This is a genomic window from Vampirovibrio sp. (assembly GCF_041737375.1).
Classification (GTDB): Bacteria; Cyanobacteriota; Vampirovibrionia; order Vampirovibrionales; family Vampirovibrionaceae; genus Vampirovibrio.
On the sequence record NZ_JBGSRV010000010.1, the window covers coordinates 1 to 230,686 of the forward strand.

The following is a 230,686-nucleotide window of genomic DNA, read 5'->3' on the forward strand; positions in this document are numbered from 1 at the left end:
GAATCTTACGATTCAGTGTCAGTATCTACCTCGCAGCAGATACCTCGAAATCTTCAGGATAATTCCTGTCCTTGGCTCGCGTTATATTAGATTTGAACGGAGTCTTTTTAATGTTCCAATATTCAGTTTTCAAAGTACGAGGGGAGGTTTTGAGCCACTCACTTTCGGAGTTCATCTCTGCTTGAGAGGGGCTCGTTGTTGAGTGGAGTATCATCCTATTTCGGTCGGTTTTTGTTGTCAACCTTCCGATTTACGTTTCTTTATCTTTTACTTTGAACACCATCTTTTTTTGAGTATCAAATCCAGATGGGGGAAAGGTGAGAGAGTGGGAAACGTGCGCCTCAACTGCGCTTCGATGAATTAATATTAGCCCAGAGATTTTGGATTGCAAGCCCTTTTTTTCATATTTTTCAAAAATCTAAAATCACAATACTGCTCTTAATTTTCAGGAAATTAGAAGCCCTATTAACTTCAATGATTGGTTTCCCGGTTATGAAATTAACTCTTAAAAAGATGCAGCAGGTGTTTCACACCAATCAAAAAACTGCAAACTCAGCCAATTGTTTTTTGATCATTCAGATCTTAAAAAAATTCTTTTCAAGACATTTTAGTGATTTAAAAAATATATAGATCCTTAACCCTCAACCGATCGAAAAAAGCCTTGGTAGAGACACCAAGGCTTTTTAAAATTTAAAAAATAGTGATTATTTCAACCAGGTTCAACCCGGACTATTCGGTAGAAACTTCCGATTGACCTTGCAATGCGGCGCCCAAAGTGTGCCAAGCCAAGGTGGCGCACTTCACCCGAACCGGATATTCCTGCACCCCTGACAAAATAGTGAGACGCCCCAAGTGATGCGGCTGACTTTCATCCAGTTCACCCAACAGCAATTTCTGAAACTCTTCCCGCATCTGCAAGGCTTCCTGCTTGGTTTTGCCCTTCACCGCGTTGGTCATTAGCGAAGCACTGGCCTTGGCAATGGCACAACCATCCCCCTGAAAGCCAATGTCCTCGATGGTTCCCTGATCATCCAGTTTGGTGTAAACGGCAAATTGATCGCCACAAAGCGGGTTTTTACCCAAAGCGTAAGCATTGGCCGACTCCAGCACCTTGAAATTGCGAGGCTTTTTATTGTGTTCCAGAATAATTTGCTGATAAAGCTCGTTATAGTCAGACATGAGGGGTGCCTTTTAGTTAAACAGATTCACGACAATCCGCACGGCTTTCACCAGCGCGTCAATATCTTCACGGGTGTTGTAGAACGAGAAAGAAGCTCTGGCGGTGGCCGGAACCCCAAATCGCTCCATAACCGGCTGAGCGCAATGATGCCCCGCTCGAATGGCAATGCCTTCCCGATCCAGAATGGTGCCAATATCGTGCGGGTGCGCCCCCTTAAGGGTAAAAGACAAAATGCCTGCCTTATGCGACGCAGTGCCAATCAGGCGCACTTCAGGAATCTCCAGCATTTGCGCGGTGGCATAAGCCAGCAATTCATGTTCATAAACCCCGATGCGATCCAGACCAATGGCACTTAAGTAATCAACGGCGGTTGCCAGTGCGATCACCTCGGCAATGGCGGGGGTGCCTGCCTCAAATTTGGCCGGAGGTTTGGCAAATACCGTTTTCTCAAAAGAAACCGAATGAATCATATCCCCGCCAAACTGGTAGGGCGGCATGATTTCCAGATATTTCATTTTGCCGTACAAAATACCCACCCCGGTTGGGCCGTAAAGCTTGTGAGCCGAAAACGTAAAAAAGTCACAATCCAGCGCCTGCAAATCCACGCTCATGTGGGGGGCAGATTGCGCCCCATCCACCAACACCGGAATATCCAGCGCATGGGCTTTCTCAATAATTTCCCGAATGGGGTTGACCGTGCCCAGAGCATTGGAGACATGACCCACCGCCACCAGCTTCACCCGATCCGTCAATAAACGGTCGAAGGCGTCCATGTCCATCTCGCCAGCGTCCGTAATGGGCACCACCTGAAGGACGGCGTCTTTTTCCAAACAAAGCTGCTGCCAGGGCACCAGATTGGCATGGTGTTCCATAGCGGAAATCAGAATATGATCGCCCGCCTGAATAAATTTGCGCCCATAAGTGGCGGCCACCAGATTAATGGATTCCGTGGTGCCACGGGTAAAAATAATTTCAGAAGGAGAGGCCGCATTTAAAAATTGAGCCACCTTGGTCCGACTGGCATCAAAATCCCGAGTGGATTGCTCGCTGAGTTTATAAACCCCCCGGCGCACTGTTCCGTTCTCATGGGCGTAGTAATTGGCGATTCGATCAATGACCACCTGAGGTTTTTGTGTGGTTGCGGCGTTATCCAGATAGACCAGCGGCTTGCCATGCACCTGCTGGCGCAACACCGGAAAATCCGATCGCAAACGCAGGGCTTCCGCCGGATCGATAGGATTAACGGATTGACTGGCGCTCATTACTTCATCCAAAACACTTTGACCCATGATCTCAGGCTCCTAATTGCCGCTTCAGCGAGGCATCCGCGCGGTGCAAGTTTTCCAGTACCCGGCCATCCAGCCAGTGGCGAACCAGTGGATTGGCAATGCGCTGAATGATTTCCTCGGCAAACCCGTAGGTTAACAACGATTGGGCCAGTTCTCGGCTTAAGCCCCGGCTGGCCAGATAAAAGAGTTGATCGGCTTCCAGTTGCCCAACCGTAGCCCCGTGTGCGCATTTCACGTCATCGGCGTTAATTTGCAACTGAGGGCGAGTCCAAACCTTGGCCTCATCGGATAACAACAGGTTTTTATTAAGCTGTTGAGAATTGGTTCCATTGGCCCCAGCCGCCACAAACACCAAGCCGTTAAACTCGGATTTTCCAGCGTCATCTAAAATACCCTTGTAGAACTGATCGCTTGAGCAATGAGGAACCCAATGCTCGGTGACGGTTTGATGATAAATTTCGGTAGACCCGGTTAAAACATCCAACCCGTTCAGCGTCACTTCGGCGTTTTCACCTTTCAGCAAGGTACTCACGCTATGGCGGGCGGTTTGACCACTTAAGGTGACCGTAGACAGCGTCAGCTTGGCATTTTCAGCAAGCGTGCTGCGGGTGGCCGTTAAATGCCAACCCTGAGGGGCTTCATTCAAAACCAGACTACATTCGGCTTGAGCGCCTTCCGCCAGTAAAAATTCCTGCACAGAATTGTTGAAATACAAATGCTCGCCCAGGCCCACATGGGCAATGGCCATATTCACCTGAGCGTTGCGGCCCAGCGAAATCAGGTTGCGGGGATATGCCGCCCGAGGCTCAGCGCTGCCCGTAGTCAGATACAACACCTGAATCAGAGGCGTCACCGTGGTATCGTCTGGCACATGAATCAGGGCGCCATCTTCGAATAAAGCGGTATTCAGAGCCACAAAAGCATCTGGCTCCTGGGCCAACCCTTGGGCCAACACCGATTTAACGGGTTCCGGCTGAGTGTCCATGGCGGCCTTCAGGCTGCCAACCACCACACCCGCAGGCAATGCGGACGTTGAAGATACATCCGCATCAAAACGACCATTCACAAAAACCAGATGAATCACATCCGCGCCCGGTTCACCCAGCAAGTAGGGCTGTAAGGTAGCCTTGGAAACAGGCAAGGCAGCGGTGTGCGGTTGAAATGGCAAGCCTAACAGCGGACGGATATTAATATATTTCCAGGCTTCCAGCTTGCGGGTAGGAAGTCCTAGCTGATCAAAGCGAGACAGTGCGTTCAGGCGAAGGGCCTGCAACCAGTCGGCAGTTTCCGGCAAAATGGCCTGTAGGCGCTGCCGAAAGCTTTGCTCGTATAAAGTTTGTACAGATTGGGGTTTTGCGGAAGCCACCATGCTCATCATGCCTCTTGTCCAGCTAGCAAACCGGCTTTTTCAAGAAGCCAGTCGTAGCCTTTTTCTTCCAGTTCCAAAGCCAGCTCCTTGCCCCCGGATTTAATAATGCGACCCTCGGCCAACACATGAACGAAATCCGGAACAATGTAGTTCAGCAAACGCTGATAGTGGGTCACCAAAATCATGCCATTTTCAGCGCTGCGTAGGGTATTGACTCCGTGGGCCACAATCCGCAGGGCATCAATATCCAAACCGGAATCGGTTTCATCCAGAACGGCCAGCGTGGGTTCCAGCACCGCCATTTGTAAAATCTCGTTCCGTTTTTTCTCCCCGCCAGAAAAGCCTTCGTTGACCGAACGCTTGTTCAGCAATTCAGGATCCATTTCTACAATTTTGGCCTTTTCAGCCAGCAAATCCTCAAACTCCAGCGGGTCCAGTTCATCTTTGCCGTGATGGGTCATTTTGGCGTTATAGGCCATCCGTAAGAATCCGGCGTTATTGACCCCCGGTACTTCCACCGGGTACTGAAAGGCCAAGAACACACCGTCACGGGCCCGCTCTTCCGCTTCCAGTGCCAACAGGTTTTGGCCCTTGTAAAGCACTTCCCCGCTGGTTACCTCAAAAGCGGGATGACCCACCAACACCTTGGACAAGGTACTTTTGCCGGAACCGTTCGGCCCCATAATGGCATGCACTTCACCCGGCTGAATGGTCAGGTTAATGCCGTTTAGAATATTCACGCCATTCACGCTGGCGTGGAGATTTTTCACTTCAAGAATGGGGGTAGTCACGATGGGGATTTCTCCATTTTAAATTTAAATTTAAAAATTGTTGTGATTCACCGTTCAACGCAGGGGTTAGCCCACACTGTTTTCCAGTTTTAAGCCCAGCAGGCGGGTGGCTTCCACCGCAAATTCGCCGGGTAGTTCCTTAAACACGTCTTTGCAGAAGCCGTTGATAATGGCGGAAACGGCGTCTTCGGTGCCAATGCCCCGCTGGTGGAAGTAAAACAGTTGTTCTTCGCTAATTTTGGAAGTAGAGGCTTCATGCTCCATTTGAGCCGAAGCATTGGCAATGTCCACATACGGGTAGGTGTTGGCCTGACAGCTGCCACCAATCAGCATGGAATCGCACTGGGTGTAGTTCCGGGCACCTTCGGCGGATTTTTTAATGGACACCAGCCCACGGTAGGAGTTGCTGGATTTTCCGGCGGAAATGCCTTTGGAAATAATGGTGCTTTTGGTGTTTTTGCCGATATGCACCATCTTGGTGCCGGTATCAGCCTGCTGCAAGTGGTTGGTCAGCGCCACAGAATAAAACTCGCCCACCGAGTTATCGCCTTCCAGAATACAACTGGGGTATTTCCAGGTAATGGCGGAGCCGGTTTCCACCTGAGTCCAGGAAATTTTGGCGTTTTCGCCCGCACAACGGCCCCGCTTGGTTACAAAGTTATAAATACCGCCCTTGCCCGTTTTGGGATCGCCGGAAAACCAGTTTTGCACTGTGGAATATTTAATATTCGCATTTTTGGCGGCATACAGTTCCACCACGGCGGCATGCAGTTGATTGGTGTCAAACTTGGGGGCGGTGCAACCTTCCAGATAACTCACCTGACTACCTTCTTCCGCAATAATCAGGGTGCGCTCAAATTGACCGGAACCTTCCGTGTTGATGCGGAAATAGGTGGACAATTCCATAGGGCATTTAACGCCTTTGGGAATGTAGACAAACGAACCATCCGTAAACACGGCGGAATTCAGGGCAGAAAAGTAGTTATCGGTCACCGGCACCACGCTGCCCATGTACTGTTTAATCAAATCCGCATACTCGTGCAGGGCTTCGGAAATGGAGCAGAACACCACGCCGTGTTTCAGCAAATCTTTTTTAAAGGTGGTGGCCACTGATACGCTATCAAACACGGCATCCACCGCCACGTTGGCCAGTTTTTTCTGTTCCGAAAGCGGCAGGCCCAACTTATCGAAGGTACGCAGCAGTTCAGGATCCACCTCATCCAGGCTTTTCAACTTTTCTTTAGGCGGCTTGGGGGCAGAGTAGTAAATAATGTCCTGATAATCAATTTTGGGATAACCCAAATGCGCCCAGTCCGGCTCTTCCATTTTTAGCCAATGCCGAAAAGCGTTCAGCCGGAAGGTCAACATCCACTCCGGCTCGCCTTTTTTCTTGGAAATCAGACGTACGGTATCCTCTGAAAGCCCCTTGGGAATGATATCCGCCTCGATATCGGTGCGAAAACCATACTTGTACTCTTGGTTGGTCAGGGATTCAAGGCTTTTCATGCCGGTTTACTCCATTCGGGGTTCAATGCTGTAAAGTCCGGGGGGACTTGGGGATTGCGGCTGAGACGGATTTATTTTTGCGGGCAAAGGGATCGTAACCGGTTGCAAGGCAACCTAATTATGAACTTCCAGAAAAGAACAGGTTTCAGAACAACTGGCGTGAGGGTCGGTATCCAAGCAGGGAGAACAAACCTTGTCCAGCAAGTCCAGACGATGCTCAATATCCGCGTTCAACGTGGTGAGCTGGGTAATTTTGTCGTGGATAAAGTGCTTTTGCTGGCTCAAGGAGTCCCGGGTCTGGGCAATCTGCTCTTCCTTGGTAAAATTTCGGCTTTTGGAATACGGCCCCAGCACCTTCAAAATTTCATCCAGCGAAAAATTGAGGCCTTGTAGGGCCAAAACCGCGTTAATGCGCTTAAGGGAATGGTGATTATAAAGCCGATACTTCCCGGAGGAGCGCTTGACCGGGCCAATCAAGTCCATTTCTTCGTAGTAGCGCAAGGTTCTTACGGTTACATCGCACAGCTTTGCCAATGCGCCAATGGTTAAAAACTGGGCCTCTTCTTTTTCAGGCTCAGGCGCTTCAAACAAGGGTTGCTGGCTTTGCGAATTGCTTTGCATTCGGGGAATACCTCCGACACACGCCATGCTCTATGTTCTGAAATCAGAAGCATTAACAGTGGGCCAAATCAGTTGAAAAACACAGTGAGATTTTTAAAGAAAATCAAGGTTCTAATAGCATTAGCATAGAACGGATTAACGTTAACGTCAAGGTAAGCCTTTGAGAATTCTCAACTTGTACGTTGACGTGAGAGTGGGTGTTGCCGTATTGTGCCAAGCCCACCCAGGCGTGTCAACCCTGGAATTACGGCAAAAAGTCATGAAACCCAAGCCATTGCGCCCCAGCCATCAAAAAAGGAGTGCATTGGGCCACAAACTCCCTCATCAAGTACTCCATCTCGCTGATAAAAGCGGGCCAATCGCTTGAATCAATCAAAATATGGGTATAGTACAGAGGTCCTGCTCCAGTGCTGCGTTGTTGATTGGGTAACCGTCATTTTCCATGAGTAAACAAGAAAAAATCTTTCTTTTTTGTGTGGGCGTCTTTTCGCTGACATTGGTGCTGGTGAGTTTTTTTTGGCGCTCTAACCAATACTATAGCGATGCCTACGCCCCGGTTGTGGAAAAATCCAACGCCAAACGGGCCATTGCTGAAGAAAACCGGAAAAACGAGGGGAAAACAGGACGTTACACCCCTAAAAACTCTGAGCAGCCCTTGCCTTCCGGTTTTAGAGAGCGAGATATCGACAAAAAAGAAGGCGATCGCTTCTCCACCTATTAACCCATTTTAAAAACCAGCGAGGCTAGTCCAGTGCCAGGTTATCAATCAGCCGAACCTGATTGACATAGGCCGCAATCAACAAGCGGGTACCGGCTATCAGATGATCCACCGGTTGAAAGGTTTGAGCGTCCACCAGCGCCAAATATTGAATCTCAAAGCGCACGGAGCCATCCAGCCACTGGGACAGCACCCGCTCACAAGCCGCATCCAGCGTTGGCTGCGTGGGCAATGGCGACGTGGCGGTTTGATAAGCTTGCCGAACCTCGGTCAGAATACGGTATAACAGCAGTGCGGCCTGCTGCTCTCCTGCCGATTTCAAATACTGATTTCTGGAACTCAAGGCCAAGCCCTGCTGATTGCGAAGGGTGGGATGGGCCAGCACTTGCACGGGCAAGTGTAAATCCTGAACCATTTTGCGAATGACCGCCAGTTGCTGGGCGTCTTTTTCTCCAAAAATGGCCATATCCGGACGAATTAGATTGAACAGCTTTAAAACCACCGTGGCCACGCCCGTAAAATGTCCGGGGCGAAACGCACCGCAATACAAAGCGGTCATATCGGAAGGCGGAACCACCATGGTGAGCTGGCCCATGCCAGCCGGGTACATTTCCTCAGCCTCCGGGGCAAACACCACATCCACCCCCAGTTGTTGACAGCAATCCAAATCCTGTTGAATGGGCCGGGGATAGGCCGCCAAATCTTCCTGCGGGCCAAACTGCAGCGGATTGACAAAAATACTGACCACCACAATGTCCGCCAGTTCACGGGCTTGACGAATGAGGGCCTGATGCCCCTCGTGCAAAGCGCCCATGGTGGGTACCAGCGCAATTTTTTTTCCCTGCCATTGGGCATATTGAAGCTGATAATCAGACCGCTTTTTTAAAACAAGCATCATATAAAACCTGAAACCTCTGACAAGAACTTAAAGCTCAGCCGCCCATTGGGCCAAGGCTGGCAAAGCAGCTACAGGAAAGGCGAAGGACTCCGTATCGTTGTCCGGGAAGGCCAAGGTCTGGATATCAGCGGCGTAGCGCTGAACCGCTTCACCAATTAAAGCGCCGGAATTCATGTACTGGCGCACAAAGCGGGGGGTCAATTCGCTATAACGACCCAGCAAATCATCCACCACCAGAATTTGACCATCGCACACATTCCCGGCCCCAATGCCAATGGTGGGAATGCGCAGCTTACGGGTGATTAAATCAGCCACTTCCACAGGCACCATTTCCAGCACCAGGGCAAAGGCCCCAGCCTCTTGCAGGCGCAATGCGCCATCCACCAGCTTCTTAACGTCTTCCAGATTTTTACCCTGAATTTTAAACCCGCCCAGCGTATTAACCATTTGCGGGGTAAAACCCAAATGTCCGACCACCGGAATGCCAATTTCCACCAAGTGGCGCACTACTTGAATGACCCGTTCCGATGCGCCCTCCAGCTTAACCGCCTGAGCGCCCCCTTCCTGAATAAAGCGGCCCGCGTTTTTAACCGCCTCAACCGGATCGGCCTGATAGCTCATAAAGGGCATATCGGCCAGCACCATAGCGTGCCGAGTGCCTTTAACCACCGCTTTCACGTGGTGCAGCATTTCATCCACCGTTACGCTCAGGGTATTGGGATGTCCCAGTACGGTCATAGCCAAAGAATCACCGACCAGCAGTAAGTCCACCCCGGCCTGATCCAGAATGCGGGCGGTACTGTAGTCGTAACAGGTTAAACTGACAATTTTTTGGCCTTGATCCTTTTTACGCAACAGGGAAGCCACCGTGTGGGCCTTGCGCTGAACGGGATTATCCGCTGATACGGAGGGTTGCTGGGTATGAACGGACACAAAAAAGTCCTCAACATCGAGTAAATGGCGTAAGGATAGTGAATGATCGACGGTGCTGCCATTCTAGTGCCATGCCGCTGCCATGGCAAGAGTGGCGATTCTTTAGTCCACAGGGTTCAAATTTAAAGGCTCAGGAGCGGGAGATTCTGGATCGAGCGGGGGAAGGGACACCACCACCGGAGCGACCACCATGGCCTGCTGAATTTGCTTGAATTTGCCGGGGTAATCCCGCTTAAACCATTGCACAATGGCACGGCCCAACTGAACGGGGTTGTGACGCACCACATGATGCTCCCCTTCATCCACCAGTAATTTTTCCACCACTTGCACCCCTTGCGAGGCGCAGCGTTCACGATCCAGCAACACAGGCTGATAACCGTGCGTCTGATATTTTTCCAGCAAGGATTCGGGGAGCCAATTGTTCACAATCACCCCATTCACCACGTTGGGGTAAGGGCAATGGTCCAGAATGGCCTGCAAGTGATCGCCCACCGTATAGCCGTCCGTTTCTCCGGGCTGGGTCATAATATTGGCCACATACAACTTGGGAGCCTTGCTTTTGGAAAGCGATTCCGCGATATCGGAAATCAACAGATTGGGCAAAACACTGGTATACAAACTGCCCGGCCCTAAAATAATCAGCTCGGCATCCTGAATGGCTTCAATCACCTCGGGAATGGTTCTTGGATTATCCGGGATACAGCGCAAGGTAACGATTTTGCCGTTGGCCTCAGGAATCATGGATTCCCCAATCACTTCAGTGCCATCATCCATGGTGGCGGCCAGTTTAATGCTTTCCAGCGTGGAAGGCAGCACGCGGCCCGATATGTTTAGTACCTTGGAGGACTCTTTAATGGCCGAAAACATATCGCCCGTAATGTGGCACATGGCGGTTAAAAACAAATTGCCAAAGCTATGGCCTTCCAGCCCCGAACCGGTTTTAAAGCGGTATTGAAACAGCTCGGTGATTAACCTTTCCTCATCCGCCAGGGCCGCAATACAGTTGCGAATATCACCGGGGGGGATAATGCTGTGCTCCAGCCGCAGCCGCCCGGAACTCCCGCCATCATCGCCCACCGTGACAATGGCCGTAATGTTCGAAGTATATTTTTTGAGCCCCCGCAGCAAGGTGGACAAACCCGTACCACCGCCAATGGCCACAATGCGAGGCCCGTGAATCAGCTTGTTCTGGCGGAAAAGGGCTTCCAGCAAATCCGCGTCCCGGCCTTCATGCTGTAAGGCCACCATTACGGTGCGGTAAGTCTTTCTCAACCCAAAGTAAAACAGAATAATGCCCACGCCCAGCAAAATCGGCCCACTGATACTGGCCGGAAAAATAAGGGCCAAAGACTTTAACCCTTCAATAAACAGAGTGACCGGTTGCAAATTCAGCACCAGCGCACTGCCCACAAAGGTCATCACAAAACCGGCAACCGCAATACCCAGCCATCGCTTAATGGATAATCCCGGCAGTAGCCATGAAGCCATTCTGGGGAATTTGAGCATATTTAAGAAACCTCTCCAGCCGAACAAGCGGTCGGTTGAGCGGTGGCACCAGCCCCATTGCCCCACCGCAGCATTTCCCGGTGATTGGTCAGGATTTGAAACGAGGGATAACGCTGCTTGAGATAAGCGGACAAGGCCTCGCCCATGCACACCGAACGGTGCTTACCACCGGTGCATCCAACCCCAATGGTCAGGCGGGTTTTGCCTTGCGCCTGATAGAGAGGCAACATATCCGCGATTAAATCCGCCCATTTATCAAAGAAAGTGCTGGCATGATCCAGGTTGAAAATAAAATCGCGTACCGGCTGATCCTGACCGGTCAAAGGGCGCAAGCGCTCATCGTAGAAAGGGTTGGTCATGAAGCGCATATCAAAAATCATTTCAGCGTCTTGCGGTGCGCCATATTTAAAGCCAAACGTATTGATATAAAGCGTAAAGCTATCGTTCTCAATGGGCAATCCCAAAACACGGGCGAGTTTATGCCGTAATTCCACCGGGCTGGTGGTGCTGGTATCAATGGAATAATCTTTTAGTTCCTTAATAGGCCCAAACAGCTTTTTTTGAGCGGCAATGGCCACTTGTAAGCCCCCGGTTTCAGTGGCCTCAAAGTCATGCTGCTTTTCGGACTGCAAATAACGCTGCACCAACACATCTTCGGGCGCATCCAACGTTAAAATCTTCAGGGCCGGAAACTGCGCCTTCAGCGCGTGAATGGAAGCAATCAAAGCTTCCGGGTTGGTGGCCGGAGATAAACGCACCGTAAACGCAACCGGCAGATGCCCGGTCATTAAGGGGGCAATGGTTTCCACCACCCGATCCGGGGCCACATTGGCCACGCTGAGGAAACCGTGATCGGAAACGATATCCAGGGCGGTGGTTAAGCCGGAACCGCTGGTTCCCAAAATAAGAAAGGGGTTGAAGTTTTGATAATCGTGATTCATAGCCAGCCCGATGCTCCTATTTCAGCCAAGGGCAAAGACACTGGCTGCACAAGCATTTGGCCCACCCGATCCGCCAAATCCACACATTGCGGTAACAAAGGGCTAACGTGCAGGGTTTTAAACTTCACGGCCACAGACTTCCCGTCTTCTGCGGTTAAAGTAGACTGGCCAATCAGCTGACGAGCCTGATCCATAACCCCTTGGGGCGGCAGGAAGTCCTGCATCCGGTTGATAGAAAGCTTGCCCTGCTGGTCATAGCGCTTGCCCAGATAAATTTCGGGGGCGGTGCGCAAGCCCAGCTCTTTTTCCACCTGCTCCAAAATGGGACCGGCAGGCCCCATCAGCACAAACCAGGCGTTCATTTTGTGCAGCGCCTTGGCCACGGTCATGGCTACCTCAGGGTTTGACAGAAAATCGGTATACAGCGCCCCATGGGGACGAATATGCTCAATTTCCAAACCTTCGGAGCGTACCATGGCCTGAAACGCGCCCAATTGAACAACAATCCAGGCGGTTAAAGCTTCCGGGGAAATTTGCATGGACTCATACCCGTTGCGGGCCGGATCGGGATACCCGATATGGGCGCCCACCGAGCAGTTAAAGCGCTTGGCTTGCCGAATCGCTTCCAGCAACTCTACGGGATCTCCATCATGCACGGCACAGGGAATACTGACCGAGGTGACATGATTCAAAAGTTCATAGTTGGTTTTCTTAAAAAACGCCAAATCTCGGCTTTGACCGAGATCCGTGTTCAAGTCGATAAACTGCTTAACCTTGTGGCTTAACAGAATTTTCTTGGCTAAATCTACAGTTTTTGGCATGGGTAAACCTATTCTCAATGACTCTATATTAGAGCAAGCGAACCTTTTTTAAAAGCTCAGTAAAGCACCAGCCACAGGGCCAGCCTGAATTGCCGCACCAGACAAAGGAATACAAAGGTGACCACGAAATCATAAGGCGCGGTTTCAATGCTTAAGCGCAGCGCTCGCCCCGGCAACTCGGCCCAGGATAGCTGCCCCGTTACACTTAAAGCCACCAGATAGATCAGCCCAATCCCATGCAGCAAGGCAACCCCTGCCAAAGCGGTGGCCAACAGCTTTAGGGAACGGCTCATTTTATCCCGCTTTTGAAACGCCTTGTGAAACGTTTTACTGAGGATTGAAGCGGCAAAAAAAGTACCCAGCAAATACCCAAAGCCGGGTTCGCTCAGGTAATGCCAACCACCCCCATTGGCAAACACCGGAAAGAAAAACAAACCCAGCACCAAAAACAGAAGGATTACGCCTGTGCCCATAAATGGCCCCAAAAAAGCGGCCATAAACAAAGCCAAAGGAATTTGAAAGGTGTACTGCATGGGCGTTAGCTGGCTGTAGCTGGAAACCGTTCGCCCAATATTGAGGGGGCTGGGCAATGACACGGGTACAAACCCAATCACCACCAGCAACAGTAAACACAGCAAGCCAATCAGCAAGCCATTGATACTAAGCCGGGGCGGATAAGAGGCCCGGTGTAACCAGGTGCGCTTTGGAAACAGGTCCAACCCACCATCAAAATCTGCGGCCGCTTGTTGCTCTGGCGGGCTAACTTCCGGTGGGGTCGCGTTGTCAGCATCCACAAGCGCAATGGGAGTCACGCCATCATCCTTCATATCCGGCATATCAAGTTCCGAAACCTTTGGGCAGACCATCCAGTCGAGTTTGTAACGATTGCTTCAAATTTTTATAACTGGCCCGATACGCATCAGAGCCAATATCCGAGGTGGTCATAATCAAGGCGTCTTCCTGATTGTCCTGATAATAACGAGGGCGGACGCCGACTGTGCTGAAGCCATATTTATAATACAGGTTTTGGGCGTTGTAGTTGGAAGCCCGAACCTCCAGCGTGCCCCAGTGAATGGAGTTGGCCATGCTGCGGTCCAGAATGTGCAACAGCATTAACTCTCCCAGCGCATTGCCCCGTAATTCGGGCCGAACGGCAATGGTGGTAATGTGAGCCTCGTCCACAATTAACCAAAACCCGCAGTAGCCCAGCAATTCAGAAGTATCGGATCTTACCAGCGAGTAATACCGGCCCACATGGTTGTTCATTTCGTTGTAAAAAGACTCATCCGACCAGTGATGGCGACCAAATGAAACCGCCTCGATTTCCATAACCGCAGGCACATCCTGAGCCCGCATACGACGGATCTCAAGTTGAACCGCCTGAAGCTTGGCCTGTTTGGATTCGGATGTAGAGATCATAAACAACGAACCAACCTGTGAACGCTAACTTGCTTTCAGTCCAGTAAACCCAAAACACGTTGGAACATGGACTCAACACGATAAACCGAAGCACTCCCTCAAGTTTACTTTGTTTATTTTAGCTGAAAAGCAAAAGGAAGCCACGCCCTTCAATTTTAGCAAGCGGTTCTGGGGAATGAACATTTTTGGTAGAATACTGAAGTATTAAACGCAGTGGGACTTAAAGCCATTCCCCCCAATTTCGAGAGCCGGGAACCCTCCACACCGGAGGTCAGCGCCCCTACTGACCACTCCCAGCCGCTGGATGCCGGTGGTTTTGCCAATCCGGCTGAACCTCTGAAATCGGCTCAAAAAATGGTGGAAGTGGCCCTAAAAGATGAGCGAGAGGGCATCATCCGCTTCAGCTTCAAGACCCCCGGCTGGGATAACCTGGCAGCGTCCGCCAATCGCTTGCTCAAGTTTGAATTTCCCACCATTCGGGATATTAAAGTTTGTGAACGACTGATTAAAACCAACGTATTGTCCACCGGCCTTTCCAAAAAAGCGCTGGAAACCCTGCCCCTGCATTCGCTGGAAACCATTTATGTAAACCTGTGGCGGGCCTGGTTTGGAGACGACATTACTTTGGCCGATGAATGGCTGAGCCTGTTTTTACTGGCGGAGGATTTGGACGGCTTTCAACTGAGCGCCATGGTGGAGCAAGACGTGGAACAGCTTGGCTTGCGCGATCAAGGGGCCATGCACAGCTACTATTACCGGGGCGCCCTAAGCAAGGAGCAAATGGCCACCTTCCTGACGGGACATGGCTACCGTACCGATTACTTAGGAGCCACCCAAAAGCTGGAAATTTCCTATTTACTGTGCAGACGCCTGACCCGCCCACTCCCGTGGTCGGCCTTGCTGAACAAACTGGAACCCGCTGACCTGAAGCGTTACCCCCGCCTTGCTTACCTGAAGGCCCTTTATGAAGCGCTGGGGCAAAAAAAATGGATTGTCCAGCCCATTACCCCGGATACCGCCTTTGCGCAACTCAACCAGCTTTCCCAGTGGCTGAACCACAAGGATTTTAGCCGCATGGGGGCTGCCTACCACTTGCCAAGACCCGTTAAAGCACTGGTTATTGTGGAAGGTGAAACCGAAAAGCTGCTGCTTCCCATGTTCGCCCAAGCCATGCAGCTTGATTTCAACCTGCTGGGAATTCACTTGCTGCCAGCCGGGGGCAAGAACCACGTTTTATCTATCTACCGGCAACAAGCCCAAACCCTGAATTGCCCCATTTTCATTGTGCTGGATCAGGATGCTGGGGCCATTGCCCAGGAAATCCGCACCAACTTTCGGCAGGGCGACTATATTTTCACCATTCAGGAAGGCGAGTTTGAAGACCTGTACGATATGGCGCTGGTGCTAAAAACCATTAACCTGCATTACCAGCCTTACCCGGAGGTGACCGCTTACAGCTTTCTGAAACTCACGGAAGAGAGCAAAGCCAAAGGTCGGGTTCAGGCGCTGAAAGTCCTGTGGCAGTCTTACAACCTGGGATCGTTTGATAAGATTGACTTTGCCATTAAATACACCGAAACCTTTCAGCAGAGTCAGCTCAGCAAAGAAGTTTTAGCCCCACCCAAAGCCATACGCCGTTTGATCGAAACCATTTTAACCGTTCGTCACTCCTCAAAAGCCTATCCAGGGTTTTAGCCACAGAAAGAAATGCATCCATGCACCGGGAACTTTTTAATCCACAGCAAGCGGAACCTCACGCCGCTCAGTCCCTTACCGACTTCCCGGAAGGGCTTTTGTACGGGTACAGTGTTTACACCACCTTAAAAATGCCCTGCTCCGAGCAAGTCATTGATCTGCATTTGCAACGCCTGAAAAAAGACTGCAAGGCCCTGGGCTTAAGCTGGCGCTATACCGATCACTGGATTATGCGGCAGTTAAGCGATTTGTTTCAGGCCCAAACAGAAAATCCGGTGTTCCGGCTCAGCGTATGCGCTGATTTGGACGGTTACGGGGCTTTCTATAGCGAAGAAAAGTGGCTGCCCAGCCGTCTATTTTTATCCAGCCGCCCGCTCGGCCTCAGGCCAGCCAAGGGCTTGCGCTTAACAACCGTGAACCACCAACGGGCCATGCCCACCCTTAAACATGGGGCCATGGCCGATACCATTTTACGCAAGCGACAAGCCCGACAACAGGGCTTTGATGACATTTTGCTGATGAATGAGCAGGGGCATGTCTGTGAAGCCAGTACCGCCAACTTCTTTTTAATTCAAAACGGGGTTTTAATGACATCCGACCCCCTGCGAGACGGTTGCCTGCCCGGTATTACCCGCCAGCAGCTTTTAGACGGAGCGCAAAGCCAGCGCATTGAAATTTCTACCGAAGCAATCTCGCTGGAAACCATTCAAAACGGCCACGGCGCTTTTTTAAGCAACGCCGTGCAAGGGGTGGTGGCGGTGCAATGCGTTGATGACTACACCCTGCCATGGCCAACTGAAGCCCAACGCTTGATGACCTGCCTGGGGCAAACGGTGAGCATTTAAGGCCCGGAAAGAATGGCTGGAATCCTGAAATGATTGATCCCCAAGTTTGAGGCTACATTTCTTTTTCTTCCTGCAACACCCGAATGGAAGCGGCCGTAACCCCGTCCAGGGCGTTTAAATTTCGGGAAAGCACGTTCACATCGGCATGTAAGCCACGCAAGTCAATGGTGTAGGTCATGCTGGCGGTTTGAGACTCTGGGTGACGCTGCAGTTTGACCTCCACCGTTTTAGAAGGAAAACTACGCTCCAGCCATTGCTCAACAACAGGAACGCTGCTATCCCGCGCGGTGACCTGTACCTTAAGCAGGTTAAACTTTTTGAGGTACTTTTTAAACATGGTGCGCTCCAGCCCACCAATAATAAACAGCACCAAAAACGAAAACAGGGTAGCCACAATGGCCAACTGATAAGAGCCTACCCCCAGCAACATGCCGATACTGGCCATCATCCAAAGGCTGGCGGCGGTGGTTAAACCCCGAATATTGGCCCCGTGGCGCAACACGGCCCCGCCGCCTATAAAACCGATTCCTGGCACAATCTGGGCCGCAATACGGGCCGGATCCCGAACCAGCCGAAAGGTGGTGTTGGGATCGGCGTTGATGTAGGTCAGCCCTTGTCCCATATCGGTAATGGAAACAATGGTAAACACCGTAGCACCCAGGCAAACCAGAATATGGGTTCTCAACCCGGCGGACTGCTGGGTATACTCCCGTTCCATACCCACCACAGACCCCAATAGCAGGGCTAGAAACAGTCTCAGTATTGACTCTTGCAGGCTTAATTCCATGAAATGCGCTTAAAATCCTAACCTATTAATACCCTGGCCACCCGTTGGAATCCGCCAAACCGGCACCCGGAAAAAAGCTCCTACTCCACACTTGATTGTATCAGCCAAAGCCTCGCGCGACAAAGGCCAATTACACATTAATCCCTTTAATAATAATTGGATTCCTCTTCCAGAGAGGCTTGGTGGAAATAACGATCCACCAGATTGGAAATACTGTTAGACAAAATGCGGTTGTTTTGAGCCATGTAGCCCAAACCATTCAAATCGTCGACCAGCTCATAGCTCAACTCAGCGGGCTTTGCCTTTTGAGAAGCCCGTTTTTGGGGCGCTTCTAACCCAATAGCCTCCGGTGGCAGGTTGGGCTGCTCCGAAACCCGATTTGAAGACAGTGAATGCTGAGCCATAGGCGTTTCCAGGCAGATATCTGGCAAAGCAGCAGAGGCAGAAGGCGCAAAAACAGGGGCCACTTCCAAGCTATACAAGCTATAAGAGTGATAAGGGATCGGACTTTTTTCGTTCAACTGAATGGACAGCCTGACCCTATCAGGCGCCTCCCGGTTAAACCAGTCTTCCGTAGATTCAGCAATATTTTTAACCCGACTCCCCAGTTTCAGGGCTTCCTGACGAAGCACTTCCTGAGTTTGGGCCAGCACGGCCATGCGGCTCAGCTCGCCAGTAGTCGCATTGGAAGCCGCTTCAGGCTTGGCTCTGGCCACCGATTTTGAATGCGTTTTTTCTTCGCCCAAAGCGGGCTTTGGCTTACTGCTACGCCCTGAACTAGTCACCACATCTAAAAACGAGCCTTGAATAGGCGTGGTAAAAATATCATCCAGCCCACGAATATCGTCTTTTAATCCGAGGGAAACCACGGGCGTTTTACGATGACCCGGAATCACCGTCACCGTCCTTTTTTGGGCCGCAATCCAGGGGTTAGACTTGTTAACGCTCAAACGAATGGGGCGCTCGTCCTTAGTAGTATCGGCAGACCAACGCTCACCTAAGGCCCCGTGAATTTTCTGGAGGCGAATAGGCTCAGTGGCCTCAAGCAATAGCACCGCTTCCTTTTTGCGCTTCTTTTTACCGGATGCCAAATGCGTCAAACGGGTTTGGGTATAAGTCAGCCGGTTATGGATAGCGGGCAAGAGGGCCTGACCCCATAAAATCACGCAGGTTTGGCCAATCATATGAAAAACCGGATAAATGGTTTGCTCCCAAAAATCATGAAAAGTTTCTCGAAAATCATTGAACAGCGGTGCCCAGCCATGACCGAACGCAGACCAGGCCAATGGATCAAGCTGATTTTCAGACTCCTTAAACAATCGTGTCATTTACGGCTCCAACTGAACGCACTCAAAAACGCGTGATTCATTCAAAAAAGGATCTTGTCAAAAAATTGGATCGACTTGAATCGATAAAGATTAGATGAAAATTCAAAAGATGGATCAGATCTTGAACCATTCTCATTGTAGCCGCAGAAGTTCAGCGGTGCTATCCCCCAAAAATGGGAGAACCCGACTAACGCTGACCCTGTAATGCTTTTCAGGCGATTGGTCGCCGGTAAACCAGTTGGCCACAGATATAGGTGGCCTCCACCAGTCGATCATCGCCTTGATAAATGAGGGTGGAAAGCAGACGCTTCGCCTGATTGGCCTGTTTGTTAACTTTTTGTGAATTCAGGCAGGATTTGGCAGAAAGGTCCAGGATCAAAAAGTCAGCCTCCTTTCCCGGTTCAAAGTTACCCAAGCGGTTTTGCTGATCCAGTGCGATGGCTCCACCCAGTGTGGCGAGATAAAACAGGGTTTTCAGCGGAATGAGCGTGTCGGCCTGCATATATTGGGCGTCTTTCATGACTTTGAATAAAGACAATTCTGGCCCGGCGCCCACATCCGAGCCCAAGCCCAAGCGTAGTTGACGGTTTAACACTTCCATCAATCGAAAACGACCACTTTTCAGAAAGAAATTAGAGCCGGGACAATGTGCCAAGGAGGCATCCAGCCCTTGCAGGCGGGTTAACTCATCGTCACTCAAGTGAATGCCGTGCGCCAAAATGGTTCGCCCCCCTAGCAACCCAAAGCGCTCATAAACGGCAGTATAATCCTCAGCCCATGGAAACTGGCCTTTCACGGCTTCAATTTCCGTTAACTGCTCGGACAAGTGCGTATGCAGATACACATCCGGGTATTTTTGCCGCAACGCACCAATTCCCGATAACAGAGCCTCGCTACTGGTTAGGGCAAACCGGGGAACCCAGGCGTATTGAAGCCGCCCATCGGCTTGACCATGCCAGTTTTGGCACAGCGCTTCTGTTTCAGCCAACAATTGCGGCGCGGATCGCAACAGAGAGGCAGGGGCGTTCACATCCATTAAATTCTGCCCCATCACCACCCGATTACCCAGACGCTGGGCGGTTTCAAAAGCAATTTGACTGGCGGACGGGTGAGAAGTCAAAAATACAGCGGCCAGCGTGGTTCCATTGGCCAGCAACGCTTTAAAAAACCACTCGCTGACAGATTGGGCGTAGGAATCATCCGCAAAGCGGCTTTCTTCCGCAAAAATATGGGTTTCCAGCCACGACAACAAATTTTCCGCCTGACAACCGGCCACCGCCATTTGAGGCAGATGCACATGGGCATCCACAAAACCGGGTACCAGCAAGTTTTGAGGAGAAAGCTGAACCACCTCAAACCCATTGGCGGTTACCAACGATTTTACGGCTTGCCAATCATCGCAGTTTACAATGGTACCAGCCGCATCCACCAACAGCCCGCCGTCCGCCAAAAACCGCACATCATCCCGACTGAACGCATGCATGATTGGCCCTCGGTAGGCGTAGTTCTTGGCGGGCAGTCTGTTCAGGTTTGACATGAGACGTTTAAGCGATCCTTTTGGGTTGTGTGGTTGGAGGGTTCGGGTTTTCAAGGGTGGTACACAAAGGTGATCAAAATGGATCAAGGCAAATTAAAACCAACCCTGCTATCTATCTCACTCTATTATCTCGCTGAATCGGAGGCTTGAGCGGATTGGTTTAAAACCATGCAAAACCTTGGTGATTTTATCACAAAGGCCCAATCCATTTCAACAAAAGTCAAACCCGGCTTTGGGTGACAGGCCCGGTATAAACCAGTTCTTGGCGGGAAAACCCCATGCTTTTGTTTCACAGCGGATCAATCAATAAAGCGAAATTTGACCAATGCCTTCAAAGCCCAAAGCCCATCCACCCAGGTAATTTTCTTACCTTCGTGAAAAGCACGGCCCTGATAAGAAATAGGTGCTTCGGCGATGCGCCATTTCTTTTTTAGTATTTTGGCGGTGATTTCCGGCTCAAAATCAAAGCGGTTTGAGCGGATTTTAATGCTTTTGATGATATCCGCTCGAAATACCTTGTAACAGGTTTCCATATCGGTAATACGAGTTTGGTACAGCACATTGGTGACCAAGGTCAGAAATTTGTTGCCCAAATAATGAAGTCCGGCAAAGGCCTCGTTGGATTTTCCGTTACTCAGGCGGCTGCCATAAACCACATCGGCCTGATTATCCACAATCATTCGAATCAAGGGCGGGTAATCTCGGGGATCGTACTCCAGATCGGCATCCTGAATGGCCACGATATCCCCGGAGGCCACATCGATTGCCGTTCGCAGCGCAGCGCCTTTGCCCATGTTCTGGGCATGGTAAATAATGCGATATTCGGGGTTGCTGGTTTCCAGCGAACGCAGAATGTCACGGGTGCCATCCTCAGAGCCATCATCCACAATGACCAGTTCCTTTTCAAGTCCGCAAAAATCAACGGACTCCACTCGGCCCAACAGTATTTCCAGAGAATCCACCTCGTTATAAACCGGAATTAAAAGACTGATTTTCCGACTTGGCTTGTTCATTCAATTTTCCACTGCCCTCAAAGCGAGGGTCACCAACGATTTTAAAAAAGAGAAACGATTCAGACAGAACACCAGTAAAGGGATGAAAAAACAGCCCGCTAACAACCGTTTTTCTAAAGCATAACCGTCCGAATTCAAAATTCGGCGATTTTTATAGAGTAAACCTGCCCGACGAACGATCCTTTGAGTGATTTGAGAGCATATCATAAGGGCCACCGGAAAGAGATGGGTTGCTCCTTATCCCTAAAGGGCTTTAAACTTCGTTACATGAGCAAATGAACTCCACAGAAAGACGCTAGAGGCAAACGCACCGTTATTTCACACTTCACAAAAATTAGGGCAATAAATGAACTGGATGGCATTTATTACTTTCGTAAGGAAGCCATTGAAAAAATTTTTCTTGAAAACTGAAGGTGACACTGTAGAATTTCAATCCTGTACCTTTTTAATTTCAATCCCCCACCGTCGTTACCCACCCCCAACCAGAAAGGGACTCAACCAAATTGAACGTGAACACAGATTCCACGGTCGTCAACCTAGGACGGCACCTTTTGGCAGAGTTTTATGACTGCAATCCAAACATCCTGAATAACCTGCAACGGGTTGAAGAAGCCATGAACGGCGCGGCTGTCGCTTGTGGCGCCACTATTGTGGATACCAAATTCCACCACTTCAGCCCCTACGGTGTCAGCGGCGCAGTCATTATCGCAGAATCACACCTGGCCATTCATACCTGGCCTGAATATGGCTATGCAGCAGTGGACTTGTTCACTTGCGGTACCAGTTGCGACCCAAAGCTGGCGTACGAGTATCTTCAAGAGAAGTTTTGTTCCGGGTCGGCCTACTTTTCCGAATTAAAGCGGGGGTTGATTAACCTGACCACCCAAAAAATGATTGAATCCCCTTTTCAGCTTGAGGCACAAATGTCCACCACCACAGCAGAGCCTCACATTATCGGTTCCCAGCACCAACCCCAGCCTCAGGAGGTTTAAAAGAGACTATGACTATGGTACGTTCCGAATTTGGCCCTCACCTGATGCTGGATTGTCGTGGCTGCAACCTCGAAAAAATCAGCAACCTTGAATTTGTATTCAAGTTTATGAATGAATTGCCAGACCGCATTGGCATGACCAAAATTACCCAGCCTTACGTTTTTCCTTACGAAGGTTTGATTCCCGAAGACAGGGGCATCACCGGCACCGTGATCATCGCCGAATCCCACATCACCTTTCACTCCTTTGTGGACAAAGACTATTTTTTCTTTGACGTGTTTAGCTGCAAACACTTTGACGTGGACGCGGTGGCTAAAATCGTGACGGAAACCTTTGAGGTCCAGCACGTAGAACGTCATGAAGCCACCCGTGGACTGGATTTCCCCCGCAGTCTGGAAGAAAGAGTACCCCTGGTAGCAACGGTTTAAGTCCTACGGCGGGAAACTACAACGGTTCCCACCGCCCAGGCGCCTTTCTTTGCAGGAGTATTCAAGGTATCCTCCTGTTAATCATTGCAGTTTTTGAACATTGGAGGAAATACGCATGGATTTATGGGTCAGAGAACGGTTTCAGGATCGAACCGAGTTAGGCTACAAGGTTTCCAGCGTATTGCACCATTCCGTGTCCGATTTTCAGGAAGTGGATGTGGTTGATACCGTGGCTTTGGGTCGCATGCTGTTTCTGGATGGCATGGTGATGACCTCGGAGCGGGATGAGTTTATCTATCACGAAATGATTGCCCATATTCCCATGCTGGCCCACCCCAACCCCAAAAACGTGCTGGTCATTGGTGGCGGGGACGGCGGCACCATACGGGAAGTGTTAAAACACCCTTCCGTGGCACGGGCGGTGTTGTGTGAAATTGATGGTGAAGTGATTGAGGTTTGCAAAAAATATCTGCCTTCTATCGCAGGCAAACTGGATGATCCCAAAGTGGAAATTGAAGTGCGGGATGGGGCTGCCTACATTGCGGAACACCCCAATACCTTCGATGTGATTTTGATTGATTCCACCGATCCCATTGGCCCCGGTGAAAAACTGTTTACCCAGGAGTTTTACACCCATGTGCTGGCCGCTTTAACAGAAAACGGCATTATGGCCTGCCAAAGCGAATCGCCGGTGGCCGTTCCCGATGAGTGCATCCGGATCAATCGCCTGCTGAAATCGGTGTTCCCCTATGTGCAGCCTTACACGGCTTGTATCCCTTCCTATCCGGGCGGGCAGTGGACCTGGAGCTTCTGCTCCAAAGGGCTGAAGCCTTTGGAAAACATCAATGCCCCGGTGGCGAGCGAACTGGAAAAAACCTGTCGCTTCTACAATCAAGAGATTCACAAAACCGTATTTGTATTGCCCAACTACGTGAAAGCGATTTTTAACCCTGAGCCTGCCGGAGTGGCCGGTTAATGCTGCGTGGCCCGTTTATTCCCCGCAGCTGGATGGGCGCTTGTGAAGACTACACCCAGGCAGACTGGGTTTTGGTGGGCTTGCCCTACGATGGCACCACCTCCTTCCGTCCCGGCACCCGCTTTGGCCCTGCGGCCATTCGAGATGCCAGTTGGGGGCTGGAAACCTACTCGCCGCTGCAACATGCCGAATTAAGCGGCGTCAACTATTTTGATGCAGGAGAACTGGAATTTCCCTGCGGCAACCGGGACGCCATTCTGACCATGATTCGGGAAAACGCCCGGGACGTACTGGCCGCCAATAAGCGCTGGCTGGGTCTGGGCGGGGAGCATTTGGTCACCTTTCCGGTGATTGAGGCCTATGTGGAAAAATACCCGGATTTGGCCGTATTACACTTTGATGCCCACGCCGATTTGCGGGATGACTATTTGGGCGAAAAACTGTCTCACGCTACCGTGCTTCGCCGGGTGACCGAGCTGATTGGCCCGGAGCGACTGGTGCAAATTGGCATTCGTTCCGGCCCCAAAGAAGAATTTGAGTGGATGCGCCACAATGGCACTTTGCTGGAAACCAAAGCGGATATCGCTCGGGGCTTGCAGCGTTTGAGCGGACGCCCGGTGTTTTTGACCATTGATTTAGACGTGCTGGACCCTTCCATTCTTTGCGGCACAGGCACCCCTGAACCCGGCGGAATGAGCTTTAGCACCTTCATTGAATGGCTACTGCCCTTTCAGGGCTTGAACTTCGTGGGGGCTGATGTGGTGGAGCTTTCTCCGCACTATGATCCCTCCGGTGTTTCCAACGTGGTAGCGGCCAAAGTAGTTCGGGAAGTAATATTGCTGGGCACCCCCGCCTCATTGATCGATGTCCCACAGGCCGCAATGGCCAGCGGCTCCGCATTGCGTTAAGCCCTCACACAAAAAAACAATGATTAAAGCCCCGGCTTACGCAGCGGGGCTTTTTTACGGCCTGAGTTTTTCCCAATAACGCAGCGAAGTTTTGTAATAAAAAACCCCGGTCTGTCCATACCGGGGCGGTTATTCGCGCTGCTCGCAATAAAATGGAATGGCATTCAAACAAATTCAAATCAGGGCGATTGGCCCTCAGCCAGAGAGATCGAGGGGTTCATCCCCGCTCCCAGCAAAAGCTGAGGGCGATCTTTTAAAAATCGCCATAAAAAAGCTTGCCGATGAAAGGCCGCTAATTCATCCAGAGCAACCGGCTCCCAATCCGAAAAAATACAACCAGTCCCGGTCCATCGGCTTTCTCGATTGGATTCCTCCAAAGCCAGGGCCACATCAGCCGCTGACAAGCTCAGGGCATGAGTGATTGCAAAAGGCGCCACGGCCCATTCAATAGCGATATCCCGCATGAAGCTGATCTCCCAAAAATGGGTAAAAAATATCGATAGCCCGATGAGAATAAGCGAACACGGCAGTTCGCTGTCAACTTGCACTAACGCCTGTGGTAGGTAAATCCAGCGTTTTTAAATAGACGCAAGGATTTAATACCCAGAGCCCTTATTTTTTAATCAGCCCTTTTTGAAGAATATTGAAAAACGGCTTATTCAGGCTTGGGAACAATGCCAGCGGCCACAAAGGCGGGTGGTTTGCTGCCCCAGCGGGTGCTTTCATCGTATTGCACCCCTTCAAAATTGGCCCATTCAATTGCAGCGTCTCTAAAGTCTGCGCTTTTAACGATGGCGCCGGTAAAATCAGCGTCCTGAAACTCACATTTCTGTAAATTGGCTCGGGTCAGATTGGCGTCTTTAAAATCGGTTTGACCAGCCTGAGAGCCAGTTAAAACCGCTTCAACCAAAGAGGCGCCACCCAACTTGGCTTCCCGCAAATCGCAGTGCAGCAAATCCGCTTCTTCCAGGTTGGCCATATAAAAATCGGTTTCCCGGCAAGAGGAGCGGGACAAATCGGCCATAATCAACACCGCATCGTTCATGCAAGCCAAATCAAAAGTACAGCCGGTTAAATCGGCCACACTAAAGTTAATGGCGGTCAGGTCCTTGGCCGTAAAATCCAGCCCGGAAAGATCGATGGGACGATACTCCTGAGAACGACGGTAATTGTTAAACGCTTCCACGCCGTCCCGGATAATGAGTTCAAAAATTTGCGCTTTATTGAGCGACTTATCAGCATAATGATTCATGGATGCGATTAAAGCCGAAACCGGGCCATTTTGCAAACAGCACCACTATTTTTTATAAAATCTCAAAAATCTTTTGGCGTCTATAAGGGGGTCAATGCCCTCAGTCCGGTGCGGTGGTTGTTGGAATGCGGGTGCTTTTACGGGATAATAAGGCCATAAAAACAGCGCTCGTCGTTCCGTTAACCAGATTTACAATCAGGAAAGTACGCCGCCATGCTTGCCACTCTTTCGCCGGAAACCCAGTCTCTGCTGAAATCCCTGAACATTACCGAAGGGGAATACCAGAAAATTTGCAACCATCTGCACCGGGAACCCAACGCCAATGAAATCGCCATGTTCAGCGTGTTGTGGAGCGAGCATTGTTGCTACAAAAATTCCCGGCATTTGTTAAGGCTGCTGCCCAATAAAGGCCCCCGAGTGGTGGCTGGCCCCGGAGAAAACGCGGGCATTATTGATATTGGGGACGGCATTCAGATTGCTTTTAAAATTGAAAGCCACAACCACCCCACGGCGGTAGAACCGTTTCAAGGGGCCGCCACAGGCGTGGGCGGTATTTTACGAGATATTTTCACCATGAACGCCCGCCCCATCGCCAACCTGAATTCGTTGCGGTTTGGGCCGCTGAGTTTTATCGATCGCAATGACACCGATCCCACCAAAACCCACAACCGCTTTTTGTTTGCCAACGCCGTTAATGGCATTGGGCATTACGGCAACTGCGTGGGCGTTCCCACGGTGGGCGGAGAAGTTTTTTTTGACGAATGCTACAGCGGCAATCCGCTGGTCAACGCCATGGCCGTTGGCATTTTATACGAGGGCGAGGAAATGCCTTCCGCAGCCAGAGGGGTGGGCAACCCCGTGCTCTATGTGGGTTCGGCCACCGGCAAGGATGGCATGGGCGGGGCGGCCTTTGCCAGCAAGGAGCTGGATGAAAACAGCAACGAGGACCGTCCAGCGGTTCAGGTGGGTGATCCGTTTGCCGAAAAGATTTTGATTGAAGCCTGTCTGGAAGCCTTTGCCACCGGTTGCATCGTTGCTGCCCAGGATATGGGCGCCGCCGGGTTAACCAGTTCCAGTTGCGAAATGGCTGCCAAGGGCAACGTGGGCATGATTATGGATTTGGACAAAGTACCGGCCCGTGAACCGGACATGCAGCCCCATGAGTACCTGCTGTCGGAATCGCAGGAGCGGATGCTGATGGTGCTGGAAAAAGGGCGAGAGCAGCCGGTTTTGGATGTGTTCGCCAAATGGCGCATTCCTGCCGTGATTGTGGGCGAAATTACCGAGAACGAAAACATCCAGATTTTCCACCAAGGGGAAAAGGTGGTGGATTTACCCGCCAAGCTGCTGGCCGATTTGGCCCCTTCCTACAACCGGGGCATGAATCCCATAGAGCCGGAAACCGCCAAAAACCGGCGCTTGGTAGATGTAAAGGCCGCACTGCCCGACATTCAGCTCAGTGAGACCGCCGAGTGGCTGCACCGCCTATTTGCCTCTCCCAACATCGCAAGGCCCACCGGAGTTATCAACCAGTACGACCGCCACGTTCAGAACAATACCCTGCTGGCCTCTGAAAATCTGGGGGCGGGGGTGATTCGGATTCGTCAAAAAGATGGCGCATTCTCAGGAAAAGCCCTGGCCATGACCGTGGACTGCAACGCCCGCTATGTATTTTTAGAACCCTATCGGGGCAGCATGTTCGCCGTATCGCAAGCCTGCCGCAACCTGGTTTGCACCGGGGCCTTGCCCTTAGCGGTGAGCGATAACCTGAACTTCGGCAACCCGGAAAAGCCGGATATTTACTATCAGCTTTTCTACGCCGTACAAGGCATTAAAGACGCCTGTGAGGTGTTTGAAACACCGGTAATCAGCGGCAACGTCAGTTTGTACAACGAGCATTCTGGTGAGCCCATTTACCCCACCCCAACCATCGCCATGATTGGCCTGATTGAGGATGACCGCCAGGTCATGACGCCCGCCCTGCGGGAAGCGGGGCTGAAACTGGCTTTGCTGGGTCGCTTTAAGCCTCAGCTGGGCGGTAGTGAATACCAAAAGCTGCGGAGCGGCAAGGTGGAAGGCCCCCCACCGGAAGTGGACCTGAATCATGAAAAACGGGCCATGGATCTGGTGCTGTCCCTGATTGAACATCAGCACATTCAGGCCGTGCAGGATGTTTCCATTGGCGGCTTGCTGCCCACCCTGCTGGAAATGACCTTTGAGCATGAAGTAGGCCTTGAGCTGAAAATCAGTGATTTAGCCCCCGAACTGCGCTTGGAAGAACGCCTTTTTGGCGAAACCGGCGGCACTTACATTGTGGCCTATCGTCCTGATCAGGAAGAAGCGTTAAAAGCCCGCTGCGGCGAAATGATGGACTGGATGCCACTGGGACACACAGTGGACGGTTTTACGCTCATTCTGGATCAACAACAGCCCGCCATCCCGCTTGCCCCCCTTAAAACCTTGTGGAGCCAGACCCTTGCCATCCTTTAACAGTTCTACTACGCCTGACAGCGCCTCCGAGAAAGCCCCGGATACCACATTATCCGCCGGGATGACCGATATGGTCCCCTACAAGTCCATTAACGAAGAATGCGGCGTTTTTGGCATTCTGGATAAAAACTCGGCAGGGCTGGGCCATACCCTGTATTTCGGCCTGTATGCCCTTCAGCACCGGGGACAGGAAAGCTGCGGCATGGCAGTGTTTGATAACCACCAACTGCGCATCCACAAGGAAATGGGGCTGGTCAATCAGGTGTTCAACGAATCCCTGCTAGACAGCATGAGCGGCCAAATCGGAATTGGCCACACCCGCTACTCCACCACCGGGGCCAGTAATCTAGACAACGCCCAACCTGTGGTGGCCCGGAGCCCGTTTGGAGGCATTACGCTGGCCCACAATGGCAATTTAATCAATACCGAAGCGCTGCGAGACTTTTTAAAACAGCATCAATATCTGGTTCATGGCAGCAGTGATAGCCACTTGATGCTGATTTACATTAACTACCTGCTAAATCAGGGCAAGCCGTTGAAAGAGGCGGTAAAAGAAGCGCTGGAAGCCTGCGAAGGCGCTTATTCCATCGTGATTTCCACCGGAGATACCCTGATTGCGGCCCGAGACAGACATGGCTTGCGGCCTTTTTGCATGGGACGCACCAAAAATGGCGCCTTGGTGGTGGCCTCGGAAACCTGCGCTTTAGATATTGTGGGCGCTACCTACGAGCGTGATATTGAACCCGGCGAGATTATGATTGCCACCCTCAATGATTATTACGCCGGTTTGGAACTGGATGGCAAAGGGCGCACCGAATCTGTATTTTTGGAAGGCCCCAAAAAAGAACATTTATGCGTATTTGAACTGGTTTATTTCGCCCGCCCTGACAGCCTGATTCACGGGCAATCCGTGTACAACTACCGCATGAATCTGGGGCGTCGTCTGGCCCAGATTTCTCCGGATATTGAGGCTGATATTGTGATTCCGGTTCCCGATTCCGGGAATGTGGCCGCCGTGGGATACAGCCGGGAATCCGGGATTCCTTATGTGGAAGGGCTGATTAAAAACCGCTATGTGGGCCGTACCTTTATTAGCCCCACCCATGAATTGCGGGAAAAAGGCATTCAACTGAAACTGAACCCCCTGAAAGACGTGCTGAACGGCAAGCGGGTGGTGGTGGTGGATGATTCCATTGTGCGCGGCAATACCAGCCGCAATTTGGTAAAAATGCTGAAAGATTGCGGGGTGAAAGAGCTGCACTTGCGGATTTCTTCAGCCAAGGTCAAGCATCCCTGTTATTACGGCATTGATATGTCTCAGCAAAAAGAGCTGATTGCCAACCAAATGGAAAACACCGAGGCCATTCGGGAGTTTCTGGGCGTTGATTCGCTGGCTTACCTATCCGTTCAGGATATGGCGGAGGTGGCGGGTTATGATGCCCCTTGCACCGCCTGCTTTAGCGGAGATTATCCGGCAGGAAAGCCTGAAACGGTAGATTCCAGCTGCGTGAATACTGCGCTATAAACCCGGTGTTGGGTGTGCTATAGTATTGGCTAACCGCACCTCCGGTATGATCCTTGCGTGGCGCATGGAGGATGAACCTTGTCAGGACGGGAACGTAGCAGCAATAAGTCTACCCCTGCGGGTACTGCAAGGCCGTCAGCCGGAACCGGCATTTGGCAACAAATGACGGGGTGCGGTTTTTAATGGTTCAAGTGAGTAATCAAAAGCACCTTTAAAGTGACTGAACCCGTGACCATCCCCGACGCCCCTTACCATCAACAGCATGCGGATGCCGTCGCCAAAGGCGAGCATTATTATACAGATGCCCAGACCGGTTTTCTGGTGTTCACGTCGCTGTATCACCTGGCACGAGGCTTGTGTTGCGAAAACACCTGCCGCCACTGCCCTTATGACTTTAAGAAGCCCTAAAAAACCTCAGGCGCATCAATCGGTGTGGCCATACCCGCCTTTATCCAGCAATTGAATCCGTTCATCCAGCGTGCGGCTTAAATCCCGAGCCACCTGCCCGAGCCGGGGCGCACCCAAGCCGAAAAGCGGCGCGAATTTTTCCAGTTTAAAAGAAGTCAAAACAATACGATCCGGGTTTTTGACATCGACCAGCAGCTTTGAGCAGTGGAACATCCCGCCACAACGTAGTTCAATGCGATAATCCGCGTTTTCCAGGTTATCGGTCAGGGTTAAATCTGAGGTGGCCGCCATTTCCTTGTCCAGTAATTGCCAAAACAGGGTTTCTTTCACCGGCGGGGTGGGATATTGACCTACCATATTGGGCGGAAAATCACTGGAAAACAGATGTAGCATTTTGCGCCCCATTTGATTACTGACCGCCGGGGTGGCGTAATCCTCTGTATCAGCATCCTGCGCCTGCGCGACCAAAGGTAAGCAGGTACCCACCATCAAGGCGAGACCCAACAGGCTAACGGGAAGATTCAATTGCCAGTTTTTCATGAAGGTTTCAATTGCCTCGCACTTATTAGGGTTTCTGAAAATTAGAAATAAAGCCCGCATTCAACCGGGGACACCATGGCCCCAACAATCCAAAGAAGGCTTTCAAGCCATTCTAGGGTTTGAATCAAGGCAGGGGATCATTCAAGTGGAGGAAACCGCAAAACAGGCATCCAAAAGAAGGCCCACTTTAGACGCCATTCCGACCGGCATAAAATGAAAGCCATCGGCCATGGGTTTTAATTGGTGAACCACATCGGCACAGTAGCGAATACTTTCCAGCACCGGTTGGGAGGAGCGCTCCAGAATCTCAATAAAGCTTTCCGGGATGTTGACCCCCACAATTTCCTGATTCATACGGCGGGCCGCTTGCGCGGATCGGGGGGGAATAATGCCCAATAGCAACTTGGGAGGCTGACAACCCAATTCATGCCCAATATCCTGAAGCAAGGCCAGGGTCTGTTCCACGGGTTCGGGGTGATACACCGGCTGGGTTTGAAAAAAATGAATTTCCCGCTCAATTTTTTGCTTTAAGCGCAACTGCTGAGCCCGGTTCCCCAGTTTAAACGGATTAATGGCCGCCCCAATGGTAAAATCGGTACCTTGGCCCTTCAGCGCCTGACCACAAGCGTCTTTGCCGTTATTCATGGTTTTCATCAAATCCAGCAAACGCACCGATTCCAGGTGAAACACCTGCTTGGCGAATTCTTTCTGATCACCAATTTGCACCGGATCGCCGGTGAGGGCCAGCACGTTTCTTAAGCCCAGGGCGTATCCGCCTAACAAATCCGCTTGCAGGGCAATCAGGTTTCGATCCCGGCAGGTGAGCTGCCACACGGCTTCAATGCCAGTATGATCCTGAATCAGCTTGGAGGTGGCCATGGAACTCATCTTCAGCATGGATAGCTGACAATCCGGCACGTTAATGGCATCCACTTTGCCTTTTAAGGCCAGCGCGTTTTCAAGTAAGCGGGTCACATCGGTCCCCTTGGGGGGCGATAGTTCCACGGTGATGACCGGCTGCCCGGACGCTAACTTATCCCGAAGCGACAACGTGCCAAGTTCCTTACTGCATGCCTCAACTCAAACGCCGAAAATGTCGGCAAGCCCTGCTATCCTCAATTTAAAAAACTAACATTCATACTGAATGAACATTTCTTTTATTTTAGCAAAAGCAAAAGGCTTCCGGTGATTCAACACCACCGAAAGCCTGTTTGAAATTGTAAATGAAAGGATTTAAACCGCCAAAGCCGCTTCTGGCGTTAAATTGGCTAGACCGGTTGCCGTCTCAAACATTTGAGACACCTGAAACAGCTTTTGCTCAGACAAATGCGGTCCCATAATCTGCAAACCAATGGGCAGATTGCTTTGATCAAAGCCGCAAGGCACGTTAATAGCAGGGATACCCACCAGATTCACCGGAATGGTGGCAATATCGGAAAGATACATACTGACCGGATCGTTGGCCTTTTCCCCAATTTTAAAGGCCGTGGTGGGGGAGGTGGGGCAAATCAGAACATCCACCTGCTGCCAAGCCTTGTCAAATTCGCTTTTTAGCAACTTGCGAACCTTTTGAGCCTTGCCGTAGTATGCATCGTAGTACCCGGAACTCAAAGAGAATGTCCCCAACACAATGCGGCGCTTCACTTCAGGGCCGAAGCCCTCGGCACGGGTTTTGCAGTAAGTCTCGTAAATAGTATTCCCTTCGTTACGCAAACCGTAACGAACCCCGTCAAATCGAGCTAGGTTAGAGCTGGCCTCGGCAGTGGCAATAATATAGTAGGAAGCCACTGCGTGGCGAATGCTGGGAATCGACAAGGTATGCACCTCGGCACCCAGTTTTTCAAAGGTTTCAACGGCCTTGCGGAAGGATTCAGTCACTTCCGGCTGCATGCCATCGCCGTTAAGCTCGGTAATAATACCCACTTTCAGCTTCTCAACGGGTTTATCAATGTTCTCCAGATAATTCGGCAAGCGATGGTCCAGAGAGGTGGAATCCCGGTTATCAAACCCGCCAATCACTTGCAGGATGGCGGCGGCGTCTTTCACGTTGCGGGCAAAAGGGCTGACCTGATCCAGACTGCTGGCAAACGCCACCAACCCATAGCGGGAAACCAGCCCATAAGTAGGTTTTAAACCAACCAAGCCGCAAAAAGCGGCGGGTTGACGCACGGAACCGCCGGTATCTGAACCCAGAGCCAACAATGTTTGCTGAGAAGCCACCGCCGCGGCGGAACCACCGGAACTACCACCGGGAACCCGTTCCAGATCCCAGGGGTTGCGGGTGAGTTGAGTGGCGCTGTTTTCAGTAGAGCTGCCCATGGCGAACTCATCCAGATTGGCCTTGCCTACAATCGGCAACAAATGGCTTTTCACCTTCAGGGTGACCGTGGCATCATACGGAGAAATATAGCCTTGCAGAATTTTGCTGCTGCAAGTGGTGGGATAGCCTTTAACGTTAATGTTGTCCTTTACGGCCAACGGCACACCGGCCAACAGGGGCAAGGTTTCCCCGGCCTGGACCATGCGATCCACTTCAGCGGCGGTTTCCGCGGCCAGCTCACGGGTTAAAGAAATAAATGCGCCCACGTTTGAGTCCACGGCGTCAATCCGTTTAAAAGTATCTTCCAGAACGGAAACAGCACTTTTTTGGCCGTTTTTAATTTGTTCGTGCAGGGAAAGTGCGCTCAGTTTGTCGGTCATGGCTAGGGTGTCCAATTCTTTCCTATGGGGGCAAATATGACAGGATTGTACCCCAAAGGCCCTTGCAAAGCCTAACCCTTCTTCCTCGCCTCTGAATCCCCCGTCACCTTTGCCCACGTTCTCTCGAACCAAGCTCCCGAGCTTCGGTAATTTTAGTATCAGGATGGGCTTTTTTTCAAAAAACAGATATCTAATCAATATCCAAATTTCATCCAGTACGTAACAAATTGTTGCATTTCAGTCAACTTTCGCCTTCGACTTGTTTTTTTATTAATAGTTAGACACTTTTATGAAACGACACAAGCAAGGGGGTTACTTTTGGCCAGTCCACAGTTATTCCTATCGCTTACCAAAAACTTTTTTCAACGGAACAATCCGGTTGAAACAGTGGTTATGGGAGTCGTTCAGTCGGTGTATAACCTGATAACATTCCAAAGCCGCATGAAATTGCTTAAGTATCGCTACATGCTGGAAGCTCAAAAACTGGAGCGGATTGAAACCACACTGAATCAGTTCAATCCCTACGAAATGCGGGGCAATAAAATGTCCCGGACCTTCTAACAAATCATGCGACGCGCATCTTTTCGGCATCTCTTGCGTTTATGCGGACATGGACTCAACAAGGCACACCAGAGGATAGGAAAAGCCAGCTATGGGCTTTGCGGCAAACCAAGCCAGACTCATGGGCCTGATCTCCCGAAAGGCGGATCTGGAACTTGAAGGGCAATTTATAGAACAGCAAAAAATGTTCTATGCCAATATGAGCAGCGGTGTGTTTAACCTATCCGCCAAGCTGGATCCAAACTCGCCTGCCGCTAAAATTCTGGAAGGCCGCATCAAAAATTTAGAACAGGCCGATAAAATTTTGGACATGCACCTGAAACGCATCACCAACCAGCGGGACGCCATCAGCAAAGACATGGAAAGCCTGGATAAGGTGATTAGCAAAAATATTGAAACCACCTTCGGGCAGATGGGCAAATAAGCCCTCCCATTTTCGCCGCGCAATTTCAGGACGCAAGTTCTCGGCGCAAAATGAAGCTCTCCACAAAATACTTCTGGCCAACCCCGAGTTTCGGCTAGGATAGAATTTGCAGCGATTTGCTGATTGTTATCATGATTGAAATGAGCGTTTATTGTGCCTGCCGCCAAGTACACCCTGAAACAGCCTTCCCAGAAAAAACAGTTCAAGGATGCCCTGCAGAAGCTGCCCGCCACTTCCTGGCTTGAGAAAACCGAGCAGTATTGCGATTATCGACTGGATGGGACAGCGGCCACCGGTTGGCTACGGGCCAAGCAATTCAGCAATGGCACCCTGTATCTGGAGGCCAGCAGCGATTCACTGCTGGACCACATGACCGGCTTGCTGGGCGAAGCGCCCTCCGCTAAAACACCCACCGGGGCCAGCACCCCCAGAGCGGCGAGTTCCGGGAAAAGTCCGGCCAAATCATCGGGCATTATTGACATTCAGGGGTGCTACATTGGCACCGATGAATCGGGGAAAGGCGATTATTTTGGGCCTTTGGTGATTGCAGGCGTGATGGTTACCGATGAAACCATTGCCGAACTGAAGCAACTAGGCGTTATGGACAGCAAAAAACTGACCGATGCCATGATTGGTAGCCTGTACCGGGATTTACTGGATATTGTGGGCGATGATGCCGTAGCCGTGGTGGAAATTGGACCTGCCAAATACAACGCCCTATACGATCGTTTAAAAAGCGGCGGGAAAAACCTGAATCACCTGCTGGCATGGGGCCATGCGGTGGCCATTGAAAAACTGCTGGAGCGTTATCCAGACTGCAACCAGGCCATTGCCGATAAATTCGGGGATGAGCGCTACATCCTGTCTCAATTAAAAGAAAAAGGCAAAGGCATTACCCTGCACCAGACGCCTCGGGCGGAAGCCAACGTGGGAGTAGCCGCGGCCAGTATTGTAGCCCGGTATCGATTCACCCAGGGCATGCGGAACTTATCCGAACAATTTGGCATCCAGCTTCCCTTTGGGGCCAATCCCATTGTGAAACAACGGGCCAGAGCCTTAGTGGCTCAAAGCGGAAAAGACGCGCTGGGACAAGTCGCCAAACTGCACTTTAAAACCACCGCGGAATTGTAAGCGAACACTACTGGGGAATGGTTTTGGCCGGTTGCCTCAAAATTTTGCTGTCAGGCAAGTTGGGATTGGGCGGGGTCAGCGGGGGCGGCTCGCTTTGAAGCGATTCAACCGGTACGATGGCTGGTTCAGCGGGCAAGGTGATCACCTCAAAGGTTTCACCCGGCACAATAAAACCCAACTTGTCTCTGGCTGTAAAAGAAACGCTTAACTCCGCCCGTGTATCGTAGGTTTTGCCATCGGTGGCTTGAATGCTGTTGAAAATGATCTGATAGGTTCGACCCGTGGAAGCCTCCTGAACAGTTCCTCGAACCATGCTCCCTCTGGGAATGGTTTCTACGGCGTTGATTAACTGAAACCGAATGCGCCCGCCCGCTTTCAGCCGTTCCTCCAAAATACCCGTAGACGGTGAGATCACCAACTTCAAACCGGCAGGTAACTGAGGATTCACCTGATCACTGGCGGTGACAGGGGTTCGCCGCTCTTTCAAGAACATCATGTAGGCCACAAAAGGGGCCAGCCCTTGGGGTGTTACCGTTTCAGCCACCGGCTCAAACCGGGTTTGATGCCGCCAGGTTTTTTCAAAAAAACGGGATTGGGCCATCTTGGCCACCGCATTGTACAGTTCCGGTGTCAGCATGGCTCGCTCTGGAATATTTCGCAGCAAATGCGCCGCTCGGGGGGCTTCCAGTGGAGGGCCGGTAATGGCTCGTGAGATGACCAAATAAAGCTCGCCATACGTTATGGGCTTATCGGGGTAATAAAAGCCGTGATCCTGCTGATATTCCATTAATTTTTTTTCACGAGCCACCTCAATGGGCATATAAGCAGGGTTTTCCAGCGGTACATCCCGGTAAAAGGGAAACTGGCTTAGCAAGGTAGTGTCATAAGCCATGGCCTTTACCATCACTTCCGCCAATTGGGCGCGAGTCACCGGCTGGGTTTGCGCCAGCAATGCCTGAGAAAAAATTTTCTTTTGACTCACTTCCTGCACAGGATCGGCAGGCTGAATGCCGAAAGCAGGTGTTCCACCGCCCCTTTTTGGCTGCGTGGGCAAGGGCTGCAAGCTGGGCGGCTGACCCTCAATATTCATCATTTCAGGCGAAATTTTAACCTTGGGGGGCAGTTCTTGGGCGGGGGGCTTTTTTTTAAAAAAAGGAAAAGCGTAAGCCGCCGGAAAACACAAACTGGCCGACAAGCCCAAGGGCAAAACGGTTTTACAAATTATTTTTAAGTAATTTTTGCCTGATTTCATCCAGAATCTCCCTGACTTGAATTTCAGTCTGGTGAATATCACGGGAATTGTCAATAATCCGATCGCTCAAGCTGGCCTTCTTCTCCTGGGGCCATTGAGAGTCCACCAGATGGAGGGCTTCTACCTGAGTCAGCATGTTACGACTTTTTAACCGCTCGATTTGAATACTATTTTGGGCTGTTACCATCCAGACTTCATCAAACAGATGACGGGTATCATCTTCCAGCAAGGTGGGAGATTCCACCGCCCGGATATAGCTACCGACCGAACTGTACAAAAATCGTTTCATTTCATCCCGAATCACGGGGGTTAGCTTTTCATCAAAAAGCGCCTTTTTAGCGGGATCGGTATATAACACACGAGAAAGGGCCTTTCGGGAAAGACGTCCCCGGTTATCAACCACTCCACCACCAAAGTGATCAGTCAGTCGGATAGAAAGCCGTTCAGGGTTGTCGGAAAGCAGGTTCATGGCGGCCTCTTCCGCATCCAGCGTACTGACCCCATTGCGCTGAAGCACGGTGCGCACCAAAGTTTTTCCGGTGCAAACATTGCCGGTAATGCCAATTTTAAAACTGATGTTGCGCTTTCCCGTCATCCGTTCATCCCTGTTTACGCTTGCCTGCTTACGACTGAAAGATCACGTACAATGAAATCAATGTCGGCAATACCCATTTTAAGGAACCCGTTTTAAAGACATCATGGATACGCTGCCACTACGTGAGTCCTATATCAATCATATCACCTCACCCGTAGTCGTTATAAACAACGGGGGAAATTGCGTATGGGGCAACCTTGCTGGCAATCAGCATTTTGGCAACACCGTCATTCTGGCGGAATCGTGTAACCCGCAGGCCAATTTATCCATTCCGCAACTACTGGCCAGCCTGCTAAAAAATAAAACACCCTGCTTGCTGGCAACGGCGGGGCCAATAATCCGGTTATCGCCGCTCGTGGATGAAAAGCAAGGATTGCCGGACTCCCAGGAATTACAAGGGCTCTTGGAATGGCTGCCAAATACCAGCCCGGACTCCGGCCAGGAAAAACTGCGCATTCTGCAGGAAGTAAGTCAGGCCGTCAATTCATCCCTGATTATGGAAGATATTTTTGAGGCGCTGGGCGAGGTTTTACGCAACCACATTCCCTATCAGGAAGCGGTGATTGTTATTTTAGACGACTCCCAGAACGGGATTAAAATTCTGGTTCGTATTTTTGAGAACGGCGATCTGGAAATCAGTGGGGAGCATAATACATTTGCCGGGTACGAGCCGCTGGTTAACCAGATCTTGCTATCCCCAGCCTCCCGCCTGTACCGAAAGGATGATTTACCCGCCTCTTTTTTGATTGCCGAAAACGCGGCCTGCGCGCTGGTGGTTCCCCTGATTAATAAAGGCGTTGCCATTGGCATGATTGCCATGTCCACCTCTCGGGAAGGTGGATTTCATCACTATCAGGAAGAACTACTCACTGAGGTATCCGCTCAACTGGCCGTGGCGGTTGAAAACGCCAAATTTTACTGGCAAACACAGGCTCAGGCCAGCCGAGAGTTTTTAATTAACCAGCTTACCCGTTCCATCCGGCAATCGCTGGATATTGATATTATTTTAGGCACAGCGGTAACCGAACTGGGCAAGGTCATGGGCATCAGCCGTTGCTTTATCCGCTATTTTGCCCCGGATGGGCCAGAAAAAGCATTTCAGTACCAACTGCCCGGCACCCGACGACTGGCTGGAGACGAGGTATTTTCAGAGAAATCCGTCTTTCATTTGCGGAAAGACCAGCCCTATAACCCGTTCATTTTGAATGACGTGCGGGATTGCCCCCCGCAAATAGCGCCACCCGGTTACTTTGAAACCGTTGACATTAAATCGCTGGCCATTGTGCCCATCCTGATTCGGGATGAACTGGTAGGCACCATTACCCTGCACCAGTGTGACGCTTACCGTTCCTGGGTGATTGAGGACATTGAACTGCTGAAGGCGCTGGCCGAGCATTTGGGCGTGGCCCTGTATCAGGCACAGCTTTTTCTGGTGCTGGATCAGCGCACCAAAGCGCTGGAACAAACCCTGGAAGAGCTGCAACAGGCTCAACTCTACCTCATTCAGTCTGAAAAAATGGCGGTACTGGGCCAGTTTGTGGCCGGAATCGCCCACGAGGTGAATACCCCGCTGGGCACCATGATCAGCAACAATTCAACCCTAAAGGTTTGTGTCGATAAACTCAGGCAACTGACTCAAGCCAGCGCTGCCGAGCAAAGCGGCTTATCGGCCGAGCAACTGTTTGAAAGCGTGGAAAGCTTGCTTTCTCTCAACAAACTGGCCTCCTCCCGAATTCAGGATATTGTAAAAAATCTGCGCAATTTTGCCCGTCTGGATGAATCGGAACTAAAAACCGTTGACCTGCGGGAAGGCATTGAAAGCACCATTTTGCTGGTGCAAAGCTCTCTGAACTCCAACATCGAAGTGGTTCGCAACTATGCCCCGGACGTGCCGATGGTGCGCTGCTACCCCGGCCTTTTGAATCAGGTATTCATGAATTTAATTGTGAACGCCTCCCACGCCATTCAGGAGGTGAGTGTCCATTCCGGGAAAAAACACGCCATTACCATTCAAACCAGCTATGACCCGGCCGCTGAAACCGTGACCGTTAAAATTCAGGATACCGGCAAAGGCATTACCCCGGAGAACTTAACCAAAGTGTTTGATCCCGGCTTTACCACCAAGGGGGCCGGGGTGGGAACCGGACTGGGACTGGCCTTATGCTACCGCATTGTGGAAAAACACCAGGGACGGATTTCATTAACCAGCGTGGTGAACGAAGGCACTCTTTTTTCGGTAGAAATTCCGGCCCGAACGCTGAATAAGCGCCCTTGATGATTTTTGTATTGGCGATATGATATTAGTTCTGATTTAAAAAATTTGGCCTTTGGGCCATTAATCAGTCATTCAGTCGTTAAAGCCCCTAGCGAGAATCAATTACAATGCCACACTCTACCATTCAGGAACCGTCTAAAAAGACCGGTTTTTTCACCAAGCGTACCCACTTTTGCGGTGATTTGAATCAAAATAACACTAGCCAAAACGTCACCATTAACGGCTGGGTGTCCGCCAATCGGGATTTGGGTGGCATTGTGTTTGTGGAAGTGCGGGATCGCACCGGCATTATACAAATTGTGGCGGATCCCACCAAAAACGCCGCCGCCCACGCCGCTTTATCCGGGTTAAGAAACGAAGACGTGATTTCCGTAAGCGGGCCCATTACCCTGCGCCCGGAAGAAACCCGCAACCCCAAACTATCAACCGGCGACATTGAAATTTACCCCACGGTGGTTGAAATCCTGAACCGCTCCAAAACCCCGCCGTTCCCCATGGATGAAGACGCCGACAAGGTGGATGAGTTTACCCGCCTGAAGTATCGTTATCTGGATTTGCGCCGCCCCACCATGGCCCGCAATCTGGAATTGCGCCACCACATTACCCAAACGGTTCGCAGTTACTTAAACGATCGCCGTTTTCTGGAAGTGGAAACCCCCATTTTAATTAAAACCACCCCCGAAGGCGCTCGGGATTATCTGGTGCCTAGTCGGGTACATGCGGGCAAATGCTTTGCCCTGCCCCAGTCTCCCCAAATATTTAAGCAACTGCTGATGGTAGGCGGCTTTGAGCGCTATTATCAAGTGGCACGGTGTTTCCGGGATGAAGACTTAAGAGCCGATCGCCAGCCCGAATTCACCCAGTTGGATATCGAGATGTCGTTCATTGATCAGGAAGACGTGCTGAGCCTGATGGAAGGGCTGCTGGTGGACATGTTCAAAGTGGCCAATGTCACCATTCAAGGGCCATTTCGCCGTTTAACCTGGCTGGAAGCCATGAACCGTTATGGTTCAGACAAACCCGATTTGCGTTTTGATATGGAATTTGTGGATTTAACAGACGTATTTGCCGCCAGCGAATTTACCGCCTTCCGCAAACCGGTGGATGACGGTGGAGTGGTGAAGGCTCTGGTGGTTGAAGGCGCAGCCTCTTACAGCCGCAAAGAGCTGGATGATTTGCAGGTGGAAGCCAAGCGCTACGGCGCCAAAGGGCTGGCCTACATTCTGTTTACCGAGGATGGTCCCAAATCTCCCATTTTGAAATACATGAGCGAAACCGAGCAACAGGCCATCCAAACCAAAACGGGTGCCAAAACGGGTGATGTGGTGTTCTTTATGGCCGATCAATTCAGTCAGGCTTGCACCGTACTGGGCCGCTTCCGGTTGTTCTTCGCTGAAAAGCACAAACTGATTGATCCCAATCGGCACGAAATCTTATGGGTGACTGACTTCCCGTTGTTTGAGCGCAATGAGGACGGCAGCCTCAGCTCCAACCATCACCCATTTACCTCGCCCCACCCGGACGATCTGGTTTACCTGGATACCCAACCCGAAAAAGCACGTTCCTTAGGCTACGATGTGGCTTACAACGGCACTGAAATCGGGGGTGGCTCCATTCGTATTCACCAGGCGGACTTGCAGGCTAAAATCTTCAAGCTGTTGGGGCTGAGCGATGAGCAGGCTCACGAGAAATTCGGATTCCTGCTAGATGCCTTTCAGTTCGGCACCCCCCCTCACGGTGGTTTAGCCTTGGGAATGGATCGTATTGTGGCCTTGCTCACGGGCAGCGAAAGCATTCGGGATGTCATTGCCTTTCCCAAAACCAACCAGGCCATTTGCCCCATGACTGACGCACCGGCCAGTGTAGATGAACCTCAGTTAAAAGAGCTTCATATGAAATGGGACATTAAACAGCCCGAGCCTAAAAAACCAGTTTAATCAGGCCATCAGCCTAAAAACAAACCAAACAAAAAACGCTCAGCCAGATGGTTGAGCGTTTTTTAATTCAACTTAAGTTTATCTGAGTTTGCTTTACCGCTATTCAGCGCTTTCAGCGTTTTCACGATCGGCTTGTTCTGTTACCACCGGCGCAGCGGCTGGTGTGTTGCAGGGAATCATTTTCTGAAGCTGCGCTCGCTGAGGGGGGGAGAGCATTTCCCGCTTTTTCAAAAAGGTATCCATGGACTCGTTCATCAAATAGGTTTTATTGGTCATGATGCGGGTTTGCAGTTCACGAATTTTTTGAGAATCGCCGGTAGGCAAAATGGTTTTCAGCTCCGCCATGTCTTTTTCAATTTGACTGCCCACTGTTTGATGGGTTTTATGCCAACCGTTTTCCAAATGCTGCATTTGAGTCTGTTGCTGGGGGGTCAGATTTAAATGCCCCCAGTTTATATCGCTAGCCTGAGCCAGAGAGAAAAAACAACCCGTTAAAACAACAGCGATACCCAAACTGAGGCAGGCCCGATTCAGCGTTTCATTCAGCGTTTCAATGGGGGACATAAAAAATTCCAGCGAATTCACAATTACACACCCTTTTGCATGATTAACGGATAGGCTACTTTCCAAACATGGACGAAATATCCTCGCCCGGCATTTGCTCATTGAGCGAACTAAACAGATATTCATCCGAAGAGGGGGATGAGGATTGACGTGGCTCCACCGCACCAATGGAAGGCGCTTTTGACACAGGCCGCAAAACCAGTCGGGGAGCTAACGAACGAGTAGATTCTTGAGCCTGAAATGCTGGCGCGCTGCGTCTGCCAGACTCAGCCGAGGCAATGGTATTGGCCACAGAAGACACCCTGCGGGCTTGCTTGCTGCTTGCTTCCTCTCGATTGGCTGCAAAAGCCGAAGCCAGACCCGACCCATTTAAATGCGTGGAAGGCACCGAGGCAATTTCACTTTGATCGCGCGGAGGCATTGAGGAAACCGGCAAGGCCACCGCAGCGGGCGCTTGCTGAGAACGAACCGGCAAGGCGCTAATGGAGGCATCTTTTGAAGAGGACGATGTGACTGGTGAAGAAGGCCCAGGCATCAAAAATGCCGCTAACAACACGGAAGCCGCAATAGGCCCCGCAATTTTGGCCCAACGCTTCAAGGTACGAAAGCGATCCAAGGTCACCACCAAACCGCCTTCTTCCGGCGTTTTGGAAAGGGTTTGAGCAATAGCGGGCCAAAAATCTGGGGCTTGAGACTGAATTTGCTCAGACACCGATTGCACCCATTCCGACAACTGATTGAAGTGAGTCAAGGTCAACTTGGCTTGCGGGTCGCTTTCAATCAGCCGGTTGGCTTCAATAGTTTCTCGAGGGGTCAAGGCCTGATCGGCATATGCCGAAAGCAACGCCACGGTCGCAGGTGCCTCCCCGGAAAGGCCATCACGGCCAGTCTCGGCCAGAAACGTGGACATGACAGAGTCAGTGAAATTGACTGAACAACTGGACTCCAGGCGGTATCCCCATTGACGCACCCGTTCAGAAATCTCGCCCACCTGAGCCAGCATTTCGTTGGCTTTGGCATTGTGAAAAAGTTGTGTCTCAAATTCGATAAACTCAGAATCCACCGCCGAAATTTCCCCATCGTAATAAGCGGATACGAATTCTGGATCAAAAACACGAAGCCCCGTTTGCCGATCGGCCTGCAATCGCTCAGCGATGGTGTCCCAAATCGGTTGCTCAACGGCATTCTCTAAAACTGGATTTTGCAGGGTGGTTTTCAAGGCCTCTCGGGTTACTTTCAACTTCCGCAGTTCCTCAACGTACTGAGGAAACCGGGACAAAAGCCCCTCTAGCTCTTGAACTTGCTCAGGCTCAAGTAGACCATCCAAATATTGGGATAGCATCCGTTGTATTTCCAATAAGGTATACCTGGGAGCTTCCTGCATGAGGGTAACTTCCTATCCTGTTTGTATAACCAGTTTTATAACCAGGGCATCAATCCCTAAACTTCTCGCAGGTAGGGTTCCAATACCTCTTGAAGTTTGAGGCGGGCACGTGCCAGCCTGGATTTGACAGTACCGATGTTTGTTTCGGTCAAGCTGGCGATTTCCTCGTAGCTTAACCCTTGTATTTCTCTGAGGACGATAATGGTCCTAAACTGTTCCGGGAGATTCTGAATGGCTTGCTGAATTTTGCGATCCAGTTCAGAATTCAGGGCCAGTTTATCCGGCATATCGCTCACATCCGGAATGTCTCTTGCCGGACTTTGCTCATCATCCGTCTCATACACCGGCTCATCCAGAGAGATGGTTCTCAACTGGCGAGGGGCCTTTCGCAATTCATCATAAAAGAGATTGGTAATGATTCGGTTCAACCAGTATTTGAAGGTTTTGGGGTTTCGCAACGACTTAATGGAACGACACATACGAAGCAGCACTTCTTGTGTCAAATCATTAATATCATTGCGCTCCGGGGCCAGTTGGTAAAGCGTGACATACACCAGCCTTTGATAGCGGTTTACCAACTCTTCCAGAGCACTCATCTGATCGGCCTGGGCTTTCAGCACCAGATCCTCTGCGGAGAGAGCCCGTAGATCTTCTTTGGTTTGGCTTTTGGAGGCCATGCAAATCCCGCTTCCGTAATCCCGGATAACAACGGATTTATTGTAGCACAAGGCTTACTGCTCTTTGAGCTTCAGCTCGTGGCGAAAACATTCCCGGACCAGGGCCATTTCCTGGGCATCTTCTAAATCCTGAAACTGGCAGGCCACAATATATAAATCCTCGGGGTGCTTTTTGCGAGAGTTTTGGACAGAATAGACGACCCTGGCCTTTAACTGTAGCACTTGCGGCCCTCCGGCAAGCGGCAATTTAATACGGAGTTGTTGGGCTGGAGGAAACAGGCGCATACCGGTAAAGCGCATTCCCCCGCCACTTAAATCATCCGTTCGGGCAGACATTGAAATGGGTTTATCAGCCTGCATGTACTCCAGCACAAATGGAATCACCATCGGAATTCGCACATGTTTTCGACGTTGCACAAATTCTATCTGGGGGTTTTCTGGAATTTTCAACCAGAAAATACCCCCTTCAGCCGTGGGTTTTGAAGCGATTACAGGGTAAAAAATACAAGGGGTGGGGTTAATTTCAAGCATAACCCCCACCACCACGCCGGGTTGCAACAAGGGATAAATTGACGCCACACCGCTGGAGGGCGCAGCCAAAGACAACATGGTTTTTCCCATTTGATCAATCTGACTGGAAAAGGTGTATTCAATGCTGTCATCCTCGGCATCCCAAATGGTAACCTGCACCTTTTGGCCCGTTACCAAGGCGTCTTGCCATTCATTTGACATCCTGAACCATTATGATCCCGCTTTAGCGCTTATACCCGAACCGTTATTTATTATTATATGAGGCAAATTATAAAAAAACAAAATCTGGTTTGACTACAAAGTTTAAAAAAAATTCCGTGCGATTTAATCCTGCTGATTGACCGCAGAGGCAGGGCTTGCAGCCGCATTTTTTCGAATATAAGTACGAAGCGCTTCCCGAATTAATTCACTGCGAGAACGTTGCTCTTTTTCGGCCACTTCATCGATTCGTTTCAAGAACTCATCTTTCATTGAAATCAAGACTCTCGCCATTCGATTCCAACCTCTCTTTTTGATCAAGGGATATATAAAAAACGGTATTGACTGTATATCATATTAGTACAAGCAAGGCCCATTTTCAAGTAAAAAGCCTCTCACTCAAGGGGAGTGAGAGGCTTTTTTAGCAACTTTATGCAGAGAAACCAATGGGTGACGATACGGGATTAAACCAGCAGAGGCACCAACAGCAACGCTACAATGTTGAGGATTTTAATAACCGGGTTAATGGCTGGGCCAGCGGTATCCTTGTAAGGATCTCCCACCGTATCGCCGGTAACCGCGGCCTGGTGAGCAGGAGAACCCTTGCCCCCAAAGTGTCCATCCTCAATGTATTTTTTGGCGTTATCCCAGGCACCACCACCGGAAGTCATGGAAATACCCACAAACAAACCGGTCACAATGCTACCCACCAACACGCCGCCAATCATTTTAATGGCCGCATAGCTAGCGGTATCGGGAATCAGATAGGTGCCAATCGCCCACATAACCACAGGCACCAGAACTGGCAACAAAGCGGGAACCATCATCTGGCGCAAGGCGCTTTTGGTAACGATATCCACGCAAGCCGCATAATCGGGCTTGGAAGTGCCTTCCATGATGCCTTTGTTTTCCTTGAACTGGCGACGCACTTCATGAACCACTTCGCCTGCAGCCGTTCCAACCGCTTCCATGGCCATAGCGCCGAAGATGTAAGGAATCAGGCCACCAATGAATAAGCCCACAATAATGTAAGGATCGCCCAGAGAGAACAAGGCATGCAGGTTATTCATGTTGGACAGGAACACGTTGCCACTTTCAATGGCCGCCGCGTTAATATCCTGAATATAGGAAGAGAACAGCACAATGGCGGCCAAACCGGCAGAGCCAATGGCGTACCCCTTGGTGATGGCCTTGGTGGTGTTACCCACCGCATCCAGCGGATCGGTAATGGCTCGGACTTTTTCATCCATATGCGCCATTTCTGCGATACCACCGGCGTTATCGGTAATAGGGCCAAAGGCATCCAGCGCTACCACGATACCGGCCATGGACAACATGGAAACAGCGGCGATGGAGATACCGTACAGGCCACCCATAAAGTAAGCGGCCAGCATACCAATGGAAATCACGACCACCGGTGCGGCAGTGGACTTCATACCCACCGCGATACCCGCAATAATGTTAGTGGCATGCCCGGACTCAGAAGCGGCAGCCACGGAGCGAACCGGCTTAAACGAGGTTGAGGTGTAGTAATCGGTAATCCACACCATGGCAATGGTTACCACAATACCGGTCATGGCCGATCCAATCAGGCCAGTCTGGGTAATGGCGGTCACCAAACCTTCTGCATTGGTGAATGAAAAGCCGTTGGGGAAATACTGGTAAGTCATACCCACCACCATGAGCGCAACCAGGAAAATGGTGGCATACAAACCTTTGTACAAGGCTTTCATGGGGTTATTGTCGCTACCCACTTTCACAAAGAAAGTACCGGCAATAGAGGCAATGATAGACAAACCGCCCAGCATCAGCGGGTACAGAATGGCATCGGTATTATGGTTGAACAACAAGTTGCCCAAAAACATAGCCGCAATGGTAGTAACCGCGTAAGTTTCAAACAAATCGGCGGCCATACCGGCGCAATCACCCACGTTATCGCCCACGTTATCGGCAATAACGGCAGGGTTTCTGGGGTCATCTTCAGGAATACCCGCTTCCACCTTGCCTACCAGGTCAGCGCCAACATCGGCGGCCTTGGTAAAAATGCCCCCACCCAAACGGGCGAACACACTAATCAGGCTGGAGCCGAAGGCCAAACCCACGATGGAAGGGAATAACTCTGGAGATGGCGCAAAATAGTAAAAACCAGCAACGCCCAATAACGCCAGACCAACCACCAGCAAACCCGTTACTGCGCCACCTTTAAAGGCAACATCCATAGCGGCATTCATGCCTTTTTGAGCAGCCTCGGCAGTTCTGACGTTGGCGTTAACCGAAACGAACATACCAATGTAACCTGCCAAACCACTCAAAAACGCACCCAATAAAAAAGCCACCGATACATAGGTGGCGTACTGGGTTCCTTTTAAGGAGGAGAACAGGGCAAACAAAATAATCGTGAGAATAACAGCAGTAATGGCAATGGTTTTGTATTGCCGGTTCATGTAAGCGCTAGCGCCTTCTTTAATGGCGTTTGCGATATCCTGCATTTTCTGGTTTCCGGGGCTGAGGCCAAGAATCCACTGACGGGTTACGAGCCCGAAAATGATGGCCAGCACCCCGCAGATGATGGGGAATAGAATGGGTTCCATGAGTTGTGCTGTTCTCCCTTCGATTCTACTGAATAGTGAAAATTAAACTTTTTAAACTGAGCCTGGAGGCAACCATGGGGAAATTATGGAGTAGGTTACTTAAAATCCACCAAAATTCCTAGATTTCAACTTTATAAAGAAACCGAACTTAACAAAACCAAAGTCAATCGGCTTTACGTGTCACGCTGGATATCTTGGCTTCATGAGAGGCTTCATCATGGTTTCACCATGGCCCCATCACGGGTTTCAACAACGCTTCGAGAACTTGCCTACCAAAAACTCCCTCCCGCCAAAAAAAGGTGCTATATGTGCCCGGCGCGACTCGAACGCGCGACCTACGGCTTCGGAGACCGTCACTCTATCCAACTGAGCTACGGGCACAAGCGGAAAATTAATCTAGCACCAAGATCCATTCAAGTCCAGAACTCATCCGACCAGACTGACCTGAGCGGATGAGCCTGAACCTGAAAACCTACTTTTTTTCCTTGATATTAGCCGCTGGAACGGAAAAATCGCCGGTTAAAATAGCCATTACCGCATCCAGTAGTTTTTGGCTCTTATCCAACGCCAGGTTTGGACTGTCGGCCACCCCTTCCACGTAAACACGGGCAATGGGTTCGGTACCACTGGCCCGAATCAGCAACCAGCTTCCGTCCTGAAAGAAAACCTTGGCCCCGTCACGGGTGCCGTACTTTTTCTCCAGGGCATCGGAAGAAGCGGTGGATTGGGCCGTATCAATCTCAAATCCGGCAATCTGGCCGCCTTGGCCTTGCAGGCCCTGAAAATGAGCCATAATGGCCTTGCCATGCTCGGTTTTCACGCCCAGCTCCCGAAAGGCGAATTGCTCTTTCACCGAAGCCTGAACGTTTTTCAGGATTTGGCTCAGGGGCTTTGCTTCCACTGCCACAATTTCAGCCACCATTAAATTGGCCAAAATGCCATCTTTTTCGGGAATATGGCCAATCACGCTGATACCACCGGAGCTTTCGCCCCCAATTAGCACCTGCTCGCCGCCTTTTTCCTCATGCTCAATAAACTCTTCGGCGATGTACTTGTAGCCCACCGGGCTTTGAATCACCGAAAGACCAGCCTTGGCAGCCAATGCGTCCAGCAAATGGGTGGTGGCCTGAGAGCGCACGATTACCCCTTTTTCCTGACGGTTGTTCAGCAAGTGGTACACAATCAGCGACAACACCTCATTAGAATTCAGATAGCGTCCGGTTTCATCCAGTACCCCAAACCGATCAGCATCTCCATCGTTGGATAAACCAATTTTCAAAACGGCGGCATCCTGTTGAACCAGCGCGCTCAACTCGGTTAAATTACTGCCGGTAGGCTCAGGCATACCAGTGTAGCCGGGGGGCAGTTGTTCGGTATCGTGAATCACGACCGTGTCAATGCCCTCATCTTTCAGCAAACGGGGCAAATAGCGACGCCCAGTGGCATACAGCGGATCATAAAAAATCTTGAGCCCACTGGCCTTGATTTTGGGGTAATCAATTTTCATACCCTGCTTCAAATGCTGCCGGTATAGCTCATAAGGATCAAACTCGGTAATGGCAGCAGGTTGATGCGCCCCATAAGCAGCCCGATCTAATGTGAGGTTGAGGGGTTCAGTCTGGTACAACTCAAATTTTTGAGAAACCGGGGTGGGCATCACCGCAGCGTCTGGGGTCAGGAAATTATACCCGCCGTACGGCCAGGGGTTGTGGCTGGCGGTCATCAAAATGGCGCCCAGCGTTTCGTCATAACCCAGGTTCAACCGGTTAAAATATTTGGCGGCGTAGGCCAGCACCGGCGAGGGTAAATCGGTGGAGGCCTGAAACACATCCAGCCCCTTGGCCTTTAAAATATCGGCAATCACCGGAATAAAACGGCGGGTCTTCTCACGGGTATCTCCGCCAATGAGGATAGGCAGCAGTTTTCCCTTGCGCTGAATCTCGCTAATCAGGTAATCACTAATGGCATGGGTGATTTGATGGATGACCGACTCGTTGAACCCGGCATCCTGATCGTTACGGTAGCCTGAAGTACCAAAGCGGTACACTTTTTGAACAGATACTGACGGCATAAAGCGAACTCCCCAGAAACAAACACAACGCCACCTGTGCGCAGATGGCAAAACAGATACCTTCATTAACCCATTTCAACGTGATGTTTCGCAAGTCTTTTTATATCGTTTTATTGCGTTTGGTACATCAAACATTGCCCCTGCCGGGAAAAACTTGTATATTCGGTCTGTCTTGAATAGGTAAATCGCACTATGTGGAGCAGGCTTAAAAGATTTGTGGTGGGAAACCCTCTGGCGTCCCACCGAGAACGGCACGAGAGATTATCGGTACCCATCGGACTTGCGGTTTTCGCATCCGATGCCTTGTCCTCAACCGCTTACGCCACCGAAGAGATTTTGATTGCCCTGTTTGCTTCAGGGCTTTCCATTCAAATGGGCATGACCCTGATTCAGGCTTCTGCCTTTAATGGCATTTTGGCGCTGCCCATTGCCGCCATCATCATCATATTAATGTTTGTGGTGGTCATGTCTTACCGGGAAGTCATTATGGCTCACCCCAACGGCGGTGGCAGTTATGAAGTGGCAAAAACCCGGCTGGGAAGAACGGCCAGCCAAATTGCGGGCTCAGCCCTTTTAATCGACTATGTATTGACGGTATCCGTTAGTATTTCCTCCGGGGTGGCCAACATTGTCTCCACCGGCTGGTTCCCCAAGGGGCATAACATCGCCTTTAGCGTGGTCATGATTATGATCATCATGCTGTTGAACCTGAGAGGCCTTAAAGAATCCGGCAAAGCCTTCGCGGTGCCCGCCTTCTTTTTTATCATTTCCATGGTGGCCATGATTGGCACCGGTATTTTCAAGGTGATGACCGGGCAAGTGGAATCGGTTCCCGAAATTGCGGTGGTGGGTCAACAAGTTAGCACCATTGCCCCGCTGGTTTTAATAGCGGTACTGTTGCGGGCCTTCTCTCACGGTTGTGCGGCCCTAACAGGAATTGAAGCGGTGTCCAACGGGGTACAAGCCTTTAAGGAACCTGCGGAAGTGAATGCCAGCCGCACTATGGTTTACATGGGACTGGTGCTGGCCGTTATTTTTCTGGGGGTTACCTATTTGGCTTACGCCTTACCGGGTATTGTTCCGCCAGAGCTGGATCCCCATCACGAAACGGTTATTTCCCAAATTGCGGCCAGTGTTTTCAGTCACGGCAGCATCTTTTATCTAACCGTACAGTTTGTCACCGCCATCATTTTGATTTTGGCGGCCAATACCAGTTTTAACGGCTTTCCCCGGCTGGGCATGATTTTGGCCCAGGACGGCTATTTGCCCAGACAACTGATGAACCTGGGCGATCGGCTGGTCTACAGTAACGGCATTGTCATTCTCAGCTTTTTCGCCATGTTGCTGATTATTATTTACAAAGCCGATTACAACGCCATGATTCCCCTGTATGCCATCGGCGTTTTTCTGTCCTTCACCCTGGCCCAATGGGGAATGATTCGTCACCACAAGGCCGAGCAAAAACCGGGCTGGCAACGGCGCGCTACCATTAACATGATTGGCGCCGTGTTAACCGGGGTGGTTACCATTATTCTGGCCGTGGAAAAATTCACGGAAGGGGCCTGGATTGTACTGGTGGCCATGCCCATTATCATTTTCGTTTTCCGCCAGATTTGCCACCATTATGAATCCATTGGCAAGCAACTGGCCTTGCCCGAGGATGGCTACTGTCCACTGGCCATTGAGCATACGGTGCTGGTGCTGATTTCTTCCTTGCACCGGGGAACCATTCCCGCTTTGGAATACGCCAAAACCATTTCGGATCGGGTGGAGGCAGTGCATGTGGAACTCAACCCCGCTGGCACCGAACGGGTAAAACGAGCCTGGGAGGACTGGGGTTGCGGCATTCCGCTCACCATTCTAAAATCCCCTTACCGCTCCATTAGCGAACCCTTGCTGGAGTACATTGATGAAGTAGAAGATCGCTATGAGCATGATCTGGTGACCATCATTGTGCCTGAATTTGTGACCAAAAGCTGGTGGCACAACCTGCTTCACAACCAGACCTCCATCATGATCAAAACCCTGTTGCGCTATCGAAGCAATAAAGTAGTCACCACCGTGCGCTATCATCTGGATGAATAACCTGAAGCGCTGATTTCCGCTTTACTTTTTTAAACATTTTTTAGTATTTATTAACACTTACTAAACATTCGCTTATAAAAAAAATAGCTGGGTATTGTAACAGTGGTTATTCACTTTTTGTCCTTCAATACAAAAAACGCTGTTTCTGACTTAAAGGCTAACAATGACTATAAACGAATTTCCGCAGGATCCCCCCAATCCGCCCCAGCAACGCTGGTATGACAAAGAGCAGACTGTTGCCCGGTCAGTTCGCCTCATAAAAACCTTCCCCACCGACTATCAGGAGGTATTGGGGGAAACGGTTATTGGCCTGGCGGAAAAACACTGTGGGGTCAATGCGCTGCTGGAAAACCTTCGGCAGCTAGGCCCGGATAAAGTGTTGAATCTGTTTAAAGCCAAAAGCAAGAGCCGAAACTACGATCAAAACGCAACCCTGCACAAAGCAATGAACTGCCTGTATGTTTTGCCTGAGGATCAGCGTATTTTTATCGCCATCAAGGTGATTGATGTGGTTGGCCATTTTTTTGAATACCTCATTATTTGTCAGGAAACCAGACAACCCAGCCGCCAGGATATTCTTCAGGATCTAAGCCATGCTTTTATTCAGGAAACGCTGGAAGATACCGCCAATCACCTGAGCCAGTTTCACCCATCCATGACCCTGCCCAATGGTCCTACCTTAAAATCCATTCGGGATCGCATTCATCAGAGTAAAAGCAAGGGCTACATCGAAGAAATCGCCCTTTTTCAAGGCAGCGTATTGAACCCATCAGGCGGTCAAAATCCATCCCCAGAGGTGATAAACACACTCCAGTCCAAACCCGCTTCAGGCACAGATACTCCACCAACCACCACAGCCCCATTGCGAGAGAGTGATGAGACCGTGGCTCAGGATAATCGGGGTATGAAAATCAGGCAAGATAAATTCGGGGGTTAAGCCCAAAGCGCTGCTGAAAAAAATCGTAAATTTCCTTCGCTGGGCCGTTAACGCTATCAAAGCCATAATAACAACAGAAACGATCTTGCACGAAGCAGTATTGATTGGGTGCTCACGATCGTTCCGGCGGGTATTTCAAGCGCCAGCTGATTTTGGCGAAAGCACTCGCTCAGCCCTTCGGTACAGGGCGCTGCCCTGCCCGCTCCATCAACGCTGTTTCCAAGGCCCTTGCCTGCCCTTTAAACACCTTTGTAGATATAGCTCCTCACCCCACACACCTTCAATTTTTGAGAGCGCCCCTGTGAGCGCTCTATTTCACAATGACGGAGGAGCATGATGTCGGAACCATCGTTAATATCGTCCACTCAAACCTTGCTGGACGTGATTGGAGAGGAAGGGCAGCAAACGCTGGCCAAATCAATCAGCGGTGATTATACCCGCTGGAAACAATCCCGTTCCCGGCTGGAAAGCAAATGGCGGGAATGCTGGGAGGCCTACCTGTGCGACCCCAAATCGCTGTATGCGGAACTGGAAGAAAGGCAAGCCGATCGCAGTCAAATTGTGCGCCCTGTGCTTTATGAAGCGGTAGAGGCCATTCATGCCAACTTACTCAACGCTTTATTTCCGGCCAACGAACGCTTTTTTTCGGTGATTGGCAAAACCGAGCAAAATCATCGACAAGCCGGGATGATTGAAGCGTTTTTACGCAGCAAGCTGGAAGAGGCCAGTTTCATTGAAAAATACGCCCTGTTTCTGAAGCAAGCCGTGATTACAGGCAATACGGTGGCTGCCGTGCCATGGCGTCAAACCCGACAGACCAAGCAGGTTCACCAGCCCGTCCACCTGTTTGGGGTCACCGTAGGCACTCAAAAAATACTGCGGGAAACGCTGACTTATAACGGGCCTGATTTTGAAACCATCGATATGTTTGATTTCCTGATAGATCCAGACGCCACTGATTTTGAGCAAGCCAAGGTCATCCGCAAAGTGGATCGAGACTTACGGGAGCTAAAAGCCAATCCGGCTTACCACAACCTGACCCATTTAAAGCTGAAAACCCAAGAAGCTCAGGATATCAACGACAGCAATAAGCAGAGCCGTCGCAGGGCTTTTGGGCTGGATGAACCTTTGCCTACCGCCGATGAGAGCATGGAAAAAGTTAGCTTGCTGGAAGCATGGGGCGATTTCATCATTGGTGAAACCGTCTATAAAAATCATGTGTGCGTGGTGGCCAATCAGGATACGGTGATTCGCTTTGAGCCCAACCCCTATGAATCGGGGATGAAGCCCTTTATTTTCACCACCTTTATTCCAGTGCCAAATGAAATTTACGGCATCGGGGCCATTGAAAAATCGTTGGGGCTGCAACACGCCATTAATACGTTAACCAATCAAAAACTGGATGTGATCAACCTTTCCATCAACAGCCCTTTTACCTATTTAATTAACGATGACGTGTTCGATCCAGACACCTTGATCACCCGGCCCGGTGCGCTGATTCCGGTGAAAAGCCACGACACCTTGCGACCCATTCAATACCTGAATAATTTTACGGTGGCCTTCACCGAAATTGCGGACTTAAAAGCGGAAGCCCAAGAAGCCACTGGCGCTTTAAAATATTTTACAGGTGCCGATCAGGAATCTTCTCGCACAGCCACCGAGGTGAGCGCTTTGGTGCAAGGCGGCACTCAAAAATTCTCGTCGTTTCTGGCCCATCTGGAACACACCTCGCTGGAACCTTTTTTGCGAATGGTGCTGGAAAATGCCCGGCAATTTACCGGCAAACCCGAAAACCTCCGTATTTGCGAACAAAATGGCGATGTTTCGTTTCAAAAAATTCAGCCTGAAACGCTTAAAACCTGCGATTGTCAGTTTCGGATTGATGGCTCGCGAAGCCTGCTTAATAAAGAGCAGGAACTGAAATCCATCACCGCTTTTCTGCGATTGGTAGAAAGCAGTCCGGCACTTCGGGAACAAGTCAACTGGCTGGCCTTGTACAAGAAAATTTATCGTCGGCTGGGTTTCAATGATGAGGGCGAAATTTTTACGGCCTCCGCTCAGCAAGCCATCCCAAGCCCAGCCCCACAGGAGGTTTTTGAATGAGTACCTATAAGCAGCTTGGCCTGAAAGAAAAGGCCACTTTGTTTACGGATTTAATCCGTGAGCCGGGTTGGGAATTATTGCAAAGCGCTTTTCGACCCGAGTTACGAACCCGGATTACCGATACCGACGCCAAGGAAGCCTTCTTGTACGAAGCCATTCGGGCGCAAGTGATGCAGGAAATTTTTTCCACCCCCTTGCTCATCATTCAACAAGCCGAGCGGGAATGGGCGCGAAAGCAATTTCATACCGACCCATCCAGCACCGAGCTGAATGACTAACACCCCGAAGTCCACTTATATTCTGGCCTCAAATAATTTCGTGAAAATAGAAATAAAAAAGGAGGAATCATGTCCCAGCCAAAGCCCGAAGTAATCCCGGCCAGTCACTCGATGAGCCAACCATTGCCGCCTATGGCATCACCCCCCGAAACAACCGATATTGAGAGCCTGGCACCCGCTCAGGCCCTGGAACTATTGATTGCCGATCCCTTTGCCTTTGTACGGCAAATTGTGGCGGATGCGGCTCAAACCCATCTGGCGGATTTAAAAGAAGAGGCTGAACTGAAAAGCGCGCTGAATGCTTTTCGCAAAAAATCCCCGGAATTCAAGCGCTTTGAGCCGTTCATCCTGCAAGAAGTGGTAACGCTGTTGCGGGAAGATCCCGAGGGTGGAACGGCCAGCTGGGAGGAATTAATCGAGCAAGGCATGGCTCTGTTTCAGCAAAAATTTCAGGCCACCTTGCAAGCCCAACAGGATGAGGCCCTTGAAGCCGGTGAAACCGGAAAACAATCGCGATTACAAGCACCTCATATCGAGGCGGCTGGCAAGCGGGCCATGCCCACCATGCCATCCAGTTTTACCCGCCAACAAATCGCGGGCATGAGCATGGGTGAATTTCTGAAAAACGAAGCCGCCATTAACGAAGCGATGAAAAACAACCGGGTTCGGTAATAGTACGGATCATTTTTTGAAAAAGGCTGTCCCACAGGCATAGGGCGGCTTTTTTATTGCCTTTTTTTAACAACTGAAAGGAGCACAACCTTATGGCAACCGCTAACTTCATTCCAGAAATCTGGAGCAAAAAACTACTCAAAATTTTTGATAAAACCGTGGTTATGGCCAACCTGGTGAATAAAGATTTTGAAGGCGAAATCAACAACGCCGGAGACGTGGTTCATGTTCGCACCTTTGGCGATGTAACCGTCAATAACTACACTCGGGACATGACCATTTCCTTCCAGAATTTAACCGATCCCATGGTGGATTTGCTGATTGATCAGCAAAAATACTTCGCCTTTAAAGTGGATGATTTGGATAAAGCCCAGGCCAACGTGGGTATTCTGGAAGGGTACGCAGGACGGGCGGCCATCGCCATTCGAGATGTGGTGGATTCTCGCCTGATTGGACACTATACCGATGTGGACGCTGGCAATGTTATTGGCACCGATGTGGCTCCCATTGCGTTAACCAGCGCCAACATTTATAGCTACATCACCCAGCTGGCCGAAAAACTGGATAACAACAACATCCCCCAGGAAAGTCGCCACTTGGTGATTACCCCCAAGTTCAAAACCATGTTGCTGCAATCCGATGAGTTCACCCGTGCCACCTCACTGGGCGATAACGTGATTCAAAATGGTTACATTGGCAATGTGGCCGGTTTTGGTGTGCACGTTACCACCAATAATCCAGCGGTGGGCAGCGTGGTCAATTTGTTGGCCTTCACCAACGATTTTATCAGTTTTGCCAGCCAGGTCAGCAAAATTGAAAACGTACGCCCTTACAACATGTTTGCCGATGCGGTGAAAGGGCTCTATTTGTATGGCTCCAAAGTAATGCTGCCCAAAGCGGGCGCAGTGCTGAAAGCCTCCAACGCCTAAGCCAACGTTATCTCAAACACACTCTCTCCCTAACTCAACTCCACCGGGGCGATGGCATGCCATGTGCCATTGCCCCGTTCTCTTTCATCGATACTGCTTTCATCAATGCCAGGAGGTTTTCATGAATTTACCATTCGACCCTGCGGAACCAGACTCAACAACCGAAGTGGATATTTATTCGGAACAGGCCCTATGGCTTTGTGAAAACCCAAAAACCCGGTTTAAAACCAAAATTCACGGCGCACTGGCTCAAATTTTAAAAAAATATCCGGGCGATTATCGATTGAAATTACTCAAAATTAAAGGAGCGCAACATGAGCACACTCCTGCAACTGGTGAATGAGGTTCTGCGGCGGACAGGACAACAGGAAGCCACCACGCTGCTCAACGCCCAAACACCGATCATTCAAACCGTGGATTTTTTAAACGATACCTATTTTGAAATGCTGCAAAGACTCAAGGTTCGACGACTCACCCAATCTAACAGCTTGATGACCGTGGCAGGGCAAGCGACCTACACCCTGGATGCCAACGTAGACCTTGACGCCCTGCTGCCTGATTCCGTGAGGGATGCCAGCAACGCCACACCCCTGCCAGAGATCAGCTCAACCTATGCCATTGAGCTGGGAGAAAACGCTTCTGGCAAGCCCCAATATTTTTACAGAAACGGCAGCCAACTGCATTTATACCCTGTACCCGATGGGGTTTACACCATTGATTATCAAGCCCAGATCAAACCCCAAACCCTCAGCCAAAATAGCGATATCACCGCTTTACCTGTCAGTTGGGAAAAAGTATTGATTATGGGCGCACAGGCCCGTTTAGAAAAATTTTTAGGAGAGCCTGCCAGCGAAACCTACCTGCTGTATCGAGATGGCCTGCTGCAACTCAAAAGTTTAGCTCCCCGTAAACCGGGCTACCGAATGAAAGGATTTTACCGGGGGGCGCGCTCTGTTTAAAACAAATTTCACCCAGCGCCAATAGCCGGATGGAAGGAATGATTTATGCGTACTTTTCAATTTTTCGACAACTCGGGCGGGATGAACCTGAAGGCCAACGACCTCACCCTGAAAGACGGGGAAGCGGAAGAAATTATCAATTTACACGCCACCACCCAAGGCAGTTGGTCCAGTGATAACGCAGGTTACGTCCAGCTCAACACCACCCCTTTGGCGGGAGGGCAGCCTATTACCAGCTTATATGATTATAAAAACCTGACCGGCCAGAGTTTTTTAATGGCCGTGGCCCACGACAGCCTGTTTACCTTTAACGTAATCACCGGGGAAGCCACGTTAATTTACGACGAGCTAACCCCCAACCGGCCCATGAATTTTGTCACCTTTCAGGGGTTGCTGATTGGCTGTAACGGAACCGATAATCCCATTAAATGGGATGGCATCAACCCGGTTGAACTGTTAGAAAACTGGCCACCCGATGTCTCCTCTATTTCTCCTGGCAATCCTTCTATCGCCGAAAATTACTCAAACCGGGTGGTCTTCTCTGGCGATGCCAACAACCCCTCCCTCATCTATATTTCGGAACTGGAAAACGCCGAAAATTTCGATCCAGATGCCTGGTCAGACTCACCGGGGGCCATTCAAATTTCTCCGGGTGATGGTGAAAAAATTACCGCCCTGAAAACCCTGTTTTTGCCCTTGCTGAATGAAGAAGTACTGGTCATCTTCAAGGAACGCTCCACCTACGTGCTATCCGGTGTGGATATCGATACGTTCGCCGTTCAAAAAGTATCCGATGAATTTGGGGCGGTCAATCAACGCAGTTTGGTGTTGATTGGGAACGAATTGATGTTTCTTTCCCCAGAGGGAGTCACCTCACTGTCCACCGCCACCGCCCAGGGCAATATCACCACCAACTTTTTATCCAGCCGTATCCAAACCCAAATCACAAACCTGAATCGTAGCCAGCTTACCAGCAGCTTTGCCGTTCACCTCAGAAACCGGCAGGAAGTATGGTGGTTTGTAGCCGAAGGAATCGCCACACAAAACCAGACCGTACTGGTTTACAACTACGGCATTAACCGGGCCTGGAGCAAGCGCCAAGGCATTGTGGGCAACTGTGGTGCGGTTCTGGACGGAAAACTCTACACCGGCAATTATGAAGGCATGGTTCAACAGCAATTAAAGGGCAATAGCTACAACGGTCAACCCATCCCGTGGCTTTACCGAAGCGGCTTTCACGACTTGGGCAATCCTCGACTGCGAAAGCGGGTGAAGGACATACAACTGTTCCTGAAGCAGATTTCCAGAGTGGATGTCACCGTGAACATGTACTGGAATTTGCGGCGTGGTTCTCAAAACAGAGAAAGCAGAACCTGCACGGTGATCCCCGATAGCGCCAGTATCACTTACGGAGAGGCTTCTTACGGGCAAGATTATTACAATCAGGCCGGAACCTCCAGTTTTACCGTCATTCCGGCAGGCTCTGGCCAGTATTTTCAAATGGAATTAAAAGGCAGTGAAATTAACAGCCCGGTAGACATTAAGGGCTGGACCATTACCGTGATCAATGGAGGAATGCGCTAAATGTCACAGATATTCCGGCTGAAAGATGCCGAAATTGCCAATGGAAACCTGATCAATGCGGATGACATTGATGCGGAACTCAATCAGCTGGTTGCGGAGTCCAACGGTCAGGATACCCGACTGGGCAGCCTGGAATCGGGCAATATGACCATTGCTGGCACCAAAAGTTTTTCAGCGACCCTCAAGGCCGACACCATCGAGGAGCGCAGCGCGGATGCGGGTGTGAGCATTGAAACCATCACCCTCAAAGATGGTTCTGTCCGATTGGCCCAGAAACCGGGCTTTGTGGGCAGTACCAATGGAGAAATCGGGTATGATTCCACCGCCCATGTATTTCGGGTGCAAGTAAACAACCTTGCCAAATACCTCATTCATGAAGGGAATCCGGTTTTGCATAAAAACGGGGTTTCGGGCAAGGTACCCGTATACAACAACAGCAGCAGCCTTCAATTAAAAGCAGGCTTATGCGCCCGAAATTCAACCAACGCAACTGACATAGAAATTGCGGCGGACATCACCCTGACCCTGAACAGCAATGGCTTGAATGGCCTGGATACCGGCACCAAAGCGGCCAGCACCTGGTACTTTGTGTACCTGATTAAAAATAGCGCTGATGGGACAACCGGCGCCCTGTTTTCCACCACCAATGAAGCCAGCAGCGGATCGATTACACTCCCCACCGGCTACGATCTCAAGCGGCAACTGGCCTTGGCGGTGCGAACGGATGACAGTAGCGACATCATGCCGTTTTACATTCCCGGCGGTTGGCCCACTCGAACCCAGGTTCGTTACCGGTTCGCCATCGCTCCGGTCAATCAAACGCCCGTAGCCGGTCAACCCAACGTGCTGGATGGCGGTACTGCCGCTAGCTACAACGATGTCTCTCTGGCCAATTATGTGCCGCCCATTGCCACACTGGCCATTTTAAGAGGCGGCATTTACCAGATTTCCAGCGCTGGCCGGATTGGCTACATTCGTAAAAAAGGGGCCAGTGTGGAGGAATTTGTCGTGGCAAACCCCACCGGCCGCACCGTTACCGAATATGAGGCGGAGATCGTGGAAACCGATGCCAACCAGATTATTCAGTACAAAATGAGCGACGCTTTAAGCGGCATGGATTTAAACGTGGCAGGCTACATTGTAACCGAGGTTATTTAGCATGAAATTTTATTTACTACGGCACGATGGCACCGTGAGCGATTGTGGCGACTACCCCGAGCAACCCGCCGATCGCATGGAAGGGACGTGGCAAACGGGATCGCCACCCGCAAACAGCCCAGAACTTCAACCCATTACAGAGCGGTTGCGACAAGCTTTTGAAGGGGAACTACCCCCCGAAGCGCAGGCTGATTTGGCCCCACTGAAAGCGGCAGTAAAAATGGAGTTGGAACAAAACCGCCCTGAAATTGCCCGATTAATTATTGAGCGGGCCACCATTCCATTGGAGCTGGAAACCGTTCGCAATGGCTTGCTTCAGCTGCTAACCAGCGCCAGCCCTCCAGAAAGTTAGAGATGGAACTATTTTCACAGGTTCGACAATATGTGGTACCGGCGCTCATATCCTTTGTCACAGTCAGTTTGTTGAAACTGGGAATTTTTGTGACCCCGGTGGAACTGGAGCAATCGCTGCGACACATGGAAAATTCGATTCGCGCCGAATACGCCACCCGACAGGATGTGGAGGACATTAAAATTTTACTGAATCGACTGGATTTTCAGCTCAATAAAATTGATGACCGCCTGAACAGTCACCCCCTGAACACGCAAAACCCCAACCATCACACAGGGAGAAATCATGACTGAAGATCGCCGGAACATAGCGCTCACCCCTCATTTTAAACTGTCGGAATTTTTACGAAAGGAAGACCCCATGCCTGCAGCTGGAGTCCTCCAGAATATTGAACGGCTGGCCAACCGACTGCAAGTAATCCGTGAGGTTTTCAACCGCCCCATTCTCATCAATTCGGGCTACCGGAGCAAAGCCCATAATCAGGCCGTGGGCGGCGCTTCGCACAGTCAACATCTGGACGGGCTGGCGGCAGACATTGTGGTGGCAGGCGTTCCAGCCAAAACAGTTCAGCAATTTCTGCAAAACTGGTCGGGTGGCATGGGCTGCTATCAGTACTATACGCACCTGGACATTCGCCCTGAAAAAGCACGATGGACTTAAATGATGAACTTAAACCAAGCACTTCAATCGAAAGGAAAGATGATGCTAAAAAAAGCGTTACACTTAATCGCCAAGCTAAGTTTAGGCAAAGAAATGGCCTTGGCCCTGAGCATTTTGAATTTACTAACCCCACTCATCGGACGGCTCAAAGGGCTGGATGTGGCCCGCATGGTTTACGCCCAACTGCCCGCCCACTGGAAATTTCCTGATGGCCCCGCCACCGAGGATGAGTTTTTAGAGGCCATTCAATCCGGCCAGCTCTTTTTGGGCAAGGTTCAAGCGTTGACTCGGCATTAAAGTTTCAGTCCCATCCGCAGTGTTTCACCCGACTGCGGGTGGGATTTTTTTTTGCTTTTTTAGCTTTTAGGGAATTTGCAATTCCACCAGAACCGGCAGATGATCGGAGCCGTTAAACGAGCCTGTTTGCTGATGAAGGGTTTGAACATTTGAACTGACAAACACGTGATCGATGGGCAAATAAAAGAGGGGCATAAACGTTGGCCAGGTGGGCATGTAATGATGCGCCTTGGCATCTTTCAACCCCAGTTCCTGCAAATACTGCTTGTAAAAAAACGACCAGGGCGTGGTATTTAAATCCCCAAGTAAAATCACGGTGGGGGCAAGTGAAGGCTTTTCCGCAGCTAGCAACGATAAATATTGCAGATAGCTGTTAATGTATTTGGGGCCAACTGGCACGGGCGGGTGCAGATTCATCAAACTCACCGGCCTGCCCTTAAGGGTGAACCGCGCCAGAATAAACCCGCCTTCTTTTCGATAAATGGCCTTGCCCAGCTTGTCTTCCGGGAAGCTGACGATTTTAGCACTGGCCAATGGAATTTTGCTGAGCAAAAGATTGCCCGCCCTTAAATGCCGCACCTGATAAGGATATTTTTTAAGCACTGCGCTCTGCTCCAGCGCCTCATCCCACAGATAATCCACCTCCTGCACCGAAACAATATCCGCATCGGATTGCTGGATCATAGACAACACCTTGTCATAATTTTGATTAAACACCAGCACATTAATTTGCAGCAATTGGAGTTGAACAGAGCCGGACTGCCGCTTGGCAAATCCGGTGGGTGAAGCATATTGCCATACCAGAGAAAGGTTGATAAACAAAGCAATCAGCGTGGCCATAAACAGGGCCATAACCGTTGGTTTTTTTAGGGTGCGAAGCATCCAGATTAGACCAATCAGCTGCACTAAGGCATACTGCACCCGAAAGTGACTGAGCAGGTCAAAAACCAGACTGATTTGTGTGGCAAAGCCCAAAACGGTAAAAAGCAACGTGCCGAAAAAAAGCCACCTTAACAACCGCAGGAATGAAAGCCAATTTTTATGGGGATCTAATTCAAGCCGCATGTCAAATCCGCTTATTTACCATTAATCGCTGAGTTTGAGAACCGCCATGAATGCTTCTTGAGGCACTTCCACGCTACCGATGGACTTCATGCGCTTCTTCCCTTTTTTCTGCTTTTCCAGCAGTTTACGCTTCCGGGAAATATCGCCGCCATAGCACTTGTCCAATACGTTTTTACGCATGGCTTTTACCGTGCTGCGGGCCACAACTTTGCCACCAATGGCCGCCTGAATGGGTACTTCAAACATTTGCCGGGGAATAATTTCTTTCAGTTTTTCGGTTAAAATTTGCCCCACATGATGGGCTTTATCCCGGTGGACAATGACGCTAAGGGCATCCACAATATCGCCCGCCAGCAAAATATCCAGCTTTACCAAATTGCTGCGCTTGTACTCGGAAAACGTATAATCCATCGACGCATAACCCTTGGAGCAGGATTTCAGCTTGTCGTAATAATCAGTCACCATTTCGTTCAAAGGCAACTCGTACTGCAAATTAACCCGCACCTTATCCAGATAATCCATCCCGATAAAAAGGCCACGCCGGGTTTGAGAAAGATCCATTAACGCCCCCACAAATTCGTTGGGGGTGATAATGCTGATTTTCACAAACGGCTCTTCCATATAGTCCCGTTTCACCGGATCGGGCAGCTTGGAAGGGTTGTCCACCTCAATAATGTCGCCGTTGGTCATATGCACTTTATAAACCACGCTAGGGGCGGTGGTAATCAAATCCAGGTTATATTCTCGCTCCAGACGCTCCTGAATAACTTCCATATGCAGCAAGCCCAAAAAGCCGCAGCGATAGCCAAAGCCCAGCGCTTCCGAACTTTCCGGCTCAAAGGTGATGCTGGAATCGTTCAGTTTCAGCTTTTCAAGGGAATCTTTAAGTACCGTATAGTCATCGTTGTTAACGGGATACAGACCGCAGAACACCATGGGCATGGCCTTCTGGTAACCGGGCAGCGGTTCTTTGGCCCCGTTCACGTGCAAGGTCACGGTATCGCCAACAAAGGCGCCCATTTCCTTAATGGAGGCCGAAATATAGCCAACCTCTCCCGAAACCAGCTTGGCGCAAGGGTGGCGAACCGGCTTCATCACCCCCACTTCAGTGACATCATAAACTTTCTGGTTTTCCATAAAGCGAATGCGATCGCCCTGCTTCACTTCGCCATCAATAATGCGCACATACGTAATAATGCCCATGTAGGCGTCAAAGTAACTGTCAAAAACCAGCGCTCTCAGGGGGTTTACCATATCCACTTTAGGGGGCGGCACAAATTCCACCACCGCCTGCAAAATCTCTTCAATGCCAATACCTTCTTTGGCGCTGCACATAATGGCGTTGGAGATATCAATCCCCACCACTTCCTCAATTTCTTTCAGCACCCGCTCGGGATCAGCACCCGGCAAATCAATTTTGTTCAGCACCGGAATAATTTCCAAATTGGCCTCAATGGCCAAATACACGTTGGCCAAGGTTTGGGCTTCCACCCCCTGAGAGGCATCCACCACCAGCAAGGCGCCTTCACAAGCTTGCAACGAGCGGGAAACTTCGTAACTAAAATCAACGTGTCCCGGCGTGTCAATCAGGTTCAATACATAGTTTTCACCCTTGTATTGATAATCCATACGGGCAGCCTGAAGCTTGATGGTAATGCCCCGCTCCCGCTCCAGCTCCAGGTTATCCAGCACTTGATCCTTCATGTTGCGCTTGTCGATGGTGCCGGTAAATTCCAGCAACCGATCGGCAATGGTGGATTTGCCGTGATCAATATGGGCGATGATACAAAAATTACGAAGCTTGGAGGGGTTAATATTTGACATGGGCGAGTGGTTCTTTATGGTTCTGGGGGTTTAAATTTGGAATTTGAAAATTTAAAAAGCGTTAAACAGAAGCGGGCTGGGCCTGTTTGGCCGTAGGACGCCATTCCTGAATCTGGGTTTGCACAAAGGCCAACACCTCGTTGACCGGCATATCCTGCGCTTTGTCCTGATCCCGCAGTTTTACTTCCAGCAAGCCTTCCGGGGCTTTCTTGCCGACAGTGATACGCACCGGAATACCGATTAAATCAGCGTCCTTAAATTTAACGCCAGCCCGCTCATCACGATCATCCAGCAGCACTTCCACGCCAGCGTTTCGCAATTGATCGTAAAGCTGTTGAGCTAGCCCCATCTGGATTTCATCGGTCACGTTCACCGGCACCACAATAGCTTGATACGGCGCAATGCCCATGGGCCAGATAATGCCGAATTTATCGTGAAACCGCTCAATGGCCGCCGCAGCGGTACGAGAAACCCCGATACCGTAGCAACCCATAATAAAGGGCTTTTCGGTGCCATCTTCATCGGTATAGGTGGCATTCATGGCCCCCGAATACTTGGTACCCAGCTGAAAAATATTCCCCACCTCAATGCCACGGGTCATATCCAGTTTGCCGGTTTTGCACTCAGCGCAGATATCGCCAATTTTAGCCAAGCGCAGGTCAGTATCACGAAGGTGCGGTTCATGTAAACCAGGGTCACCCCAATTGGCCCCCACCAGATGCTTTCCACGCTCATTCATAGCCATTACGAAATTCTTCAGGCTGGCAACAGAACGATCGGCAACAATTTTAAGTTTTTGTAATGTATCGGGACGCAAGTTGTAAGGCCCAACATAGCCTTTTACATCGCCAATTAATTCGATAATTTCTTCTTCCGTGGCCATCCGAATTTCATTGCCCGCAAAGGCATTCAGCAGCTTGATTTCCTCAATCGCCAAATCGCCACGAATAAGGGCCATAACCGGCATTTTTTCATCAATCATATAGATCAACGTTTTTAAAATCGTTTCGGGACGCAACTGAAATTTACGCTCTAATGCCTCAATGGTACTGGCGTTCGGGGTTTCCAATACGGTCAACTCGGCATGTTCGCCGGTGGTGTTGACTTCCTGTAAAATGGATTCTGCTCGCTCCGCATTAGCCGCGTAATCGCAAGCATCGCAGAAGAACACATCGTTCTCGCCGCTTTCCTGCTCGCCTTGGGCAATGCGGGTTAACACCATGTATTCGTGGCTGACGCTACCGCCAATGGCCCCGCTGTCGCTCCGCACCTGGCGGGTTTCCAAACCGCAGCGATTGAAAATACGAGTGTAGGTATCAGCCATGCTCTGATATTCCCGATCCATGCAAGCCTGATTGCTGTGAAAGCTGTAAGCGTCTTTCATAATGAACTCACGGCCCCGCAACAGGCCGAAACGGGGGCGAATTTCATCCCGGTACTTGGTTTGAATCTGGTACAGATTCACCGGCAACTGGCGGTAAGAGCGTACTTCCTTGGTGGCAATATCGGTAATCACTTCTTCGGCGGTGGGGGCAAGGCCGTATTCACGACCGTGGCGATCTTTGACCCGCATCATCAGCTCACCATATACATCCCAACGCCCGGAAGCCTGCCAAACTTCCGCAGGTTGTAGAATGGGCATTAATAATTCCTGAGCGCCCGCCCGATCCATCTCTTCCCGTAAAATTTGCTCCACCTTACGCAGCACTCGCCACATCAGCGGCAGGTAATTGTACACCCCATTGGCCAAGCGCCTGATATAACCGGCCCGCACCAGCAACTGGTGGCTCACCACCTCGGCCTCAGCCGGGTTTTCACGCAGGGTTGGGGCTAACAATCTGGACATTCGCATGGGCAGGGATCTCTTTTCATAACCGCTATCAGTACCATCCATCATAGTGTAAAGGCGGCGGCTTGCAAAGCAAATGGGGCGTTTCTTTTGCGGAAACGCCCCATTTCGGATTTTAATTTGTCATTTTGCCCAAACTTAATCTGGCGCAATCACCAGTGGCGTTTCATGGCTATGATCAACCGGATCCAGTTTTTCCTGGCCTTTGTTGCCGGTGCCATTGGTTCTGGCATGAACCACATCATTCATAATGGCATTGAACTCAACATCATCCAGGGTTTCTTTCTCCAGAAGCACCTTCACGATGGCATCCATGACATCCCGGTTATCCACCAAGAGGTTACGAACCTGATCATACAGCTCTTCCACCAGTGTTTTCACTTCACGGTCAATTAAAGAGGCCACCTCTTCCCCGTAATTGCGTTCGCTGCCAAAATCACGGCCCATAAACATATGCTCGTTCTGCTTGCCGTAAGTAATGGGGCCCAGTTTATCGTTCATACCGTACACGGTAACAATACGACGGGCCATAGAGCTGACTTTTTCAAGGTCACTGCTGGCCCCGGTGGTGACATCCTGATAAACCACTTCTTCAGCCACACGACCACCCAGAGCCACCGCAATGCGGGCCAGAATCTGCTTTTTGGACATGTGGACCTTGTCATCATCGGGCATGGTCCAGGTTAGGCCCAGCGCCATCCCCCGAGGGATGATGGTAACTTTGCGCAGCGGATCGCTTTCAGGCGTCATCACGGCCACCAAGGCGTGACCCACTTCGTGATAGGCCGTTAACTCCTTGTCCTTCTCGGACATAATCTTGTTTTTCTTCTCAGCGCCCGCCAGCACCTTATCGATGGAGTTTTCGATATCAGACTGATGGATAACCTCTTTGTTGTAACGGGCGGCGAGCAAAGCGCCTTCATTCAGCAGGTTGGCCAAATCAGCGCCAGTGAAACCGGGCGTACGCTTGGCCAACAGTTTCAAGTCCACATCACTGGCCAATGGTTTGCCTTTGGCGTGAACTTTCAGGATTTGTTCGCGACCCTGGACATCCGGGCGGTCAATCATCACTTGGCGATCAAAGCGACCGGGCCGCAGCAAGGCGTTATCCAGAATGTCCGGGCGGTTAGTGGCCGCAAGCACAATGATGCCCGCATGCGGATCAAATCCATCCATCTCCACCAGTAACTGGTTCAGGGTTTGTTCCCGCTCATCGTGACCGCCCCCCATGCCAGCGCCCCGTTGGCGACCGACCGCATCAATTTCATCCATAAAAATAATGCAGGGAGAATGCTTTTTGGCCTGCTCAAACAAATCCCGAACCCGGCTGGCCCCCACGCCCACAAACATTTCCACAAAATCAGAACCGGAAATGCTGAAGAAAGGGACACCGGCCTCGCCCGCAACAGCTTTGGCCAACAAGGTTTTACCGGTACCCGGAGAACCGACTAACAAAACCCCTTTGGGAATTTTGGCGCCCAGTTTCTGGTAACGTTCGCCGTTTTTCAGAAAATCGACCACTTCCTCCAACTCGGCTTTGGCTTCATCGATGCCCGCCACGTCGTTGAACGTGATTTTAACCTTGCTATCCATCGACATTTTGGCACGGCTCTTGCCAAAAGACATGGCCTGAGAGCCTCCGCCCTGTGCGTTTCTGAAAATCATAAACAGAAAAACCAGGAAAATCAGGGGCAGGAAAATGGTGCTAAGGATGGTCAGCCACTGGCTGTCGTTCTCAGGTTTCCCAAAGGTAAACGGCACGTTGTTTTGCTGCAAAATGGGAACCAGCAAGTTTACCCCTGCCCCATTTTGAGGCAACACCACCTGATAATGAGCAGGTCCCACCGCAGGGGTTAAGGGCTTGGCAGCACCACTTTGGGCAGCGTCCACGGGTTGAGAGGTAGCAACAGCCGTTGCCTGAGCCTTGGGATTTTCAACGCTGACCGGTTTGGCAGGAGTGGCTTGAGGAGTTAGCAAGGGCTCAGCCACTTTATCCGCAACAGGGGCGGTGGCACTCGGCGAGGCCGGTTTTCCAGTGCCTACATTGGGCGAGCTAATCCGAAAGCTGGTAGAAGACTGGCTTTTGGCCTTTTCTTCCAGCGCTTTGACAGCGGCAGTGTTAAACCCGGTGGCATTATTCTCTCGAATCTCCACCATGGTTATTTCGTGGGCTTTCACCCGGTTTACAAACTCATTAAAACCTACCTGGGTGGGAACAACCACATCGCCGCCCTTGAAAAGGGTGGAAACAAACAAGGCCAGTAAAATAAGGCCAACCAGGATCGCAAAGCCGGTATTCTGATGTTTTTTCATAAAATCCGCAAACGCCGCTCCCTGAAATCTAAACGTAAGACTGTTTCGGAACCGGTTGGAAACCATCCACCTTTTTGAATGCCGTATCTTCTTTGAATACCGTTAGCATCGCCTGATCAATCCAAGCGATAACCGGAAGCGCGAAGAAGCGGGGCCGGACCATTTCCTCTCAATCAGCCCTGCACAGAAGGCTGGAAACATTAGGATGAATTATAGCATACATCGCCGGTAAGATATCCTTTACCCGCTTCTGAAGTCCTTTTTCAGCCCCTCGGCTCAGGCTATAAAGAACCTTGAAAAAACCACCGCAGGGGTCATCAGTCACCTCATCGCAGCCTGTGCATAATCGCCCCCCAATGTTTTATTTTACCGCCTCCATCCACAAATACGTTTGGCCGGAACCCACGGGAGGATTGCACAGAAAAAAACGCCGTTTGATTGTTTGTCAGCGGTCAGTCTTGTGTTAAGATAGACCGTGTTGAGCTTTAATACAGGTTAGAGAGACCATGACTTCCCTAACAACAGAAGACTTTCCCTATACAATTGGCTATGTAATGGAGCTTCTGGGCTTGGAAGAGCGGGAGTTAATGAATTACGTTCAAAGTCTGGCGCTTTCTCCCCGTAAGGATGAAAAAACAGGCCGCATTATTTTTACGCATCGTGATATCGAGGCGTTGAAAAAGGTTCTGGATAGCAAAAAACAGGGTGAAATGCCCGACCCCGTTTCCAGTCAGAGGAACACCCCATCCAACAACACCGAGCGCCCCATGGGCAATAAGCCCGACGCTGAATCCGCCAACCTGCAAAAAGGGGGCTACATGTCTTCGGTGTCGGCCAACAATCAGGCTTTACGAAGCAGCGCTGCCAACAAAGACAACATTACGGTGATGGTTGAGGCCGTTAGCCAAGTGAAGGAAGGCATTCTTAAAGATCTTTCCCGCTTGCTGGATGACAAGCTTTCTGGCCTAGATGAAGTGGTGGTGGAGTTAATTCGTTGTAAAAGCGAAAACGACGCCCTGAAAAAGAAACTGGATGAAGCCGTTCGCACCAAAGAATCGCTGGAGTACGAACTCTCTCGCTTTAAGTCCGTTCAATTCGGGTTCTATCGCAAAACCTAGTGAGCCGTGGGGTAACACTCGAGGGTTTCAGTTTTCAAAAAAACTCGGGTGCTGGTTATCGGCAATTTTGGCATAGACCCATAAATTCCAGATGATGCGACTGAATCTGGAAATTAATTTGCTTTTCCAGCTTTTTAACCATGGCGCTAATGCCGGTGCAATGGGTTTCTTCAATGCGGTTGCATTGCTGGCAAATTAACAAGTGATGACAATGATCCTTTTGGTGCAGCTGGCAATCGCTCTCAGCTTCCAGCAGGCATTTTTTAACTTTTCCACTACTCATCACCCGATGAATTAAGCCCTGCTCATCCAGGCATTCCAAAATGCGATACACGCTGACCGTATCAATTTTCTCCCCGGCCACATCCAAAGCGTCTTTAATTTCGTAGGCCGATAAAGCGATATTGGATTGATCCAGTAAATCCAACACCAGCTTTCGAGGGCGGGTAATGCGAAACCCTTTGGATTTTAGAATGGCAATGGCTTGTTCGGTGTAAGTGGTCATAATCCCAATGGCTTCCGCTTTTTTTCATCATACCGCAAGTTTGCTGGCAATTCAGTCATTTTTTTGAACCGAACCCAGCCGCCCCGGCATGATAGGAACCAGCAGAAAGCCATTGAGACAGACCTGTTGAGCCTTTGAAATTACCAGCGAGAGGAATAATCAGAACGATCCCGTTTGCCGCCATAACCACCGCCGCCGCTGTTGCGGCCATAGCCACCACCGCCTGATCGGCTGCCGCCCGCAGGCTTGCTTTTGTTACGGCTGGCATCCTGATAGTCGATCACGATATCCTTGCCGCCCAAGTTGGTGTGATTGAGCCTTTGAATGGCCTGCTCCGCCTCTTCGACTGAAGCCATTTCCACAAAGCCAAAACCCTTGGCTTCGCCCGTATCGCGATCGGTGGGAATTTTGACTGAAACCACGTGACCGGCCTGCTGAAAACAATGTTCCAGATCCGCTTCACTCACCCCATAAGACAAACTACGCACAAATAGCTTGGCGCTTTTAGCCGGCGCTCCGGTCGCACTGCCAGAAGCAGAACCGCCACCGCCAGAACCTCGATTCTCATCCTGAAAATCAACCACCATATCCCGACCCTGTAAAAAATAACCATTCAGGCTTTGAATGGCCTGTTGCCCTTCTTGCAGTGAGGCCATTTCCACAAAGGCAAAGCCACGGGGCTTGCCGTCTTCACGGCGAATGGGAATCTTGGCGGAAATCACTTCTCCCGATTGCCCAAACAATTCATACAAATCGTTTTCGGTAACGGACCAGCTCAGGTTGCGGACAAATAACTTTGCGTTCATGGGATGGGGGCCTTTCTGCGTGATGATTGATTGATTAAATGCTTAACGGTTGAAATCAAAGAGCTTGCCGGTCAGTTACTCGGCGCCATCGCCCCGGTAACCTTCCATCAGGTCAATGGAGGAGCGTCCCGGCTTGGCCATGGAGACTGGCGTGGTAACCAGCGCAGGCAGCTCCACGATCAATCCGCAAAAGGCCACATCCGCTTTGGCAAATGACCATAGAACACCACCACCCAGCCCACTGTGAAACAAGGTAAAAGCATCTTCATTCAATGCCAGCACCTTCCCTTGATAAGGGTTGCCACAAAAGTCTTTCAGCTGAATCATAATCTCAGCGCCATTATCGTAAGCGGTTTTCAGTAGGGGATCAAAATGCATAGCGTCATCCTTTAGGGGTTTAGAGTGTATTTTTGTTCAGGCATTAAAAATTACAGCAAACGGATTTGCATATTTACAGACTATCACTATTGCAATATATTTGCAATTCAAATGCAACAAAGCAGCATTTAAAGATTAAAAACATGGATAACCCGAAAACCATGCAACTAAGGGCATTTTTGGCCCCGCCCTTGGGGATAGCCCCCAAAAGCTCGGCGCAAAATCCCCTCCCCCAGATTCCATAGCTGGCAGAGGACTTCAAAACCCAGAGGGAGGCAGACCCAGCCCCCTAAAACCTCCGAGGCTCGGGTGACGATGAAAGCGCTCCATAGAGAAGGTCATCACCCCAAACAAGCAACCCTAAACCGGCGGCTTTTTTTAGTTTCTAAATTCAGTTTAAATTTAGAAAGAGATAAAAAACCCTACGCAGGCTTCAAGCTGAGGGCGTATAAGTGCAGCCAAATCACACTGTGCAGGAAATCATTGTAATCGTTGAACCAGTAGCCTTCCGCATGATAGTGAGGGGCCAGCAACTGCTGATACAAAGCGCCATCCTGAGCGGGTTGCTGAAAATGATTCAGCACCAGCACTGGCCCCATGGCAAAGCCAGAGGTTTCCTGGGTTCGGGGCAGGCCCTGGGCGGTAAACCCTTCGGGCATGGTGGCATGTTGCCGCCAATAGTCCAGCAAAAATGGATGATTTTTTAAATACGCTTTGGCTCTATCCCGGCCCGGCACAGGGCTGAGTCTGGCATCCATGGCCATGCGCCAGTACACCCGAAAGGCATCGTAGCTAAAATCTCGGGAGCCATCCCCCTGCCGATCCGAAAAGATAATCCGGCTACCCTGATGATCCTCCTGCCACTTCACGGCGCACCAGTTGGGCGGCAGCTTGGGCCGGGTCAAATTGGTACAGGCTTCCAGTACATCGTAACTGTCATCCGCCAATTGAGTCCAGCCTGCGGCATTGGCGACATCCGCCCTGGCAAACTCCCGGTAAACATAAGGGGCCAAATAGGAAGGATCCAGCGTCAGGTACTCCTCTTTAAAACCTTCCCAGGTGCCAGGAATCAGGTAATAGCGCCCATCCAGCAATTGAACATTTAACCGCCACAAATCTTTCACTATATTCAGCCCGTCACGGGTATAATCCGGGCGGTTCCATTGCCGACCAGCCAGTAGCAGGGCATAGGCAATGTCCTGATCCGCATCCGCGGCATTATCCAGCTCCATTAAGCCCTTGCTGGTACCAAACTCCCCATCTCCCCAGCGCCAGCCCAACAAATGATCGTGAGGGCGTTTAAGATTCAGCCGGGTCCATTGCCATATTTTTTGAAAAGTGGCAGGCTCATTCATCCACAAGGCTTTTAGCAGCGCATAGGATTGCCCCTCGCTAATGGTTCCGCCATAGGTGTTAGAAACCACATGCGCCCCATCCACCAAAAACCGCCCTTTGTAAAACTGCCAGCTTTGTTGAAGGAGTGACGACAAGTGCCAAGCAGGCCCCGCCTCTGGTTTGGACGCCGCCGCCGGGGGGGCAGCCCCCTGCATGCCCTGTGCCGGATAAAAAACAGTTAAAGTGGCCGCCGCAATCAGCAAAAGCAAGCATTGGGGCCAAGGGATTGGAAAGCGATCAATCATGGCAGGGTGTCCGGTTTACATGAATTGCAGACCAGCTTACAAGAGACGCACAAGGTCAGCAAACAATTTTAACTTTAGTTTTAATTCTATTTAATATGAATTCCAAAACAATAACACCTTAACCTTGGATGGACTTTAACCCCATGAGCACTTCAACCCTGTCTTCGCCTTCACGGGTCAGCTTGCCAGAGCGCCAGCGTGTTGTTAAAGAAAAAAATGCCCCGGATATCTTAAAGCAAGGCTTTCAGCTTGAAATTGCCTTTTTAAACCATTCCAGCCATTGGATTTACCGGGCCCAACAAGGTATCAAGCGCACCATTGACTTACTAGCCGCCAGCTTGGGACTACTGGCCATTTCCCCGTTATTACTGCTAATTGCCTTGCTGGTTAAACTGACCTCCGAAGGGCCCATTCTTTATAAAAGCCAACGCATTGGCAAAAATTTTCAACCATTCGGCATGTATAAATTCAGAACAATGACCACCGATGCCGACGCTCAGCGAGACGCCCTCCGTAAGCAGGCCCAGCAGGAAAACGGACTGTTCAAACTGGCCAACGACCCCAGAGTAACCCCCATTGGAAAAATACTCAGGGCCTTCAGCCTGGATGAATTGCCCCAGCTGCTCAATGTCATTCGGGGTGATATGAGTCTGGTGGGCCCTCGCCCTTTGCCTCAGGATGAAAGTGAACTTTTTCAGGGGCCTTACACCCTGCGTTTTCAGGTTTTCCCCGGTATGACCGGCGCCTGGCAAGTGGGTGGCCGCTCCAACATCAGTTTTGAGCAATTGTGCCAACTGGAAATGAGTTACATCTTGCAGTGGACCTTGCTAAGCGACCTCAAAATCCTGTTTAAAACCTTACCGGCGGTGCTGGCCAGTCGGGGCGCTTATTAGTTTCAAAGCGGCTTCAGTGCCAGTGCAAGCCTCTTCAATTTTCAGCAATGACCCATTTTGAACACTTATACCAAGTGGTATAATGGTTAAGCGCTTCAATGGGCGACCTTACAAAACGTCATTCCTGTGAAATTCAATAACGCCAAAGGTTTATCGGCTTGCACCAGCCTGTGATACAAGCAACCGAAGCCGGATTATACTGTTCGGCGGGCGATTTTTATATTGATCCGTGGCGACCCGTTGAGCGGGCCATTATCACCCATGCCCATGCCGATCACGCCCGTGTTGGCAGCAACCATTATTTTTGTACAGAAGACGGCCTGCCCCTTTTAAAACACCGACTGGGCGCTGAGCAACAGTACCAGACGCTCCCCTACGGACAACAGCTTGCCATGGGGCCTGCCACCGTTTCCCTGCATCCGGCGGGGCATATTTTGGGTTCCGCACAGGTTCGGGTAGAAGTGGGCGGAGAGGTTTGGGCGATCTCGGGCGATTATAAACGGGATGCCGATCCGACCTGTAAACCGTTTGAGGTGGTTCCCTGTCATCAGTTTATTACAGAAGCCACCTTCGCCTTACCCATTTACCGCTGGCAATCCACCCCGGAAACAGTGCGGGGCATTTACGAATGGTGGATGGCCTGTCGCCGAAAAAATCGCACCGCCTTGCTGTTTTGTTACGCACTGGGCAAAGCGCAACGGGTCTTATCAGAATTAATGCGCTACACCGATGAACCCGTGTACCTCCACGGGGCGGTAGAGGGATTGACCCGAATTTACCGGGAAGCCGGGGTACCCATGATAAAAACCATTCCGGTTGTAGAGGCCGAAAAAAAATCGCTACCCGGAGAATTGGTGCTGGCTCCCCCTTCGGCGTTTCGCTCCCTCTGGATGAAGCGCTTTAAGGACCTGGAGACAGGATTTGCTTCAGGCTGGATGCGGGTTCGGGCCGGACGCAGGCAACGTGGTTATGATCGCGGCTTTGTTTTATCCGATCACGCGGATTGGCCCCAGTTGCTGCAAACCGTTCAACAAACCAAAGCCCAACAAATCTGGGTCACTCACGGCAAGGCCGATTTACTGGTGCGCTACCTCAATGAGGCAGGGTATTCAGCGGGCGTGTGGGGTTCCGAATTAGGCGAACAACGCGAGCCTGAGGGTTTGTCGTGAAAGCGTTTCTGGAGTTATACGAGGCGCTGGATAGCACCACCTCCACCAACGGCAAGGTAGAGGCCATGGTGGATTACTTTAAATCCGCACCGGCGGCGGATTGCGCCTGGGCGGTGTTTTTTCTGTCCGGGCGGCGTATCAAGCGTCTCATTTCCTCCCGTATGCTAACCCTGTGGTTTGAAGCGGCCACCGGCATCCCGGACTGGCTGTTTCGGGAAAGCTATATGTCTGTAGGTGATACGGCGGAGACCATTGCCCTGCTAAACGACACCTGGAGAGACAGCCTGCCGCTAGCGCCCCAAGAGGCGGAAGCCATGGCCCTGACCACCCAGGCAGCATTGGCAGAGCAATCGCTGGCCCACTGGATGAACCATCAAATTAAAACGCTGGAAACCATGGATGAGCAAAGTCGCCAGCAAATCATTATCGGTTGGTGGCGGGTACTGGATCAACAGCAGGTTTTTATGGTGAATAAGCTGCTATCAGGGGCGTTTCGGGTGGGCGTTTCCCAACGGCTGCTGATGCGGGCCTTGTCTGAAATCGCCGACGTGGATCCGGCGGTGATGGCCCACCGGCTAATGGGCCACTGGGAGCCTTCCACCGATTTTTTCCAGCAAATAATGTCCACCCATACAAACACTATGGATATCTCCAAACCTTACCCCTTCTTTCTGGCGTATCCGGTAGAGCAATCGGTGGAAGCGCTGGGCCCCATTGAGGATTGGCTGCTGGAGTGGAAATGGGATGGCATCCGGGCGCAATGCGTAGTGCGGCAAGGGGAAGTGTTTTTGTGGTCAAGAGGCGAAGAGCTGCTGGCCGGACGATTCCCCGAACTGGAAGAGGCAGCCAGACGCTTGCCCGATGGCACGGTACTGGATGGGGAAATTTTAGCTTTTTCCGACGGATTGCCGCTGCCATTTTCCAAATTACAAACCCGCATTGGGCGTAAAAAAATAACCCCCAAAGTAATGGCCGATGTACCCGTGGTGTTTATGGCTTACGACCTTCTGGAATGGGAGAGCCAGGACATTCGAACCCTCCCGCTCAGTGAGCGCAAAGCCATTTTTCAGGAAGCGCTTTTATCGGTGGCGCTGCCTTTTCTACCTTCGCCCCCGGTTCCGGCCTTAAACTGGGCAGCGGCTCAGGCCCTGCGACAGGAAGCCCGTCAGCGGCAGGTGGAAGGGTTTGTCATCAAGCGATTGAATTCCACCTATCAAAGCGGACGCAAAAAAGGGGACTGGTGGAAATGGAAAGTGGAACCACTGACCATTGACGCCGTTTTGATTTACGCTCAGGCAGGCACCGGACGTCGGGCCAATTTTTTTACAGATTACACCTTTGCGGTGTGGCGAGATGACTTGCTGGTGCCAGTGGCCAAAGCCTATTCAGGGTTATCCAATGAAGAAATTGAACGGCTGGATCGCTGGATTCGGGGCAATACCAAAGAAAAATTCGGGCCGGTGCGCTCCGTGGAACCCTATCAGGTGTTTGAGCTGGGCTTTGAAGGCATTAGCGAATCCAAACGGCATAAATCGGGGGTAGCCCTGCGATTTCCCCGCATTTTACGGTGGCGAGAAGATAAACCCATGGCGGAAGCCGACACCCTGGAAACCCTGAAAGGCTTACTGCATGCCCAGACTTAGCACCAGTTTGCGCCAGAAAAAGAAACCATCCAAAACAGAAGACACACCCCCAAAAAAGCGTTCCAAAACCCTGGCCCTCCCCCATCAACTGCCTGCCGGAGAAGGCTTGGCCATGTTGCGGGGCTGGTTTAAGACACTGGGTTTCCATCCCTTCCCCTTTCAGGAAGAAGCGTGGGCGCAATTCAGGGCCGGTAACAGTGGGTTAATCCATGTGCCCACCGGGGCCGGAAAAACTTACGCCGCCTACCTCGGCCCTTTATCGGACTTGATAGAAAACCCGGCCCACGGCTTGCGCATTTTAATCATCACTCCCCTGCGGGCGTTGAGCCGGGATATGGAAAAAGCGCTGGAAGCACCCATTCAGGCGCTGGGTTTGCCATTTCGGGTGGAAAGTCGCACCGGGGATACCTCCTCTACCCAACGAACCCGACAACGAAAACAACTGCCCCAAATTCTCATTACCACCCCGGAATCCCTGAATTTACTGTTGTCTTACGAGGATGCCCCACAGCGCTTTAGCGGCCTGCAAGCGGTAATTGTGGACGAGTGGCATGATCTGATGACCTCTAAACGGGGCATTCAGATGGAGCTGGCCTTGGCCCGCTTGCGGCGCTTTAGCCCTACCCTGCGAACCTGGGCTTTATCGGCCACCATGGCCAACCTGCAAGATGCCGCCCAACGGGCCATAGGGGTAAATAAAACAGCGGTAGTCGTGGCCGCCAGACTGGAGCGTCCTATTGTGATTGACGCCCTGATTCCCCGGCACATGGATGGCTTTCCGTGGGCCGGACATTTGAGGGCCATGATGCTGACCCAATTATTAGAGGTGCTGGATATTGAAGTCTCCACCCTGATATTTACCAACGTGCGCTCTCACGCCGAGCGTTGGTATCAGGATATTCTGGAGGCTCGCCCGGATTGGGCCGGGTTGATGGCCCTGCACCACGGTTCGCTGGCCAAGCGGGAACGAGAATTTGTGGAAGAGGGCCTGAAAGAAGGGTTTATCAAACTGGTTATCTGCACCTCGTCGCTGGACTTGGGGGTGGATTTCGCGCCCGTGGAGCGGGTGTTTCAAATCGGATCGCCCAAAGGGGTGGCCCGCATCATTCAGCGGGCAGGCCGGGCCGCCCATCGTCCGGGGGCCGAATGTCGCATTACCTGTGTTCCCACTCAGGCGCTGGAACTGATCGAAATTTCGGCGGTTCGAAAAGCCATTCAAAACCATGACATTGAGGCCCGGTTGTCTTTAAAAAAACCGTATGACGTACTGGTGCAACACCTGGTTACTTGCGCCTTGGGTGGCGGTTTTTCAGCGGAAGCCCTGTATCAGGAAGTCATCACCGCAGTCTCTTATCAGGATTTAAGCCGGGATGAATTTGAATGGATTCTAACTCTGGTGCGAGATGGTGGAAAAACACTGGGCGCCTACCCGGAGTATCGCAAAATTGAACTTCGGGAAGGCGTTTATGAAGTACCCGATAAACGGGTGGCTCAACTGCATCGATTTAACATTGGCACCATTGGCTCGGATGCTTCCATGAACATCGCCTTTCTCCAAGGAAAATCATTGGGGCAGGTGGAGGAATCCTTTGTCTCTCGCCTGAAAAAAGGGGACGTGTTTACCTTTGCCGGACGGGTGGTGGAATTTGTAACCGTGCGGGAAATGACCGCCTATGTGCGCTTGGCCAGCAAAAAAACAACGGTGGTGCCACGGTGGAGTGGCGGGCGATTGCCCATTTCAGCCTCGTTGGCCGCTTATTTTCGCAAAACGCTGGAGCGCAACGTCAATCGGCTGGAAAGCACCCCCGATATTCAAGCGCTGAAGCCCATTTTGGCCCTGCAAAAAGAACGCTCCGTTCTTCCTAAAGCCCATGAATTGTTGGCTGAATTTTTTAAATCTCGGCAAGGTTATCATCTTTTTTTATATCCGTTTGAGGGGCGAATGGTGCATGAAGGCTTGGCCGCCCTGCTGGCCTATCGGTTCAGTAAAACCCAAAAACTCACCTTTCAAATGACGGTGAACGATTATGGCATTGAATTTTTAAGCTCAGAAAATTTCCCCTTTCAGGCGTTATTGAATGAAACCCTGTTTTCACCGCACCATGTGGCCGAAGACTTACAACACAGCCTGAATATGAGCGAATTGGCCCGCCGACAGTTTCGAGACATTGCCCGTGTAGCCGGGCTGATTTATCAAAATTATCCCGGAACCCTCAAAAGTTCTCGCCAACTCAATACCAGTTCATCGGTGCTTTATGATGTGTTCACTCAATTTGAGCCAGACAGTTTATTGCTGCATCAGGCCCGGCAAGAAGTGCTGGAAAATCAGTTTGAGCAAGGTCGGCTGATCGATACTTTAACCCGTTTGGGCGCATCCCAGCTGCGATGGAAAGATTTAAAAAAGCCCTCTCCGCTTTGTTTTCCACTCATGGCCGAGCGCATCAGCAGCCAGCCCTTGCGGGCATCCAACGAAACCGCCGCTGAGCGCATTTGGAAAATGCAACAACAATGGCTAAAATAGGCGGGTATCCAGACAGGTGTCCCTTATGAAAAAAACGCTTTGCCCACCGGCTCCCAGCATACGGGTTGAACAAACTTTAAGCTCCGGCGTGTCTTTTCAAGTAACTCTGGATCACCGGCGGGCGGGCTATTTACCCCACTGCGGCAGCTTACTGGTTTCTGATTTGCATTGGGGCAAAAGCGAAACCTTTCGCCAGCACGGTATTCCCATTCCAGATGCCTTGCTGCTTGCCGATTTGGCCCGCTTAAGCGCCTTGATTGAGGACTATCAACCCCGGCGCTTATTGGTACTGGGCGATTTAATTCACGGGGGCCTTGGCCTCAGCGAAGGGCTGCATGAAAAAATTCTGACCTGGCGCGCTCAAAACCCAATTTCGGTAGTGCTGGTGGCCGGAAATCATGATCGCAAGATGCATACAGTGGCCGCCCAGTGGGGTATTGACGTGATCGAGCAAGCATTGCGAGAGCCACCCTTTTTGTTTTCACATCAGCCCGAAATAGAAACCGGTTTTTTCAACTGGTGCGGCCATATTCACCCGGCGGTAAAAATTTGTAGCGCCTCAGATTCATTGCGGTTGCCCTGTTTTCATCTCACCCCCCACGGCGGCACCTTGCCCGCCTTTAGCAAGTTTACGGGCGGATTCAATATCAAGCCCACCCGGCAGGATCGAATATTTGCCTTATCGGATGATCTGGTGATTCCGGTTTAAATAAACCCATCAGGTAAAAGCCTCGAGCGTTGCTCATCGCTCACCCTGCCACAGACTGGCTTAAGAAGGTTTAACTAAGTCCAGGGCATCAAAACAGGCAGTTAAATTTTTTGGGGCCAAGTCCTTGTTGCTTTCGGATCGATACAATGCGTTGGTGTTGATAGGCAGCCCGTCATCGGTATGCAAAACCACAAATGAACCATTCTGAAAACCTTTGTCCAGTTTTGCGATATCTTCCGCAATAACGGTTTTTGCTTTGAGCGCTTTTGGCAAATGGACATTTTGGGGATTGGGTGGACTTAATGGAATACAAACGCCCTTTTTAGTGGCGCTACTGGGCCTAAAAAGGTGCAACTGATTACGGACTTTACCGGAACCGGAACGTTTATCTGGGCGCTGGTCATAAACCAAAACCGTTTTGGAGTCAGGACTATCATGGCAAAATTCTTTAAGCGCTTTAAGAAAAGTCAAGGCGACACCATCTTGCAACGCTCGGGTCAAGCTGTGTTCAGAAACCTCTATATTATTTTGAAGTCCAAAATCCCTGACTTTGGCCGTGTATTGCAAGCTTTTAAGGCTGGGTACTCGAGTGGAATCATCCGTATGTAACTGAAGCTTCCTGTTTTTTTTACTGACAGGCACTTTCATGGCCTCCTCCAGCACAGAGTCCAGGTTTAACGCTTGGGCCTTCGCTTTTAAATCAGTAATATAAGCAGCCTCTTCTGCCGTCGTGGAGAAAATGGGCTTAGAGGCGTTTAAATTCTGGTTCGTAATTTTAGTCGGGGTGAACGAATCGAACGCCTCCCCGATTGCGTTTAAAGCGCTTACGTTAGGGCAAAAATGATAGTGGGGAAAAGAAAGATCTTGAGATCGGGCTTCTGCCTTCGCTTTCACCGATTTAAAATTGTTGCCAGGATCGGCATAAAAAAAGTTTTTCTTGGTGCCACTGGATACCTTTAGCGCTTTTTTTTGTACGGACAAAGGGCTAGCCAGCCGAGGAGAGCTATTTTGAGTGGTGTTCATAAATCAAATACCTTTTTAATCATGCAGATGCATTGCAGATAAATGGTGTTTAAAAGTTTTTATGGCGGTGAAGAACTTTATTCAGCCTACGTAGTATATCTAAAAAAGGAGAAACATTTTATTTTGTGCGCCCACACGCAAAGCGGCTCTGTTTTTTTAAAAAAAACGGTAGGCCAAGGCAAAGGCAATGCTCATCAGGCCGGTCATGATGATGCTGCCTAAAAAACGGGACTTTAGGGGCAGGCGGGCTTGAATAATGTAATTCCCCAGCAGGGACAAGGGCAAGTTGACCAGAAACGATTTACAACTGGCCAGCCATAAATCCTGAAGGGTGGCAGCAATGGCAATGTGGCCCCAAGCGGTGGTGGCTACTTTCAAAATCAGCATGTGCCGGGTAATCCACAAAGGGCTAAAGTAAAGCATGGCTCCCAGCGTTCTGCCAAACCAGCCCAAACGGTAAATTTGCGGCTGTGCCCCTTGCTGCGGCTGGGTCAACCATTTTAGCGGTGGGAATGCTTGCACCTGAGCGGCGGTAAAAGAGCGTTGATCCAGCCATTGAAACCAGCGTGGCACTTCTTGCTGGTACACCAGCCCGCCCACCAAGGAGAGGGCCATTAAACGCAGCACCTGAAATTCACCCAGAATGAACTGAGCGATTAAATCGCCGGTGGGATAAAGCACCCATGGAATCCAACTGTTTTTAGGCTTCAACGTCATCAGATCTTTATCCTACCAAAATCGGAGCGTTTGGAGGCAAGCCCCCATAAAAGCCACCACTACCACCAGCGCCGCATTCCCTTTACGCCCCCCATTCCTTTTGCTACAGTATTCGTATTGATACAGGATGCTCGGAGCCCCAGCCATGTCCCCCAGCTCAGCCCCCGTGGACGCTGTTCAGACTCAACGCCTTTTAAAGCTAACGGAAATTATTCATTTCCTGCACAGCCGTGGCTGGACGCCCGCCACCAGCTCCAATTTCTCTTGCCGCCTGCCTGACGAAGGCTCACCCGGATTCTCCATCTCCGTCTCCGGGCTGGATAAGGGCGCCTTCAGTGCCGAAAATTTTATGGACGTTGATTTTGCGGGCCAGGTCATTCACCCGGAACAGGCTCACCTTCGCCCCTCGGCTGAAACGTTGCTTCATGCGCTGGTTTACCAAAAAGACACCAGCGCTCAGGTGGTGCTGCACACCCACTCGGTTAACGGCACGGTATTATCCAAGCTTTATGAAGCACAAAAAGGCATTGGCTTAAAAGACTTTGAAGTGCTGAAAGGGCTGGAAGGCACTGCCACCCATCAAACCGAAATTTGGCTGCCCATTTTTTCCAACGCTCAGGATATGAGCGCCTTATCGGCGGAAATTGAAGCGGGCTGGGGCAATCATCCACCCCTTTACGGCTTCCTGCTGGCTGGTCATGGCCTATACACCTGGGGAGCCACCCACGCACAGGCCAAGCGGCATGTGGAAGTGTTTGAATTTTTATTTGACTGTATTTTAAAGCTGAGGTCCCATGGGTATCCTGACTATTCCCGATAAAGCCATCACCCTAACTGAAAACCCGGAAATCCGTGCTTATTTAAACGCACGTGGCATTTTGTTTGAACAATGGGAGGCCAGTTGCGCGTTCTCTCCCGATGCCACCCCGGAAACGATTATGGCCGCCTACGAGCCGGTATTAACCCCTTACAAGGCCGCCCATGGCTATCAAACCGCCGATGTCATTTCCGTGCGTCCCGACACGCCCAATCTACCCGACATTCGGGCCAAATTTTTGCGGGAACATACCCACACCGAAGATGAAGTGCGCTTTTTCGTGGATGGACAAGGGTTCTTCTGGTTCAATCTGGAAAACGATGAACCCGTTTTTTGCGTTAAATGCGTCAGTGGCGATTTATTGTCCGTGCCTGCCAACGTCAAGCACTGGTTTGATTTAGGGCCGGAAGCCTTTGTAAAAACCATTCGCATATTTACGGACGCCGCCGGTTGGGTGCCTCACTATACCCAATCCGGTGTGGATGAACGATTTCGGGAAGGTTTTTAACCCATGATTCGGTTTATTCTTCTGGATATTGAAGGCACCACCACCGATATTCACTTTGTGCATCAGGTACTGTTTCCTTATTCCGCCAAGCGACTGTCCGCCTATATCAACGAACACGCCAACATGCCATCGGTTCAGGAAGCCCTGCAATCGGTTCAGCAAACCGTCCAGGCCGAAGAAAGCAAAGCCCTGAATCAGGCGGAAGTCATTGAGGTTTTACTCCGCTGGATTCAGCAGGATCGCAAGCATACCGCCCTTAAACAATTGCAGGGACTGATCTGGAAAGAAGGGTTTGAACAATTGCACTATCAAGGCCATGTTTACGACGATGTACCAAAGGCCTTGCAAAACTGGAAACGCAAAGGGATTGGGCTGGGCATTTACTCATCCGGCTCGGTGCAGGCCCAAAAACTGTTGTTTGCCCATTCTGTAGCGGGCAATTTAACCCCGATGTTTGGCCATTATTTTGATACCCAGGTGGGCGCCAAACAAGAGGTCGCCTCTTACCAGAATATTGCGGCCCAACTGAATTTACCCCCTATTGAAGTCCTGTTTTTATCGGATATTGAAGCCGAACTGGATGCGGCCCGTCTGGCTGGTTTGCAGGTTATTCAAATTGTGCGGGAAGGAACCAAACCATCGCCCAGGCACCAGCATGCCCCGGACTTGCTAGCCATTGAACAGCACACCGAAATCCCGTTTGCGGGCTTTTAAGGGTTCTGTATCAGCGTTTTAAGGTAAGTGTATTCATCCATGCCAGCAAGCACCCCTTCACGCCCCAGCCCGGAATCCTTAACCCCGCCGTACGGCAATAAATCGGCCCGAAAGGTGGGGATATCATTAATCAGCAAGCCGCCCACCTCCAGGGTTTGAAACGCTTGCTCCATCTTTTTGGAACTTTGGGTATAAACGCCCGCTTGCAACCCATAGCGGGATTGATTGACCAAGGCCAGCGCCGCTTCAAAATCCCGGTACAGGGTTACCGTGGCAATGGGCGCAAATACTTCTTCTGCGTTAATGGCCATCTCGGGGGTGGTACGATCCAGCAGGGTGGGGTTGACCGTAAAGGCGTTAAACGTGTTGCCCCCATAAATGACATTGGCACCGGCTTTTAAAGCGTCTTTAATCAAGGTACGGGTGCGTTGCAGGTCCTGAATGCTAATCAAGGGGCCCACTTCCGTTTCCGGCTTAAACGGATCGCCCACTTTAATTTGCCGGGTGGCGGCAACCAAGGCCGGAAGCAAGGTATCTTTCAGGGATTCGTGAATAAAAATGCGTTGCACCGAAATACAAATTTGCCCCGCAAAAGCAAAGGCCCCAAAGGCAATACGCCGAGCAACCTCTTCCACCGGGGCGTTCAAGTCCTCTACAATCACGGCCGCGTTACCGCCCAACTCCAGGGTAACCGATTTATGACCCGCCAAGGCGCGTAAATGCCAGCCCACCCTGGCGCTGCCCGTAAAACTCAGTTTGGCGAAGGTCTGAGAGCGCACCAGTTTTTCGGATACCCCGTTATCGGCAGGCACCACGCTAATGGCTTCATATCCGGCTTCCACCGCCAATCGCCCCAAGTAAAGCGCTGTTAGCGGCGTTTGCGGGGCAGGCTTGATGGTAATGGAGCACCCCGCGGCAATGGCCGGGGCCAGCTTATGCACCACCAGATTGAGCGGAAAGTTATAAGGGGTAATGGCCAGCACCGGCCCCAGCGGAAACCGGCTGATGCGGGCTGAACGACCTTCCACCTGCAACAGGGTGCTGGTGGCTCGTTCCACTTCGGTGGCATAGGCCCGGCAAATTTTGGCGGCCCGAATTACTTCGTTGCGAGACAGCGTAATGGGCTTGCCGCATTCCTGGGTAATCAGCAAGGCCAAAGGCTCCTGATGGGCCTCAATGCGATCCGCCAGATTGTGCAAAATTTCAATGCGTCTTTGAGGCCCGGTTTTCCGAAAATGCTGAAACCCTTGTTGAGCGGTCTTCTCAATTAACTCCAAATGCAAGTCATCGGCATAATGCACTTCGCCCACCAAAGTGACCGTATCCCCCGGATAGTAAATGGGGCGCGTTTTTCCGCTTTTGCCAAAGCGTTCACTGCCTTGCAATATAAAGGGTTGAGCGGTTGCGGCCGCCTGTATTTGAGCGTGTGTGGACATGGATCAAAATTCCTTCAGGAACCCAATTCCAGTGTATCATTGATTTCCGTTTCGGCCCGGCGCAATGCGTTTTCCGGGGATAGCTTGCCCAACATGGCCAGTTGCACATAATGATTCATAATTTCATTGATAGCGTTCTGGTTGGGTTGAATTTGATAAGCGGCGGTGGCCTTTAAAAGCTGAGACGCACTGATGGCCCGACCCTGAGCCATTAAATCATCCCCCGCAGATGCCGCAAAATAAGGATCTCGCAAAGCGGCCGTCACCGAGGGCAAAACCGGGGCCGCCTGAGCCAGCGCCAACTGGTTTTTGGCATTGGTGATGAAGGCGGCAAAATCGGCGGCTTCTTTAGGATGAGCGCTTTTTTTCGGCACCACCAGCACCATCAAGGAAAAGTCTTTATACCCGGCATCCTGTGGAAATTGGGGGGCCACGCCGGTTACTTTATAAATATCAGGGGCATTTTCTTTCACAATTTTCAGAAAATTTGGCCCAATGGATAGCGAGGCCAGCGTCCCGGCCTGAAAACGACCCACCGCCGATTGATGGCTTTCGGTAATGGCTTCCGCCGGAACCCAGCCCTGTTGATAGAGATCCACATACCGGGCCAGCGCTTCAGTGGCCGGTGGGGTGGCAAATGCGGCTTTGCCCTGCGCATTGTAAAGGGGAATGCCCAGCTTTTTTAATTCCTTTAAAAAGTTACCACTTTCGGCGATCACTGGCATCATGCCGTAAGCGCCCGCTTTTTGGCGCACCTGCTCCGCAAATTCGGATAAATCAGTAAAGTGAACGGGCGGCTGTTGGTAGCCCGCTTTTTGCAGGATAGAGCGGTTATAAATGGTAACGCTGGAGGTAATATACCAGGGAACACCAAAAGCCAGTGGCGTTTGGCCCGGTTTAATTAACGTCGCCGCATCCCAGGCCACTGGCAGATAAGTGGCTTTGACGCTTTTCGGCAAAGCCTGATTCATATCGGTCAGGGCATTCCGGTTGGCCAAAATGGCGGAGAAATCGGGGTTTAAATTCACCACATCCGGGGCATGGCCACTCAGCATGGCGGTTAAGGTGCGCTTGGGGCCTTCGGAAAAAGGCACATCCACCCACTTGATGCGCACATTAGGATGTTCCCGCTGGTAGGCCAGAAACATGGGTTCCAGGGTGCTTTTAAAGGTATCCAGTTGCAGCGTCCAGAATTCAAGCGTGATGGGTTCTGTCTTATGGGGAGCGGGCTGGGCGCAACTGGCAAAGACCAGTGTAACGCACAGCAACAAGGCCACCGCAAACATGCGCCCGCTTGCCTGCGCTTGGGTAGCTACTTTTTTGCTGATGGGATGTTGTTTGGCCGGAGGGGTATTGCTTGCCGGTGGGCGCAGTGGATTCCCGCCTTCGCGGGAATGACAAAGTATGCGGGAATGACAGAGGGCGCGGAGAGAGGTTAAAAAAGCCCAAAAGGCTGAAACGCTTAAAATAGCGGAAAAGGGGAGAGGGGGAGAGAGAGAGGGGGGGCGGCGGTTCATAACTGGAAATCCTTGAAGACCCGCATCACCACAAAGCGGGCTTTGGTCAATTCCATGGGAACGCCCTGCTGATCGCTGCCCTCAATGTAAATGGCCAGATCCGAGCCGGTTTTATAGCCCAGAGACTCGGGAATGGTGATTAACTGATGCGGAATATTTCGCTCATTCAACCATTGGCTGGCGTTTTCAGTGGTAGGGGTAGAAGGCAGGACAATCAGCATGAAACAGGGTTTCCCAACCGAAGGAATTTTACCCTTCCATCATAACAGACCAAACACCTTGCGAGCATTGGCGGTGGTCACCGCAGCCACTTCCTCATAAGAAATCCCCCTGAGTTCCGCAATTTTTTCCACCACATGCTTCACTCGGGCAGGCTCGTTGGGCTTGCCCCGAAAGGGCACAGGGCTGAGGAACGGAGAATCGGTTTCCACCAGCATCCATTCCAGCGGAATGTCCCGAGCGGCCTGATGCAGATTTTCCGCTTTTTTAAAAGTCACGTTTCCGGCAAAACTTACGTAAAAATTTCTCTCAATCATGCGTCGGGCAAAATCCGTATCGCCCGAAAAGCAGTGCATGATGCCCCGCACCCCTGGCACCTCGCCAATCATCTGGTACACATCCTCGTGCGCTTCGCGGTCATGCACAATCACCGGCAAGTCATACTTTCGGCCCAATTCCAGCAAGCTTTTAAAACATTTTTTCTGCAATTCAACCAGCGATTGATCCCAGTAGTAATCCAGCCCGGTTTCTCCCACGGCCACCACTTTAGGATGGGCCAGCAGCGCTTCCACTTCCGCCAGCCATTGGGGTTGATCCACAATATCGGCCACATCGGTGGGATGCACGGCCACCGCCGCATAAACGTTCTCAAACCGCTCAGCCATGGCCATCACTTCCGGAAATTTGGCGGGGGTTACGCTGGGATTCACCAAAAATTCAACGCCTGCCGCTGTGGCCCGCTCTAGCACTTGCACCGGATCGGTGCCAGCCAGGCCATCCGGGTGTTCTTCCTGCCGGTTGATATAATCCAGGTGGCAATGGGTATCAATAATGGGAATGGCGCTCATGGGCATCGGTCCTATACCAGCCGTAAATCAGGGAAGTGATTGTCTTTGTACCACTTGGCGCTTTTGTATTCCTGTGGAATTTTTTCATATTGATTCATGGGGTCATGACCCAACGCCCGCAACTTTTGCATCCATAACTCCCGTCTGGATTGAGGCAAGGCGTTCCCGCACCACGGGCAACAGTCAATCTTCCAATAAGACGTTCCGCCATCCCGAATGGGGATGCCGTATTCATCATACTGATCCACATACACAATCAGGCTGCTGGGGCATTCCCAGGCATCCTGATGCGAAGCGCAACGGTAATTGGCATGATAAGCCATATGAATACACGGATAGGAGCTGGGGTCCACTTTCCAGTCTTTCAACTGCTCGGTCTGGAACCAGTCCCGGCAGACGTGGCAATCCTGCATGTGATCCGAGTAGGAGGCGTATTCGGGGGTTTCAATGTCTTTCCAGTGAATGACATTGGCCGCGCCATCAAATTTATTGTAAGAGCGTTTAAATTGTTCACAGTTCATGGGTTCAATGACTCTTTATTTCTTTTTGGTCGCTCCGGCCAGTTCACTGTCCAGGCGGGGGAGAATGGGACCTTGAAGGTTGATGCGCTGACCAACCGGAATATGGGCGTTGGCAATATCTTCCCAACGGGGAGACAACTGGCTGAGGACCGCTTGATACCCCAGTTGCGACCAGATTTCATCGCTTAAGGTGGGGGTAATGGGACTGAGCAAAATAGCCACTTGGCGCAAGGTTTCCAGCACCGTGTACATCAAATCGGCCAGCTCGCTCAATTTGCCTTCTTTAAATAAAGTCCACGGCTCCAGATCATTGATCTGCTTGTTGGCCCAGTCCACCAACTGCAAAATCAACTCCGCCGCTTTCTGGAAGTCAAATTTCTCATAGGCCTCACGCACCTCTGCCACGCCTTCGGCATGTAAAATACCCGGTTTGGCATGTTGAGAGGCTGGCACCTGACCCTCAAAATACTTGTTGGTCATATTCAAGGTGCGGTTCAGCAGATTGCCCAAATTGTTGGCCAAATCAGCATTCACCTTCAGCTTGAAATCTTCTTCCGTAAAGCCGCCGTCTTGCCCAAAAGTGGCCACCGTCATCAGGTAATAGCGAATGGGATCGGGGTTGGGCAGCTCGAAACGCTCTTTTAAGCTAAAGGGAGACACCACATTGCCCACGCTTTTAGAGATTTTGGCATCGTTGATGTTAATAAAGCCGTGGGCAAAAATTTGCCGGGGCAACGGAATCTCAGCGGACATCAGCATGGCGGGCCAGTAAATGGCGTGGAAGCGCAAAATATCCTTGCCAATCATATGCACATCCGCAGGCCAGAACGGGTTGGGCGTTACTTTGTCAACGTCATAATCAATGCCGGTCAGGTAATTGCTCAGGGCGTCAATCCAGACGTAAATCACCTGCTCCTCATCACCCGGCACCGGAATGCCCCAGCTGACCGAGTTTTTATGGCGAGACACGCTGATATCTTCAAGATCCTCCAGCATTTGCAACACTTCGGTAGCCCGAAAGTCCGGCAAAATAAAACCGGGATTATTTTGAATATGGGCCTGAAGGGCCTGTTTATACTTGCTAAGCTTAAAGAAGTAGTTCTCTTCCTGTACCGCTTCCGGCTTGCGCTGGTGGTTGGGGCATTCGCCCGCGTCATTCAAATCCCGTTCGGTCACGAATTTTTCGCAACCGGTGCAGTACAAGCCCGTATAAGCCCGCTTTTCAATATCGCCCTTGGCCGCTAATTTGCGCCATAGCTTTGCCACCAGCGTGTAATGCGCCTCATCCGTGGTGCGGATAAAGCGATCGTAATCCACATTTAAATACGCCCACGCCGATTTAAATGATTCCACCAGCTCATCGGTATGCTGTTGAGGAGTAACGCCTCGGCTGGCAGCGGTTTTTTCCACCTTGGTGCCATGCTCATCGGTGCCGGTCAGGAAAAAAACCTCTTTGCCCATCAATTTCTGGAAACGGGCCATCACGTCCGTGGCAATTTTTTCGTAAGCATGGCCCAAATGGGGAGCGGCGTTGACGTAATCAATGGCCGTGGTGATGTAGTAAGTGTTTTCGCTCATGGGGTGGGGTGTTCCTGTCCATACACGCTTGGGGTGGATACTGCCTTCTATTCTCTCAGAGGGGAGTCTGAATAAGCAAATAGTTTACTAATAGAAGTAATGACATTGTTGTTATTCAGTTGATTCTTTACCTAAAAGAGCTTTTGCAAGCTGTGGTAATTCATTAATGAAGACAAATTCTGTGTCGAAGATGGGTACAGAACAGTTTTCACTATCATAAGTGTGCGTTTTTTTGTTGTAACACTCGATAATTACCCTATTACGCCCTATTGCAGGGTAGATTTTCGCATAATGTAGAAGATCTTTTTCACCATCTGTATAGGATTCTACCCAAACGGGATTACCCATCGAAAGACCCTCAACAAGAATTTTCCCTTGCCTATCTTTTACTTGGTAGATACAGCCTGCAGAGCCACAAAATTTACCATCCTCATTGTATTTTGCGGTTAATTTTTTTGAATCTATGGGCTCAAGCTTTTTTGCTGACCTACTGTTTTCAGGAGACTCACTCTTGATATTGGAGAATATAAACAAACTAAGATGAGAGTTTGAAACTGAGGATGAGACTAAATTTGCTGAGTGTGTTTTTAAAACAGTGAAATTTACACCCAATGAGATTGTAGCTATTGGTGCTAAAAGAAGTAAGGCAAGGCGTGAATTGAAGTATTTACGAAATGGCTTTTTCAAGCGTCCGCATCCTGATTTTTGTTAACTACTGACCCATAAGTATTTTCCTTGCTTATAGTGTTGATTTGGACTGTCAACCAGTCGTTGGCTTGCAGGGGTAGGCCATTGGGCTCAATGTAGACTTTTAGGTAGTTCTCGCTCATGCCTTTCAACGGCTCGCCGGGTTCGCTTTCTTCCACAATCACGTGGAGCGACTGCCCCAGGAAGCGCTGGCGATAGGCCAGATTTTTGGATTCAGACAAAGCCCGCAGGGTTTGAGCTCTGGCTTTTTTCTCCCGCTCCGGCACCTGATCCGGGAAGGTGGCCGCAGGGGTGCCTTTGCGCTTGGAATAGCTGAAGACGTGAAAATAATTCATATAGGCGTTTTGCAGCGCTTCGTAGGTGGCTTCAAAGCGTTCCGCCGTTTCACCGGGAAAACCCACAATAATATCGGAACCCACCGAAGCGTGTGGTATTTTTTGGGCAATGGTTTGGCAAACCCGCACCATATCGGCCACATGGTGCCGACGGCCCATGCGTTTCAGTACAAAATCTTCAGCGCTTTGGGCCGACAAATGAAAGTGGGGGCATATTTTACCATTGGACTGTTGCACGGCCTCAATCAACTTGTCGCTCACTTCCATGGGATCCAGCGAGGTTAGTCGTAGCCGGAATTGCCCCGGCAACTGGACAAGTTCGCTCAGCAGATCCGCCAAATCAGCGCCTTCATGCTCGTACTGTCCAATGTTAATGCCGGTCAGGCCCACTTCTTTAAAGCCTTCATCCAGCATGCGCTGGAGTTGCAGCTTGATATCCGCCACCGGCAGGCTACGGCTAAGGCCACGGGCCTCCCAAATAATGCAGTAGGTGCATTTATAATCGCAGCCGTCCTGAATTTTCAGGCTGCCTCGGGTACGATCAATGGCCGCCGAGGAAGCGCCTTCCATAATGCGGCTTTTATCAATTTCTGAAACCTGCACCAGAGGGCGATCCGAGCGAGGGGTATCCTGCACAATGCGGACCAGTTGATCTTTAAAATTATTGCCAATCACAAAACTAACCCCATCCAGTGCTGCCAGCTCATCGGGGGCCACTTGGGCATAACAGCCGGTAGCGGCTATGCGGCCAGCGGGATTGGACAGCCTGGCCCGGCGAATGATGCGTTTGGATTCCTGATCGCTGCGCTCGGTCACCGTGCAGGTATTCACCACATACACCTCGGCGGCTTCGTCAAATGGCACAATATGCCAGCCCTGATCCTGAAACTGGTTGGCCAGGGTAGAGGTTTCCAACTGGTTGGCCTTGCAGCCCAGCGTGTAAAAGGCCACGGTTCTACTGGCTGCCGAATCAGGCTGACCCTCTGGCAGAGTTAGAGGCTCAGGCGGCGTGTGTGGCCGCAAGGGATTGGAAGGGCGATTAGAATGGGTCATACAAAAGCTGGATCTCGATTGATGCAAGGAACGCGTTGGGTTATTTTCCCTCCCACAGGGCCAAGGATCAATGGAATGCGATCAAATCGCAACATGCCATGGGGGTAAAAGCGTTGCGCTTAAAAGCTTTTTCGAATCTCACCCTCTGGAGGGATATTCAAAAGGCTGAACTTTCTCAAGAATAGATACTTATGTAATAACTTTTGCGTCTCTTGTGAGATACAAAAGATAGAATTTTCAGGCATCTTGTGGATAAAATGCCTCGAAAAACCTTTATCAACAGCTCATGGCGAGCATATATACTGAGTCCCCAATCAGGTGTAAATAGTATGTAACATACCAATCCCCTTGGCAATCCGGCTCGTCCGTTTGTTTTTATTTAATCAGCGTGATAATTTCCCCTTTTTGTTGAGAGACAAAGATTGATTGCCAAGATAGAGGAGCAGCCATGGCCAAAGTGTTAATTTCTATGCGTGAGGATTTCCTGGATAAGATTGATGAAATTGCCGATTCCGAACAACGCACCCGTAGCGAGCTCATTCGTCAGGCCTTGCGTGTTTATATGCGCCGCCGTGCGCCCGTTAATTCCGTGATGGATTCCATTTTACTGGAGTAATATCACATCCCCCTTTTTCCCTTGAAATGAAAGGAGTCAACGTTCATGGTAAAAGCATCCAAAAGTACTCGGGTACTGATTTCCCTGCCTGAAAAATTCCTGTCAGAAATTGATTTACTGGCCGATGAGGAACAGCGCTCACGCAGTGAACTCATTCGGGAAGCATTGCGGAATTACATTCGTCAGCACGAATCCGACGGCTATAAAGCCCAGATTATTGAATAACCGCTAGTTGTCTGCTCTGCGCTAATACAGGCTCAGAGCAACTACTAGGGGTTACCGGGATTTTGCCTGCGCAAAATACGCTGCACCGCATTTTTATTTTCACCATCTAAAGCCCCGTTTTGAGGTAACGACTCAGAAAAATGGGGTGTTTTTTGCCATCTCTTTTGAGGAACCACCTGCCCAACCACCGCAGTATCGTACTGCGGGTACATGTAAGCGGCCTTGGGGGTGGTATACAAAATTTCCCGGCTCATTTGCCGGGAAACTGCGGCAAATGACTGCTGACTATCACTATCGGTAAAAACAGAAGGTGTTACGTTTAAAAACCGGTTGGTTTTTATGGAACGCACCCAGCTTCCGGCCCATACCATTTGAAACTCAGGCGTTTCCGCATCAAATACCTGCAAACGACTCCGCACAAAGTAGTTCATTTGCCTGGGAATGGCATCCGTCATAATTTGCTTCAGCCACTCCCCGGCATTGGTGGATTGCTCGGGGTGGGTCATATCCAAATCGGCCTCCACAAAAATAACCCGTGCAATGGGCTTACTGTTGTTGCTGAGTTGTTTCAGTAAATAATCCATAGCCATTGGCTCCGGGCGGCCCGCTTTCAAATAATAAGTCATAATCTGATCGTACACATGGCCAAGGCCCTGCATCCGCAGTTCATCCACGGTGTACACCGGGTGATAAATTTTGGTTTCTGGGGCTTTTAACTCCAGCCGCTGGGCGTATTCCCGGGCAAACATCGTAGGCAAATCCCCAAACGCTTTTTCATTGCCGTGTTTAATCACCGGAAAAATGACGATTCCGGGCAAAGGACTGTACCCCAGGGGCTTAATGTCATGTTCTCCCTGAAGCAGGTGGCCCAGACTCCGAGTCACTCGTTTACCAGCGGCCCTGGGGCTGGTGTTCATGGCCGGTGAACTATAGGAAACCGGATGATAGGCATTGCTTTCAGAAGCGGGAGCCGCCGCTGGCGCTGGCGAAAAATCCTGGGCCGGTGTCAATGTGGGGGCAGGGGTTCCCGGATAATGATCCAGAGACGGCAAACTGCCTTGCGAAAAACCGGAAAGTGGGGCCAAAAGCAATAACAGCAAAGACAAACAAAGCGCTTGCCCATATTTGAAAGAAGGGAATTGCCGCTGAGCTGTTTTAAACATGAGAACCTCCACTATCAGGCCATTAATGCCTGTTTTTACCCAGCCCGGAATCCAAAGACGCCAGAAGGATACTGTCTTGATTATCCCCTCTGTCTGGCCCAAAATAATCGGGAAAGTAGTTGATTTTCTTGAGAAAGCCAAGCTCACCGCCATGATTGAACGCTATACGCTCCCCGAAATGTCTGCCCTGTGGACCCGTGAGGCCATTTTTAAAACCTGGTTAAAAGTGGAATTGGCGGTTCTGGAAACCCAGGAATCGATGGGACTGGTTCCCGCTGGCGTTAGCGCAGATGTGAGCGCAAAAGCACGTTTTGACATCGCCCGCATTGACGAAATTGAAGCCGAAGTTCGGCACGATGTGATCGCCTTCCTCACCAGCGTGGCCGAATCGGTGGGAGAAAACGCCCGGTTCGTGCATATGGGTATGACCAGCTCGGACTTGCTGGATACCGCCCTTTCCCTGCAAATTCAGGAAGCCGGGGCGCTGGTGCAACAAAAATTATCAACTTTAATTGATACCGTGCGGGCCAAAGCCCTTGCCCATCGGGACACCGTGATGGTGGGCCGTTCCCATGGCATTCATGGAGAACCCATTACCTTTGGGCTTAAATTGCTGAACTGGATGGATGAACTGCAACGCCAGCAAAAACGCCTGAGCGAATCGCTGGAAGAAAACCGGGTGGGCCAGTTCAGTGGGGCCATGGGCTCTTACTCCAATATCGATCCTGAAGTGGAGGCCCGTGTTTGCGCATTACTGAACCTAAAGCCAGCCTTAACCTCCACCCAGGTTATTTCCCGGGATATGCACGCCGACTTTTTTATGACGTTGGGCAATCTGGCCACCTCCATTGAAAAATTCTCGGTTGAAATCCGGGCCTTGCAGAAAACCGATATTCTGGAAGTGGAAGAGGGATTCGCCAAGGGGCAAAAAGGCTCATCGGCCATGCCTCATAAGCGCAACCCGGTCAGCTCCGAAAATTTAACCGGGCTGGCCCGCCTGTTGCGCTCTTATATTACCCCGGCGCTGGAAAATGCGGTGCTTTGGCACGAGCGGGATATCAGCCACAGCTCGGTGGAACGGGTTATTTTTCCCGATGCTTTTATTCTGGTCCATTACATGCTGAACCGTTTTAATACGGTCATGCAGGATCTCATTGTGCATGAAGACAATATGCGGGCCAACATGAACCGCTTTGGGGGCATTATATTCTCTCAACGGGTGCTGCTTAGCCTGATAGAAAAAGGCATGAGCCGAGAAGACGCTTATCGCCTGACCCAGAAAAATGCCCATGCCGCCTGGAACAAACCCCAAGGAGATTTTCGCCAGAATTTGCTGGCAGATGCTGAAGTGAGCGCCCAGCTATCAGCGGCAGAAATTGAAGCCTGCTTTGATGTGGCCGACTACCTGCGCCATGTCCCCGCTATTTATGAACGGTTTGGACTTTAAAAAGCCTGCTTAGCTTACAAAAGCTAGTAGACCGCTGGCATCGCCCCCAAAAAGCTAATTTTAAAAGCGTTGCATAAACGCTTTGCGGAATAGAATATTAAAGAACAGTTTCCAAAGTAGATAAGGCAGAGCTTCCACACTAAAACGGTTAAGATCAGCGTTCAAAGGAGTCAGGGATGATTACACAGCCACTTAACACCATGGATTTGCGGGTATATCCGGGTAGTTCTTACCCGTTAGGCGCAACCTGGGATGGCTTGGGAGTCAATTTCGCTGTTTTTTCAGAACATGCTGAAGCCGTAGAGCTTTGCCTGTTTGAGTCTCCGGAAAATCCCACCGAAGTAAAGCGTATCCTGTTGCTGGAATATTCCGATCACGTCTGGCACGGCTATTTTCCAGACCTGCGACCGGGGCAGCTTTATGGATACCGGGTTTATGGCCCGTGGGACCCTCTGGAAGGCCATCGCTTCAATCCCTATAAACTATTGGTAGATCCTTACGCCAAGTCCATTGTAAGGCTTGAAAAATGGAACAACGCCTTATTTGGCTATCAAATTCCCGATCCCATGCGAAGCGCCACCTTTGCCGACGCGGATTTGCTGATGGATGAACGGGATAGCTCGCCCTACGCGCCATTAGCCGCTGTGGTGGATGACTCGTTCGCTTGGGGAGATGACCGACTGTTACGGACGCCGTGGCACAAAACCATTATTTATGAAGCGCATGTTAAAGGCTTAACCATGAAAAACCCCAGGGTGCCTGAGCATTTACGGGGTACCTACGCCGGTTTGGGTAGTGAACCGATGATTGAACACCTGCTGGATTTGGGCATAACCGCCATAGAGCTATTGCCGGTGCATCATCATCTGGATGATCACTTTCTGATTCAAAAAGGGCTAACCAATTACTGGGGCTACAATACGCTGGGTTATTTTGCCCCGGATATTCGCTACAGCTCCCAAAAAACCAACCCGGAAGACCCCATTCGGGAATTCAAGAGCATGGTGCGGGCCTTGCACTCAGCGGGCATCGAAGTCATTCTGGATGTGGTGTACAACCACACTTGCGAAGGGAACCACCTGGGGCCAACCCTAAGCTTTAAGGGCATTGATAACCGAAGCTATTACAAGCATGTTATCGGCGATCCGCGTTTTTATATGGATTATACAGGTTGCGGTAACACCCTGAATGTAAGCCACCCCCGTGTTTTGCAGTTAATTATGGACAGCCTGCGTTACTGGGTACAAGAAATGCATGTGGATGGCTTCCGTTTTGATCTGGCCTCCACGCTGGGGCGAGACGTGCATTTTGTGGACAAACTGGGCTCTTTCTTTGATGTCATCCATCAGGACCCCGTATTGTGCCAGGCCAAACTGATTGCAGAACCCTGGGATCTGGGAGAAGGCGGCTATCAGGTGGGCAACTTCCCGGTACTGTGGACGGAATGGAATGGTAAATACCGTGATATTTCCCGCCGATTCTGGAAAGCCGATGCCGGAACCCTAAGCGAAATGGCCACCCGCATTGCCGGAAGCAGCGATTTGTATTCGGCCAAAGACCCGCATGCCAGCATTAATTTTCTCACCTCGCACGATGGGTTTACCTTGCATGATCTGGTGAGCTACAACGATAAGCATAATCAGGCCAACAAAGAAAATAACCGGGACGGAGACAATCACAACAACAGCTGGAATACTGGCGTGGAAGGGGAAACCCCGGATCCTAAAATCAACGCCTTGCGCTTTCGTCAAAAACGAAATTTGATGGCCACCCTGCTGCTGTCGTTGGGCGTTCCCATGATTGCCGCTGGAGACGAGTTCAGCAGAACTCAGGGAGGCAATAACAACGCCTACTGCCAGGATAACGAAATTAGCTGGCTCAATTGGGATTTAACCCAGCAACAGCAGGAATTTTATGAATTCGTAAAGCAGGTCATCCGCATTCGCAAGGAAAACCCGGTGTTTCAGCGCCGGAAGTTCTTTATCGGGCTCACCTCCAAAGCTTATAACATCAAAGATGTGATCTGGTACAACGCCAAAGGTCTTGAAATGACTGAGGCCGACTGGCAAGAGCCTGAGGCCCTTTGGATGGGTGCCCTGTTGAACGGTTCCGCCATTAATGAACTGGATGAAAAAGGCAATACCATTACCGGCGACACCTTTCTGGTTTTATTAAACGGATCGTATAAGCCGGTGGCCTTCCATTTGCCAAAACTCAATCATGGAGATACCTGGGAATTGATGTTTGAAACCACCGGAGAATTGCCTGAAGACGCGCTGCAATATTTTTCGGGAGAAACCATTTACAAGTTGCCGGGGCGCAGTGTGGCGCTTTTTAAATTAAAAAGGTAGCCACACCCACGCAGTACACCTTGTTATAACAAAGTTATAAATTGTACTAAAATGAACACAAGCGTTTAGGTTGAGGCTTTGCTGTGTCGCGTTTGAGTATTTCCCGTTTTCTGCGTCAGTCTGTCTTATCGATTTCCCTGGTAGGATTGCTGGGCTTTGGCGCCCTAGCCACCAGCTTGCCGGGCTGGACAGAAGCCGGGGTGGCCCAGTACCCGCAGCCCATTCATATCACCCTGTTGCAACTCAACGATGTATATCAACTGGCCCCGGATAAACCCTCTGAACCGGGCGGGTTTGCCCGTATTGCCACCTTACGCCAGCGCATTCAGGCCGAAAACCCTCATACTTTTTTAATTTTAGCCGGAGACACCCTGTCCCCTTCTCCGGGGGCCAAGCTGTTTTACGGAAAACAGATGATCGATCTGTGGAATCAGGTGGGGCTGGATGTGGCCACCCTGGGCAATCATGAGTTTGACTTTGGCAATGACATTTTATTGCAACGCATTCAGGAATCCCGGTTCCAGTGGGTCAGCGCTAACGTAATGGACAAAACCACCGGCAAGCCCTTTGGCTCGGTATTGCCCTACGTGATCAAAACGGTCAACGGGGTAAAAATCGGCTTTTTCGGGTTGCTGACCCCCGACACCAAAAATGCCTCCAGCGCTGGCCCCAACGTGGAATTTAAAGATCCCACCTACACCGCCTGCGCCACGGTTAGCCAAATGCGGCAGGCAGGCGCGGACGTCATTATCGCCATCACCCACCTCACGCTGGATGAAGACAAGCGGGTGGCCAGCAATATGAATCATGCCGTAGCCATGGTAATGGGCGGGCATGAGCATACCTTGCTGCAATCGGTGGTGCAGGGTACCCCCATTTACAAAGTAGGCTCCGATGCCCGCACCATGGGCCGTTACGATTTGTGGCTGGACCCTGAAACCCATCGCCTGCAAAGCATGGATGCGCAAATGCTACCAGTGGATCAGTCCATTCCCGACGATCCCAAGGTGGCGGCCAGTGTGCAGGCTTACCTGAACCAGATTGAAGCCGGACTGGGAGAAACCATTGGTCAAACCACGGTGCCCTTGAACGCCCTGCAAGCCGATAACCGCAGCCAGGAAACCAATTTAGGCAATTTTTTAGCCGATGCCTACCGGGCCAAACTGAAAACCGACGTGGCGGTTTTAAACGGGGGTTCAATCCGGGCCAACAAAATCTACCCGGCAGGCCCTATTACCCGAAAAGACGTGTCCACTATCCTGCAATTCGCAGGGCCGGTGCTGAAGGTGGAAGTCTCTGGCAAAATTTTAAAACAGGCGCTGGAAAATGGGGTGAGCCGTCTGGGAGAAGAGGCGGGCCGCTTTCCACAAGTGTCCGGGCTCAAGTTTGTTTATGATCCCGTTAAGCCCATCGGCAGCAGAGTACTGAGCGTTAGTGTAAACGGCCAGCCCCTGAACGAGGGGAAGACTTACACTCTGGCCACACCGGCTTATCTGGTGCTGAAGGGTGGGGATGACTACGTTATGCTGAAATCCGCCAAAGTATTAAACGATCCCCAAGAGGCGCTTTCGGATTCTGAAATTGTGCAAGAAGCCATTCAGCAAGCCAAGACCATTGCTCCTCAGGTGGAGGGACGCATTCACGCCACCACCAGCAAGCCGCTCCCCAATAAAATTTAAGGGGATTTATCGCTTTGACTCGCGCTGATTTGGTGGCTGACCAACTGTTGCAAGGCCCGAGAAGACAACGGCCAGCCACTATATTTGCGAATAGGCAGCGACAGTTGGCTCACCGAAGTGTTTTCCGGCAGCGGATAACTCAAGCCTGCCAAAGAAGCCACACAAGCGGCATCTCGGCTAACAGCGGTAATTTTTCCATCCGTATGAAACTGCAATTCAGTACCGGGCGAACAAAGCACACCACCCTCTGAACTTAAATACCCGTGTAAATTGCGGTACCAATCGTACCAGTTGGCAGGCTGTTTGGCCTGAGCTGGCAAGCCACTCAGCCCCAGCATTAACAAAGCACTCAGGGCAAGCCCTGTTTTAAAAACGCTCATCAACCATCACTCACTTTTCGCAATTGAACCAACCTTTATTGTATAAAACTTTTAAAAGAAACGGTTCTTCAAAATTGCTCGCCCCCGTTTTTATAGCTTACTCCGATTTCATTCTAATTCTGGAGTAAATCTCATCTCGGGTAGCTGGAGGGCCTTGCCCCGCCCGAACCGGTAAAATCAAGGCATCCAACGTGGTGCTAGAAGGCAAGGGAAAACGTCGCCCCATCACAGAAGCAATGCAGCCGGTGTCAAAGGTCAGGGCTTCCATCTTTCCGCTGCGATAAAATTTAATGGGGGTTCCCAAAGCACAGCGCAACCCGCCGGTTTTTCCAATGTAGGTGCGAGCCGCCATATACCAGGCATACCAGTCCACCCCATCCCGTTCGGAATCAATGGCCTGTTGCAGAGTTTGTACTTTGCCGGTAATGATGGGGGTAGAGGCATTGCTAATGGGTATTTCCCCCTGCTTTTCCGCCCGACCTTCCAAAGGTTTTAAAGGTTGAGCCTCAAGCGGTTGATGTTGGGTCGTATCTACCAACGGCTTGAAGAATGGCTCTGTTTCCAGCGTTAAATCGGGCTGAACCGCAAGGGCTGAAGCGCTGAGCAACCCCAACAAGGCAAGCGCAAGCATCAACCCGGGGCTTAATTGCCCAACAAGGCGCTTCAGCACCCGATTACCTAAGCTGACTTCTACCGACATTGGCTTGCAACCCTCAATTTTGCACTCTGATCATAGCAGTTTGGGAGTTTGAGGCACTCATTCAAACATAGGAACCCCAATATAAACCGGATCTACATCCCATGGATGATGAAGCAAGTATATTTAATCTATATACTAAAGTTATCCAATAGGCTGTCTTCCTCAACTACTCAACAAATGCTCATTCATTACACCCCTTGCCTCCGGCGAGGGGTTATTTTTAGGCAAAGCGCCTGCCGTTTACAGGCGGGACCAGCCAAATAACGGCCTATGGGAGTTCACAGGCTCAACGCAAAAAATGTGATGTTCAAATAAATCAGACTTCAGCAAACTTTCCACGGTCACCGTTTCAATCGGCCCCTGCCAAGGCACCTCATTGGCCCGAACCCGAGGATCCGAAGCCGCAAAAAGGCGCTGCCAAAAACTCACGTTCAGGCCACCGGGCTTGTAATTTCGACCAATATCAGCCAGCAACCGCTCAGGATCAGCCTCCGCCTTGGCAGCGGCCAGCATCATTAATAAGGTCCACTTATTACAATTTAAACTGGTTTTACTGTGCGGGGCGGAAACCAAATTATAATTAGGGGTAAAGGCCAGATTTTTGTACCAGCCACTTTCAAACAGCGCTTTTAAACCCGCCTGAGCGCCGGGGGGCGGAATCAGCAGCAAAGCCTCTTTTTTGTACCCGCCCTGCTGATAAAAAAAATCGACCGGATCAGTCCAGCGGATTTCACACGTTGGCGGATAGGGGCGAAGCCATTGCAAAGGCCGCTTTTTACCCGAGGGATCTAACTTTTTATCCAGTTGCCGCTCTACCAGGTTATAAATTTTCCATTGGTTTTGTTCAGGGTGAAAGCAGGCAATACCGGTATGCAGCATGCCCGTGGCATCATGCTTTTTAAGTCCCAATCCCCCCTGACGGGCCACCACCGCAAACTGGACGTTGGCTTGACTGAGCGTAACAGCCATCCAGTCCGCCAACGCATCAGCGACCTCAAACTTCATCAGCCGGGTTTTTTGAACCCGCTGCTGGGCTGGATCTTCGGGGGGTGCCGCCTTGACCCCACTGATAGCGGCCAGCGACTGGCTCAGCCCAATTTGAGTGTATAGCCGGATGGCATTAAAGACATGCAACGGAACATTCAGCAAAGGAGCTGGTGTAAAAGCATCCAGGGCCTCATCCAGCAAAAGATCCTCATCCATTTCAGAGAGTTTGGGATGTGGTTCGGCCTTTCCAAACAACACACCGTTCCGGTTTCTCAAACCGGGGGAATTTGAAAAACCCAATGCAGCAGGTGAAGGCGATAGACGCATTCTTTCCAACTCCTAAAGATCACGAAAGATCACTACTGGTTAAACCCAACAAGAAACCCAATGAGCACATCGGCTCAAAGCAGTCGCTTATGATAACACAAGCCTTGCCATGTATTTGCTCATCTTACTGGTAGAATATAGACGCCTTTAATTGTTTGCCGGAGTGCTGACTCGTGTTGACTACGCTTTCCCCCTCACTCAACGAAACACTGACCCACCAATACGTCCAACGGCTTCAACAGCTGGAAACCCAAGGGGGAAGCGACTTCTCCACAGCCCGCCATATTGCCCGAAACTTGCTGGGCAGCCGGAAAATTGGAGAAAATCAGGCTTTATTCGGCTTTTGGATACCCGGCCTGCAACAAGCGCCGCTGAACAGTCAGCACCCGAACTTTCGGCTGGAACTGTTTATGCCCGCTCAACCCCTGAATTTAGAACAATGGCCCAAAGGCAGTTGCGCTGAGCGCAGCTTTACTAAAATATCCCTGCCCATGCAGGCTTGTGGCGATTACCTGCTGGCCGCGGTGGATCACCTGCCCATCGGCTCCCCCCAGCAAGAAGGGGCGTTTTACTGGGTACAATACACCCCACCAAACGGTACCCCACTGATTTTACGGGATCCACTGGCTCAATCACTTCCCTTTGGGGTTTACGCCCCCGCCGAAGTGTATGACATGGCGGCGCTGCTGAAGAATCGAACCGATCTGGAATATTTCAAAACCCATTACCGGGACTGCTACGAAGACGGCACCATGCGGGCCAAGGACATTGGCATTACTCTGGAAATTCACCCGGAAACCGCCACACAGGAAGGCACGCTGGCCGCCCTAACCGAGCATTATCAAGCGCTGGCTGAAAAAATTCGCAATAATCTGGCCCAAGGCAACGATCCTTACGCTGGCTTTACCGCCGCCGAACAAAACTGGGTGGCCTTTGATACCGTGGAGCTGACCCCCGAAGTGCCACCGGTGGAGCGGGAATCGGAAAGCAGCCCCAGCGGCGAGTTCTTTAAAATTACAGCCCCCGGTGAAAATACCATTACCGTGACCCTGAAAAAACCGGACATTTCCAACTGGGGTTATGATACGCCCATCATCGGCACCGGCGCGGTGAACCCCTCTATTTTACGCAGCGGCAGGCCCCATGAGTTTTTGGCATTGGTGGAAACCCTGCACAACATGCCCCATCGGCCCATCCAGATTTCGCTGGACGCTGTGCTGGGGCACGCTGATTTTCAGGGGGCCAAGCTGCTGGAAACCCCGGAGCAACCAGCCGTACTGCCCAACCAGCTTAAATATGTGCATAGCGCCTATTTTCGGGGCGCCAACATGTACGGGCGGGATTTGAACTACGGGCATGCGGTGGTGCGGGCCATTTTGCTGGAAATGTATCGCCGAAAAATCAACTTTGGGTTTGATTGCGTGCGGGTAGACGGCGGTCAGGACTTTGTGAAAACCATTGATCCGGTGACCGATTTCCGGGTGCAGGACGATGATTTTATTCGGGAAATGGTGACCCAGAAACAGGAAATTACCGACGCGGAAGGCAACAGCCTGACCCGCCGACTGGATATGAACGTGGAAGACGGTCGCCCGTGGCCCAACGACATGAACTGGCTGTATAACGCCACCTACACCGAACATATTCTGAAACACGCCTTACCGGACAACGACCGGGTGAAGCAATGGGGTTCCCTGATTTTTGCCCATAACGTGCATGGTAAATTCAAGTGGTTCCAAAACAAATGGGATCGTTTCAAGGATACCTTCAAGGACGGTCAGGACTGGATTACCGGCCACTCCAACCACGATAACGCCCGCTATTACTACCGGCTGGTTTCCCCCAAGCCGGGACGGCTGTTTCAAAGTGGTCATCATTTTGATGATTTCTACAACGATCAACTCGGCCCCGATTTACCCGCCGCCGCCCACACCGCCTTGGATAACCCCGCTTTAAGCGCCTTGGTGCTGGGCTTTTTGCCCGGTTCCCCCATGTTTTTTGTGAACGCTTTGTTCAGAACCCCCTGGCTGTTTTTCCGCAATACGGATGATCGCTACGGAGTAAAAGTGGTGGCCGATGAAGGCAGCCGGTTTCTCACCTGGTATGTGAATGAGGATCTTTATAATCAGCCAGAATCATTCAAACCATTAAAAGCGCTGGGCTTTCAGCGGCTTAGCCAACTCATCCAACTCCTTGGCCAAGACCATGCAAAGCCCGCCTTTATGGATGTGCTGTTTAACCTGCACGAAACCATCAAAACCGATCCCACCATGGTGCTGTACTTGTTTGATGACCCCGCCGAACTGGGCGGATTTGTGGATGTAGAGGCCCTGAAAAACCACGCCCATGCCCTGCGCCATCCAGCTTCGGCAGAGGCCAAAGCGTGGGTGGAAACCCTGCAAGGGGCGCTGGCCCAAGATCCCATTGAGGCCGACCGCAAACTGTCATTTACCGCCAAATTTATAACCCGCACACTGGCCCACCAAACAGAGGCTCCAGAAAGCCTCATTACTCAAAAGCTGCTGTATCTGCAATCGCTTTATGAACAAAACCAAACCGACTTGCTGGCCTTGCTATTAGAAGATGCAGCCCAACGGAACGGTTACGATATTTCAGCCTGGGGACAACATCCTGAGCTGGTGGCGGTGACCCCTGCCGAGTTGCTGACCAATGGGGTGATTCCACCCCCCACCCTGAAAGCCTTTGCAATGGCCTTTATGGAAGGGGCCAAGGAACTGTGCCTGCTCTCTCGCTACAGCGACCAGCAAGACAGCGCCCAAACCGCCTTTAACCTGGCCTTGCGGCGTTTTCGGCAAGAAAATACCTGGTTGGCAAAAAACCCGGTGAACGATTTGACCCTGGACTTTTTTAACCGCAAAATCCTGCCCAATGGGGCCAAAAACACCGGGGCCTTCTTTTCGGATCAGGGGGATGTGGTAAACGCCAACACCCTGTACTACGGCTGGCGCACCAGCCCGGATCAAAGCAAGCAGGTATTTTTGCTCGCCAACATGGAAGGCAAGCCACTGGCCCGCTTGGCCTTGGCCGATTTTTTACCCAATACCGAAACATGGCAGGTGATCGCCAGTTCCCCCGGACTGGGAGAGCTTCCAGAGAGCATCAACCATGAGTTTGTGCTGGAAAACGTGCGGAACGGGCAGGCCATTCTACTGGAACGAAGCCTGAACCCCGCACCCTAAAGGCATCTCTGCCCTTTCACCCATGCCTGATGGTTCAAAAAAGCGCTAGGTTATCTATAATGGAAACTACCAACACCCAACCGAGGAGACTCCGTTTTGAAAAATGTCACTATCGGGCTAGCGGCCTTGCTCTTACTGGCCTTTGGTTCTGTGCAGGCGTTTGCCAACTATGATCCGTATTTGCGCTTTTTTGTGTACGTTAAAAAGCAAAAAAAATGTAAAGAAGGTGCCTTGTGCGCCGACCCCAGTCAAGCCGCCCCTTCCGTCCGGGTTTCGAATGGTTCGCCTTACCGCTACCGCTGCACCGGACAACTGACGGTGAGCGTAACCGACGGCGAACAAACCGTGGCGGAAACCGTTCGGGTGGACAAGTTCATTGAGCCCAACGCCGCCTCGTTTGTAATTCGTCATTATGGCCCAGGCCAACAGCTGAGCGATTTAAAAACCAGCGGCGTGGATTGCACCGCCATTTAAACCCGACTTGCGTGGGGTGATGGGCAAGCCCCGATGCTTTTTGGCGAACCCTACAACCGGGCCATTGGTGATGGGCCGGAAAAAGCGGACTGATAGGGGCTAGGCAACCCTCTGGGCGGCATCAAAAGCCCGGTTTGAACGCCTGACTGAGAAGCGAACGTGATCGGGAGAACCGCTGGTGGAGACGGATTCACCGCATTGCCGTTAGCGGGAAGGGCCTGCTCGGAAGGCTCATCCGGGCTTAAGCGAATACGCCCGTGGGTCGCCTTGCCCAACACCGCATCCACCCCTTTTATAAACACGGGCAACATTAAATTATTTAACCAAGGGGCAACCACCCCCAGCGCTAACACCGTACCAGCAATACTACCCGCCCGCATGGAGCCAGACACCGCAGCGGGAATTTCCACCTTGTGAGGCAGCAAGCGGGCCAAAGCCGCCGGATCGTTCACCACCCGCTTCATCTCTTGCTCAATGTGGGCTTTTTGCTTCAGGGCATCGCTCCAGCCATTGGGAAACTTGGCGCTCCCCTTGGCCAAATCAAAGGTTTGGCCCGACTTTAACTTTAAAATAAACGGATTGCTTTCACCGGCCGGGGGATTGGCGTACAGCTTGCCACCCAACCAAGCTCCCAGTCGTTCAAAACTACTGGCAATGCCCAAATGACATCCCAGCGATAGCATTTCCTGAAACGCCAGACGCTCGGCGGAAAAGGCCCGGTCTTTGCGGGGGGTTTCCCGATCCAGCATCACAAACAAGGGGCGAGTGACCATGTTTACCCCAATAAAACCGGCAATAGCCCATTTCATAAAACCGGGGCGGCTCACCACTTTTTCCACGGACTCACTCAGCAAGGCATTTCTCAAAGCTTGAACCGGACTCATCGAGGCAGCCCTCCATAGCCCGATAAAGGGTTAAAGCGGGCTAGTGAATGGCTGGAATAGGCGCCATTCGCCAAAAGCGGAGGAATCCGCTGGCCAAAGGCGGGTTGAAAAGCAGCGTTGGGTTGAACCGAAATGTGGGGCTGAACAGGCAGCGGTTTCGCCTCATCAGAGTTTGCGGTGGGCGGGGTGGAGAGTGGCTGCATGTTTTTTTGAAACTTCTTGAGCAAGGGGGCCGACCAGCGATCCAGCGGATGAAACAGGGCATTGGCCAAACTGGGCACCGCAAAATTGGCGGAAATAACCCCCATGGCCGAAAACACCGTGGTTTTTAACAGGTTTAACTTCTGTTGGGCAACCTCTGGGGCTAAGCCCTTGAGGGCAGGCTTAATTAAAGCCACACCAGCCGCCCCAAAGCCTTTGGCAAAAGCGAAACAAACCGGTAGGGCCACCATTTCGTTTAAAAACTCACGCTTGGCCGCATAAATTTTGCGATCCGGTTTTTCCTTGGGGTTAGACAGGGTAATCAGCGGCTTTAAAGTGCCGTTGGCCACGCACATTAAAGCAATGGGTAAAAAGGCGTCTTCATCCTTGCCCAGCCAGGTTAATAAGTTTTTTATGTTTTTCGTATTTATACCCTTCGGCATAAACCGTGCTCCAAACCTGATTTCAGTAAAATAAGGAAATAGTCCCAATCGGATGAAACGTTGCTCTCAAGCCCCTTGAGACAGGATGAAAAGCCCTCTTTTTTTAAAAGAATTTAGCGAATTAAAAAATCGGATGTAATTTAAATGAGCTTTATGAACGCAGTATATATATCAAAAAAACGAAACATTGAAAACTGTTGCTAACGAGCTTTTTGGGCAAGGCATCCCGCAAAACGCTTAGTGTCCCAATGACACCGCAGCGCTGGACCGACCGGGATAGCGTTCTTTAAAGTATTGCAGAGCCAGCATGGAAAGAAACACAAAAAGCGAAGCGGTGGCAAAGGCGATCCACCACTGATGAGTCACTCCCAATGCGGTCAGCATCGGACTCATTTCAATCAGCTTGCCAATGCCCAATGCGGAAATTAATTGCGGGGCGCAGATAAATACGTTAAAAATACCCAGCGTGGTTCCTTCGTCCCCTTCGCTCAAATACTCACACAACATGGCAAAGGGCAGAGACAAAATGGTGGCCCCGCCCACCCCGGCCACGGCCATCATGGCAATCACCTGCCAAGGGGCATGAATCCAGAACGCAAAGGCGGTAGCCACAGAATAAACCAGTAAACTCAAGCTATACAACCGCTTTTTCCCAAAACGGGCGCACAAAAACCCCATGGGAATGGTTAGCAACAAGGCCACAAAATTGTAGGCCACCAGCGCCAGTTGGGCCGTATTGACCGCCTCTGTCTCCAATCCTTTCAGGTATTGCAAATGTGCCAATTGTTGGGCCAAAGGGGCTTTATCCAAAACGGCGATGGGCTGCTGAATTTCCGGGGCACTCACGTCAGGCATCATCAAGGCCGCTTCGGCCAACGCCAAACGGTGGGCGGGGTTTTGAACCGCCCGAAGCGCAGGGGCCTGTTTTTCAGACCACACCGCTGGATCTACCGCCAAGGCCCCTAAAATGGTCATCACCGCTTGCTCCCGGCCAGCGACATCTGATAAGCCGAGCCTTGCTTTGCGGGCCCCGTAAGCGGCTTCAGCGCCCGATACCATCAAAGCATCGGTGGTCAGGTTTTGGCGAATGGGAGCCACCAGCTGCCAATCCTGCTCCAGGCTTTTGTAGCGGGCCGTGGACATATCCGGCAAGCCATAAACGTGATGCACCACAAACGGGGTGAGGTAAATGTACATACACATGAGGCCCACCCAAGTAATAAACTGCACCCCGCACAGCTTGTGAATTTCAGGGTGAGCCGCCGAAAACCGGCGAATGGCATCGAAAACACCATTTTTTCGGGGTGCCTTACCGACAGTGGAGCGGGTTAAAAACGCGGGCTTCACCTCCTGAATGGACAACGAGGCATAGGCAATGGTCAACACCAAGGCGATGGAGGCCAGCACATATTGCTGCTCCACGCTCATGGGGATGTTATACATCTTCAGCAAGGGAGCCACCCCCAAAGCGATGACCGATCCCGCCCCAAAGGCAAAGTTAATAAAGGAATTGGCCACCGCATGCTGCTCCGGTGGGGCGTTGTCGGGAACCAAAGCCCGGTAAGGGCCTTGGGCGGTGTTTAGGCAAGCATCAATCACCCAGGTGAGCAAAGCGGCCACCCACAGGGTGGTAGAAAAGGGAAAGGCAAAAATGGCCAGCGCCCCCAGCAACGCGCCTGCCAACACAAATGGCCGACGACGACCCAGCCGGGTCCAGGTGCGATCGGACCAGGCACCCACCAACGGCTGAATCAGCAATCCGGTAATGGGACCGGCGCACCAAATCAGGCCAAAAATAAACGGGTTGGCCCCCAATGGCTCTAAAATGCGGGAAGACAGGGCGATTTGCATGCTCCAAGCGAATTGCAACCCAATAATACCAGCGCTTAAGTTAAACAACTGCAACAGAGACAGGTGTTTGTCCTGTTCTGAAGGGGCTGTTTCAAGGGGTAAAGCAATTACGGCCATTGGTCATTCCACCTCACACATTGTGGTTGCATCCATCCATTAAAAAAGGAGCGTCTAAACGGGTTTCAGGGCCGATGCCTTTAAAAAAGCATCGAGTTCAGCCCAAGTGGGCAAGGAGGACATTGCCCCCGGCTTGGTAGTAGCCAAAGCGCCCACCGCATTGGCCTCGAACAACAGGTATTTTAATTGATCCGGCTGCAAGTTCTCAAACAACGAAACCGGATCGGCGGCATCCGGCATGAGGCTATACAAGCCACGAAGCAGGCCCGCCACAAAGCCATCGCCAGCGCCGGTCATTTCCACGGCCTGCACCGCAAGGGGCGGCACATGGGCCGATGCCTGAGCCGTCAGGTACCAAGAGCCTGCCTCACCCAGCGTGACCACCAGCATTGGTATGTCATATTCGGCCATCAGCTCACGGGCCGCGGCCTCATAAGGGCCAGTGCCTTTCAGGAACCGCACCTCGTCATCGCTCAGCTTCACCACATGCGCCCGCTTAAAGCTTTCCGCCATGGCCGCTTTAGCCTGCTGAGGCGAAGGCCAAAGCACGGCTCGGTAATTGGGATCATATACCTTCAGCGTAAAGGGAGAAGCCTGATCCACATAATTCAACAAAGCCGCAGCGCAATCCGGGTCGGACTGAATGACCGATCCCCAATAAAGAATGGCCGCCCCGGAAAGAGAATCCGGGTTCAGGGCGGAGGATCGCAACAGGGTATCGGCGCAAGCGGTTTGGGTAAAGCCTTTTAAAACCCGATCCCCGTTTTCATCCGTTAACACATAAGCTTGCCGGGTATTGGCTTGCTCAAAAACAGGAGATAATTGCAGATCCACCCCCAGCGCCGTGAGATGCGAATGCAACCAGCGCCCAAACAGATCATCGGCAAAACCGCCCAGAAAGGACACAGGGCAGCCCAAACGGGCCAAGCCTACGGCCACATTGGCCGCAGCGCCACCGGGAGCCTTCACAAAGTTTTGGGCCTCGCTGAGGTCTAAGGTGCGATCCAGACAGACCCAGTCAATCAGCGCTTCGCCCACGCAGATAATGGATGCTTCCCTCAAAACGGTCATACAGCCTCGGTCCCCTTAGGGTTAATGTACGGTGTGCGCCAAGCGGGAAAAGCCTTGGCAGGTTACGCCCATGCACAAAGCACGAGAGGTTCCCTGCTTTAAAGGTAACAAAAATCAGCGAGACATTCAATGCAAGCCCAGCCTCCCTCAACAGTAAGCCCAGTGAGAAAAAACGGCCCAAGCACGGCAAAAACAGCAGTAAGGCAGCGCTTTTACATTGCCCAAAGCGGGAATAGGCGAAGCGGGCAGCGTAAGCTATGCTGGAAAGTGGGAACGGGAGGGTTTGATATAATGGATGTCTATTTTTCCGCGCTGCTGATTGGCGGGGCCACTATTTTATGGGGCTTTTTTATCCTGCGGGATGCCTATCGAAACCCACTAGGATAAGTACCACGTTTTTTGGCAGCACTCAAAAAGCGCCTCTCAGCGGTTTTTACCCGCAGGACAGACCGTTTTTGGGCAATACTCAGTCCCGCCTCATTTGTAACAAAATGTTTCAAAAAAGTATTACTAACTAGAGTTAGGTTGCCAATACTTAGCCCCTTATCTATACTACTAACTATCGTAAGTATTAAGGAAATCGGACGGGTTTTGTGACTCGACCGAATTTTCAACCCCTCAGATTTTAATTTTTCCCCTCACTACTTATATGAAACCCACTTGAATTGCCAGGTTTTAACACCTGGCCTTTTTTTTGGAAAATTTTTGGAAAAAATGAAGAGGGAGCAAATCCCTTTTTACCCCTCCAACCCCCTATAATGAATGGCTTACCCGTTTTCATTAAGGAGCCTTATGTCCTCCCGTGTAGGCATTCGAAAGCATTTGCCCAATCGGGCCCGTAAAAAGGGCTTGGCACCCGGCAGTCTGGTTTATGTGGGAACCTCTCAAAAGCAAGCCGCCAGCCACCCTCCCCGGATTACCAGCATGATTTTTGAGGGAGAAACCCCGCAAGAGCAAGAAGGTTACGCACTGCCCGACATTTTGCCCCTCAGGCCCGCACCAGCTCTCACCTGGATTAACGTGGAGGGCCTGCACAATGAGGCCCTGCTGGCCGAATTTGGAGAGGCCTTCCAGTTAAACGGCCTGTTGCTAGAAGATATTTTAAATACCGAACAACGCCCCAAGGCCGAAACACTGGATACTCACACCTACATCATTCTTAAAACCTTTCAATTCAAAGCCGCACAGGAAGAAATCGCCACAGAGCAGGTCAGTATTGTGATGGGTCCCCATTTTGTCATTACCTTTCTGGAAGATGCGGACCCTCAATTTGATGAAGTCAAAAACAGGCTGCGCTTAAACAGTCGAAGGCTCCGCAGCCTGGGCGTAGGTTACCTAACCCACATGCTGCTGGATACCATTATAGACAGCTACTTTAGTGTGCTGGAGGAAGTGGGAGAGCGACTTGAAACGCTGGAAGACAGCCTTTCAGAAGCGCAACCACCCAACATTCTGCAAAATTTACACCGACTGAAGCGGGAACTGATTTTTTTACGAAAAAACATCTGGCCAGTGCGAGAAATCCTCAACGGCCTGCAACAGGCCGACACCGAGATCATCACCCCGGCGGTTCACCCTTACTTGCGGGATTTGTATGATCACACCATTCAGGTCATGGATACGCTGGAATCTTATCGGGACTTGCTAAGCGGCCTTCAGGATTTATACCTGTCTGTGCTGAGCTACCGCATGAATGACGTGATGAAGGTGCTGACCATTATGTCCAGCCTGTTTATTCCCCTCACCTTTATTGTGGGGGTGTATGGCATGAACTTTAAAGTGATGCCGGAGCTGAACCAGCCCTGGGGATATCCAGCCGTTTGGATGATCATGCTGCTAACCGCAACCGGCATGCTGGCCTACTTTAAGCGCAAACGCTGGATTTAAGAAAATTTAAAAATCAGGCTAATCCGGCTTTAAGGCGCAGCGATGCTTGATGCAGTACACCGGCTGGCGCAATGGCATTTTGGCTTCTCCCAGGCACTCAATGGCTTTTTCCAAACGCTGGCGGTAATTGGCAAACGGGGATTGAAACCCGGCGTTTAAGGCTTGAGGCTCACCACAAGGGCCTTTTACCACAATGCAATCCGATTCTTTCTGGCAGGCGAACCATCGGGGATCGGCATTCAGTGGGGTGGCGGATACTGGCGGGGCTTTCACCGCTTTTTCTCGCAGTTCTATCGGGGGTTCTGCCGGTTGTTCCGGGCGGGCCCCATCAGCGCTCCTGCCGGGTGGCTTGGTCATTGAGTCACTTTCCATGCGCTGCTTCATGCAACCGGTGGTAAAACCCACCAAGGTTAATAACAACAGTAACGTGGGCAGTTTAGGTGGCATAATACAACGCTCCTTTACAATGTGGGCATTCACCAATGTAACCCAAACCCAGCGAAAAAAACCTGCCATCCTTGCGGCACGTTCCTATTTTCCTCACGCTATTTTCTAAGCCTGATTCCCCACTTTTTTAAGCCTTCTTTTTTTACCGTTTTCAGCTTTTTTCTTTGAATTTATTTCCGTTTTTTTTAAAATTCAAACCCACTGATTCCCGCGAAAAAAAGAAGAAATGAAAAACTCCCCAGGTCGGACTCGAACCAACAACCCTGCGGTTAACAGCCGCATGCTCTGCCATTGAGCTACTGAGGAATGTGTTTTTCTATGTGAGTTGGAGTATAACCCAACCTTTTTCAAAATGCCAAGCACTTTCTTTATAACTATTTTCGCTCGAAATCTTGTTTTAATAGGAATATTGATTAAAAAATCAGCAGTATGGATGAACCCTATCAAAGCTTTGGCCATTCCTCCACAAACAGAGGCGGAGCAGCCTAAATGGCTCCATCTTGCCAAGCTTGTTTTTGAATCAAAAAAATCTAGTTGCAAATGATTCTCAAATAGGATATTCTAATCCTATCAGTTGAGAATAATTATCATTTATAGCGACGCCATCGTTCTGATTACCTCCAATACCGGCGTCGCTTTTTTATTTCTTCTCTTGGGTAATGAACCTCAGCGATTTGCATTCCGGCGTTATTTCCCCTACGATGAACCCGTCAATTTAACAGCCTTGGGCTGATGATGGAGTATTACAATGCCTGCCTTTACTTTCACCGACAAACTGGAGCATCAGGCGGAAATCGGCGTTTTCGGCGGTTCCGGCTTTTACAATTTCATTGAGGACGCCGTTGAAGTCAAGGTGGAAACCCCTTATGGCTCACCCAGCGCTACCATTACTATTGGAACGGTCGGCGGCAAGCGAGTTGCTTTCATGCCTCGCCATGGCCGGGATCACTCCCTGCCCCCTCATAAAATTAACTACCGGGCCAACGTGTGGGCTTTTAAAGCTTTGGGCATCAAGCGGGTTATTTGCCCTTGCGCCGCTGGCAGTTTGCAAAAACACATTAAACCCGGTGAGTTCGTATTTTGCGATCAGTATGTAGACCGCACCAATGGCCGTGAAGACACCTTTTTTGACGGCCCTATCACCACCCACGTCAGCGCCGCCGATCCATATTCCGAAGAGCTGCGGAAGCTGGCTGTTCAGGCCGCTAAAGAGTGCGACATTCCTTACCATGACAAAGGCACCATTGTGGTCATTCAGGGCCCTCGTTTCAGCACCCGTTCCGAATCCAAGTGGTTCCGGGATCAGGGCTGGGAAGTGATTAACATGACCCAGTACCCCGAAGCGCATCTGGTGAAAGAAATGGAAATGGATCCGTTGAACATTTCCCTGATTACCGACTACGATACAGGCGTGGAAGGGGCTCCCCCGGTTAGCCACGTGGAAGTAATTGAAGTATTCACCGAGAACAACGTGAAGTTACGCCGTTTGTTGTTCAAGTTGATTGAGCTGATGCCTTCTGCGGATAAAGCGCCTGAGTTCGCCAATATTCTCGATTCGTCCCGTCACGGTTAAAGGATACCGCTATGACCGAAGCTTTATTGATCCTGATTAAACTGATCGGCTTTTACCGGTTGATACTGCTGGGCCGGATTTTGCTGACCTGGCTGCCCAATATCAACTGGTACAATCAACCGTTCAAGTTCATCCGGGATATCACCGATCCGGTCTTAGCCCCTTTTAGCAGGCTGATACCCACCATTGGCGGCATTGATTTTTCTCCCATGCTGTTGTTCTTTGTTCTGCAATTGCTGGAACGAGGACTTTACAGCATTGCGGTCAGTCAAAGCGGCCAGAGTGTTTTCTAGCGCTCAGGTTCGGGCCTGCCCTTTGCCGAGATAAGACTGCTCACTGCGCAGAATCTCACCTTCTACAATATCCAACCCTCTCACAGCCTCAAAGGGGTTATGGGAGGGTTTGGTTTTAAACAGGCGTTCTTCGGCGTAGTTAATTTCTTTGGTCAAGATGGCGTAGCCCATCTCGTGGATGTTAATTTTATCTTTTTTGATGATTTGGTAATCCGCTTGGCCACAATGCTGGCAATATTTGTACAAGGCGGAAACCCGGCCATCAACGTTTAGTTTGGGGTGCCGTTTGGAGCCACAGTTTCGGCAGCGGCACAGGGTCCACATTACCTGAACGTTATAACCGCAATCCGGGCAAAAGGTAGCGCCCGCAGGCTCGCCTTTGCGGGCTTGCACTCGCTTGTGATCGCAATCGCGATAAAACAAGGTTTGATAAAAGGCGGCCAGCGCCTTGATCAATTGCATAGCGTTCCCCGTTACCCTACTTATCTGGTCTAACAAATGCTCTGGTTTATGAACAGTGCATTCAGCACTTAGGTTGAACCTCGTTAACTATTTATTATACCGATCTTTGAGGTGCATACAACTCGTCTATCCCAAGTTCCCCCATTTGAATGAGAGCCGAAGTAGACTTATGGAGATATTGCTATACAAGAGGAAGTAATTATCTTAAAGGGGACTTTGTCCCCTTTATATCCCCTACAAGGGGGGCGTCGATATGGACATATCGCCGACGCCCCCCTTGACCCCCTCGCTCCGACATTACATACGGGATTGCCCTGAGCGCATTCGCGCCAGCGCAGCCTACCATCACGTTGAGCGCTTTCGAGCCAGCGCAACTCACGATCAACGCTTACCTCAGCAGCCACACCCACACACCCACAAAAAAACTCTTCACACCCCAAAAAATAGCCTTACGCCCCCAATAAAACCACCCACCACCACCCAAAAAATCCCCACCCCCTTCCAGCGGGCAAAGCCCGCCCTTAACCCCACCCCATAAAAAAACCCCACCCCTTGCATGGGGAGGTCTGGAGGGGGGACAGCGCTTGCGCTGAACTCTGTCCCCCCTCCAGTGGGGGTTTAAGGGGGCAAAGCCCCCTTTTTAAACCTCCCCTATAAAAAGAAAGCTACCGATTATCGCGGTAGCATGACTTGGGGGAGGAGGTTGGGGAAATAAGAACGCTCTAGAGAGGCTCTTATTTATATACTTTATATCGCAGATCAACCCAAAAACTTGAGCCAAAACACCCGGTTTGTAACAATTTGCAAACTTGACTGAGGTCGGAATTGTTCAGGGGGTTTAGTCGCAGTATGGTTTGGTGGATTCAATTCGTTTGTGCCCTGCGACAAGCAATCAATACTGAGGTTCGGTTGAAATTAAAGATCAACAATTCAAAATTGGGCGCTAAACGAGTGAGGCCAATGCCACTTGTGCTTTTCGCAGGGATTTTGCTGACAGGCATTACATGGGTGGCACCCGGCGCTTGGGCCGCCACTTATTGGGAGCCTTATATTCCCCCCGAGGTTGCTTTTGCGGATGATTTACGGCAAAAAATAGCGCTACCCGCTAAAATCAACATCAATCAGGGGGGATTAAACCAGTTAAAAATTTTACCGGGGTTTGATGAGGATATCGCCCTGAAGGTGATGCGAAATCGGCCGTTTGTGGATATTCAGGATTTTTACAGCAAACTACCCGGACTGGATAAAAAGCGCATTGATCGACTCATTGAACAGGTTCAGCCCAAAGTGCTTTTCAAGTAGGTTTGCCCCCTATCAAACACTTAAAAGCCCGATTTGCACCGGGCTTTTAAGCTTCTGAGTGTGTTGTGTTTCAGAGGGAAAAGGAAAGTTCTAGTTATTAACCGTAACCGGGGTGTCCACCATCACGCTGAGGCGGGAACCGGCAGGAACAACCACTTCTTTGCCTTTGCGGGCCAAAGCGTAACCCATACCGCCCAAGGCGCCAACCCCAAGGCCAAACAAGGCACCAGTGCCAACGCTACCCAGCAAACCACCGGCAGCGGTGCCCATCAGGGTGCCCACGCCGGTAGCGCCAGCGGCAATGCCTACGCCTTTGGCGATGTCCATTGCGTAGGTGTCGCCTTTCAGCACGCCAGTCTGATCTTTGGTCACGATATGGGCGTTAATAGCCATCACCCGGCCATCGGGCAATTTAATACTGTCAAAGCGAACATCAATATCGCCATGCTTGCCCAGATGAGAAGCGCTATTGACGTTGGCCACCTGACCCAACACCTGACTACCGGCAGGAATGGCCACCGCATCGTTCACGTAAACATCATTCTCCAGGGTGGCGGTAATGGGATCGCCCATGTGCGCCGCATAGGTGGTAATGGGCTGATCGGTATGAATGGTGAGCAGGGTTCCTTTGGGAACCGAGGCCAAGCGGCCTTTCAAAACGGTGTTATCGTAACTATAGCTGTTGTAATAATCGGTTCCGTAGCCGCCACCATTGTTGGCATTGTTGTAGCCCGCATTGCCGTAAGCGTTACCAGTGTTGCCATAAGCATTGTTGGTATTGCCGTAAGCGCCATTGTTATAAACATTGGTGTCTTGCAGGGGCTTCAGTTGCAGGGTGCCATCCGCCAAGGCCACGGCGGGGGCCAAAACCAGGCTCAGGGCCAAATTGGCACACAGTACCGTTTTGGCAAATGCGTTCCGCTTAAATTGGGTCATCTCTACCTCTCTATGCATATGGGTTACGAGGCGAACCCGCCTCTCCTCTAACATCTCTGTAACGTCTTTATAACGCATCTATTGTTGTACCTACAGGGTATCGGGACGAGAACACCCAAGCGCTACCATCAAAATATAGGCCAAAAAGCTGAAAGATGGCGCGACCGGCGGAGTTCTGGATAACTTTCCTTTTCTTTACGCTTACCTCCCATAAGACGCTTCAGGCATGAAGCATGCTTATTTTAGGGACATCGCGCTTTTATTCATAACATAAATATGAAGCTTTGGTTACATTATACCGTTGGGCAGTCTTTTAAGAAACGTCTGTTCAATAACGCCGCTATCCCACCCAAAGTTTCAACGCGGCATTAAAAGATGACCCTATTGCATTTTATCCGTGAATCCCTTTAATATGACAGACACCGTCTTATTCCCATATAAGGTGGGTACTTTACGAGTCTGTCTGTCAAAACTGAGATCGGTACCCTGACCCCATGCCAAAAGCTTCCACAACACCCACCGCCAAAACCACAGCCAAAAAAACCACGGCCAAGGCAGCTTCCACAAAATCCACCACCAAAACCACCGCCAAGGCAGCTTCCACAAAGGCAGCAACTAAAACCACGGCCAAGGCCGCCCCTAAAAAAACCACCACCAAAGCCAGCCCTAAAAAAGCAGGTAAAAATACGGTATTGGATGAAGAGGACGAAAGTGGGAGCGGTAACGGACGCTCGTTGGTCATTGTGGAATCTCCAGCCAAAGCCAAAACGCTTAAAAAGATTTTGGGTGCCAAGTTTCAGATCAAAGCCAGCGTGGGTCATATTCGAGATTTGCCAGAAAAAAAGCTGGGCGTGGATATTGAACACAATTTTGAACCCATGTATGAAGTACTAGCAGCCAAAGCCAATCTGGTTGAGGAGCTTCAGGAAGCCGCACGAAAAAGTGACACCATCTACCTGGCGGCTGACCCTGACCGTGAAGGAGAAGCCATTGCCTGGCATGTATCCATGTTGCTGGATAACCCCAAGGCCAAAGTCCATCGTATCGAGTTTCACGAGATTACCAAAAACGCCATTCTGGAAGCCATTCAAAACCCTCGGGAAATCAACTATCCTCGGGTGAATGCCCAACAGGCCCGCCGGGTGCTGGATAGACTGGTGGGTTATAAACTCAGCCCCTTGCTTTGGAAAAAAGTAAGCAAGGGCCTATCGGCAGGTCGGGTGCAAAGCGTTTGCGTTCGTTTGATTTGTGAACGGGAAGAAGAAGTGCTGGCCTTTGTACCGGTTGAATACTGGACCATTGCCACCGAATTGAAAAAAAGCGCCAAAGACAGCCATCACATGGTGGCCAATCTGGTTAAAGTGGACGGGGAAAAAGCGGACATTCCCGATGAAAAGGCCGCCCAGGCGCTGGTTAAAACCCTGGAAAGCAACCCGCATGAGGTTTCGGCGGTCAACTCTCGTGAGTCCCGGCGTAAAGCGCAGCCGCCCTTTATTACCAGTACCCTGCAACGGGAAGCCAGCACCCGATTTGGTTATTCGGTTAAAAAAACCATGCAAATCGCCCAAAAGCTGTATGAAGGTATTGATTTGGGGAACGGACCGGAAGGTTTGATTACCTACATGAGAACCGACAGCACACGGGTGGCCGATGAGGCCAGAGACGCGGCCAAGGAATTCATCGTTAAACAGTACGGCAAAGAGTTTTACCCCGCTGAACCGAACGACTACAGCAAAAAGAGCAAGAAAAACGTACAGGACGCCCACGAAGCGATTCGACCCACCTATGTAGACAAGACACCGGATTCGGTAAAACATGCCCTTAACGATGAGCAGGCCCGTATTTACGGCATCATCTGGAACCGTTTTATGGCCTCTCAAATGGAAGCCGCCCAAATTCGCACCAAAACCGTGGAAGTGGCCTGCAAAAACCTGACCTTGCGTGGCTCAGACAGCAAAGTCATTTTTAAAGGCTATATGGCCGTCTATCAGGCGGATGAAGACGAGGAAGTGGTTGCTTCCGCCCTGCTGGACGTGGAAAAAGGCGACAAGCTGGCCATGGCCAAAGTAGAGCCTAAACAGCACTTTACCGAGCCACCACCTCGCTTTAATGAAGCCAGCCTGGTAAAAACGCTGGAAGAACTGGGCATTGGACGACCCAGTACTTATGCCCCCACCATTGCCACCGTGCAGGACCGGGGCTATGTGTTTATGGAGAACAAGGCCCTCAAACCCACCCCGTTGGGCAAGGCCGTGAATCAGGTACTGGTTAAGCACTTCCATGACATTGTTGATGTCAACTTCACCGCCGCGCTGGAAAGCCGACTGGATGACATTGAGGATGACACCACCTCCTGGCAAGGCGTGATCAAGGATTTTTACGGACCCTTTGAAGCCACCCTCAAAAAAGCTTCGGATGAGATGGAAAAAGTGGTGATTCTGCTGGAAGGCGAAAGCTGCCCGGATTGTGAAAAGCCCATGTCTCTGAAGACCAGCCGGTGGGGTAGCCAGTTTATGGGCTGCACCGGATACCCGGAATGCAAGTACACCCGCCCATTGTCCAAAGATCAAAAAGCCCTGCCCGAAGACCAGCCCAGCGACGAAAAATGCGAAAAGTGCGGCGGCGATATGCTGATTAAGCATGGCCGCTTTGGCGAGTATTTAAAATGTCAGGCCGAAGGCTGCGGGGCCGCCAAATCGTTTGAGCAAAAAACCGGCATCACCTGCCCCAAGTGTAATCAGGGCGAAGTGGTGGCCAAAAAATCTCGCAGGGGCAAGATTTTTTACGGTTGCAACCGCTACCCGGACTGCGATCAGGCATTCTGGAACAAGCCTTTGGGCGAAAAATGCCCGGATTGCAGCAGTCTGCTGACTGAAAAAGTATTGAAAAAAGGCACCTTTCACGCTTGCCCCGAAAAAGGCTGTGGCTTTAGCAAGCAAGTGGAAGAAGAAGCAGCCCCCGCTTAAAAAATATATTTTTAAAAATAAGCCGCCGCACTGGTCATTTTATGCCCATGCGGCAGTTTTTTTTAAAGCCATCTGCGGTTATAATGCTTTCGCAATGTTTAAAAACAAACATTGCGAAAGGAGGGAGAATGACGCGCTCTCATTCAGCAGAAGGGATTCGAAACATCAAACACAAAATAAACATCCAGGCGCCGGTAGAATCCTGCTATCAGGCATGGATCCACTACACCCGATTTCCAACTTTTATGCGCCGAGTACTAGGGGTAGAACATGAAATCAAAACGATTGACGCCACTTATGCCAAAGCCTTGAATTTATCCAAATATTTTATTCCAGCTGAACAAATTAACCGCTGGCTCTTTGCTGGACCCGGCGGAAAACTCTATGAAACCGAGAGTAAAATTATTTTAGACATTCCCAATCTCTTTTATTGCAGGGTTTCCACCGATCCCGATGACATCGCCATTCAAACGTCCGTTCTGTTTTCGGCCGATGAAATGAACCAAAACACCTTAATTGAGTTCCAGGTTTCTTTTTGGGACTGCGCATCTATCAAGGCAGGCAAATCCACGCAACTGATTTTAGACATACTGAATCAGGGTGATTCTTTGATTGAAGATTGCTTACTGGATTTAAAGCATTATGTCGAACATAAAAAACCGCGCAAAACCAAGCCAGCTAGGGCCCTTATCAAACAGGGAATGGGAAGGCTTTTATAAAAAACCTTCCCATTTTCAACCCAAACAAAAAGAAGGGTGGCTCCTACAGCTCCGCGCTGGACAGAACCGGCTCAAAGACATAGTCAATGGTTACCGGCAAGGAAGGCACATTGGCCGGGGCCTCGGGAAACTTTCCGGCGGTGATAATGGCGTTTAAAGCCGCTTTATCTACAGTGGCATCCCCGGAAGACTGCTTGAGGCTGGCGCTTAACAAGGTGCCATCCCGATCAATCATTAACACGGCGATGGTGCGCTGAAACACATAATCCTGAGGGAGCTTCCAGTTGTTTTTGACCTGCTGGCGAACCTGCTCCACATAATTGGTCATGGTCTCTTCGCTGTTACCGGGTTTGGCGGTGTTTTCCCACACTCTACCGGGAGCGCCCACCCGTGTGTAAAACAGGGAAACCGGCTGGGGCTGGTTAGAAACCGGGGTGGCGAACGCCAGCACCGAGTCTTTACTGGACGTGGGCATCAACTGATAGCTGACCATCCGCATGCTGCCAGGGGACAGCTTAAAGTTAAACTGAACCTGACGGCCTTCCAAACCGGCAGGAAAGGCGCCAAAAGGGGCGTTCTTGTTCAGGTAAGCCAGCATGGCCCGACCGGAATCGGTGTCGGCACCCACATCAAGTCCGCTACTGTGCAACGTGCCATCCTCATTCACAACAAAGGTGAGGGTGTTGTCAGTAAGCTGGTTGGCATAGACCTGCTCTTCCCAGTGGGCCTGAAGCTTTTCAAACACGCTGGAGACATAGCCATAGGTGCTATCAGGGGTCTTGGCAAAAGCGGCCAATGGCAAAATCAGGGCGCAGGCCACTAAAGCGAGAGATTTTTTAAAACGGTTCAAACCATTCATAATAATTACCTTTTAAATTAGAGAGGGATTTGAAAAGAGTTTACCGGAAAAGTGCCGGATTCTTATGAAACGTTCGTAAAGCATCTAAAATGCGCGCCGAGGCTTTTCCATCTCCGTAAGGGTTTGTGGCTTGAGACATGGAGGCATAAGCCGTTGTATCATCCAGCAACCGTCTGGTTTCCGATAAAATGCGGTCGTAGTGAGGGCCAATTAAGCGCACCGTACCCATTTCCACCGCTTCAGGGCGCTCTGTCTCATCTCGCAACACCAAAACTGGCTTGCGCAAAGAGGGCGCTTCTTCCTGAATGCCGCCAGAATCGGTCAAAATAATGCTGGCCCGCTCCATCAGGCGGCAAAAAGGTTCGTAATCCAGTGGCTCAATCAAATGGATTCTGCCGGAGTTACCCAGCGTTTGATGCACAATGGTTCGCACGTTGGGGTTGGGATGCACCGGAATTACCATCTCCACCGTGGGATCCGCATCCACCAAGTCTTTTAAAGCACGGCAAATCTCGTGCATGGGTTCTCCAAAATTTTCCCGACGATGGACCGTCACCAGAATCAGCCTTTTTTGATCATCCAGCGTAATGGGCAAATGACCATTTGGGCTGGGCTTGTTCAAGGTGTACAGCAAGGCGTCAATCACGGTGTTGCCGGTCATAAAAATCTGGGCATCTTTGGCCCCGGTTTTTAAAAGGTTCTGCCGAGAACCTTCGGTGGGGGCAAAATACAGGGTGGCAATGCCATCGGTAACCACCCGGTTAATCTCTTCGGGAAAAGGGTAATACTTGTCCCAGGTGCGCAAACCCGCTTCCACATGACCCACCGGAATTTGCTTGTAAAAAGCAGCCAGCGAGGTGGCCATGGTGGTGGTGGTATCGCCATGCACCAGAACCACATCCGGGTTTTCCGCTTCCAGAACCGATTTCATGCCCAATAGCACGTTGGTGGTAATCTGGAATAAATCCTGATTGGGCTTCATCAGGTTCAAATCATGATCCGGGCGAATTTGAAAGAGATCCAGAACCTGATCCAGCATTTCCCGGTGCTGGGCCGTAACGCACACCACCGATTCAAATTCCTCGGGGCAGGCGGCAAGCGCGTTGACCACCGGGGCCATTTTAATCGCCTCTGGACGGGTACCGAATACGGTTAACACTTTTAATTTTTTGGATTTGGACACAATCTTATTAGCCCCATGCCTTGGAAAACGCTCTCATTATACTGCGAGCAAAGGCTGAGGTAACTCACCAAGCGGGTAGTTTAACCAGTTTCAGTGTGCAAGGGGGCTACCAAATCATTACTTATCAAACCGGATCCACGGGTTGGCTCCAGTCGTTTTGGTTATTATTTTTAGCGGCATGTTTGGGGTTCGCGCTTTTTTTCTGCGCTTTTTCCAGCGCTTTGCGTTGCTGAACAGGATCTTTGTCGCCCGTTTTCAGCAGAACATTCATGCCTTTTTGAGCGGTAACCCCGCCCATGGAGCCAAACAAAATGCCTCCAACCGGAATACCCTTCACGCTTAAAGGCATAACCGCCTTACCCACCGCAAATCCGGCCCCGGCAGTTTCCCAGCTCACCGCATCCCGAAGGCCATATTTGCCCATAGCGGACAGTGATTCCTGAGTAATATTGACTTTTTCGCCCTTGGCCTGTCGGGCCGTGGCATCCTTATGGGTATCGTGGGTATTTTTCAGCACATCAAAACTGGCCAAACCCAAACCAGCGGTGGCCAATACCCCTTGCCCCACAGAAGATCCAGCGGTTGAGCCAACATTGCCCGTAAACAAATTTTTAACGGGCTGAAAATTTCTCTGCCCCAAGGTTTCCCGGGCATAAGCTTTAGGAGAGAAATGCCCCGCCTTTAAGCCCTCCCCAAACCGGGAAAGGTTGGCGGACGTGGTCTGCTTAAAAGCTTTCCAGTTCCACTGGCCGCTTTGAACCTGAGTGGAACCCAGCCCCAACCAGTGGGCATAACCACGCGGGGCCGTAGCGCCTTTTTCGCCCGCTGAACCCAGTTTAAAACGGCTGGCGGCCACTTTGTCTATTTTATGGGCCGCTGCTTGTTGAGCCCCCATGTTGACAGCGCTTCCCGCCCACTGCTCCACCGCATTTCGATGAGTCAGGGCTTTACCTGAGGACAAGGCTCCGCTAACATCCAACAGAGCAGGTTTACCACCCACCTGCTGATAGGCCTGATACGCTTGGCCGCTAATGCCTTCTACACCCATATCCACCTCACCCGGTCCTGTATAATCTACAGGCATAAAAACAAGCTTTAGGATTTTTATGCTACAACTTTTGTAAAAAAAGAGGCTTAATCTTGTTTTCAGCATCTCGATTTTGGTTGCTTCTGCTCCTCTGCATGGGCCTGCTTGGCACTTTGGGTTGCCAGCAAACCCAAACCGCAAAACCCACGCCTTCCATTTCACCCGTTACAGGCCCGCCTGCTTTTGGTAGCTTTAACCTACACAAACGGCATGGTTTGGGCGGATGGCAAGGCCAAACCATGCCCAGCCAAACCCAATGGCTCAAAAGCCTGCCACAAAAACCAGAATTGTCCCCATAACCCCCGCATGCGGCAAAGGAACCCCAACCATGTCTCAAAACTACTGTTACAAAGTGCGTCTCGGCGTGGTGTTATTTCAGGACAATCGATTACTACTGGTTCGACAAAATGATCGCCCCTTTTGGGTCTTTCCAGGCGGCACCCTGGAAGTGGAAGAGGGGCTGGAGGAATGCGCCATTCGGGAAATGAAGGAAGAGATTGATCTGGACGTTTGCATTGAGAAAACGTTGTATCTGGCCGATTTTTTACTGGCCACCGAGCAAGGCACCCGGCACACCATTGACGTGTTTATGCTGGCTCGCCACCTGAGCGGTACCCCCAACATGACGCTGGATGAAAACTTGAACGAAATGGGCTTTTTTACCCTGGAGGAAGTTCGAGCCATGCAAATTGAACCCAAAGTCGTGGCCGATCGGCTTTTAAAGGACTGGCCCGATTGTTTTCAAAACGCCAATGGCCTATATTTGGGCAAATATGGCAACGGGGCTGGGGTTAAGCCCAATCCGTAATCAAACCCGCCGAGCGTTTGTCCGACTTTCGGAAAAACAGGGCCATCCTGTTCCTAAAATCCAAAAACTACCTTTTATTTGGCAGCCTCTTGCTTCAATATAAAGAAAGAAGCCCCCGCATGGGGGTGCCAGTGAATCCCAAAAAGGCAACATTTTGACGCCCTTCATTTTTATTTAAGAAAGAAGGAACCGACTCGAACACCGATCAACGAGGTTATCCACATGCTTTTACACCCATTTGCCAATAAAACGCTCGCCCTGTCTCTCGGCTTGGGGCTTTGCATTCAAGGGATGGCTCCGGTGTGGGCGGTGGATGATTTCGCAACCCAATGGCAAGCTCGCCCACTGGTAGACAATACCGTTCAACCGCAAGCCCCCGCACAGGCCAGCCCAGCCAAAGCCGCCCAACCAGCGGCAACCCCTCAAGCGGATTTGGCAGCGCTGGAAGCCCAGCTTAAACCCGCGGAACCTTTTATTGCCAGTGTGGAAAAAAATCTGCTGATTAACCCCAAGCAGGGCGCTTTTTTAACGGATAGACTGACTGAGCTGCAAACCGTACTTTACGGCGAGCAAAAATATCAGGATGCCGGAGAATTACTGGCCGAAATGGCCAAGGTGTTTCCAGCCGAGGCCACCAAAGCGCATGCCGATCTCACCGCTAAAATGCAGAGCAACTTGCCGCCAAGCTCGGGGAAAAACCCACCACAGGCCATCAGCAGCGCATCGGCTAGCAAGCAAAGGGTCAATGCCCAACCCATGGCCGCCAACACGCAGCCCGCCGCGTTTGGCAGTCCCTCCAGCAATCAAGCCAGTAATCAACAGGCCGCCCCACCTAAAAAACGGTTTTGGGAGCGAGAGGAAGATCCGTTTGCCAACGATCCCTTCTTTCAGGATCAACAACCCACCCCTTCTTACCAGGCCCAACAGACCGGCCCCTCCAAACTGGGGGCCATTGGTCAGGGCTTGGCCGGACTGGCCATGATGGCAGGCTCGGTGGCTGGAAGTTACTACCTGAACAAAAACACCGGCAACGCAGGCTTGCTGCCCAATAATGGCTACCAAAATGGTTATCCAAACGGTTACTACAACAATCAGCCCTATGCCAACCCGTACGGCTCTCCCTATGGGTATGGAGTACCCGCTTATGGCGTGGTTCCCGGACAACTGCCCTATGGCTACAATCAGCCCTACCTGAACAGACCCGTTTACGGCACCACCCTAACCACGCAGCCCTACTCACGCTTTGGAAACTCAACGGTAGGCATCAGCCCACTGGGTGTTCCGACCGGATTTCGTCCCTACTAGCCCCCTGAATGAACTATACTGTTCATTAGGCAGCAGAAAAATGGCGAAGGGGCCTTATGCGTATTCTGGAATTATCCCAATCCCTGTTTGGAAAAACCCTTTCCAAGGGCAGTATTTTTTCGGTACTGGGTATTATGGTGGCTAGCAAGTTGCTGGAAAATTCTCGTAAAAAATGGGAAGTGGCCAGAGAAAAAAGCGAAGAGACGCTATTGGCCCAAATGTCCGCCTACGATATGGGCAAAGGGGCCGGAAAACTGATGAAAGGCTGGCTGCTGTTCAATCAGCCCGATTTGACCGTTCAGCAAGCCGAAGCCAAATTGCAAACCCTGCTGAAAGCCATGGATCGAGAAGATCACCTGCCCGATGAGCAAGCCCGCAGCCGCTTTCTGGTTTCCAAAACCCTGTTTTTCATAGAAGGCTTCAAACTGTCTCGCTGCCAGTATGAACAGTACCAAAAAGCGGCCTGGGAACTGTCCCGAAAAAATCCGGCCCGTCAAAAACTAACCCGGAATGATACCTTCCATGGCAAACCCTTTTTGCCAGAAGATTTAATTGCCATAACCCACCGGGCCTTGTTAATCATGGATAACGGCAAACTGGCCCGCTACATTCATCAGGTCATCAACAAACCCACCCTTAAGGATGACGCGGACCACATGGCCTACCTGATTGCCCTGACCCTGAACGCGGAACCCAACACCCTGGGTGCCGCCATTAACACCTGGTTTGCCAGCTACTGCGATTTTAAAATCGATCAGTCCCATCAACGGGAAGCCATGGTGAATACCTCCATTACCACCGTGACCGGGGGGCTTCCGGCCAGCATTGGTATGGACTTATTGGGCAAAGCCGGAAAACGGTGGTTCAACCAAATCAAAGCACCCAAAAAGCCGAAATCTACCGTTTAAACGCTCACTCGTTTTAAACGCCTATTTTTTATTTAAACGCTTACCAGGCTTTGCAAGCGCTTTTTCAAAAACTGGCCGGTTTCACTGGCCGGATGGGCCATCACGTCTTCCACGGTGCCTTGGGCCACAATCAGCCCGCCGCCCTCGCCGCCTTCGGGTCCCATATCCAGCAGGTAATCGCACTGAGCGATAAAGTCGATATTATGCTCAATCACAATCACCGAATGTCCTGCGGCCAGTAAGCGCCGGAACGCTTGCACAATCAAGGCGATATCGGCCATATGCAAGCCGGTGGTGGGCTCATCAAACAAAAACAGGTAACGATCCTTGGCCAGCGCAATCTCATCATCCGCCTTGTGGCCGGGCAGGTAACTGGCCAGCTTCAAACGCTGGGCTTCCCCGCCAGAGAGCGTGGCCGTGGACTGGCCCAACTTGAGATAACCCAGCCCAATTTCCTGCAAGGGGCGCAATTTAGCACCAATTTTTCGACTGCTGGCAAAAAACTGAACGGCGTCATCCACGGTCATGTTCAACACATCATTAATGTTTTTGCCTTCCACCTCCACCGACAGCACATTGGGGTTAAAGCGCCGCCCCTGGCAATCGTGACAAACCATGGTCACATCGGCCATAAACTGCATATCAATGGTTAAGGTGCCCAGTCCTTCACAGGTTTCACAGCGCCCACCCGGCGTGTTGAAAGAAAAATGACCGGGGGTAATGCCTAAAATCAACGCCTTGCGAGATTCGGCAAACAGCTTGCGAATGTCATCGTAAGCCTTCACATAGGTTACCGGGTTTGAGCGGGCGGATCGCCCCGGTGGGCTTTGATCCACCAGCAGCACATCCTTGAACTGGGCCAAGCCCACAATCTCATCATGCGGAGCCTCATCCAGTTGCAAGGAGCGAGATTGACTATGCTCGTAAGCCGCAAACAAGGTTTGCTTGATTAAAGTGGATTTGCCGGAACCGGAAACCCCGCTGACGCAAACCAGTTGATTCACCGGCAACTGCACGGTCAAGTTTTTCAGGTTATTGCCACGCGCCCCCCGAATTTCAATACAGTCATCGGCGGCCATTCTGGATTTTTTACGACCGTTGCCAGCCGGTTTGGCGGGGCGTTTGGGGGCAGGGGCATCCGCCTCAATCAGGGCCGGATTGACCAGATAGCGGGCCGTTTGAGAGTAGGCCACCTTTAACAGATCCTTGGGCTTGCCTTCAAACACAATGCGGCCACCCTCTTCCCCGCCAGAAGGCCCCATATCCACAATGTAGTCGGCGGCCAGCATCACTTCCGGGTCGTGTTCCACCACCACAATGGTATTGCCGTGATCCCGCAGGTTTTGCAAAATACGAATCAGACGATCGGTATCTCGGGCATGTAGCCCTACGGTTGGCTCATCCAGCACGTACATGGTATCGGTTAGCCCACTGCCCAAGGCCGCGGATAAATTGATGCGCTGGGCCTCCCCGTTGGACAGGGTGCGAAATTGCCGGTTCAGGGTCAGGTAAGTCAGTCCAATGTCATTGAGATAGGCCAAACGGCTCTTCACTTCCCGCAGTAGCCTAGCGGCAATCACCTCATGGGTGGGTGGCAGGGTTAGCCCGGTAAAAAAGGCCACCAGTTCCGAAACCGGCATTTCCCCGATTTCCAGAATGTTTTTGCCTTGCACAAACACGTTCAGCGCTTCACGCCGCAAGCGAGATCCCAAACAATCCGGGCAAGGGTAATACCCCCGGTACTTGGCCAGCATGACCCGCACATGCACTTTGTACTTTTTGGTTTCCAGCCAGTCAAAAAAACCACGAATGCCGTCAAAGTCGCCTCCGCCGTCAATGACAAAGGCCTTATGCTCATCCTTTAATTCCACCCAAGGCTTATCCAGCGGAATTTTTCGCTTTTTGGCCTCTATCGATAAATAATCGTAGCCTTCCATGTAACTGGGCTTGGTAAAGGGATGAATGGCCCCTTGGGCCAGCGTTAAGTGCTTGTTGGGAATCACCTTGTCCATGTCTATGCCAATAATGCGCCCAAAGCCTTCACAGGCCGGACAGGCCCCCATGGGGCTATTGAAAGAAAAGAAGTTGGGAAAAGGCTCTTTAAAAACCTTGTGGCAAGTCAGGCAGGCAAATTCATTCTGGAAAAGCTGGGTTTCCCCGGTATCCAGGGTCAGGACCTCAATTTTGCCGTTGCCCAAAACCAGGGCATTCCGAATGGATTCCAGCAACCGAGCGCCCAGGGCCTTGTGTTTGACGATTAAGCGATCAATCACAATCCGCACCATTTCGTGAGAAGACAAATCGCCCTGAATGGCGCTTAACTCCTGCACTTCTCCATTTCGGTAAACGCGGAAAAAGCCTTGCCGAATCAGCTCATCCACCCCAAATTCCTTAAGTTGAACAGGGGCCAGCAGTAAAATTTTCACCCCTTCCGGGAGCTGCTGGAGCGCTTTCTGGATTTTAAACGGATCGGCCCTGCTCACATCCCCACCGCAGGCATCGCAGCGGGTTTGCCCAATGCTGGCAAATAGAATCCGCAGGTAATCGTAAACCTCGGTGGCGGTTCCCACCGTGGAACGGGCGTTTTTAACCGAATTTTTCTGCTCTAGGGCAATGGCGGGCAAAATGTGTTGAATGCTGTCCACATCCGGCTTTTCAATGCGGGCCAAAAACTGGCGGGCATAAGAGGACATGGACTCGATGTAGCGCCGCTGGCCTTCGGCATACAGGGTATCAAAGGCCAGGGAGGATTTCCCTGAGCCGGAAGGCCCCGTAATTACGGAAATTTGCTCGTGCGGCAAGTCACAACTTACGTTTTTAAGGTTGTTGACTCGGGCACCAGTAATTTTAATGGATTTAGGACTCATAGCGGTATTATGCCTTAAACCAGCCCACCTGACGATCACCTGACTGGAATGGCCGAGCGTATCCTTCAAGACGGGCTGTCTTTGATGAGGTTGGCACAACATTTTGAAGTGAGGCCGCACAAGAAGCGAATCAATTGTTTTTATGCTTACAGATGGGGATGACCCGAATCAGGGTCAATGGGGACATAGGGGGTTTTTATCAATGAATCATCAAGCGCGCGAAATTGAACGGCGCCTGGGCGAGGCTTACGCTCAAAATTTAAGGGACAACCCAAGCACCGAAAGCATTTACAAGGACTGCAAAGAAACCATTCAGTCCTCGTTAAGCGTTTTAGAGCATTACAATAAAATCGCGCTGGCCATGAAAGGCGTAATCGCTCAGGAGCGCCCCGTACCAGTGCCGATTTCTATGCCCGCAAACTAACGGCTTCTTTCTTCAAAATAAAAATGGCAACGTTCAGTGGCTCATTTTGGAGTTCGGCAGGAAATGATTCAGCCTGCTTTGTCACGAATTTTTCTTAAATGAAACGTTTAAACCATTTTTTAAAAACGGTAAAAAAGATACGTTATTTTTTGAGCAGCCAAGCGCATTTCTGCTCAAGCCTTAACATTAAACAATTAATTGAAGCCTGCTTTTTTAAAAATACTTTTGACATTTAGGTTGAGCCGGGTACAATCCGTTTTATATCATCATTATTTCAGTGTTTTTTGTTTTTCAAGTGGATGCTGCCCATCAGGCAGCTGGTTAATACGGTTTCATTCGTTTCAAACAAATAGAGAGAGTCATTCAACCTTAAACAGGTGAGTGTCGTGGTTTGTCTATGCCTACTTTGTGGGCGCACAAGGGAACTTAGCCTGCCATGAACTAGTGAATTGGAGAGAGATGTGCTAAACGCTTTCAAGGGAAAACTGCCCATGGCGTCTGTGCTGAGGCAGCCTATTATTTTTGGGGGACAAGGACAAGAACCGCAAAAAACACAGAGTAAACCACCCAGAGAACAACCCCCGTTACGGTACTTCAGGCCACCGGCCACCGATGTTTTTCACTACAATATCCAAACCAAAAACGGGGTTAAAAAAGATCAAACTATTGTGGAAAGCCTGTTGGGGGGCAGCCAGATTTTTGGAAAAATCAACGAAATTTTTAAGGAAGCGGAAAACAGCAGCCCCCAAAACAAACCCTGGATTATGGTGAATTTGTATGAACTGCAAAACCGTGAACTGTACCCGGAACGAAAATGCCCACCCGGCATACCCGGCGCGGATATTCATGCCAGCCTGCTGAACCGTTTAATCAAGCTGCACACGGAAGGAAAAGCCCATGTGCGGGTGATTTTGGATAATAGCAAACAACAACCACGCACCTTGCACTGGGACCCCACCAAACCCTTTAAGGAGCAAGAAAAAGTGTTGATGGAGCCCTTCCATAACGACCGCACCATCAGCAAGCTTAAAGCGTACAACGTGCCTTTTGTGACCTATCCCAACGAAAAAACCTTAAAAAATCACGTCAAACTTCTATTGCTCAATAACCGAAAAGCGGTAGTGGGGGGCATGAACTGGGGCAATCACTCCGCGGTGAACCACGATGGGGCGGTGTATATTGAAGGCCCGGATGTGCGAAATATTTTCCACAAATCTTACCGTCAAGACTGGACCACAGCTGATGGAAAAATAGAAGAGATGCCGGGGATTAAACCCTTTCACCAGGGTAAAATCAAAGTGCTGCAAACATCGGGGGCCAAGGCCGATCAGGGCGCCCAGAATGAAGTACTGGGAGAAATGCTGAATCAAATTCACAACGCCAAACAAAGCATCCATGCGCAATTGTTTGTCATGACCCACAAAAAAGTGGTGAACGCCCTGATTGAAAAACACAAACAACTCAAAGCCCAGGGACAGGAAGGCGTTCAATTACTGGTGGATGAAGGGCTTTATAAAATTTTTCCCAACTGCCGACCCGGCATTCAAAAGCTGGATGATGCCGGTGTCCCCATTCGCTTTTACAAGGAAAATAAAAAAACCGAAGAAAAACTGCATGCCAAATGGGCCGTTTTTGATCGCAAGCACCTGCTCATCGGATCGGCCAATTGGTCCAGCCTGGGACTGGACAGCAAAGAAGGGACATCCAAAATGCCCGCCTCCTCTTCCGATGAAGAGAGTGAGGCGGAAAACAAAATTCCGGGAAAAACCAACCACGAAATTGCGGTGATGATTGAAAATGCCCCCAATGTGGCCGGTAATTTCGCCAAACAGGCCGATCATGATTTCTCCTACCAAAAAGGCATGGTAGAACTCAGCAAGCCGGTGAGCTGGAACAAGCTGGCTCCCCAAAAAAGCTGGCAGGATCAGCCTGAGCGTGAACCATGGAAACCCCGAAAAATAGCCGCAGATGATGACGCGAGAAAACAAGATAGACCCAAACGCGCCCGTCAGAATAGCAACCCTTAAATCAGACTACCATTTCAATCCTTTAAACTGGCCCCAATCAGGGCCAGTTTTTGCGCGCGGGACAAACGCTTCACCTGATATTCGTAGCGCATGGCTTCTACCTTGGTTTCAAAGCGCCATTGAGCAACCAGCGTTACCGGCAAGCGGATGCGGGTGTACTTGGCGCCTTTCCCGGCATTGTGCGTGGCCAGTCTCTGCTGGGGATCAAGCGCCCAGCCGCAGTAAAGCGATCCATCGGCGCAGACCAGCAAATAAGTGTAAAATCCAGATGAGTCCATTTCATGCGCTTTCATGGTACCAATCGCATCCTGTAGCGTTCCTGCAGATATTTTTGATATGTCCATTATTAAAATTTAAAACGATGCGCTCAATTTCCATAAGTTTATTTTTTTAATAATACTATCAGTCTTATTTCATGGGTGAGATAAAGCAGGATCAACGTGTGGGATTTTTTTTAAGGGTTAGAGTGGATGGAGAGTAAAGTATGTCTTATAACGGCATTAACCGGTTCAATTTCCCTCAAGGGCAGTTAAACAGCCCATTAGTAACTGGCTCGCCTCAAGGCTCCCAGCCGCCTGTTTTTCCCTATCAGCTTTATACGGGCAGCCCTGCAGGGCCTGAACCATCGGCGGGCTTAAACAGTGGAATGCCCTGGGATATAGACTTGTCAGCCCCCACCCTGTCAGAAAATCCAGGGACGCTTTTCCCCAGTTGGTCCCTCTGGCCAACACCGTACAATCCGCTTTTGGAAGATGAATCTCAGCAAAGCCCGCAACAGGCAGGCCGAAAACCCGGTGAAACCGCACTGGTGGAAATTGGGGTTGAGAAGGATGGCAACGCCGATGAACATGCTCAATCCGTTCAGGAAGTTTTTGAACGCCACAACCCGAATGCGGAAAGCCAGTTGACAGGCATCGATACGGGCAATGTTCAGGGTGCCAATACCGAAAGCCTCTTGAAAAACAGCAACGTTATAAACACTCAGGAGAAACTGGATACGGCCATTGACGCGGGGAGCACCGACGCTTTCAGGCTGTTCTCTGACAAAATTGACGCCATTGTGATCGATGGCAGCGCCTCTGTGATCAACGGCTCGCTGGGATACTCCAGAAATGAAATCTATAGGGATACGCTGAACCGCTTAAAAGCCAATCCCTATTTGGCAAAGCACCTTGATTTAAAACCCGAGGACATTACCGGTTTAGAATCAGATGAGAAGAACCGCACAGTGATTACAGAAAAAGTCTCAACCGCCATCGTCAGTTATGTGGATCAGCGTTTGGACGCTCCGGATTCAGAGTTTCAAAAAGCAAGGCAACATTACCAAAACACCACCCGAAACGCTGCGGAAAAAGGCGTGGTGGTGGTGGTAGCAGCTGGCAATCAGCATAAACTAAACGGGACTTTTGAAAAAGACACGCTCGGCGGAGATACCAACTTTCTGGCCCAGAGCAACTCGGTTATCTCGGTAGCGGCATCCGATAATCAGGATACTGAAAACCTGGCGGATGACACCATAGCCGACTTTTCATCTCGTGGAGACGGAGAATTCAACCCCACCATCGCTACCGATGGCGTGGGCATTGAAACCGAATTTGGCAAACAAAATGGCACTTCCTTTGCCGCTCCCAAAGTGGCCGCAACCATTGCCCGCTTGCAGCAGGAAAATCCGCAGTTCAACTTTCATAGAATTAAAGAACAGTTGAAATCAACCGCCGTCAACACGGAAGCTCTTGAACTGGCCGAAGGGGCAGGCATTCTGGATACCAGTACGTTGCTTGCCTCGCCACCAGAATCGTTCAATACAGGGAACGCTGCCCTGTTTTCAATGGCCTAGACAAGCGATTCAACCCATCAGGCTGTTGCGCACTACATGAAAATGCCTCTGGCGAAGGTGCCAACTGGCTCATTTTTCTAGAAAATGCGGGAAGGTCCAACCAAAGAGGTTAGCGCCGGCTGAAGCAGGTATTGCTGCACCACCCGTTGCACATCGGCGGAAGAAACGGCCTCAATCTGTTCCGGCACCCGGTCAATCTCCGCAAGGGTACGACCTTGCGTATAATTGGCCCCAATGTAATTGGCCTGCTGGTGGGCGGTTTCTAAAAACACCGAACGACGACCCAGAATATTGCGTTTGGCATCGGCCAATTCCTGAGCATGAACCGGAATATCGGCCAACTTGTTGACTTCCTCAATAAAGCCCTTCAGGCACTTATCTTTATTTTTTGGCTCGGTGCCAATATAAAGATAAAACAGACCTTTGTGGCGATACGCTTCATAAGTGCTGCGCACGTTATAAGCCAGGCCTTGCTTGTCCCGCAATTCCAGAAACAAACGGGAACTGAGTCCGGCGGCGCCTAAAATGGTGTTCATTAAAGCCAGTGGGGCGTAATCTTCGTGCTTGGCTTCTGGCACCAGCCAGCCTTTAAAAATATGCGCCTGAGACGAATCATCCCGAGCGAATGTAATCAACTCATCCTGAGTTAAAGACAGAGCCTGCAACTTGGCCAGTACACTGTCTTCCACCACGGGGGCCTTGGCCGCACCGTTGGGAAAGTATTTTTCCAGCGCCGCGGCAATTTTATCCAGCGCAATATTACCGGCCACAGAAACAATCAGGTTTTTAGGCGTAAATACGCTTTGATAATGGGCCTTCAGAACATCCACCGAATTTAGCGAGGGCAAAGCATCCAGAATGACGCTGCTGACAATGCCATACGGGGTCTGCTCAAACATTCTGCGAATAAATTGATCCGAAGCGCGACTCTTGGGAGAGTCTAGATCCATCATCACTTCGCCAATAATTTTTTGCTTTTCCCGATCAAATTCAGAAAAAGTAACGTTGTAGAAAAAATCGGCAATCAAGGCAAAAGAGGCATCCAGATCCTCTTCCAGCAAGGTGGCGTGAATGGCGCTGTAGTCTCGCTTAGTGTCGCTGTCCACTTCCAAGGTCAGGCCATCAATTTCAATGGAAATTTGTTCCTGATTGCGGGTATGGGTACCCTTCATCAGCAAGCGATCCACCATATCCGACACACCAGGGGTGGCATCCAGTAAATTGCCACCGGGTAAAAACATGGAAATGGCCAGTCGAGGGGCTGTCTCTATGGGGGTGTACAACAGGGTGGCCCCGTTAGACAGCTTTAATTCCTGGGTGTGAACGGCTTTTACAGTCAGCATTTTATTCAGCCTCTTCTTCGCCGTCATCAGTTTTAGAAGCACCTTCACCCGGCACCATAACCGAGGTATACGCCTTATCCAGCGCCAGATATTTCCGGGCGGCGGCATTGACAGTAGCCACATCCAGTTGATTCAGCACATTCAAATAATCCAGATACGAATCAATAGAGCCTACCACCGTGATGGCCTCACCAATGGTTTCCGCAATACCGGAAGCCGTTTCGGAGGTTTCCGCAAAATTGACCTTCAATTTTTTCAAGGCCCGTTGGAACTCTTCTTCGGTAATGGGTTCGGTGGTCAACAGTTTTTCCAACTCGGCTTCCAGCTGCTGAAGCACTGGCTTGGGGTCGCTTTGCCCTTCCGGGAAATTAAAGTTTCCCTGAATGAAAAACACGTTGCCCAGCTTAAAGGTGGACTGTCCGCAACTGACGTAGTTAAAAACCGGCGTGGCAGGCTTTTCCAGCAAGGCTTGGGTCAGGCGGGAACTGCGGCCTTCTCCCAGCACATGGCTGGCTACATCCAAAGCAATGGTTTCTTTTAAATGTTGTGGTTCTGGCCCGTGAAAACCCATAATAAAGAAGGAGGTCTGATACTCGCCCTTAACTTCATCATAACGTTTGGCAGCAGGCGCTTTAAACTGGGCGGCCTGCGGAGAAGCAGGATGGCCGTTGGCGCTGATCTTGAATTTTTCAAAATCAAAGTAGCGAGCGATTTTCTCTTCCATTACTTTAAAATCAAAATCACCCACCACAATGGTGGTCATGTTGGCCGGAGAATACCATTGGCGGTAGTAATCATAAATGGTTTCCCGGGGCACGTCCCCAATAATCTGGCGGGTACCGATCACGTCCCGCTGATAGGGGTGTCCGGCTTCATACATCATATGATTCACGGAATTATAAATTTTGGTCCAGGGCTGATCTTCCCGCATGGAGATCTCTTCAATCACCACGCTGCGTTCCCGCTTTTCGCCCTTGTAGTCTGTATCAAACGGGTCGTACTGCGGCCCCACTTCCTCATCAGGAATGGTGGAACCCAGCATCATGTCGGAATGCAGGTCCAGCGCCAACTCAAAATTGGCCCCGATTTGCCCCGCATCGGCCTTGCCTTTGGGACCCGTTACATAATAAAAAGTAAAATCCTTCCAGGTGGCCGCGTTAATCACAGCGCCCATGGATTCCATGGCCTTATCAAACTCACCGGGCTTAAAGCGCTCGGTGCCTTTGAACATTAAATGCTCCAAAAAGTGAGAGATGCCATTAATGCGATCATCTTCATGGATGGAGCCGGTTTTAACCCAGGTGCTGATGTTGAACACATCGCCCTGTTTAGGCACGAACACAAAGGTGTACCCATTCCCATAGGTCACCATTCGAGCCTCTTGCGAGAGATAGGGAATTTTTAAAGTCTTTGCCTCATTCATACTGAATATCTTACAGGATATTGCCGGAATCGTACAGTAAAGCCGGGGTGCGATTTAAAAAGGCGTTACTTAACAAACCCTTGAGCGCATCCAAAAAGCGGCAGCGCCCTTTCAGAAAGCCGACACCCGGCCTGAAGGCCACCAAAACAGACACCACTGAACCCCAACCCTCGTCAGGTTCAATGCGGAAAGTAAAGCTGACAGGTCGAATTTTTCCGCATGAAGACGCTCTCTGTGCTACGATAATTATGGGGTTCTGCTTTCAAAACGCCGGTTGTGAAGCCAAAGTGACCCCGCAAGTTCATTGCTTTCGGCAGTGGAAAAGAGCGGCAGCCATTCATTTTGAAGTTTTATGCAGACTGTTGGCCGATCAAACGGCATTCTCGTGACACAGGATCATCCACTTCAGCCCACCACAGGACCCCGTACCGGGTTTACCACCGGAATTTATCCGGTGCCGATAGAGATTCAGGAGCTTTAAAGGGTCGTTATCCACAATGCACATCCACCAGATCGTCATTGATAATTTCAAATCCTTCGCCGAAAAAACGGTGATTCCCTTTGAAAATGGGTTTACCACCATTTCAGGGCCGAATGGCTCTGGAAAAAGCAATATTATTGATAGCATCCTGTTCTGCCTGGGCCTTTCAACCTCTCGCACTATGCGGGCCGAAAAATTATCAGATCTCATCAACAACCTCTCCCGGCGAAAAGAGGCCATTGTCACCATCACCTTCCGCAAAGACGCCGATGACATGGTCAAAGAGTCACGCCAGATCGCTTTGGAGCTGGAGCGGGCTTCTCGTGAGGCCCAGTCAGAGGACTCGGACAACCATCCCGTTCAGGATGCTGAACCGCTGAGCGAATCGGAATCCAAAGCGCTGACCAGCGTACAGGAAATTTCGCTGGCCGAAGTGGGTCAAAACAGTGAATTTGCCCAAATTACCCGGCGCATCCGGGGCAGTGCCAGCGGATACACCAGCACCTATTACATGAACGGCAAGCCCAGCACCCTCACGGACATTCACGACTATCTGGGCACTTTTAACGTGTCTCCCGGCACTTATAACGTAATGATGCAAGGCGATGTGGCTGGTATTGTGAACATGTCGCCCATGGAGCGGCGCAAAATCATTGATGAAATTGCCGGGGTGGCCGAATTTGATCGTAAAATTGAGCAGGCTCAGCGGGAATTAGAAGCCACCGGCGCCAATATTGAGCGCAACACCATTTTGCTGAACGAAATTGCCTTGAGAATGGAGCAGCTCAGTATAGAGCGGGATCACGCCCTGAAGTACCAGAAGCTGCGAGACGAAAAAATTCGCTATGAAGGTATGCTGCTGTCCGCCAAGTATCTGGACATTCAAAAAGCCATTGCGGCCACCCATCAAAATCTGGCGGATGCCCGCAAGCAGAAAGAAACCAGCCAGCAGGCCATTCATCAACTGGTGCAAGCCATTCAGGTCACCCACGCCCAACTGTTGGAATTGTCTACCCAGGTCAAGCGCAAGGGCGAAGATCAACAGATTGCACTGAAAAAACAAATTGAAGGCTTAAAGGGCCATATTGCCCGTAAAGAAGACGCCATTCAAAGTATTCAGGAAAAAACCACCGAAAATAATCGCCGCATTGAGCAAGCCCAGCTTGAAATTCAGCGCATGCAGGATAAATCGAATGATCTGGATGAGGAAATCAAGGGGTTTCAACATCAGCAACAGGAACTGCAGGCACTTTATAACAACGAGGCCAAACAGGCCCAAAAGCTGGAACAACAGTTTGACGCCCTGACCGGCTCCAGCGGAGAACTGAGCGTGAAGCGGGCCGATGTGCGTAAGCGACTGACCGTGGAAGAAGACGCTTTATCCCGCCTGCACCGGGACAAGCTGGATACCGAGGCGGAAGTTAAACGAAACCAGTATGAAATGGATATCCGCCTTCGCAGTAATAAAGAAGGCGCTGACAAGCTGATTGTGCTGAACGCTCGCCATGCCAATTTAAGCAAGGAAACCAAAGAGCTGGGGCAGGATAAAGAAGCGTTTGAGGCCCAGCTGAACCAATTGCAGCGAGATTACGGTCAGGCCAAAGTGAACCTGAACCAGACTCAGGCCAAATATCAGGAATTCCACAGGGAATATATCCAGCTGGAAGCCAGACAGCGGGCTTATGAGGAAATGAATTTCACCCGTGCGGTGGATACCATTTTGCGTTCCGACTTGCGGGGCGTACACGGCACCGTGGCCCAGTTGGGCGATGTGAACCCGGAATACGCACTGGCCATGGAAATCGCGCTGGGCGGGCGCATTCAAAACATCGTGGTGGATGATGATCAGGTGGCCAGCGAAGGGATTCGCATGCTGCAGGAAAGTAGGGCCGGTCGGGCCACATTTTTGCCCCTCAGCAAAATTCAGGGGTATCGCAGCTTGCCCCCATTGCCTAGAGATCCGGGTGTGGTGGATTACGCGGTGAACTTAATTACCTTTGATCACCAGTTTGAAGATGTTTTTAGCTACGCCCTGGGTGACACCCTGATTGTGGAAGACGCTCAGGCCGCCCGCAAACTGCTGCGGAAATTCCGCATGGTGACCCTGGATGGCAGCTTGATGGAAAAATCGGGGGCCATGACTGGAGGCTCCCAATCCAACCGGGGCAAAACAGGCAGTTATTTTGGCGGCAGCAACATAGAGCAAGAGTTGCAAACGCTGGCCAAGCGTCTGGAGCGGGCCGAGATGGAAAAAGAAACCCATCAAAAGCAACTGACCGCTTTAGAAATTAAAATGGAAGGCGTGAAAAGTAACTACGCCCAACTCATGCAGCGCTACTCCAGGGCTTCCGCCGGACTAGAGGAAGTAACCGCCCAACTGGATGAAATTCGCAAGCTACAGGAAAGCGCCGTGGATGTCAGCGACCTGAACGCCGAAATCGCACGGCTGGAAAAGGAACTTTCAACCATAGACAAGGCCATTGCCCAGCGGCAGGCGGCCTTGCAAACCCTGCAGGGCGAATTGGACGCCATTGAAAGCCAATTGCCCAGCGAGCAGATTGATGAGCTGCGGGAGCAGATGAAGGAAGTCAAATTCCAGATGGAATACTATGACTCTCAGATGCGGAACGTGCAGACCGATATTAAAAGCAAGGAAATGGAAAAAAACTTCCAGCAAGTGGGCGTTCAGGATAGCCGCAAGCGCATTGAGGAATCGAAACAGCACAGCGAGGCCATTGCCAAAGACCAGATTGCCGCCGCTGAAGAAATCCAGCTGACCATTCGGCAAATTAACGAGCTGGAAGCGCAAACCACCGAGCTGGATGAAGAGCTTAAAAAACTGCAGGAAGAGCGGGATCAGGTTCAAGCTTTACTGATTGAACAGGAAAAGCAGAAGAATATTCAGGAACGCAACGTGCAGCAACTGGATGAGCAAATCCACGCCTTCCAGGCCCGCAAACGAGAGCTGGAGCCGCAACTGCAACTGGTGATTAACCAGTTAAAGCTGGCTGATATTGATCCGGGCAGCATTGTGGCCGATCAACTGCCCTCCAGCGATGAGGTGAATCAGAATATTGCCCGCCTCACCCAGAAAATGGAGCGCATGGAACCCGTGAACATGCTGGCCATTGATGAGTATGACCGGGTGGGCGGACGCCGGGATGAGCTGGCCGAAAAAATCGAAACCCTGAATCAGGAGCGGGAAACGCTGGACGTGAAAATCGCCAGTTATCACGAACTGAAGCGGGTATCCTTTATGAAAGCTTATGAGAGCGTGGACGCCAATTTCCGGGGTATTTTCGCCGACTTATCCGATGGCAGCGGAGAGTTAATGCTCACCAACCCGGATTCTCCCTTTGAAGGCGGCCTGACCATTCACGCCCAACCTCGGGGCAAAAAAATGTTACGCATTGAGGGCCTGAGTGGGGGCGAAAAATCGCTGACTTCGCTGGCCTTTGTGTTTGCCATTCAGCGATATATGCCAGCGCCTTTTTACGCGCTGGATGAAGTGGATCAGAACCTGGATGGTATTAACGCCGAGAAACTGGCCAATATGGTCAACCGGGAAGCACGGCGAGCTCAATTTATTGTGGTATCGCTGCGTAAACCCATGATTGAATGCTCGGAGCGAACCATTGGGGTCACCCAGCGTCAAAATGGCATTACCAAAGTCACCGGCATCAAACACCGGGAAGATGACGATGTAAAACAAGCAGCCGCAACCCAGGGAGATTCCAGTATTGCAGCCGCTTCCTGAGCCTAGAGAATCATTTGAGTCCGCCTTTGAAATATCCGCCCAGCCCAAAAAACCGGCGGATGGGGTGGAACTGCTGGTGGAGCTGGCCAAAACCGGGGAAATTGATCCCTGGAATATTGATATTGTGAAAGTGGCCGATCAATATTTAAAAGCAGTGGCCGAACTCAAGGAATCGGATCTGAAGATTACCGGAAAAACGGTGTTGTATCTGGCCATTTTGCTGCGCATGAAATCGGATCAACTGGCGGGCATCAATTACTTAAACCCTCCCGATGAATTTTTGGACGAGTTGCTGGAACCGGATTTTATGGACAACAACCGCATCATCCAGCCCAAGTTCAGTTTTCGATCGCTGGATGAGGTGATTAAGCGGCGCACCAGCACCAAACAGCCCCGCATCCGAAATGTAACGCTGGAAGATTTGATTAAAGAACTGCAAAAATACGAAGAGCTGGAAAAACGCCGCAGCCTGAAAGAAAAGGTAGAGAAGGCCAGCAATCGCCGCATGATGGATTACGCCGACTTTACGGCGGATGACATTGAGGATATGGCGCACGAGGAGTTCCACGAAGACACGGTGAGCCAGTTGCGCTTTATGCTGGAACGGATTTTAATCAATCAGGAACAAGTGTCCCTTTCTGAAATTATGGATAAAGGGGGGCTTGATAAAATTTCCGCGTTTTTGGCCCTGTTGTTTTTAACCGCCCGTGGTGGTTTTTCCATGTATCAGGATGAATTTTACGCCGAGGTTTATGTGGCCCCGGACGCACCTGCTGCGACAGAAGGCGGCGAGGATAATCGAGAGGAATTGGCCGGATGAGCGTACATTATGGATACCCGGAGCCAGAAAACGAGCAGGACGATCAACCCAAGGCGTTTCAGGTAGCGGTCCCCCCGGGACAAAGCCTGAAAGGGCGCATTGAATCCGCCTTGTTTATGACCGGCAAAGCCTTGAGCATGCACGACATTGCTCAAATGATCGATGCCCCTTACGAGGAAACCGAATTTGCGTTAATGGAATTAATGGGCGATTACAATTTTCGGGAAGGTTCTTCTCTGGAAATTGATGACACCGACGGCTACATTTTGCAGGTAAAGGAAGAGTACGGCGACATGGTGAACAAAATGATGCCGCTGGAAATGTCCGCTGCCGAATTACGCACCTTATCGGCCATTGCCATCAAGGCCCCGGTGTTGCAATCGGATTTAATTGAATGGCGGGGCAGCGTGGCCTACGACCATATCGCCAACCTGCTCAAGCACAAACTCATTACCAAGCGCCGAGACGGACGCTCCTATCAACTGAACGTAACCCGCCACTTCCACGAGTATTTTAAACTAACCGCCGATCGCAAAGATTTGGCGCACCTGGTTAAACTGATTGGCAAAGAAAACCGTGGCGCAGAAATTACCCCCGAAATGCCGGAAGCCTATGCGGGCGACTACGAGGACGCTGCGGCTGAAGATGTGGTGAGTTAAACGTTTAAACGCGCTGCTCCGATCGGATGGTTCGTGTCTTTTTGAATTGTGTTGACCACGAGCCGATACAGAAAAATTTAACCCGCCACAAACCAAATTTACCGGAATTTATCCAGTCGATTACCCATGCTCTTGGGATTGACGTAGGCGATATCGCCCTCTACTTTTTCCACCTGGGCTTGCATCTGATCAATGCGCTGCTGGGCGATTTTTCGGTTTTTCCCCAAATTGACCACCGTTTTAATCAGGTGCAACATATCCCCGGTGAGCACTTGAAACGGATTACGCTCGGTTATAAAAGAATTCAGGCTGGCCGCATACAAAAATGGATCGGTGGACTGGGGGGATGGGTTGGATTTTTTGGAAGGGGGTTCCATCAGCCGCTCCTCGTTTATTCCCTTGAAAAGACGCTAAAACTTTAGAGAAGTTATAAAGAATGCCTTTAAATATTTTCCAACGCTTTTTTGTCGCCCTCTACGCCTTCCTTTAAAAGCTTTTTCAAAATTTCTTCCTGGGCATCAAATTGTTTCACCGTGGTTTCCAGGTTCTTGATTTTAGTGGTGAGAATGGTGTCGGCATTCACCAAAATACGGTTTGAAATTTGTTGAAAACTGGAAAGCACAGCACCAGACAGGCCATTTAAAACAGCGCCGCCCGCAGCCGCAGCCAGGCCAAACGGACCAAAAAACGGCCCTAAGGTGGTCAGCAAGCCCCCAATGCCGCTCACAATGCCTGCGGCTGGCATCACCCAATTTCGGCCATAACCGGCCCCAGCGGCAGTGCCGGTTACCAAACCGCCCGCCGTGGCAGCGGCACCCAGGCCCGAAGCGCCACCGGCGATCCATCCGTTATTTAAAACACCTGCGGCCCCCGCAATGGGACTGGCCCCACCCGTAAAAAAGCCACCGCCCACCGTTCCGGCTGAGGGATAGTTGGGATGCCCCACCCCGGAAAAACCCAAAGCACTGGCCCCCAAAGAACCAATGCCCAACGCTGAAAACGCGCTGAGCGGCCCAATGGATGAATTATTAACCGGTGCTGCCCCACCGGAATTAAAACCCGTTACGTTGGAAAAAGGCGCCAAGCCAAAAGCGGCCTGTCCACCCGGCCCAACACCGGTACCGCCTGAAATGGGCGAGTAATAGGAAGTACCCGGAATATTAATGGCTTCACTGCCAAAGGTCGGTAAAAAAGGCGCACCGCCAAACATGCGGGCAACATTCATTAATAAGCTGCCAAATTTACCAACGCCGCTTCCCCCCAGGGCAGGGCCAGAAACGGTTAAATCCCGCAAGCGATCATACGTTTCAAACAGTTCGGCTTTTGCGGCACTGCTGGAAATACCATAACTATTTAAGATAACCAGATAAGAATCGTGTTTATAACTCATCGCGCGGAGCATACCTCCCGGTCAATTGAGGGGGTTCAGGGCCAATGGCGGCTGTAGAAAACATTGGCCTTAAACGGCCTATTGCTACTATCGGCAGTTAGGCAAAAGTCTTGAATGTCAGTTCAATATTCTTATCAATTACTTTTTTTACCGCTTCCAGCTCGGTTTGAACGGCCTGTTGCTGGGTATCCACCCGACGGAGCTGAAGTTCCAAAGCCTTATCCAAACTTTGCAGGGCGATAATGCGAAGCTGAATACGAACAGCCTCATTCGGATCGAAATCCTGTGTGGTTGAGACGTTAAACAGATCATTGGTCACATTCGCCAATTCCAGGCGAGACTGGTTAATCTGCTGTCCGGTTAATTCCAGATCGTTCTTGCGGGCAGTCAACACAAGATACCTGGACTGGCTGGCTGCAAGTCCCATAATCAATTTATCCTTTTGGCGTCTTCCCGTTTTGCTTTTTTGCTCCAAGTCTTAAATCAGGTATCGGAGATGGAGCGAAAAATCTTTAACGCACAATGGCAATTCGGGTTTGAGTTCCTCCTTTTGGGGGAATTTTTAAAACACTGAATTCATGACAAAATCATGGTTTCAGACACAGTTCATGCGGGTTTCCACCACCTTGCACACCCTGTAAACATCCCTTGCCTATTGCGGAGTATAAACAGATTTTGAATCAGATCATGTAAAATTAGGTAAAATTTTGTTTAGTACAGCAATGGGTTATGGGTTGGTCAAAATTTTAAACAGGGTAGTACAACGTTTAACCCCAATTGGCGGCAAAGCTGGCAGGTAAAATGAGCCGATAAGACATATACAATTTTAAAAGCAATGATACAATAGCACTGAGAAAAACCCGGATAGCGAGAGGAGTTTTAGCATTGAAAACCCAGAAGGTTACGGCCAAAAAAAATGGCCCTGCCAAAAAACCAGTTGCCAAAAAAGCGACCGCCAAGGTTAGCGCCAAGTCGATTGTAAGCAAAGCCAGCGCCAACGGAAAAGTTCATTCCAGCGCCAAAAAAGCCAAAGGGAACGATTCTCTGGACGGCTTGAAAAAAGCGTTTCTGATTGGATTGGGCGCCACGGTCATGACCGCTGAAAGAATGCGTGACTCGGTCAGCGACATTGTGGACGAAATGGTTGCCCGTGGGGATATTAAACCCAACGAAGCCAAAAAAGTGGCCGAAGATTTGAAAAAGAAATTTCAAACCAGCAAGTCTGATTTTGAAAAAACAGTTCGCAAAGCCATGGACTCAGCCAGTGACACCCTTGGCAAAGTCACTTCCGGGTTTAAAAAAGCAACGGCCCAAAAGCCAGCGGCTAAAAAAGCAGTGAAACCAACCGCCAAAAAAGCAGCGAAACCAGCCGCTAAAAAAACCGTTGCCAAAAAAATAACCAAGCCAGCGCCCAAAAAGGCAGTGGCTAAAAAAGCAGTGAAGCCAGTTGCCAAAAAAGCAGCAGCCGTTAAAAAGACCGTTGCCAAAAAGGTAACCAAGCCAGCCGCCAAAAAAGCGGTGACTAAAAAAGCCACCCCAGCAAAAGCCAAAGCGGTTAAAAAAATAGTGAAGCCAGCGACCAAAAAGACAGCAGCCAAGCCAGCCGCAAAAAAAGTAACCGCCAAAAAAGCGGCAGCGCCCGTTAAAAAAGCGGCCGCCAAAACAGCGGTAAAAAAAGTAGTCGCTAAAAAACCGGTAGCAGCCAAAAAGGCAGTGGCTAAAAAGCCCGCTGTTAAAAAAGCGGCTCCCAAGCAGGTGAAAGCCACTGTGAACAAAAAACCGGCCGTTGAGCCAAAGCCATCGCTGCCCGAAATTTCGGCAACCGCTTAACCGGTCGATAGACCGATAACTGTGGCCATCGCATAATCCCCATCATGGGACAGGCTGATGCGCCAATGCCGGATACCAAGCTCCGTTGAAACCTGCAAAGCCCTCCCGGTTAATACCAAATCGGGGGGGCTTTTCGGTTGAGAGAGGACTTCCAGATCCTGCCAGTAAACACCCTGACACCAGCCCAAGCCATTCAGCCCCGTACCCAAAGCCTTGGAGGCGGCTTCTTTAATGGCAATTCGACCGGCAACCCGCTTTAAAAAAACCGATTCCTTCAAGTCCCCTTGCCCCTGACAATAGGCCAGCTCCTGAGGGGTTAAAAATCGAGCCGGATAGCGCATACCAAATCGGGCATATCCGCTAGCCAACCGGGGAATATAAACCAGATCGGTTCCCAAATGTAGAAGGGGCCAAGGGCCTTGTGTCGTATGGTTCGAATTCAAAGTCATGTGTGACATTATACGACGAGTAGCAAAACAGCTCCCCAACCATTTGGCAACCCGCCACTAAAGACGTGGCGAGGCAAACATGGCACTGGGAGCAGATACGGCATAAGGATTTGTGAACGGACGCACACCAAATTGAGGCGGGTTTGCCATGGGCAAAGGCTCCGGCGGAGTGGCAAATGAGGATGGCGCATGCGGACTTTTGGATTGCGTACCAATGCGCTTGCTAACGGCATCTACAATTTTTTCGGAATGATCTCGAGTGACTCGCTCCAGCAAATAGCCCGCCAAGGCCACCGTCGGAATGGAACTAATCAGGATGGGCGCAATTTTATAAACACCCTCGGTAATAAAGGCTTTGTTTTTGACCAACAATTTTTCCGCCTCAGACAAGCCTTCTGTTTTTACATGAGCAGTGGCTTTGTGCTTGAGTGATTTTAAAACGGGCGCTTCAAAAACATCTGAAATTTTTTGGGCCAAGGGCGATAATTGGTCCTCGGCGATGCGGGGGAAACTGTCCCACGTCAATTTCAGCCGAACCGGAGCGGGCTTTTCCTTGGTGGTCAAATCCCGCCACGCGTTTTTCAAAGGATAATCACTGTCCAGTTTGCGCTCGGTAATGCCCAAATGAGAGCGAAGGCCCTTTTTAACGCCCCACTGAACCAGACGAAGCACCAAAAAGCCCATACCAAAGCCACCAATTTCTCGCATGTCCGTCCGAATGGACTCACGATAACGGAAAGGCCCTTCCGGGGTGCCCACCGATTTAAGGGCTGAAATATTGGCCACCACAATGCGAGAAAGCACCAAGGCAAAAGAGGCCAAAATCAGAGATTGATCCCGAAAAAAGCCGGGTTGATTCAAAACATTATTGCCCAGGTTTCGGGCCACTTGCGGTAAATTTTTCAAAGGCTGCATCACAATCCCCCGCCGGGTTTTGGAAAGGGATACCCACCACTATGAACCGGCGGTGGAAAAACAGACATGGCAAAACCGGAAGCGCCACCCTGCATTTTGGGATTGGGCAAGTAAACCGGGGGTGGTATCACCCCTAAGTGGGCAGGGCCAACCGGCAAGCCCGGTGAGGGGGACAACAGGGAAAAAGACTTGGGGGCCGTCTGTAAGGGGGCCTCTGGAATGGGTAATATGGCATTTTTCGCTAATTTTTGCTGTTCTTTTTTGGCGAAGAACTTTTTGGCGCCGGGGGCAATCACCCGATCGTTCATCCACTGGGTTAACGTGCCACCCACAATGGCGCTGGAGGCCACCCCAATGGCGATACCCAGCACAGCCAGCTTGTTGTTTTTCATGGCAAAATCTTTCAACGGTTTCACTTCGTTGACAATTTTGCTCAAGGCCTCATCCATCTCAGCCAGTTGAGGGCCTTTCACCAAATCGCTTCGCCCTGCCACCAATTTATCCCGAAGCCGGTTTTTCACGGTCACCAAATTGGCTTTACCGGTTGAGCCCGTACCCGGCAAGGCATGCTCATACAAGGTGTTGTAAACCATATGATTGGGCCGTTCTTTTCCGGTAGGCGAATACTTGCCAAATACATCCTCGGCGGATTCCCGAAGGCGTTGATCCAAATCATCAATGGTAATTTTGAGATTGGCAATTTTAAGATTTTCCAAAGTGGATTTGCCCGACTGAAACTCCGCGTTATGCTCCAAGCCTTTAAACAGGTTCTCTTTCTGGTTCAAAAAGTGCAGCTCTGGCCGACGATCCCAGCGATCGGCCAACTTATCCACCAAATCCTGGCCCAGGTGCAAGCAAAGCATGTAGCCCATGGTGCCAAAAATTTCCACAAAGAAGCGTTCCGCCATAGACTGCTTCTTTTGCGCCTCAGAAATATGAGGGTCGCTTTGCTTGGAGGGACGATTTTCCAGCACCCGCATCACGCCCGTTGCCAGCCGGGTGAGCACCGCAACTTCAGCCAGGTAAACCAGGTTACCGGGCAGAGGCAATAGCTTGGTCGTGATTGGCGGCAAAAAACCCAATCCAAGGTCCCTCGTCTTAATTATCAATACGTCTGTTTACCGACCTTTTGGTGGTTTAACCAAAGGTGAAATCCAGATTCCAACTAACCTAAAAAGAGATACTTATAAAAATTCCCAAACGATCGGCTAGTCTATTATAAGAAAACCATCAGACCCAATATGATGCTATTTTTGTTCAAAAAAAGCAGTACAAGCCGATTTTGAAGCCCCTCAGCCAAAAAACGGTTTGCCTTACATATTTGTTTACAATCGAGCATCGACAGCTCAGATCCATATAAGCTAACATACCAGTGATCCGCTCAATATGAGGAAAAGCACCCCGCTTATGGCATTGACGCATCTGACATTTGGACCGACCTCTCGCCAACGCAAAGCCACTGACGCTTTACGAGTTCTGGCGCTCAGTTCCGTTATAGGCATGCTTTTGTTTCCGTTCGTGCTTAACACCCAAGCCCAAGAAAAACCCAAACAAGAAGCCCAAAACGATGCCCTTGCATCAGCCACTGTCAAAATCGCCAAACCCGCCCCCGCTCTGGAGAAGAAGCAATTTCCGCAAGGGCGTATTTATGTCATGCGCGTTCCCGCTCAAAGCGACTATAAAGTACTGCCCGCCGTTTCCAAAACTTTGGTCACCGTCAAATCACCGATTTGGCAAACAGCGACCATAGGCGCTGCTGGTAAAAAGCCGATTTTCATCATCAATGGCGGCTTTTTTGACCCCAGTAACAGCCTGACCACCTCCTTTATTTTTCAAGGCGGCCTGTTGACTGCCGATCCCCGCATTAACCCCAATTTGGTCAATAACGACAAGCTTTTGCCCTATTTACCCAAAATTTTTAACCGCCCTGAATTCCGGTTGTATCTGTGCCAAAAACCCAGCGGCTCCTTTCAAACCCGCTATGATATTACCCCCAGAAACGCGGCGGTGCCTCAGGACTGCTTACTGCAATCAGCCTTGGGCGCGGGCCCTACCTTATTGCCTCAGGTGGAAGACTTTTCGGAAGGCTTTGTGGACTACAACGCAGCGGGAAAAGTGGTGAGAGATCCGGTTGGAACATCTGCCCTGAATGCCCGAAGCGCGGTTGGCATTACGGAAAAAGGGGATGTACTTCTTATGATGGCCGCCCAAAATGCCAGTAAGCCCAACGGCTCTGGCTTTAATATGACCGATTTGGCCAACCTGCTGAAGGCTCGAGGCGCAGTAAAAGCAATGGCGCTGGATGGCGGAAGCTCTTCCGGCTTTTGGCATCAGGGGCAAGCTGTTTTTGGCAAATTTGGAAATAATGGCATCCCGGTCATCCGACCGGTTAAATCGGTGCTCATGGTCGTTCCCCGCTAAAGAGCACTGCGGCTCATAGGCCTGCGGGGAGGCTTACTTTACAAAATATTTCTCAATTTAACCCGTTTTCTATTACAATAGGCTGAGTTAGAGTCTGTATCCTTAAAGAAAGTGCGCTTAGGCCCAGCATCCGAATCGAAACAGGGTGAAAACAGGATGACAATCGGCCAAGTGCCTGCCTATTCCGTACAGGCCAGCCAGCTAAGCTATTCATTGGGGACATCGAGAAACGCCATGTTCAAAAATCCCAAAATTAACCTGCTAATCATCGTGGTGCTGATCATGGCATCTTTATGGACGGTGATAAAAGACAGAGACAATATTCGCCTTGGGCTTGACCTGAAAGGAGGAACCCGCTTGACCTTACAGGCGGAACCCACTGCGGACATTCCCAAAGTGCGCCCCGCCGACATGGACAGCCTGCAAACCGTTATAGAGCGACGGGTCAACGGCATGGGCATTGGGGAGTCGGTGGTGCAACGCGCTGGCGAAAATCGTTTGATTGTGGAAATTCCGGGCGTTAAAGACCCGGAAGAGGCCAAACGCCGTTTGGGCCGAGTGGGCAAGCTGGAATTTAAAAAACTGGACGCCCAGCGACAATGGGTCAACACCGGCGTTTCGGGCAAGGACTTTACCAAAGCGGATATCGCAACCCAACAAAGCGGCCAATGGATTGTGCAATTTGAGCTGAGCAGCGAAGGCGCCAAGAAATTCGCGGATTTAACCCGTGAACTGGCCCCCACCCGAGCGCCCATCGGTATTTTCTTTGATGATGAGCAAGTGTCCGCTCCTGCGGTAAATGAGCCTATTCTGGATGGCAGCGGCATGATTGAGGGCAACTTCACCCACGAATCGGCCAAGGAGCTGGTGGATACCTTAAACGCTGGGGCACTACCCGTGGATATTGAAGTGGTTGAGGAAAATACGGTCGGCCCCTTGCTGGGTCAATCCTCTATCAAACAAAGCCTACTGGCCGGTTTAATCGGGCTGGGGCTGGTGTTGGTGTTTATGGTGGTTTGCTACCAGGTGCGGGGACTGGTTGCGGGCATGGCCTTGCTGGTTTACACCCTGTTGACCTTCGCCGTTTTTATGACCGTAGGGGTCACCTTTACACTGGCCGGTATCGCTGGCTTTATCCTCAGTATCGGGATGGCTGTGGATGCCAACATCCTGATTTTTGAGCGCACCAAAGAAGAGTTGCGGGCCGGTCGTTCTAAATGGAAAGCCGTTGAAGTCGGTTTTGATCGAGCCTTCCCCTCCATTTTTGACAGCAACACCACCACCCTGATTACCTGCTTGCTGTTATGGGTAATGGGAACCGGGGCCGTGAAAGGCTTTGCATTGACCCTGGCCATTGGGGTAGCCATTAGTATGTTCTCCGCCATTACCGTAACCCGCACCTTTTTGCATTTGGTTGATAATGCCAGCGGACAACCCAATGGCGGCTCCGCCGTTAAAGTATAAGCACGCTTCCACGCGACAGCATTTGGAAAGAGAACGACCGATATGTCCAAACCCGTTTCCACCGAACCCTTGGCCATTCAAGAAGGCCCTTTGAACCTGTATAAGTACCGTTGGTTCTTTATTGGCGTTTCATTACTGTTTTTGCTGCCCGGCATTTACTTTATTTACGCCAACATGACAGATCCTGAAGTTCGCGCCCCTCTCAAGCTGGGCATTGATTTTCAGGGAGGAACCCTGCTGGAGTATGGCTTTTCCAGGCCGGTTGCCCAATCCGATGTTGAGGACATAAAAACCGTATTTGATGAGCACGGTTACACCGGCTCTGTGATTCAGATTCAGGAACCACGGGTGGGCGTCAATAAAGAAGCTCTTGAAATAGGAGGTGGGGCCACACAGCCTTCTCCGCCAGCCAGTACCCCACCGCCAGTCCCCACACCAGCCGCTGATACCACCACAACAGCCGAAGGGGCCAAGCACGCCACGCCAACACAAGCCACAACGTCTGAAACGAAAGCGCTTGCCGGAGAGCAGAAAATCGCCTCCATTGTGTCCATTCGGGCCAAGCACATGCAAGGGCAAGTGGATCAGGAAATTCTAAAAGATTTGGAAAGCCGTTACGGCAATATAACCCTGCTGCAAAAAAACTCCATTGGCCCCGCTTTGGCCAAGGAACTATTGGGCAATGGCTTGCTGGCGCTTATTTTGGCCTATATTTTAATTGTGGGCTACCTGACTTTCCGCTTCCAGTTTGATTTTGCGGTGTGCGCCGTGTTGGCGCTGCTGCATGATACCCTGTTTCTGTTTGGCATGTTTGCCATGTTCAGCCGCTTGTACAATACCGAAATTGATAGCCTGTTTATTACCTCTGTGCTCACGGTTATTGGCTTTAGCGTTCACGATACCATTGTGGTGTTTGACCGCATTCGAGAGAACCTGCGGGTTTACTACACCAAAAAACTGCCTTTCGTCACTATTATGAACATGAGCGTCAACCAGACACTGACCCGCAGCATTAATACCTCGCTGACGGTACTGCTGACCATGCTGGCCCTGTACTTCTTTGGCGGGGAAACCACCAAGGATTTCGTATTGGCCATTATCATCGGGGTGGCTGCCGGAACCTATTCCAGTATTTTCAACGCCAGCGTGTTGCTGGCCATGTGGCGAAACCGCGGCGCTGGCTCTCAAGTCGCCAAGGCGTAAATGGCCATTTAAATCCCTATAAAAAAGCCCTTTCTGCACTATCAGGAGAGGGCTTTTTTATAGCCTTTTTTCAGCCTGTCTTTGGGAAGGCCCCCAATAAGCTGAAGCCCGTCAATTAACCTTCTTCCAAGGTCAGCAAACTGCCCATGACCCGACGGCGGGCCGCAAACAGTTGACGCTGTTTATAGCGGGCATGCGCCCCGTGGCCAACCTTGCTGTTGAGGTAATTGGACTTATCCAGCACCTGAATTTCATACGGAAAGGCAAAACGGGCCTCGGTCACATGTCCGCCCGCTTTCACCCGAAGCAACTGGCGACAGGTAATATGCAGGGAGCGATATTGGGGAGAACTAAGGGGGTTGGCGTTGCTGGGACTTTCTTCCGGCAAGATGTAGTCATCGGTTTCAAACAGCTTAAACAGGCTTTCCAAACTCCGTTTTCCCAGTTTGTAGTCAGCGAGGGCCACCTCGTAAAGCTCCTGAAAGTGAGCAAAATCCAGTAAGGTGTTGCGAGAACGACTGGGAATCACATTGGGAAACAGAATTACTTTTTTTTCCCGCAGAATGTCCACGGCCAAAAGCGCTTCTGCCGGGTGAAAGGTAACCAGTCGAACCCCTACCAAATCCCACACGTTTTCGGCCACATTTTCTTTTTTGCAAAGCAGTTTCAGCAAAATACTTTCTCGGGGCTTATGGTGCTTGGCCTCAAAGGCGTAAAGCCGAAGTGATCGGCCACGGTTGCCGCTCAGCAACACTGTGCCGTCACTTTCCGGGGATAAAACATCCCGAAAGCGAGCCAGAATAGTTTCGCTGGCCTGAGCATGATACTTGTACAATGGGCTGTTTTGAATATAAACCAGGGTATGAATCACCTTCAGCAAGGCGCAAGCCCAGGCGCGGGTGGGATGATCTGGCTGGGAGGCCATCATGATCAAGTCAATCACATTTCGATGAGAAGAAACTGAGAGTGGTATTTTATCCACCGGAATCACCGGTTCACCCAGACCCGCCCAATCGATGGAGCGGGTTAAAAAGCGATGCTCAATAAAATTAATGGCCTCAATCACATAGGCTTCCATTTCGGCCATATCTTCCGGTACATCCAGATCAAAGCCGTAGTTGTAAACAAACTCCTGGGCTTCTTCTCGGGTGTAAAACGGCATGGCGGTTAAATCGATTGAGGATTTCCCCTGAATCATGGCCCCCAGCACTTCCCACGGCATTTCCACGCCCAAGGGGTCCGGGCCGGAAAGATCAAAACCGCTCAGCGCACTACTTTGCGAGGCAAAGGACACCAATTTTGGCGAGTCGGAATCTTCGGTTAAAAATGTATCAGGCACCATCTACACTCACTTTCATGTTTTTCAATGACGCGACTGATTCAGCCCATTACAAACACCATCGGCAAAGCTGGAAAAAAATTGAATACCGACAGTTTCCATCCGTTTCCGTCATTCGGGCAAACATCCTCCATCATTAGGAGTCAGGCCAACCATAACACCTCTAAACTGATTATATATCAAGTTGGAGATGCGACGCCTCCCCCATAAAACCGTTACAGCAATAGCAAAGCGAACCGAACGCCTGCCCAAGCGATCCACCCAATCGAAGGGATTTTCTCAAGTTGCATTAAAGCATTGCCCAACGCTGCCGATTGTTCCATTAAACCCACCCAACCTTTCAAGGGATAAAAAGGAGTTCAGGAGACTATGAAGCAACCCCATCCATTTTTAAGCTTAACCCTGGCGATTGGTGCCATGACCTTAGCCAGCTCCGCCTTTGCGTATGCCCCGGAAAATGATTTGATGAAAATCAAAGGCTATTCTCCCGAGGTGATTCAAACCGCTAACCAGCAGCGCAACCGCCAGGAGTGGAAAGAGGCCTCTGTGCAGACCAAAACCACTACTGAGAAGTTCTTTCACAACATTTATTACGGCAACTGGATGGGTCCTATCGACGATTTTGGCTCAGAAGTAATCCGCCAGAACTAACCCAGGCCAACTCAGTACACGCCAAAACGACGGCCAATACAGCCGTCGTTTTTGAAGTGTTTAAAAATTTTTCTTACAGCAGCCCTTGCAACATCAAAACCGCCTGAGCGCCCAAAAAAGCTTCTTCGCTTTGCTCATCCTTTAAAAGTAAATCTTTGGCCTGTTTCAAGGCTTCATCACTGCCGTATTTATCGTGCAGCGTATCCCGTTTTTTATGCCATTGCATCATCGTCTAATCCTCATTCTCCACACCACTTACCGTATTTAAGACTTCATCTATTTCATTGACCCGTTCAGTGACCCGGCCTCATTGCCTCAGTCGCTCACTTTTGCCACCCACTTTTGTTTTTCAGCCGTATGTCCAACCCTGTACCTGTATAAAGGCAAATATTTCCCTTTTAATGTTAGATTGTTAAGCCTCGTTAACAGACAGCCCAAAAAGCGCTAGAATAACAAACATGAAACTACGCATTGCTTATCTCTACCCCGATCAGCTCAATATTTACGGCGATCGAGGCAACATATTAACCCTGTACCAACGCTGCCAATGGCGGGGTATTGAGGTGGAAATTTTAACCCCCGGACTGGGAGACACCATTGACCCCGAGGGGCCGGATCTCTATTTTATGGGCGGCGGGCAGGATTCCCAGCAAATTCAGGTCTGTGAAGACATTCATCAGCGAAAAGCCCACAGTTTAAAACTGGCAGGAGAGCATGGAGCCGTATTTCTAACCATTTGTGGGGGGTACCAGCTTTTGGGAAATTATTACAAACCCCACAACGGAGACGAACTAAAAGGCTTAAGCCTGATTGACGCTTACACGGTGGCTGGCAATACCCGCTACATCGGGAATGTGGCCATTGAGCGACCCAACGGCCAGCAGGTGGTGGGGTTTGAAAACCATAGTGGGCGAACCTATTTAGGCAAAGGGGTAACCCCACTGGGTAAAGTGCTCCACGGCAAAGGCAACAACGGGGAAGATGGCTTTGAAGGCGTGGCCCAGGGCAATTTTTACGGAACCTATTTACACGGCTCTCTGCTGCCCAAAAACCCGGCGCTGGCGGATGAGCTGATTGGCAAAGCCCTGCAACGTCGCTATGGAACCGTGCAACTGGAACCCCTGAACGATCAGATTGAAATCCAGGCGCACCAACGGGCCTTGGCCCTTAAGCATTAAACGGCTGAGTCCAACAATCAACGACAAAAAGCCCTGGCCATGACCAGGGCTTTTTGAATATACGGGGTTACTTACCGAAATTGCCAAACAACTGTTTCAATAAGGCAACGAACTGGTCAAACCAGCTTTTGATATCTGGGGTGGCTGGCTTAGGGGTGCTTGGTTTAGGAGTAGTTGGCTTAGGGGTAGTTGGCTTAGGGGTAGTTGGAGTAGTGGGTTTAGGGGTGCTTGGCTTGGGAGCGGCTGGCTTTACCCCCACCTGGTAGGATTCAAGATTTTTCTTGGGCTTGGTTTGTTTAACGGCATCCGCGTCAAAGGTTTCGCCCAGTAACCCTTTGGGCGCTACGCCATCGGCGCTAACCCCATGCTTGCCGCTGGAAACACTGGCGTTCAGGAACTTGTTTTTAGCAGAGCCTTCTGAGGCCACTAAAATAGTGTATTCACCCGTATCAATTAATACGTTGCCGTTTCTGAGCTTACTAATCTGGTTATCGCCACCCCAAGCCTTGTAGGTGTTTGACTGAAGCTCTTTTCCGTCAATGGTAACCTTGGCGTTGACGTCAATTTTAATTTTTTTACCGTCTACTTCCAGATCGGTGGCACGAATGATAGTGGCAGCGCTTTTATCGGTGAATTTCCTGAAATCCGCGTTAAACTTAACGCCTTTGTCTTCCAATAAGTTGAATTTTCCCACTTTATTGACATCAAACCTGTCACCATCTGCGCCTGCAATATGCGGATCGCCCCAAATAAAAGCAGTTTCATTGGCGGCAACCGGTTTCTTTTCAGGAGGATGAGGATACCTTAACGCATTAGCGCTTGTTTTAGCTTGGGCCAGCGCTGCATAGGGGGTGGGTTTAATAGCGGTCATTGATTTACTCCAGCTTATGTTCCGTAACTTGTAGTGCAACCCTTATGAATGTATAAAAACATATACTTATGAAATATTGCCAAAATACCCAACAACATATTAAGAAATACAAATCACCTCAAAATACCTTCAAGAACCCCGCTTTCCCCGGTTCCGCTCAAGGGTATCTACCAGCATGTTTGGCTCACCACCAAGCCGGTAAATTGCAGATTCTTTGCAAGGCGAGCTTGGGTATAGGACAATAAAGCCACTGTAAAGCGTGACGATGGACGAGGCTGACCCAAACATGACCGCATCCCCCCAAGGCAACCACTATCTGCTGGAAATCGGCGCCGAGGAACTCCCCTTGGAGTTTTTGCTCTCCGCCCCTCAGGAACTGATCGACAAGGTGAAAGCCGCCCTGAATGAGCAGGCCTTAACTTATGGGGATGCCCGGGTTTATGTTACCCCCCGCCGCATTGCGTTTGTGATTCAAGACCTGCCTGAACTGCAGGAAGAACGCACTTTTAAAACCAAAGGCCCTCCCATTCGGGTGGCTCTGGATGCCAGCGGCAATCCTTCTCAGGCGGGGCTGGGCTTTGCCCGCAAGCTGGGCGTGGAGTTTTCCCAACTGGCGCAGGAAACGATTGAGGGCGACACCTACATGGTGCTCAATCAACAAATGCCGGGACGCCCCACCCAAGCACTGCTGGCCGAACTGCTGCCCGGTATCGTACTCAGCCTCAGCGGCTCCCATTTTATGGCGTGGGGGCGTAACACCATTCGCTTTTCCCGCCCCATTCGCTGGCTGGCTTCGGTATGGAACAACCAGCATTTGCCCTTGCAAATTGGCCCCGTGGAATCCGGGGTGGTTTCTCACGGCCACCGGGTTATGGCAAACGGGCCAGTGGTAATAACAGCGGTTGCTGATTATTTGGAACTGCTGGAAACAGAAGGGGCGGTTCTCGCCGATCAAGATCGTCGTAAAACGCTGATTTGGCAGCAATTGCAAGCCAGCGCGCAGGAACTGGGTGGTCAGGTCGCGGAAAACGAAAGCCTGCTGAATACCGTAACCATGTTGGTCGAACAGCCCTCTATCGTGGTGGGTCGCTTTGAAGAACGGTTTCTGGAAATACCGGAAGAAGTGACCACCACCGTGATGACCGCTCACCAGAAATACTTCCCGGTGCGGCAACCCAATGGCCAGCTTATGCCGTATTTTATGACTGTATCCAATGGCCGCCGGGAAGCCGCCGACATGATTCGCCACGGCAATGAAAAGGTATTAACCGCCCGACTGGAAGACGCCCGCTTTTTCTTTGCGGAAGATCAAAAAACACCTTTGCAGGATCGTTTGGAAAGCCTGAAGGGCATTACCTTCCAAAAAGGGCTGGGTAGTATGTATGAAAAAACCCGCCGTCTGGAAAAACTGGCCGGACAAGTGGCAGAAGCCTTGCAGTACACGGAAAGCGATTTACAACAAACCCGGCGGGCCGCCCTGCTGGCCAAGGCCGATTTGGTGACAGGCATGGTGTTTGAGTTTACCGAATTACAAGGGGCCATGGGCCGCAAATACGCCAAGCTGTCGGGGGAACCCGAGGCGGTGGCCGAAGCCATTTTTGAACATTACCTGCCTCGCTTTACCGGCGACCTGATTGCGCAATCCAAAGTGGGCATTGCGGTGAGTTTGGCCGATAAAATGGACACGGTAGTAGCCGTATTCAGCCAGAAAAACGCCAAACTGCCCTCTGGCTCCAAAGATCCGCTGGGTTTACGGCGGATGGCCAGCGGCATTATCCAGACGGTTCTGGAAAATCAACTGACGGTCGATTTGCTGGCCCTGATGAGCGAGGCTTACCAGACCCTAACCGCCAGCGCCCCGCCCACTGCCCAGTTTCAGGATGAAAAAACCACGCTGGATTTGGTAAACACCTTCATTCTGCAGCGCTTCCGGGGCTGGTTGCTGGAGCAGGACAATCGCTACGACCTGATTGACGCCGTGCTGGAATCGGATCAAGCGCCTTTATCGGACTTGCCCGATGTATTGCTGCGTTTGGAGGCTCTCAAACAGCTCACCCAGCAGGAAGAAACCCTGAAAAAGGTTTATGAGCCCGCCAATCGCATCTACAAGATTTTAAGTAAGCAGTACAACCCGGCGGCCACCACTGCCGAGGTGAATCCCACCCACTTTCGGGACGCCGCCGAAACCGCTTTGCTGGATCAGATCAAAGCGCTGGAGGCTCAGCCAGCCGGTCAAAGCTACATGGCGCTGTCCGAGGCGCTTTCCGCCATTAATCCCGCCATTGAGCTTTTCTTTGAAAAAGTCATGGTGAATGATCCTGATGATGCGGTGCGAAAAAACAGATATAATCTTCTCAGTGTGCTAAACCGTTTTTATCTGAAATTGGCCTGCTTCACCAAGTTGGTGGTGTAATGCGACAGTCATCAATTCAACGGTTTTTAAAACTTCCCTGAAAAAGAGTGATGGCAGAAAATGACTGATCGACAGTTTGAGTTGCCCGTAGACATTCGCCGAAAAAGCGAAGTCGTTCAAGATCGCCTGGGCCTGATCATTATCCTGACCATCTTTTCGATGTTCACCTTTTTGATGTTTTTATTATCGGTGCTGCTGGGCAACAAGCTGGCCGAAGCGGCTGCCGCACTGCCTAACGTGAAAGTGCTGCACGAGTGGCACCCTTATGAAAGCACCCGCATCTACGATCGCAATGGCAGTTTAATCGCCAACATTCACGGGGATGAAGATCGGGTGGTGGTGCCCTTGAAGGAAATTTCACCCAATATTCAACGGGCGGTTATGGCCATTGAGGACAACCGCTTTTACCAGCACAACGGCGTGGATATGCGAGGCACCCTACGGGCGGCTTCGGCCAACTTTAGAGGCGATGACGTTCAGGGGGGCAGTACCCTGACCCAGCAGCTGGTTAAAAACCTGTTTTTAAGCCCCGAGCGGGCCATTACCCGTAAAATTGCCGAAGCGCTTTTGGCCATGCGGGTTGAGCGCCATTACGACAAGAATAAAATTTTGGAAATGTACCTGAACCAGGTGTACTGGGGCAACCAGAGCTATGGCATTGAAAAGGCGGCCCGTCGCTACTTTAAGAAAGCGGCTCGGGATTTAAGCATTGGAGAAAGCGCCTTGCTGGCAGGCCTGTTAAAAGCGCCTGAGGGTATTTCACCTTACGCCTACCCCAAAGCGGCCCGCAAACGGCAGCTGGAAGTGCTGGGGGCCATGGTGACCTTTGGCTACATTACCGAGGATCAACGCAAAAACGCTGAGGCGGAAAAAATTGAATTTAGCCGCCAGATTTCCACGCCTTCCAAACATCCCTTTTTTATTCAGTATGTCATTCAGCAACTGGAAGAGAAATTTGGCGAAAGCGCCGTGCGTCAGGGTGGCCTCAAGGTTTATACCACTATGGATGAGCCGGTACAGGAACTGGCCGAAAAAGCGCTTTATGATGAGATGGATAAAATTAAATTTTCCGGGGCCAGTGAAGGTTCCTTTATTGTGGAAAATATCGCCAATGGGCATATATTGGCACTGGTGGGCGGTCGGGATTTTGGTAAAAACCAGTTCAACCACGCCACCCAGCAGCACCGGGCCATTGGTTCCACATTTAAACCTTTTGTGTACCTCACCGCCTTTCGGTTGGGCCTGATTACCCCGGAAAGCATGATTTCAGACAGCCCGGTTTGCTTTAACAACGGCTACAGCAACTGGTGTCCCCACAACTGGGATGGTCGCTACATGGGCTCTATGACCATTCGCAAAGCGCTCACCCTGTCCAGAAACACCCCCACCGTAAAGCTGGGTTTAAAAATGGGCATTCAGCCGGTCATTGAAAGCGCGCGGCTGGCCGGTATCGAGTCGCCCATCGACGCCAATTTCTCCAGCCTGTTAGGCTCTGCCGGTATTTCGCCCTTGGAAGTGATTACCGGCTACTCCACCATTGCCCGTGGCGGCCTGTACCTGCCACCCACCGTCTTAATGAAAGTGGAAGACAGCCGAGGCCGGGAAATTCGACTGGATCGCCCTCAGCCGGAACGCCGTTTTGAGCAGGAACCCGTTTACAATCTGGTTTCCATTTTGCAGGACGTGGTGGAAAAAGGGACCGGCAAAAACGCCATCATCCCCGGTCGCCCGGTGGCTGGAAAAACGGGCACTACCGATGAAATGCGGGATATCTGGTTTACCGGATTCACCACCGATATGGTGGGCAGCGTGTGGATGGGTAACGACAAGTATGTGCCCTTACGCGGGGTGTTCAGCTCCAACTCGGTTACTGTGTGGGGTAACTTTGCCCGTGAATACTATAAAATGTACCCCATTGAGGTCGGCACCTTCCCAAAACCTCAAAAAATTCTGGTGGAAAAGAAATTTTTAGGGCCTAAAGCGGAACTGGATATTGAAAAAACGCAAATCGCAGTTCCCGCCAATGCCACGCTGGGCTTGCCAGCCTCACCGCCTGAAGATCCCAACTATGGGTACTCGCCACTGCATCCCGGCGCGGGTGGTTTTGCCACCAATGGCGATGACACCCTGAATGGCGAACTCAAGCCGCTGGTAGAATCCGGGAATGCCCGCCGTACACCATCCGTGGCGGTTCCGCTACCCGTTCCCAGTACGAACGGTTCCAGAAACGCTGGCTCTGAAAGTGGTGTAAACTAGTGCTATGAAATATCACTTTATACCGGATGAAACGCCTTACACCGGCAAGGAACTGAAAAATCACTGGATCTACCGAAATTTTGGCATTTTGGGCGATTCGGTGGTGGCTTTTATTGGCCCCTGTGAAGTCAATCAGGAAAACATGGTGGATTTGGAAGACGTGTTGAACGACGACTATATCTACTCCAAAAAAATGCTGAACTTCATTGTGGAAATTTTCGGGATCAGCTTGCAGGAAGGCGTTTTACTACAACGCTTATTCACCTCCATTGTGCAGGATCGCATTAATATGCTCAACCCCGAAGCCCACATTCGTCGCCGGGGAGATGACCTGTTTTTTGATGACACCGCCAAACTGTCCGTGTCCATTTGTACCGTCAGCCCCACTTCCATTTTAATTCATACCGGCATTAACGTGGACCCACAAGGCGCCCCCGTGGAGGCCTCCGGCTTGGCCACCGAGCTGGGCATGGGCGATCAGGTGGAACCTTTCGCCATGGCCTGTATGAGAACCCTGGCTGAGGAATGGGCTGATATCCGCCTATCCTGCTGTAAAGTACGGGCCGTGGGATAACCATGAGTCTTGCATCAACCCCCAACAGAGAGCATTTGTAATGGGCCCCAAAAATTTATTAATTCTGTTTTTCTCCACCGTAGCGGTTTCGCTGGTCATTCTGATCATCTTTTTCAGCCTGTTTTTCAAAAACGTAAACCTGGACTTTAATACCCGTCTGCCCGAATCGGCCCCGGATGTGGGAAGCCGCTTTAGCGAAACCTCCACCATGAGCCCAGATAGCAAAGCGGATGGGCTGATGCGCTCCACCGTCAATGTGCCGCCGGACTTCAAAGAACCTGAGCCAAATACCCAAAGGGCAGAAAAAAGCCTGGAAGAAGCCTTTCCCAGCGATGCTGATTTGCCGCCCGTTTCGGATGATGCCTTGCTTGAAAATGATTACCCCAAGCCCTTGCCAGACAGCAAACCCGATTTAAAGCCCGAAAAAGCAGCGCTGAACGAAAAAACCAATACCCGAGGCACGCCCAGCTTGCCCCCTGCTCGCAGCAATCGACCGGCGGCGGAAACCAGCCGATCGGCAGAGCCATTGGCAGCGCCCTGCCCCATTGAGGATTCAGTTTTCTCTGAATCAGATTCTTCATCCGCCCCGCCAGTGCCCCAGTAAAAACCAACACCCAACCCAGTACTGAGCACGAGATTGAGAACTTCAGGGCTTTTGCCTGCCATGAGTCGGCGATGACTCAATGGATATTTCGATAGATTCAATCGGGGTATGAAAAGTGAAAAGAGACGGCCATAAGCCGGGTTCTGTTTGAGACGATCATCTGTCTCGACTGGCCGTTTCCGACCAGCTCTAGCGGGATATGGGAAGCGGACGAGCAGCCCTTGCAATTCAATGCGGCCTCCGTTGGAGACTTGCGAGCGGATGCTTGCAGTATCTCCGGCACCTTGCACCTGTCGGGGTTTACCTGGCCAGAGCCTCTCGGCCCTGCCGGTGGGCTCTTACCCCACCGTTGCACCCTTGCCTGTGCCCTTGCGGGCCATCGGCGGTCATCATTTCTGTGGCACTATCCTCACGGTCGCCCGCACCGGGCGTTACCCGGCTACATGCTCTGTGGTGCCCGGACTTTCCTCAGGCGTGACGCGCACACCCGCGATCGTCTGTCCGTCTCTTTTCACCCGCCATCATAGTCGCTTTAGAGCGGAGTGTACAGAGGGCCTCCCATCGCAAGTTGTTTATATATTTTTCCTTCAAATTAAAAGGCAGTATGATTGCGTTATCTCAACTAAAAGGATTATCGATGATCACGCCACTGATTGCCTCCATGTTTGCCACCAATCTGTCTTACGGCAGTGCGGCTACTATGTTTGGCGCCAATCAATCCAGAGCCGCTTTAGCCAACAGCGCCACCGGCACAGCCTCCATCGGTGAGTCCACCTCGTTGGCCTCTCAGGACAAGGCGCTAAGCCTACAGGGTATTCAGGCCCAAACCAATTATCAAGTGGCTTTGGCGATGCAAGAAGGCGCTAGCAACCTGAGAAAGAAAAATCAGGAATTGCGGGAAAGAATGCTTCAGAATGGCGCGCTCTTTTTCTAAAACCCGGCTGGTACCATCGCACTTTTCCCGGCCCCTTTACCACTAGCAACGGTGCGTTTTAAGCTGCCTGTTGCTGAACTGAACCAGATTCGTTCAAAAGGTAGTGGTGACAATGGGCAAATGCTTACCCGAAATATTGGGAAAAACCATCAAGTTGCCATCGTCATCTCGCCAACGCACCCAGCCAATGGGCGTATTACGCTGAAAATCCAATACTTCCACCAACAGCCAGTTACCCCGGAGATGGCGCACTTTTAAATCCCGAATAATGGTCACCGGCACCATTTTGGCTTCATCGGCATCGCTGCTGCGAATGGAACGATTGTACTCTTTTACACCGCTTAGCCAGTAAATGCCGCTGGCTTTGGCGTTCAGCTTCATAAATTCCAACCAGGTCTGATACAGCCCAAAGTGAACGGGTTCCGGACTTGGGCTTTTGGGGTTGGCCACCGAGGTGGTGCCTTCTGCTTCAGTGCTGGGAGCTTTGGCCTGTACCCAGCCGGTTTTATGCCCAGCCTGATCGTACACAATCTCCACCCAGCCATCGTCGGTATCTCCCACCACGGCCATCATGGCCACATCCAGTTGCGGATAGAAACAAAAGAAGGTGTGATCGGCGTAAACCGAATGCTCATCGCCATTGGCCGAAAAGACGGAGATGGTATTGCCTGCGGTTTGATGGCTCCAACGAAAGGTGCCAATGGCCGGGGCATCTGTTTTGGGCTCGGTGTACACGGTGAACCGATAGGGGGCAAAATAAATCCCGTTCCCGTAGGTATAGCCGTTCTGATACTTCTGAGGGGCGAATCCATACCCGTTGCGCAGGGCAAAAGCTGGTTGGGGGCTTATAAAAAAGCTGAACACGGCGAGCATTAAGCCCAGCACGCAGGCTTGATGAATAACTTTAAACAGTGGGTGATTCCGCATCATTAGCGCATAGTCTCCTGAAGTCAGCCCGTTATACCAGCGATTTTCACATAGCATTGTCGACGACTGTCCTGCTTGAAAGTTCAACCGGTTCGACTTCCCGGCTCATGCCTGTTACCATACATGATCATTGGACTCCTTTTAATTATCCATTCTTCCCCCTCCTTGACCACCCATTAGCTGGTGGAGAAACAGCCAGAAGCTCTTCTATGAAAATCCTGACCGCCAGTTATGTAATCAGCGCCCCCAGCCTGAAAGAATGCCCCGATTTTCAGGGCTGCCCGGAATTTGTACTGGTTGGCCGCTCCAACGTGGGCAAATCGTCTTTCATCAATAGCCTAACCCTGCGAAAAAACCTGGCTCGCACCAGCAACACCCCCGGCAAAACACGCTATATCAATTTTTACGACATTGCCTACGCCCCCGGCGAAGGCAGAAAAGCCAAAATGCTGTTTGTGGACTTGCCCGGTTACGGCTATGCCAAAATTTCCAAAACCGAGCAGGAAAAATGGCGGCACAATCTGGAAGCCTACATCACCAAGCGGGAATCGATTCAACTAGTGGTGCAAATGATTGATGCCCGCCATGCCCCGCAGGATAACGACATTCAGATGTATGAATGGCTGCAGTACCGTGGGCGAGCGGTTCAGGTGGTTTTAACCAAAATTGATAAACTCTCCCGGAATGAAGTGGCCAAGCAAGTGGCCTTATGCGCTCGGGCGCTAGATTTGAGAACCGAGGATATCATTGCCTTTTCTGCCGAAAACAACACAGGCAGAGACAAGTCCTGGGTGCGTATTTTAAAGGCGCTTCAGGAAGAGCGGCCTTCCATACAATCCCCCGAGGATGAAGAACCTCTGGGGTAACAGTTCATTAATATTTAAAGCCTCAACACTTCAGAAAACAATGGAGAAAGCCGATAGCTTTTTTGTACAAGCGATCGGCTTTATTTCGTTTTCACCAAGGGCCTGTCTTGGCATTGACACCTGCATACCTGGCTGGCAGTAGCAATGTAGTGAAGAGGTTTTCTCCACCATGATCCACCCCCAAACAGTCCTATCTAATGGCGCTTTACCTGCCCGATTCAATCAACACGGTCAAAGCTTGCTGGAATACACCATCATCCTGGGGGGAGTATCGCTGGTAGTGTGGGGCGCTATTGTGGTACTGGGCGGCTCGCTGTCTGGACAGTTTAACGGTATTTCCGGTGAATTGGGCGATAACAGCACCAACTATTTAACCCGCTTTAATCTGGAGACACCCGCTAACCAGAACCAGCCGAACAAAGGGGCGCAAAAATCAGGCATTGCCCTCATTGGCGGGCTAAACATGGACTTTATGAATCCCACCACTCATCGTCATCCTCCTCGCAAAATGCAAAACGCTCACCTTCAAAGCAGCACCCAACTCATGCTTCGAGAAGCCAACGGGGGAGAAATGAATGTGAGCAGCGCAGAAGGAAATCAACGCACCGTGCTGCAAACCATTCAGCAATCCTCCAACGTGGCCCAAAGCCTGCAAAAACTGGCTGAAATTACCCAAAACGAGCATTTAAAAGGCCTCTCTCACCAAGCCCTGATGTCCGCATCGGTTCAGGCCACCCATCAAATCGTGACCGATCCCGCCAATCCTATGAATCCAGCCATTCGGGATCTGGCCAAAGCCACCACCAGCCATTACTCCAGCAAAGAGCTGGCCGCTAGTCCAGAGCGTATAAGGGCTTCCATCGAACAATGGAATCTGAGCATGGAAACCGGAAAAACAGTGGTCATGGCAGACCAGCGACTGAGCGCCGATCAGAAAACACAGGCGGTCCACCTGCTGGATCAAGTAATTCAATCCACCCGACAAACCTATCATTTAGACAACCTGGCCACCACGCGGCGCAACATCAAACCCCTCAACGATTCCAAAGTGGTGCATCAAGCAGAAACCTTTACGCAAATTCGCTCAGCCGCCCAAAAGGCATTGACACCAGAGCTTAATAACTCAACCTTAAGAACCACCCTGGACAGTGGCCTCACGCTGGATACCGTGCATTAGCAACTGCTTCGGGAAAACCGGCTTCATTAAGTCAACTGGCTTTATTGAAGCGGGAAAGCCGGAAATTTAACGTGCAGACCCAACGGGGAGATAGGGGCATCAGGCGTTTGAACCACTCCCGAGCCCAACAATTGGCCTGCGCTGGCTGCGCCGGGTGGGCCAACCATCCACTCTAAAGCTTTTATTCGGAAGCTTTCGTTTGAAAAAGCGGCTTGTTCCAGCTACGCTAATGACATTTTAAAGAATTGTTCAGAATAAGGATCCCTTGTATGCCTGTCACTGAAGTGAATGAAGTTCCCCAAGCAGCCCTAAAAGGCTTGCTGGCTGGAAAAACCGGCCTGATTTTTGGCGTGGCCCACAAAACCAGTATTGCATGGTCTATTGCCCAAGCCCTTAGCGCTGCCGGTATGCGCTTGGCATTTACCTATCAGGGCGAACGGCTCGAAAAAAATGTGCGCGATCTGGCCGAAACGCTGGAAGGCTCCCTGATACTGCCTTGCGATGTGACCAACGACAGCGAAATTCAGTCTGTTTTTGACGCCGTAGGCAATGAGTTTGGCAAGCTGGACACCCTGATTCACAGCGTGGCCTTTGCCAAAAAAGAAGATCTCTCCGGCTCCTTTGTGGACACTTCCCGTGATGGGTACCTGCTGGCTCAGGATATCAGCGCCTATTCCCTGACCGCATTAACTAAAGCCGCGGTTCCCTTGTTTGAAAAAGCCGGTGGCGGCAGCGTGGTTACCCTCACTTATCTCGGTGGGGAGCGAGTGGTTGAAAACTACAACGTTATGGGTGTAGCCAAAGCCGCTTTGGAAATGAGCATGCGTTATCTGGCTGCCGATTTGGGCCAGAAAAACGTGCGGGTAAACGCCATTTCCGCTGGGCCTATTAAAACCCTGGCGGCCCGTGGCATCTCCGGGTTTTCAAACATTCTGGGGTACATGGAAGAACACACCCCTCTGAAGCGGAGCACCGAAACCGGTGAAGTGGCCGATACCGCCCTTTTCCTGGCTAGCCATCTTTCCCGTGGCGTGACTGGTGAAGTCATCCACGTGGATTCCGGCTTTCACATTATGGGCTTTTAAGCCTTAGGGCAATTTATTGAAAAACCGGCTCAATATTTGAATATCGAGCCGGTTTTTTCATGTCTGCAAATGTTTAGAACGACGAGCCGATTTCAAACGATCGGTATTATTGCCCACCTTCGGCAGAAAACAAGGTTGATACATCCTTGAGTGTTTTTTGGCCGCTTAGCCGATCAACGGATAACAAGCCTATTTTAAGCGGCGACTCTGCCGATTGATCTTGATGATGGGGCTTGATAGTCCCGGCCACTCGCTTCATGGCCTCAAAAACCTGATCCACATGGCTTCGCAATGAATCATTGCGGGCCACGTTCTTTCCATACGCAGTGGCCCCTGGGCTTAATTTCTTTTTTTCAGCGCTGGAAAAATCAAGCGTCTCAAAGTCGGCTTTAAAGTCTGACTGGGTTTTGGGCAGGGCTTGCAGGTAAAACCGGGCGTCTTTCAGCTGGTTTTTAGCGGAAGCGCCCATATTTTCAAGCTTTACCGATAGCGGCCCCCCGATAATCATTTGCGGGCCAAATAACAAACTGAGTACCACCATAGAGCCTATGCATCCCATCAAATCATCAAAACTGGTAATCGGGCGATGCTGATTAGCGCCGGGTAAATAGGTGCTACCCGATGCCTGAACCAATTTTTGGTTGGCTCCAGCCACAATGGGCAATCGGCTTTCCATATCAATTTTCCCGTCTTCCCGGTAGGTGATTAATTCCACCGTGTTTCCGCTTTTACGCAGCTGAGTGACATCCAGTAACAATTGGTTGGTACTGGCGACCCAACGCTTGAACAGCGCTTTTTTCTCCGCTGGATTCATCTGTTTCAAACCAGGCGCTACGGGAGCCAAGTCCTTCAACAACTGATCAAACTCTTTTTCAGACACTGGATTACGGGCGGCTTTAAAAGGGTTTAGCACCGCCTGCGTTTTAAGCGGGGCCGGGGTGGTACGAACCAGCAAACGATCTTTCGGCTGGATTAAAGACTGACGGTTGGCCAAATGCCGTTGAGCCGATAAATTTAACGGATTAACCGTACCGCCCAAGACTGCTTGGCGAGCCGGTTTCGTTGTTTGAGTGGTTTTAAACGTGCCATAGGGCTGCGGCAAAGCAGCCGAAGTCAATCGCTCCAACATAGTAGTTTCCTCACCTCAATATAATTTCAATTGAATAAAACCCAGATGTAGTTTAGCCCAAAAGTAAAAAAATACGCAAAAACCCTTTATCAATTGGCTTTTTAAGCTTTAAACTTTTAGAACATGCCCATGACAAGCCTTTGGAGCGATTTACCTTACCCGTGACCACTCACCCGTTCCGCTGATGGCTTTCCTGCGTCATCACCCGGCAAGGCGTAGCAAACACAATCGGTATGACCACAGCCCGGATAATTTTGATGCCCTTCGGCACATTGTTTACCGCAATAATAAAGCCCCCCTTTTTTCACCGCACCCGATGCATGATGCGTCACTTCGCACTTGCAGCGAGGACAAGCGCAAATTTCGGTAATCGTGGCCATATAAATACCTCCCTGTCTCAAGTAATAACCGGGGTCTCTATCACCGGCGTTTATGAGGACCCGGCATCAATCATGCGACCTTTCACCGGATCGAAACGCGGGGGGAAACGGGTATGCGTGTCATAGTAAGCACCTTCCATCATGGCAGAACACAAATCAGTGCCTTCAAAACTGGTATCCCGAGCATTCACCTGTTCCAGATGCGATTGATTCAAGTTTGCGCCCTGAAAAAAAGCGTGTTTAAGATTGGAACCATGAAAGTCATCCCCTTGTAAGTCCACACTTTCAAAGTGGGCGCCCTCTAGATTAGCCTCCGAAAGGTCCGTATCCCGGATACTGGAAGAATGCCCCTGCGGGGCCATTAAATAGCCTTCATGGCCCATATCCATACGAGACAAATTGGCTTGATGCAAATTGACATTTTGCAGATGGGCGCCTTCCAGATCCGCCCCGCAAAGGTTGGCCCCTTTCAAACTGGTGCCGTTCAGCGTGGCGTTGAACAAGGTGGCCCCGGTTAAGTCCACCTCATTCAAATTGGCATTGGATAAGTCCACCCCGGTGAGAATGGCGTTAAACAATTTAGCCCCGCTCAAGTCAGCGCCCACCAATGAAGCCCCCTTGAACACCGCATTTAAACAATCCGCCTCTTGTAGATGAGCGCCATCCAGAATGGCCGCCGAAAAATCCGGGTTAATTAAGCAGGCCCCTGAAAAATTGGCCTCGCTGAGCTGAGCCTGTTTAAAATTAGCGTCAATCAAAGTGGCCCTTGAAAAATTAGCTTCATGCAAGAAAGCGCTTTCAAAAATAGCCTGTCGCAAGCTGGCATAGGCATAGTTAGCAGCTTCCAGATGTTGCCCTTTACAGTTCAGCATGGCCGTTTCCCACCTGATTTGTGGACGATAACAGCCTACCACCGCCACCCATGCAAAAAATCACCTAATCAGGCATTTTTAAGGCTAAAAGCGCCCGAAGGGTAAAGTCTGAACATTCCAGCAGGAAAGCCCTTAGCCGAATTGCGGGCTAAAAAACACAGCGCTCATCAGTCCGCAAGTCATCAAATCAGCTTACAGGCCTCTCAAGCGCTCGGCGGGGGAAACAATGCTGGTAATTCTCAAACCAAAGTTATCTTCAATAACCACCACCTCGCCCTTGGCGATTAACTTACCATTGGCCATCAAGTCCACGGGTTCTCCGGCAATTCGCTCCAGCTCAATAACAGAGCCTCGGGTCAACTCCAGAACATCCTTAATGGAAAGCTCTGTCTTACCCAGCTCAACCGTCAGGTTGAGGGTGACATCCATGACCAGAGAGAGGTTTTTATTCTCTTCTCCATACACATTGGGTTGATGATCAAAGGAACCAAATTCCACCGGACGCACGGTGACCGGATCCACCTGAAGTCCGCCGCCGCCAGAATTTCCCACCCGCCCTCGGGAGGCCCCCGCAGAAGCCATGGCCGGTTGTGGATTGCTCAACTCGGTTTGAGATGCGGTGGCGGCACCCAAGGAGTCCAGCTCGTCATCCGCTTCCGGCAATGAGGCATCCAGAGACATCAACTTGGCCACCTGGCTTTTTAGTTCCGAGGAAACCCGCATTTCAATAATTTCCAGAATGGTTTCACTGCCTGCCCGCATTTGCAGATTGGTCAATACAAAGGGCTCAGAGAGTATCTGAGGCAAGCACTGGGCCAGCATATCGCTGGAATAGGGAATCACTTCCGGGTTATTAATTTCCACCGTTTCATGCACCACTGAAGCCAGTCCGTTGGCAGCGGCGTTCATCATCTGGTTCATCAGCTCGCCAATGGCGCCCAGTTGCAGCTCAGTCAGTTCCTCATCGGGAGAATCGCCGGAACTGCCTAGCATCATGCCAGCCAGTCTGCGCACATCCACGTTTTTAATGACATAAAGGGCGTTGGCTTGAATGCCTTTGACAAACTGCACCAAAACCAGCGTTTTGGGGTCATCGCCAAACGGAATTTCCATTTCGGCCAGATTATCGTATTCCACCACCACGGGCGGGGCAATTTCTATTTCCTGGCCTACCAGAACACCCAGGGTTGAGCCTGCGGCGCCCATGGCAATACTGGTCATTTCACTGACCGCGTCACGCTCCTCTTTCGATAAGCCGCCATTCATCTCGTTCATCACAGGCCAAATCCCTCAATTGATTCTTCAAGTTCCACGCTTTCATACATGTAAACAGCCAACTTGTCTTTCAACTTCCCCGGTCGGCAGTAGAATTTGGGGCGGCCATTTACACAGGCCAGCAAATCATCACTGGCTTCCCGATCCAGACGAATCACATCGCCCACCGACAGGGCCAATAAGTCGCCCACTGTTAATTCTGTGCCGCCTAGTAAAACCTGAACCGGAATTTTGGCGTAATTCAATTTTTTTAAAATCTTTTCCTGCTCTTCAAACGGAATACTGGACTGTTGGCGGTGGAAAATATGCTGGGCGCTAAGTTGGCTAATCACCCCTTCCAAAACAGGGTAAGGTACACACAAACTCACCAGCCCGGAATGTTTGTTCCCCAGATTAACCTCAAACGTAATTAAGGCCACAATTTCACCAGGGGTGGCCACCTGAATGAGGGCATAACTTTCCTCAAACCCCACCATACTGGCATTCACGTTCATCATGGAGCGCCACGCTTCTTCCAGAGAAATAATGGCTCGATCCAGCACCCGACGGATCAGCGATTGCTCAATATCAGTCAGTTCCCGCGCTCTGGCCTCCGGTGTACCGGGGCCACCCAGCATGCGATCAATCACGCTGGAGGTTACCTCATAGCCAAAGCCCAGCAGCACTTGTCCCGGCAAGGGGTCCAGCTCCAGAATACTCACCGTCATGGGGCTGGGCATGGAGCGTACAAATTCATCATACGTGAGCTGATCAACGGATACCACATCAATTTCCACAGTCATCCGCAAGTAAGCCGTCATCACCAGGCCCAGTTGTCGGGCAAAGCTTTCATGAATGGTCTGCAAGGCCCGCAAATGGTCTTTGGAGAACTTATCCGGGCGACGAAAATTATACAACTTGTAGTTGCGCTTGTCGGTACTGGGCTTGGAAGTAACCACCGTACCCTCACCCGTAACTTGTCCCGTCGCAGGCTGATCCACCTCTACCGATAGAGATGAAAGCAGGCTATCAATTTCTTCTTGAGACAGCATATGTGAACCGATGAACCTCTATCCTTTTCCACTGAACCGGTTTGAGCCTTTCAGCACATTCAATGCGTTAAATGAGACGCTTGATGCTTTTCTGGTTACACGCATTGCTTCATTTCAATGGATACTGATGAACGTTTAATTCCCTGATTACAGTCAATATCAAACTAAGGGGGCCGTTAGCGCTGAATAATAAAATCCTGGAAGTTAACCCGCAATACCTGATAATCCGGGGCCATAATGGCGGTTAACTGCTCCTTGATTTCATCTTTCAGAGATTCCTGACCTTCCAGCGTGGCCAAGAGCGTGGCGCTACGCTTCATCAGGGAGGCGTTAACCACATCTCGAACCGTAGGCACATACTTGGACATGTTTTTCTTGAATACATCCTCGCAACTCGGGCCAGCCTCGGCCCCGTTGGCTAAAAGTGTGCGATCCACCGGGGCGGCGGCCCCTAAAATTTTACCCCCGCGCACCGGCACTAACAGGGCGTGATGTTCGGCATAACAGTTTTGCGCTTCGGGTACCTTTACACTCAAGGCCATTTTGGCCCGTAAATACTGACTTCCAGCCATATTGGGATCGGGCTTTAAATTCACCATAAACTCATCCAGTTCCAGGTTCATGCCCACTTCACTGCCCGGTGTTTCGGTGGAAGCCCCATCGTGTCCTGTCGGGGCATGGCCATCAGCCCCAGCCTCGCCACCCGCAGGGGCATGAGCCAGCTTATTCAGCTCGGGAACCACAAACATGGTGGTCATTAAATAAGAAGACCCAATGGATCCACCAATGGTAGCCACCAGAATGACCACCACCATAATAATAAATTTCAAATCCAGGCCACCTTCACCACCGCCAGCCGCCGCGGGCGAAGCAGGCGCTCCGCCTTCACCTTCCACTTTTGGTTTGAGATCCTTGGGCTTTGTCGGTCTGGCCATGGATAACTAATCCTCTTACATTAGGGGAAATCCCGTCGGATAAAGATGAATCACTGTTGTTGACGGGTGGCTCCTGAAGGGCCATATTCTCATTCAATACCACTATATCCACTCGACGGTTTTTCTGTTTCCCTTCAATGGATGAATTCTTGGCAATGGGCCGGAACTCACCGTATCCCGCAGCCGATAGCTTATCGGCCTGAAACTGCTTTGCACCAATGAGATAGCGGATAATATGGGTGGCTCTGGCCGTGGATAATTCCCAGTTAGAAGGGTAGCGAGAAGTGGTAATGGGCGTATTATCGGTATGCCCTTCTACTCTAATTGAACGAGACTGCCCGCCCAATGCCAGCTTTAGTTCAGTCAAAAGCTGGTTCAGGGTTTTTCGAGCGGCGGGCGATAATTCAGCGCTTCCCGGCGGAAATAAAACACTGTCTTTTAAAGAAATAACCACTCCGCGCGGTTGATCCAGAATTTCCACGCCCTGCATTTTAAAGCGTTTTTTTAATTGGGCAGATAGGGCTTGTGGACTCTGGCCCTTGCTGAGCGGCTCCGGTTGAATGGCCGAAACAGCGGCAGTTGGCTTGCTTTGCCGAGCCTCATTTAACTTTTGAATTTCCAGTTTGGAGGCGGTAAACAACACCAGAAACAAACCCAGAAGCAGGGTTAGCAAATCAGCGTAAGGAACCATCCAGCGGTTGTGGCCGGTATGCACAGTGGACTCCAATTCCCGCTCCAGACTTTCCAGCTTGCGAAACAAGTCCCGCACGGGTGGCCCCTCCGGCTGGGGGGTAAATGCCGTTTCCGGTTTCCGGGTAATGCGAGCTTTCATAACCATAGCGCCCTCTATTCCGGCCTGCCCACTTGTAAAAAGTCATCATCCATAACGGATTGAGCAGGCAAGCGCTCCTCCACCATTTGAGGACGAGACGCATACTGCTTGCCACGCCGTTGCTCGTTAGTCATAGCTTGAGCGGAGCCCGATAAAAAGGAGTTTAAGCGCTCTTCAATAATCATGGGATGCTCACCCATGCGAATGCTCAGCACCGCTTCCAGCAGCAAGGTGAGAATAAACCATTCGTCTCTGGCCCGTTGACGGAGCTTTGCGGCAATGGGCAGTAAAAATAGGTTGGAAAAAGCCACGCCGTAAAGGGTGGCGCTAAACGCACTGGCCACCCCTTTGCCTAACACTGATGGATCTTGGGAGGACTGCACAATATGAATTAGCCCGATCACCGCCCCGATAATACCCATGGTGGGGGCAAAGCCGCCAGCGGTTTCATACACTCGGGCATAATCCAGGCTTTCCCGGTAACACACTTCAATTTCGGTGGAAAGACTGTCTCGGATAAAGCGTTCCGAGCGATTATCCAAAACCAGTTGCAAGCCTTTTCGGAAAAAAGGAATTTCAATGCTTTCAATAATGGGCTGCAAGGCCAAAATGCCTTCATCCCGTACAAAACCCACCACCTCCATTACATAATGCACGGTGTCTTTGGTGTTCAAACGGCTCTCATGACTGCCGCCCTTCAGGGTTAACAGGGCGCATTTTAAGGTTTGGGTATGAAAACTGACCATGGTGGCGGTAATGGTTCCACCAAACACAATCAATAAAGCTTCCGGGTTGAGTAAGGTATTCAACGGAACATGGCCCATCACCAAAGCCGATCCCAGAATGAGCAGACCCAAGGCTAAACCAACCAGGGTTGAAAAATCCATACGCAACACACCTTCGTTCGTTTGTCTTTGTTCTTTGTCTTTATGGGGGGATGAACCACTTTCATCGTAAAAGATCGATATACGCCTTTCCTCCTCCAAACTATGTAGATATAGCAGTTTGACGCAGGGCAAACCCGCATTTTAAGAAGGTGCTTATTGATGACTTTCAGCCAGTTTGACCCATTCATACGTTGGCCTCATGCAATGAATACCGCTGGCTCCTTTCTGGTTATTTCCCTGTTGGACAGTTGTTTTTTGCCGTATAATTAAGGCTGTAAAGTGGTTAGTTTGCAGGAAATCGCAAAGTCATATCTAGCGATTCGTTCCAGAATCCTGAATAATACGGAAAAGTGAATACTAAGCGTGAATGAGGGGGCCACCAGCCATGAATTTTGAATTAACCGAAGCGCAGCGGCATATTTGGCAATGGGCCAAGGAGTTTGCCGATCAGGAAATTGCCCCCGTGGTGGTGGCCAACGATCATGCCTCTAAGTTTGATTTTGACCTGCTCAAGAAAATATCGGATCAAGGCTTTTTTGGGGCCATTTTACCGGAAGAATACGGCGGACAAGGCATTGACCACATTTCTTACGCCCTGATGACCGAAGAAATCGCCCGAGTCTGCTCCTCCACCCGCACCCTGTTTTCGGTTCAGATTTCTCTGGTAGAAAAACCGATTTGGCAATTTGGCACCGAGGAGCAGAAAAAAAACTATCTGCCCAAGCTGGCCACTGGCGAAATTATTGGCTGCTTTGGCCTGACTGAACCCAATGCGGGTAGTGACGCGGGCAATCAGCAAACCACCTGCACCCCGGATGGGGATCACTATGTGCTGAATGGACAAAAAACCTGGATTTCCAACGGCTGTATTTCCCAGTTGGCCATTATTATTGCTCAAGGCGATAAATCCAAGGGGCATAAAGGAATGAGCGCCTTTTTGGTGGAAACCAACACCCCCGGCTTCAGCACTCGAGAAATCAAACCCAAGCTGGGCCTAAAGGCATCCGTGACTTCCGAGCTGTTTTTAGACAACGTGCGGGTGCATAAATCCCAAATGCTGGGCAATCCGGGCGAAGGATTCAAAGTGGCCATGTACTGTCTGGATCAGGGGCGTTTTAGTGTAGCCGCAGGCTCAGTGGGGGTTAGTCAGGCCTGTATTGATATCTCCACCAAATACGCCATGGAGCGGGAAGCCTTTGGTCAAAAAATTGGCGAATTCCAGATGCTTCAGCAATTAATTGCCGATATGGCCGCCGAATGTGAAGCGGGCCGCTTGTTGGTGCTACACGCAGCCGATTTAAAAGACAAAGGCGTACGCAATACCCGTGAAACCTCAATAGCCAAGCTATTTTGCGCCGAAGCTGCCATTCGGGCATCCAGCAGCGCAGTGCAAATCTTCGGAGGCTATGGGTTTTCGGAAGAATACCCCGCCGCCCGCTATTATCGGGATGCCCGTGTGCTGAACCTGTATGAAGGCACCAGCCAGATTCACCGCATGATTATCGCACAGGACGAACTGGGCATTCGCCCCGCCAACGGCCCCGGCAGCCCCATGACCCCACTGGGACGACTCTCCCCACGCTAACCGGGTAACCCAATTTGACAAGCCAGCCCCTAGCACTAGGCATCCTGCATTCAACAAATTCAGGCATTTTCTGTCTGCCTTTCAAACCGTTCCATCCAGGCAAAATCTCCGATGGCGTGTTGATTTCGGCCTGCCGCAAAACGAAAATCCACCCGTATCCGGCAGGCAGGGTATCCAGATGGCCCTGCTGGGGCCGGGTGTTTTCGGCTATTATGATTATGAGAGCCATAAAGTCAGTTGACCCCTCCCTTCACAGAGGGATCCAAGCGAGTGAGAGCGTATGAACATTTTTGACAAACTGGTGGTGCTATCGCTCCCCTTTGCGCCCAAAGCACTGGTCAAAAAGTTCGCAGGGCGCTATATTGCCGGAGAAACACTGGAAGAGATGCTGGACACCGTGCGTCAGCTAAACGGGCAAGGCATCATGGCCACCATCGATTTGCTGGGAGAATTCATCCACCAACCCAGCGAGGCCCGACAAGCCGCCGGGGTGTATAAGAGCATACTGGAAGCCATTGCCAGGGAGCGGCTGGACGCCAATATTTCGGTAAAACTCACCCAAATGGGCTTGCTGCTGGATAAAACCCTGTGCTACGAGATTATGGACGAACTGGTTTCCACTGCGGCCAAACTCCGTATTTTTGTACGCATTGATATGGAAGATTCCGCCTGTACCACCGATACCATTGCCCTGTACATGAAACTGCGCCGCCAGTATGACAACGTGGGCATTGTGCTGCAAGCCTACCTGCGCCGCACCTTGCAGGACGCCCGGCTCATCATGAAAGATCTAGATAAAATCCAGAGCAAAGGCAACTTTCGCCTGTGCAAGGGTATCTATGTGGAGCCTCGCCCACTGGCCTGGAAAGATCACGCCCTGATCAACAAAAACTTTACCTTCATTCTGGAAGAAATGTTTAAGCAGCAAGCCTATGTGGGCATTGCCACCCACAACGAGGCCCTGGTGTGGGAAGCCCTGCGGCTGATTGATCAGTATCGGCTGAAAAAGGATGAGTACGAGTTTCAGATGCTATTGGGCGTGGACCCTGAACTGCGAAACCTACTGCTGGATGGGGGGCATCGGTTGCGGTTGTATGTTCCCTTTGGCAAGGACTGGTTTGCCTACTGCACCCGGCGCTTAAAGGAAAACCCTTCCATTGCCCGTCATATCCTGAAAAACCTGTTTACCCCCAGCCATATTCAGCGAACCCCCTAAAAAACGCAGGGGTTCAGTTATTTGGAAAATCGTTTTAAAAACCGTCCACCAATGCGCTCTTGCAGGTATTGGGCCTCGCTGACTTTCAGGCCCAGCACCACCGCCCCATAAACGGCGCAACCCGCCAGCGAAGCCAGCGCAATGGCCATATATTCCAGAATTTCAGGCCGCAACGGCATCCACGCTTGCCAGGGGGTTATTCTCAAACCCAGTTGAACCCCATAAATGGCCAAAGCCATCAATATGCCCGCTGCCGCCAACTTGACAAAGGGAATCACCATTTCCTTAAAGCCCAGATCCTGAATGTGCTTTTTGGATAAAACCCCCAGCAGGGTCATGTTAATAAAGGTGACCAGCGTAATGGCAAAGGTAATGCCGCCCACGCCCAGGTTCAGCTTAATCACCAGCCACCAGTTCAGCAGGGCTTTCACAAAAATAGCCAACAAGCCCACCATTAATGGGGTTTTTGAATCCTGAAAGGCATAAAAAACGCGGGTAATGGAATCTCGGGCAAAATAGGGAATAATTTGCAACGCCTGATACACCAGCGCCAGCGACACCAAGTTGGTGGCTCGGGCATCAAACTTACCGTGCTGAAAAATCAGGCGAATCAGGGGTTCCGTGTAAATCATCATCAGCACCAACAGCGGAATACTAATGAGCCACAGGGAAATCACCCCCACTTTAAACGTGCGCTTGATTTCCTCAAAATTACCTTCCGCCGCCGCTCTGCTAAAGCGGGGAAAAATGGGAACCAGCAAAGCCGTTTGCAAAACGCCCAAAGGCAGTTGCACCAAACGATTGGACAGGGTTACCGCCGACCAACCGCCCGCCCCCAGCGAGGCCGCGAAAAACATATCCACATAAGTAACCAGTTGCCCAATGGTGGTGCCAATGGTGGCCGGAAACAACAATTCGCCCGCCTGCCTGATTTCTTTGGCCCGCCAGTCGAAGGCGGGTTTGAAGGTGAATTTTTGACGAAAAAATTCCGGCAACTGCATCGCCACTTGCAAGATACCACCGGCCAACGTGGACCAGGCCAGCACCATGCCGCTGCTATCTCCCGGCATTAACCACAGGCCCGCTAAAATGGTCACGCTCATGGCCACCGGCGACAGAGAGGGCCACACAAAACCGTTATAAATATTAGAGAGTCCGTATAAAATGCCCACAATGCCCCCGGCCAGAATACAGGGACTCATCACCTGTAACTGCGCTGCGGCAGATTGAATGAGGGTAGGGCTGGCCCCATGTAAAATCAGCCCCATAATGGGCTGGGCCAAACAAAAAGTAAGAATGGACAACCCCGTAAACACAATGCCGGTTAGGGTAATAAAGGTGCTGGCCAAGCGTTTGGCGTGTGCCGAAGGGGCTTCCTGATCTTTGATCAGCCGGGAAAAAACAGCCACCGTGGCAGTGTGAAAGGGGCCTCCCAGGCCGCCCAGCAGAACAATGGCGAAGGCGGGCAGCTGAAACGCCGCATAGTAAGCGTCACTGACCACAGAGGTGCCGTAAACGTACATAACCGCCCAATCCCGTATAAAGCCCAGCAATTTGCTAAAAATAGTGACCATGGCAATGAGGCTTGCGGCTTTTAGCAAACTAGGCCCACGGGCGGGTTTTGGGGAAGGGGCCACGCTTTCCGTGGCAGGCATGGGTTCAGTTGTCATAGTGCCTATTATACTTGAGCGGAACGCGGGGAGTGAGCGAGAAAAAGAAAGAGAGAAAGAGAGTAGACAATTCGATCAGTAGGGAACCAGTAAATTGAGGGCCTGTTGAATGGGCAGCAAGTCCACCCCCAGTTCGGTGTTGCGCAGCAAGTTTCCCTGCTGCAGGGCTTCCACCGAAATGCTGGGACTGTACGCAATTTCACCCAAATAAGGAATATCGGAATGCCCTCGCAAAAAGAACACTTCCTCATCCCAGTCTGGGGCATGAGTCGGCTGGGATTCTACCGCCAGCCAGCCAACCACGGTGGCATCTTTAGACCATAAGTAAGCCAGCATGGGAGCCAGGGTGCCAATTAAATCCGGCTTTTTTTGAGTGACCAGTAACATGGGAATTTCCAGGGCCTTGGCCAAATCCACCGAATCGGACAGTTCATTTTCCACAAAGCGGATGGGAGAGGCGACACTGCCGGGAGACTCCAGCAAATAAGGGTAAATCCGCTTGCGACAAATTTCCTGCAATTGCTGCCAATCCTGCTTGCTCATTTTTAAGGGCGATGGCTTTGAAAATAAATCGAGAGCCTGCCGGGGCGGGTTCAGGCGATCCAGAAACGCTTGTTCGTAACCACCCCGAATGGTCACCTCCGGCTGAAAGCTGAAGGGCTTGATGGCCTGGGCCGTAAATCCCAAATCGTTCAGCACCCCGGCCAACCCGGCACAAACAACGGTTTTTCCGCACTGGGCATGGGTGCCAGTCACCAGCAGCCCACGGGCATCCAGCAAGTTTCGATCCGGCTGCCTATCGGGCCACATCAGCGCCTGCCTCGGGTTCCGGTGGCTGCTGCCGACCTTTAATAGTCTCTGACTCTGGTTCCGGCGGCTGTTGCCGACCTGCAATATTTTTTGACTCTGGTTCCGGCGGCTGTTGCCGCCCTTCACCCGCTTTCGCCTCGGCCAAGCGTTCAGCGTGAGCGGCCAACTGATTTTGAATGTACTGAACCTCATCCATGCGATCCGGCACCTGTCCGGCCAGCTTGGCATGCAGCAACTGATCCAGTAATATCCCAATCACCTTGCCCTCAGGAACGCCCAAGCCAATTAAATCGTTCCCGTCCAGCTCCAGCCGCATTTTTTCCCACTTGCGCTTGTATTTTACAAAGGCCTCCAGCACATTTTTAGAGCAGTTTCCGCCCGCCAAAGCCAGCTCCAGCAAGCAGGCCACCACCGTAATGCGGTGCAGCCCATGAAACAGGTCGTAAATTTCCGCAGGCGAAGAGTATTCGTGCAATGTGCCAAACCGCTCCTGCACCGTTCCCTGAAGCTTGCGAAACTGCTCTACAAACTCCCGTTCATTACGGGTTAAGCCCAGTCGGGCGGCGGTTTGCTGAAATTCTTCGACCGAAAAATCCCGAAAAATAAAGCACAGGTAAACATCAAATGCAAAATCAGCATCCACGGCCTGATGCAAGGTACTGGCAATGCCGGGTAAAAACTGACCAATGCGCTCCACGGCTTCAATCACTTCGGGCGAGGGGCGAAAGGTGGTTTCCATATTTAGCAGGCGATAACAACCGGTTTCCAAAAAATAGCGCAGCCATCGGCTCTTGGTTTCCGATTCCTCAACCCGTAACAAACCTTTCAATTCCTGCTTAATGCGCTCGCCCCCACCCTTATAGCAGGCCCCGCCAAAGCTCAGAAATTTTTCCAGCAACTGGGCGGTTTCTTCAGCCAGTTCAAAATTAAAGCGGGCGCAAAACTTCAAGGCCCGTAAAATACGACTGGGATCTTCAAAAAAAGAAATGGGATGCAGCACCCGGATTTCGCGGGCCTGAATATCCCGGATGCCATTGGAGTAATCCAGCACCTGCCCCAGCTCATGCACCGAAAAGGCAAGGGCGTTGATGGTAAAGTCCCGGCGAATAATATCGTTCACCAACGGAACGCCCCGGTTCACCACCACCGGCAAAGCGCCGCAGTGGGGATAAATTTCCTGACGAGTCGAGGCCACATCAAACATCAGGCTGTCTTTATAACTGATTTTAGCGGTGCCAAATTCTGGAAATTTTTCCAGTAGCTGAAAATTACGAGAATTCTCCATCAAAAAATCGGCCAGGGCCAAGGCGTCGCCTTCTACCGTAATATCCACATCGTGAACGCGCAGGCGTTTTTCGTTGTACAGCATCAAATCACGGGTAATCCCGCCAATCACATACGCTTTCGACCCAAACTTCTGCATCAGGGATTGCAACTCGTACAAAGCCGCCACAAAATAAATGGGAAAAAAAGCGGATAACCGCTTGGCATAATCAGCGGAAGCGTTTAACCCGGTGCGCTCCACGTGAGACAAGGGAGAACCTTCCGGGATGGCCACACTTTCCACTGGCAACTGGGGTAAACCCATGGTGGCCATTTTGCTCAGGTCATCCCCATGCACCACCCAGCCTTTTCCGGCCTGCACATAGCTGACCAGATCCCCCTGCTGCTCTCTGGCCAAGGCCAAGGCAGGCCCAATGGGCAAAGCAGGATCAACGGGGATTAGAGAGTCTCTCATTTGAGATGCCTTTAACGCGACTTTGGAAAAAAACGACCCGTCAACCGGCAACACTGATTTTGAAAACCGGGCGGCCTGTACTATAATCACTAGTATGCCAGAAGATCCTAGAAAGCCCAAGCTGACTCATTACCCTCGCATGACACTGCATTGTGAATGCGGGAACGAGTTCAACATTAATGTCATCCGCCTTAAAAATGGGGATGCTGTGGCCTGCCACGTTTGCGGCGAGTTGTTTCCTGCCGAACTGGGCAAAAAGTTTGCCAACGCCTTGCAGGAAATGTTTACCGTGAAATACGAGCTGGATAAAATCAACTGCGGGTTTGATATGTCTTTTCTTTACAAATCCACTTTCAAGCAACCGCCTGCGCCCTATCCATTTGAAGCCTCCGATTTCCCTGACTAACAGGCGGTTTTAGCAATGCCCAAAAAACTGACCGGCTTAATTTTTATTATAGCTACCCTGGGCCTCCTGTTGGCAGCCCTGATTTATCGTCCCCTGTCTAATAGCCCTCCAAAACCGGCATCCTCAGCCACGCAAACAAAAGCAGCGGCTACCCACACCGCTTCGGACTGGCTGATTGAACCGGGAAGCCGCATTGGCCCCATTACAGCCACAAGCACTTTGGCCGATTTGCAACAGTGGTTTGGCCCCGGCAACGTGAAAGTTAGCCCCATTCCCGGGCCAGAAGGCACCACGTTTGAGGGGGTCTATGTGTATCCCAATGAGCCTTCCAAAACGCTGGCCCTCATCTGGAAGGAAGGCAGCCATCCCCAAACCGTAGCCATTGCCCAGTTGAGCGGCACTCAAAGCCTTTGGTATACCCAGGAAGGTGTTTCACTGGGAACCCGCTTGCGTACGCTGGAGCAATTAAACCAAGGCGCTTTTACGCTCAGCGGCTTTGATTGGGATTACGGCGGCACGGTGCTTTCCTGGGGCGATTCCGGCAAACTACGCCCCCGGTTTCAACAAAACGGAAGCCTTGTAGTAAGGCTGTCTCTGCCCCCGGAAGCTTCAAGCCCCGCCCACCAAAAAGCGGCCTTACAAGTGGCGGGGGATCAAACCTTCAGTTCCTCGCATCCAGCCATGCAAACGCTCAACCCGCTGGTCACTCAAATCCAGATCATCCTGCAATAAGTCCCCTCCAAACCGGGTTGGGCTTATAAAAAGCCACCCCCACCCGCATCAAAATCGCTTTAGCGGGTTTTATGGCAATAGAATCATCATCGTTTCACATCACGCTATTTCTACATCAGGCAAAGGTAATCTTTTATGAGTGCAATTCCGGGCATTCTGCTCTCTAAAACCTCTGGGGCTTTTAACCAGATCCAGCAAGAACTCTCCAATGGCGCTCTGCAAGGATTTTCCAAGCAGCTGGAGAGTCAGTTTCCGCAAATTGTAAATAATAATGGGGTAGGTTGGAACGGCGGTAATCCACCACCAGCGTCACAAGGGCAACCCGGACAGCCCATGGCCTACTATCCGCCGCCGTCTGCCTACTACGGCTATGGCCGACCGATTACCAGCCCGCAGCCAGCGGTTATTACGCAGGTTTTCCCGCCATTTCCGGGGCCGGTATATGCTGCCCCCATCGGGTATATAAATCGTGGCCCAGTCCAAACTGGTCCAGTACTTTACCCACCGTATAGTTAATTTGCCCTTCAATGTTGCCAAAATCGGGCAAGTAAAAAGTAAGCATAGGCGGCATAATCACGGCCCCGCACTGGGAGAGGGTCATCAGGTTCCGTAGATGAATCTGGTTAAAGGGGCTTTCACGGGGCACCACAATCAGCTTGCGATGCTCCTTTAAGGTGACATCAGCCGCCCGAGCCACTAAGGTATCGGTAATGCCATTGGCAATGCGTCCCAACGTGCCCATAGAGCAAGGAATCACCACCATGCCGTGGGTCATGTGCGTCCCACTGGAAGGCGGGGCATCCAGCCGGTTGTTTTCAAACACCTGCAAACAATCCAGTTTGGATTCCGGCAGGCCCAAGTGGGCCAAAACACGCAGGGCCTTGTCCTGACCGCCAATTTTAAAGCCGGTTTCCTCAAAAATGACCTGATAGGATTTTTCGGTCATCACCAGTTGAACCTTGCGATCCAGTCGCAACAGTTCCTCAATCAGGCGAAACCCTAGAATACTGCCAGAGGCTCCCGTAATACCAACTACAATGGGATGAACAGGGGGGTAAACAGGCGACTGATTGGGCGGGGTTGAGGTGGTAGATGACATAGAGAAAGCTCCCCAAGGTTTTGTAAGGCGATTACGCCCATTGTAGTTAAAGCGGGAAGCTTTTAACAGCAGCAGGCTACCCGCAGATCCAACGGGGTTAAAGGGGCTTTAAAAAAACAGATTAAACCCAGGCCTGCTTCTGGATCATGATGCAAGCGTCATGCACCACTTCCATGCCGCCTTCTTGCGCTTTTTGAATCGCCTCATCCGACTCCGAACCGGGTTGGAACCAGATGCGCTTGGCCCCGCTGGCCAAACAATCTTCCACCACCTTTAAAGAAGCTCCGGGCGGCACTACCAGATCCACCACGTCCGGGATTTCCGGCAAATCCCGAATGGAAGCATAGCAAGGATCGCCTTCTACGGTTTCCAGCTTGGGATGCACCGCAAATACGGTATAGCCAGCATCTCTCAAGTCCCGGTAAATTTTGTTGCCATACTTGGCCCGGTCTTCGGATACGCCCACCACGGCCCATTTACGATATTTGGGAAATTCAGCAACGTAGTTCGACATATTGAGGCGCTCCTTAAAAAATCAGCAAACGACTTAATGCTGAAATTATACCCTGAAGCAATCGAAGGCCCATTGCTCCCTGAAATAACCTCAACAAAACCGCTCAAATAATTCTTAAAGCGCTTAAGGCTTAAACACCAGCCGCATGCGGTAATGCGGAATATCGGCTTCCATAAACTCAAAGCCTTCTTTCACAAAGCCCAGCTTTTCGTAAAATGGCATCACTCGGGTTTGGGCATCTAAAATGGCTTGCTCATAACCCGCTTGCTGAACGTGGGTCAACAGCTCCCCCATCAGGCGCTGGCCCAACCGCTGCCCACGGTAAGAGGAACTGACCGCAATCCGCCCCAGTTTGGCCACCGGGCGGGCCTGACATGCTTCCTGATAAGGAAGCACCCGGCCAGTGGCCATGGGTTGCAGGGTAACCGGGTCTATCAGCAACCAATGGGTAGATTGCTCGTCAAATTCATCGTACTCCAGCTCGGGGGGAATTCCTTGTTCCTCAATAAAAACGGAAGTTCTCAGCGCCAGAGCCAGCTCAAAATCCGCCGGAGCCTCGGTTTTAAGAAAGCGTCGAACCTCGATCGCCATGGCCAACGACGGGGTTTCTCCCGACTGTTTATTGGTAGACTGGCCGTTCGGAAAAGGGGGAGCGCTCATGGCTGCAAGGGTCCTTTCAACCGGTGTGCATCCGGCGTTAAATTCAGCTATGATCATATAATACAAATAACGCACACTGGTAACCCACAGTTAAAATTTCTATTCAATGTTAGTGGCATCAGCCGTTACCCAGCGCCCTAGAGACGGAGTATTCAGCCCAAAGCCCTATGTCCATTCCCTTGTACATTATCCGGCGATTGCTAGCGGCCGTTCCCACCCTGCTGATCATCTCCATGATCGCCTTTTTTATGATGCGTTACGACTTCACCATTGGCCCCCTCAACGTCTCCGTGGGCGGCCAGCGCTGGCACCTCATGGATACCATTCGGGTCAAAAATCCTATCAACCCCTTGGCGGGCATTGAAACCAACCCCCAGATTTCTGAGGCGGCCAAAGCCCAGCAGCGGCATATGATGGGGCTGGATCAGCCCATGCACATCCAGTATTGGCGCTGGCTCACCAACTTCTTTTCCTTTCACCCCCAAACGCTATTACAGGGCAATCCCGCCGGATTTTTCACCCCCAGCCTGGGGCGAACCTTTGCCAATGAAGACGTGCTGGATTTATTACTGCGGCGGGGCTGGAATACGGTTCAACTAAATCTGGTGGTGTTTTTCTTTTCCTGGCTCATTGCGCTGCCCTTGGGTATTTATGCCGCCCTGCACTGGCGAGACTTTTCCGATCGGGCCATGACCATTCTGGCATCAGTGGGCATGTCGTTTCCCGGTTTTTTGCTGGCCTTGTTACTGGCTGTGTTCGCGGTGCAAAGCGGTTGGTTTCCCTTGGGCGGCATTCAGAGTGAAGGGTTTGCCGAGCTGGGCTTTTTGCAGAAAGTTCAGGATCGGGCCGCACACCTGGCCTTGCCCGCCATGGTGTTGATTGTGGGTTCTCTGTCCAGCATACAACGGCAAATGCGGGGCAACCTGCTGGACGTACTGGCCGCCGAATATGTACGCACCGCCCGAGCCAAGGGATTGCCGGAACACAAAGTGATTTACAAGCATGCGGTACGCACCGCCCTCAATCCGCTAATCACCATGCTGGGATACGAATTTTCGGCCTTGCTGGGCGGGGCCATTTTAATTGAAACGGTGCTGGGGTTTCCGGGCTTGGGTCAACTGGCTTATAAAGCGGTTCTGGAAACAGATACCAACCTGGTGATGTCCACCATCATTTTGTCGGCGTTCATGCTGGTGTTGGGAAACTTGCTGGCGGATATTCTGCTAAAGTTTGCCGATCCCCGGATTGAGCTATGAGAAGGGCCTTGGGCATGTGGAAGCCGCTAAAAAACAACCCGGAACTGGATTTGCTCCGAAAAATGCTGAACCGGCTTTACCGGGATCGGGCGGCGTTTGTGGCCTTGGTGGTACTCATTGGCTTGTATCTAGCCGTCGCGCTGGCCGATTTACTGGCCCCTTACAGTGAATCTCACTTTGACCGCACGCTGGCCAAAGCCCCGCCCACCCCCATTTATATGCTGGATGAAGGCGGGGGCCTGAGTTGGCCCTATGTGTTTCGGTATCAAAAAAGCTATAACCCGGCCACTTTTACTCAGGAGTTTTCCCCTGAGCTGGATCAAAAATATTACCTGCGCCTGTTTCCGGCAGCGGAACCTTATAAACTGTTTGGCCTGATTCCCGGCAATATTCGCCTGCTTGGGGTGGAGGCCCCTGCCCAGATTTCTCTGCTGGGCAATGATATTAATGGCCGGGATGTGTTTTCCCGCATGTTGTACGGGGGCCAAATCTCTTTAACCATTGGCTTTTTAAGCTTGTTCATTGTGTTTCCCATTGGCATGGTTTATGGGGGATTGGCCGGTTATTTTGGCGGCAAAGTGGATGAACTGATGATGCGCTTTGCCGAAATCGTAATGTCCATTCCCAGTTTTTTCCTGTTGATTGGGTTAGCGGCCATTCTGCCGCCGGGACTGCCCAGTACCCAACGCTTTGCGCTGGTGGTGCTGATTCTGGCCTTTATCGGCTGGGCAGGGCTGAGCCGGGTCATTCGGGGCATGGTACTCTCCATTAAAAATGAGGAGTTTATCGACTCCAGCCGAGCCATTGGGCTGAACCCGTTTACCATCATTGTACGCCACATTTTGCCCCAAACCACCAGCTATTTAATGGTGGCCATGACCCTCAGCGTACCGGGCTACATTCTGGCAGAATCGGGTTTGAGCTTTTTGGGTCTGGGCATTCAGCAGCCCGATGCCAGTTGGGGCAACATGCTGAAGGAGGCTCAGGATATCAGCAATATTATTGAGCGCCCCTGGATGCTGATGCCCGGCTTCCTGATTTTTATGGCCGTACTGGCGTTTAACGTGGTGGGCGATGCGGTTCGGGATATTCTGGATCCCAAATCCCGAGTGGCCCGCCGTTAAAATAAAACCAAACCCAACTTTAAAACCCAAAAAATAAAAAAGGCAAACCCGGCTATAGCCTGGATTTGCCTCTCTGGGAGGTTCCCTCACTTCCCACAAATCGAATGCCCGTTAAGCCCAAACAAGCGGGGCTTTTTGCGCCGCACTGGCACTGGCCGCCGCAAACCGGCTTGGCCCTGTGGCGGGTGCGCTTACTGCTTGCATCAACAAGGGCGTAAAGTCCCGAAAGGGAAATGGAGTTTCTGCCACCCCACCGGCCACCGCAGACTTTTTCTCGGCGGCTTTTTCAGAATCATTGTTGCGATACCCAATGCCGGTGCGATAACCGGAGAAGGCAAAGAAAATGGGGATAAACGGCTCCATAATTTCCATACCCGCCAAAGCCAAGGCCGTGGGTAAATCATCCAGATGCAAAATCGCATCAGCGAATTCCACCCGGCGTTTTTCCGGCTTTTCGTAGGGGTCAGGCGCTTTGCCCTGCATTTTGTCAAACATGGGGTTCACCACGGTTTCGCCCAGCCGGTTGGCAATTTTACCGCCGCCCACAATGCCCACGCTTAAGCCGGCTCCAATAATGCCAAATTTACCCAAACGGGCACCCACTGGCCCCAAGGCCTGAAGCCCTTTATGAACCACCGGCAACTCAACGGCAACCAACCCGGCAGACGCCCCCACCGCACACAAGGCAATGTTGGCGATAAACTGAAAAATCCCTTCCTTGCACATATTGACGGTGGCATCCGGGTCTGTCACCCGGTTCACTTTATTGGCGGCCATACCGCCCAGTAACCCGCTAACCACCGAGGCCAAGCCGGTGGCGAAAAAGTTGAGCATCTTCCAAACTTCCCCGGTTCGCTCTTGCATATCCCCTTTCAGTTCCACCTTGGTTAATTTTTTCCAAATGGCTTTTGGCAACTGAAACCCGTTCTCATATTGCAGCGGCTCACTATCACCCAGCGGAAAAATATCGTTCAGGTGCTGCTGTCGAAGTTTGGAGCTGAGGGCTGAATGCTCTTGAATCCCTTTAATCAGCGTTTTAAAATCCCCCACTTGCAACTGTTTTTTTAAATGGAACGGGGAACTGGCCAGCCAGTTTTTAATAGCCGGGTACGTCTCTTTGTATTCGGTCAGTTTTTGGCCCAGCGCTTTCATCTCATAATCAATCAGCTTTTTGGCCGGGGGGCGCATCAGTACGCTGGCGGCGGCCACGGTGCCCAAAGCCGTTGCGCCTAACACAATGCCATCCCGAATCACCGTTTGCTTGCGCGCTTGGGGGGTGGCCTTCCAGGTATCGTAACCCATCAGGGCGCCTAAACCGGCCAATCCGGTAAGGCCCGCCACTTTACTATAAGCACGAACCACATTGGGTTGATCCAGATAGTGACCGATTGCTCTTGCCTGAACCGCCAAACTCATACAAACCCACTCCTAACTAAAATCAACGTGCCGGGGAGGCGTCCCCAAACTTCTCTCTTAATGAGAACTTCTCTCAACAAATAGGATTAAATGATAAATATTCTCAATTGTAAACCCAGTTGAGATTAATTCTCATAAAAAACTTGCTACTGCTGTTTTTTTCTTTTAAAAATAAAGTAAGAAATAATCATTTGGTTTCATATCGCCTCCTTTTTCAAAGGGTGTTTCAATTTTTATACGTACGCCCGTCAAGGGCTTCTCTGCCATATGCTTTACCTTATGTAAGGAGTCCAGCCATGTCTTTTGCGCTTACGCCTCATTCCAAAGCCATCAGTGCTTCTAATTCTGCTTTTGCGCCCATCCCCAAAAAAGGATTTTTCTCCAGACAGCCCGCCGAAAAATCATCCAAACCCAGGGACACATTCCAGCGCCATGGATTAACCCGTGAACCGCTCAGCGTTCAAAACCAGCGAGTCACGACTCGGGAAATTTTTGAAACCACTCGCCACAAGAGCGAAAGAGCGGATGGGAACCCTTATGGCTTTCACAACTACAGCCTGAAATACGTTTTATTTCACAAGCCCAGCGGCAACTACTTCAAAATTGATCGCAGCAAGTACCCTCAAGTCATTAGCAATGAGGAAGCCGCCAAGCAAGACACTCGTCATTATAAAGATAACAACCGGGCCATTTTTGTGGATGGCTTTCATCAGGTACTCCATGCCGGTGGCACCTTCCTGTCTCAAAAAGATGGGCCAGTGTGGGTACGACTGAATGGACCGGTGGTATGGCCCCTGGATTTTTCCGAAACCAAATCGGAAGCGATTCCCCCTTTGCTTGAAAAACCCATCCGGGCTCAGGCTCAGCAAATTGGAGATTTTCTGAAAGCAAACGGCACTGCGGCTTCCAAAAAAACCTCTCCCTGGCAAGAAATTATTCGCCAGCTTCATAAAGAAACGGCGGCGCGCTTTAGCAATCAGCCTGAAAAAAAGCCCAGACAAATGGGCGATATTATTGTGCAACTCAGCAGCTTGCAACCCGATGGCTATGTGCTTGGTAAAGAGCTTGAACTCTTTCCATCCGAGGATTTACCCAAACTATGGGCTCAAAAAAGACTTAATACAGAAGAAGACTAAACCAAACATGCTCTATGGTTGAAACAGTGAGGGGGAAATATATTTATGTTAGGTTTTCACGCTCAGTCCATGGTGTCTCATCAATGCCATCCGCCCAAAACCGGCAATGCGACCCCAAAAAACCAGACACATCTAAAACCATCCGCCTGCGCTGTCTTGGAAAGCGCTCAAGCAGAAGGGAGAACCAGAAGCAGTTTGGCCAGACTCCAGCAAAGTCATCTGGTGCGAGACAGAATAACTGACAACGACTTTATACTGGATCGAGAAGCGCTTAAGAAGCTGAAACCGCCTCAAGGCCAATGGATTACCGTACACAAGATAGAGCAGGAAGGGATGACAGTAGAACGTTTTATCCCGCCCCCAAAAGCGCCCTACACGTTAACCATTAAAGCCCAGCGAATTAGCCCGGTTTCGGCCAAAAAGCCAGAGTATTTAAAAATTCCCTTTGATGAAAACGGAGAAACCCACCGGCTGATGGTGATTGTTTAGCGCCACTGGTTTACAGGCACAGAGGTTCCTCCGGGTTACTAAGTGAGGTTCTTCAGTCCTCAAAACCAGGCTGAATGATCAGCAAAATCTATGGACGCCTGCCCAGAGATTCAAGCACTTTCCGCAATCAAATTCAGGGTCATCAACACGCTGAATTTGAAATTAAGGCTTGGCAGCAGACGTTTGCGCCTGCTCTCGTGTGCGCTCCATATGCTCAGCCAGGTCTTTTACATAATGAACCGCATGTTTCAACGATTCTTCCAGCACGGCTCGGCCTTCCACATCAACGGCTTGGCCTTCCTCGTTCAAGGGTTGCCAGTTCATGCGAAATTGCACCACCGGGGTGGCCTTGGGGTCATCCTGAGCCGGGGGAATTAAAGCATTATACACATCGCCCTGAAACAGGGGGTGTTCTACCAATTGATAACGTACCTCACCCAACCGCTCGTCAATAGTAATACGCTCCCGAAGCGGGAAGCCCTGAATCAGAATTTCACGCACCGCGAACGATTCGGTGCTTTCCACAAAACTGAACGAGTCTACGCCTTGCATATAGCGATCCGGGTGTTCCACCCGATCCAGCAACACATTCCAAATGGTTTGCAACGGGGCGTTCACCGGAACGAAATATTCAAGCTTGGGCATAGCAACACTCCTTTACTGTGGGAGTTTATGATACGGGAAATAAAAGGACCGGTCTATGCGCGACCCCACTGGCCCAACACAGCGAAGGTGTTAGGCTGGATATTTAAAAGCACGGCCCTGTAAACAGGCCAGCAACGGGCTTCAAAAAGCCAACAGTCAGCAACCAGCCAACGATTCAGGCTTTATAACAAGATAACGCCAAGTAGCCCAAAAGGGAGTGAGGAGTTATTGAAACATCTCGCTCACCGACTGATGATCGTGGATTCGCCCAATGGCCTCTCCCAAAATGGGGGCCACCGACAGCTGAACAATCTTGCCTTGGCGTTCCAGCTCCAAAGCCTCCGGGCTAAGCGGGATGGAATTGGTGACAATCACTTCCTTAAAGACGGAATTGGCAATACGCTCCACCGCAGGCCCCGAAAAAACAGGGTGCGCGGACATGGCATACACTGCATCGGCGCCTTCATCCAAAATCAGTTTAGCGGCAGAGCAAACCGTGCCCGCCGTATCAATCATGTCATCTACAATCACAGCGGTTTTATTGCGTACATCACCAATAATATTAAAAACTTCGGCCACATTATGGGCGCTACGACGTTTGTCAATAATGGCAATGGGGGCGTTCAATTTTTTGGCGTAAACACGGGCTCGTTCCACCCCGCCGGCATCCGGGCTAACCACCACAATATTTTCCAGATTTTTTTGCTGGATATAGCGCAGCAAAACCGGGGTGGCATACAAGTGATCCACCAGAATGTTAAAAAAGCCTTGCAACTGGCCGGTATGCAAATCCATAGCCACCACCCGTGTGGCCCCAGCCGTTGTAATAATATCAGCCATCAGCTTGGCGGAAATGGGTTCTCTGCCAGCGGTTTTGCGATCCTGGCGGGCATAGCCGTAATAGGGAATCACAGCGGTAATAGTATTGGCGCTGGCCCGTTTCAGGGCATCAATAATCATCAGCAACTCAATAATGTTGTCGTTCACCGGATTACAGGTGGGTTGCACAATAAAGGCATCACAGCCACGCACGTTTTCCTTAATCTGAACGTAGGTTTCCCCATCGCTAAAGTTTTTGATTTCAACTTTGCTTAACTCGGTACCCAGATAACGGGCAATTTCATGGGCCAGCTGAGGGTTGGCTCTGCCGGTAAATATTTTTACCTTGCTGGTGTCGTGAATGCCACTTTCAATTTCCAGATCGGGCAAACGAAGCTCGATAGCCAAGTCGTTATCCTCCATTAGGGTACCTATAGTTCGATTAAGTTTCGATTAACGAGGTGCTGTTAACGAGAGGGGATAGTTTAAGACGCTTTTTCCTTCGATTGGTGTCGTTGGCAATAAAACCGGCGAGAGGGTAAAAAAGGCTGACCTGCTGACGTTGGGCAGAACTTTATGGGCATACCCTTTACAGAAGGGCCTTTGTAGTAAATTACCCGTGCCTTTTTTATGAGGGTGTTTGTATAAAAAGAGTAGCAGAAAAAAAAATGCTTTTCAGCCTATAAATGGCTTAAATCGACAAAATTTGTATACATGGGCCATTGTATTTAGGGGGAGAAAGTTCCAACATTATTTCAAGTCATCCGACTTGAGGTCACCATTGAAAAAATAAAGAGGAAGGGGTCGTTTAAATGAAATTATGGAAGCAACCCGCCATTGGCGTTTATTTTACTGTGCTGGCACTGGTTTTCAGCTTAACCGGGTGCACAAAAACCGATACAACCAGCAGTAGGGCTCCCAGTACCGGGCAATCTGAAGTGCGGGAAATGCCCGAACAAACTAAGACAGGATGGACAGAGGCCACCCAGAAAGCGGAAACCGGTCTACAAAAAATAGCGGCCAGCAGTAATCAGGCTTTAAAAAAACTAGGCGTCAATTCTCAATACGGACAAGCAGAGGAAAAAGAGTTTTTGAGCGCCTGTAAACAATCCTGTTTAAAGGAAAGCCCACAGTCACACCCCAATTCAAACAATGTGACCCATTTCTGTGAGCTGTATTGCGGCTGTACCCACGACAACCTGGAAACCAAAGTGCCTTTTAATGATTTACAGGCTTACACCAACGGCCAAACCAGCAAATCCAATCAGGCCATCATCGAAATCCGGGATCAGTGTGTGCGAGACGCCCATGCGGCCACTCAAAAATCCAGCGAGGGGCGCTCCTAGCGTTTTTCGCAGTAACCAAAAAGCCCCCTGACCACAATGGCAGGGGGCTTTTGAAATATCACCATTAAAACAACTGATTGATCTTGTCCAGACCCTCTGAGGTAATGGAATACTCAGTCACCTCAGCCATCCCGGTCAGGTCAGGCACCATCGACAGGTACCCCTGAGACAGCACCGATTCCAAAGTACTGTGATTAACCGGGGTGAGGCCGGATTTCACCAGATTGGAATTAATTCGCTTTAAAGAAAAGCTTTCCTGATATTCCATCTGGTTTAAATAATAGGAAGCCAATAACAGATAGTCTTCTGAACTCCCGGCGTTGGCTTGCTCGCACAAGTCGGCCAAGGAAGATACCAGGCTTAAATCGGCTGAATATCGGGATGATTCCAATTCCGCAGATTTCTCCAGCAAAGCGGGCTGACGCTGTTCCACCGGGGTTTCTAAATCGCGCATTACGGTGTCCATCACCGATTCAAAATCATCCTGCGGCCCTTGCAGATTTGCGGCGGGAGAGGAGGGCGCAACGGCTTCTGGTGAGCTTGGCACCACCGACAAAACGGGCGCTGGTGCTGGAGCCGGGGCTTGGGCCGGAGCGAGTGGGGGCAAGTCCACAGCAGCCATTGGCTGTGGCTCCACGGGAGGGGAAGGCGGGGCTTCCACCACGGGTAATGGTTCGGGTGCCGGAGGCGCTACCGGCGGAGCCGCCACGGGTGCTGGTGCTTCCAGCGGGGGAACTGAAACTGGGGCTGGTGCTGGAACAGGAGCTGGCTGAGGTTGAGCCACCACCGGTGGTGGGGCCTCCACCACGGGGGGAGCAGGATCAACAACAGGCGCTAGCGGCGGAATGATCTCTGCGGGAGGAAGCGGGGCTACGGCCACAGGCTCTTCCGGCACGGCTGCCGCACGCGGCGGCAAACTAACGGGTACATAGCTGTCATCCAGCAGAATGCGAAACCATTTGTCCATTTGTTTTGAAATAAAATAAACGTCATCAGATGAAAGATTGATGAACAGCTCATCCTTCTTCAAGCTAATTTCGTAACTATGTTGAGCGTCCATGAACTCGACTCCTTGCCGCTGCGGCTGGCGGCCCTGCTTCTCTCATTTATAGCCCTGCAAGCAAGGGTATGTTCGCCGTAAAGGGGCCAATGGGTAATTCCAGGGGGATGTGTTTCATTATAAAATCACAAATGCCGCTTTGCATTCTACGGGTGGGGGAGATTTTGGCGGCGGGTGAGAAAGCGAGGCAAACCAGCTCGCTCCAGCTCAAAGGCTACTTATCTTCTTGGGTAACCAGCATATTGCGCCAGTTATCCATCTGAGTCTCGATAAACTTGGCGTCATCACTCTTCAATTCCAGTTCCAAATCGCCTTTTTTCAGTTTAAAAACGTATTCGCTCACGTCTAGCCCCTATCCTGTTCAGGCCCCATCCGGGGGAGGGACCTTTCATTTGACTTCAACTTTATTATAATACGCCGAACGGGTTTACAGAGACAGCTCGCAACTCAGAATGAAGTTTGCAGGACGGGTTCAGACTTTTTCGCCCTGTTAAAAACCCCCTCTGCCCAAAAGGGTAAAGGGGGTTTTAAGGTTTAAGAAAGAGTCTCTAAACTGTTTTATCCAGGTTGCTACCGCAGCCAAAGGCAGGCGCTGGCGGGGCTGGAAAACCACCGGGCGCTGGCGGCGCTGGGAAGCCACCAGGTGCTGGAGGCGCTGGGAAACCGCCGGGGGCTGGAGGGGCAGGGAAACCACCCAGTTCAGGACCTGCGCCCAACGGGGGCTGGCCGCCCATTGGGGAAAACGGAGCGGGGCCTTGAGGGGCGCCCATCGGGGGGAAATTCATTGCCATTTATAGAAACTCCTTATTATCCATCATTTTAATGATTGGGTTGACTGGTCACTCTCACAGTCGTGTGATGTTAGCTATGTAAAACACCTGCAATCCAAAAGTTGCGGTTTGTCACGGGATTGCAAACACACTTATTTTTTTAGGTTTTAAAAACTTTATTGCCGCCCGATTTGAAAACTGGGGGAGTCCTGAACATTCTTTCAAAGTCTTTTACCGCCTTTTGAAAGATGAGCCGACTTGCCTTGCAGCAACAATTTCATTAAAGTGATGGTATCGAATTTTTTTTCGAGGCCCGCCATGACTACCCCCCGTAAACTGATTCATATTGACATGGATGCCTTCTACGCTTCAGTAGAACAACGGGATTTTCCGCAATACCGTGGCGTTCCGTTGGCGGTGGGAGGAACCACGGCCCAAAGAGGGGTTATCGCCGCGGCCAGCTATGAGGCCCGGGCCTTTGGGGTCAAGTCGGCCATGTCTACCTATAAAGCGCTCCAACTGTGTCCTCAATTGGTGGTGGTGCCGGGTCGGTTTGATGCCTACAAACAAGTATCAGCACAAATTAAAGCCATTTTTAGTGATTATACCGATCTCATTGAGCCGCTTTCGCTGGATGAAGCGTATTTAGAGGTGACTGAAAACAAGAAGCACAGCCCTTCCGCCACCCTGATTGCCTACGAAATCAAGCAAAGAATAGTGGCTGAAACCGGCTTAACCGCTTCTGCCGGGGTTTCCTACAACAAATTTTTAGCCAAAGTGGCCTCCGACTTTAATAAACCCAACGGGCTTTGTGTTATTCAGCCCCATCAGGCTCAGGCTTTTATAGATAAACTGCCCATTGGCCAGTTTTATGGCGTGGGTGAGAAAACAGAACCCAAACTAAAGGCCCTGGGCGTTTATACCGGGGCGGACTTAAGGCAGTTATCCCCCCAAAGCCTGCAATCCATTTTCGGGCGCACCGCCGATTTTTACTATCATTTGGCCCGAGGGCAAGATGATCGGGCCGTGGAAACCAACTGGGTTCGTAAATCCATAGGCACGGAAAACACCTTTAACCAGGATATAACTGACAAAGCCCAAATGCTACAAGCGCTGCGCCCCATGTCAGAGGAGGTTCTGGACTGGATGCAAGCCCACGATACTTTTGGGCGAACCTTAACCTTAAAGGTCAAGTATTCCGACTTTCAACAAGTTACGCGCAGCCGAACCGAACCCAAAGCGTTTCGGGATGTGGAAAAAATGATGAAACACCTCAGCCAGTTGCTGGATTTAACGCAAGCGAACGCCAAGCCCGTTCGCTTGCTGGGGGTATCTCTTTCCAAACTGGGAGAAGCGGAGCGCCCCGATGAGCCAGAACCCACTAGTTGGCAACTGAGCTTGCCGTTGTTGGCTTAACGCACTTTGCACCCCTATGTTTTAAAGGATCTTTTTAAAATTGTTAATAAAACTTTAAAAATGGTTCCGGGATTTCTGTTAAACGTTTTTATGCAAGTACAAGGACAGGCTGGATGAAACTTTAAAACCATTAATCAAACGTTTAATTATTGCGCTTTAACGCCATTTCCACCGAAGCATTGCTTAGGGTATTGGGAATAGGCGTTTTTTTCTTGGGATGAGACGGACGGCGACTTACCCAGGCAATTTCGCTTCGGTGATGCGGGATGCCCTTGCCCTTTAGCGTCAAAACAAGCACCTGCCATAGGTCTTTTTGAATACAATACCCCTATGCTGGCCCTGATGAAAGGGCTGAACTGAACCACTGAAAAAGTAGAAGAAAAACACAGAGAAAACAAAGCAAAGAGAGAAGAAAGCACATGGCGCGCATTGGCATTCTGGATTTTGTAAAACGGCAAACCCCTCAAAGCAGGTTCAACCACTTCAACCAAAGCTGGGAAAGCTTAATAACACTGATAGAAAGCCAGTGGGCGCATCGTCAGGTTTCCCCACACCATAGTGGGGTGTTGATTGTTCCCATGCCTACATCGGCACTACCGCATTTTTGGAGCAGCATTGTACCGCTCAATGAAGAGAGTCGCTTGCGGGCGGAATTCAGCCCGCGGGTTGCCGGGGAAGCGCCTTTTATTCAAGTTGAGGTTTTGGGCGGGCAAAAAGTACAGGCTCAACGGGCGGATATTATTTTGTACAGCCACGACACACTGGCCCAGGATGGAGACGCCCCATCTACCCGAGAAGCCGATTACTATGTGGTGTCTATCAACGCATACGCCACTGCTGAAACAGAACCCATAAGCCCCATGACCATGGCCCGTAATTTTTTAGGCCTGAAAGGCGGCACCCGGCCAGAAACGCCCTATTCTGCCGAAGAATTTGCCCATGCCATCCTCTACTGGAGCCACCACGCCCGCCTTGGAGAACCCTGAAAGGGAGAACCTTAACCAAAAGGAAGAAAGACCTGACAGGAAGCGCCCTTTTAAGCCACTGGCACCCGACAAACCTTGAGCCAATAATCCAGAATGCACTGCATGTTGGCGTTAAATCGACTCAATTGCTCGTCTTTAGCCACAAAGCTATTTGCGCCCAAGCGGTAGCTCTCCTGTAAATGCCTTTGCCGAGCAGACTGACTGAGCACAATCACCGGAATTCTGTGGGTGGCAGGATGGTTACGAACGGTTTCCAAAAAGGTTAACCCATCCTCATTTTCAAGCAATAAATCCAGAAAAATCAGCACAGGTAAACTTTCAAAATACTGCTCACAGCAAGTCAAATAAGCCATGGCTTCAGTGCCGGTTGTGAAAAATTTTAAGGCATTCTGAATGCCAGCCCCTCGAATGGCTTCCAGGATCACCAGTTGATCGTCACGGTTATCCTCAATAATTGCAATCGCTCGGTTATCCATAATAAAACCTTGGCCTTTTTCCCATGCGCCCTGCTTTGCAAGAGTAACGCCATTTGCCTGAACTTGATTACACTGATTTTCAATCCAGTATTTTAGTATGCGCTTTCCCATTCGGCTTCTCAAGCTAGCCGGTTAGGCCACAGAAGTATTAAACTTAAAACCCGTCTGTCATCTCCGTTTTAAAACAAAATATTGGCACTTCCAAAACAAATAGCCCAATCGGGCAGGTTTAAAAACGGGCGAATCAACACATAAAGCCCATATGGTCCTACATGTTTAGCGAACCCGTTAACGGAGGGTTGAGGATGCGAAATACCATGTCCCTTTCCAACGTGGAATACGCTTACCTGAAAAAGAAAAGTGGCCTGCATAACTGGGGATTTTCGTTTCGGAAAGACCGGTTTGATTTCGATATAGATGAGGCCGAAGAATTCATGGATGAAGCCCTGATGGATGAAGATCCACCCCGACAGGCATAGCCCGCTCATCCAACCCTGGCATTTCCGCTCACAACAACCAAGGGAGTTTCCATATGACCAGCCTGACGCTTGCGCCAAATGATTTAGCCATTTTGTACACCCCGAATGGCACTCACCTGGAAACACCTGACATTCAAGATTACCTGGCCCTCATGCTGGCAAAATATGATGAGGGTGATGAGCAATGCCTGTTTCTTCCCTCGCTAATGAGCATGTCCGAATGCTTCCAGTGTTCTGCCGTTGAAGTTCACCATGCCCTTACCGAATTAAAAGAACGAGGCTGCGATACCTTTATTATGGGCTTTGAAAGCCCCATTACCCTTTGGTACCCCGATCGATTGGGACGCGCCCAAGCGAGCTAGCGGGCTAACCCACCCACGTTGAACCCATAGTTTATTTGCTACCCCATCAAAAATCAGTAAAACTGAATAACCACACTTTACCCCTAAGGATTCATTGATCTTTGGGGGTAAAATCTTGTGAAAACCAGTATCCAGCGTTCATGCATCCCAAAAACAGGCCCAGCGGCAGCATCACAGAACCCCAACTCAGCGGGCCGGGAAACATGGTATCAATCCACAAGCCCAAGGCCAGCGCCACCAGGGTAGGCACCATAATGGCCCACCCGATTGCCCCTAGAAACCCCAGCCTGGAAAGTAATTTAGCGGGGTTTTTAAGCGGCAATGGCAGTAGAATTACAGAGGGCCGGGGAAATTTCTTTTTCATCCCTCTGAACGGTCGCTCATGATGAGCGTTCTTGTTTCCAGATAATGAACTCATCCCAAACATCCTGTAATTGCTAACCGGATCCGGCCATTCATTAAGCCAGCCCAAAATACACATTGGGTAACGGGCTGAAAAAAAGACGGATCGGATTTGTTCTTATTTTGCTCTTGTCACCTTCAGTGTAGAAAATGTTGAGGCGAACCACAATTAGCGTAAAGCGCTATTCGTAACGCCAGAAGTCTCATAGACTGCTTTGCTAAGCTGCCGCATTCCAACGGGCGAGCCCGTAACCCGGGCCAATTCAAGCTCAACCTGCCTGCTGCCTCATCTGTTTTCAAGCAGGAGGAAGCGCTCTAAATAAATTCCCGACCTTGGAAACCAAGGCCGGGAATTGGGTTTATTCAATTTTTAAGCGGTTTACCAGTAGCCCCGCACAACCGTTCCGCTGGAAGAATGGCTGGTGGTAGAAGAATGGGACTGGTAGTAGTTTGGCTCAGACTTTGCTGGCGGCTCCTGGACAGCGACTTTCTGATTATCAATCACCTGCTGAAGGGTGTTGCCCCAAGCGGTAAACTGCTCTTTGGAAGCGGAAGACACACTGGTGGCTTCACTTTGACTGCGGTTCAAGTTCCACTGGGCAAAGGTATTGCCGTCGGTGTCGACAACTTTGTATTCTTCGCCGGGTTGGTAAGGCAAAGTTACTGTGCTTTGGGAAACCAAAGGAATGTACTCACCTTCACGGCTGTTAAAGAACAAGGATTTTCCGGTATTGTTTACAATCTGGAAAGCCACTTGCTTTTTGGTAATGGGCTCATTAACCGCTGGCTGGTAATCGGAAGAAGCGGGATTCGGCTCCAGGCGAATTCTGAAAGTGGCGTACGGGTTTTCATCGGCGAACACATTGGCCGGAACCATGGATACAGCAACAACGGCGGCCAAAAGGGCGCCTTTTAAGAAATGATTCATCGATTCTCCTTTAACAACTAACTCAACCAAATCATGAAAAAAATAATGTGGTTATGCAGAACAAAATGCCCTGCAAACAGACAAACTAAACTGCCAAACGTACATCACAACATCAAATAGTCAACACAAGTATAACACACTTTCCCTGAGAGGGTTTCAGCCCCTTTACAACCCATTACATAGCACCCAGAAAAGGACGGGCAACCTGTTTTGAAAAGTGGCTTTTTAGAGATAGGCTAATAGCAGTATCATTTCTGAAATCAGGAAAAGGATTATCATGTCAGAGCGCCAAACATCATCCCTTCATGGACAAGTGGCCATGATTACCGGAGCCAGTCAGGGTATTGGACAAGCTATTGCACGCCAGCTGGCCCCCTTGGGCATTCATCTGGTGCTATGCGCCCGCAATGTTCAAAAACTTACCGAACTCTCTCGGGAGCTGGCCCTTGCCCACCCCGAGGTTCAGACCCTCCCACTGGCCTGTGACGTGCGGGACGCAGCGCAAGTGGAGCAAGCAGTGACGGAGGCCCAGAAAACGTTTGGCAAAATCAACATTCTGATAAACAACGCCGGGGTGGCAGCCAAAATTGGCTTGCTTCAGGAAATTAGCGTAGAAGAAATCGATCGCACCATTGATACCAATCTAAAAGGGTCCATTTACTGCATGCGGGCGGTTTTACCTATGATGGTGCAACAAAATGGCGGTGTTATTCTCAACATCAACTCCATTGCCGGAAAAACCGCCTACCCCTTCTGGAGTGTTTATGATGCCTCCAAATTTGGCTTGCATGCCATTACGGAAGCAGTGGCAGAAGAGCAGCGCGGCAATAACATTAAAGTGATTGGGATATACCCTGGGGCCGTGGATACCGCCATTTGGGAAGGCTTACATGCGGAAGAGGGCCCCCGAAAAGAAGGCATGCTAGCGCCTGATCAGGTGGCAGAGGCCGTTGTCTACATTTTGAATCAACCCCAAAACGTTTTTATTAAAGACTTGACCATTACACCTTTGAAGCCTCTGGTTTAAGCAGCCATCTCACAGCCTGCGGCATGGTGATGCCCTCCCTCATGACTAGTGCGTCAACCGCAAGCTAGCAACAATTGCTGTGGACGATCTTTTATAACGGCATATTGTTTCCTTGCCAGCTTGCTTAAGGAGCGAAGCCGCTTATTCATGACGAGTTCCTTGATTTCTTTAACCGGGAAGGCGCTTCCCGCCCCAAACGTTTTGATCATCCGCATGCCATGGGCGGATGGGCGTTCTGTTTTATCGGCACTGAAACGCTGGGCGCTTTGCCTGTTTGTGTTGCTGGGCGCTTGCACCTTTTACGATCAGATCATGGGCGATGGTCGGCTGCCCGCTTTCAATGAAGTGGGTCATCTCCCGGAAATTCATACCCTTGTCCACACCAATAGCACCCTTGATTTCCCCCATACCCAAGCCCCCGCCAGGGGCTGGCAAGCCTTGCGACAAAGTCGAAGCTTGCTGAGCGCGCTTTCTCCCGAAATTGCAGCCTGGGTTTATGAATTACGGCAGAACAACCGCATTGTCTACAACGAGACACCTGCCACCCTTTGGCTTTATAGTAAACCGGCCAGCACCCCCATGTTAGCCGCCTATGAAGGCATGAGCGGAAAACTGTATGTGGGAGCCGATTTTTGGCACCTAAGCGACGGGGAAAAAGCGGCCATTCTGGCCCATGAGTATCGCCACGCCCGCCAGAACTGGCCCAAACAAATCAGCGTGCGACTGGCCCAATATCTGGGGGGCGCACAACTGAGCGATCAATCCAGACTGGAATACGAAGCGTTTGATTACGAGCGGCAAGCTCGGGCGGCCTTGGGACTATCCCCACTGATGGCCCAGCACCAGCCATAAAAAAACCGTTAATTTAACCCCCGTTTTTTTACCAAGCCCAAAGCAGTCAGCGGGCAGCACACGCCATCAAGAACAACACAGAGAGAACAGGTATAATGAAAAGGCGCTCTGTTGAGCGGGCGTTATCGTTGAACGGGGGAAACTATCCATTATGAGCACCGCAACCGCCACCCAAAGCGATCAGGCATTTCTGGAAGCGCTGGAAAAAGCATTTTCTGATTCCAACAAGGATTTTGCGCGGGCCTATTACCTGTTTGCCACCGCCAAACTCAGCGAAACCTATAACTCTCAGGAAATTTACGCCAAGTACCCCATGCTCAGCGATGAAGAAACCTTTCAGCGACTGAAGAAACTTTACGATCAAAACCCCGATAACGAGGAAACCAAGCGCCTGTTCACCTCGGTGCTAGGTACTTTTATTGGCAGTCAACTGGCCTCACTATCCGATGCCTTTCAGAACGCCAAGAACCAGTTAAAAATCGACGCATCTGGTCTGGGCTTAAAGCAGGCCGATGGCTCAGACGTTAAAGAACTGCTGTACGAAGATGTTTCGGAATGGCTGAAAAAAACAGCCCATAAACCCACCCGCCAAGCGCTGTACGATCGCATGGCTGAAGCGTACACCGCACAGCTTTCTGGCCAGTTTATCGCCCTTTTTCAGCAGGAAAACCGCATGCTGGCCGACCTAGGTTATGCCGATGTGATTCACTTTTATGCCCAAACCAGCGGACACAACCTGAAAAAGCTGGGTGAAAACGGCAAAAAACTGGTGGATGAAACCGAGGCGCTTTACGCCAGGCTGATGGGTGATCACTATCATCAGGTCACCGGGCTTGATTTTAGCAAAGACGCCACCCGTGCCGATATTTCCTATGTGCTGCACGGCAAAGCCTCTGAGGAAATGGAAGGCATCAACCAGAAGTTTCCACAATCCAGACTGGTGCCGCTGGCCCGCCAAACCTTTGACGGGCTGGGCCTGAATTTCTCTCAACTGGCTCAGGAGGTTAATTTTACCGATCACCCCAGCTTTGAGCAGGAAGTGGTGGCCAAAACCGAGAACGCTCTTTCCGGTGAAGCCCCCCTGCGGCGTATTCTGCTGGATATCGCCAACCGGGAAGGCAAGCGATCCAGAGCCTATGTGTACCCTGCAGCGGTGCCTTCCGAAATTTATTTATCCGTTAAGCCGGAAGGCGGACTGGATGACTACTCCGCCTTCTTCCATGAATCTGGCCACGCCCAGCATTTTGCCTACGAAAACCCCAAACTCAGTTTTGCCATGGCGTTAATGGGCAACAATACCACCACTGAAACCTACGCCTATTTGTTTCAAAACCTGTTTATGAACGCTCATTGGCTGGTTCATATGGCTGGACTCAGCAAGGAACAAGCCCAAATGGCCGTTAAAAAACGGGCGCTGGAAGATCTGTACATGTTGCGCCGCTACGCCAGTAAAATGCAATTTGAATTGGCCTTGTTTGAAGGGGTAAACCATGCCGGTTATGAACTGAAAGACAAGGGCAGTATCTACGCCAGCCTGTTAAGTCGGGGCTGTGGGTTTCAGTATGACGCCGAAGGCTGGACTCGAGACGTGGACGCAGGCTTTTACGTGGCCGACTACTTTACCGCCTGGAGCTTAGAGGCCCAGTTGCGAGAATATCTTTGCCAGCACTTTGGTTCTTCGGATACCGCGGGTGAAGACTGGTACGCCAACCCGGCGGCAGGCACTTTTCTAAAAACGCTTTGGGCCGATGGCAACATCCCTCAGCAGGAATTAAGCGCCCGACTTGGCTATAACGACCCCACCGAAGTCGGACCCCTCTTGAGATTGATGGAACATAACCTCAATGGTCGATAGTGGTTACAACAGGTTTAACTTACAATAAAATAGCTCATAATATATAAAAGCAATAGAAGGCAGAAATACAGGTTGCCCCTTACAGAAGAGTGCTGCTTCTTTTTGAATAGCACGAAATGGGAAAGTTGTTGCGTTGGTTATGCTTGCTATTAAAAATCAATCTGGTGGCCTATTACTGGAAATTGAGGCCGAAAATCTTTTGTATGCCGACTTGAACGGCAAAGAACTGAGTTTTGCAGATCTCTGTTTTGCAGTGCTGTTTAACGCCAAGCTGGAAGGGTCCATTCTTAATAATGCCGACTTGCGGGGGGCCAACCTCAGCGGCGGTAGTTTGTTAGGGGCCTCCTTGATGAAAGCCATTTTAAAAGGGGCCAAACTGGAAGGCGCCAATCTGACCGACGCCAATTTGGAAGGCGCTAATTTATCGGCAACCCATTGCGTGCAAGGCAATTTTACCAACTGCAACTTTCGCAGGGCCGATTTAAGCCAAGCCGACTTTAGTCGGGCCACGCTCAGAGGCGCCAATCTGGAAAATGCTGAATTGTATGAAACCAAATTACCACACGCCGATCTGAGCGGGGCCAAACTCATTAAGGCCAGTTTGCTCAAATTACAGGCTCAATCCGCAATATTTGTTGAAGCCAATTTTGAGAAAGCCGATATGGAAATGGCCCAGTTGGCATGGGCGGATTTAACCAAGGCCAGCCTGGTGGGGGCATTGATGCGGAATGCCAAGTTCAATTCCGCCAACTTGTCTCAAGCCAATTTACAAAACGCCAACATGAACCAAGCCAACTTTAGCCAGGCCAATCTGAGCGACGCGGATCTGGAAGGGGCTAAAGCCTTTCAAACCAACCTGTCCGGGGCCAATTTAAAAGGCGCTAATCTCAACAGAGCAGCCCTGCAAGGGGCCTCTTTAAGTTTGTCCAGCCTGGAAGGCGCTAAACTTAAAGGCGCGGACTTACAGGGCGCTAACCTGAAGGGCGCCCGATATAACGATGAAACCACCTTTCCGCCGAACTTCAAGCCAGAGCAGCAAGGGCTAATTTTTATGCTAATCAAACCCGAAGAACAGCAAGCGGAGATATCAGCAACACTCACAGTTCAGGGAGAATCACCCCCACAAAGCGTTCCCGAATCATCAAAAGCCACTTAAGCAGTGGCAGGGGCGACCTGGCAGTATAAATCCGGCAAGTTGTCGCGCTTGGTCTCACTGAACGCTTCATGAGACAAATAGCGCTCTATATAACCGCCGCCCAATAACTGCCTGAACTCACCATCATAAAAAGCCGCTATTTGACCGGGCGTAATGGCCGATTGCGGCTCAAACAAAGTGACCTTCAGGCTAAGGGAAGCCTCATCCAGCAATTCCACCCGACCCATCACCGGCGGAGAGTTATAACGAATTTTAACCATGCAATCCAGAGGAAACGCACCGGGCGCTTCCAGCTCGGGCAAAAGCCAGTTGGGAGCCAACACTTTAAAAGTGGTGCTTTCCAGATGATGAGCGTCTCCCAGATACACCGTGTTGGTGTGGGGGTCAATTTTAGTGACATAAATGGGGCGTCCGGCAGCCACCCCAATGCCTTTGCGCTGGCCCAGGGTAAAGCGGTAATAGCCATCATGCTCCCCTAGCACCTTTCCGGTATCGGTATCCACAAAGTTTCCCTTGCGCTTGCCCAGGGTTAAATCCATGTAATTGTGTTGCCCATTCAGTACAAAGCAAATATCCTGAGACTCTTTGCTGTAGGCGGTGGGCAAATCCAGCTCACGGGCTAAAGCCACCACCTCGGGCTTGGTCATTTCACCTAGCGGAAACAGGGTTTTGGCCAAATCCTTGGGGTAAACCCGTGCCATCATATAAGTCTGATCTTTATGCTCATCCACCGAGCGAAATACGTTGACGCCGTGAGCGGCAGGTTCCAGAATGGCGTAATGACCAGTGGCCACATAGTCTACCCCCAGCTCTTCCACCGCATAGCGCACCAGCATTTCCCATTTAACGTAGCGGTTACACTCCACGCAGGGATTGGGGGTCAGTCCCGCCTCGTAGGAGTTGTTGTAATAATCCATCACAAAATGAGAGAATTCAGCCCGCAAATCAACGGTGTCATACGGAACGCCCAACATTTCACAAACCCGGCCAGCGTTGACCAAGGCGTCATTACAGCATTTACCGGGGCCGTTTAAAGTCCAGGCGGTCAAACCCACGATCTCATGGCCTGCTTTTGCCATTAAATAGGCGGCCACACTGCTATCCACACCGCCACTCATGGCAACCGCAATTCGTTTTTTAGAGCCGGGTAAAAAGTTTCGAGTCATGAGGCGGCGTGCTTATCCTTAAACTATTTTTTATAAAAGCGTAATTCTTTAATGAGATATTTTTTGACCCGGACGAGACAATAAATAGGAAGCCCCCAGAAATAAAGTGGGGATTAGCCATAACATGCCCGTGCGTACGGTGTTGATTATATCAGAGTAATGTTTGGCAGGCAGCGTAAAATCGGCCAAAACAAACATCAGCAGGCCCTTTAGAAGGCCGGGTAATAAAATTAAGGCGTAGCATCCCAGCCAAACCATTAAAAGCTTACGAACGAATTCATGAAAATCTTTCATAGCCATGAGTTCCTTTGGTTATGGGCGAAAAGAGCCTGTGGCGGTCCCTTCGCTTGATTTGGCCCATTCAGGCTCAGCAATACACAGTGAGGTTTATACAATAAAAAAAGCGGGACCGTAAGAGTTGCCCCCGTGTCTGGAAAACAGAAAAAAACCAGCCGCTTATCCAGACATACCAAACCTGAATAACCCACCCAACCGGGCCTCTAATTCCATCATTTGGTTGATACAGACCAACCCAATAAGGTGATATAAAATTAAAAAAACCGCCAATATTTAACCGGTCCAATATAACCTCTAATCATGAGGCTCTGATTGATGAGCCGGTCCATCTAAAACCACTTTTCTATTAAGCAAGGAACATTCCCAACAACCAAAAGTCCCTCCAGGATAACCCAGAGGGACTTTTTCTTTTATTTTCAGAAAACCCAGAAACTACTAGCTGATTAAATCAACGCTCATCTCGTCATTTTCTTCCAGATTCATTTTACTGTTCCAGAAACCATAGCCAAAATAAATGACCATGCCAACCAGGAACCAAGCGGCGGTAACCACCCAGGTGAACAAGGGCAGACCGGTCATTACATACACGCAACCCAGGGCGCCCAGCACCGGAAAGGTCAATCCCAGGGGGGCTCTGAAGGGGCGGTGACGCTTGGGATCTGTAAAGCGTAAAATAGCCACCCCGATGCACACAATCATGAATGCGCCCAAGGTACCGATATTGCACATTTCAGCCAGCAGGTTAATCGGCAGTAAACCGCCGCCAATGGCCACAAAGAATCCCACCATAATGGTACAGATATGCGGGGTTTGGAATTTGGGATGAATTTTAGCCAATGCCGCTGGCAACAGGCCATCTCGGGCAATGGCGTAGAAAATGCGGGTGCCACCCATTTGCAAAACCAGCAACACCGAGCTTAAACCGGCAATGGCCCCAATACTAACCAGCCAGGAGGCCCAAGGGTAACCCATATACTTCATGGCTCCCACCACAGCGGCTTCCTTGTTAATTTCGTTGAGCGGAACAATACCGGTAATCACCGCAGTAACCAAAATATATAACAAGGTACAAATGGCCAGCGAGCCCATAATCCCAATGGGGATATCCCGTTGCGGGTTTTTGGTTTCTTCGGCAGCAGTAGAAACCGCATCGAAACCAATGTAGGCAAAGAAAATAGTGGACGCACCGGTAATAATGCCGTTAAAACCGTGGGGCGCAAAGGTATTCCAGCCATCGGCAAACCAGTTGCGCTGTAACACATCCATATGGCCGCCAAACAAAAACAAAGCGCCAATCAGGATAAACAACAGCACCACAAAGGTTTTTACAAACACCATAACCGCAGCGGTTCGGGCGCTTTCAGAAACGCCCACCAACAGCAAACAAGTAACCGCCAGCACAATAAAGAAAGCAGGCAGGTTAAAGGCGCTTTGCACCAGCAGAATTTTTTCTTCAGTGGTGAACGGAATAGTAAAGGGAATAGCCTGCATCACAATGGACATATCCGCATTCTTCAAACCTTCATGGGAAACGGTGTCAATGGTATTGCTCACCAGCCAGCTTGGCAGATGAACCCCAAAGGCCATGGCCACAAATTCCTTGACGCTTCCCGTCCAGCTAACGGCAACGGCCATGTTGCCCACCGCATACTCCAATACCAGCGCCCAGCCAATAATCCAGGCGATAAACTCACCCATGGTGGAAAAAGCGTAGGTATAAGCGGAACCCGAAATAGGCGCCATGGCCGAAAATTCGGAATAGCACAACGCACAAAAGCTACAAATAATACCGGTCAATACAAAAGAAAGTGTCAAAGCAGGGCCCGCAGCCAAGTGATCAGGAGATCCCACGGCAGCAGCGCCAGTTAACGCAAAGATACCGGCCCCAATCATGGCGCCCACCCCAAAAATAATCAGGTCAAAAGCGCTTAAGGTTTTTTTGAGCTGATGTTCCTGATTGGCATTATCCGCCAAAATCTTATCCAGATTTTTGGTGCGAAACAGTCGGGATAGAAGAGAGCGTTGCTTGACGCTAGCGATTCCTGACATAAATGAGGGACTCCCTTGGAATTAACTTTTATAACTGAGTTTGAGCCTTTACAGCTAAGACTTAAGAAACCGCTTGAGGACCCTTGTGAAAAACCCATGTCCAATAACCATAGTCACAGGTTTAGATGGTGGGGATAGTAACACAAAGCGGTTAACCGCTCTAGCCAATTCAAATGGAGCCAGCTGACGGTCATTCTATATAAAACGAGAAAACCCTCGCGAAAATGCGATTTACCGCTCAGCTTATTACGATTTCTTTACAAGCAAAGCCCCAGATTTCACCCGTTTGGGTGAGGGGTATTTTGACAAATTCGAAGGCCCCAATGCTTCCCCCACAAAATATTGATTCCTTTATAAAAATGATTAAGTAACGGTAAAAATGGGTAATTATCTTAATAGAGCTTTATGTCCAACCCAATGGCTCGATCACTGCTTTGGACTCCTGCCTAATTGAAGGATCAACCGCATGAGTAGCAATTATTCCCTGGGCGGCGTGGGAGGGTTTAACTCCGGCTTTGACGTCAATGGTATTATTTCCCAGCTATTGGCCCTGGAACAGCGTCCTATTTCGCTGATGACCCAGAAGAAAACCACCATCACCCGTCAGCAAACCGCTTACACTGCCATTCAAAATAAAACCCGAGACTTGTTTTCGGCCATTGATAAGCTGGGCAAACGCGATATTGTGACCCAGAAAACCATGTTTGAGAACATGAGGGCCACCTCCTCCGATAACAAATCGGTGAGTGCCACTGTCACCAACAATGCCGCCCCTCAAACCCTGAACGTGGAAGTGTTAACCCTGCCCACGTCTACCGTGACCAACAGCACCGCCGGGGTCAGCAAGTTTGACGGCACCATGACCAATACGGAACTGGGCATTACCGCCGGTAACTTTACCTTGTACACTCAGGTGGGAGCGACTCAAAAAGCTTACCAAGTCAGCATTACCGATGGCGATACCATTGGCGATATTCTGTCTGATATGCAAACGGCCATTCAAACCGATATTCCCGGTGCCACCGTGGGCATTGTGGACGGCAAAATCCAGATCAATCGGGGCGGAGCCGGTAACGCCGTTACATTTGGCGCAGGCGGAGATACCACTAATTTTCTGGAAAAAACATTCCTGAATACCGCCATTGCCATTGATGATGTCTCCGGCAACACCACCACCGCCTCCCAACGGGTTAGCAGTATCGATCGTGATGCCGCCGTGACCTCAGCCGATGCCAATTTGGCCACTACGGTGAACGCCAACAGCGAATTCAAAATCAACGGCGTTACCTTTAACGCCGATGGCAAATCAATCAACACCCTGATTGACGAAATCAACACCTCCGCAGCAGGCGTTACCGCCAACTTTAACCGAGGTACCAACAGCTTCCAGCTGGTGGCCAAAACCACTGGCAGTAACCTGATTAGTCTAGAAGATGTAGGTGCGGGCAATTTTCTGCAATCCATGAACTTGATTAACGGCACCGATGCCATTTCCGGTCAGGTGGCCGGAAGCAATACCCAGTTCAAGTTAAACGGTCAAACCATGTACGCCACCGGAGATACCATTGATGAAACCATTACCGGGCTTACTGGCGTTACCCTCAGCCTGAAAAAAGTGGCGGTCGGCGTAACCACCCAGGTTACCATCCAGAAAGACAACGATGGGCTGGTCAATCAAGTTGACGACATTATTAAAAAATATAATTCGGTCATTGATGAAATTGCCAAACAAACCAAAATCGATCCAGAGGCGACCAAAACCGGCGCCACCGCATCCAACGGCCCATTGGCAGGCGATACCCAGCTCAAAAACTTCCGAAACCAGTTGCGCTCCATATTTACACAATCGGTTGGGGGCGACCTGGCCAATACCGCCTTTGAGAGTTTACAGATGGTGGGCATCTCTTCCAGCCCCAGAGCGCTGGGTGCTGTGGAGGAAACCGAAACCACCGATGAAGAAGGCGATACTGAAACCCCTACCGAAACAGCCGCCGCTACCACCGCCACCGCCGATGGAAAATTGTATCTGGACAAAGCCGCTCTCAGAGCAGCCCTGGCCCTGGATCCCGAAAAGCTGAAACGCCTGTTTATTGCCCGAGATTTGGCACCCAGCACCCCCGGCATTGATGATGGCCTTGAAGGCACCTTCACCAAGTTGCAAAAACTGCTTTCCGATAAAACCTATGTGAATAACGACGGCAGAACCGGCTTTGGCGCTTTATACAATTTAAGCAACGGTGGCAAAGGCCTGTTTGGCGCTTACCAGGAATCCTCGGGTAAACGGGTCAAATCCATTGATGAAAGCATTGAACGGGCCAATAACCGGTTGGTGATTAAAGAAAAAACCTTACGCCAACAGTTTTTGGCCATGGATCGCATGGTTGGTCAATATCAGCAACAAGGTAACGCCTTGGCCAGCCTGCAAACATTTAGATAACCCCCGTTCGTCCTTATTGATTCAGATTTTCAAGATTAACCCCCACCCCCTTTCAGCGGGCCGATTTCTGTTCGGCCCGCTGAAATTTTAAGTTTGCGCTGTAAAAAACCTGAAAAATTTCTAAAAAAATATTTAATAAAACCAACGGCTCGACCGAATGACCGACTTTTAGAGGAAACACTGCATTGAACCTGACAAAGTGCCGAAACCGACAACAAGAAAAAGCCTTACAGGAGATTGCACGATGTTCGGATTCGTTCGGCTCAACCCTCAAAATTTAAAAAGCACCCCGGCTGGCATGCAACAGGAAATTCTGGTGACCAGCGAAGATATTTATCGGAAAAACCGAGGTATGGAACCGATTTTATTGCTGCGTAAAGGATTTGAACTCACACCCGATGAACTGCCCAAATTTTTAAACAGCGGCGCCCAAATCCACCAATTTTATTACAAACACACCGGTCAAATCCTGAATCCCGGCTATCAGAAGCCACGGGCCAAAAAACAGGATCGCCCCCCTTTGGCCCGAGGCATGAGCAATCCGCTAACCCAGAAGAGTTCAAGCGTTGCCCTCCAGAGGCTTCAACAAAAAAGGGTCTTGATTGTAGAGCCAGATCAAAAAAATTTAAAACGACTGATCGATTGCCTGTTCATTTGCGGAATACAGCTGGATCGGATTCATCCGGTGCGGGTAGTGTCCAGTGTTCCCTGGGCTATGGAAAAGTATCGCCCTCAAATTCTGGTTGCCAATTACGAGCTGTCCAGCAGCATTGACGGGCTGACCCTGCTTCAGGCTTTCGCCGACCTCTCTTATGTAGAGACCTTGATATTAACGGTACCCAATGGGCATCTCCTTTCTCTGGAGGAGAATGCGGCCATTGAGGCCCTAAGTCATCGAATAAAGATTAAAATACTTTCCAAGCCCGTAAGCCGTTTTGCCCTGAAACGCATTCTGAACGAACCGGCTGAGCTTACAGATTACAAAGCCTCCAACGCCTTTTAGAAAAAATCCTTAGCCTGAGAGTTCCCCCGAATGGAAAAATTCACGTCAGGATCTCATGAAATTATCCTGAAACGCATTCGGGACATTCCTTCGCTGCCCGATGTGGTGAACCGCATACTGGCAGTCATCAGCAAGCCCAATACCCCCGCTTCTGAAATCGCCAAACTGATTTCCTACGATCCCGGCCTCACCTCCAAAGTGCTTCGAATGGTCAATTCTGCGGCCTATGGCTTTCAACGACAAATCAGCTCCATTCAGCATGGCATTATGATTTTGGGCTTCAACAATGTACGAGGACTGGTGCTGAGCGCCAGCATTTTTAAATTGTTTGAAGGCCATACCCATCCCGGTGGATTGAATCATCAACAATTTTGGGAACACTCATTAGGAACAGCAGTGGCCGCTCGTCTACTGGCCACCTCCCTGCGCATTCATGAGGCCGATGATGTATTTAGCGCCGCCATGCTGCACGACATTGGCAAAGTGGTTTTAGACGTTTACTTCAAAGAAGATTATCATCTGGTTTTGAAACAGGCGGGCCAGCAAAGAATGGTGATGCACGGCAAGCCTTTTTGCCAGCTGGAAAACGCTGTTTTAGGGCTAACCCATACCGACATTGGCAGCTATTTAGCGGCCAAATGGAAATTGCCCGTGGGCATTACAGAAGTCATTCAATATCACCACACCCCGGAAAACGCCGAACATTGCGGACCCATGGTCTATCTGGTGGCCCTGGCCAATGAACTGGCCGTTCTGCAATATGAAAAACAGGGCGTGTACGATCCAGCCCATATTAGCCCCAACCTGCGCGAATATTTCGATTTGGACGATGAACGACTTCAGTTTTTTTTAAGCGCCCTAAAAACGGAAATGGATTCCGCTCAGGATTTGCTCAACGCCATTTCCACCCGTTAGGCATAGCGGGTTGTAAACTTTTCCTACAGTTTGGCCCATAACGCTCAAGATCTCCCGGCCTCCACTCGATACCGGAGGTATGTTAAAGCGTGTTTTTTTGGGATTACTGGCTGGCTTTCTACTGTTAGCCATCTGTCCGGCATTGGCCCTGGCTGACCCCATCACGGACGGGGTTCGTGCCTATAACGCCAAAAATTACGCTCGGGCGGCCCAACTTCTGCAAAGCGGCTTAAAGCAAGGTTCTGGCAATCCCAACGCCCTGTTTTATCTGGGCATGTCTTACGCCCGCCTGAATCGCTATGATGAGGCCCGTAAAGCCTTTGAATACGTACTTCAAAGCGTACCCGCCAATCACGAACTCGCTGGCAAAGCCCGAAATAACATTAATTACCTGACCAAGCAGCAAATTACGCTGGCCAGTAACAGTAACAAGGCACAAAAAATTCTAAGCACCGCGCTTTCCAGAAACAGCAAGGATAACTACCTCACCCATGTGATTCCCAGCGGTAAAATTATCCATTTTGCAACCGCTCGCATGCCATTACGGGTGTATATCGCCAGCGGCTTAGGGGTACCAGGATGGAAAGCACCCATGACCCAAGCGGTCACCAGCGCCATGCGGGCTTGGCAATCCGCCACCCGTGGCAAAGTTTCTTTCGCTCAAACCTATACCGAAAGTAACGCGGATATTATTGTGCGCTGGCAAAAGAATTTTTCAGACAATATTTTGGGAGTCAGTCCCTTTCAATCGGTGGGCGATACCATTATTCGCTCCGACATTAATTTGGCGGTGTATTACCCCGATAGCGGCACCACCATTCCGCAGGGGGAACTGGTTACCATTGCCACCCATGAAATGGGTCACGCCATTGGCCTGAAAGGACACAGCCCCTACCCAGAAGATATTATGTATTTTTCTTCCAATCACGGCACCCATCAAAGCCTCAGCCAAAGAGACGCCAACACCATTGGCATGCTCTACAAACTGGATGCCGACGTGCAGAACAACACCGGCATGAGTACCGCCCTCACCAAAAAATATTACGAGCTTTATCAGCAGGGAGTTCAGGCTCAAACTCAAAACCGGCCCACTCAGGCCATTGCCTACTATCGTCAGGCCCTGCAACTGAACCGCACGTTGGTAGACGCCAAATTTAACCTGGGGGCGGTGCTGATTAACGAAGGCAATAAAATGGTGCGTGCCAACAACCTGAGCGGGGCCAAACGAAACTTTGAAGAGGCCAAGCGGCTTTATGCCGAAGTAATTCAAACCCCCAAAGCCCCACCGGGTTCACAAGAAAATTACCAGATCGCGCAAAGTAACCTAACCGTTATTAACAACGCCTTGCAGCGATAAACAAAACAAGCGGCCCTGGGTTCCGCCCACCCTTGGCCAGCGACTTTCACAGAAGCTCCTCCAAACAACCGGGATTCATGGCGCAAACCCAACGGCGACAGACCCGCACTGCTATAATTTTTTTCTGGCATTGCCTAATAAACTTTGTACAAAAACCCACTTAACCACAACCCGATTCTGAGGTCGCATGAGCATTTCCCAGAAAAAGAAACCACCCAGCGGACGGCCACCGGCCTCCCCCACGCGAAAAGGGGCTACCCCCCTGGACAAGCCTCGTAAGCCCAAAGGCAACAACGATGAATTTATGGCGCTGGATGAAGAAAATGAAGTGTCTTTTAATGACGGGCAAGAGCGGGTTGATTTTTTTGAAGAGGAAGAAGAGCCAGAAGAACAGGAAGCTGTTCCCGTTGAAAGAGGCTCCGCCGATGATTCGGTCAAAATGTACCTTCAGCAAATTGGCAAAGTCAAACTTTTAAATTCCGAGCAAGAAATTGAGCTGGCCAAGCGCATTGCCGAAGGCGATGATGTGGCTAAAGGCCAGTTGGTCAAAGCCAACTTGCGTTTGGTGGTTAGTATTGCCAAAAAATATATTGGCCGGGGCCTCTCCTTTCTGGATTTAATTCAGGAAGGCAACTTGGGCTTGATTCGGGCCGCCGAAAAATTTGATCACAAGCGTGGGTTTAAATTCTCTACCTATGCCACCTGGTGGATTCAGCAATCCATTACCCGTGGCATTGCCGATAAATCCCGCACCATAAGGCTTCCAGTGCATATGATTGAAACCATTGGCCGCCTGAAAAAAGTAACCCGAGACATGACCCACGAGCTGAACCGCACCCCCACCAAGGAGGAATTGGCGGGGAAAATGGGCATTTCGCTGGCCAAATTGCGGTTGGTACTAAAGGCCACCCAGTCTACCATTAGCCTGGAAACGCCCTTGCACACCAAAGATGAAGCCTCTAAAATTGGTGATTTTCTGGTGGATGAAAATACGGCGTCCCCCGATAGCCGGGTGTCTCAGGAAAATCTGACCGAAGAGCTGGATAAAATTTTAGACAGCCTCCGCCCCAGAGAGCGGGATGTACTGAAACTGCGGTTTGGCCTGAACGACGGCAATAAAAGAACGCTAGAGGAAATTGGCCAGTTATTTGGGGTGTCTCGTGAACGGGTTCGCCAAATTGAAACCAGAGCCTTGAACAAACTGCGTAAAATGTGCCGCAATAACCGCAATATTAAAAGCCTTAAAAACTATTTAAGCCCCTAGCCCAACGCCTGAGAGAAAAAGCCCGCTGCTTCAGTCACGATGTGCGGTTTCCCCATTCCACGTTGTGGGGTATGATCGAAGGTATTCAACAAAATCAGTGAGTGCGTTTTAACCGTTGGCGCCAGTGTTGATCCTCAGCCGGATTTCAGGGGTTGTGAACCATCCGCCCTGACATTCCGCAGCAACCGGAAAGGCTGGTATACCCATGAAGTTGCTCTTCATTTGCCACCTCACCCAACATGCCCTGAATGATACGGTCAGGGCCATGCGCTATCTGGGCCAGGAACTGGTGCGCCGGGGGCATGAGGTCGATTACTTTTTTCGACGCGCTCAGCCCCATGAGCCGCATCGGCCCATCTCTCCGCTAGAATGGCCAGTGCGAGTGGCCCCACTGATCCGTCGAAAATGCGAACAAAAGCAGTACAACGTCATTCTATCTACCGGAACCAGCGGCTGGTGCCTGTCCTCATTTAGAGACTGGTTACTGCCACAACCCACCCGGCTGGTTTCCTGGCATTTAAAAGATGAGCTTTCCGCCCTACCCCCCAACCCGCAGGAAGCCCTTGAAGCAGCCGCCCCGCTGCCCGCATCCAAACACCAGTTAATTGAGCAACTCAGCGAGTGGACCGTGAGCCAATCGCTTAAAACGCAAGATGGTTGCTTTTTAACCGGACTGGAAGACTTGCATCAAATTCGAGCCGAGTTCCCCCAATACGCTTCCAAAGCGCTTTATCAGCCCCGAGGGGTGGCCGCTCACTTTTACAGCCCCCAACGGCTGATGGAAAAAACCAAGCTGCCTTCCAAACTGTTGCTGATTGGCAACACCGAACACGGCCACCCCATTGGGGATACTCTGGCCAAAGCCTTTCAGCGCATTTGGGAAACCCACCCTCAGGCAACGCTGACGGTGGCAGGCGCCAAATTGCCGCAAGCCGATGCCCTGTTTGCCGACTTCCCGGAACCCATGAAACCGGCCCTGAGCGCCATTCATATTCAAGAAGAAGGCCATTTGCCAGACTTATACCTTCAACACGATGTACTGATACAACCACACCCCACACCCGGCCTACCCTTAGCGGTGCTGGAAGCCATGGCCAGCGCCATGCCCGCCGTCATCGCGCAGAACCCCAATTTTCAGGAAGTGGTGTCTCATTATGAAAGCGGCATGCTGGTGCCGCCCCACGATGCAAACGCTTTGGCTGAAAGTGTGTCTCACCTGCTGGAAAACCCCCAGCTTTGCCGGGACATGGGAGAAGCGGCCTTTGAAACCGTTAGCCGTTGCTACACCTGGCATCAGGTGTGCGATATTTTTGAAGCCAACCTGACCCGCATTGTGGAACAATCCCCACAGAGCAATGCACGGCCTGATTAAAGGGTGCCTAGCTGGCTAATCGCAGGTTTCACAAACCGCAGGAGGGTCCTCTCTTGGGGGCGTTTGAACCATGGGCGATTCAGCCGTGGCCAGTAACAGGGGTTGATCCTGACGACTGTTATTGCGGTAAACCGTGACCCCTTTGATTCCCATCTCATAAGCCAGCTGAAAAGCCGCTGCCACATCGCCCCGAGTGGCCGATTGAGGCACGTTAATGGTTTTAGAAACCCCATTGTCGGTAAATGCCTGAAAAGCGGCCTGCATCCGCACATGCCACGAGGGAGCAATATCTAACGAGGTCACAAAAATCCGCTTCACCGCCTCAGGCAAGCCCTGAATTTCCGAGAGACTCCCCGCCTGAGCCACTTGTTGCAACAGGGCTTCCTGATTTTGCGGCTGTTGCTGAAGCCAACGGGCAAACAACGGGTGAACCTCTTTCAGGCGGGTATTGTTGAGCACGTTGCGGGTATAGGCCAAGGCAAATACCGGCTCAATGCCGCCACTCACCCCGGCAATCAGGCTGATGGTACCGGTGGGGGCAATACAGGTGGTGGTGGCATTGCGAATACCCACGGCTTGAATACGCTCTGCCATGGCCTGCCATTCAAGCGCACTCACTCGATGGTTTGCCCCGAGCTGCGCTTCATAGCGAGCGGTGAGCCAAGCGGCATCCTGATAACGACTGTTCACAAAATTGGGAAAAGCCCCGCGTTGCCGCGCCAAATCCACCGAGGCCAGCTTGGCCTGATAATCCATCCAGCATGCCAGCCCTTGGGCCAGTTGAATGGCCGCATCGGAATTGTAAGCGATGCCTTGTGCCATCAGACAATCCGCCCAACCCATGACCCCCAACCCAATTTTACGATTACCCGCCACCTGATGCCGGGTTTCGGGCAGGGGGTACTGATTAACGGTAATCACGTTATCCAGAAAATGCACCGCCAGCCGAACGGTGCGGGCCAATTTTTCCCAATCCAGCTGATTCCGTTCATCCAGCATATTCATTAAATTAATGGAGCCCAAATTGCAGGCCTCATACGGCAGCAAAGGCACCTCCCCGCAAGGGTTGGTGGCCGCCAATGCGCCCAAACTGGGGGTAGGATTGTCCACATTCACCCGATCCAGAAAAATCAGCCCCGGCTCGCCGGTGCGCCAGGCGCAATCCACAATGCGAGCCATTAAGCCTTGGGCGGCCACGGTTTTCACCACCTGCCCCGTAGTGGGGTGAATCAGGGAAAAATCAGCGTTGCGGGCCACCGCATCCATAAAGGCATGGGTAATACCGATGGAAATATTAAAATTGGTCACCCGCCGTAAGTCGTCTTTGGCGCTGATAAAAGCCTCCACATCGGGATGATCCACCCGCAGCAGTCCCATATTGGCCCCCTTGCGCTGGCCGCCTTGCTTGATGCTATCCACGGCGGCGTTATAGACCTCCATAAACGCAATCGGCCCAGCCGCCACTTCTCGGGTGTCTCCAACCCCATCGCCCGCAGGACGTAATTGAGAAAAGCAAAAGCCGGTGCCACCGCCGCTTTGATGAATCAAGGCGGCATGCTTGAGGCTCTCAAAAATAGAGGCCAGCGAGTCGGCAATGGGCAACACAAAGCAGGCCGATAGTTGCCCCAAAGGACGCCCTGCATTCAATAAGGTGGGGCTATTAGGCAAAAAATCCAGCCCGGCCAACATGTCATAAAACTGTTGAGCCACCCGCTCAACTGATGCGGTATCCTGCCCGTAAGCCAGTTCTCCTTGGGCCACATGCAGGGCCACCCGACAGAACAAATCGGCAGGGGTTTCGCAAATTTCTCCAGTCTGATTGCGACGCAAATAACGACGCTCAAGCACGGTGAGGCCATTGGGCAAAATATGCGGGATAAGACGATCATCAGAAGGTTGCATACAACGGCGCTCAGGATTTCGACAATGCTCAATAAAATAGTCTTAATCATAGCCCACTATGCCCAAGGTGCCCAGCCGGTTCACCCCTCTTTAAAAACAACCAGCCGCCCCGTTGAATGGGAGCGGCTGGTTGAAGCGTGTTAATCGAGAAAGTTCCGACTTTAAACGGCTGCTTTGGGGGTGTTAACAGCGTTCATGGCAGAACCCGCCTTGAACCAGCGAATTTGCTCGCTGTTCAGGGAGTGATTCAACTCGATTTTGCCGGTGGTGCCATCCTGACGGCTAACCGTGGCAATCACGGACTGTCCGGCCTTCAGGTTGTTTAACCCTGCAATGGTGAGGTGATCACCCTTGCTGAGTTGGTCATAGTCTGCCTTGTTGGCAAAGGTGAACGGCAAAACGCCCTGCTTTTTCAGGTTGGTTTCGTGAATACGGGCAAAACTGCGAGCAATGACCGCTTTCACGCCCAGAAAACGGGGAGACATGGCCGCATGCTCCCGGCTGCTGCCTTCTCCGTAGTTCTCATCGCCCACAATGATAGAGCCATTTTGCGCCTTGTATTCCTTAGCCTTTAAAGCCCAGGGAGATACGCCACGCTCCACCCCATTGACCGGCATTTTAACCGGCTCGGCGGGTTGACCCGTCATCGCATCCACCGCGCCCAACAGCATGTTGTGGCTAATGCCGGACAAGTGGCCCCGCAATGGCAACCAGTCTTTCCCAGCAGGTGAAATATGATCGGTGGTGGTTTGCCCTTTGGTTTTCACCAGCACAGGCACCTCCACAAAATCCTGACCATCCCAGGGGGCGAAAGGCGCCAGCTTTTCCAGACGGGGGCTGCTGGGGTCAATGGCCACCGCCACGGCGGAACGATCCACAGGCGGCTCCAGTAACCCTTCATGAGAAATCTGGAAACCGAGCGGTGGGAGATCCGGGGCGGTGGGCGGCTCCAGTTTCACGCCATCAATGGTATCGGTCATGGGGTTGAAGGCCGTTTTTCCGGCAATGGCCATGGCCGTTACCAGCTCCGGGCTGCCGATAAAAGCCAGCGTTTCGGCATTGCCATCATTCCGCTTGGGGAAGTTGCGGTTGAACGAGGTAATAATGGCGTTGGTTTCCCCTTTTTTAATATCGGTGCGATCCCAGTTACCGATGCAAGGGCCGCAGGCATTGGCCATGACCACGCCGCCAATATCGGTAAAGTCCTGCATCTGGCCATCCCGCTTAATGGTTTCATACACCTGAATAGAACCGGGGGTAATCAGGAAGTAGGACTTGGATTTCAAGCCCTTGGCCTTAGCCTGGCGAGCCACGTTGGCCGAGCGCTCCAAATCCTCGTAGGAAGAGTTGGTGCAACTGCCCACCAAAGCGGCGCTCAAGTTTTCCGGGAACTGACTGTTTTTCACATCAGCGGCGAACTCGGAAATTTTGCGGGCCCGATCCGGGGAGTGAGGGCCGACCACATAGGGTTCCAGCTCGGACAGGTTGATTTCCACGATTTCATCATAGTAATTTTCAGGGTGCTTCAACACCTCATCATCCGCCCGCAGATTGGCGGCGTGTTGCTCGGCCAAATCGGCAATGTCGGCCCGCTCGGTGGCCCGCAAATATGCGGCCATGCGGCTGTCAAACGGAAACACAGACGTGGTCGCTCCCAGCTCGGCGCCCATGTTGGTAATGGTACCTTTCCCGGTACAGCTAATGGTTTCCGTACCGGAGCCAAAGTACTCCACAATTTTGTTGGTGCCGCCCTTGGTGGTTAGCAGGCCGCACAGGTACAGAATCACGTCCTTGGGAGCGGCCCATCCGCTCAGTTTTCCGGTGAGATGTACTCCCACCAGCTTGGGCGCTTTCACTTCCCAGGGTAAACCGGCCATTACGTCGGCAGCGTCCGCGCCACCCACCCCAATGGCCACCATGCCCAAACCACCGGCGTTGGGGGTGTGGCTATCGGTGCCAATCATCAACCCACCCGGAAAAGCGTATTTTTCCAGCACTACCTGGTGAATAATGCCACTACCGGGCTTCCAGAAACCCATGCCGTACTTGGCGGCAGCGGAGCGCAAAAACTCATAAACTTCCCGGTTTTCCTCACAAGCCCGCTCCACATCGGCGGCGGCACCGGAATGAGCCCGAATCAAGTGATCGCAATGCACGGTGGAAGGCACCGCCACCACTTCCCGATTGGCCTGCATGAACTGCAGAATGGCCATTTGGGCAGTGGCATCCTGCATAGCCACCCGGTCCGGCTGCAGGGATAAAAAGGTTTCGCCCCGCACCAGTCGCTCGGGGAAATTTTCGGGGATTAAATGGGAAAACAGAATTTTTTCTGCCGCCGTTAAAGCGGTTTTGCCAAAGTGTTGCTTGGCCTTTTCAAGACTGGCGCTGAGTTTGGCGTAATGCCGTTGAACTATTTCAGTTGAGGTACCGCTCATGGGTGGTCTGTCTCCTATCCAAATTTTTAGATCTGCCGGATTTTACGACTCTGTCTCCCTTGATTCTACTTCGGTCACAGATTAGCGGCAAGACAAACCGCTACAAGCATAGTTTTATGCTCTTTGCAGACCCAAATAGCCGCAAATGGGTTCACAGGCGAGCCTTTTGTCCCGACCGGCGATTTTGTGTTAAATTGAAAGGAGATCATGCATGTATCGTTTCAAGCTACCGAGTGGAGGCATTTTTAACTATGGCAGGCGAAAAAATTACCATTAATTCCGATTTATCCCTTAACGTCCCCGATCACCCCATTATTCCCTACATTGAAGGCGATGGCATTGGGGTGGACATTTGGCCAGCAACCCAAAATGTACTGGATGCCGCCGTTGAAGTTGCCTACCACGGCAAGAAAAAAATTGTATGGAAAGAAGTACTGGCTGGCGAAAAGGCGTTTAACCAAACCAATAGCTGGTTGCCAGAAGAAACCAACGAAGCCATTCGCGAATACAAAGTGGCCATTAAAGGACCCTTGACCACCCCTGTGGGCGGCGGTATCCGCAGCCTGAACGTGGCCTTACGTCAAATTCACGACTTATACGCCTGTGTGCGTCCCGTACGATGGTTTCAGGGCGTTCCCGCCCCGGTTAAAGAACCTCAGAAGCTGGATGTGGTCATCTTTCGGGAAAACACCGAAGACATTTACCTGGGTATTGAATTCCAGGAAGGCACCGAAGACGCCAAAAAAATCATTGGCTTCCTGAAGTCCGAATTCAACAAGGATGTCCGCCCGGATTCCGGCATCGGCATTAAACCCATCAGCGTGGAAGGCACCAAGCGTCTGGTTCGCCGGGCCATTAACTACGCCATTGCCAACCAAAAAACCGTGGTCACGCTGGTGCATAAAGGCAACATCATGAAGTTCACCGAAGGCGCCTTCCGGGACTGGGGCTACGAAGTGGCTCGCCAGGAATACGCAGAGCAAGTGATTTCCGAAGCCGATGTGTGGGACAAGCACAACGGCAAAGTACCTGCCGGTAAAATCATGATTCAGGATCGCATTGCGGATGCCATGTTCCAGCAATTGTTGCTGCGCCCGGATGAGTATCAGGTGATTGCCACCATGAACCTGAACGGCGATTATCTGTCGGATGCTTGCGCGGCACAGGTTGGCGGATTGGGACTGGCTCCCGGCGCTAACATCGGCGATCATTCCGCCCTGTTTGAAGCCACCCACGGCACCGCCCCCAAGTACGCCGGTCAGGATAAGGTGAACCCCGGCTCCCTGATTCTATCGGGTGTCATGATGCTGGAGCACTTGGGCTGGACGGAAGCCGCCAAACTGGTGGTAGACGCCTTTGAAAAAACCATTGCCAGCGGCAAGGTCACTTACGATTTAGAGCGCCAGATGAGCAACGCCACCTTGGTGAGCTGCTCAGGCTTCGCCAACGAAATTGTGAACAACCTGAAACTGGTTCGAGTTTAGGCATTTAGCCTCAACCCAATTAAAAAGGGAGCGTCTAACAACGCTCCCTTTTTTTAAGGTGATGCTGGCTGGAAATATTCCATCATTTATTCACAAGAAAGCATTTACTCAGGGGCTCTTCGTCCAGAAAACCAGTTTGAAACACGCTGAGAAATACTTTCAGGTTGAGCCGCCCCCGTGGCGTTATGGCGCGTTAAGGAAGATTCTGATAAATCAGAGCGGGCGCTACCGAAAGAAGACCCGGACAAATCAGAACGAGCGCTACCGAAAGAAGACCCGGACAAATCAGAACGGGCGCTACCGAAAGAGGAAGCCTCATCGCCAAAAGAAACAATCGAAGTACCACTGGATGCGTCCTTAAAAGTGCTGCCAGAACGAATGGACTGAGCATCCATTGCTGGAGGCTCCATAGGGATCCCCCCGTTTTTCACCTGTTGGATCACGTTTTGACGATAATGAATTTTAGTAGCCGTTTGCTCTTTAAACGTATCCAGAAGCTGAACCCGTAAATTTTCTTTGCCCTGTATCATCTGATCCATGGCTTTTAGCTCAGCGTCACTGGCATTTTTCAGTTTTTTAAAGCCACGTTGTAATTTAATGTCATTAATATCGGCCTGGAATTTTTTATCCAGTTCCAGGTAAGTTTTGCGAGTTTTGGCTTTGGGCCATTGCGCCTTTGCCTCCAGCAATTCCAGCTCTGCCTTGGCACCATTGCGGGCGTTCAGTTTCGCAATACCATCGGTACCACTTCGGCCATTGGTAGCGGGCAAGGGCTCATTGGCCTTCTTGTAAATATCCTGATATTTTGCTGCAAATATTTTGGTGTTCATATCCAAAGTGGGTAAATTTTCTACGTCGTTGCGGCCTTTCCAGGTTTGCGGGTTTAAAGGGTTAAAACCGGCTGATGTGACCGAGGAAAAACCGGACTGAAAGCGACTGAGCAATTTAGCGCTACCCAATTGCCAGATATTTTGAGACTGGACCCCATCGGCGGATACAAATTTATTGCCGCCCCATAAGGATTTCAAGCGCCCCGTTATGCCCAGCGACTGACCGGGCGCCCCACTGCTCAGTGTAAATTCCTGACCGTTCAAGGTTACTTTTTTAGGCGTGAATTTTAAACCCAGTAAACTGGCCGCCGTGGCAAAAAAGCCTTCTCCCACCGCTTCAGTGTCGCCGTTCGCCGCCCCGTTCAACATTTGAAAACCACCAATGCCAGCCCCCAAAGCAGCCAGCGGAATCAGAGCAGCGCCACCCGTGGCCCAAACCAAAGCACCGGCGCCAACAGTGGTGGCTAACCCCTGCAGGGTGAATAAGCTTTTAACGGTATTAATGGCCCCATTGGCAATCCCTTGCAAAAATCCGGCTACGCCTTTTTTCTTAGGCGCCCCAGAGCTCAAAAACTGATCGGAGCCCACCCCACTGCCCGGTGGATAAATACCCGAAGGAAAAGGCTGGGAGCCAACGCCAGGAGAACCACCAACGCCTCCATAGCCACCGTATCCACCAAAACCCCCGCCATACAAACCATAACCCATGCTGTATCCTCCCAATATGCTCAATGGCTTCCACACCCAGGCCATCAAAACCCCATGTAAATGTATAAAAACAAAAAGGCCACTTTTGTTGTTATCGGCTATTCAATTAATTCCGATCAAAAAACAAACGGTTCACTTCAAAAAAATAACGCCGATCCAGATGGATCGGCGCAAAAAATATTCATTACAATAGAATGAATTGGGTACAAGCATGGGGGTTAGAAGAGCCCGTCCGCCTGTTTCATTCCGTGATTCGTCATTTGGTTATCCCCTTTTTTCACACACCCTGTTTTCCCTGTACCTGCATAAACGCATGGTTTTTTAATTCGGTGCTATTGTTTTAAACAATTGAAACAATTTGATTTTATCCAATTTAATAAAAACACCGGCCAAATGGCCGGTGATTGAAAGAGGAATGTTTCAATGGAAATGGATTAAGGTATCAAGCATGGGGGTTAGAAAACCCGGCCCTGCTTGCGCTTGTATCGACTGTTCATCGAGAACCTCCCGGTTATGATTGAATTAAATTGAGTGTTAGAAAATACTGGTCAACTTATCCCAGGCACTTTTGAAAAAACCTTTTTCCTCAGCGGGCGGCTCTGGAGATGGCCGACCTGCACCACTGGAAGACTGCATCGCCTCCCGATGAATTTGACCTGCCTTATGAACCGTTTGATTAATTTGAGAGCCTTTTTGCTGATTCGGGTTGATTGGCCTTGGCGGAAAATACCCGCCCGGCCCACTTGCCGCAGAAACCATATATCCCCCTATATCCATCACCCAACCGCTCATTCAATTGGTTAAAAAGAGCGGCGTCCCATAAGTTCCCTGTAATCGCATAAAAACAAATTGGGCTGCTTTTGTGCCTGCTGAAATTAAATGCCGGTTAAAAAATCTGCCAAAATGGCGTTGCTCACTGGAATGGCGGACTCTTTCAAAATGAGCCAGCCCTCTTGCAATTCCAGATACTGCCCTTGGTATTTTTTTAAAACATCGGCATATTTTTCTTTAAAATCAATCTCAAATTCTTGCTCCAAAGTGTGGAGATGAATGCCTGAGGATTTTCTCAGCCCAAAAATAATGGCGTTTTCCAGCTTTTCGCTGGGTGGGCAGGCCTGGCTTTCTCCGGCCAACGGGTTTGCCAAATACTGCGTTAAATCCCGCACGTTTTCGTAGCGTAAATTTTGCCAGTAGCCATGCGCCGCTACGCCTAACGCCAAATAATCGCCATTGTTCCAGTAATTTAAATTATGACGAGACTGGCACCCCGGCTTGGCCAAATTGCTGAATTCATAACGCTGAAACCCGGCTTCCCTCAAAGACTCCAGCCCTTCAAAGTACATGGCCACCACCGCGTCTTCTTCCGGCAACTGGTACTGGGCTTTGGCCGCTCGCAAGGTGGTCAGTTTTTCCAGCGGGGTATTTTCCTCCACCTTCAACCCGTACATGGACACATGCTGTACATCCAGCAAGGCTGCTTTTTGCAAGGTTTCCCGCCAGGATTGGGGCGTTTGAGAGGGAATCCCATACATTAAATCCAGCGAAATATTGTGCCATCCGGCTTGTTTTAAAGAGACCAGAAAGGCCACAGCCTCTTCTGCGGTGTGTAAGCGGCTCAACTTTTTGAGTTCCACGTTGTTTAAACTTTGCACCCCCACACTCACCCGGTTAAAACCCACCGCCAAGTAAGCGGCAGGACTATCCGCCATTTCAGAATAATGAGCGCCGGGGTTGGCCTCCAAAGTAATTTCCGCATCGGGGGCAAAAGGCAAATAGCGGTTCAACTGCTGAAAAATTCGCTGATAGGCCTGCGAAGAAAGTAAGGAAGGTGTCCCACCCCCCACATACAAGGTTTGAATGCCTTGCGGGAAGGAGGACAGATCGATATCCGCGAAACGCAGCTCAATTTCCCGGCAAAGCGCCTCAACGTAGGCCTCTTTTCCGCCATACTTTTCAAGCACCACGTAAAAATCACAGTAAACACAGCGAGATACGCAAAAGGGAACATGCAGGTAAATAAACATAGCCCCCCTATTCTATCAGAGGCCATTCAATGGCAGGACTTACGAAGCCTTTGGCTTTGAGCTAAGATAGTGAACATTAGCAACGCATTCGCCAACACGGTAACCACTGCCATGATCAACTTGCAAGCGCTTAAACAGTTCAAAGAAACGCATTACACCCGACATCTGGTTTTCAAATCCAGCAATGTGGAAATACTGGTGGTTTGTTGGCGACCGGGGCAAGGCAGCCCCATTCATGGGCATGGCCCCTCGGATGGGCTGATGCTCATTTTAGAAGGGGAAATTGTGAACACCAGCTACTGTGCCGATGGCAAGAAAATTACCACCGTGTGGCGGGCTGGGGATGTGGGCCATACCCCGGTGGGGGATCGCCATGAAGTGAAAAATACATCGGATCAGGATGTGGTCAGTTTGCATATCTACGCGCCGCCTTTAAACCGGGAACTGCAAGGGGCTGATATGGGCTACCACAACAATATTATCCCCAAAGAAGTAGCGCTGCCCGACAGTGTGATTCGTTATTTTCTGGGAACAGCCTGCGAAAAGGTACCGCTGGGAATGATCGATCCCGGCCTGTAAGGTTCAAGCAAAGGATTTCAGCATGCATTATCTGGACAACGCCGCAACCTCCTGGCCCAAGCCCGAGACCGTGTATCAAACCATGGATCAGTCCTTCCGTAGCCTGTTCAGCCCCAAGCGGGGAACGGCCAAGGCCTCCAGAATGGGCGCCAGTCAACTTCAACAAGCCCGCCAAACCCTATCAGAACTTTTCAACATTCCCGCCCCAGAGCGCATTAGCTTTACCAGCGGCGCCACGCATGCCCTGAACGTGGCCATTCAGTCTTACCCCTGGCAAGCCGGTGACGGGGTCATCATCAGCGCCGTAGAGCATCACGCCCTTTCTCGCCCGGTGCGGAAAGTGGCTCGTGAAAAAGGGGTTCAGTTTTTTATTGTCCCCTATACCGACGCCGTTCCCTTTGATTTAGAGGTTTATGAAACCTTACTGAAAACGCATCCCCAAATTAAGCTGGTGGCCACCACCCATGCCAGTAACGTGATTGGCTCCATCCTGCCTGTGGCCGAAATCGGAAAGCTGGCCCATCAATACGGCAAACTGTATCTGGTGGATGCCGCTCAATCAGCCGGGGTGTTACCAGTGGATGTGCAAGCCCAATGCATTGATATGCTGGCCCTGCCCGGCCATAAATCTTTATACGGTCCTCCGGGTATTGGGGCGTTGTATATTTCGGAACGCGTCCAGCTCAACACCTTTATGGAAGGGGGCACCGGCAACGATTCCGGCAAGCATGAAATGCCTTCGCATCCCCCCGATGGCATTGAGGTGGGTACCATTGCCCTGCCCCAAATTCTGGCCTTGGCAGCGGGTGCGCGCTGGGTGCATGAAACCGGGTTGCGTCAAATTCATAGCCACGAAACCGCACTGCTGGATTCCCTGTTAGCGGGCTTGGGGCAAATCCCTGAAATTACGGTGTATGGCCATACGGATACCGCCCATAAAACCCCGGTGGTTTCTTTCAACCTGTTAGGGCAAGATCCCAAAGTGGTGGGCGAAAAGTTATTTGAAACCTATGGCATTGCCTTGCGAGCCGGGTTTCACTGCGCTCCCATGGCTCATGAAGCCATTGGTAGCATTCATAGGGGCGGTACGGTAAGAGCCAGCATTGGTTACTACACCCAGCCCGAAGACGTGGACGCCCTGCTAAGCGCCTTGAAAAAAATACTCACCGAATCGTTGAGTCCTATCTAAAAGAACATCCACGATGGCTTTCAACTGGGCTTTAATACACTGGCTAGCGATTTCGCAATCCGGCCAGAATGTCAGCGTCCCGTTTCCGAATGTGGCTTCGGTACGTCCGGGCTTCGATGGAAATAATCACTTTCAGCAGCAAAGATTCTATCAAGCCCCAAAACCCGATCGCCATTAATAAACGCCAGTCCAGAACACCCGGAAAAATGGTGGGATAAGGTGCTTCCAACATCTGCTGACCCAAGGCTGTAGCCGCCAAACTGGGAATAGAAAACACGAAGACCACCAAGCCTTCAAAAAACGCCGCCGCCTGAGTGATGGGAAACCAGGCACTCATCCCGGCAGGGAAATAGGGGGTGAGCCAATTCAGCACCCACTGAACTGGAAAAACAAAAAACGCCACGCTGGCATCCAAAAAAGGCTGAATAAAAGAAATCAGCTGAAAAAGAGAGCGGGTATCGGCATTTCCCGGTGCAAAAATACGCAGGATAAAGGCAAATAGCAGCAAAAAAGCAATCACAGAAGCAGCCGTGCGAATCAGGGTTCTTAAAACAGGCATATGGGGGTCCTAACCGTTTGGGTATTTGAAATTTGGTGTTTGAAAAATACAGGGTATTGGTATTGATACCCTATCTTAAGCTCAAAACCCTGAAACCGAAACCCCATCAATTTCCAGCAGCCTACAAAAGCGTTCATCACATACAGTTTCAGCGCATAGAGGATATTCTGGTTATGGAAGCGGCAATATCGTTGGGCGTGTGGACCTCCATCGTGGTCAGCAGCATGCTTTTGGTTCCCATCATTCTGGAATTTTGCAAACGCAATTTACCCATTTGCTTCGGCCTGTTTACCACCTTGTTAACCATTTACTGCCTTGCGCCTTATTCGGCAGGGGCCAGAGAAGTGTGGACGCCCATTAGTAAAATTCCGACCGGCTTGGTGCAAACCATTCAGGAATGGATCACGCTGGCCCCGGCAGCACCTGCCAACCCACAGGCCCAATAAACCGAAAAAATGCCTGAGCATAGAATATACTCAGGCATTTTTGTATTGGATGGCAGTGACCTACCGGCAAAATTGAAATAGCCGCCGAAAGGAAACCTGGAAAAATCCTAGCCTTTCAGGGCGCGGGATTTCTCAGCGTTCAAATCGGTGTATTTGGCTTGATCCGCAGGAACTTCAGCGTCCATGTAGATGGCGCTAACGGGGCAAACAGGTTGGCAAGCGCCGCACTCGATGCACTCATCCGGGTGGATGTACAGTTGATTTTCGCCATCGAAATCATAGATACAGTCTACGGGACAAACGCCCACGCAAGCTTTATCTTTAACATCAACGCAAGGTTCAGTAATAACAAAAGGCATAGTAAACTACCTCCAATACATTTTGACTAGACAATTTCATGCTTGAAATGGTGAAAAGTTAAGATAAATAAACTCGTTCGAATATCAGTTGAACTCCATGCATTATAACCGCTTAACTCGGGATGTTTTTGATTTTTCTCAAAGAGCAGCACAACTGTTACGAATGCCGGGGCGCGAAAAATTCAATCTCCCGCGCCTGAAGGAGGGGTCAAACGCCAATGGCGCTCTTCTCTCCACGGGCTTCCGCCACCAGGTTTTCATACCCTTTACGCCCCATTAAGGCGTAGGTGTACTTCTTGGCCAGCTCCACACCGGGCTGATCAAAGGGATCAATGCCCATCAGCGCGCCTGCGATGGCCGTCTGCACTTCCAGCAGATACAGAAGCTGGGCCACATGATAGGCGTCTACCTGAGGCAGGTGCAAGGTCATGTTGGGGCGCTGATTGGCGGTAATACTGGCCCGAGTGGAGTCAAACTCGGCTTGCATCAGCTGGCTCATGGGTTTGCCGTTCAAATAGTTCAAATCCTCAATATCGCTGAACTGGTTTGCGGGAATTTGAATATCCTGAGCCGGTTTGCCAACGGAAACAAAGGTAAACACCTTGTCAAAAGGGCCTTCGTTAAACAGCTGAACCTGAGAATGCTGATCGGTAACGCCCACCGCCCGCACCGGAGTGGGGCCGACATGGACTGTGTTTCCCTGCAAATCAGTTTTCTTACCCAACGATTCAGCCCAAAGCTGCACATACCAATCAGAAACAGAAGCCAGACGGAAGGAATAGGGCATGAATACAGAAATGCGCTTGTCCCGCTCATATAAAGAATACTGAATCAAGGCCCCTTGAGCGGCAGGGTTTTGCTGTAAATCAGGATTTTGAAGCACTTTATCCAAATCCCGAATCCCGTTTTGAATCTCAGCAAGCGACACGCCACACAGCACCGCTGGCAACAAGCCCACCGCGCAAAACACGGAGAAGCGGCCACCCACGTCATCCGGCACTTCAAAAGTCTGGTACTGCTCTTTATCGGCCACGGGGCGAAGGACGCCCGTTTTGGCATCGGTAATGGCAACAATGTGCTCCTTTACCTTTTCGGGGGGAAGCTTCCGCTCCAGCCAGTCCTTGGCGATCATAAATGCGCTCATGGTTTCCGCCGTGGTGCCGGATTTAGAAATCACCACAAACAGGGTGCGCTGCGGGTCCAGCATTTCCATTAACGGATTAATCTGGTCTCCATCCACGTTTTCCACAAAATAATAGCGAGGAAAACCTTGCCGTTGCGCATCGGACAACTGGTTCCAATAAGGGTGCAGCAAAGCCCGCAGCAGGGCATATCCACCCAAAGAAGAACCACCAATGCCCAGAATCACCATATCGCTAAAACGCCCTTTGACGCTTTGAGCGTAAGCATTAAGCTCATCGGCCAGTGCCTGATCGTAACCCAGGTTCAGCCAGCG

Annotated in this window: 213 protein-coding genes, 2 tRNA genes, 2 other RNA genes and 2 pseudogenes (1 of these 219 cut by a window edge); 104 read left to right on the forward strand and 115 right to left on the reverse strand. The window is 50.8% G+C overall.

Features of this window, described 5'->3' with window-relative positions; all coding sequences use genetic code 11:
• Positions 1-729: 729 nt before the first annotated feature.
• From sufU to ACEW81_RS04950, 6 genes are all read right to left on the reverse strand, one after another.
• Positions 730-1,179 carry a Fe-S cluster assembly sulfur transfer protein SufU gene (sufU, locus tag ACEW81_RS04925; protein ID WP_373531856.1) on the reverse strand — a complete coding sequence of 150 codons (450 nt, stop codon included), beginning with the start codon at positions 1,177-1,179 and terminating at the stop codon, positions 730-732.
• Between the two features lie 12 nt (positions 1,180-1,191).
• Positions 1,192-2,442, reverse strand: a complete 1,251-nt coding sequence (locus ACEW81_RS04930; RefSeq protein ID WP_373532486.1) for a SufS family cysteine desulfurase — start codon at positions 2,440-2,442, stop codon at positions 1,192-1,194.
• 31 nt (positions 2,443-2,473) lie between these two features.
• Complete coding sequence (gene sufD, locus ACEW81_RS04935) at positions 2,474-3,838, reverse strand: Fe-S cluster assembly protein SufD (RefSeq protein ID WP_373531857.1); 1,365 nt, start codon at positions 3,836-3,838, stop codon at positions 2,474-2,476.
• 5 nt (positions 3,839-3,843) lie between these two features.
• On the reverse strand, positions 3,844-4,629 hold the full coding sequence (gene sufC, locus ACEW81_RS04940) for a Fe-S cluster assembly ATPase SufC (RefSeq protein ID WP_373531858.1): 786 nt from the start codon (positions 4,627-4,629) through the stop codon (positions 3,844-3,846).
• A gap of 66 nt (positions 4,630-4,695) precedes the next feature.
• Positions 4,696-6,135 (reverse strand): Fe-S cluster assembly protein SufB, encoded by a 1,440-nt coding sequence (sufB, locus tag ACEW81_RS04945; RefSeq protein ID WP_373531859.1) that lies wholly within the window; start codon positions 6,133-6,135, stop codon positions 4,696-4,698.
• A gap of 114 nt (positions 6,136-6,249) precedes the next feature.
• Positions 6,250-6,756: a helix-turn-helix domain-containing protein gene (locus ACEW81_RS04950; RefSeq protein ID WP_373531860.1), complete on the reverse strand. Its 507-nt coding sequence runs from the start codon at positions 6,754-6,756 to the stop codon at positions 6,250-6,252.
• A gap of 442 nt (positions 6,757-7,198) precedes the next feature.
• Here ACEW81_RS04950 and ACEW81_RS04955 point away from each other — a divergent pair, with 442 nt between their 5' ends.
• Complete coding sequence (locus tag ACEW81_RS04955; RefSeq protein ID WP_373531861.1) at positions 7,199-7,477, forward strand: hypothetical protein; 279 nt, start codon at positions 7,199-7,201, stop codon at positions 7,475-7,477.
• 22 nt (positions 7,478-7,499) lie between these two features.
• Here ACEW81_RS04955 and panC read toward each other — a convergent pair whose 3' ends face one another.
• The 7 genes from panC to rimI form a co-directional block, all read right to left on the reverse strand.
• Entirely contained in the window at positions 7,500-8,372 is an 873-nt protein-coding gene (panC, locus tag ACEW81_RS04960; RefSeq protein WP_373531862.1) for a pantoate--beta-alanine ligase, read from the reverse strand.
• Positions 8,373-8,399: 27 nt separating this feature from the next.
• On the reverse strand, positions 8,400-9,305 hold the full coding sequence (panB, locus tag ACEW81_RS04965) for a 3-methyl-2-oxobutanoate hydroxymethyltransferase (RefSeq protein ID WP_373531863.1): 906 nt from the start codon (positions 9,303-9,305) through the stop codon (positions 8,400-8,402).
• Positions 9,306-9,407: 102 nt separating this feature from the next.
• Positions 9,408-10,811 (reverse strand): gluconeogenesis factor YvcK family protein, encoded by a 1,404-nt coding sequence (locus tag ACEW81_RS04970; protein WP_373531864.1) that lies wholly within the window; start codon positions 10,809-10,811, stop codon positions 9,408-9,410.
• Between the two features lie 2 nt (positions 10,812-10,813).
• A complete protein-coding gene (locus ACEW81_RS04975; RefSeq protein ID WP_373531865.1) occupies positions 10,814-11,752 on the reverse strand; it encodes an RNase adapter RapZ in 939 nt (312 codons plus the stop codon).
• The gene (locus ACEW81_RS04980) at positions 11,749-12,573 is read right to left on the reverse strand and encodes a LamB/YcsF family protein (RefSeq protein WP_373531866.1); all 825 of its coding nucleotides are present in this window, start codon (positions 12,571-12,573) and stop codon (positions 11,749-11,751) included. The genes ACEW81_RS04975 and ACEW81_RS04980 overlap by 4 nt, the downstream gene beginning before the upstream one ends.
• A 56-nt stretch (positions 12,574-12,629) precedes the next feature.
• Positions 12,630-13,409, reverse strand: a complete 780-nt coding sequence (locus ACEW81_RS04985; protein ID WP_373531867.1) for a biotin transporter BioY — start codon at positions 13,407-13,409, stop codon at positions 12,630-12,632.
• Position 13,410: 1 nt separating this feature from the next.
• Positions 13,411-13,992, reverse strand: coding sequence for a ribosomal protein S18-alanine N-acetyltransferase (rimI, locus tag ACEW81_RS04990; protein WP_373531868.1), 582 nt, complete (start codon positions 13,990-13,992; stop codon positions 13,411-13,413).
• A 213-nt stretch (positions 13,993-14,205) separates the two neighbouring features.
• On the opposite strand from rimI, the gene ACEW81_RS04995 reads away from it, so the two are divergent.
• Positions 14,206-15,687: a TOPRIM nucleotidyl transferase/hydrolase domain-containing protein gene (locus tag ACEW81_RS04995; protein WP_373531869.1), complete on the forward strand. Its 1,482-nt coding sequence runs from the start codon at positions 14,206-14,208 to the stop codon at positions 15,685-15,687.
• 20 nt (positions 15,688-15,707) lie between these two features.
• Positions 15,708-16,532, forward strand: a complete 825-nt coding sequence (locus tag ACEW81_RS05000; RefSeq protein WP_373531870.1) for an aminotransferase class IV — start codon at positions 15,708-15,710, stop codon at positions 16,530-16,532.
• Positions 16,533-16,584: 52 nt separating this feature from the next.
• Here ACEW81_RS05000 and ACEW81_RS05005 read toward each other — a convergent pair whose 3' ends face one another.
• From ACEW81_RS05005 to ACEW81_RS05020, 4 genes are all read right to left on the reverse strand, one after another.
• The gene (locus tag ACEW81_RS05005; RefSeq protein WP_373531871.1) at positions 16,585-17,319 is read right to left on the reverse strand and encodes an MgtC/SapB family protein; all 735 of its coding nucleotides are present in this window, start codon (positions 17,317-17,319) and stop codon (positions 16,585-16,587) included.
• A gap of 146 nt (positions 17,320-17,465) precedes the next feature.
• Entirely contained in the window at positions 17,466-18,647 is a 1,182-nt protein-coding gene (locus ACEW81_RS05010) for a hypothetical protein (protein WP_373531872.1), read from the reverse strand.
• Between the two features lie 211 nt (positions 18,648-18,858).
• Complete coding sequence (guaD, locus tag ACEW81_RS05015; RefSeq protein WP_373531873.1) at positions 18,859-20,184, reverse strand: guanine deaminase; 1,326 nt, start codon at positions 20,182-20,184, stop codon at positions 18,859-18,861.
• A gap of 299 nt (positions 20,185-20,483) precedes the next feature.
• Positions 20,484-21,197: a glycosyltransferase family 2 protein gene (locus ACEW81_RS05020; protein ID WP_373531874.1), complete on the reverse strand. Its 714-nt coding sequence runs from the start codon at positions 21,195-21,197 to the stop codon at positions 20,484-20,486.
• A 509-nt stretch (positions 21,198-21,706) separates the two neighbouring features.
• On the opposite strand from ACEW81_RS05020, the gene speD (ACEW81_RS05025) reads away from it, so the two are divergent.
• The 4 genes from speD (ACEW81_RS05025) (at position 21,707) to speB (ending at position 24,501) form a co-directional block, all read left to right on the forward strand.
• The gene (gene speD, locus ACEW81_RS05025) at positions 21,707-22,189 is read left to right on the forward strand and encodes an adenosylmethionine decarboxylase (RefSeq protein ID WP_373532487.1); all 483 of its coding nucleotides are present in this window, start codon (positions 21,707-21,709) and stop codon (positions 22,187-22,189) included.
• Between the two features lie 14 nt (positions 22,190-22,203).
• Positions 22,204-22,617 (forward strand): S-adenosylmethionine decarboxylase, encoded by a 414-nt coding sequence (gene speD / locus ACEW81_RS05030; RefSeq protein ID WP_373531875.1) that lies wholly within the window; start codon positions 22,204-22,206, stop codon positions 22,615-22,617.
• Between the two features lie 115 nt (positions 22,618-22,732).
• Complete coding sequence (speE, locus tag ACEW81_RS05035) at positions 22,733-23,593, forward strand: polyamine aminopropyltransferase (protein ID WP_373531876.1); 861 nt, start codon at positions 22,733-22,735, stop codon at positions 23,591-23,593.
• A complete protein-coding gene (speB, locus tag ACEW81_RS05040) occupies positions 23,593-24,501 on the forward strand; it encodes an agmatinase (protein ID WP_373531877.1) in 909 nt (302 codons plus the stop codon). Before speE ends, speB begins: the two co-directional genes overlap by 1 nt.
• A gap of 179 nt (positions 24,502-24,680) precedes the next feature.
• Here the strand turns inward: speB and ACEW81_RS05045 are convergent, their stop codons facing one another.
• Together ACEW81_RS05045 and ACEW81_RS05050 are read right to left on the reverse strand one after the other, a co-directional pair.
• A complete protein-coding gene (locus ACEW81_RS05045; RefSeq protein WP_373531878.1) occupies positions 24,681-24,965 on the reverse strand; it encodes a hypothetical protein in 285 nt (94 codons plus the stop codon).
• A gap of 191 nt (positions 24,966-25,156) precedes the next feature.
• Positions 25,157-25,789, reverse strand: a complete 633-nt coding sequence (locus tag ACEW81_RS05050; protein WP_373531879.1) for a pentapeptide repeat-containing protein — start codon at positions 25,787-25,789, stop codon at positions 25,157-25,159.
• A gap of 177 nt (positions 25,790-25,966) precedes the next feature.
• On the opposite strand from ACEW81_RS05050, the gene purL reads away from it, so the two are divergent.
• From purL to ACEW81_RS05070, 4 genes are all read left to right on the forward strand, one after another.
• Complete coding sequence (gene purL, locus ACEW81_RS05055; protein ID WP_373531880.1) at positions 25,967-28,243, forward strand: phosphoribosylformylglycinamidine synthase subunit PurL; 2,277 nt, start codon at positions 25,967-25,969, stop codon at positions 28,241-28,243.
• A 61-nt stretch (positions 28,244-28,304) separates the two neighbouring features.
• The gene (gene purF / locus ACEW81_RS05060; protein ID WP_373532488.1) at positions 28,305-29,768 is read left to right on the forward strand and encodes an amidophosphoribosyltransferase; all 1,464 of its coding nucleotides are present in this window, start codon (positions 28,305-28,307) and stop codon (positions 29,766-29,768) included.
• A 44-nt stretch (positions 29,769-29,812) separates the two neighbouring features.
• An RNA gene (gene ffs / locus ACEW81_RS05065) (signal recognition particle sRNA small type) lies at positions 29,813-29,912 on the forward strand.
• Positions 29,913-29,996: 84 nt separating this feature from the next.
• Complete coding sequence (locus ACEW81_RS05070) at positions 29,997-30,176, forward strand: DUF5522 domain-containing protein (RefSeq protein WP_373531881.1); 180 nt, start codon at positions 29,997-29,999, stop codon at positions 30,174-30,176.
• A gap of 15 nt (positions 30,177-30,191) precedes the next feature.
• Here ACEW81_RS05070 and ACEW81_RS05075 read toward each other — a convergent pair whose 3' ends face one another.
• The 3 genes from ACEW81_RS05075 to gatA all read right to left on the reverse strand — a co-directional run bounded on the left by ACEW81_RS05075 (position 30,192) and on the right by gatA (position 33,416).
• On the reverse strand, positions 30,192-30,716 hold the full coding sequence (locus ACEW81_RS05075) for a hypothetical protein (RefSeq protein WP_373531882.1): 525 nt from the start codon (positions 30,714-30,716) through the stop codon (positions 30,192-30,194).
• Positions 30,717-30,857: 141 nt separating this feature from the next.
• The gene (locus ACEW81_RS05080) at positions 30,858-31,766 is read right to left on the reverse strand and encodes a methylenetetrahydrofolate reductase (RefSeq protein WP_373531883.1); all 909 of its coding nucleotides are present in this window, start codon (positions 31,764-31,766) and stop codon (positions 30,858-30,860) included.
• Positions 31,767-31,949: 183 nt separating this feature from the next.
• Positions 31,950-33,416: an Asp-tRNA(Asn)/Glu-tRNA(Gln) amidotransferase subunit GatA gene (gatA, locus tag ACEW81_RS05085; RefSeq protein WP_373531884.1), complete on the reverse strand. Its 1,467-nt coding sequence runs from the start codon at positions 33,414-33,416 to the stop codon at positions 31,950-31,952.
• A gap of 318 nt (positions 33,417-33,734) precedes the next feature.
• Between gatA and ACEW81_RS05090 the strand changes: the two genes are divergently transcribed.
• From ACEW81_RS05090 to rnhC, 3 genes are all read left to right on the forward strand, one after another.
• Complete coding sequence (locus ACEW81_RS05090; RefSeq protein ID WP_373531885.1) at positions 33,735-33,977, forward strand: hypothetical protein; 243 nt, start codon at positions 33,735-33,737, stop codon at positions 33,975-33,977.
• 91 nt (positions 33,978-34,068) lie between these two features.
• Positions 34,069-34,401 (forward strand): hypothetical protein, encoded by a 333-nt coding sequence (locus ACEW81_RS05095; RefSeq protein ID WP_373531886.1) that lies wholly within the window; start codon positions 34,069-34,071, stop codon positions 34,399-34,401.
• Positions 34,402-34,554: 153 nt separating this feature from the next.
• Complete coding sequence (gene rnhC / locus ACEW81_RS05100; RefSeq protein WP_373531887.1) at positions 34,555-35,532, forward strand: ribonuclease HIII; 978 nt, start codon at positions 34,555-34,557, stop codon at positions 35,530-35,532.
• A 7-nt stretch (positions 35,533-35,539) separates the two neighbouring features.
• On the opposite strand, the gene ACEW81_RS05105 is transcribed toward rnhC, so the two are convergent.
• Both ACEW81_RS05105 and coaE read right to left on the reverse strand, forming a co-directional pair.
• Positions 35,540-36,784 (reverse strand): hypothetical protein, encoded by a 1,245-nt coding sequence (locus tag ACEW81_RS05105; protein ID WP_373531888.1) that lies wholly within the window; start codon positions 36,782-36,784, stop codon positions 35,540-35,542.
• A complete protein-coding gene (gene coaE, locus ACEW81_RS05110; RefSeq protein ID WP_373531889.1) occupies positions 36,747-37,379 on the reverse strand; it encodes a dephospho-CoA kinase in 633 nt (210 codons plus the stop codon). Before coaE ends, ACEW81_RS05105 begins: the two co-directional genes overlap by 38 nt.
• A gap of 103 nt (positions 37,380-37,482) precedes the next feature.
• Here coaE and ACEW81_RS05115 point away from each other — a divergent pair, with 103 nt between their 5' ends.
• The gene (locus ACEW81_RS05115; protein WP_373531890.1) at positions 37,483-39,654 is read left to right on the forward strand and encodes a GAF domain-containing sensor histidine kinase; all 2,172 of its coding nucleotides are present in this window, start codon (positions 37,483-37,485) and stop codon (positions 39,652-39,654) included.
• Between the two features lie 107 nt (positions 39,655-39,761).
• Entirely contained in the window at positions 39,762-41,591 is a 1,830-nt protein-coding gene (gene aspS / locus ACEW81_RS05120; RefSeq protein ID WP_373531891.1) for an aspartate--tRNA ligase, read from the forward strand.
• A gap of 99 nt (positions 41,592-41,690) precedes the next feature.
• Here the strand turns inward: aspS and ACEW81_RS05125 are convergent, their stop codons facing one another.
• The 8 genes and pseudogenes from ACEW81_RS05125 to ACEW81_RS05160 form a co-directional block, all read right to left on the reverse strand.
• Positions 41,691-42,155 carry a Spy/CpxP family protein refolding chaperone gene (locus tag ACEW81_RS05125; RefSeq protein WP_373531892.1) on the reverse strand — a complete coding sequence of 155 codons (465 nt, stop codon included), beginning with the start codon at positions 42,153-42,155 and terminating at the stop codon, positions 41,691-41,693.
• 55 nt (positions 42,156-42,210) lie between these two features.
• Positions 42,211-43,539 carry a hypothetical protein gene (locus ACEW81_RS05130; RefSeq protein WP_373531893.1) on the reverse strand — a complete coding sequence of 443 codons (1,329 nt, stop codon included), beginning with the start codon at positions 43,537-43,539 and terminating at the stop codon, positions 42,211-42,213.
• A 56-nt stretch (positions 43,540-43,595) separates the two neighbouring features.
• Complete coding sequence (locus ACEW81_RS05135; RefSeq protein WP_373531894.1) at positions 43,596-44,216, reverse strand: sigma-70 family RNA polymerase sigma factor; 621 nt, start codon at positions 44,214-44,216, stop codon at positions 43,596-43,598.
• A gap of 54 nt (positions 44,217-44,270) precedes the next feature.
• Positions 44,271-44,948 carry a flagellar brake protein gene (locus ACEW81_RS05140; protein ID WP_373531895.1) on the reverse strand — a complete coding sequence of 226 codons (678 nt, stop codon included), beginning with the start codon at positions 44,946-44,948 and terminating at the stop codon, positions 44,271-44,273.
• A 168-nt stretch (positions 44,949-45,116) separates the two neighbouring features.
• Positions 45,117-45,239, reverse strand: a pseudogene (locus ACEW81_RS05145) (CopG family ribbon-helix-helix protein); the annotation flags it as partial.
• A 170-nt stretch (positions 45,240-45,409) separates the two neighbouring features.
• Positions 45,410-47,536, reverse strand: a complete 2,127-nt coding sequence (locus ACEW81_RS05150) for a sodium-translocating pyrophosphatase (RefSeq protein ID WP_373531896.1) — start codon at positions 47,534-47,536, stop codon at positions 45,410-45,412.
• 307 nt (positions 47,537-47,843) lie between these two features.
• Positions 47,844-47,917: transfer RNA gene (locus tag ACEW81_RS05155), tRNA-Arg, on the reverse strand.
• A 91-nt stretch (positions 47,918-48,008) separates the two neighbouring features.
• Positions 48,009-49,607 carry a phosphohexomutase domain-containing protein gene (locus tag ACEW81_RS05160; RefSeq protein WP_373531897.1) on the reverse strand — a complete coding sequence of 533 codons (1,599 nt, stop codon included), beginning with the start codon at positions 49,605-49,607 and terminating at the stop codon, positions 48,009-48,011.
• A 219-nt stretch (positions 49,608-49,826) separates the two neighbouring features.
• On the opposite strand from ACEW81_RS05160, the gene ACEW81_RS05165 reads away from it, so the two are divergent.
• The 14 genes from ACEW81_RS05165 (at position 49,827) to ACEW81_RS05230 (ending at position 61,621) form a co-directional block, all read left to right on the forward strand.
• Positions 49,827-51,692: an APC family permease gene (locus tag ACEW81_RS05165; RefSeq protein ID WP_373531898.1), complete on the forward strand. Its 1,866-nt coding sequence runs from the start codon at positions 49,827-49,829 to the stop codon at positions 51,690-51,692.
• Positions 51,693-51,855: 163 nt separating this feature from the next.
• Complete coding sequence (locus ACEW81_RS05170; RefSeq protein WP_373531899.1) at positions 51,856-52,629, forward strand: hypothetical protein; 774 nt, start codon at positions 51,856-51,858, stop codon at positions 52,627-52,629.
• A 333-nt stretch (positions 52,630-52,962) separates the two neighbouring features.
• Entirely contained in the window at positions 52,963-54,732 is a 1,770-nt protein-coding gene (locus ACEW81_RS05175) for a portal protein (RefSeq protein WP_373531900.1), read from the forward strand.
• Positions 54,729-55,010 carry a hypothetical protein gene (locus tag ACEW81_RS05180; protein WP_373531901.1) on the forward strand — a complete coding sequence of 94 codons (282 nt, stop codon included), beginning with the start codon at positions 54,729-54,731 and terminating at the stop codon, positions 55,008-55,010. Before ACEW81_RS05175 ends, ACEW81_RS05180 begins: the two co-directional genes overlap by 4 nt.
• A 69-nt stretch (positions 55,011-55,079) precedes the next feature.
• The gene (locus ACEW81_RS05185) at positions 55,080-55,682 is read left to right on the forward strand and encodes a hypothetical protein (protein WP_373531902.1); all 603 of its coding nucleotides are present in this window, start codon (positions 55,080-55,082) and stop codon (positions 55,680-55,682) included.
• Between the two features lie 92 nt (positions 55,683-55,774).
• Entirely contained in the window at positions 55,775-56,611 is an 837-nt protein-coding gene (locus ACEW81_RS05190; protein ID WP_373531903.1) for a P22 phage major capsid protein family protein, read from the forward strand.
• A gap of 121 nt (positions 56,612-56,732) precedes the next feature.
• Positions 56,733-56,954 carry a hypothetical protein gene (locus ACEW81_RS05195; protein ID WP_373531904.1) on the forward strand — a complete coding sequence of 74 codons (222 nt, stop codon included), beginning with the start codon at positions 56,733-56,735 and terminating at the stop codon, positions 56,952-56,954.
• The gene (locus ACEW81_RS05200) at positions 56,926-57,570 is read left to right on the forward strand and encodes a phage adaptor protein (protein ID WP_373531905.1); all 645 of its coding nucleotides are present in this window, start codon (positions 56,926-56,928) and stop codon (positions 57,568-57,570) included. The genes ACEW81_RS05195 and ACEW81_RS05200 overlap by 29 nt, the downstream gene beginning before the upstream one ends.
• Before the next feature lie 45 nt (positions 57,571-57,615).
• Positions 57,616-59,154 (forward strand): hypothetical protein, encoded by a 1,539-nt coding sequence (locus ACEW81_RS05205; RefSeq protein WP_373531906.1) that lies wholly within the window; start codon positions 57,616-57,618, stop codon positions 59,152-59,154.
• On the forward strand, positions 59,155-60,312 hold the full coding sequence (locus ACEW81_RS05210; RefSeq protein WP_373531907.1) for a hypothetical protein: 1,158 nt from the start codon (positions 59,155-59,157) through the stop codon (positions 60,310-60,312).
• Position 60,313: 1 nt separating this feature from the next.
• A complete protein-coding gene (locus ACEW81_RS05215; protein ID WP_373531908.1) occupies positions 60,314-60,664 on the forward strand; it encodes a hypothetical protein in 351 nt (116 codons plus the stop codon).
• Positions 60,665-60,666: 2 nt separating this feature from the next.
• Positions 60,667-60,957 carry a hypothetical protein gene (locus tag ACEW81_RS05220; protein WP_373531909.1) on the forward strand — a complete coding sequence of 97 codons (291 nt, stop codon included), beginning with the start codon at positions 60,667-60,669 and terminating at the stop codon, positions 60,955-60,957.
• The gene (locus ACEW81_RS05225; protein WP_373531910.1) at positions 60,950-61,324 is read left to right on the forward strand and encodes a D-Ala-D-Ala carboxypeptidase family metallohydrolase; all 375 of its coding nucleotides are present in this window, start codon (positions 60,950-60,952) and stop codon (positions 61,322-61,324) included. Before ACEW81_RS05220 ends, ACEW81_RS05225 begins: the two co-directional genes overlap by 8 nt.
• 39 nt (positions 61,325-61,363) lie before the next feature.
• Complete coding sequence (locus ACEW81_RS05230) at positions 61,364-61,621, forward strand: hypothetical protein (protein WP_373531911.1); 258 nt, start codon at positions 61,364-61,366, stop codon at positions 61,619-61,621.
• A 66-nt stretch (positions 61,622-61,687) separates the two neighbouring features.
• Here the strand turns inward: ACEW81_RS05230 and ACEW81_RS05235 are convergent, their stop codons facing one another.
• From ACEW81_RS05235 to ftsH, 4 genes are all read right to left on the reverse strand, one after another.
• Positions 61,688-62,611, reverse strand: a complete 924-nt coding sequence (locus ACEW81_RS05235) for an endonuclease/exonuclease/phosphatase family protein (protein WP_373531912.1) — start codon at positions 62,609-62,611, stop codon at positions 61,688-61,690.
• A gap of 96 nt (positions 62,612-62,707) precedes the next feature.
• The gene (gene lepA, locus ACEW81_RS05240) at positions 62,708-64,510 is read right to left on the reverse strand and encodes a translation elongation factor 4 (protein ID WP_373531913.1); all 1,803 of its coding nucleotides are present in this window, start codon (positions 64,508-64,510) and stop codon (positions 62,708-62,710) included.
• Between the two features lie 61 nt (positions 64,511-64,571).
• A complete protein-coding gene (locus ACEW81_RS05245; protein ID WP_373531914.1) occupies positions 64,572-66,362 on the reverse strand; it encodes a proline--tRNA ligase in 1,791 nt (596 codons plus the stop codon).
• 135 nt (positions 66,363-66,497) lie between these two features.
• Complete coding sequence (ftsH, locus tag ACEW81_RS05250) at positions 66,498-68,672, reverse strand: ATP-dependent zinc metalloprotease FtsH (RefSeq protein WP_373531915.1); 2,175 nt, start codon at positions 68,670-68,672, stop codon at positions 66,498-66,500.
• 506 nt (positions 68,673-69,178) lie between these two features.
• On the opposite strand from ftsH, the gene ACEW81_RS05255 reads away from it, so the two are divergent.
• Positions 69,179-69,790, forward strand: coding sequence for a MerR family transcriptional regulator (locus ACEW81_RS05255; RefSeq protein WP_373531916.1), 612 nt, complete (start codon positions 69,179-69,181; stop codon positions 69,788-69,790).
• Between the two features lie 55 nt (positions 69,791-69,845).
• Here the strand turns inward: ACEW81_RS05255 and ACEW81_RS05260 are convergent, their stop codons facing one another.
• The 4 genes from ACEW81_RS05260 to ACEW81_RS05275 form a co-directional block, all read right to left on the reverse strand.
• Positions 69,846-70,295: a Fur family transcriptional regulator gene (locus tag ACEW81_RS05260; RefSeq protein WP_373531917.1), complete on the reverse strand. Its 450-nt coding sequence runs from the start codon at positions 70,293-70,295 to the stop codon at positions 69,846-69,848.
• A 140-nt stretch (positions 70,296-70,435) separates the two neighbouring features.
• Positions 70,436-71,101, reverse strand: coding sequence for an RNA recognition motif domain-containing protein (locus ACEW81_RS05265; protein ID WP_373531918.1), 666 nt, complete (start codon positions 71,099-71,101; stop codon positions 70,436-70,438).
• A gap of 75 nt (positions 71,102-71,176) precedes the next feature.
• The gene (locus ACEW81_RS05270) at positions 71,177-71,479 is read right to left on the reverse strand and encodes a hypothetical protein (protein WP_373531919.1); all 303 of its coding nucleotides are present in this window, start codon (positions 71,477-71,479) and stop codon (positions 71,177-71,179) included.
• A 422-nt stretch (positions 71,480-71,901) separates the two neighbouring features.
• Positions 71,902-73,119, reverse strand: coding sequence for a family 8 glycosyl hydrolase (locus tag ACEW81_RS05275; RefSeq protein ID WP_373531920.1), 1,218 nt, complete (start codon positions 73,117-73,119; stop codon positions 71,902-71,904).
• 143 nt (positions 73,120-73,262) lie between these two features.
• Here ACEW81_RS05275 and ACEW81_RS05280 point away from each other — a divergent pair, with 143 nt between their 5' ends.
• From ACEW81_RS05280 to pdeM, 5 genes are all read left to right on the forward strand, one after another.
• On the forward strand, positions 73,263-74,012 hold the full coding sequence (locus tag ACEW81_RS05280; RefSeq protein ID WP_373531921.1) for a sugar transferase: 750 nt from the start codon (positions 73,263-73,265) through the stop codon (positions 74,010-74,012).
• A 158-nt stretch (positions 74,013-74,170) separates the two neighbouring features.
• Positions 74,171-75,181 (forward strand): ligase-associated DNA damage response exonuclease, encoded by a 1,011-nt coding sequence (locus tag ACEW81_RS05285; protein WP_373531922.1) that lies wholly within the window; start codon positions 74,171-74,173, stop codon positions 75,179-75,181.
• Positions 75,178-76,824 (forward strand): ATP-dependent DNA ligase, encoded by a 1,647-nt coding sequence (locus tag ACEW81_RS05290; RefSeq protein WP_373531923.1) that lies wholly within the window; start codon positions 75,178-75,180, stop codon positions 76,822-76,824. The genes ACEW81_RS05285 and ACEW81_RS05290 overlap by 4 nt, the downstream gene beginning before the upstream one ends.
• Positions 76,811-79,345, forward strand: coding sequence for a ligase-associated DNA damage response DEXH box helicase (locus ACEW81_RS05295; RefSeq protein WP_373531924.1), 2,535 nt, complete (start codon positions 76,811-76,813; stop codon positions 79,343-79,345). The genes ACEW81_RS05290 and ACEW81_RS05295 overlap by 14 nt, the downstream gene beginning before the upstream one ends.
• A gap of 25 nt (positions 79,346-79,370) precedes the next feature.
• Complete coding sequence (pdeM, locus tag ACEW81_RS05300) at positions 79,371-80,054, forward strand: ligase-associated DNA damage response endonuclease PdeM (protein WP_373531925.1); 684 nt, start codon at positions 79,371-79,373, stop codon at positions 80,052-80,054.
• 60 nt (positions 80,055-80,114) lie between these two features.
• On the opposite strand, the gene ACEW81_RS05305 is transcribed toward pdeM, so the two are convergent.
• Positions 80,115-81,077, reverse strand: coding sequence for a hypothetical protein (locus ACEW81_RS05305; RefSeq protein WP_373531926.1), 963 nt, complete (start codon positions 81,075-81,077; stop codon positions 80,115-80,117).
• 156 nt (positions 81,078-81,233) lie between these two features.
• Complete coding sequence (locus tag ACEW81_RS05310) at positions 81,234-81,794, reverse strand: hypothetical protein (RefSeq protein ID WP_373531927.1); 561 nt, start codon at positions 81,792-81,794, stop codon at positions 81,234-81,236.
• Positions 81,795-81,939: 145 nt separating this feature from the next.
• Between ACEW81_RS05310 and ACEW81_RS05315 the strand changes: the two genes are divergently transcribed.
• The 3 genes from ACEW81_RS05315 to mtnC are packed head-to-tail and all read left to right on the forward strand — an operon-like array spanning position 81,940 to position 83,833.
• Entirely contained in the window at positions 81,940-82,614 is a 675-nt protein-coding gene (locus tag ACEW81_RS05315) for a methylthioribulose 1-phosphate dehydratase (protein ID WP_373531928.1), read from the forward strand.
• Positions 82,589-83,119 carry a 1,2-dihydroxy-3-keto-5-methylthiopentene dioxygenase gene (locus ACEW81_RS05320; protein ID WP_373531929.1) on the forward strand — a complete coding sequence of 177 codons (531 nt, stop codon included), beginning with the start codon at positions 82,589-82,591 and terminating at the stop codon, positions 83,117-83,119. The genes ACEW81_RS05315 and ACEW81_RS05320 overlap by 26 nt, the downstream gene beginning before the upstream one ends.
• 3 nt (positions 83,120-83,122) lie before the next feature.
• Complete coding sequence (gene mtnC / locus ACEW81_RS05325; RefSeq protein ID WP_373531930.1) at positions 83,123-83,833, forward strand: acireductone synthase; 711 nt, start codon at positions 83,123-83,125, stop codon at positions 83,831-83,833.
• Here mtnC and ACEW81_RS05330 read toward each other — a convergent pair.
• From ACEW81_RS05330 to mtaB, 8 genes are all read right to left on the reverse strand, one after another.
• A complete protein-coding gene (locus ACEW81_RS05330; protein WP_373531931.1) occupies positions 83,830-85,269 on the reverse strand; it encodes an aldehyde dehydrogenase family protein in 1,440 nt (479 codons plus the stop codon). The two genes, mtnC and ACEW81_RS05330, sit on opposite strands and share 4 nt — an antisense overlap.
• Positions 85,270-85,283: 14 nt before the next feature.
• Positions 85,284-86,786, reverse strand: a complete 1,503-nt coding sequence (locus tag ACEW81_RS05335; protein ID WP_373531932.1) for an ABC transporter substrate-binding protein — start codon at positions 86,784-86,786, stop codon at positions 85,284-85,286.
• The gene (locus ACEW81_RS05340) at positions 86,783-87,007 is read right to left on the reverse strand and encodes a hypothetical protein (protein WP_373531933.1); all 225 of its coding nucleotides are present in this window, start codon (positions 87,005-87,007) and stop codon (positions 86,783-86,785) included. The genes ACEW81_RS05335 and ACEW81_RS05340 overlap by 4 nt, the downstream gene beginning before the upstream one ends.
• Positions 87,008-87,046: 39 nt before the next feature.
• A complete protein-coding gene (locus ACEW81_RS05345) occupies positions 87,047-87,853 on the reverse strand; it encodes a TatD family hydrolase (protein WP_373531934.1) in 807 nt (268 codons plus the stop codon).
• A gap of 11 nt (positions 87,854-87,864) precedes the next feature.
• The gene (locus tag ACEW81_RS05350) at positions 87,865-88,374 is read right to left on the reverse strand and encodes a DUF6980 family protein (protein ID WP_373531935.1); all 510 of its coding nucleotides are present in this window, start codon (positions 88,372-88,374) and stop codon (positions 87,865-87,867) included.
• Between the two features lie 15 nt (positions 88,375-88,389).
• Positions 88,390-89,952 (reverse strand): methionine--tRNA ligase, encoded by a 1,563-nt coding sequence (gene metG / locus ACEW81_RS05355; RefSeq protein WP_373531936.1) that lies wholly within the window; start codon positions 89,950-89,952, stop codon positions 88,390-88,392.
• 111 nt (positions 89,953-90,063) lie between these two features.
• Positions 90,064-90,639, reverse strand: coding sequence for a hypothetical protein (locus ACEW81_RS05360; protein WP_373531937.1), 576 nt, complete (start codon positions 90,637-90,639; stop codon positions 90,064-90,066).
• A complete protein-coding gene (gene mtaB, locus ACEW81_RS05365) occupies positions 90,636-92,048 on the reverse strand; it encodes a tRNA (N(6)-L-threonylcarbamoyladenosine(37)-C(2))-methylthiotransferase MtaB (protein ID WP_373531938.1) in 1,413 nt (470 codons plus the stop codon). The genes ACEW81_RS05360 and mtaB overlap by 4 nt, the downstream gene beginning before the upstream one ends.
• A gap of 448 nt (positions 92,049-92,496) precedes the next feature.
• Between mtaB and ACEW81_RS05370 the strand changes: the two genes are divergently transcribed.
• On the forward strand, positions 92,497-92,664 hold the full coding sequence (locus ACEW81_RS05370; protein ID WP_373531939.1) for a ribbon-helix-helix protein, CopG family: 168 nt from the start codon (positions 92,497-92,499) through the stop codon (positions 92,662-92,664).
• A gap of 45 nt (positions 92,665-92,709) precedes the next feature.
• Entirely contained in the window at positions 92,710-92,889 is a 180-nt protein-coding gene (locus ACEW81_RS05375) for a CopG family ribbon-helix-helix protein (protein ID WP_373531940.1), read from the forward strand.
• Positions 92,890-92,933: 44 nt separating this feature from the next.
• Here ACEW81_RS05375 and ACEW81_RS05380 read toward each other — a convergent pair whose 3' ends face one another.
• Positions 92,934-94,052, reverse strand: coding sequence for a hypothetical protein (locus tag ACEW81_RS05380; protein ID WP_373531941.1), 1,119 nt, complete (start codon positions 94,050-94,052; stop codon positions 92,934-92,936).
• Positions 94,053-94,203: 151 nt separating this feature from the next.
• Between ACEW81_RS05380 and purB the strand changes: the two genes are divergently transcribed.
• From purB to ACEW81_RS05395, 3 genes are all read left to right on the forward strand, one after another.
• Entirely contained in the window at positions 94,204-95,499 is a 1,296-nt protein-coding gene (gene purB, locus ACEW81_RS05385) for an adenylosuccinate lyase (RefSeq protein ID WP_373532489.1), read from the forward strand.
• Positions 95,500-95,675: 176 nt separating this feature from the next.
• A complete protein-coding gene (gene glgX / locus ACEW81_RS05390) occupies positions 95,676-97,850 on the forward strand; it encodes a glycogen debranching protein GlgX (protein WP_373531942.1) in 2,175 nt (724 codons plus the stop codon).
• 92 nt (positions 97,851-97,942) lie between these two features.
• Complete coding sequence (locus ACEW81_RS05395) at positions 97,943-99,529, forward strand: bifunctional metallophosphatase/5'-nucleotidase (RefSeq protein ID WP_373531943.1); 1,587 nt, start codon at positions 97,943-97,945, stop codon at positions 99,527-99,529.
• Here the strand turns inward: ACEW81_RS05395 and ACEW81_RS05400 are convergent.
• From ACEW81_RS05400 to ACEW81_RS05410, 3 genes are all read right to left on the reverse strand, one after another.
• The gene (locus ACEW81_RS05400; protein WP_373531944.1) at positions 99,526-99,909 is read right to left on the reverse strand and encodes a hypothetical protein; all 384 of its coding nucleotides are present in this window, start codon (positions 99,907-99,909) and stop codon (positions 99,526-99,528) included. The genes ACEW81_RS05395 and ACEW81_RS05400 overlap by 4 nt on opposite strands.
• A 97-nt stretch (positions 99,910-100,006) precedes the next feature.
• A complete protein-coding gene (locus ACEW81_RS05405; protein WP_373531945.1) occupies positions 100,007-100,609 on the reverse strand; it encodes a hypothetical protein in 603 nt (200 codons plus the stop codon).
• Between the two features lie 240 nt (positions 100,610-100,849).
• Positions 100,850-101,923 carry a DUF2145 domain-containing protein gene (locus ACEW81_RS05410; RefSeq protein ID WP_373531946.1) on the reverse strand — a complete coding sequence of 358 codons (1,074 nt, stop codon included), beginning with the start codon at positions 101,921-101,923 and terminating at the stop codon, positions 100,850-100,852.
• Between the two features lie 173 nt (positions 101,924-102,096).
• Here ACEW81_RS05410 and gghA point away from each other — a divergent pair, with 173 nt between their 5' ends.
• Positions 102,097-105,123, forward strand: a complete 3,027-nt coding sequence (gghA, locus tag ACEW81_RS05415) for a glucosylglycerol hydrolase (RefSeq protein ID WP_373531947.1) — start codon at positions 102,097-102,099, stop codon at positions 105,121-105,123.
• A gap of 96 nt (positions 105,124-105,219) precedes the next feature.
• Positions 105,220-105,597: a hypothetical protein gene (locus ACEW81_RS05420; RefSeq protein ID WP_373531948.1), complete on the forward strand. Its 378-nt coding sequence runs from the start codon at positions 105,220-105,222 to the stop codon at positions 105,595-105,597.
• Positions 105,598-105,647: 50 nt separating this feature from the next.
• Here the strand turns inward: ACEW81_RS05420 and ACEW81_RS05425 are convergent, their stop codons facing one another.
• The 4 genes from ACEW81_RS05425 to ACEW81_RS05440 all read right to left on the reverse strand — a co-directional run bounded on the left by ACEW81_RS05425 (position 105,648) and on the right by ACEW81_RS05440 (position 110,164).
• A complete protein-coding gene (locus ACEW81_RS05425) occupies positions 105,648-106,481 on the reverse strand; it encodes a hypothetical protein (RefSeq protein ID WP_373531949.1) in 834 nt (277 codons plus the stop codon).
• On the reverse strand, positions 106,478-107,125 hold the full coding sequence (locus tag ACEW81_RS05430; protein WP_373531950.1) for a hypothetical protein: 648 nt from the start codon (positions 107,123-107,125) through the stop codon (positions 106,478-106,480). The genes ACEW81_RS05425 and ACEW81_RS05430 overlap by 4 nt, the downstream gene beginning before the upstream one ends.
• 237 nt (positions 107,126-107,362) lie before the next feature.
• The gene (locus ACEW81_RS05435; protein ID WP_373531951.1) at positions 107,363-109,093 is read right to left on the reverse strand and encodes an MFS transporter; all 1,731 of its coding nucleotides are present in this window, start codon (positions 109,091-109,093) and stop codon (positions 107,363-107,365) included.
• A 54-nt stretch (positions 109,094-109,147) separates the two neighbouring features.
• Positions 109,148-110,164 (reverse strand): carbohydrate kinase family protein, encoded by a 1,017-nt coding sequence (locus ACEW81_RS05440; RefSeq protein ID WP_373531952.1) that lies wholly within the window; start codon positions 110,162-110,164, stop codon positions 109,148-109,150.
• Positions 110,165-110,956: 792 nt separating this feature from the next.
• Here ACEW81_RS05440 and corA point away from each other — a divergent pair.
• Positions 110,957-112,051: a magnesium/cobalt transporter CorA gene (corA, locus tag ACEW81_RS05445; RefSeq protein ID WP_373531953.1), complete on the forward strand. Its 1,095-nt coding sequence runs from the start codon at positions 110,957-110,959 to the stop codon at positions 112,049-112,051.
• 18 nt (positions 112,052-112,069) lie between these two features.
• Here the strand turns inward: corA and ACEW81_RS05450 are convergent, their stop codons facing one another.
• Both ACEW81_RS05450 and ACEW81_RS05455 read right to left on the reverse strand, forming a co-directional pair.
• A complete protein-coding gene (locus ACEW81_RS05450) occupies positions 112,070-112,498 on the reverse strand; it encodes a hypothetical protein (protein WP_373531954.1) in 429 nt (142 codons plus the stop codon).
• A 234-nt stretch (positions 112,499-112,732) separates the two neighbouring features.
• Positions 112,733-112,804, reverse strand: a tRNA-Asn gene (locus ACEW81_RS05455).
• Between the two features lie 469 nt (positions 112,805-113,273).
• Between ACEW81_RS05455 and ACEW81_RS05460 the strand changes: the two genes are divergently transcribed.
• Positions 113,274-114,071, forward strand: a complete 798-nt coding sequence (locus ACEW81_RS05460; protein WP_373532490.1) for an S-methyl-5'-thioadenosine phosphorylase — start codon at positions 113,274-113,276, stop codon at positions 114,069-114,071.
• Between the two features lie 11 nt (positions 114,072-114,082).
• A complete protein-coding gene (locus ACEW81_RS05465; protein WP_373531955.1) occupies positions 114,083-114,364 on the forward strand; it encodes a YggT family protein in 282 nt (93 codons plus the stop codon).
• Between the two features lie 3 nt (positions 114,365-114,367).
• Here the strand turns inward: ACEW81_RS05465 and ACEW81_RS05470 are convergent, their stop codons facing one another.
• Complete coding sequence (locus ACEW81_RS05470) at positions 114,368-114,826, reverse strand: hypothetical protein (protein WP_373531956.1); 459 nt, start codon at positions 114,824-114,826, stop codon at positions 114,368-114,370.
• 253 nt (positions 114,827-115,079) lie between these two features.
• Here ACEW81_RS05470 and ACEW81_RS05475 point away from each other — a divergent pair, with 253 nt between their 5' ends.
• Positions 115,080-115,364: a hypothetical protein gene (locus ACEW81_RS05475; RefSeq protein WP_373531957.1), complete on the forward strand. Its 285-nt coding sequence runs from the start codon at positions 115,080-115,082 to the stop codon at positions 115,362-115,364.
• A 422-nt stretch (positions 115,365-115,786) separates the two neighbouring features.
• Positions 115,787-116,128, forward strand: a complete 342-nt coding sequence (locus ACEW81_RS05480; RefSeq protein ID WP_373531958.1) for a ComEA family DNA-binding protein — start codon at positions 115,787-115,789, stop codon at positions 116,126-116,128.
• Positions 116,129-116,218: 90 nt separating this feature from the next.
• Here the strand turns inward: ACEW81_RS05480 and ACEW81_RS05485 are convergent, their stop codons facing one another.
• Complete coding sequence (locus ACEW81_RS05485; RefSeq protein WP_373531959.1) at positions 116,219-117,064, reverse strand: hypothetical protein; 846 nt, start codon at positions 117,062-117,064, stop codon at positions 116,219-116,221.
• Between the two features lie 494 nt (positions 117,065-117,558).
• On the opposite strand from ACEW81_RS05485, the gene topA reads away from it, so the two are divergent.
• Together topA and ACEW81_RS05495 are read left to right on the forward strand one after the other, a co-directional pair.
• Positions 117,559-120,030 (forward strand): type I DNA topoisomerase, encoded by a 2,472-nt coding sequence (gene topA, locus ACEW81_RS05490; protein WP_373531960.1) that lies wholly within the window; start codon positions 117,559-117,561, stop codon positions 120,028-120,030.
• A gap of 47 nt (positions 120,031-120,077) precedes the next feature.
• Positions 120,078-120,749 carry an SRPBCC family protein gene (locus ACEW81_RS05495; RefSeq protein WP_373531961.1) on the forward strand — a complete coding sequence of 224 codons (672 nt, stop codon included), beginning with the start codon at positions 120,078-120,080 and terminating at the stop codon, positions 120,747-120,749.
• A 43-nt stretch (positions 120,750-120,792) separates the two neighbouring features.
• On the opposite strand, the gene ACEW81_RS05500 is transcribed toward ACEW81_RS05495, so the two are convergent.
• The 3 genes from ACEW81_RS05500 to ACEW81_RS05510 all read right to left on the reverse strand — a co-directional run bounded on the left by ACEW81_RS05500 (position 120,793) and on the right by ACEW81_RS05510 (position 123,875).
• Positions 120,793-121,608 carry an energy transducer TonB gene (locus ACEW81_RS05500; protein ID WP_373531962.1) on the reverse strand — a complete coding sequence of 272 codons (816 nt, stop codon included), beginning with the start codon at positions 121,606-121,608 and terminating at the stop codon, positions 120,793-120,795.
• 40 nt (positions 121,609-121,648) lie between these two features.
• Positions 121,649-122,791 (reverse strand): non-hydrolyzing UDP-N-acetylglucosamine 2-epimerase, encoded by a 1,143-nt coding sequence (gene wecB, locus ACEW81_RS05505; RefSeq protein ID WP_373531963.1) that lies wholly within the window; start codon positions 122,789-122,791, stop codon positions 121,649-121,651.
• A gap of 124 nt (positions 122,792-122,915) precedes the next feature.
• Entirely contained in the window at positions 122,916-123,875 is a 960-nt protein-coding gene (locus tag ACEW81_RS05510; RefSeq protein WP_373531964.1) for a hypothetical protein, read from the reverse strand.
• A gap of 56 nt (positions 123,876-123,931) precedes the next feature.
• Here ACEW81_RS05510 and ACEW81_RS05515 point away from each other — a divergent pair, with 56 nt between their 5' ends.
• From ACEW81_RS05515 to ACEW81_RS05530, 4 genes are all read left to right on the forward strand, one after another.
• Positions 123,932-124,177, forward strand: a complete 246-nt coding sequence (locus tag ACEW81_RS05515) for a hypothetical protein (protein WP_373531965.1) — start codon at positions 123,932-123,934, stop codon at positions 124,175-124,177.
• 29 nt (positions 124,178-124,206) lie between these two features.
• Complete coding sequence (locus ACEW81_RS05520; protein WP_373531966.1) at positions 124,207-124,686, forward strand: NUDIX hydrolase; 480 nt, start codon at positions 124,207-124,209, stop codon at positions 124,684-124,686.
• A gap of 222 nt (positions 124,687-124,908) precedes the next feature.
• Positions 124,909-125,991, forward strand: a complete 1,083-nt coding sequence (locus tag ACEW81_RS05525) for a hypothetical protein (protein ID WP_373531967.1) — start codon at positions 124,909-124,911, stop codon at positions 125,989-125,991.
• A gap of 56 nt (positions 125,992-126,047) precedes the next feature.
• Positions 126,048-126,899: a hypothetical protein gene (locus ACEW81_RS05530; RefSeq protein ID WP_373531968.1), complete on the forward strand. Its 852-nt coding sequence runs from the start codon at positions 126,048-126,050 to the stop codon at positions 126,897-126,899.
• Between the two features lie 32 nt (positions 126,900-126,931).
• On the opposite strand, the gene uvrA is transcribed toward ACEW81_RS05530, so the two are convergent.
• A complete protein-coding gene (gene uvrA / locus ACEW81_RS05535; protein ID WP_373531969.1) occupies positions 126,932-129,766 on the reverse strand; it encodes an excinuclease ABC subunit UvrA in 2,835 nt (944 codons plus the stop codon).
• A 202-nt stretch (positions 129,767-129,968) separates the two neighbouring features.
• Here uvrA and ACEW81_RS05540 point away from each other — a divergent pair, with 202 nt between their 5' ends.
• Both ACEW81_RS05540 and ACEW81_RS05545 read left to right on the forward strand, forming a co-directional pair.
• Positions 129,969-130,190: a hypothetical protein gene (locus ACEW81_RS05540; protein WP_373531970.1), complete on the forward strand. Its 222-nt coding sequence runs from the start codon at positions 129,969-129,971 to the stop codon at positions 130,188-130,190.
• Between the two features lie 491 nt (positions 130,191-130,681).
• Positions 130,682-132,217 (forward strand): phospholipase D-like domain-containing protein, encoded by a 1,536-nt coding sequence (locus ACEW81_RS05545; protein ID WP_373531971.1) that lies wholly within the window; start codon positions 130,682-130,684, stop codon positions 132,215-132,217.
• A gap of 14 nt (positions 132,218-132,231) precedes the next feature.
• Here the strand turns inward: ACEW81_RS05545 and ACEW81_RS05550 are convergent, their stop codons facing one another.
• A complete protein-coding gene (locus tag ACEW81_RS05550; protein WP_373531972.1) occupies positions 132,232-132,510 on the reverse strand; it encodes a GIY-YIG nuclease family protein in 279 nt (92 codons plus the stop codon).
• A 191-nt stretch (positions 132,511-132,701) separates the two neighbouring features.
• Between ACEW81_RS05550 and ACEW81_RS05555 the strand changes: the two genes are divergently transcribed.
• Entirely contained in the window at positions 132,702-134,054 is a 1,353-nt protein-coding gene (locus ACEW81_RS05555) for a S8 family serine peptidase (RefSeq protein ID WP_373531973.1), read from the forward strand.
• A gap of 77 nt (positions 134,055-134,131) precedes the next feature.
• Here ACEW81_RS05555 and ACEW81_RS05560 read toward each other — a convergent pair whose 3' ends face one another.
• The 3 genes from ACEW81_RS05560 to ACEW81_RS05570 are packed head-to-tail and all read right to left on the reverse strand — an operon-like array spanning position 134,132 to position 136,977.
• Entirely contained in the window at positions 134,132-135,397 is a 1,266-nt protein-coding gene (locus tag ACEW81_RS05560) for a M16 family metallopeptidase (protein ID WP_373531974.1), read from the reverse strand.
• A 1-nt stretch (position 135,398) separates the two neighbouring features.
• Entirely contained in the window at positions 135,399-136,820 is a 1,422-nt protein-coding gene (locus ACEW81_RS05565) for a M16 family metallopeptidase (RefSeq protein ID WP_373531975.1), read from the reverse strand.
• A gap of 10 nt (positions 136,821-136,830) precedes the next feature.
• Entirely contained in the window at positions 136,831-136,977 is a 147-nt protein-coding gene (locus ACEW81_RS05570) for a hypothetical protein (RefSeq protein ID WP_373531976.1), read from the reverse strand.
• Between the two features lie 340 nt (positions 136,978-137,317).
• On the opposite strand from ACEW81_RS05570, the gene smc reads away from it, so the two are divergent.
• Genes smc through scpB form a run of 3 tightly spaced genes read left to right on the forward strand, consistent with a single transcriptional unit; the run spans position 137,318 to position 142,537 of the window.
• Entirely contained in the window at positions 137,318-141,058 is a 3,741-nt protein-coding gene (smc, locus tag ACEW81_RS05575) for a chromosome segregation protein SMC (protein WP_373531977.1), read from the forward strand.
• The gene (locus ACEW81_RS05580; protein WP_373531978.1) at positions 141,042-141,878 is read left to right on the forward strand and encodes a segregation/condensation protein A; all 837 of its coding nucleotides are present in this window, start codon (positions 141,042-141,044) and stop codon (positions 141,876-141,878) included. Before smc ends, ACEW81_RS05580 begins: the two co-directional genes overlap by 17 nt.
• Entirely contained in the window at positions 141,875-142,537 is a 663-nt protein-coding gene (gene scpB / locus ACEW81_RS05585) for an SMC-Scp complex subunit ScpB (RefSeq protein ID WP_373531979.1), read from the forward strand. The genes ACEW81_RS05580 and scpB overlap by 4 nt, the downstream gene beginning before the upstream one ends.
• A gap of 98 nt (positions 142,538-142,635) precedes the next feature.
• On the opposite strand, the gene ACEW81_RS05590 is transcribed toward scpB, so the two are convergent.
• The 3 genes from ACEW81_RS05590 to ACEW81_RS05600 all read right to left on the reverse strand — a co-directional run bounded on the left by ACEW81_RS05590 (position 142,636) and on the right by ACEW81_RS05600 (position 144,354).
• Complete coding sequence (locus ACEW81_RS05590) at positions 142,636-142,914, reverse strand: hypothetical protein (protein ID WP_373531980.1); 279 nt, start codon at positions 142,912-142,914, stop codon at positions 142,636-142,638.
• 65 nt (positions 142,915-142,979) lie between these two features.
• Positions 142,980-143,927: a hypothetical protein gene (locus ACEW81_RS05595; RefSeq protein WP_373531981.1), complete on the reverse strand. Its 948-nt coding sequence runs from the start codon at positions 143,925-143,927 to the stop codon at positions 142,980-142,982.
• A gap of 97 nt (positions 143,928-144,024) precedes the next feature.
• A complete protein-coding gene (locus tag ACEW81_RS05600; protein ID WP_373531982.1) occupies positions 144,025-144,354 on the reverse strand; it encodes a hypothetical protein in 330 nt (109 codons plus the stop codon).
• Positions 144,355-144,812: 458 nt separating this feature from the next.
• Between ACEW81_RS05600 and ACEW81_RS05605 the strand changes: the two genes are divergently transcribed.
• Complete coding sequence (locus tag ACEW81_RS05605) at positions 144,813-145,757, forward strand: phasin family protein (RefSeq protein WP_373531983.1); 945 nt, start codon at positions 144,813-144,815, stop codon at positions 145,755-145,757.
• On the opposite strand, the gene acpS is transcribed toward ACEW81_RS05605, so the two are convergent.
• Genes acpS through ACEW81_RS05620 form a run of 3 tightly spaced genes read right to left on the reverse strand, consistent with a single transcriptional unit; the run spans position 145,754 to position 148,194 of the window.
• Entirely contained in the window at positions 145,754-146,206 is a 453-nt protein-coding gene (gene acpS, locus ACEW81_RS05610; protein WP_373531984.1) for a holo-ACP synthase, read from the reverse strand. The two genes, ACEW81_RS05605 and acpS, sit on opposite strands and share 4 nt — an antisense overlap.
• Before the next feature lie 57 nt (positions 146,207-146,263).
• Complete coding sequence (locus tag ACEW81_RS05615) at positions 146,264-147,121, reverse strand: hypothetical protein (protein ID WP_373531985.1); 858 nt, start codon at positions 147,119-147,121, stop codon at positions 146,264-146,266.
• A complete protein-coding gene (locus ACEW81_RS05620; protein WP_373531986.1) occupies positions 147,121-148,194 on the reverse strand; it encodes a hypothetical protein in 1,074 nt (357 codons plus the stop codon). Before ACEW81_RS05620 ends, ACEW81_RS05615 begins: the two co-directional genes overlap by 1 nt.
• 334 nt (positions 148,195-148,528) lie before the next feature.
• Here ACEW81_RS05620 and ACEW81_RS05625 point away from each other — a divergent pair, with 334 nt between their 5' ends.
• The 3 genes from ACEW81_RS05625 (at position 148,529) to secF (ending at position 152,209) form a co-directional block, all read left to right on the forward strand.
• Positions 148,529-149,542 carry a phosphodiester glycosidase family protein gene (locus tag ACEW81_RS05625; protein WP_373531987.1) on the forward strand — a complete coding sequence of 338 codons (1,014 nt, stop codon included), beginning with the start codon at positions 148,529-148,531 and terminating at the stop codon, positions 149,540-149,542.
• Between the two features lie 156 nt (positions 149,543-149,698).
• On the forward strand, positions 149,699-151,006 hold the full coding sequence (gene secD, locus ACEW81_RS05630) for a protein translocase subunit SecD (RefSeq protein ID WP_373531988.1): 1,308 nt from the start codon (positions 149,699-149,701) through the stop codon (positions 151,004-151,006).
• A 42-nt stretch (positions 151,007-151,048) separates the two neighbouring features.
• Positions 151,049-152,209, forward strand: a complete 1,161-nt coding sequence (gene secF, locus ACEW81_RS05635; protein WP_373531989.1) for a protein translocase subunit SecF — start codon at positions 151,049-151,051, stop codon at positions 152,207-152,209.
• Positions 152,210-152,324: 115 nt separating this feature from the next.
• On the opposite strand, the gene ACEW81_RS05640 is transcribed toward secF, so the two are convergent.
• Positions 152,325-153,551, reverse strand: coding sequence for a TIGR04552 family protein (locus ACEW81_RS05640; RefSeq protein WP_373531990.1), 1,227 nt, complete (start codon positions 153,549-153,551; stop codon positions 152,325-152,327).
• Between the two features lie 366 nt (positions 153,552-153,917).
• Here ACEW81_RS05640 and ACEW81_RS05645 point away from each other — a divergent pair, with 366 nt between their 5' ends.
• Positions 153,918-154,199, forward strand: a complete 282-nt coding sequence (locus tag ACEW81_RS05645) for a hypothetical protein (RefSeq protein ID WP_373531991.1) — start codon at positions 153,918-153,920, stop codon at positions 154,197-154,199.
• Between the two features lie 73 nt (positions 154,200-154,272).
• On the opposite strand, the gene ACEW81_RS05650 is transcribed toward ACEW81_RS05645, so the two are convergent.
• Positions 154,273-154,428, reverse strand: a complete 156-nt coding sequence (locus ACEW81_RS05650) for a hypothetical protein (RefSeq protein WP_373531992.1) — start codon at positions 154,426-154,428, stop codon at positions 154,273-154,275.
• 229 nt (positions 154,429-154,657) lie between these two features.
• On the opposite strand from ACEW81_RS05650, the gene ACEW81_RS05655 reads away from it, so the two are divergent.
• A complete protein-coding gene (locus tag ACEW81_RS05655) occupies positions 154,658-155,377 on the forward strand; it encodes a type 1 glutamine amidotransferase (protein ID WP_373531993.1) in 720 nt (239 codons plus the stop codon).
• Between the two features lie 67 nt (positions 155,378-155,444).
• Here the strand turns inward: ACEW81_RS05655 and ACEW81_RS05660 are convergent, their stop codons facing one another.
• A complete protein-coding gene (locus ACEW81_RS05660) occupies positions 155,445-156,248 on the reverse strand; it encodes a VWD domain-containing protein (RefSeq protein ID WP_373531994.1) in 804 nt (267 codons plus the stop codon).
• Positions 156,249-156,534: 286 nt separating this feature from the next.
• Here ACEW81_RS05660 and glyS point away from each other — a divergent pair, with 286 nt between their 5' ends.
• From glyS to ACEW81_RS05680, 4 genes are read left to right on the forward strand one after another with little or no spacing between them, the layout of a single operon-like run.
• Positions 156,535-158,661, forward strand: coding sequence for a glycine--tRNA ligase subunit beta (gene glyS / locus ACEW81_RS05665; RefSeq protein ID WP_373531995.1), 2,127 nt, complete (start codon positions 156,535-156,537; stop codon positions 158,659-158,661).
• A 60-nt stretch (positions 158,662-158,721) separates the two neighbouring features.
• Positions 158,722-160,917 carry a transglycosylase domain-containing protein gene (locus ACEW81_RS05670; RefSeq protein WP_373531996.1) on the forward strand — a complete coding sequence of 732 codons (2,196 nt, stop codon included), beginning with the start codon at positions 158,722-158,724 and terminating at the stop codon, positions 160,915-160,917.
• Between the two features lie 4 nt (positions 160,918-160,921).
• Positions 160,922-161,491 carry a DUF366 family protein gene (locus ACEW81_RS05675; protein ID WP_373531997.1) on the forward strand — a complete coding sequence of 190 codons (570 nt, stop codon included), beginning with the start codon at positions 160,922-160,924 and terminating at the stop codon, positions 161,489-161,491.
• A gap of 40 nt (positions 161,492-161,531) precedes the next feature.
• A complete protein-coding gene (locus tag ACEW81_RS05680; RefSeq protein WP_373531998.1) occupies positions 161,532-162,095 on the forward strand; it encodes a hypothetical protein in 564 nt (187 codons plus the stop codon).
• A gap of 117 nt (positions 162,096-162,212) precedes the next feature.
• Here the strand turns inward: ACEW81_RS05680 and rnpB are convergent.
• Positions 162,213-162,604, reverse strand: an RNA gene (gene rnpB / locus ACEW81_RS05685) — RNase P RNA component class A.
• Positions 162,605-162,732: 128 nt separating this feature from the next.
• Here rnpB and ACEW81_RS05690 point away from each other — a divergent pair.
• A complete protein-coding gene (locus ACEW81_RS05690; RefSeq protein WP_373531999.1) occupies positions 162,733-163,029 on the forward strand; it encodes a hypothetical protein in 297 nt (98 codons plus the stop codon).
• Positions 163,030-163,122: 93 nt separating this feature from the next.
• Here ACEW81_RS05690 and ACEW81_RS05695 read toward each other — a convergent pair whose 3' ends face one another.
• Entirely contained in the window at positions 163,123-163,959 is an 837-nt protein-coding gene (locus tag ACEW81_RS05695; protein WP_373532000.1) for a hypothetical protein, read from the reverse strand.
• 206 nt (positions 163,960-164,165) lie between these two features.
• Between ACEW81_RS05695 and yihA the strand changes: the two genes are divergently transcribed.
• The 3 genes from yihA (at position 164,166) to ACEW81_RS05710 (ending at position 167,084) form a co-directional block, all read left to right on the forward strand.
• A complete protein-coding gene (yihA, locus tag ACEW81_RS05700; protein ID WP_373532001.1) occupies positions 164,166-164,822 on the forward strand; it encodes a ribosome biogenesis GTP-binding protein YihA/YsxC in 657 nt (218 codons plus the stop codon).
• Between the two features lie 169 nt (positions 164,823-164,991).
• The gene (locus tag ACEW81_RS05705; protein ID WP_373532002.1) at positions 164,992-165,999 is read left to right on the forward strand and encodes a hypothetical protein; all 1,008 of its coding nucleotides are present in this window, start codon (positions 164,992-164,994) and stop codon (positions 165,997-165,999) included.
• Between the two features lie 269 nt (positions 166,000-166,268).
• Positions 166,269-167,084, forward strand: a complete 816-nt coding sequence (locus tag ACEW81_RS05710) for an enoyl-ACP reductase FabI (protein ID WP_373532003.1) — start codon at positions 166,269-166,271, stop codon at positions 167,082-167,084.
• Between the two features lie 106 nt (positions 167,085-167,190).
• On the opposite strand, the gene ACEW81_RS05715 is transcribed toward ACEW81_RS05710, so the two are convergent.
• The 8 genes from ACEW81_RS05715 to ACEW81_RS05750 all read right to left on the reverse strand — a co-directional run bounded on the left by ACEW81_RS05715 (position 167,191) and on the right by ACEW81_RS05750 (position 174,425).
• On the reverse strand, positions 167,191-168,213 hold the full coding sequence (locus ACEW81_RS05715; protein WP_373532004.1) for a hypothetical protein: 1,023 nt from the start codon (positions 168,211-168,213) through the stop codon (positions 167,191-167,193).
• Between the two features lie 155 nt (positions 168,214-168,368).
• Complete coding sequence (locus ACEW81_RS05720; protein WP_373532005.1) at positions 168,369-168,593, reverse strand: metallothionein; 225 nt, start codon at positions 168,591-168,593, stop codon at positions 168,369-168,371.
• A 50-nt stretch (positions 168,594-168,643) separates the two neighbouring features.
• Positions 168,644-169,465 carry a pentapeptide repeat-containing protein gene (locus tag ACEW81_RS05725; RefSeq protein WP_373532006.1) on the reverse strand — a complete coding sequence of 274 codons (822 nt, stop codon included), beginning with the start codon at positions 169,463-169,465 and terminating at the stop codon, positions 168,644-168,646.
• A 192-nt stretch (positions 169,466-169,657) separates the two neighbouring features.
• Positions 169,658-170,740, reverse strand: coding sequence for a flagellar motor switch phosphatase FliY (gene fliY / locus ACEW81_RS05730; protein ID WP_373532007.1), 1,083 nt, complete (start codon positions 170,738-170,740; stop codon positions 169,658-169,660).
• Entirely contained in the window at positions 170,740-171,771 is a 1,032-nt protein-coding gene (gene fliM / locus ACEW81_RS05735) for a flagellar motor switch protein FliM (protein ID WP_373532008.1), read from the reverse strand. The genes fliY and fliM overlap by 1 nt, the downstream gene beginning before the upstream one ends.
• 176 nt (positions 171,772-171,947) lie before the next feature.
• The gene (locus tag ACEW81_RS05740) at positions 171,948-172,706 is read right to left on the reverse strand and encodes a flagellar basal body-associated FliL family protein (RefSeq protein WP_373532009.1); all 759 of its coding nucleotides are present in this window, start codon (positions 172,704-172,706) and stop codon (positions 171,948-171,950) included.
• The gene (locus ACEW81_RS05745; RefSeq protein ID WP_373532010.1) at positions 172,657-173,538 is read right to left on the reverse strand and encodes an OmpA/MotB family protein; all 882 of its coding nucleotides are present in this window, start codon (positions 173,536-173,538) and stop codon (positions 172,657-172,659) included. Before ACEW81_RS05745 ends, ACEW81_RS05740 begins: the two co-directional genes overlap by 50 nt.
• A 14-nt stretch (positions 173,539-173,552) precedes the next feature.
• The gene (locus ACEW81_RS05750) at positions 173,553-174,425 is read right to left on the reverse strand and encodes a motility protein A (protein WP_373532011.1); all 873 of its coding nucleotides are present in this window, start codon (positions 174,423-174,425) and stop codon (positions 173,553-173,555) included.
• Between the two features lie 385 nt (positions 174,426-174,810).
• Between ACEW81_RS05750 and ACEW81_RS05755 the strand changes: the two genes are divergently transcribed.
• Positions 174,811-176,010, forward strand: a complete 1,200-nt coding sequence (locus ACEW81_RS05755) for an acyl-CoA dehydrogenase family protein (RefSeq protein WP_373532012.1) — start codon at positions 174,811-174,813, stop codon at positions 176,008-176,010.
• A 280-nt stretch (positions 176,011-176,290) separates the two neighbouring features.
• Positions 176,291-177,226, forward strand: coding sequence for a proline dehydrogenase family protein (locus tag ACEW81_RS05760; protein WP_373532013.1), 936 nt, complete (start codon positions 176,291-176,293; stop codon positions 177,224-177,226).
• Between the two features lie 17 nt (positions 177,227-177,243).
• Here the strand turns inward: ACEW81_RS05760 and murJ are convergent, their stop codons facing one another.
• From murJ to ACEW81_RS05775, 3 genes are all read right to left on the reverse strand, one after another.
• Positions 177,244-178,896 carry a murein biosynthesis integral membrane protein MurJ gene (gene murJ / locus ACEW81_RS05765; RefSeq protein WP_373532014.1) on the reverse strand — a complete coding sequence of 551 codons (1,653 nt, stop codon included), beginning with the start codon at positions 178,894-178,896 and terminating at the stop codon, positions 177,244-177,246.
• A gap of 75 nt (positions 178,897-178,971) precedes the next feature.
• Complete coding sequence (locus ACEW81_RS05770) at positions 178,972-179,706, reverse strand: dethiobiotin synthase (protein ID WP_373532015.1); 735 nt, start codon at positions 179,704-179,706, stop codon at positions 178,972-178,974.
• On the reverse strand, positions 179,693-181,444 hold the full coding sequence (locus ACEW81_RS05775) for a tRNA nucleotidyltransferase/poly(A) polymerase family protein (protein WP_373532016.1): 1,752 nt from the start codon (positions 181,442-181,444) through the stop codon (positions 179,693-179,695). The genes ACEW81_RS05770 and ACEW81_RS05775 overlap by 14 nt, the downstream gene beginning before the upstream one ends.
• A gap of 94 nt (positions 181,445-181,538) precedes the next feature.
• Here ACEW81_RS05775 and ACEW81_RS05780 point away from each other — a divergent pair, with 94 nt between their 5' ends.
• Together ACEW81_RS05780 and ACEW81_RS05785 are read left to right on the forward strand one after the other, a co-directional pair.
• A complete protein-coding gene (locus tag ACEW81_RS05780; RefSeq protein ID WP_373532017.1) occupies positions 181,539-181,850 on the forward strand; it encodes a hypothetical protein in 312 nt (103 codons plus the stop codon).
• A gap of 15 nt (positions 181,851-181,865) precedes the next feature.
• Positions 181,866-182,582, forward strand: coding sequence for a hypothetical protein (locus ACEW81_RS05785; protein WP_373532018.1), 717 nt, complete (start codon positions 181,866-181,868; stop codon positions 182,580-182,582).
• A gap of 406 nt (positions 182,583-182,988) precedes the next feature.
• On the opposite strand, the gene ACEW81_RS05790 is transcribed toward ACEW81_RS05785, so the two are convergent.
• The 3 genes from ACEW81_RS05790 to ACEW81_RS05800 all read right to left on the reverse strand — a co-directional run bounded on the left by ACEW81_RS05790 (position 182,989) and on the right by ACEW81_RS05800 (position 184,855).
• Positions 182,989-183,681, reverse strand: coding sequence for a UbiX family flavin prenyltransferase (locus ACEW81_RS05790; protein ID WP_373532019.1), 693 nt, complete (start codon positions 183,679-183,681; stop codon positions 182,989-182,991).
• 121 nt (positions 183,682-183,802) lie between these two features.
• Complete coding sequence (locus tag ACEW81_RS05795) at positions 183,803-184,195, reverse strand: CoA-binding protein (protein WP_373532020.1); 393 nt, start codon at positions 184,193-184,195, stop codon at positions 183,803-183,805.
• A 123-nt stretch (positions 184,196-184,318) separates the two neighbouring features.
• Positions 184,319-184,855 (reverse strand): GNAT family N-acetyltransferase, encoded by a 537-nt coding sequence (locus ACEW81_RS05800; protein ID WP_373532021.1) that lies wholly within the window; start codon positions 184,853-184,855, stop codon positions 184,319-184,321.
• Positions 184,856-185,022: 167 nt separating this feature from the next.
• Between ACEW81_RS05800 and ACEW81_RS05805 the strand changes: the two genes are divergently transcribed.
• Entirely contained in the window at positions 185,023-186,111 is a 1,089-nt protein-coding gene (locus ACEW81_RS05805) for an ABC transporter permease (protein WP_373532022.1), read from the forward strand.
• 14 nt (positions 186,112-186,125) lie between these two features.
• Entirely contained in the window at positions 186,126-187,235 is a 1,110-nt protein-coding gene (locus tag ACEW81_RS05810) for an ABC transporter permease (protein ID WP_373532023.1), read from the forward strand.
• A gap of 111 nt (positions 187,236-187,346) precedes the next feature.
• On the opposite strand, the gene ACEW81_RS05815 is transcribed toward ACEW81_RS05810, so the two are convergent.
• The gene (locus tag ACEW81_RS05815; protein ID WP_373532024.1) at positions 187,347-188,651 is read right to left on the reverse strand and encodes a hypothetical protein; all 1,305 of its coding nucleotides are present in this window, start codon (positions 188,649-188,651) and stop codon (positions 187,347-187,349) included.
• A gap of 296 nt (positions 188,652-188,947) precedes the next feature.
• On the opposite strand from ACEW81_RS05815, the gene ACEW81_RS05820 reads away from it, so the two are divergent.
• Together ACEW81_RS05820 and ACEW81_RS05825 are read left to right on the forward strand one after the other, a co-directional pair.
• A complete protein-coding gene (locus tag ACEW81_RS05820; protein ID WP_373532025.1) occupies positions 188,948-189,787 on the forward strand; it encodes a hypothetical protein in 840 nt (279 codons plus the stop codon).
• Positions 189,788-189,832: 45 nt separating this feature from the next.
• The gene (locus ACEW81_RS05825) at positions 189,833-190,276 is read left to right on the forward strand and encodes a hypothetical protein (RefSeq protein WP_373532026.1); all 444 of its coding nucleotides are present in this window, start codon (positions 189,833-189,835) and stop codon (positions 190,274-190,276) included.
• A 162-nt stretch (positions 190,277-190,438) separates the two neighbouring features.
• Here ACEW81_RS05825 and ACEW81_RS05830 read toward each other — a convergent pair whose 3' ends face one another.
• On the reverse strand, positions 190,439-190,921 hold the full coding sequence (locus ACEW81_RS05830; RefSeq protein ID WP_373532027.1) for an SRPBCC family protein: 483 nt from the start codon (positions 190,919-190,921) through the stop codon (positions 190,439-190,441).
• Between the two features lie 225 nt (positions 190,922-191,146).
• Positions 191,147-192,148: a ribose-phosphate diphosphokinase gene (locus tag ACEW81_RS05835; RefSeq protein WP_373532028.1), complete on the reverse strand. Its 1,002-nt coding sequence runs from the start codon at positions 192,146-192,148 to the stop codon at positions 191,147-191,149.
• 404 nt (positions 192,149-192,552) lie between these two features.
• On the opposite strand from ACEW81_RS05835, the gene ACEW81_RS05840 reads away from it, so the two are divergent.
• Positions 192,553-193,086 carry a hypothetical protein gene (locus ACEW81_RS05840; RefSeq protein ID WP_373532029.1) on the forward strand — a complete coding sequence of 178 codons (534 nt, stop codon included), beginning with the start codon at positions 192,553-192,555 and terminating at the stop codon, positions 193,084-193,086.
• A gap of 64 nt (positions 193,087-193,150) precedes the next feature.
• On the opposite strand, the gene ACEW81_RS05845 is transcribed toward ACEW81_RS05840, so the two are convergent.
• From ACEW81_RS05845 to ACEW81_RS05855, 3 genes are all read right to left on the reverse strand, one after another.
• Positions 193,151-194,146, reverse strand: a complete 996-nt coding sequence (locus tag ACEW81_RS05845; RefSeq protein ID WP_373532030.1) for a hypothetical protein — start codon at positions 194,144-194,146, stop codon at positions 193,151-193,153.
• Positions 194,147-194,360: 214 nt separating this feature from the next.
• Entirely contained in the window at positions 194,361-194,489 is a 129-nt protein-coding gene (locus ACEW81_RS05850) for a hypothetical protein (protein WP_373532031.1), read from the reverse strand.
• 205 nt (positions 194,490-194,694) lie between these two features.
• Positions 194,695-194,937: a hypothetical protein gene (locus ACEW81_RS05855; protein ID WP_373532032.1), complete on the reverse strand. Its 243-nt coding sequence runs from the start codon at positions 194,935-194,937 to the stop codon at positions 194,695-194,697.
• Positions 194,938-195,234: 297 nt separating this feature from the next.
• Between ACEW81_RS05855 and dinB the strand changes: the two genes are divergently transcribed.
• A complete protein-coding gene (dinB, locus tag ACEW81_RS05860; protein WP_373532033.1) occupies positions 195,235-196,332 on the forward strand; it encodes a DNA polymerase IV in 1,098 nt (365 codons plus the stop codon).
• A 142-nt stretch (positions 196,333-196,474) separates the two neighbouring features.
• On the opposite strand, the gene ACEW81_RS05865 is transcribed toward dinB, so the two are convergent.
• Positions 196,475-196,630 (reverse strand): hypothetical protein, encoded by a 156-nt coding sequence (locus ACEW81_RS05865; protein WP_373532034.1) that lies wholly within the window; start codon positions 196,628-196,630, stop codon positions 196,475-196,477.
• Positions 196,631-196,751: 121 nt separating this feature from the next.
• Here ACEW81_RS05865 and ACEW81_RS05870 point away from each other — a divergent pair, with 121 nt between their 5' ends.
• A complete protein-coding gene (locus ACEW81_RS05870) occupies positions 196,752-197,318 on the forward strand; it encodes a DUF3228 family protein (protein WP_373532035.1) in 567 nt (188 codons plus the stop codon).
• A gap of 50 nt (positions 197,319-197,368) precedes the next feature.
• On the opposite strand, the gene ACEW81_RS05875 is transcribed toward ACEW81_RS05870, so the two are convergent.
• Complete coding sequence (locus ACEW81_RS05875; RefSeq protein WP_373532036.1) at positions 197,369-197,794, reverse strand: response regulator; 426 nt, start codon at positions 197,792-197,794, stop codon at positions 197,369-197,371.
• Positions 197,795-198,111: 317 nt separating this feature from the next.
• Here ACEW81_RS05875 and ACEW81_RS05880 point away from each other — a divergent pair, with 317 nt between their 5' ends.
• Both ACEW81_RS05880 and ACEW81_RS05885 read left to right on the forward strand, forming a co-directional pair.
• Positions 198,112-198,273, forward strand: coding sequence for a hypothetical protein (locus ACEW81_RS05880; protein ID WP_373532037.1), 162 nt, complete (start codon positions 198,112-198,114; stop codon positions 198,271-198,273).
• A 53-nt stretch (positions 198,274-198,326) separates the two neighbouring features.
• Positions 198,327-198,635 (forward strand): hypothetical protein, encoded by a 309-nt coding sequence (locus ACEW81_RS05885; protein ID WP_373532038.1) that lies wholly within the window; start codon positions 198,327-198,329, stop codon positions 198,633-198,635.
• A gap of 91 nt (positions 198,636-198,726) precedes the next feature.
• Here ACEW81_RS05885 and ACEW81_RS05890 read toward each other — a convergent pair whose 3' ends face one another.
• Both ACEW81_RS05890 and ACEW81_RS05895 read right to left on the reverse strand, forming a co-directional pair.
• Positions 198,727-199,053 carry an AtpZ/AtpI family protein gene (locus ACEW81_RS05890; RefSeq protein WP_373532039.1) on the reverse strand — a complete coding sequence of 109 codons (327 nt, stop codon included), beginning with the start codon at positions 199,051-199,053 and terminating at the stop codon, positions 198,727-198,729.
• Between the two features lie 363 nt (positions 199,054-199,416).
• Positions 199,417-199,965, reverse strand: a complete 549-nt coding sequence (locus ACEW81_RS05895) for a hypothetical protein (RefSeq protein WP_373532040.1) — start codon at positions 199,963-199,965, stop codon at positions 199,417-199,419.
• A 277-nt stretch (positions 199,966-200,242) separates the two neighbouring features.
• Here ACEW81_RS05895 and ACEW81_RS05900 point away from each other — a divergent pair, with 277 nt between their 5' ends.
• The 4 genes from ACEW81_RS05900 (at position 200,243) to ACEW81_RS05915 (ending at position 204,855) form a co-directional block, all read left to right on the forward strand.
• Positions 200,243-200,992, forward strand: coding sequence for an SDR family oxidoreductase (locus ACEW81_RS05900; protein ID WP_373532041.1), 750 nt, complete (start codon positions 200,243-200,245; stop codon positions 200,990-200,992).
• Positions 200,993-201,139: 147 nt separating this feature from the next.
• Positions 201,140-201,844: a hypothetical protein gene (locus ACEW81_RS05905; protein ID WP_373532042.1), complete on the forward strand. Its 705-nt coding sequence runs from the start codon at positions 201,140-201,142 to the stop codon at positions 201,842-201,844.
• A gap of 151 nt (positions 201,845-201,995) precedes the next feature.
• A complete protein-coding gene (locus ACEW81_RS05910) occupies positions 201,996-203,699 on the forward strand; it encodes a gluzincin family metallopeptidase (protein ID WP_373532043.1) in 1,704 nt (567 codons plus the stop codon).
• Positions 203,700-203,838: 139 nt separating this feature from the next.
• A complete protein-coding gene (locus tag ACEW81_RS05915) occupies positions 203,839-204,855 on the forward strand; it encodes a pentapeptide repeat-containing protein (RefSeq protein ID WP_373532044.1) in 1,017 nt (338 codons plus the stop codon).
• On the opposite strand, the gene mnmA is transcribed toward ACEW81_RS05915, so the two are convergent.
• The 3 genes from mnmA to ACEW81_RS05930 all read right to left on the reverse strand — a co-directional run bounded on the left by mnmA (position 204,852) and on the right by ACEW81_RS05930 (position 208,367).
• Complete coding sequence (gene mnmA / locus ACEW81_RS05920) at positions 204,852-206,021, reverse strand: tRNA 2-thiouridine(34) synthase MnmA (RefSeq protein ID WP_373532045.1); 1,170 nt, start codon at positions 206,019-206,021, stop codon at positions 204,852-204,854. The two genes, ACEW81_RS05915 and mnmA, sit on opposite strands and share 4 nt — an antisense overlap.
• A gap of 48 nt (positions 206,022-206,069) precedes the next feature.
• The gene (locus tag ACEW81_RS05925; RefSeq protein WP_373532046.1) at positions 206,070-206,315 is read right to left on the reverse strand and encodes a hypothetical protein; all 246 of its coding nucleotides are present in this window, start codon (positions 206,313-206,315) and stop codon (positions 206,070-206,072) included.
• 438 nt (positions 206,316-206,753) lie between these two features.
• Positions 206,754-208,367: an amino acid permease gene (locus ACEW81_RS05930; protein WP_373532047.1), complete on the reverse strand. Its 1,614-nt coding sequence runs from the start codon at positions 208,365-208,367 to the stop codon at positions 206,754-206,756.
• Positions 208,368-208,833: 466 nt separating this feature from the next.
• Between ACEW81_RS05930 and fliD the strand changes: the two genes are divergently transcribed.
• The 6 genes from fliD to ACEW81_RS05960 all read left to right on the forward strand — a co-directional run bounded on the left by fliD (position 208,834) and on the right by ACEW81_RS05960 (position 216,715).
• Positions 208,834-210,804, forward strand: a complete 1,971-nt coding sequence (fliD, locus tag ACEW81_RS05935; RefSeq protein WP_373532048.1) for a flagellar filament capping protein FliD — start codon at positions 208,834-208,836, stop codon at positions 210,802-210,804.
• Between the two features lie 244 nt (positions 210,805-211,048).
• Positions 211,049-211,807 carry a hypothetical protein gene (locus ACEW81_RS05940; protein WP_373532049.1) on the forward strand — a complete coding sequence of 253 codons (759 nt, stop codon included), beginning with the start codon at positions 211,049-211,051 and terminating at the stop codon, positions 211,805-211,807.
• Between the two features lie 30 nt (positions 211,808-211,837).
• Positions 211,838-212,722, forward strand: a complete 885-nt coding sequence (locus tag ACEW81_RS05945; protein WP_373532050.1) for an HDOD domain-containing protein — start codon at positions 211,838-211,840, stop codon at positions 212,720-212,722.
• Positions 212,723-212,801: 79 nt separating this feature from the next.
• A complete protein-coding gene (locus ACEW81_RS05950) occupies positions 212,802-214,079 on the forward strand; it encodes a tetratricopeptide repeat protein (protein ID WP_373532051.1) in 1,278 nt (425 codons plus the stop codon).
• A gap of 187 nt (positions 214,080-214,266) precedes the next feature.
• A complete protein-coding gene (locus ACEW81_RS05955) occupies positions 214,267-215,343 on the forward strand; it encodes a sigma-70 family RNA polymerase sigma factor (protein WP_373532052.1) in 1,077 nt (358 codons plus the stop codon).
• A 205-nt stretch (positions 215,344-215,548) separates the two neighbouring features.
• Positions 215,549-216,715 (forward strand): glycosyltransferase family 4 protein, encoded by a 1,167-nt coding sequence (locus tag ACEW81_RS05960; RefSeq protein WP_373532053.1) that lies wholly within the window; start codon positions 215,549-215,551, stop codon positions 216,713-216,715.
• A gap of 15 nt (positions 216,716-216,730) precedes the next feature.
• On the opposite strand, the gene ACEW81_RS05965 is transcribed toward ACEW81_RS05960, so the two are convergent.
• Positions 216,731-218,617 carry an adenosylcobalamin-dependent ribonucleoside-diphosphate reductase gene (locus ACEW81_RS05965; RefSeq protein ID WP_373532054.1) on the reverse strand — a complete coding sequence of 629 codons (1,887 nt, stop codon included), beginning with the start codon at positions 218,615-218,617 and terminating at the stop codon, positions 216,731-216,733.
• A 161-nt stretch (positions 218,618-218,778) separates the two neighbouring features.
• Positions 218,779-221,052 carry an aconitate hydratase gene (locus ACEW81_RS05970; RefSeq protein ID WP_373532055.1) on the reverse strand — a complete coding sequence of 758 codons (2,274 nt, stop codon included), beginning with the start codon at positions 221,050-221,052 and terminating at the stop codon, positions 218,779-218,781.
• Between the two features lie 251 nt (positions 221,053-221,303).
• On the opposite strand from ACEW81_RS05970, the gene icd reads away from it, so the two are divergent.
• Positions 221,304-222,536 carry an isocitrate dehydrogenase (NADP(+)) gene (gene icd, locus ACEW81_RS05975; RefSeq protein WP_373532056.1) on the forward strand — a complete coding sequence of 411 codons (1,233 nt, stop codon included), beginning with the start codon at positions 221,304-221,306 and terminating at the stop codon, positions 222,534-222,536.
• A gap of 104 nt (positions 222,537-222,640) precedes the next feature.
• Here the strand turns inward: icd and ACEW81_RS05980 are convergent, their stop codons facing one another.
• Positions 222,641-224,074, reverse strand: coding sequence for a hypothetical protein (locus ACEW81_RS05980; protein WP_373532057.1), 1,434 nt, complete (start codon positions 224,072-224,074; stop codon positions 222,641-222,643).
• Between the two features lie 875 nt (positions 224,075-224,949).
• Complete coding sequence (gene hemW, locus ACEW81_RS05985) at positions 224,950-226,098, reverse strand: radical SAM family heme chaperone HemW (RefSeq protein ID WP_373532058.1); 1,149 nt, start codon at positions 226,096-226,098, stop codon at positions 224,950-224,952.
• 69 nt (positions 226,099-226,167) lie between these two features.
• Between hemW and ACEW81_RS05990 the strand changes: the two genes are divergently transcribed.
• Complete coding sequence (locus ACEW81_RS05990) at positions 226,168-226,677, forward strand: cysteine dioxygenase (RefSeq protein WP_373532059.1); 510 nt, start codon at positions 226,168-226,170, stop codon at positions 226,675-226,677.
• A gap of 22 nt (positions 226,678-226,699) precedes the next feature.
• The gene (locus tag ACEW81_RS05995) at positions 226,700-227,866 is read left to right on the forward strand and encodes an aminotransferase class V-fold PLP-dependent enzyme (protein WP_373532060.1); all 1,167 of its coding nucleotides are present in this window, start codon (positions 226,700-226,702) and stop codon (positions 227,864-227,866) included.
• 43 nt (positions 227,867-227,909) lie between these two features.
• Here the strand turns inward: ACEW81_RS05995 and ACEW81_RS06000 are convergent, their stop codons facing one another.
• Entirely contained in the window at positions 227,910-228,425 is a 516-nt protein-coding gene (locus ACEW81_RS06000) for a hypothetical protein (protein ID WP_373532061.1), read from the reverse strand.
• A gap of 62 nt (positions 228,426-228,487) precedes the next feature.
• On the opposite strand from ACEW81_RS06000, the gene ACEW81_RS06005 reads away from it, so the two are divergent.
• The gene (locus ACEW81_RS06005; RefSeq protein ID WP_373532062.1) at positions 228,488-228,871 is read left to right on the forward strand and encodes a hypothetical protein; all 384 of its coding nucleotides are present in this window, start codon (positions 228,488-228,490) and stop codon (positions 228,869-228,871) included.
• A 131-nt stretch (positions 228,872-229,002) separates the two neighbouring features.
• Here ACEW81_RS06005 and ACEW81_RS06010 read toward each other — a convergent pair.
• Positions 229,003-229,230, reverse strand: a pseudogene (locus ACEW81_RS06010) (4Fe-4S dicluster domain-containing protein); the annotation flags it as partial.
• Positions 229,231-229,438: 208 nt separating this feature from the next.
• Positions 229,439-230,686, reverse strand: the 3' portion of a protein-coding gene (locus ACEW81_RS06015; protein ID WP_373532063.1) for a glucose-6-phosphate isomerase. 153 nt of this gene lie beyond the right edge of the window; only the last 1,248 of its 1,401 coding nucleotides appear in the window; the start codon falls outside the window, past its right edge — the gene reads right to left on this strand; it ends in the stop codon at positions 229,439-229,441.

Bases quoted from the DNA above. Each gene is read 5' to 3' on its own strand.
- ACEW81_RS05825 (WP_373532026.1), top strand. From the start codon at position 189,833: ATGTTAGGTTTTCACGCTCAGTCCATGGTGTCTCATCAATGCCATCCG.
- ACEW81_RS05890 (WP_373532039.1), bottom strand. From the start codon at position 199,053: ATGAGTTCATTATCTGGAAACAAGAACGCTCATCATGAGCGACCGTTC.
- uvrA (WP_373531969.1), bottom strand. From the start codon at position 129,766: ATGAGTCCTAAATCCATTAAAATTACTGGTGCCCGAGTCAACAACCTT.
- ACEW81_RS05565 (WP_373531975.1), bottom strand. From the start codon at position 136,820: ATGAATGAGGCAAAGACTTTAAAAATTCCCTATCTCTCGCAAGAGGCT.
- ACEW81_RS05215 (WP_373531908.1), top strand. From the start codon at position 60,314: ATGAAATTTTATTTACTACGGCACGATGGCACCGTGAGCGATTGTGGC.
- ACEW81_RS05280 (WP_373531921.1), top strand. From the start codon at position 73,263: ATGAGCACTTCAACCCTGTCTTCGCCTTCACGGGTCAGCTTGCCAGAG.
- ACEW81_RS05520 (WP_373531966.1), top strand. From the start codon at position 124,207: ATGTCTCAAAACTACTGTTACAAAGTGCGTCTCGGCGTGGTGTTATTT.
- ACEW81_RS05470 (WP_373531956.1), bottom strand. From the start codon at position 114,826: ATGCAATTGATCAAGGCGCTGGCCGCCTTTTATCAAACCTTGTTTTAT.
- glyS (WP_373531995.1), top strand. From the start codon at position 156,535: ATGACCGCATCCCCCCAAGGCAACCACTATCTGCTGGAAATCGGCGCC.
- ACEW81_RS05750 (WP_373532011.1), bottom strand. From the start codon at position 174,425: ATGGATTTTTCAACCCTGGTTGGTTTAGCCTTGGGTCTGCTCATTCTG.
- purF (WP_373532488.1), top strand. From the start codon at position 28,305: ATGACCGATATGGTCCCCTACAAGTCCATTAACGAAGAATGCGGCGTT.
- ACEW81_RS05140 (WP_373531895.1), bottom strand. From the start codon at position 44,948: ATGTCAAATGAATGGCAAGACGCCTTGGTAACGGGCCAAAAGGTGCAG.
- ACEW81_RS05225 (WP_373531910.1), top strand. From the start codon at position 60,950: ATGACTGAAGATCGCCGGAACATAGCGCTCACCCCTCATTTTAAACTG.
- ACEW81_RS05500 (WP_373531962.1), bottom strand. From the start codon at position 121,608: ATGAATGGTTTGAACCGTTTTAAAAAATCTCTCGCTTTAGTGGCCTGC.
- secD (WP_373531988.1), top strand. From the start codon at position 149,699: ATGACAATCGGCCAAGTGCCTGCCTATTCCGTACAGGCCAGCCAGCTA.
- ACEW81_RS05895 (WP_373532040.1), bottom strand. From the start codon at position 199,965: ATGAATCATTTCTTAAAAGGCGCCCTTTTGGCCGCCGTTGTTGCTGTA.
- ACEW81_RS05870 (WP_373532035.1), top strand. From the start codon at position 196,752: ATGGCGCGCATTGGCATTCTGGATTTTGTAAAACGGCAAACCCCTCAA.
- ACEW81_RS05305 (WP_373531926.1), bottom strand. From the start codon at position 81,077: ATGAACACCACTCAAAATAGCTCTCCTCGGCTGGCTAGCCCTTTGTCC.
- ACEW81_RS05400 (WP_373531944.1), bottom strand. From the start codon at position 99,909: ATGAGCGTTTTTAAAACAGGGCTTGCCCTGAGTGCTTTGTTAATGCTG.
- ACEW81_RS05495 (WP_373531961.1), top strand. From the start codon at position 120,078: ATGCGGCAGTTTTTTTTAAAGCCATCTGCGGTTATAATGCTTTCGCAA.
- ACEW81_RS05510 (WP_373531964.1), bottom strand. From the start codon at position 123,875: ATGCCTGTAGATTATACAGGACCGGGTGAGGTGGATATGGGTGTAGAA.
- ACEW81_RS05955 (WP_373532052.1), top strand. From the start codon at position 214,267: ATGAGCATTTCCCAGAAAAAGAAACCACCCAGCGGACGGCCACCGGCC.
- ACEW81_RS05905 (WP_373532042.1), top strand. From the start codon at position 201,140: ATGACGAGTTCCTTGATTTCTTTAACCGGGAAGGCGCTTCCCGCCCCA.
- ACEW81_RS05555 (WP_373531973.1), top strand. From the start codon at position 132,702: ATGTCTTATAACGGCATTAACCGGTTCAATTTCCCTCAAGGGCAGTTA.
- fliY (WP_373532007.1), bottom strand. From the start codon at position 170,740: ATGAACGAGATGAATGGCGGCTTATCGAAAGAGGAGCGTGACGCGGTC.
- ACEW81_RS05010 (WP_373531872.1), bottom strand. From the start codon at position 18,647: ATGACACGATTGTTTAAGGAGTCTGAAAATCAGCTTGATCCATTGGCC.
- ACEW81_RS05095 (WP_373531886.1), top strand. From the start codon at position 34,069: ATGGGCTTTGCGGCAAACCAAGCCAGACTCATGGGCCTGATCTCCCGA.
- ACEW81_RS05335 (WP_373531932.1), bottom strand. From the start codon at position 86,786: ATGAACCGCCGCCCCCCCTCTCTCTCTCCCCCTCTCCCCTTTTCCGCT.
- pdeM (WP_373531925.1), top strand. From the start codon at position 79,371: ATGAAAAAAACGCTTTGCCCACCGGCTCCCAGCATACGGGTTGAACAA.
- ACEW81_RS05830 (WP_373532027.1), bottom strand. From the start codon at position 190,921: ATGCCCAAGCTTGAATATTTCGTTCCGGTGAACGCCCCGTTGCAAACC.
- ACEW81_RS05130 (WP_373531893.1), bottom strand. From the start codon at position 43,539: ATGCAGGAAGCTCCCAGGTATACCTTATTGGAAATACAACGGATGCTA.
- ACEW81_RS04930 (WP_373532486.1), bottom strand. From the start codon at position 2,442: ATGAGCGCCAGTCAATCCGTTAATCCTATCGATCCGGCGGAAGCCCTG.
- ACEW81_RS05255 (WP_373531916.1), top strand. From the start codon at position 69,179: ATGACTTCCCTAACAACAGAAGACTTTCCCTATACAATTGGCTATGTA.
- ACEW81_RS05150 (WP_373531896.1), bottom strand. From the start codon at position 47,536: ATGGAACCCATTCTATTCCCCATCATCTGCGGGGTGCTGGCCATCATT.
- speB (WP_373531877.1), top strand. From the start codon at position 23,593: ATGCTGCGTGGCCCGTTTATTCCCCGCAGCTGGATGGGCGCTTGTGAA.
- ACEW81_RS05350 (WP_373531935.1), bottom strand. From the start codon at position 88,374: ATGAACTGTGAACAATTTAAACGCTCTTACAATAAATTTGATGGCGCG.
- acpS (WP_373531984.1), bottom strand. From the start codon at position 146,206: ATGACTTTGAATTCGAACCATACGACACAAGGCCCTTGGCCCCTTCTA.
- ACEW81_RS05560 (WP_373531974.1), bottom strand. From the start codon at position 135,397: ATGCTGACTGTAAAAGCCGTTCACACCCAGGAATTAAAGCTGTCTAAC.
- ACEW81_RS05680 (WP_373531998.1), top strand. From the start codon at position 161,532: ATGGGCCCCAAAAATTTATTAATTCTGTTTTTCTCCACCGTAGCGGTT.
- sufU (WP_373531856.1), bottom strand. From the start codon at position 1,179: ATGTCTGACTATAACGAGCTTTATCAGCAAATTATTCTGGAACACAAT.
- ACEW81_RS05265 (WP_373531918.1), bottom strand. From the start codon at position 71,101: ATGAACGCAAAGTTATTTGTCCGCAACCTGAGCTGGTCCGTTACCGAA.
- ACEW81_RS05170 (WP_373531899.1), top strand. From the start codon at position 51,856: ATGACTATAAACGAATTTCCGCAGGATCCCCCCAATCCGCCCCAGCAA.
- ACEW81_RS05135 (WP_373531894.1), bottom strand. From the start codon at position 44,216: ATGGCCTCCAAAAGCCAAACCAAAGAAGATCTACGGGCTCTCTCCGCA.
- ACEW81_RS05655 (WP_373531993.1), top strand. From the start codon at position 154,658: ATGAAACTACGCATTGCTTATCTCTACCCCGATCAGCTCAATATTTAC.
- topA (WP_373531960.1), top strand. From the start codon at position 117,559: ATGCCAAAAGCTTCCACAACACCCACCGCCAAAACCACAGCCAAAAAA.
- ACEW81_RS05180 (WP_373531901.1), top strand. From the start codon at position 54,729: ATGAGTACCTATAAGCAGCTTGGCCTGAAAGAAAAGGCCACTTTGTTT.
- ACEW81_RS05855 (WP_373532032.1), bottom strand. From the start codon at position 194,937: ATGGCAATGAATTTCCCCCCGATGGGCGCCCCTCAAGGCCCCGCTCCG.
- ACEW81_RS05625 (WP_373531987.1), top strand. From the start codon at position 148,529: ATGGCATTGACGCATCTGACATTTGGACCGACCTCTCGCCAACGCAAA.
- murJ (WP_373532014.1), bottom strand. From the start codon at position 178,896: ATGACAACTGAACCCATGCCTGCCACGGAAAGCGTGGCCCCTTCCCCA.
- fliM (WP_373532008.1), bottom strand. From the start codon at position 171,771: ATGCTGTCTCAAGAAGAAATTGATAGCCTGCTTTCATCTCTATCGGTA.
- ACEW81_RS05660 (WP_373531994.1), bottom strand. From the start codon at position 156,248: ATGACCGCTATTAAACCCACCCCCTATGCAGCGCTGGCCCAAGCTAAA.
- ACEW81_RS05930 (WP_373532047.1), bottom strand. From the start codon at position 208,367: ATGTCAGGAATCGCTAGCGTCAAGCAACGCTCTCTTCTATCCCGACTG.
- ACEW81_RS05740 (WP_373532009.1), bottom strand. From the start codon at position 172,706: ATGGCCAGACCGACAAAGCCCAAGGATCTCAAACCAAAAGTGGAAGGT.
- gatA (WP_373531884.1), bottom strand. From the start codon at position 33,416: ATGACCGACAAACTGAGCGCACTTTCCCTGCACGAACAAATTAAAAAC.
- ACEW81_RS05405 (WP_373531945.1), bottom strand. From the start codon at position 100,609: ATGTCGGTAGAAGTCAGCTTAGGTAATCGGGTGCTGAAGCGCCTTGTT.
- ACEW81_RS05945 (WP_373532050.1), top strand. From the start codon at position 211,838: ATGGAAAAATTCACGTCAGGATCTCATGAAATTATCCTGAAACGCATT.
- ACEW81_RS05550 (WP_373531972.1), bottom strand. From the start codon at position 132,510: ATGAAAGCGCATGAAATGGACTCATCTGGATTTTACACTTATTTGCTG.
- ACEW81_RS05450 (WP_373531954.1), bottom strand. From the start codon at position 112,498: ATGCCACCTAAACTGCCCACGTTACTGTTGTTATTAACCTTGGTGGGT.
- icd (WP_373532056.1), top strand. From the start codon at position 221,304: ATGGCAGGCGAAAAAATTACCATTAATTCCGATTTATCCCTTAACGTC.
- ACEW81_RS05485 (WP_373531959.1), bottom strand. From the start codon at position 117,064: ATGACCCAATTTAAGCGGAACGCATTTGCCAAAACGGTACTGTGTGCC.
- ACEW81_RS05810 (WP_373532023.1), top strand. From the start codon at position 186,126: ATGTGGAAGCCGCTAAAAAACAACCCGGAACTGGATTTGCTCCGAAAA.
- ACEW81_RS05020 (WP_373531874.1), bottom strand. From the start codon at position 21,197: ATGAACAAGCCAAGTCGGAAAATCAGTCTTTTAATTCCGGTTTATAAC.
- ACEW81_RS05720 (WP_373532005.1), bottom strand. From the start codon at position 168,593: ATGGCCACGATTACCGAAATTTGCGCTTGTCCTCGCTGCAAGTGCGAA.
- ACEW81_RS05375 (WP_373531940.1), top strand. From the start codon at position 92,710: ATGGTAAAAGCATCCAAAAGTACTCGGGTACTGATTTCCCTGCCTGAA.
- scpB (WP_373531979.1), top strand. From the start codon at position 141,875: ATGAGCGTACATTATGGATACCCGGAGCCAGAAAACGAGCAGGACGAT.
- ACEW81_RS05695 (WP_373532000.1), bottom strand. From the start codon at position 163,959: ATGATGCGGAATCACCCACTGTTTAAAGTTATTCATCAAGCCTGCGTG.
- ACEW81_RS05755 (WP_373532012.1), top strand. From the start codon at position 174,811: ATGAATTTTGAATTAACCGAAGCGCAGCGGCATATTTGGCAATGGGCC.
- ACEW81_RS05670 (WP_373531996.1), top strand. From the start codon at position 158,722: ATGACTGATCGACAGTTTGAGTTGCCCGTAGACATTCGCCGAAAAAGC.
- ACEW81_RS05875 (WP_373532036.1), bottom strand. From the start codon at position 197,794: ATGGATAACCGAGCGATTGCAATTATTGAGGATAACCGTGACGATCAA.
- ACEW81_RS05005 (WP_373531871.1), bottom strand. From the start codon at position 17,319: ATGGAATTAAGCCTGCAAGAGTCAATACTGAGACTGTTTCTAGCCCTG.
- ACEW81_RS05530 (WP_373531968.1), top strand. From the start codon at position 126,048: ATGCGTATTCTGGAATTATCCCAATCCCTGTTTGGAAAAACCCTTTCC.
- ACEW81_RS05690 (WP_373531999.1), top strand. From the start codon at position 162,733: ATGATCACGCCACTGATTGCCTCCATGTTTGCCACCAATCTGTCTTAC.
- ACEW81_RS05970 (WP_373532055.1), bottom strand. From the start codon at position 221,052: ATGAGCGGTACCTCAACTGAAATAGTTCAACGGCATTACGCCAAACTC.
- ACEW81_RS05430 (WP_373531950.1), bottom strand. From the start codon at position 107,125: ATGCCGAAGGGTATAAATACGAAAAACATAAAAAACTTATTAACCTGG.
- ACEW81_RS05780 (WP_373532017.1), top strand. From the start codon at position 181,539: ATGCCAGAAGATCCTAGAAAGCCCAAGCTGACTCATTACCCTCGCATG.
- speE (WP_373531876.1), top strand. From the start codon at position 22,733: ATGGATTTATGGGTCAGAGAACGGTTTCAGGATCGAACCGAGTTAGGC.
- ACEW81_RS05600 (WP_373531982.1), bottom strand. From the start codon at position 144,354: ATGGGACTTGCAGCCAGCCAGTCCAGGTATCTTGTGTTGACTGCCCGC.
- hemW (WP_373532058.1), bottom strand. From the start codon at position 226,098: ATGTTTATTTACCTGCATGTTCCCTTTTGCGTATCTCGCTGTGTTTAC.
- ACEW81_RS05590 (WP_373531980.1), bottom strand. From the start codon at position 142,914: ATGGAACCCCCTTCCAAAAAATCCAACCCATCCCCCCAGTCCACCGAT.
- ACEW81_RS05725 (WP_373532006.1), bottom strand. From the start codon at position 169,465: ATGCTGAACTGTAAAGGGCAACATCTGGAAGCTGCTAACTATGCCTAT.
- ACEW81_RS05940 (WP_373532049.1), top strand. From the start codon at position 211,049: ATGTTCGGATTCGTTCGGCTCAACCCTCAAAATTTAAAAAGCACCCCG.
- ACEW81_RS05330 (WP_373531931.1), bottom strand. From the start codon at position 85,269: ATGTCCACACACGCTCAAATACAGGCGGCCGCAACCGCTCAACCCTTT.
- ACEW81_RS05815 (WP_373532024.1), bottom strand. From the start codon at position 188,651: ATGAGTTTGGCGGTTCAGGCAAGAGCAATCGGTCACTATCTGGATCAA.
- smc (WP_373531977.1), top strand. From the start codon at position 137,318: ATGCACATCCACCAGATCGTCATTGATAATTTCAAATCCTTCGCCGAA.
- coaE (WP_373531889.1), bottom strand. From the start codon at position 37,379: ATGACGGGAAAGCGCAACATCAGTTTTAAAATTGGCATTACCGGCAAT.
- ACEW81_RS05760 (WP_373532013.1), top strand. From the start codon at position 176,291: ATGAACATTTTTGACAAACTGGTGGTGCTATCGCTCCCCTTTGCGCCC.
- ACEW81_RS05380 (WP_373531941.1), bottom strand. From the start codon at position 94,052: ATGTTTAAAACAGCTCAGCGGCAATTCCCTTCTTTCAAATATGGGCAA.
- ACEW81_RS05615 (WP_373531985.1), bottom strand. From the start codon at position 147,121: ATGCAGCCTTTGAAAAATTTACCGCAAGTGGCCCGAAACCTGGGCAAT.
- speD (WP_373531875.1), top strand. From the start codon at position 22,204: ATGGTACGTTCCGAATTTGGCCCTCACCTGATGCTGGATTGTCGTGGC.
- ACEW81_RS06000 (WP_373532061.1), bottom strand. From the start codon at position 228,425: ATGCCTGTTTTAAGAACCCTGATTCGCACGGCTGCTTCTGTGATTGCT.
- purL (WP_373531880.1), top strand. From the start codon at position 25,967: ATGCTTGCCACTCTTTCGCCGGAAACCCAGTCTCTGCTGAAATCCCTG.
- ACEW81_RS05800 (WP_373532021.1), bottom strand. From the start codon at position 184,855: ATGAGCGCTCCCCCTTTTCCGAACGGCCAGTCTACCAATAAACAGTCG.
- ACEW81_RS04950 (WP_373531860.1), bottom strand. From the start codon at position 6,756: ATGCAAAGCAATTCGCAAAGCCAGCAACCCTTGTTTGAAGCGCCTGAG.
- lepA (WP_373531913.1), bottom strand. From the start codon at position 64,510: ATGTCAAATATTAACCCCTCCAAGCTTCGTAATTTTTGTATCATCGCC.
- corA (WP_373531953.1), top strand. From the start codon at position 110,957: ATGTCCTCCCGTGTAGGCATTCGAAAGCATTTGCCCAATCGGGCCCGT.
- ACEW81_RS05790 (WP_373532019.1), bottom strand. From the start codon at position 183,681: ATGTCATCTACCACCTCAACCCCGCCCAATCAGTCGCCTGTTTACCCC.
- ACEW81_RS05995 (WP_373532060.1), top strand. From the start codon at position 226,700: ATGCATTATCTGGACAACGCCGCAACCTCCTGGCCCAAGCCCGAGACC.
- ACEW81_RS04955 (WP_373531861.1), top strand. From the start codon at position 7,199: ATGAGTAAACAAGAAAAAATCTTTCTTTTTTGTGTGGGCGTCTTTTCG.
- ACEW81_RS05645 (WP_373531991.1), top strand. From the start codon at position 153,918: ATGAAGCAACCCCATCCATTTTTAAGCTTAACCCTGGCGATTGGTGCC.
- ACEW81_RS05245 (WP_373531914.1), bottom strand. From the start codon at position 66,362: ATGCGAATGTCCAGATTGTTAGCCCCAACCCTGCGTGAAAACCCGGCT.
- ACEW81_RS05105 (WP_373531888.1), bottom strand. From the start codon at position 36,784: ATGAAATCAGGCAAAAATTACTTAAAAATAATTTGTAAAACCGTTTTG.
- ACEW81_RS05910 (WP_373532043.1), top strand. From the start codon at position 201,996: ATGAGCACCGCAACCGCCACCCAAAGCGATCAGGCATTTCTGGAAGCG.
- mnmA (WP_373532045.1), bottom strand. From the start codon at position 206,021: ATGACTCGAAACTTTTTACCCGGCTCTAAAAAACGAATTGCGGTTGCC.
- ACEW81_RS05275 (WP_373531920.1), bottom strand. From the start codon at position 73,119: ATGATTGATCGCTTTCCAATCCCTTGGCCCCAATGCTTGCTTTTGCTG.
- ACEW81_RS05000 (WP_373531870.1), top strand. From the start codon at position 15,708: ATGCACCGGGAACTTTTTAATCCACAGCAAGCGGAACCTCACGCCGCT.
- ACEW81_RS05345 (WP_373531934.1), bottom strand. From the start codon at position 87,853: ATGAGCGCCATTCCCATTATTGATACCCATTGCCACCTGGATTATATC.
- ACEW81_RS05175 (WP_373531900.1), top strand. From the start codon at position 52,963: ATGATGTCGGAACCATCGTTAATATCGTCCACTCAAACCTTGCTGGAC.
- ACEW81_RS05185 (WP_373531902.1), top strand. From the start codon at position 55,080: ATGTCCCAGCCAAAGCCCGAAGTAATCCCGGCCAGTCACTCGATGAGC.
- ACEW81_RS05675 (WP_373531997.1), top strand. From the start codon at position 160,922: ATGAAATATCACTTTATACCGGATGAAACGCCTTACACCGGCAAGGAA.
- ACEW81_RS05465 (WP_373531955.1), top strand. From the start codon at position 114,083: ATGACCGAAGCTTTATTGATCCTGATTAAACTGATCGGCTTTTACCGG.
- guaD (WP_373531873.1), bottom strand. From the start codon at position 20,184: ATGTCAAACCTGAACAGACTGCCCGCCAAGAACTACGCCTACCGAGGG.
- ACEW81_RS05775 (WP_373532016.1), bottom strand. From the start codon at position 181,444: ATGAGAGACTCTCTAATCCCCGTTGATCCTGCTTTGCCCATTGGGCCT.
- ACEW81_RS04980 (WP_373531866.1), bottom strand. From the start codon at position 12,573: ATGCCAAAAACTGTAGATTTAGCCAAGAAAATTCTGTTAAGCCACAAG.
- ACEW81_RS05270 (WP_373531919.1), bottom strand. From the start codon at position 71,479: ATGCATTTTGATCCCCTACTGAAAACCGCTTACGATAATGGCGCTGAG.
- ACEW81_RS05650 (WP_373531992.1), bottom strand. From the start codon at position 154,428: ATGATGCAATGGCATAAAAAACGGGATACGCTGCACGATAAATACGGC.
- ACEW81_RS05435 (WP_373531951.1), bottom strand. From the start codon at position 109,093: ATGGCCGTAATTGCTTTACCCCTTGAAACAGCCCCTTCAGAACAGGAC.
- ACEW81_RS05410 (WP_373531946.1), bottom strand. From the start codon at position 101,923: ATGCGTCTATCGCCTTCACCTGCTGCATTGGGTTTTTCAAATTCCCCC.
- ACEW81_RS05795 (WP_373532020.1), bottom strand. From the start codon at position 184,195: ATGTCGAACTACGTTGCTGAATTTCCCAAATATCGTAAATGGGCCGTG.
- ACEW81_RS05370 (WP_373531939.1), top strand. From the start codon at position 92,497: ATGGCCAAAGTGTTAATTTCTATGCGTGAGGATTTCCTGGATAAGATT.
- ACEW81_RS05885 (WP_373532038.1), top strand. From the start codon at position 198,327: ATGACCAGCCTGACGCTTGCGCCAAATGATTTAGCCATTTTGTACACC.
- ACEW81_RS05965 (WP_373532054.1), bottom strand. From the start codon at position 218,617: ATGCAACCTTCTGATGATCGTCTTATCCCGCATATTTTGCCCAATGGC.
- ACEW81_RS05475 (WP_373531957.1), top strand. From the start codon at position 115,080: ATGGACATATCGCCGACGCCCCCCTTGACCCCCTCGCTCCGACATTAC.
- ACEW81_RS05640 (WP_373531990.1), bottom strand. From the start codon at position 153,551: ATGGTGCCTGATACATTTTTAACCGAAGATTCCGACTCGCCAAAATTG.
- ACEW81_RS05595 (WP_373531981.1), bottom strand. From the start codon at position 143,927: ATGAGTTATAAACACGATTCTTATCTGGTTATCTTAAATAGTTATGGT.
- ACEW81_RS05705 (WP_373532002.1), top strand. From the start codon at position 164,992: ATGATCCACCCCCAAACAGTCCTATCTAATGGCGCTTTACCTGCCCGA.
- purB (WP_373532489.1), top strand. From the start codon at position 94,204: ATGATTGAACGCTATACGCTCCCCGAAATGTCTGCCCTGTGGACCCGT.
- sufD (WP_373531857.1), bottom strand. From the start codon at position 3,838: ATGGTGGCTTCCGCAAAACCCCAATCTGTACAAACTTTATACGAGCAA.
- ACEW81_RS05845 (WP_373532030.1), bottom strand. From the start codon at position 194,146: ATGGACGCTCAACATAGTTACGAAATTAGCTTGAAGAAGGATGAGCTG.
- rimI (WP_373531868.1), bottom strand. From the start codon at position 13,992: ATGATCTCTACATCCGAATCCAAACAGGCCAAGCTTCAGGCGGTTCAA.
- panC (WP_373531862.1), bottom strand. From the start codon at position 8,372: ATGATGCTTGTTTTAAAAAAGCGGTCTGATTATCAGCTTCAATATGCC.
- ACEW81_RS05115 (WP_373531890.1), top strand. From the start codon at position 37,483: ATGGATACGCTGCCACTACGTGAGTCCTATATCAATCATATCACCTCA.
- ACEW81_RS04975 (WP_373531865.1), bottom strand. From the start codon at position 11,752: ATGAATCACGATTATCAAAACTTCAACCCCTTTCTTATTTTGGGAACC.
- ACEW81_RS05715 (WP_373532004.1), bottom strand. From the start codon at position 168,213: ATGTTGGAGCGATTGACTTCGGCTGCTTTGCCGCAGCCCTATGGCACG.
- ACEW81_RS05480 (WP_373531958.1), top strand. From the start codon at position 115,787: ATGCCACTTGTGCTTTTCGCAGGGATTTTGCTGACAGGCATTACATGG.
- yihA (WP_373532001.1), top strand. From the start codon at position 164,166: ATGAAAATCCTGACCGCCAGTTATGTAATCAGCGCCCCCAGCCTGAAA.
- sufB (WP_373531859.1), bottom strand. From the start codon at position 6,135: ATGAAAAGCCTTGAATCCCTGACCAACCAAGAGTACAAGTATGGTTTT.
- ACEW81_RS05045 (WP_373531878.1), bottom strand. From the start codon at position 24,965: ATGCGGGATATCGCTATTGAATGGGCCGTGGCGCCTTTTGCAATCACT.
- ACEW81_RS05190 (WP_373531903.1), top strand. From the start codon at position 55,775: ATGGCAACCGCTAACTTCATTCCAGAAATCTGGAGCAAAAAACTACTC.
- ACEW81_RS04970 (WP_373531864.1), bottom strand. From the start codon at position 10,811: ATGCTCAAATTCCCCAGAATGGCTTCATGGCTACTGCCGGGATTATCC.
- ACEW81_RS05545 (WP_373531971.1), top strand. From the start codon at position 130,682: ATGGCGTCTGTGCTGAGGCAGCCTATTATTTTTGGGGGACAAGGACAA.
- ACEW81_RS05205 (WP_373531906.1), top strand. From the start codon at position 57,616: ATGCGTACTTTTCAATTTTTCGACAACTCGGGCGGGATGAACCTGAAG.
- ACEW81_RS04985 (WP_373531867.1), bottom strand. From the start codon at position 13,409: ATGCCGGATATGAAGGATGATGGCGTGACTCCCATTGCGCTTGTGGAT.
- metG (WP_373531936.1), bottom strand. From the start codon at position 89,952: ATGAGCGAAAACACTTACTACATCACCACGGCCATTGATTACGTCAAC.
- ACEW81_RS05980 (WP_373532057.1), bottom strand. From the start codon at position 224,074: ATGGGTTATGGTTTGTATGGCGGGGGTTTTGGTGGATACGGTGGCTAT.
- ACEW81_RS05770 (WP_373532015.1), bottom strand. From the start codon at position 179,706: ATGTGGCCCGATAGGCAGCCGGATCGAAACTTGCTGGATGCCCGTGGG.
- secF (WP_373531989.1), top strand. From the start codon at position 151,049: ATGTCCAAACCCGTTTCCACCGAACCCTTGGCCATTCAAGAAGGCCCT.
- ACEW81_RS05900 (WP_373532041.1), top strand. From the start codon at position 200,243: ATGTCAGAGCGCCAAACATCATCCCTTCATGGACAAGTGGCCATGATT.
- ACEW81_RS05745 (WP_373532010.1), bottom strand. From the start codon at position 173,538: ATGAAAGCTCGCATTACCCGGAAACCGGAAACGGCATTTACCCCCCAG.
- ACEW81_RS05960 (WP_373532053.1), top strand. From the start codon at position 215,549: ATGAAGTTGCTCTTCATTTGCCACCTCACCCAACATGCCCTGAATGAT.
- ACEW81_RS05820 (WP_373532025.1), top strand. From the start codon at position 188,948: ATGTCTTTTGCGCTTACGCCTCATTCCAAAGCCATCAGTGCTTCTAAT.
- ACEW81_RS05925 (WP_373532046.1), bottom strand. From the start codon at position 206,315: ATGAAAGATTTTCATGAATTCGTTCGTAAGCTTTTAATGGTTTGGCTG.
- ACEW81_RS05195 (WP_373531904.1), top strand. From the start codon at position 56,733: ATGAATTTACCATTCGACCCTGCGGAACCAGACTCAACAACCGAAGTG.
- dinB (WP_373532033.1), top strand. From the start codon at position 195,235: ATGACTACCCCCCGTAAACTGATTCATATTGACATGGATGCCTTCTAC.
- ACEW81_RS05915 (WP_373532044.1), top strand. From the start codon at position 203,839: ATGCTTGCTATTAAAAATCAATCTGGTGGCCTATTACTGGAAATTGAG.
- ftsH (WP_373531915.1), bottom strand. From the start codon at position 68,672: ATGAAAAAACATCAGAATACCGGCTTTGCGATCCTGGTTGGCCTTATT.
- ACEW81_RS05160 (WP_373531897.1), bottom strand. From the start codon at position 49,607: ATGCCGTCAGTATCTGTTCAAAAAGTGTACCGCTTTGGTACTTCAGGC.
- ACEW81_RS05295 (WP_373531924.1), top strand. From the start codon at position 76,811: ATGCCCAGACTTAGCACCAGTTTGCGCCAGAAAAAGAAACCATCCAAA.
- ACEW81_RS05210 (WP_373531907.1), top strand. From the start codon at position 59,155: ATGTCACAGATATTCCGGCTGAAAGATGCCGAAATTGCCAATGGAAAC.
- mtaB (WP_373531938.1), bottom strand. From the start codon at position 92,048: ATGACCCATTCTAATCGCCCTTCCAATCCCTTGCGGCCACACACGCCG.
- ACEW81_RS05805 (WP_373532022.1), top strand. From the start codon at position 185,023: ATGTCCATTCCCTTGTACATTATCCGGCGATTGCTAGCGGCCGTTCCC.
- ACEW81_RS05440 (WP_373531952.1), bottom strand. From the start codon at position 110,164: ATGACCGTTTTGAGGGAAGCATCCATTATCTGCGTGGGCGAAGCGCTG.
- fliD (WP_373532048.1), top strand. From the start codon at position 208,834: ATGAGTAGCAATTATTCCCTGGGCGGCGTGGGAGGGTTTAACTCCGGC.
- ACEW81_RS05340 (WP_373531933.1), bottom strand. From the start codon at position 87,007: ATGCTGATTGTCCTGCCTTCTACCCCTACCACTGAAAACGCCAGCCAA.
- ACEW81_RS05125 (WP_373531892.1), bottom strand. From the start codon at position 42,155: ATGTCCCCCATTGAAACGCTGAATGAAACGCTGAATCGGGCCTGCCTC.
- ACEW81_RS05950 (WP_373532051.1), top strand. From the start codon at position 212,802: ATGTTAAAGCGTGTTTTTTTGGGATTACTGGCTGGCTTTCTACTGTTA.
- aspS (WP_373531891.1), top strand. From the start codon at position 39,762: ATGCCACACTCTACCATTCAGGAACCGTCTAAAAAGACCGGTTTTTTC.
- ACEW81_RS05075 (WP_373531882.1), bottom strand. From the start codon at position 30,716: ATGAAAAACTGGCAATTGAATCTTCCCGTTAGCCTGTTGGGTCTCGCC.
- ACEW81_RS05315 (WP_373531928.1), top strand. From the start codon at position 81,940: ATGTCCCCCAGCTCAGCCCCCGTGGACGCTGTTCAGACTCAACGCCTT.
- ACEW81_RS05880 (WP_373532037.1), top strand. From the start codon at position 198,112: ATGTCCCTTTCCAACGTGGAATACGCTTACCTGAAAAAGAAAAGTGGC.
- glgX (WP_373531942.1), top strand. From the start codon at position 95,676: ATGATTACACAGCCACTTAACACCATGGATTTGCGGGTATATCCGGGT.
- ACEW81_RS05200 (WP_373531905.1), top strand. From the start codon at position 56,926: ATGAGCACACTCCTGCAACTGGTGAATGAGGTTCTGCGGCGGACAGGA.
- ACEW81_RS05785 (WP_373532018.1), top strand. From the start codon at position 181,866: ATGCCCAAAAAACTGACCGGCTTAATTTTTATTATAGCTACCCTGGGC.
- ACEW81_RS05310 (WP_373531927.1), bottom strand. From the start codon at position 81,794: ATGACGTTGAAGCCTAAAAACAGTTGGATTCCATGGGTGCTTTATCCC.
- ACEW81_RS05525 (WP_373531967.1), top strand. From the start codon at position 124,909: ATGCTTTTACACCCATTTGCCAATAAAACGCTCGCCCTGTCTCTCGGC.
- ACEW81_RS05425 (WP_373531949.1), bottom strand. From the start codon at position 106,481: ATGAGTCCGGTTCAAGCTTTGAGAAATGCCTTGCTGAGTGAGTCCGTG.
- ACEW81_RS05710 (WP_373532003.1), top strand. From the start codon at position 166,269: ATGCCTGTCACTGAAGTGAATGAAGTTCCCCAAGCAGCCCTAAAAGGC.
- mtnC (WP_373531930.1), top strand. From the start codon at position 83,123: ATGATTCGGTTTATTCTTCTGGATATTGAAGGCACCACCACCGATATT.
- ACEW81_RS05220 (WP_373531909.1), top strand. From the start codon at position 60,667: ATGGAACTATTTTCACAGGTTCGACAATATGTGGTACCGGCGCTCATA.
- ACEW81_RS05540 (WP_373531970.1), top strand. From the start codon at position 129,969: ATGAATCATCAAGCGCGCGAAATTGAACGGCGCCTGGGCGAGGCTTAC.
- ACEW81_RS05230 (WP_373531911.1), top strand. From the start codon at position 61,364: ATGATGCTAAAAAAAGCGTTACACTTAATCGCCAAGCTAAGTTTAGGC.
- ACEW81_RS05260 (WP_373531917.1), bottom strand. From the start codon at position 70,295: ATGACCACTTACACCGAACAAGCCATTGCCATTCTAAAATCCAAAGGG.
- ACEW81_RS05320 (WP_373531929.1), top strand. From the start codon at position 82,589: ATGGGTATCCTGACTATTCCCGATAAAGCCATCACCCTAACTGAAAAC.
- ACEW81_RS05840 (WP_373532029.1), top strand. From the start codon at position 192,553: ATGAAATTATGGAAGCAACCCGCCATTGGCGTTTATTTTACTGTGCTG.